This window comes from Serratia rhizosphaerae (genome assembly GCF_009817885.1).
GTDB classification, from domain to species: Bacteria; Pseudomonadota; Gammaproteobacteria; order Enterobacterales; family Enterobacteriaceae; genus Serratia_B; species Serratia_B rhizosphaerae.
Window position 1 is genome coordinate 3,773,509 of record NZ_CP041764.1, and the last position, 230,686, is coordinate 4,004,194.

Annotated in this window: 188 protein-coding genes, 4 tRNA genes and 2 pseudogenes (1 of these 194 cut by a window edge); 113 read left to right on the forward strand and 81 right to left on the reverse strand. The window is 58.6% G+C overall.

The genetic code is table 11. The features are described 5' to 3' along the window. The 15 genes from FO014_RS17555 to hisP form a co-directional block, all read left to right on the forward strand. Positions 1-477: the 3' portion of an AraC family transcriptional regulator gene (locus FO014_RS17555; protein ID WP_160030453.1), read on the forward strand. Its footprint begins 297 nt before the window's first position; the window shows 477 of its 774 coding nt (coding positions 298-774); its start codon lies beyond the left edge, outside the window; the stop codon is at positions 475-477. Between the two features lie 99 nt (positions 478-576). After that, positions 577-1,698: a 4-phosphoerythronate dehydrogenase PdxB gene (pdxB, locus tag FO014_RS17560; RefSeq protein ID WP_105231964.1), complete on the forward strand. Its 1,122-nt coding sequence runs from the start codon at positions 577-579 to the stop codon at positions 1,696-1,698. An 84-nt stretch (positions 1,699-1,782) separates the two neighbouring features. Further along, positions 1,783-2,793, forward strand: coding sequence for an aspartate-semialdehyde dehydrogenase (locus FO014_RS17565; RefSeq protein WP_160030454.1), 1,011 nt, complete (start codon positions 1,783-1,785; stop codon positions 2,791-2,793). After that, positions 2,793-3,605 (forward strand): tRNA pseudouridine(38-40) synthase TruA, encoded by an 813-nt coding sequence (truA, locus tag FO014_RS17570; RefSeq protein WP_105231962.1) that lies wholly within the window; start codon positions 2,793-2,795, stop codon positions 3,603-3,605. The genes FO014_RS17565 and truA overlap by 1 nt, the downstream gene beginning before the upstream one ends. A 98-nt stretch (positions 3,606-3,703) precedes the next feature. Beyond that, the gene (locus tag FO014_RS17575; protein WP_105231961.1) at positions 3,704-4,366 is read left to right on the forward strand and encodes a DedA family protein; all 663 of its coding nucleotides are present in this window, start codon (positions 3,704-3,706) and stop codon (positions 4,364-4,366) included. A 235-nt stretch (positions 4,367-4,601) separates the two neighbouring features. Then, the gene (gene accD, locus FO014_RS17580; RefSeq protein ID WP_160030455.1) at positions 4,602-5,513 is read left to right on the forward strand and encodes an acetyl-CoA carboxylase, carboxyltransferase subunit beta; all 912 of its coding nucleotides are present in this window, start codon (positions 4,602-4,604) and stop codon (positions 5,511-5,513) included. A gap of 153 nt (positions 5,514-5,666) precedes the next feature. Further along, entirely contained in the window at positions 5,667-6,932 is a 1,266-nt protein-coding gene (gene folC, locus FO014_RS17585; RefSeq protein WP_160030456.1) for a bifunctional tetrahydrofolate synthase/dihydrofolate synthase, read from the forward strand. Then, positions 6,933-7,619: a cell division protein DedD gene (dedD, locus tag FO014_RS17590; protein ID WP_160030457.1), complete on the forward strand. Its 687-nt coding sequence runs from the start codon at positions 6,933-6,935 to the stop codon at positions 7,617-7,619. It begins immediately after the preceding gene. A 246-nt stretch (positions 7,620-7,865) separates the two neighbouring features. Further along, the gene (gene cvpA, locus FO014_RS17595; RefSeq protein ID WP_015673187.1) at positions 7,866-8,366 is read left to right on the forward strand and encodes a colicin V production protein; all 501 of its coding nucleotides are present in this window, start codon (positions 7,866-7,868) and stop codon (positions 8,364-8,366) included. A 27-nt stretch (positions 8,367-8,393) separates the two neighbouring features. Then, entirely contained in the window at positions 8,394-9,911 is a 1,518-nt protein-coding gene (gene purF, locus FO014_RS17600) for an amidophosphoribosyltransferase (protein WP_160030458.1), read from the forward strand. 125 nt (positions 9,912-10,036) lie between these two features. Continuing rightward, positions 10,037-10,609: a UbiX family flavin prenyltransferase gene (locus tag FO014_RS17605; protein ID WP_111736714.1), complete on the forward strand. Its 573-nt coding sequence runs from the start codon at positions 10,037-10,039 to the stop codon at positions 10,607-10,609. A 312-nt stretch (positions 10,610-10,921) separates the two neighbouring features. After that, entirely contained in the window at positions 10,922-11,704 is a 783-nt protein-coding gene (locus tag FO014_RS17610; RefSeq protein ID WP_160030459.1) for a lysine/arginine/ornithine ABC transporter substrate-binding protein, read from the forward strand. 103 nt (positions 11,705-11,807) lie between these two features. After that, positions 11,808-12,494 carry a histidine ABC transporter permease HisQ gene (locus FO014_RS17615; RefSeq protein ID WP_160030460.1) on the forward strand — a complete coding sequence of 229 codons (687 nt, stop codon included), beginning with the start codon at positions 11,808-11,810 and terminating at the stop codon, positions 12,492-12,494. Beyond that, on the forward strand, positions 12,491-13,198 hold the full coding sequence (locus tag FO014_RS17620) for an ABC transporter permease (protein ID WP_160030461.1): 708 nt from the start codon (positions 12,491-12,493) through the stop codon (positions 13,196-13,198). Before FO014_RS17615 ends, FO014_RS17620 begins: the two co-directional genes overlap by 4 nt. Before the next feature lie 16 nt (positions 13,199-13,214). Beyond that, the gene (gene hisP / locus FO014_RS17625) at positions 13,215-13,988 is read left to right on the forward strand and encodes a histidine ABC transporter ATP-binding protein HisP (RefSeq protein ID WP_160030462.1); all 774 of its coding nucleotides are present in this window, start codon (positions 13,215-13,217) and stop codon (positions 13,986-13,988) included. Positions 13,989-14,007: 19 nt separating this feature from the next. Here hisP and FO014_RS17630 read toward each other — a convergent pair whose 3' ends face one another. The 3 genes from FO014_RS17630 to yfcG form a co-directional block, all read right to left on the reverse strand. After that, a complete protein-coding gene (locus FO014_RS17630) occupies positions 14,008-14,913 on the reverse strand; it encodes a TIGR01777 family oxidoreductase (RefSeq protein WP_160030463.1) in 906 nt (301 codons plus the stop codon). Positions 14,914-14,949: 36 nt separating this feature from the next. Beyond that, entirely contained in the window at positions 14,950-15,324 is a 375-nt protein-coding gene (folX, locus tag FO014_RS17635; RefSeq protein ID WP_105231950.1) for a dihydroneopterin triphosphate 2'-epimerase, read from the reverse strand. Positions 15,325-15,444: 120 nt separating this feature from the next. Continuing rightward, positions 15,445-16,074, reverse strand: a complete 630-nt coding sequence (gene yfcG, locus FO014_RS17640; protein ID WP_160030464.1) for a GSH-dependent disulfide bond oxidoreductase — start codon at positions 16,072-16,074, stop codon at positions 15,445-15,447. 264 nt (positions 16,075-16,338) lie between these two features. On the opposite strand from yfcG, the gene yfcE reads away from it, so the two are divergent. Then, positions 16,339-16,890, forward strand: a complete 552-nt coding sequence (gene yfcE / locus FO014_RS17645) for a phosphodiesterase (RefSeq protein WP_111736715.1) — start codon at positions 16,339-16,341, stop codon at positions 16,888-16,890. Positions 16,891-16,978: 88 nt separating this feature from the next. Continuing rightward, positions 16,979-17,554 (forward strand): NUDIX hydrolase YfcD, encoded by a 576-nt coding sequence (yfcD, locus tag FO014_RS17650; protein ID WP_105231947.1) that lies wholly within the window; start codon positions 16,979-16,981, stop codon positions 17,552-17,554. A 55-nt stretch (positions 17,555-17,609) separates the two neighbouring features. On the opposite strand, the gene FO014_RS17655 is transcribed toward yfcD, so the two are convergent. Beyond that, positions 17,610-18,629, reverse strand: a complete 1,020-nt coding sequence (locus FO014_RS17655; RefSeq protein WP_105231946.1) for a LacI family DNA-binding transcriptional regulator — start codon at positions 18,627-18,629, stop codon at positions 17,610-17,612. A 459-nt stretch (positions 18,630-19,088) separates the two neighbouring features. On the opposite strand from FO014_RS17655, the gene FO014_RS17660 reads away from it, so the two are divergent. The 5 genes from FO014_RS17660 to FO014_RS17680 all read left to right on the forward strand — a co-directional run bounded on the left by FO014_RS17660 (position 19,089) and on the right by FO014_RS17680 (position 23,108). Next, on the forward strand, positions 19,089-19,532 hold the full coding sequence (locus FO014_RS17660) for a PTS sugar transporter subunit IIA (RefSeq protein WP_105231945.1): 444 nt from the start codon (positions 19,089-19,091) through the stop codon (positions 19,530-19,532). A 92-nt stretch (positions 19,533-19,624) separates the two neighbouring features. Beyond that, positions 19,625-19,906 carry a PTS sugar transporter subunit IIB gene (locus FO014_RS17665; RefSeq protein WP_160030465.1) on the forward strand — a complete coding sequence of 94 codons (282 nt, stop codon included), beginning with the start codon at positions 19,625-19,627 and terminating at the stop codon, positions 19,904-19,906. A 23-nt stretch (positions 19,907-19,929) separates the two neighbouring features. After that, positions 19,930-21,309 (forward strand): PTS ascorbate transporter subunit IIC, encoded by a 1,380-nt coding sequence (locus tag FO014_RS17670; protein WP_111736717.1) that lies wholly within the window; start codon positions 19,930-19,932, stop codon positions 21,307-21,309. Positions 21,310-21,322: 13 nt separating this feature from the next. Then, a complete protein-coding gene (locus FO014_RS17675; protein ID WP_160030466.1) occupies positions 21,323-22,162 on the forward strand; it encodes a transketolase in 840 nt (279 codons plus the stop codon). After that, entirely contained in the window at positions 22,155-23,108 is a 954-nt protein-coding gene (locus FO014_RS17680; RefSeq protein ID WP_160030467.1) for a transketolase family protein, read from the forward strand. Before FO014_RS17675 ends, FO014_RS17680 begins: the two co-directional genes overlap by 8 nt. 453 nt (positions 23,109-23,561) lie before the next feature. Here the strand turns inward: FO014_RS17680 and pta are convergent, their stop codons facing one another. Both pta and ackA read right to left on the reverse strand, forming a co-directional pair. Next, positions 23,562-25,697 (reverse strand): phosphate acetyltransferase, encoded by a 2,136-nt coding sequence (gene pta, locus FO014_RS17685; RefSeq protein WP_172606333.1) that lies wholly within the window; start codon positions 25,695-25,697, stop codon positions 23,562-23,564. 162 nt (positions 25,698-25,859) lie between these two features. Then, positions 25,860-27,062, reverse strand: a complete 1,203-nt coding sequence (gene ackA, locus FO014_RS17690) for an acetate kinase (protein ID WP_105231938.1) — start codon at positions 27,060-27,062, stop codon at positions 25,860-25,862. Positions 27,063-27,427: 365 nt separating this feature from the next. On the opposite strand from ackA, the gene yfbV reads away from it, so the two are divergent. The 4 genes from yfbV (at position 27,428) to FO014_RS17710 (ending at position 31,119) form a co-directional block, all read left to right on the forward strand. Continuing rightward, on the forward strand, positions 27,428-27,883 hold the full coding sequence (gene yfbV / locus FO014_RS17695; RefSeq protein WP_105231937.1) for a terminus macrodomain insulation protein YfbV: 456 nt from the start codon (positions 27,428-27,430) through the stop codon (positions 27,881-27,883). Positions 27,884-28,017: 134 nt separating this feature from the next. Next, positions 28,018-28,512 (forward strand): YfbU family protein, encoded by a 495-nt coding sequence (locus FO014_RS17700; RefSeq protein WP_105231936.1) that lies wholly within the window; start codon positions 28,018-28,020, stop codon positions 28,510-28,512. 17 nt (positions 28,513-28,529) lie between these two features. Continuing rightward, positions 28,530-29,186: a sugar phosphatase gene (locus FO014_RS17705; RefSeq protein WP_105231935.1), complete on the forward strand. Its 657-nt coding sequence runs from the start codon at positions 28,530-28,532 to the stop codon at positions 29,184-29,186. A gap of 100 nt (positions 29,187-29,286) precedes the next feature. Beyond that, positions 29,287-31,119 carry an SLC13 family permease gene (locus FO014_RS17710; RefSeq protein ID WP_160030468.1) on the forward strand — a complete coding sequence of 611 codons (1,833 nt, stop codon included), beginning with the start codon at positions 29,287-29,289 and terminating at the stop codon, positions 31,117-31,119. A gap of 46 nt (positions 31,120-31,165) precedes the next feature. Here FO014_RS17710 and yfbR read toward each other — a convergent pair whose 3' ends face one another. Continuing rightward, entirely contained in the window at positions 31,166-31,765 is a 600-nt protein-coding gene (yfbR, locus tag FO014_RS17715) for a 5'-deoxynucleotidase (RefSeq protein WP_015673162.1), read from the reverse strand. 77 nt (positions 31,766-31,842) lie between these two features. Beyond that, positions 31,843-33,057 carry a pyridoxal phosphate-dependent aminotransferase gene (locus FO014_RS17720; protein WP_160030469.1) on the reverse strand — a complete coding sequence of 405 codons (1,215 nt, stop codon included), beginning with the start codon at positions 33,055-33,057 and terminating at the stop codon, positions 31,843-31,845. Between the two features lie 847 nt (positions 33,058-33,904). On the opposite strand from FO014_RS17720, the gene lrhA reads away from it, so the two are divergent. From lrhA to nuoN, 14 genes are all read left to right on the forward strand, one after another. Continuing rightward, on the forward strand, positions 33,905-34,828 hold the full coding sequence (lrhA, locus tag FO014_RS17725) for a transcriptional regulator LrhA (protein WP_160030470.1): 924 nt from the start codon (positions 33,905-33,907) through the stop codon (positions 34,826-34,828). A 711-nt stretch (positions 34,829-35,539) separates the two neighbouring features. After that, on the forward strand, positions 35,540-35,977 hold the full coding sequence (nuoA, locus tag FO014_RS17730; RefSeq protein WP_015673159.1) for an NADH-quinone oxidoreductase subunit NuoA: 438 nt from the start codon (positions 35,540-35,542) through the stop codon (positions 35,975-35,977). 29 nt (positions 35,978-36,006) lie between these two features. Next, a complete protein-coding gene (locus FO014_RS17735) occupies positions 36,007-36,681 on the forward strand; it encodes a NuoB/complex I 20 kDa subunit family protein (protein ID WP_015673158.1) in 675 nt (224 codons plus the stop codon). A gap of 96 nt (positions 36,682-36,777) precedes the next feature. Beyond that, positions 36,778-38,574: an NADH-quinone oxidoreductase subunit C/D gene (gene nuoC, locus FO014_RS17740; protein WP_105231931.1), complete on the forward strand. Its 1,797-nt coding sequence runs from the start codon at positions 36,778-36,780 to the stop codon at positions 38,572-38,574. Between the two features lie 2 nt (positions 38,575-38,576). Further along, entirely contained in the window at positions 38,577-39,128 is a 552-nt protein-coding gene (gene nuoE, locus FO014_RS17745; RefSeq protein ID WP_105231930.1) for an NADH-quinone oxidoreductase subunit NuoE, read from the forward strand. Next, positions 39,128-40,471, forward strand: a complete 1,344-nt coding sequence (gene nuoF / locus FO014_RS17750) for an NADH-quinone oxidoreductase subunit NuoF (RefSeq protein WP_160031432.1) — start codon at positions 39,128-39,130, stop codon at positions 40,469-40,471. Before nuoE ends, nuoF begins: the two co-directional genes overlap by 1 nt. Before the next feature lie 123 nt (positions 40,472-40,594). Then, positions 40,595-43,330, forward strand: a complete 2,736-nt coding sequence (gene nuoG / locus FO014_RS17755) for an NADH-quinone oxidoreductase subunit NuoG (protein ID WP_111738031.1) — start codon at positions 40,595-40,597, stop codon at positions 43,328-43,330. Continuing rightward, the gene (gene nuoH, locus FO014_RS17760; RefSeq protein ID WP_105231929.1) at positions 43,327-44,304 is read left to right on the forward strand and encodes an NADH-quinone oxidoreductase subunit NuoH; all 978 of its coding nucleotides are present in this window, start codon (positions 43,327-43,329) and stop codon (positions 44,302-44,304) included. The genes nuoG and nuoH overlap by 4 nt, the downstream gene beginning before the upstream one ends. Positions 44,305-44,318: 14 nt before the next feature. Beyond that, positions 44,319-44,861 carry an NADH-quinone oxidoreductase subunit NuoI gene (nuoI, locus tag FO014_RS17765; RefSeq protein ID WP_015673152.1) on the forward strand — a complete coding sequence of 181 codons (543 nt, stop codon included), beginning with the start codon at positions 44,319-44,321 and terminating at the stop codon, positions 44,859-44,861. A gap of 13 nt (positions 44,862-44,874) precedes the next feature. Beyond that, entirely contained in the window at positions 44,875-45,435 is a 561-nt protein-coding gene (gene nuoJ / locus FO014_RS17770; protein ID WP_105231928.1) for an NADH-quinone oxidoreductase subunit J, read from the forward strand. Next, the gene (gene nuoK, locus FO014_RS17775) at positions 45,432-45,734 is read left to right on the forward strand and encodes an NADH-quinone oxidoreductase subunit NuoK (protein ID WP_004960562.1); all 303 of its coding nucleotides are present in this window, start codon (positions 45,432-45,434) and stop codon (positions 45,732-45,734) included. The genes nuoJ and nuoK overlap by 4 nt, the downstream gene beginning before the upstream one ends. Continuing rightward, a complete protein-coding gene (gene nuoL / locus FO014_RS17780; protein ID WP_160030471.1) occupies positions 45,731-47,578 on the forward strand; it encodes an NADH-quinone oxidoreductase subunit L in 1,848 nt (615 codons plus the stop codon). Before nuoK ends, nuoL begins: the two co-directional genes overlap by 4 nt. 97 nt (positions 47,579-47,675) lie before the next feature. Beyond that, positions 47,676-49,205, forward strand: a complete 1,530-nt coding sequence (nuoM, locus tag FO014_RS17785) for an NADH-quinone oxidoreductase subunit M (RefSeq protein ID WP_105231926.1) — start codon at positions 47,676-47,678, stop codon at positions 49,203-49,205. Positions 49,206-49,211: 6 nt separating this feature from the next. Then, positions 49,212-50,669: an NADH-quinone oxidoreductase subunit NuoN gene (nuoN, locus tag FO014_RS17790; RefSeq protein ID WP_105231925.1), complete on the forward strand. Its 1,458-nt coding sequence runs from the start codon at positions 49,212-49,214 to the stop codon at positions 50,667-50,669. Between the two features lie 59 nt (positions 50,670-50,728). Here the strand turns inward: nuoN and FO014_RS17795 are convergent, their stop codons facing one another. Continuing rightward, positions 50,729-51,604 (reverse strand): LysR family transcriptional regulator, encoded by an 876-nt coding sequence (locus FO014_RS17795; RefSeq protein WP_160030472.1) that lies wholly within the window; start codon positions 51,602-51,604, stop codon positions 50,729-50,731. A 309-nt stretch (positions 51,605-51,913) separates the two neighbouring features. Here FO014_RS17795 and FO014_RS17800 point away from each other — a divergent pair, with 309 nt between their 5' ends. The 13 genes from FO014_RS17800 (at position 51,914) to menE (ending at position 65,391) form a co-directional block, all read left to right on the forward strand. Beyond that, positions 51,914-53,737, forward strand: a complete 1,824-nt coding sequence (locus tag FO014_RS17800; protein ID WP_201282879.1) for a thiamine pyrophosphate-binding protein — start codon at positions 51,914-51,916, stop codon at positions 53,735-53,737. Positions 53,738-53,781: 44 nt separating this feature from the next. Further along, on the forward strand, positions 53,782-54,210 hold the full coding sequence (locus tag FO014_RS17805) for a cupin domain-containing protein (RefSeq protein ID WP_201282880.1): 429 nt from the start codon (positions 53,782-53,784) through the stop codon (positions 54,208-54,210). Between the two features lie 55 nt (positions 54,211-54,265). Beyond that, a complete protein-coding gene (locus FO014_RS17810; protein WP_160030473.1) occupies positions 54,266-55,138 on the forward strand; it encodes a DMT family transporter in 873 nt (290 codons plus the stop codon). 430 nt (positions 55,139-55,568) lie between these two features. Further along, a complete protein-coding gene (locus FO014_RS17815; protein ID WP_160030474.1) occupies positions 55,569-56,807 on the forward strand; it encodes an MFS transporter in 1,239 nt (412 codons plus the stop codon). Between the two features lie 29 nt (positions 56,808-56,836). Continuing rightward, on the forward strand, positions 56,837-57,025 hold the full coding sequence (locus tag FO014_RS17820; protein WP_160030475.1) for a hypothetical protein: 189 nt from the start codon (positions 56,837-56,839) through the stop codon (positions 57,023-57,025). Further along, positions 57,022-57,513 carry a DUF1097 domain-containing protein gene (locus FO014_RS17825; RefSeq protein ID WP_160030476.1) on the forward strand — a complete coding sequence of 164 codons (492 nt, stop codon included), beginning with the start codon at positions 57,022-57,024 and terminating at the stop codon, positions 57,511-57,513. The genes FO014_RS17820 and FO014_RS17825 overlap by 4 nt, the downstream gene beginning before the upstream one ends. Before the next feature lie 140 nt (positions 57,514-57,653). Then, the gene (elaB, locus tag FO014_RS17830; RefSeq protein WP_160030477.1) at positions 57,654-57,965 is read left to right on the forward strand and encodes a stress response protein ElaB; all 312 of its coding nucleotides are present in this window, start codon (positions 57,654-57,656) and stop codon (positions 57,963-57,965) included. Positions 57,966-58,116: 151 nt separating this feature from the next. Continuing rightward, positions 58,117-59,433, forward strand: a complete 1,317-nt coding sequence (menF, locus tag FO014_RS17835) for an isochorismate synthase MenF (protein WP_160030478.1) — start codon at positions 58,117-58,119, stop codon at positions 59,431-59,433. A gap of 286 nt (positions 59,434-59,719) precedes the next feature. Next, the gene (menD, locus tag FO014_RS17840) at positions 59,720-61,393 is read left to right on the forward strand and encodes a 2-succinyl-5-enolpyruvyl-6-hydroxy-3-cyclohexene-1-carboxylic-acid synthase (protein WP_160030479.1); all 1,674 of its coding nucleotides are present in this window, start codon (positions 59,720-59,722) and stop codon (positions 61,391-61,393) included. Beyond that, positions 61,393-62,160, forward strand: coding sequence for a 2-succinyl-6-hydroxy-2,4-cyclohexadiene-1-carboxylate synthase (menH, locus tag FO014_RS17845; protein WP_160030480.1), 768 nt, complete (start codon positions 61,393-61,395; stop codon positions 62,158-62,160). The genes menD and menH overlap by 1 nt, the downstream gene beginning before the upstream one ends. 11 nt (positions 62,161-62,171) lie before the next feature. Beyond that, a complete protein-coding gene (menB, locus tag FO014_RS17850; RefSeq protein ID WP_160030481.1) occupies positions 62,172-63,029 on the forward strand; it encodes a 1,4-dihydroxy-2-naphthoyl-CoA synthase in 858 nt (285 codons plus the stop codon). Further along, positions 63,029-64,012, forward strand: coding sequence for an o-succinylbenzoate synthase (menC, locus tag FO014_RS17855; RefSeq protein ID WP_160030482.1), 984 nt, complete (start codon positions 63,029-63,031; stop codon positions 64,010-64,012). Before menB ends, menC begins: the two co-directional genes overlap by 1 nt. Continuing rightward, the gene (gene menE / locus FO014_RS17860) at positions 64,000-65,391 is read left to right on the forward strand and encodes an o-succinylbenzoate--CoA ligase (protein WP_160030483.1); all 1,392 of its coding nucleotides are present in this window, start codon (positions 64,000-64,002) and stop codon (positions 65,389-65,391) included. The genes menC and menE overlap by 13 nt, the downstream gene beginning before the upstream one ends. A gap of 38 nt (positions 65,392-65,429) precedes the next feature. Here menE and katA read toward each other — a convergent pair whose 3' ends face one another. After that, entirely contained in the window at positions 65,430-66,866 is a 1,437-nt protein-coding gene (katA, locus tag FO014_RS17865; RefSeq protein ID WP_160030484.1) for a catalase KatA, read from the reverse strand. A gap of 345 nt (positions 66,867-67,211) precedes the next feature. Here katA and FO014_RS17870 point away from each other — a divergent pair, with 345 nt between their 5' ends. Then, positions 67,212-67,754 (forward strand): YfaZ family outer membrane protein, encoded by a 543-nt coding sequence (locus tag FO014_RS17870; RefSeq protein WP_105231913.1) that lies wholly within the window; start codon positions 67,212-67,214, stop codon positions 67,752-67,754. Between the two features lie 47 nt (positions 67,755-67,801). Here FO014_RS17870 and tyrP read toward each other — a convergent pair whose 3' ends face one another. Then, a complete protein-coding gene (tyrP, locus tag FO014_RS17875) occupies positions 67,802-69,010 on the reverse strand; it encodes a tyrosine transporter TyrP (RefSeq protein ID WP_160030485.1) in 1,209 nt (402 codons plus the stop codon). 244 nt (positions 69,011-69,254) lie between these two features. Here tyrP and FO014_RS17880 point away from each other — a divergent pair, with 244 nt between their 5' ends. Then, positions 69,255-70,451: a nicotinamide mononucleotide deamidase-related protein YfaY gene (locus tag FO014_RS17880; RefSeq protein ID WP_160030486.1), complete on the forward strand. Its 1,197-nt coding sequence runs from the start codon at positions 69,255-69,257 to the stop codon at positions 70,449-70,451. Between the two features lie 295 nt (positions 70,452-70,746). After that, complete coding sequence (locus tag FO014_RS24010) at positions 70,747-70,833, forward strand: type I toxin-antitoxin system Hok/Gef family toxin (RefSeq protein ID WP_232095920.1); 87 nt, start codon at positions 70,747-70,749, stop codon at positions 70,831-70,833. A 132-nt stretch (positions 70,834-70,965) separates the two neighbouring features. Here the strand turns inward: FO014_RS24010 and yfaE are convergent, their stop codons facing one another. From yfaE to ubiG, 4 genes are all read right to left on the reverse strand, one after another. Further along, on the reverse strand, positions 70,966-71,226 hold the full coding sequence (gene yfaE, locus FO014_RS17890) for a class I ribonucleotide reductase maintenance protein YfaE (RefSeq protein ID WP_105231910.1): 261 nt from the start codon (positions 71,224-71,226) through the stop codon (positions 70,966-70,968). A 1-nt stretch (position 71,227) separates the two neighbouring features. Continuing rightward, complete coding sequence (nrdB, locus tag FO014_RS17895; protein ID WP_160030487.1) at positions 71,228-72,358, reverse strand: class Ia ribonucleoside-diphosphate reductase subunit beta; 1,131 nt, start codon at positions 72,356-72,358, stop codon at positions 71,228-71,230. A gap of 98 nt (positions 72,359-72,456) precedes the next feature. Further along, positions 72,457-74,745: a class 1a ribonucleoside-diphosphate reductase subunit alpha gene (gene nrdA, locus FO014_RS17900; RefSeq protein WP_160030488.1), complete on the reverse strand. Its 2,289-nt coding sequence runs from the start codon at positions 74,743-74,745 to the stop codon at positions 72,457-72,459. A 433-nt stretch (positions 74,746-75,178) separates the two neighbouring features. After that, positions 75,179-75,904 (reverse strand): bifunctional 2-polyprenyl-6-hydroxyphenol methylase/3-demethylubiquinol 3-O-methyltransferase UbiG, encoded by a 726-nt coding sequence (gene ubiG / locus FO014_RS17905; protein WP_105231907.1) that lies wholly within the window; start codon positions 75,902-75,904, stop codon positions 75,179-75,181. A 191-nt stretch (positions 75,905-76,095) separates the two neighbouring features. Between ubiG and gyrA the strand changes: the two genes are divergently transcribed. Then, positions 76,096-78,738, forward strand: a complete 2,643-nt coding sequence (gyrA, locus tag FO014_RS17910; protein ID WP_160030489.1) for a DNA topoisomerase (ATP-hydrolyzing) subunit A — start codon at positions 76,096-76,098, stop codon at positions 78,736-78,738. A gap of 205 nt (positions 78,739-78,943) precedes the next feature. Further along, on the forward strand, positions 78,944-81,775 hold the full coding sequence (gene rcsC, locus FO014_RS17915) for a two-component system sensor histidine kinase RcsC (protein WP_425500821.1): 2,832 nt from the start codon (positions 78,944-78,946) through the stop codon (positions 81,773-81,775). 54 nt (positions 81,776-81,829) lie between these two features. Here the strand turns inward: rcsC and rcsB are convergent, their stop codons facing one another. The 4 genes from rcsB to FO014_RS17935 are packed head-to-tail and all read right to left on the reverse strand — an operon-like array spanning position 81,830 to position 86,823. Then, positions 81,830-82,480, reverse strand: coding sequence for a response regulator transcription factor RcsB (gene rcsB, locus FO014_RS17920; protein ID WP_105231904.1), 651 nt, complete (start codon positions 82,478-82,480; stop codon positions 81,830-81,832). Next, entirely contained in the window at positions 82,473-85,187 is a 2,715-nt protein-coding gene (rcsD, locus tag FO014_RS17925; RefSeq protein WP_160030491.1) for a phosphotransferase RcsD, read from the reverse strand. Before rcsD ends, rcsB begins: the two co-directional genes overlap by 8 nt. Before the next feature lie 20 nt (positions 85,188-85,207). Further along, positions 85,208-86,362, reverse strand: a complete 1,155-nt coding sequence (locus FO014_RS17930) for an MFS transporter (RefSeq protein WP_160030492.1) — start codon at positions 86,360-86,362, stop codon at positions 85,208-85,210. A 56-nt stretch (positions 86,363-86,418) separates the two neighbouring features. After that, positions 86,419-86,823, reverse strand: coding sequence for a DUF4186 domain-containing protein (locus tag FO014_RS17935; protein ID WP_160030493.1), 405 nt, complete (start codon positions 86,821-86,823; stop codon positions 86,419-86,421). Positions 86,824-87,538: 715 nt separating this feature from the next. Here FO014_RS17935 and FO014_RS17940 point away from each other — a divergent pair. Beyond that, positions 87,539-88,648, forward strand: coding sequence for a porin OmpC (locus FO014_RS17940; protein ID WP_160030494.1), 1,110 nt, complete (start codon positions 87,539-87,541; stop codon positions 88,646-88,648). A gap of 129 nt (positions 88,649-88,777) precedes the next feature. Beyond that, a complete protein-coding gene (locus FO014_RS17945) occupies positions 88,778-89,194 on the forward strand; it encodes a VOC family protein (protein ID WP_160030495.1) in 417 nt (138 codons plus the stop codon). Positions 89,195-89,315: 121 nt separating this feature from the next. Here FO014_RS17945 and FO014_RS17950 read toward each other — a convergent pair whose 3' ends face one another. Then, positions 89,316-89,726, reverse strand: a complete 411-nt coding sequence (locus FO014_RS17950; protein ID WP_160030496.1) for a DUF2946 domain-containing protein — start codon at positions 89,724-89,726, stop codon at positions 89,316-89,318. Positions 89,727-89,884: 158 nt separating this feature from the next. Here FO014_RS17950 and FO014_RS17955 point away from each other — a divergent pair, with 158 nt between their 5' ends. The 3 genes from FO014_RS17955 (at position 89,885) to FO014_RS17965 (ending at position 92,055) form a co-directional block, all read left to right on the forward strand. Then, a complete protein-coding gene (locus FO014_RS17955; RefSeq protein WP_160030497.1) occupies positions 89,885-91,279 on the forward strand; it encodes a PepSY-associated TM helix domain-containing protein in 1,395 nt (464 codons plus the stop codon). 115 nt (positions 91,280-91,394) lie between these two features. After that, positions 91,395-91,724, forward strand: a complete 330-nt coding sequence (gene osmE / locus FO014_RS17960) for an osmotically-inducible lipoprotein OsmE (protein ID WP_160030498.1) — start codon at positions 91,395-91,397, stop codon at positions 91,722-91,724. Between the two features lie 243 nt (positions 91,725-91,967). After that, positions 91,968-92,055: transfer RNA gene (locus FO014_RS17965), tRNA-Ser, on the forward strand. A 300-nt stretch (positions 92,056-92,355) separates the two neighbouring features. On the opposite strand, the gene FO014_RS17970 is transcribed toward FO014_RS17965, so the two are convergent. Together FO014_RS17970 and FO014_RS17975 are read right to left on the reverse strand one after the other, a co-directional pair. Continuing rightward, the gene (locus FO014_RS17970) at positions 92,356-92,862 is read right to left on the reverse strand and encodes a GNAT family N-acetyltransferase (RefSeq protein WP_160031435.1); all 507 of its coding nucleotides are present in this window, start codon (positions 92,860-92,862) and stop codon (positions 92,356-92,358) included. Between the two features lie 194 nt (positions 92,863-93,056). Beyond that, complete coding sequence (locus tag FO014_RS17975; RefSeq protein WP_160030499.1) at positions 93,057-95,432, reverse strand: penicillin acylase family protein; 2,376 nt, start codon at positions 95,430-95,432, stop codon at positions 93,057-93,059. Between the two features lie 176 nt (positions 95,433-95,608). On the opposite strand from FO014_RS17975, the gene FO014_RS17980 reads away from it, so the two are divergent. From FO014_RS17980 to FO014_RS18015, 8 genes are all read left to right on the forward strand, one after another. Then, entirely contained in the window at positions 95,609-98,701 is a 3,093-nt protein-coding gene (locus tag FO014_RS17980; RefSeq protein WP_201282881.1) for a type I polyketide synthase, read from the forward strand. A 132-nt stretch (positions 98,702-98,833) separates the two neighbouring features. After that, positions 98,834-102,805 (forward strand): non-ribosomal peptide synthetase, encoded by a 3,972-nt coding sequence (locus FO014_RS17985; RefSeq protein WP_160030501.1) that lies wholly within the window; start codon positions 98,834-98,836, stop codon positions 102,803-102,805. A gap of 52 nt (positions 102,806-102,857) precedes the next feature. Then, a complete protein-coding gene (locus FO014_RS17990) occupies positions 102,858-103,418 on the forward strand; it encodes a sterol desaturase family protein (protein WP_061322700.1) in 561 nt (186 codons plus the stop codon). Beyond that, positions 103,415-104,608 carry a MupA/Atu3671 family FMN-dependent luciferase-like monooxygenase gene (locus FO014_RS17995; RefSeq protein WP_201282882.1) on the forward strand — a complete coding sequence of 398 codons (1,194 nt, stop codon included), beginning with the start codon at positions 103,415-103,417 and terminating at the stop codon, positions 104,606-104,608. The genes FO014_RS17990 and FO014_RS17995 overlap by 4 nt, the downstream gene beginning before the upstream one ends. 5 nt (positions 104,609-104,613) lie before the next feature. Beyond that, positions 104,614-105,498 carry a metallophosphoesterase family protein gene (locus tag FO014_RS18000; protein ID WP_160030502.1) on the forward strand — a complete coding sequence of 295 codons (885 nt, stop codon included), beginning with the start codon at positions 104,614-104,616 and terminating at the stop codon, positions 105,496-105,498. Next, complete coding sequence (locus FO014_RS18005; RefSeq protein WP_061322703.1) at positions 105,495-106,709, forward strand: MFS transporter; 1,215 nt, start codon at positions 105,495-105,497, stop codon at positions 106,707-106,709. Before FO014_RS18000 ends, FO014_RS18005 begins: the two co-directional genes overlap by 4 nt. Positions 106,710-106,747: 38 nt before the next feature. Next, entirely contained in the window at positions 106,748-116,260 is a 9,513-nt protein-coding gene (locus tag FO014_RS18010; protein ID WP_160030503.1) for a non-ribosomal peptide synthetase, read from the forward strand. 11 nt (positions 116,261-116,271) lie between these two features. Beyond that, entirely contained in the window at positions 116,272-117,003 is a 732-nt protein-coding gene (locus FO014_RS18015; protein WP_160030504.1) for a thioesterase II family protein, read from the forward strand. Positions 117,004-117,147: 144 nt separating this feature from the next. On the opposite strand, the gene purU is transcribed toward FO014_RS18015, so the two are convergent. The 10 genes from purU to FO014_RS18065 all read right to left on the reverse strand — a co-directional run bounded on the left by purU (position 117,148) and on the right by FO014_RS18065 (position 130,334). Then, positions 117,148-118,011: a formyltetrahydrofolate deformylase gene (gene purU, locus FO014_RS18020; RefSeq protein WP_160030505.1), complete on the reverse strand. Its 864-nt coding sequence runs from the start codon at positions 118,009-118,011 to the stop codon at positions 117,148-117,150. Positions 118,012-118,024: 13 nt separating this feature from the next. After that, positions 118,025-118,669 carry a sarcosine oxidase subunit gamma gene (locus FO014_RS18025; RefSeq protein ID WP_160030506.1) on the reverse strand — a complete coding sequence of 215 codons (645 nt, stop codon included), beginning with the start codon at positions 118,667-118,669 and terminating at the stop codon, positions 118,025-118,027. Then, positions 118,662-121,688 (reverse strand): sarcosine oxidase subunit alpha family protein, encoded by a 3,027-nt coding sequence (locus FO014_RS18030; RefSeq protein ID WP_160030507.1) that lies wholly within the window; start codon positions 121,686-121,688, stop codon positions 118,662-118,664. Before FO014_RS18030 ends, FO014_RS18025 begins: the two co-directional genes overlap by 8 nt. Then, positions 121,685-122,056 (reverse strand): sarcosine oxidase subunit delta, encoded by a 372-nt coding sequence (locus FO014_RS18035; protein WP_160030508.1) that lies wholly within the window; start codon positions 122,054-122,056, stop codon positions 121,685-121,687. The genes FO014_RS18030 and FO014_RS18035 overlap by 4 nt, the downstream gene beginning before the upstream one ends. A gap of 15 nt (positions 122,057-122,071) precedes the next feature. Next, positions 122,072-123,322 (reverse strand): sarcosine oxidase subunit beta family protein, encoded by a 1,251-nt coding sequence (locus FO014_RS18040; protein ID WP_015673110.1) that lies wholly within the window; start codon positions 123,320-123,322, stop codon positions 122,072-122,074. Positions 123,323-123,340: 18 nt separating this feature from the next. After that, positions 123,341-124,657, reverse strand: coding sequence for a serine hydroxymethyltransferase (glyA, locus tag FO014_RS18045; protein ID WP_160030509.1), 1,317 nt, complete (start codon positions 124,655-124,657; stop codon positions 123,341-123,343). A 147-nt stretch (positions 124,658-124,804) separates the two neighbouring features. Next, entirely contained in the window at positions 124,805-125,896 is a 1,092-nt protein-coding gene (locus FO014_RS18050; protein WP_160030510.1) for a GlxA family transcriptional regulator, read from the reverse strand. 97 nt (positions 125,897-125,993) lie between these two features. Next, positions 125,994-126,749: a 3'-5' exonuclease gene (locus FO014_RS18055; RefSeq protein ID WP_160030511.1), complete on the reverse strand. Its 756-nt coding sequence runs from the start codon at positions 126,747-126,749 to the stop codon at positions 125,994-125,996. Between the two features lie 7 nt (positions 126,750-126,756). Next, positions 126,757-128,643, reverse strand: a complete 1,887-nt coding sequence (locus FO014_RS18060) for a DUF294 nucleotidyltransferase-like domain-containing protein (RefSeq protein ID WP_160030512.1) — start codon at positions 128,641-128,643, stop codon at positions 126,757-126,759. 35 nt (positions 128,644-128,678) lie between these two features. Next, the gene (locus FO014_RS18065) at positions 128,679-130,334 is read right to left on the reverse strand and encodes a BCCT family transporter (RefSeq protein WP_160030513.1); all 1,656 of its coding nucleotides are present in this window, start codon (positions 130,332-130,334) and stop codon (positions 128,679-128,681) included. 283 nt (positions 130,335-130,617) lie between these two features. On the opposite strand from FO014_RS18065, the gene FO014_RS18070 reads away from it, so the two are divergent. Next, the gene (locus tag FO014_RS18070; protein ID WP_160030514.1) at positions 130,618-131,994 is read left to right on the forward strand and encodes an L-serine ammonia-lyase; all 1,377 of its coding nucleotides are present in this window, start codon (positions 130,618-130,620) and stop codon (positions 131,992-131,994) included. A gap of 290 nt (positions 131,995-132,284) precedes the next feature. Next, complete coding sequence (gbdR, locus tag FO014_RS18075; RefSeq protein ID WP_160030515.1) at positions 132,285-133,439, forward strand: choline metabolism transcriptional regulator GbdR; 1,155 nt, start codon at positions 132,285-132,287, stop codon at positions 133,437-133,439. Between the two features lie 91 nt (positions 133,440-133,530). On the opposite strand, the pseudogene FO014_RS18080 reads toward gbdR, so the two are convergent. Beyond that, positions 133,531-133,725, reverse strand: a pseudogene (locus FO014_RS18080) (AbrB/MazE/SpoVT family DNA-binding domain-containing protein); the annotation flags it as partial. Between the two features lie 102 nt (positions 133,726-133,827). On the opposite strand from FO014_RS18080, the gene FO014_RS18085 reads away from it, so the two are divergent. The 6 genes from FO014_RS18085 to etfB are packed head-to-tail and all read left to right on the forward strand — an operon-like array spanning position 133,828 to position 141,517. Beyond that, positions 133,828-134,805 carry a dipeptidase gene (locus FO014_RS18085; protein WP_160030516.1) on the forward strand — a complete coding sequence of 326 codons (978 nt, stop codon included), beginning with the start codon at positions 133,828-133,830 and terminating at the stop codon, positions 134,803-134,805. A 31-nt stretch (positions 134,806-134,836) separates the two neighbouring features. Then, the gene (locus tag FO014_RS18090) at positions 134,837-135,367 is read left to right on the forward strand and encodes a 4-vinyl reductase (protein WP_160030517.1); all 531 of its coding nucleotides are present in this window, start codon (positions 134,837-134,839) and stop codon (positions 135,365-135,367) included. Positions 135,368-135,423: 56 nt separating this feature from the next. Next, the gene (gene dgcA / locus FO014_RS18095; RefSeq protein ID WP_160030518.1) at positions 135,424-137,487 is read left to right on the forward strand and encodes a dimethylglycine demethylation protein DgcA; all 2,064 of its coding nucleotides are present in this window, start codon (positions 135,424-135,426) and stop codon (positions 137,485-137,487) included. 40 nt (positions 137,488-137,527) lie between these two features. Further along, positions 137,528-139,486, forward strand: a complete 1,959-nt coding sequence (locus FO014_RS18100) for a (Fe-S)-binding protein (protein ID WP_160031437.1) — start codon at positions 137,528-137,530, stop codon at positions 139,484-139,486. Further along, positions 139,486-140,724 carry an electron transfer flavoprotein subunit alpha gene (etfA, locus tag FO014_RS18105; RefSeq protein WP_160030519.1) on the forward strand — a complete coding sequence of 413 codons (1,239 nt, stop codon included), beginning with the start codon at positions 139,486-139,488 and terminating at the stop codon, positions 140,722-140,724. The genes FO014_RS18100 and etfA overlap by 1 nt, the downstream gene beginning before the upstream one ends. Further along, positions 140,714-141,517 (forward strand): electron transfer flavoprotein subunit beta, encoded by an 804-nt coding sequence (etfB, locus tag FO014_RS18110; RefSeq protein WP_160030520.1) that lies wholly within the window; start codon positions 140,714-140,716, stop codon positions 141,515-141,517. Before etfA ends, etfB begins: the two co-directional genes overlap by 11 nt. Positions 141,518-141,604: 87 nt before the next feature. Here the strand turns inward: etfB and FO014_RS18115 are convergent, their stop codons facing one another. Beyond that, positions 141,605-142,927 (reverse strand): aromatic ring-hydroxylating oxygenase subunit alpha, encoded by a 1,323-nt coding sequence (locus FO014_RS18115; RefSeq protein WP_105233441.1) that lies wholly within the window; start codon positions 142,925-142,927, stop codon positions 141,605-141,607. A gap of 345 nt (positions 142,928-143,272) precedes the next feature. Here FO014_RS18115 and FO014_RS18120 point away from each other — a divergent pair, with 345 nt between their 5' ends. Next, positions 143,273-144,400: an FAD-binding oxidoreductase gene (locus FO014_RS18120; RefSeq protein WP_160030521.1), complete on the forward strand. Its 1,128-nt coding sequence runs from the start codon at positions 143,273-143,275 to the stop codon at positions 144,398-144,400. A gap of 75 nt (positions 144,401-144,475) precedes the next feature. On the opposite strand, the gene FO014_RS18125 is transcribed toward FO014_RS18120, so the two are convergent. Together FO014_RS18125 and FO014_RS18130 are read right to left on the reverse strand one after the other, a co-directional pair. After that, complete coding sequence (locus FO014_RS18125; RefSeq protein ID WP_160030522.1) at positions 144,476-145,765, reverse strand: MFS transporter; 1,290 nt, start codon at positions 145,763-145,765, stop codon at positions 144,476-144,478. Next, positions 145,762-147,177 (reverse strand): M20 family metallopeptidase, encoded by a 1,416-nt coding sequence (locus FO014_RS18130; protein ID WP_160030523.1) that lies wholly within the window; start codon positions 147,175-147,177, stop codon positions 145,762-145,764. Before FO014_RS18130 ends, FO014_RS18125 begins: the two co-directional genes overlap by 4 nt. A 171-nt stretch (positions 147,178-147,348) precedes the next feature. Between FO014_RS18130 and FO014_RS18135 the strand changes: the two genes are divergently transcribed. The 4 genes and pseudogenes from FO014_RS18135 (at position 147,349) to FO014_RS18150 (ending at position 151,450) form a co-directional block, all read left to right on the forward strand. Next, a complete protein-coding gene (locus tag FO014_RS18135) occupies positions 147,349-148,272 on the forward strand; it encodes a LysR family transcriptional regulator (protein ID WP_160030524.1) in 924 nt (307 codons plus the stop codon). 170 nt (positions 148,273-148,442) lie between these two features. Further along, positions 148,443-148,518 (forward strand) — tRNA-Thr (locus FO014_RS18140). Positions 148,519-148,615: 97 nt separating this feature from the next. Continuing rightward, positions 148,616-149,861 (forward strand): annotated as a pseudogene (locus FO014_RS18145) (IS3 family transposase). A 344-nt stretch (positions 149,862-150,205) separates the two neighbouring features. Further along, positions 150,206-151,450, forward strand: a complete 1,245-nt coding sequence (locus FO014_RS18150) for an O-antigen ligase family protein (RefSeq protein WP_160030525.1) — start codon at positions 150,206-150,208, stop codon at positions 151,448-151,450. 85 nt (positions 151,451-151,535) lie between these two features. Here the strand turns inward: FO014_RS18150 and FO014_RS18155 are convergent, their stop codons facing one another. The 8 genes from FO014_RS18155 to FO014_RS18190 form a co-directional block, all read right to left on the reverse strand. After that, the gene (locus FO014_RS18155) at positions 151,536-152,687 is read right to left on the reverse strand and encodes an acyltransferase family protein (protein ID WP_160030526.1); all 1,152 of its coding nucleotides are present in this window, start codon (positions 152,685-152,687) and stop codon (positions 151,536-151,538) included. 149 nt (positions 152,688-152,836) lie between these two features. Continuing rightward, positions 152,837-153,004 carry a lipoprotein gene (locus FO014_RS24300; protein WP_425500750.1) on the reverse strand — a complete coding sequence of 56 codons (168 nt, stop codon included), beginning with the start codon at positions 153,002-153,004 and terminating at the stop codon, positions 152,837-152,839. Between the two features lie 137 nt (positions 153,005-153,141). Beyond that, on the reverse strand, positions 153,142-153,684 hold the full coding sequence (locus FO014_RS18165; protein ID WP_160030528.1) for an AAA family ATPase: 543 nt from the start codon (positions 153,682-153,684) through the stop codon (positions 153,142-153,144). 164 nt (positions 153,685-153,848) lie between these two features. Next, positions 153,849-154,058, reverse strand: a complete 210-nt coding sequence (locus tag FO014_RS18170; RefSeq protein ID WP_160030529.1) for a hypothetical protein — start codon at positions 154,056-154,058, stop codon at positions 153,849-153,851. After that, positions 154,039-154,404: a hypothetical protein gene (locus FO014_RS24015; protein WP_246167986.1), complete on the reverse strand. Its 366-nt coding sequence runs from the start codon at positions 154,402-154,404 to the stop codon at positions 154,039-154,041. The genes FO014_RS18170 and FO014_RS24015 overlap by 20 nt, the downstream gene beginning before the upstream one ends. A gap of 473 nt (positions 154,405-154,877) precedes the next feature. Continuing rightward, positions 154,878-154,954, reverse strand: a tRNA-Pro gene (locus FO014_RS18180). Positions 154,955-155,031: 77 nt separating this feature from the next. Further along, positions 155,032-156,810, reverse strand: a complete 1,779-nt coding sequence (gene yejM / locus FO014_RS18185) for an LPS biosynthesis-modulating metalloenzyme YejM (RefSeq protein ID WP_160030530.1) — start codon at positions 156,808-156,810, stop codon at positions 155,032-155,034. Positions 156,811-156,820: 10 nt separating this feature from the next. Further along, positions 156,821-157,048: a YejL family protein gene (locus FO014_RS18190; RefSeq protein ID WP_105231871.1), complete on the reverse strand. Its 228-nt coding sequence runs from the start codon at positions 157,046-157,048 to the stop codon at positions 156,821-156,823. Positions 157,049-157,238: 190 nt separating this feature from the next. Here FO014_RS18190 and yejK point away from each other — a divergent pair, with 190 nt between their 5' ends. Beyond that, on the forward strand, positions 157,239-158,246 hold the full coding sequence (yejK, locus tag FO014_RS18195) for a nucleoid-associated protein YejK (RefSeq protein ID WP_160030531.1): 1,008 nt from the start codon (positions 157,239-157,241) through the stop codon (positions 158,244-158,246). 89 nt (positions 158,247-158,335) lie between these two features. Here yejK and rplY read toward each other — a convergent pair whose 3' ends face one another. Both rplY and radD read right to left on the reverse strand, forming a co-directional pair. Next, positions 158,336-158,620 carry a 50S ribosomal protein L25 gene (rplY, locus tag FO014_RS18200; RefSeq protein ID WP_105231870.1) on the reverse strand — a complete coding sequence of 95 codons (285 nt, stop codon included), beginning with the start codon at positions 158,618-158,620 and terminating at the stop codon, positions 158,336-158,338. Between the two features lie 164 nt (positions 158,621-158,784). Beyond that, a complete protein-coding gene (gene radD, locus FO014_RS18205; RefSeq protein ID WP_160030532.1) occupies positions 158,785-160,542 on the reverse strand; it encodes a DNA repair helicase RadD in 1,758 nt (585 codons plus the stop codon). 257 nt (positions 160,543-160,799) lie between these two features. Between radD and rsuA the strand changes: the two genes are divergently transcribed. From rsuA to FO014_RS18220, 3 genes are all read left to right on the forward strand, one after another. Then, positions 160,800-161,516, forward strand: coding sequence for a 16S rRNA pseudouridine(516) synthase RsuA (gene rsuA / locus FO014_RS18210; protein ID WP_160030533.1), 717 nt, complete (start codon positions 160,800-160,802; stop codon positions 161,514-161,516). A 33-nt stretch (positions 161,517-161,549) separates the two neighbouring features. After that, complete coding sequence (locus tag FO014_RS18215) at positions 161,550-162,761, forward strand: Bcr/CflA family multidrug efflux MFS transporter (protein WP_160030534.1); 1,212 nt, start codon at positions 161,550-161,552, stop codon at positions 162,759-162,761. 596 nt (positions 162,762-163,357) lie between these two features. After that, positions 163,358-163,702 (forward strand): YejG family protein, encoded by a 345-nt coding sequence (locus FO014_RS18220; RefSeq protein WP_160030535.1) that lies wholly within the window; start codon positions 163,358-163,360, stop codon positions 163,700-163,702. A 113-nt stretch (positions 163,703-163,815) separates the two neighbouring features. On the opposite strand, the gene FO014_RS18225 is transcribed toward FO014_RS18220, so the two are convergent. From FO014_RS18225 to FO014_RS18250, 6 genes are all read right to left on the reverse strand, one after another. After that, a complete protein-coding gene (locus tag FO014_RS18225) occupies positions 163,816-165,621 on the reverse strand; it encodes an extracellular solute-binding protein (protein WP_160030536.1) in 1,806 nt (601 codons plus the stop codon). Between the two features lie 83 nt (positions 165,622-165,704). After that, positions 165,705-167,297, reverse strand: coding sequence for a cyclic di-GMP phosphodiesterase (locus FO014_RS18230; protein WP_160030537.1), 1,593 nt, complete (start codon positions 167,295-167,297; stop codon positions 165,705-165,707). Positions 167,298-167,397: 100 nt separating this feature from the next. Further along, on the reverse strand, positions 167,398-168,051 hold the full coding sequence (locus FO014_RS18235; protein WP_160030538.1) for a TetR/AcrR family transcriptional regulator: 654 nt from the start codon (positions 168,049-168,051) through the stop codon (positions 167,398-167,400). Between the two features lie 181 nt (positions 168,052-168,232). Continuing rightward, positions 168,233-168,811 (reverse strand): bifunctional murein DD-endopeptidase/murein LD-carboxypeptidase, encoded by a 579-nt coding sequence (gene mepS / locus FO014_RS18240; RefSeq protein ID WP_105231863.1) that lies wholly within the window; start codon positions 168,809-168,811, stop codon positions 168,233-168,235. Positions 168,812-169,222: 411 nt separating this feature from the next. After that, the gene (locus FO014_RS18245; RefSeq protein WP_160030539.1) at positions 169,223-169,933 is read right to left on the reverse strand and encodes a phosphatase PAP2 family protein; all 711 of its coding nucleotides are present in this window, start codon (positions 169,931-169,933) and stop codon (positions 169,223-169,225) included. A 48-nt stretch (positions 169,934-169,981) separates the two neighbouring features. After that, a complete protein-coding gene (locus FO014_RS18250) occupies positions 169,982-170,956 on the reverse strand; it encodes a CobW family GTP-binding protein (RefSeq protein ID WP_160030540.1) in 975 nt (324 codons plus the stop codon). A gap of 320 nt (positions 170,957-171,276) precedes the next feature. On the opposite strand from FO014_RS18250, the gene FO014_RS18255 reads away from it, so the two are divergent. After that, positions 171,277-171,585: a type 1 fimbrial protein gene (locus FO014_RS18255; protein WP_160030541.1), complete on the forward strand. Its 309-nt coding sequence runs from the start codon at positions 171,277-171,279 to the stop codon at positions 171,583-171,585. A 45-nt stretch (positions 171,586-171,630) separates the two neighbouring features. Here the strand turns inward: FO014_RS18255 and FO014_RS18260 are convergent, their stop codons facing one another. Further along, on the reverse strand, positions 171,631-173,109 hold the full coding sequence (locus FO014_RS18260) for a mannitol dehydrogenase family protein (protein ID WP_160030542.1): 1,479 nt from the start codon (positions 173,107-173,109) through the stop codon (positions 171,631-171,633). A gap of 331 nt (positions 173,110-173,440) precedes the next feature. Between FO014_RS18260 and uxuA the strand changes: the two genes are divergently transcribed. After that, positions 173,441-174,631 (forward strand): mannonate dehydratase, encoded by a 1,191-nt coding sequence (gene uxuA / locus FO014_RS18265; protein ID WP_160030543.1) that lies wholly within the window; start codon positions 173,441-173,443, stop codon positions 174,629-174,631. 145 nt (positions 174,632-174,776) lie between these two features. Here uxuA and yeiP read toward each other — a convergent pair whose 3' ends face one another. Then, entirely contained in the window at positions 174,777-175,349 is a 573-nt protein-coding gene (yeiP, locus tag FO014_RS18270) for an elongation factor P-like protein YeiP (protein WP_105231857.1), read from the reverse strand. Positions 175,350-175,479: 130 nt separating this feature from the next. Further along, positions 175,480-176,721: a tryptophan permease gene (mtr, locus tag FO014_RS18275; protein ID WP_160030544.1), complete on the reverse strand. Its 1,242-nt coding sequence runs from the start codon at positions 176,719-176,721 to the stop codon at positions 175,480-175,482. Positions 176,722-177,020: 299 nt separating this feature from the next. Here mtr and FO014_RS18280 point away from each other — a divergent pair, with 299 nt between their 5' ends. Then, on the forward strand, positions 177,021-177,275 hold the full coding sequence (locus FO014_RS18280) for a YkgJ family cysteine cluster protein (protein WP_160030545.1): 255 nt from the start codon (positions 177,021-177,023) through the stop codon (positions 177,273-177,275). Positions 177,276-177,352: 77 nt separating this feature from the next. On the opposite strand, the gene torA is transcribed toward FO014_RS18280, so the two are convergent. From torA to FO014_RS18295, 3 genes are all read right to left on the reverse strand, one after another. Further along, positions 177,353-179,833, reverse strand: coding sequence for a trimethylamine-N-oxide reductase TorA (torA, locus tag FO014_RS18285; protein ID WP_160030546.1), 2,481 nt, complete (start codon positions 179,831-179,833; stop codon positions 177,353-177,355). Positions 179,834-179,846: 13 nt separating this feature from the next. After that, a complete protein-coding gene (locus tag FO014_RS18290) occupies positions 179,847-181,001 on the reverse strand; it encodes a NapC/NirT family cytochrome c (protein ID WP_160030547.1) in 1,155 nt (384 codons plus the stop codon). A gap of 255 nt (positions 181,002-181,256) precedes the next feature. Continuing rightward, positions 181,257-181,679, reverse strand: a complete 423-nt coding sequence (locus FO014_RS18295; RefSeq protein ID WP_160030548.1) for a nucleotide triphosphate diphosphatase NUDT15 — start codon at positions 181,677-181,679, stop codon at positions 181,257-181,259. Between the two features lie 247 nt (positions 181,680-181,926). Between FO014_RS18295 and fruB the strand changes: the two genes are divergently transcribed. From fruB to fruA, 3 genes are read left to right on the forward strand one after another with little or no spacing between them, the layout of a single operon-like run. After that, the gene (fruB, locus tag FO014_RS18300; protein ID WP_160030549.1) at positions 181,927-183,060 is read left to right on the forward strand and encodes a fused PTS fructose transporter subunit IIA/HPr protein; all 1,134 of its coding nucleotides are present in this window, start codon (positions 181,927-181,929) and stop codon (positions 183,058-183,060) included. Then, a complete protein-coding gene (gene fruK, locus FO014_RS18305; RefSeq protein WP_111736755.1) occupies positions 183,057-183,998 on the forward strand; it encodes a 1-phosphofructokinase in 942 nt (313 codons plus the stop codon). The genes fruB and fruK overlap by 4 nt, the downstream gene beginning before the upstream one ends. 11 nt (positions 183,999-184,009) lie before the next feature. Next, a complete protein-coding gene (gene fruA / locus FO014_RS18310) occupies positions 184,010-185,701 on the forward strand; it encodes a PTS fructose transporter subunit IIBC (RefSeq protein ID WP_160030550.1) in 1,692 nt (563 codons plus the stop codon). Positions 185,702-185,766: 65 nt separating this feature from the next. Here fruA and nfo read toward each other — a convergent pair whose 3' ends face one another. From nfo to FO014_RS18325, 3 genes are all read right to left on the reverse strand, one after another. Further along, positions 185,767-186,606, reverse strand: coding sequence for a deoxyribonuclease IV (gene nfo / locus FO014_RS18315; RefSeq protein WP_105231848.1), 840 nt, complete (start codon positions 186,604-186,606; stop codon positions 185,767-185,769). Between the two features lie 158 nt (positions 186,607-186,764). Next, a complete protein-coding gene (locus FO014_RS18320; RefSeq protein WP_160030551.1) occupies positions 186,765-187,841 on the reverse strand; it encodes a YeiH family putative sulfate export transporter in 1,077 nt (358 codons plus the stop codon). A 146-nt stretch (positions 187,842-187,987) separates the two neighbouring features. Beyond that, positions 187,988-189,934, reverse strand: a complete 1,947-nt coding sequence (locus tag FO014_RS18325) for an acyltransferase family protein (RefSeq protein WP_246167988.1) — start codon at positions 189,932-189,934, stop codon at positions 187,988-187,990. Between the two features lie 171 nt (positions 189,935-190,105). Here FO014_RS18325 and yieE point away from each other — a divergent pair, with 171 nt between their 5' ends. The 5 genes from yieE to FO014_RS18350 all read left to right on the forward strand — a co-directional run bounded on the left by yieE (position 190,106) and on the right by FO014_RS18350 (position 195,180). Beyond that, positions 190,106-190,984, forward strand: a complete 879-nt coding sequence (yieE, locus tag FO014_RS18330; RefSeq protein WP_160030553.1) for a DNA-binding transcriptional regulator YeiE — start codon at positions 190,106-190,108, stop codon at positions 190,982-190,984. Between the two features lie 168 nt (positions 190,985-191,152). Beyond that, entirely contained in the window at positions 191,153-192,625 is a 1,473-nt protein-coding gene (locus FO014_RS18335; protein ID WP_160030554.1) for an amino acid permease, read from the forward strand. A 244-nt stretch (positions 192,626-192,869) separates the two neighbouring features. Next, a complete protein-coding gene (locus FO014_RS18340) occupies positions 192,870-193,952 on the forward strand; it encodes a FecCD family ABC transporter permease (RefSeq protein WP_105231843.1) in 1,083 nt (360 codons plus the stop codon). Further along, positions 193,952-194,740 (forward strand): ABC transporter ATP-binding protein, encoded by a 789-nt coding sequence (locus FO014_RS18345; RefSeq protein ID WP_160030555.1) that lies wholly within the window; start codon positions 193,952-193,954, stop codon positions 194,738-194,740. The genes FO014_RS18340 and FO014_RS18345 overlap by 1 nt, the downstream gene beginning before the upstream one ends. Positions 194,741-194,811: 71 nt before the next feature. Beyond that, positions 194,812-195,180, forward strand: coding sequence for a hypothetical protein (locus tag FO014_RS18350; protein WP_160030556.1), 369 nt, complete (start codon positions 194,812-194,814; stop codon positions 195,178-195,180). A 77-nt stretch (positions 195,181-195,257) separates the two neighbouring features. Here the strand turns inward: FO014_RS18350 and FO014_RS18355 are convergent, their stop codons facing one another. Both FO014_RS18355 and puuR read right to left on the reverse strand, forming a co-directional pair. Then, positions 195,258-197,249 (reverse strand): ligand-gated channel protein, encoded by a 1,992-nt coding sequence (locus FO014_RS18355; RefSeq protein WP_160030557.1) that lies wholly within the window; start codon positions 197,247-197,249, stop codon positions 195,258-195,260. 275 nt (positions 197,250-197,524) lie between these two features. Beyond that, complete coding sequence (gene puuR / locus FO014_RS18360; RefSeq protein WP_160030558.1) at positions 197,525-198,082, reverse strand: HTH-type transcriptional regulator PuuR; 558 nt, start codon at positions 198,080-198,082, stop codon at positions 197,525-197,527. Between the two features lie 897 nt (positions 198,083-198,979). Here puuR and FO014_RS18365 point away from each other — a divergent pair. Beyond that, a complete protein-coding gene (locus FO014_RS18365; RefSeq protein ID WP_160030559.1) occupies positions 198,980-200,347 on the forward strand; it encodes an APC family permease in 1,368 nt (455 codons plus the stop codon). Positions 200,348-200,427: 80 nt separating this feature from the next. Here FO014_RS18365 and FO014_RS18370 read toward each other — a convergent pair whose 3' ends face one another. Together FO014_RS18370 and FO014_RS18375 are read right to left on the reverse strand one after the other, a co-directional pair. Further along, entirely contained in the window at positions 200,428-201,456 is a 1,029-nt protein-coding gene (locus tag FO014_RS18370; protein ID WP_160030560.1) for an HlyD family secretion protein, read from the reverse strand. 2 nt (positions 201,457-201,458) lie between these two features. Then, on the reverse strand, positions 201,459-203,063 hold the full coding sequence (locus tag FO014_RS18375; RefSeq protein ID WP_160030561.1) for an MFS transporter: 1,605 nt from the start codon (positions 203,061-203,063) through the stop codon (positions 201,459-201,461). 164 nt (positions 203,064-203,227) lie between these two features. Between FO014_RS18375 and FO014_RS18380 the strand changes: the two genes are divergently transcribed. Further along, positions 203,228-204,016: an IclR family transcriptional regulator gene (locus FO014_RS18380; protein ID WP_160030562.1), complete on the forward strand. Its 789-nt coding sequence runs from the start codon at positions 203,228-203,230 to the stop codon at positions 204,014-204,016. A 9-nt stretch (positions 204,017-204,025) separates the two neighbouring features. Then, positions 204,026-204,478 (forward strand): universal stress protein, encoded by a 453-nt coding sequence (locus FO014_RS18385; RefSeq protein ID WP_160030563.1) that lies wholly within the window; start codon positions 204,026-204,028, stop codon positions 204,476-204,478. Positions 204,479-204,511: 33 nt separating this feature from the next. Here the strand turns inward: FO014_RS18385 and sbcB are convergent, their stop codons facing one another. The 5 genes from sbcB to FO014_RS18410 all read right to left on the reverse strand — a co-directional run bounded on the left by sbcB (position 204,512) and on the right by FO014_RS18410 (position 208,866). Continuing rightward, positions 204,512-205,942, reverse strand: coding sequence for an exodeoxyribonuclease I (gene sbcB, locus FO014_RS18390; protein WP_160030564.1), 1,431 nt, complete (start codon positions 205,940-205,942; stop codon positions 204,512-204,514). An 828-nt stretch (positions 205,943-206,770) separates the two neighbouring features. Then, positions 206,771-207,181 carry a hypothetical protein gene (locus FO014_RS18395; RefSeq protein WP_111736761.1) on the reverse strand — a complete coding sequence of 137 codons (411 nt, stop codon included), beginning with the start codon at positions 207,179-207,181 and terminating at the stop codon, positions 206,771-206,773. A gap of 12 nt (positions 207,182-207,193) precedes the next feature. Beyond that, the gene (locus tag FO014_RS18400; RefSeq protein ID WP_246167990.1) at positions 207,194-208,150 is read right to left on the reverse strand and encodes a hypothetical protein; all 957 of its coding nucleotides are present in this window, start codon (positions 208,148-208,150) and stop codon (positions 207,194-207,196) included. Between the two features lie 157 nt (positions 208,151-208,307). Continuing rightward, complete coding sequence (locus FO014_RS18405; RefSeq protein WP_105231830.1) at positions 208,308-208,550, reverse strand: DinI family protein; 243 nt, start codon at positions 208,548-208,550, stop codon at positions 208,308-208,310. Between the two features lie 157 nt (positions 208,551-208,707). Next, positions 208,708-208,866: a hypothetical protein gene (locus tag FO014_RS18410; RefSeq protein ID WP_160030565.1), complete on the reverse strand. Its 159-nt coding sequence runs from the start codon at positions 208,864-208,866 to the stop codon at positions 208,708-208,710. Between the two features lie 254 nt (positions 208,867-209,120). On the opposite strand from FO014_RS18410, the gene FO014_RS18415 reads away from it, so the two are divergent. After that, positions 209,121-210,230, forward strand: a complete 1,110-nt coding sequence (locus FO014_RS18415; RefSeq protein WP_160030566.1) for an SDR family oxidoreductase — start codon at positions 209,121-209,123, stop codon at positions 210,228-210,230. A 6-nt stretch (positions 210,231-210,236) separates the two neighbouring features. Here FO014_RS18415 and FO014_RS18420 read toward each other — a convergent pair whose 3' ends face one another. After that, positions 210,237-210,983 carry a S24 family peptidase gene (locus tag FO014_RS18420; protein ID WP_105231828.1) on the reverse strand — a complete coding sequence of 249 codons (747 nt, stop codon included), beginning with the start codon at positions 210,981-210,983 and terminating at the stop codon, positions 210,237-210,239. 178 nt (positions 210,984-211,161) lie between these two features. Here FO014_RS18420 and FO014_RS18425 point away from each other — a divergent pair, with 178 nt between their 5' ends. The 4 genes from FO014_RS18425 (at position 211,162) to mgrA (ending at position 214,793) form a co-directional block, all read left to right on the forward strand. Next, on the forward strand, positions 211,162-211,929 hold the full coding sequence (locus FO014_RS18425; RefSeq protein WP_160030567.1) for an N-acetylmuramoyl-L-alanine amidase: 768 nt from the start codon (positions 211,162-211,164) through the stop codon (positions 211,927-211,929). A 131-nt stretch (positions 211,930-212,060) separates the two neighbouring features. Then, on the forward strand, positions 212,061-213,125 hold the full coding sequence (locus FO014_RS18430; RefSeq protein ID WP_160030568.1) for an FUSC family protein: 1,065 nt from the start codon (positions 212,061-212,063) through the stop codon (positions 213,123-213,125). Between the two features lie 162 nt (positions 213,126-213,287). Beyond that, a complete protein-coding gene (gene tmaR / locus FO014_RS18435; RefSeq protein ID WP_105231825.1) occupies positions 213,288-213,605 on the forward strand; it encodes a PTS system regulator TmaR in 318 nt (105 codons plus the stop codon). A gap of 153 nt (positions 213,606-213,758) precedes the next feature. Further along, positions 213,759-214,793 carry an L-glyceraldehyde 3-phosphate reductase gene (gene mgrA / locus FO014_RS18440; protein WP_160030569.1) on the forward strand — a complete coding sequence of 345 codons (1,035 nt, stop codon included), beginning with the start codon at positions 213,759-213,761 and terminating at the stop codon, positions 214,791-214,793. A gap of 54 nt (positions 214,794-214,847) precedes the next feature. Here the strand turns inward: mgrA and FO014_RS18445 are convergent. Beyond that, positions 214,848-214,923 (reverse strand) — tRNA-Asn (locus FO014_RS18445). Between the two features lie 479 nt (positions 214,924-215,402). Here FO014_RS18445 and FO014_RS18450 point away from each other — a divergent pair. The 3 genes from FO014_RS18450 (at position 215,403) to FO014_RS18460 (ending at position 218,763) form a co-directional block, all read left to right on the forward strand. Beyond that, the gene (locus tag FO014_RS18450; RefSeq protein ID WP_160030570.1) at positions 215,403-215,807 is read left to right on the forward strand and encodes a hypothetical protein; all 405 of its coding nucleotides are present in this window, start codon (positions 215,403-215,405) and stop codon (positions 215,805-215,807) included. Positions 215,808-215,977: 170 nt separating this feature from the next. Next, positions 215,978-217,165, forward strand: coding sequence for a sugar transporter (locus tag FO014_RS18455; RefSeq protein ID WP_111736767.1), 1,188 nt, complete (start codon positions 215,978-215,980; stop codon positions 217,163-217,165). A gap of 197 nt (positions 217,166-217,362) precedes the next feature. Continuing rightward, a complete protein-coding gene (locus FO014_RS18460; RefSeq protein ID WP_160031439.1) occupies positions 217,363-218,763 on the forward strand; it encodes an MFS transporter in 1,401 nt (466 codons plus the stop codon). 45 nt (positions 218,764-218,808) lie between these two features. Here the strand turns inward: FO014_RS18460 and FO014_RS18465 are convergent, their stop codons facing one another. Further along, the gene (locus FO014_RS18465) at positions 218,809-220,269 is read right to left on the reverse strand and encodes an AMP nucleosidase (RefSeq protein WP_160030571.1); all 1,461 of its coding nucleotides are present in this window, start codon (positions 220,267-220,269) and stop codon (positions 218,809-218,811) included. Positions 220,270-220,476: 207 nt separating this feature from the next. Here FO014_RS18465 and FO014_RS18470 point away from each other — a divergent pair, with 207 nt between their 5' ends. Further along, positions 220,477-221,913, forward strand: a complete 1,437-nt coding sequence (locus FO014_RS18470) for an EmmdR/YeeO family multidrug/toxin efflux MATE transporter (RefSeq protein WP_281354977.1) — start codon at positions 220,477-220,479, stop codon at positions 221,911-221,913. On the opposite strand, the gene FO014_RS18475 is transcribed toward FO014_RS18470, so the two are convergent. Further along, on the reverse strand, positions 221,910-222,266 hold the full coding sequence (locus FO014_RS18475) for a DUF805 domain-containing protein (protein WP_160030573.1): 357 nt from the start codon (positions 222,264-222,266) through the stop codon (positions 221,910-221,912). The two genes, FO014_RS18470 and FO014_RS18475, sit on opposite strands and share 4 nt — an antisense overlap. 68 nt (positions 222,267-222,334) lie before the next feature. Beyond that, positions 222,335-223,237 carry a LysR substrate-binding domain-containing protein gene (locus FO014_RS18480; protein ID WP_160030574.1) on the reverse strand — a complete coding sequence of 301 codons (903 nt, stop codon included), beginning with the start codon at positions 223,235-223,237 and terminating at the stop codon, positions 222,335-222,337. Positions 223,238-223,368: 131 nt separating this feature from the next. Between FO014_RS18480 and FO014_RS18485 the strand changes: the two genes are divergently transcribed. Both FO014_RS18485 and FO014_RS18490 read left to right on the forward strand, forming a co-directional pair. Further along, entirely contained in the window at positions 223,369-223,944 is a 576-nt protein-coding gene (locus FO014_RS18485; RefSeq protein ID WP_160030575.1) for a hypothetical protein, read from the forward strand. A 118-nt stretch (positions 223,945-224,062) separates the two neighbouring features. Then, the gene (locus tag FO014_RS18490) at positions 224,063-224,230 is read left to right on the forward strand and encodes a hypothetical protein (protein WP_158684826.1); all 168 of its coding nucleotides are present in this window, start codon (positions 224,063-224,065) and stop codon (positions 224,228-224,230) included. A gap of 58 nt (positions 224,231-224,288) precedes the next feature. Here FO014_RS18490 and FO014_RS18495 read toward each other — a convergent pair whose 3' ends face one another. Genes FO014_RS18495 through FO014_RS18520 form a run of 6 tightly spaced genes read right to left on the reverse strand, consistent with a single transcriptional unit; the run spans position 224,289 to position 230,556 of the window. Continuing rightward, the gene (locus tag FO014_RS18495; RefSeq protein ID WP_160030576.1) at positions 224,289-225,515 is read right to left on the reverse strand and encodes an amino acid deaminase; all 1,227 of its coding nucleotides are present in this window, start codon (positions 225,513-225,515) and stop codon (positions 224,289-224,291) included. Then, complete coding sequence (locus FO014_RS18500; protein ID WP_160030577.1) at positions 225,512-226,996, reverse strand: sodium:solute symporter family protein; 1,485 nt, start codon at positions 226,994-226,996, stop codon at positions 225,512-225,514. The genes FO014_RS18495 and FO014_RS18500 overlap by 4 nt, the downstream gene beginning before the upstream one ends. Before the next feature lie 28 nt (positions 226,997-227,024). Next, a complete protein-coding gene (locus FO014_RS18505) occupies positions 227,025-227,423 on the reverse strand; it encodes a RidA family protein (RefSeq protein WP_105231814.1) in 399 nt (132 codons plus the stop codon). Positions 227,424-227,436: 13 nt separating this feature from the next. After that, a complete protein-coding gene (locus FO014_RS18510; RefSeq protein ID WP_160030578.1) occupies positions 227,437-228,873 on the reverse strand; it encodes an N-acyl-D-amino-acid deacylase family protein in 1,437 nt (478 codons plus the stop codon). Positions 228,874-228,883: 10 nt separating this feature from the next. Continuing rightward, positions 228,884-229,510, reverse strand: coding sequence for a 2-dehydro-3-deoxy-6-phosphogalactonate aldolase (locus tag FO014_RS18515; RefSeq protein ID WP_160030579.1), 627 nt, complete (start codon positions 229,508-229,510; stop codon positions 228,884-228,886). Further along, positions 229,507-230,556: a 2-dehydro-3-deoxygalactonokinase gene (locus tag FO014_RS18520; protein ID WP_160030580.1), complete on the reverse strand. Its 1,050-nt coding sequence runs from the start codon at positions 230,554-230,556 to the stop codon at positions 229,507-229,509. Before FO014_RS18520 ends, FO014_RS18515 begins: the two co-directional genes overlap by 4 nt. Positions 230,557-230,686: the final 130 nt, after the last annotated feature.

The following is a 230,686-nucleotide window of genomic DNA, read 5'->3' on the forward strand; positions in this document are numbered from 1 at the left end:
ACGCCCTGTCTGGTCAGCGTCACGCCGATTTTCCGCGCCATCGCGGATGATTTCTACGCGCGCGAACAGTATATCCCGCAGAGCCGGGCGGATCTGCGCCTGTGCCGCGTGCTGATCGACCAACTGCACCTGTCGCCGCGGCAGCAGACCTATTTACCCTCCTCGCAGGATAAATTTCTGGCGCCGATTCTGGAGGCGCTGGAGCACTGTCCGTCGGACAACACCTCGCTGGCGCAGTGGGCACGGCGGGTCTATACCACGGAGCGCACGCTGTCGCGCCGCTGCCAGCAGGATCTCGGCATGTCGTTCAGCGAATGGCGCCAGCGGCTGCGCTTTCTGCACGCGGTGTCGCTGCTGGAGCAGGGGAAGACCGTGCAGGAGGTGGCGCTGGACGTCGGGTACAGCTCCGCTTCGGCGTTTATCGTGATGTTTCAGCAGATTGCGGGCGCTACCCCCGAACGTTTTCGGCGCGCATAGATATGCGCGCCGGGTTGCCGTTGCGTGCAATGCCGTGACGCAGGCATAACTCGAGTATATGATCGGGCGGCAAATGGCCGTCCTGGGTTGGAGAAAGAAGTGAAGATACTGGTTGATGAAAATATGCCGTATGCGGTTGATCTGTTCAGCCGTCTGGGAGACACGCTGGCGGTGCCGGGCCGCCCGATCCCGCAGGATGCATTGGCGGACGCCGATGCCCTGATGGTGCGCTCGGTCACCAAAGTGAACGAGGCGCTGCTGAACGGCACCCGCGTCGGCTTTGTCGGCACCGCGACCGCGGGCACCGACCATGTGGACGACGCCTGGCTGCAACAGGCGGGCATTGGTTTTTCCGCCGCGCCCGGCTGCAACGCCATCGCAGTGGTGGAGTACGTTTTCTCCGCGCTGATGCTGCTGGCCGAGCGTGACGGCTTCCAACTGCGTGATAAAACCGTTGGCATCGTCGGGGTCGGCAACGTCGGCGCACGGTTGGATGCGCGCCTGCGGGCGCTGGGCGTACGTACGCTGCTGTGCGACCCGCCGCGCGCCGATCGCGGCGACGCCGGTGAGTTCTGGCCGCTGGAAAAACTGGTAGCGGAAGCCGACGTGCTGACCTTCCACACGCCGCTGAATAAATCCGGCCCTTATCACTCGCTGCACCTGGCCGACGCCGAATTGCTGGCGGCGCTGCCGGACAACCGCATCCTGATTAACGCCTGTCGCGGTGCTGTGGTGGATAACGCCGCGCTGCTGCAGGCGCTGGAAAAGGGCAAAAAGCTCAGCACGGTGCTGGACGTCTGGGAGCCGGAACCGGAGCTGTCGCTGCCGCTGCTGGCGCGGGTGGACATCGGCACCGCGCACATCGCCGGCTATACGCTGGAAGGCAAGGCGCGCGGCACCACGCAGGTATTTGAGGCCTTCTGCCGCCATCTGGGCCAGCCGCAGCAGATTGAGCTGGCCTCGCTGCTGCCGACGCCGGAATTCAGCGAAATCCGTCTGAATGGGCCGCTCGATCAAGGCAGGCTGAAACGTTTGATGCACTTAGTGTATGATGTGCGCCGCGATGATGCGCCGCTGCGCAAAGTGGCCGGCCAGGCGGGCGAATTCGACCGCCTGCGCAAGCAGTATCAGGAGCGACGCGAATGGTCGTCGCTGCGCGTGGCGTGCGATGACGACGCCAGCGCCGAGCTGCTGGCCCGGTTGGGCTTTAGCGTACGCTAAACGGCGCGCGGCTTTAAATATCAGGGCGGTTATGGCACCGCCCGTTTGTTTTGCATGTTAATGAAATACTCGGGAGATACCCCAATGTCTGACGGCTGGAATATCGCTCTGCTTGGCGCCACGGGCGCGGTAGGTGAAGCATTGCTGGAATTGTTACAGGAACGTCAGTTCCCGGTGGGCGAACTCTATCCGTTGGCCAGCGAACGCAGCGCCGGTGAAACGGTGCGCTTTAACGGCAAAACCCTGCAGGTGGAAAATGCCGACGAGTTCGACTGGTCGCAGGCGCAGCTGGCCTTTTTCGTCGCCGGTGCGGAAGCCTCGGCGCGCTATGCCGTCGACGCCGGCAATATGGGCTGTCTGGTGATCGACAGCAGCGGCCTGTTTGCGCTGGAGCCGGACGTGCCGCTGGTGGTGCCGGGCGTCAACCCGCAGGTGCTGGCCGACTACCGTAACCGGAATATCGTTGCCGTGGCCGACGGCATGGTCAGCCAGTTGCTGACCGCCATCAAGCCGCTGACCGAACAGGCCGGCCTGTCGCGCCTGCACGTCACCACCCTGATGTCGGTGTCCGCCCGTGGTAAAGCGGCGGTGGACGATCTGGCGGGGCAGAGCGCGCGCCTGCTGAACGGTATGCCGGTGGAAGAGGGGCTGTTCGCCAAACAGCTGGCGTTCAACCTGCTGCCGCTGCTGGCGGACGAGCAGGGCAGCGTGCGCGAAGAGCGTCTGATCGTCGATCAGGTGCGTAAGGTGCTGCAGGACGAAGGGCTGCCGATGTCGGTGACCTGCGTACAGTCGCCGGTGTTCTACGGCCATGCGCAGGCGGTGCAGGTGGAAGGGCTGCGTCCGATCGACGCCGATGAGGCGCGCGCCGAACTGCAGGATGCGGAAGATATCCAGCTGAGCGACGAAGACGACTACCCGACTCAGGTGACGGATGCTTCCGGCAACGACGCGCTGAGCATCGGCTGCCTGCGCAATGACTACGGCATCCCGCAGGTGCTGCAATTTTGGTCAGTGGCCGACAACGTACGCTTTGGCGGCGCGCTGATGGCGATTGAAACCGCAGAGCGTCTGCTGCAGGAGCAGCTGTACTGATGTCCGAACCGGCTGTAGCGACCCAGAAAATCGCGCTGGGCATTGAATATGACGGCAGCGGCTATTACGGCTGGCAGCGTCAGCAAGAGGTGCCGAGCGTGCAGGCCTGCCTGGAGCAGGCGCTGAGTAAAGTGGCGGACGCGCCGATCACGGTGCTCTGCGCCGGCCGCACCGACGCCGGGGTGCACGCCACCGGCCAGGTGGTGCATTTTGAAACCACGGCGCGCCGTAAGGACGCCGCCTGGACGATGGGGGTCAACACCCATCTGCCGCCGGATATCGCCGTGCGCTGGGTCAGCCCGGTGGCGGAGGATTTCCATGCGCGTTTCAGCGCCACAGCCCGCCGTTATCGCTATGTTATCTTCAACCACCGCTATCGTCCGGCGGTGCTGCAGCAGGGGGTGACGCATTTCTATCACCCGCTGGACGCCGAGCGTATGCAGCGCGCGGCGCAGGCGCTGCTGGGAGAGAACGACTTTACCTCGTTCCGCGCCGTGCAGTGTCAGTCGCGCACGCCGTGGCGGAATGTAAAACACGTTAAGGTCACGCGTCACGGGCAGTATATCGTGGTAGATATAAAGGCGAATGCCTTTGTGCATCATATGGTGCGCAACATCGTCGGCAGCCTGATGGAGATTGGCTGCGGTAACCAGGATGAAAACTGGATGGCGGAGCTGCTGGCGTTAAAAGACCGTAATCTGGCGGCGGCCACCGCCAGAGCGGAAGGTTTGTACCTGGTTTCCGTGGATTATCCTGAGCGTTTCGCGCTGCCGCAACCGCCGATGGGGCCGCTGTTTTTAGCCGATGACTAACAAGACGCGCCGTTGCGCCAGGCCTGCCAAGGGACTGCTGTGTGACGCGTTCTGATTAATCCGCCGGCGGGGGAGACCTCCGGCACAAGAGAGAAGCTATGGACATCATCAAGTTTGTTATTGATTTCATTTTGCATATCGACGTGCATTTGGCTGAGTTGGTGGCGCAGTACGGTATGTGGGTGTACGGGATTTTGTTCCTGATTCTGTTTTGCGAAACCGGCCTGGTGGTGACGCCGTTCCTGCCGGGAGATTCTCTGCTGTTCGTGGCCGGGGCGCTGGCCTCGCTGCCGACCAACGATCTGAACGTCCATACCATGGTGGCGCTGATGGTGGTCGCCGCGGTGGTGGGGGATGCGGTCAACTATACCATTGGCCGCTTGTTCGGCGAAAAGCTGTTCAGTAACCCGAACTCGAAAATTTTCCGCCGCAGCTACCTGGATAAAACCCATCAGTTTTATGAAAAGCACGGCGGTAAAACGATTATTCTGGCGCGTTTTGTGCCTATCGTGCGTACTTTTGCGCCGTTCGTCGCCGGCATGGGGCATATGTCCTATCGCCATTTCGCCGCCTACAACGTGATTGGTGCGCTGGTCTGGGTGCTGCTGTTCACCTATGCCGGTTACCTGTTTGGCAACGTGCCGGTGGTGCAGGAAAACCTGAAGTTGCTAATTGTTGCTATTATCGTTGTGTCAATTTTGCCGGGCGTCATTGAAATCTGGCGCCATAAGCGCGCGGCTGCCCGCCAGCAAAAACAGTAAAAAACATCGCTTAACCTATCGGTTCGACCAGTTTTTTATCTACAGCGTCGGGCCGATATGGTTTAATGAGCGACATTTATGGTCTGTTCCTGCGGACAACCCTGAATTCAGTGCCTTGGATGCGCGTCTGTCGCGCAGAACCCCGGGCGCTTTTTCATTGGCTGTTGCTGCGAAGGGATTGTTAAAGCATGAACTGCGAACTGGCGTCTGCCAGGTTCAAACAGAAAGGTCTTCGATGAGCTGGATTGAACGAATTCTTAACAAGAGCAATATTACCCAAACCCGTAAGGCGAGCATTCCTGAAGGCGTTTGGACCAAATGTGACAGCTGCGGTCAGGTTCTCTACCGCGCCGAGCTGGAACGTAACCTGGAAGTCTGCCCGAAGTGTGACCACCATATGCGCATGTCCGCGCGTACGCGTCTGCACACGCTGCTGGACGAAGGCAGCGAAGTGGAAATCGGCAGCGAGCTGGAACCGAAAGACGTTCTGAAATTCCGGGATTCCAAAAAATATAAAGACCGCCTGCAGGCCGCTCAGAAAGCGACCGGTGAAAAAGATGCGCTGGTGGTGATGAAGGGCACGCTGTACGGCATGCCGGTCGTTGCCGCCGCTTTCGAATTCGCCTTTATCGGCGGTTCGATGTCTTCTGTTGTCGGCGCGCGCTTTGTTCGCGCCGTTGAGCAGGCTCTGGAAGACAACTGCCCGCTGGTGTGCTTCTCCGCCAGCGGCGGCGCCCGTATGCAGGAAGCGCTGATGTCGCTGATGCAGATGGCGAAAACCAGCGCCGCGCTGGCCAAAATGCAAGAGCGTGGCCTGCCGTACATTTCCGTACTGACCGACCCGACCATGGGCGGCGTCTCCGCCAGTCTGGCGATGCTGGGCGATATCAACGTCGCCGAGCCGAAAGCGCTGATCGGCTTTGCCGGCCCGCGCGTTATCGAGCAGACGGTGCGCGAAAAGCTGCCGCCGGGCTTCCAGCGCAGCGAGTTCCTGATTGAGAAAGGGGCGATCGACATGATCGTGCGTCGTCCGGAAATGCGCCAGACGCTCGCCAGCATTCTGTCCAAGCTGACCAACCAACCGCAGCCGGCGTTTGACGAGCCTGAGCCGGTGGTAGTGACGCCGGAGAATCAGGCGGACGAATAAGGCATGCATACGCCGCGACGGCCTGTTTACGCCGTCGCGGCGCTCAACCGCCGCTGAGTGGCCATGCGGCGGTTGAAACGCAGAGCATCGCCTTTCCCGCGGTGAGGGTGGTGCCCTGATGGATTAATGAACCCAAGTTCAGTGATGGGACTCATGCAAAACCACCAAATTCCTCAAGCCACGTCGCCATTGAGCTCGTGGCTTTACTATCTGGAACGTCTGCACAGCCAGGCGATCGAACTCGGCCTGGAACGCGTGCAAAGCGTTGCAGCGCATCTTGATCTTCTAACTCCGGCCCCGACGGTGTTCACCGTTGCCGGCACCAACGGCAAAGGCACCACCTGCCGCACGCTGGAGGCCATTTTGCTGGCGGCCGGCCTGCGCGTCGGCGTTTACAGCTCGCCGCATCTGGTGCGCTATACCGAACGGGTGCGTATTCAGGGGGAAGAGCTGAGCGAAGCGGAGCACTGCCGCTCGTTTGCCGCCATTGAAGCCGGGCGCGGTGATACTTCCCTGACCTATTTTGAGTTCGGCACGCTGTCGGCTCTGCAGCTGTTCCGTCAGGCCAGGCTGGACGTGGTGATCCTGGAGGTCGGCCTTGGCGGGCGGCTGGATGCCACCAATATCGTCAACCCGGACGTTGCGGTGGTCACCAGCATTGCGCTCGACCACACCGACTGGCTGGGCGACGATCGCGACAGCATCGGTCGGGAAAAAGCCGGCATTTTCCGCGGCGGCAAGCCGGCGGTGGTCGGCGAGCCAGATATGCCGGATTCGATCCGTCAGGTGGCGGAAACGCTGGGGGCGCAGCTGTATCGCCGAGGCGATGCCTGGACGTTCAGCGAGCAGGGCGAGCGCTGGCAGTGGCGCAGTGAAGGCACCACGCTGAGCGACCTGCCGAGGCCCAACGTGCCGCTGGCCAACGCCGCCACGGCGCTGGCGGCGTTACACTATTCCGCGTTGGAAATTGACGAACGCGCCATCTTCGCCGGTCTGCAGCAGGCGACGCTGCCGGGGCGTTTCCAGACCGTGCAGCAGGCACCGCGGCTGATCCTCGACGTCGCGCATAACCCACACGCCGCCGGCTATCTGGCCGAGCGGCTGGCGCAGCTGCCGCACGATGGCGGCAAGGTGCGCGCGGTGGTCGGCATGCTGGCGGACAAAGATATTGCCGGTACGCTGGCTTGCCTGCTGCCGCAGGTGGATGAATGGTACTGCGCGCCGCTGGACGGGCCGCGCGGCGCCAGCGTAGAGCAGCTGGCGCAGCATCTGCCGCAGCCGCGCTCTTTCACCGATGTTGAAAGCGCCTGGCGACAGGCGATGCAGGATGCGGATAATCAGGATATTGTGATCGTCTGTGGATCGTTCCACACCGTCGCGCAGGTCATGGCGGCGTTAGACGAGATGCGGGGAGAGTGAGTGGCAAGTAAATTTCAGAACCGACTGGTCGGTACCGTAGTGTTAGTGGCCCTGGGGGTGATTATCCTGCCAGGTCTGCTGGACGGTAAGAAAAAACATTATGAGGACGAATTCGCCGCGATCCCACTGGTGCCGAAGCCGGGCGATGCGCGGGAAAACGACGCCATTCCGCCGGTGAGCCAGCCGCTGCCGTCGCAGCCGCCGGCGGGCACCGGGGCGTTGATGGAGCAGCAGGCGGCCAACGAGGCGGCGACGCAGCAGGCGGTGACTCAGCCGCAGCAGAACACCGCGCCGCCGCCGGCGGTGACGACGCCTTCGCCAGCGCCGCAGCCAAAACCGATTGAAACCAAACCTGCGCCGCCGCCGAAGCCGAAACCGGAAGTGAAGCCGCAGCCGAAGCCGGAGGTGAAACCGCAGCCGAAACCGACTGAGAAAGCGCCGTCCGGTCAGGCCTACGTGGTGCAGTTGGGGGCGCTGAAAAACGCCGCCAAGGTTAACGAGATCGTCGCGTCGCTGCGTCTGTCCGGCTATCGCGCCTTTACCGTGCCGTCTACGCCGGTGCAGGGGCAGATCACCCGTATTTACGTCGGTCCGGACGCCTCGAAGCAGAAGCTGCAGTCTTCGCTGTCGGCGCTCAATTCGCTCAGCGGGTTGAACGGGCAGGTGAAGCCGTACAGCGCGCGTTAACCCCGTTCTTCTGCCGCGTTTGCAAGGCGGGGCAGAAGAATCAGCTATGTAGGCGCGGCGATTGAGAATTTTTTTATCGCCGCTTTTTATTTGTAAATTGCGAGGGAAATCCCCTACGCAAACGTTTTCTTTTTCTGTTAGAATTCGCCGCGCATGGGAAATACCCCAGTGCATTCGGGCTGTGGCCGCTGTGCGACAGCCGGAAGGATGAGGGGACGTGCGGGGCATTTCATTATTGGAATGGTCATGGTCTGGATTGATTACGTCATTATTGCGGTAATTGGATTTTCGGCTCTGGTAAGCCTGATCCGAGGGTTTGTTCGCGAAGCATTGTCACTTGTGACATGGGGATGTGCGTTTTTTGTCGCCAGCCATTTTTATTCTTACCTCGCCGTTTACTTCACCCGTTTTGACGATGAACTGGTGCGAAACGGCATCGCGATTGCGATTTTATTTATCGCGACCCTGATCGTGGGGGCGATAGTGAACTACGTGATCAGTTCGCTGGTCGAAAAGACCGGGCTGTCGGGAACCGATCGGGTGCTGGGCATCTGCTTCGGCGCATTGCGCGGCGTATTGATTGTCGCCGCGATATTGTTCTTCCTCGACAGTTTTACCGGCTTCTCGCAAAGTGAAGACTGGAAGCAGTCGCAGCTGATTCCCCAGTTCAGCTACATCATCAGGTGGTTCTTTGACTACCTGCAGAGCACGTCGAGTTTCTTACCGTCCCACTTACCGGGGCGGTAGCGGCTTAGGCTTAGAGGAAAAGACAACATGTGCGGTATTGTCGGTATCGCCGGTTTTATGCCGGTAAACCAGTCGATTTATGATGCGTTGACGGTGCTGCAGCACCGTGGCCAGGATGCCGCCGGCATCGTCACCATCGATGCCCATAACGGCTTCCGTTTGCGTAAGGCGAACGGTCTGGTGAAGGATGTTTTTGAAGCACGGCATATGCAGCGCCTGCAGGGCAATATGGGGATCGGCCATGTGCGTTACCCTACGGCCGGCAGCTCCAGCGCCTCAGAGGCCCAGCCTTTTTACGTGAACTCACCGTTCGGCATTACGCTGGCTCACAACGGTAACCTGACCAACGCGCATGAACTGCGGCAGCAGCTGTTTGAAAGCGGCCGTCGTCATATCAACACCACCTCCGATTCCGAAATTCTGCTTAACGTGCTGGCGGCCGAGCTGGATCGTTTCCCGCACTATCCGTTGGAATCCGACAATATCTTTACCGCCGTGGCGGCGGTGCATCAGCAACTGCGCGGCGCTTACGCCTGCGTGGCGATGATCATCGGCCACGGTCTGGTGGCGTTCCGCGACCCTAACGGCATCCGTCCGCTGGTGATCGGCAAACGCGCGCTGGAGGATGGCCGCAACGAGTATATGGTGGCCTCCGAAAGCGTGGCGCTGGATACGCTGGGCTTTGAGTTCCTGCGCGACGTGGCGCCGGGTGAAGCGGTGTACGTGACGGAAAAGGGCCAGCTGTTTACCCGTCAGTGTGCGGAAAACCCGAAAAACAACCCGTGCCTGTTTGAATATGTCTACTTCGCCCGTCCTGACTCCTTTATGGACAAGATCTCGGTATACAGTGCGCGCGTGCGCATGGGCCAGAAGCTGGGCGAGAAGATCGCGCGCGAGTGGGAAGATCTGGACATTGACGTGGTGATCCCGATCCCGGAAACCTCCTGCGATATTGCGCTGGAAATTGCGCGTATTCTGGATAAACCGTACCGCCAGGGTTTTGTGAAAAACCGCTACGTCGGCCGCACCTTTATCATGCCGGGCCAACAGGCGCGCCGTCAGTCGGTACGCCGCAAGCTGAACGCCAACCGCGCGGAGTTCCGCGACAAGAACGTGCTGCTGGTGGATGACTCCATCGTGCGCGGCACCACCTCTGAGCAGATCGTCGAGATGGCGCGCGACGCCGGCGCCAAGCGCGTCTATCTGGCCTCCGCCGCGCCGGAAGTCCGTTTTCCGAACGTCTACGGCATCGATATGCCAAGCGCCAATGAGCTGATCGCCCATGGCCGAGAGGTGGATGAGATCCGACAGATCATCGGCGCTGACGGGCTGATTTTCCAGGGTCTGAACGATCTTATCGACGCGGTGCGCGAGGAAAACCCGGATATTGCTCAGTTCGAATGTTCGGTATTCGACGGCATTTACGTCACCAAAGACGTCGATCAGGGTTATCTGGAGTACCTGGAGTCGCTGCGTAACGATGACGCCAAAGCGCTGCGCGGCCAGGCCGAGGCAGAAAACCTGGAAATCCATAACGAAGGCTAAATCAGTCTCGCCATACCGATGCGCCGTGCACCGCCGCGGCGCATCGTTCCCGCCTGAACCTTGCTTATCCGCCGTGATTACGGCAAAGTTGCTCCGACCCTTAGAATTTTTGGCAGAGACCCTTCATGAAACGACTCATCATCGGCATTTCCGGCGCCAGCGGCGCTATCTACGGCGTGCGCCTGCTGCAGGTGCTGCGCGACGTGGCGGAGGTGGAAACCCATTTGGTGATGAGCAACGCCGCCCGGCAGACGCTGGCGCTGGAAACCGCGTTCAGCCTGCGTGAAGTGCAGGCGCTGGCCGATGTGGTGCACGACTCGCGCGATATCGCCGCCAGCATCTCTTCCGGCTCCTTCAAAACGCTGGGCATGGTGATTTTGCCCTGTTCGATCAAGACGCTGTCCGGTATCGTCAACAGCTACAGCGACGGCCTGCTGACGCGCGCCGCCGACGTGGTGCTGAAAGAGCAGCGGCGTCTGGTGCTGTGCGTGCGTGAAACGCCGCTGCACCTGGGGCATCTGCGTCTGATGACCCAGGCGGCGGAGATGGGCGCGCTGCTGATGCCGCCGGTGCCGGCCTTCTATCACCGGCCGACCAGCGTGGAAGACATTATCGATCAGACGGTTAACCGCGTGATTGACCAGTTTGACATTGAACTGCCCCAGGATTTATTCACCCGCTGGCAAGGCGCAAATTAACAAGCATACCCCCAAATTTGCACATTTGTGCAACAACGCACTGTATTGATGCGCGGCCCGCACCATAATGGGGCCGTTTCACCACGCTCGCTGTTTCATGGTATGGGCATCCTGTCGTTGCCCGTGGCGCGGTCCGAACGGCCGGTTTCATTTTGCGGTTCTCGTCCAGGAAACAGTTTTGCGCAGGGCGGAGCCGTTCCCTCCGCGGCCTGACGCATGCAATGTGGCACGATTACTGCAAATTGATATTGATTCGGTGGGGCACGCTTCCCGCAAGGCATCAAAAAAATAAAATCAATTTGAGGGTAATGTATGAAAAAGCTGGTTAAGGTTCTTCCGCTGGTTATGGCCTTGGCTGCGGCGAACGGCGCATTGGCCGCCATCCCGTCGACGCTGAAGATCGGCACCGATCCGACCTATGCACCATTTGAATCCAAAGATGCCAACGGCGAGCTGGTCGGTTTTGATATCGATCTGGCCAAAGAGTTATGCAAACGCATCAACACCCAATGTACCTTCGTTGAAAGCGATTTCGACGCGCTGATCCCATCGCTGAAAGCTAAAAAAATTGATGCCATCATTTCATCGCTGTCGATTACCGAGAAACGTCAGCAGGAAATCGCCTTTACCGACAAGCTGTTTGCCGCCAACGCCCGCCTGATCGCGCCGAAAGGTTCGAAGCTGCTGCCGACGGTGGAGTCCCTGCGCGGCAAGAGCGTCGGGGTGCTGCAGGGCACCACGCAGGAAGCCTATGCCAACGCCTACTGGCAGCCGAAAGGGGTGACCGTGGTGCCGTATCAGAACCAGGATCTGGTATACGCCGATCTGGCCTCCGGCCGTATTGACGCCGCCTTCCAGGATGAGGTGGCGGGCAGCGACGGCTTCCTGAAGCAGCCGCCGGGCAAAGATTACGCGTTTGCCGGCGAATCGGTGAAGGATGACAAATTCTTCGGCGTCGGCACCGGCATGGGGCTGCGCAAGGCGGATACCGAGCTGAAGGCGGCGCTGGATAAGGCCTTTGCTGAAATGCGCAAAGACGGCACCTACGATAAGTTTGCGAAAAAATACTTCGATTTTGACGTCTACGGCGGCTGACCGCCCGTTCGCCTGCCGGTAGCCGTGGCGGCGCAGCGTGCTGCGCCCGCCCGCGGCTGTCCGGCGGGGATTGCTTACGCCTACTGACGACAGGATGAAGTACATGCTGCAAGGTTATTCCCAACTGATATTTGAGGGCGCGCTGGTGACGCTGGAGCTGGCGCTCAGTTCCGTCCTGCTGGCGGTGGCGATTGGCCTGATCGGCGCCGGCGGCAAACTCTCCAAAAACCGTCTGCTGGCCTCGCTGTTCGGCGCCTATACCACGCTGATCCGCGGCGTGCCCGATCTGGTGCTGATGCTGCTGATCTTCTACGGCCTGCAGATCGTCTTAAACAGCCTGACCGAGGCGCTGGGTATGGCGCAGATCGATATCGATCCGCTGACGGCGGGCATTATTACGCTGGGCTTTATTTACGGCGCCTACTTTACCGAAACCTTCCGCGGCGCCTATCTGGCGGTGCCGCGCGGGCAGATTGAGGCGGCGACCGCCTATGGCTTCAACGGCGGGCAGACGTTTCGCCGCATTCTGTTTCCGGCGATGATGCGTTTTGCTCTGCCGGGGATTGGCAATAACTGGCAGGTGGTGCTGAAGGCGACGGCGCTGGTGTCGATCCTCGGTCTGAATGACGTGGTGAAGGCGACCCAACTGGCGGGCAAGGGTACCTATCAACCCTTCTTTTACGCGCTGGTGGCCGGCGCGGTGTATCTGCTGTTTACCACCGTCTCCAACGGCGTCCTGCTGTGGCTCGAACGGCGTTACTCATTAGGCGTCAAGAGGGCCGAGCTATGATGGAGATCCTGCAACAGTATTGGCAGTCGCTGCTGTGGAGCGACGGCTACCGTTTTACCGGCGTGGCGGTGACGCTGTGGCTGCTGATAAGTTCGGTGGTGATGGGCGGGCTGCTGTCGATTCCGATGGCGGTGGCGCGCGTCTCTTCCCGGCGCTGGCTGCGCTTCCCGGTGTGGCTGTATACCTATGTCTTTCGCGGCACGCCGCTGTATGTGCAGCTGCTGGTGTTTTACTCCGGCATGTACAGCCTGGAGATGGTGCGCGGCAGTGAATTGCTCAATGCCTTTTTCCGCAGCGGGCTGAACTGCACCATTCTGGCGCTGACGCTGAATACCTGCGCCTACACTACCGAGATTTTCGCCGGCTCGATCCGCGCGGTGCCGCACGGAGAAATTGAAGCGGCCAACGCCTACGGCTTTTCGCGCTTCAAACTGTACCGCTGCATTATTCTGCCTTCGGCGCTGCGCACCGCGCTGCCGGCCTACAGCAATGAAGTGATTCTGATGCTGCACTCCACCGCGCTGGCGTTTACCGCCACCGTGCCGGACCTGCTGAAAGTGGCCCGCGATATCAACGCGGCGACCTATCAGCCGTTTTACGCGTTCGGCATCGCCGCGGTGCTGTATCTGGCGATTTCCTACACGTTGATCAGCCTGTTCCGCAAGGCGGAAAAACGCTGGATGGCGCACGTGACTCACCGATAAAAAACGGAAGAACATCATGTCTGAGATTAAATTAGCCGTCAGCGATCTGCACAAGCGCTATGGCGACCATGAGGTGCTGAAGGGCGTATCGCTGGCGGCCAACGCCGGCGACGTGATCAGCATCATCGGCTCTTCCGGCTCCGGCAAGAGCACCTTTCTGCGCTGCATCAACTTTCTGGAGCAGCCCTGCGCCGGCAGTATCAGCCTGAACAATGAAGATATCCGCATGGTGCGCGATAAAGACGGCCAGCTGCAGGTGGCGGATAAAAAACAGCTGCAGCTGCTGCGCACCCGGCTGACGATGGTGTTTCAGCACTTTAACCTGTGGAGCCATATGACGGTGCTGGAAAACGTGATGGAGGCGCCGGTGCAGGTGCTGGGGCTGGGTAAACAGGAGGCGCAGCAGCGTGCGGAGCGCTATCTGGACAAGGTCGGCATCGATCAGCGGGCGCGCGCCAAGTATCCGGTGCATCTCTCCGGCGGCCAGCAGCAGCGCGTTTCCATCGCCCGTGCGCTGGCGATGGAGCCGGAGGTGCTGCTGTTTGACGAACCAACGTCGGCGCTGGATCCGGAGCTGGTGGGCGAGGTGCTGCGCATCATGCAGCAGCTGGCGGAAGAGGGGAAAACCATGGTGGTGGTGACGCATGAAATGGAGTTTGCCCGCCACGTCTCCAATCAGGTGATTTTCCTGCACCAGGGGCTGATTGAAGAACAGGGGCCGCCGGCGCAGCTGTTCGATAACCCGCAAAGCCCGCGCCTGCGGCAGTTTCTGTCAGGAGCGCTGAAGTAATCCCACAGCGGCGCGGCGGCTAGGCCGGCGGCTGAATCACCGATGCCAGCGCCTGCTCCAGGTCGACATACCGGAAGCGGAAGCCGGCATCTTCCAGCCGCTTGGGCACCGCGTGCTGGCCGCCCAGCACCAGCACCGCCGCTTCGCCCATCATCAGCCTGATCGCCCAGGCCGGCATGCGCAGCCAGGCCGGACGCCCCAGCGTTTTGGCCAGCAGGGCGGCAAACTGTTCATTATGCGCCGGATAGGGGGCGACCATATTGAACGGGCCGCTCAGAGTGGGGGTGTCGAGCAGAAACAGAATGCCGCTGACCATATCGTCAAGATGAATCCACGGCAGATACTGCCGGCCGTTGCCGATCGGGCCGCCAAGTCCCAGGCGGAAAGGCGGCAGCATCTTCGCCAGCGCACCGCCGTGCGGGGCCAGCACCACGCCGGTGCGCAGCAGGCACACCCGCGTGCCGTTACTTTGCGCCCGCAGCGCCAGCGCTTCCCAACGCTGACAGAGCCGGTGAGTGAATTCGTCGTGCGGCGCTTCCTCTTCGGTCACCACCGCCTGATCCTGATCGCCGTAGTAACCCACCGCAGAACCGGAAATCAGCACCGCCGGCGGCCGTTCGCTGACGTGGATCAGCGCCGCCAGCCGTTCGGTCAGGTCCCAGCGGCTGTGGCACAGCCGCGCCTTCTGCGCTTTGCTCCAACGTTTATCGGCGATTGGTTCACCGGCCAGATTAATGACCGCGTCAATGCCGTCGAGGGACGGCTTATCCTGCAGCGAGGGCCAGTAGTCGACGCGTTCGCCGAACAGGCCGCGTGCGCGCGTCACGTCGCGGGTCAGCACGCTCACCGAGTGGGAAAGGGCCAGCAGACGCTGCGTCAGGCGGCGGCCGATAAGCCCGGTCGCGCCGGTAATCAGGATGTGCATGGTGGATACTCCCCCTGGCGGCCCTGCCTGGCGCGTTTACCTTTCCCGGCGATAGCTCATGGTCATCGACACCGAATCGGCGTAGCGCAGGGCCAGTAGTTTATCGATCTCTACCTCAGCATAGGTCACCCACGGATGTTGTTTCACGATATCGAGCACATCCTGGGTTAATTTTTCCAGCAGCGCGAAGCGGTTATCTTCCACGTGACGGATGATGGCCTTGGTGATGGTGCGGTAGTTGAGCGCGTCGGCGATATCTTCGCTGTTGCGCGCCTGGTCGGCCGGGTAGTGGATCTCGACGTTGATCAGTACATCTTGCCGGTTGTTAATCTCTTCTTCCTTGATCCCGATAAACGTGCGCAGCCGCAGGTTTTTTATGCGAATGACGGCGTCGGGTTGGCTAAATGACATCAGCGGTTCTCCATATAATCTGATTATTTGCGTCCAGAATACACGGAAAGTAGGGAAATGATAACGCCGTGGGGGGAAACTCTGCCGGCTGCGGCAGGAAACCGCGCCGGCAGGGGAAGATTACGCCGGTTCGGCCAGCTTGTAGGCGCGTTCGGTGGCCGGACGGTTGCTGATGCGTTCGAACCAGTTGCGTACCGCCGGGAAGTCGGCCAGATCGATGCGCTGGCGCGGATGAGAGGCGACCCACGGATAGGTGGCGATATCGGCAATGCTGTAGTTGTCGCCGCCGAGATACGGGTGTTTCTGCAGTTCGGCTTCCAGCACGCCGTACAGGCGTTTGGTTTCCAGATGATAACGCTCGATGGCGTAAGGCACCGGCTGCGGCGCGTAATGGTTGAAGTGGTGATTTTGCCCGAGCATCGGCCCGAAACCGGCAACCTGCCAGAACAGCCACTGCAGAGTGGCGGCGCGTTCACGCAGGCCCTTGCTCAGCAGTTTGCCGGTCTTCTCCGCCAGGTACAGCAGAATTTCGCCGGATTCAAACAGGGAAATGGGGTCGCCGCCGTCTACCGGCTGCTGATCGACAATGGCGGGAATTTTATTGTTCGGGGAAATCGCCAAAAATTCGGGGTTGAACTGTTCGCCGGCGCTGATATTGATGGGATGCAGGCGGTAGGGTAAGCCCACTTCTTCCAGAAACAGCGTGATCTTGTGACCATTGGGAGTAGGGGCGTAATACAGGTCAATCATACTCTAATACTCCTTGTAAAACATCATGATAAGATGAAGCATGAACCAGTCGGCAGCGTGTGAGCCATGAGATCATTCTTATACTGTTGCGCCGGTTTGTCCATTAAACCCGGCGGCGCGTCAGCGTCGATCGCAGACGACCCGCAGTCCAGCTTAGACGATCATCGCCATTTTCGGAAATTGGCTGCCCCTGTTGGCGCGTGTTTTTTTAACCGTCTGTTCTACGCTAAAATAGCGCCTGTTTCGCAGAAAGGAGGAAAGGGGATGAAACTGATGTTTGCCTCGGACCTGCACGGTTCGCTGCCGGCGACGGCCAGGGTGCTGGAGCTGTTTGCACAACAGGGCGCCGACTGGCTGATTTTGCTGGGCGATTTGCTGAATCACGGCCCGCGCAACGCGCTGCCGGACGGTTACCAGCCGGCGCAGGTTGCCGAACAATTGAATCGCTATGCGCACAAGATCATCGCCGTTCGGGGCAATTGCGACAGCGAGGTCGATCAGATGCTGCTGTCTTTCCCGATGGATGCGCCTTGGCAACAGGTGCTATGGCAAAAAAGACGATTGTTTTTAACCCACGGTCACCTTTATCATCCCTCCGCACTGCCGCCGTTATCGGCCGGGGACGTGCTGGCTTACGGCCATACGCACCTGCCGCAGGCACAGCGCTGCGGGGAGATTTATTGCTTTAATCCGGGGTCGGTCAGTTTGCCCAAAGGCGGCTTCCCGGCCAGCTACGGCATGCTGGAGGACCAGACTTTGCGCGTGGTCACGCTGTACGGCGGCGAGGTTGTTGCAGAGGCGGCATTAACGCACTAATTTATACACACAATAAGAATCATTGAATACGGCTAATTGGTCAACCAGCGCGCGATGACCCTCGCGCCAAAATAGAAGGTTTTATAGGATGGCGGAACAGGATCAGGCTGCAGCGAGCGAGTGGGTTGATATCGTCAACGAGCAAAATGAGGTGATTGCTCAATCCAGTCGTCAACAGATGCGTGCGGAACGGCTACGTCATCGTGCGACCTATATTGTGGTGCATGATGGGATGGGGAAAATACTGGTTCAGCGCCGTACCGATTCCAAGGATATCTATCCGGGACGGCTGGATGCGACTGCCGGCGGCGTGGTGCAAAGCGGCGAGAACGTGCTGGACTCCGCACGCCGTGAAGCGGAGGAAGAGCTGGGGATTGCCGGCGTGCCGTTCGCCGAGCACGGCCAGTTCTATTTTGAAGAGGAGCAGTGCCGCGTCTGGGGCGCGCTGTTCAGCTGCGTATCACACGGGCCGTTTGCGCTGCAGGAAGAAGAGGTGGTGGAGGTGACCTGGCTGACGCCGGAAGAGATCACCGCGCGCTGCGACGACTTTACACCGGATTCGCTGAAAGCGCTGTCGCTGTGGCTGACACGCAACAACGAACAGGATTACGGCAAGCCGCTGGCGCGGGCGGAAAAGCCGGAGGACGGCGCGGAAAACGCCTGATTTTGCACGGATATATTAAAGTATAACGCCGGTCTTCTGACCGGCGTTGTCGTTTTCAGCAGCTGTCGCGGCGGCACAGCGTTGAGGGCAGCGAACCTTCAGCATGCCATTCCTGATCATTCAGCCGCGCCAGCAGCGCCTTGCCGGCCTGAATGCCGATCTCCCGGTGCGGCACCGTCATGGTGGTCAACGGCGGCTGGCAGACCCGGCTGACCTCGCTGTTGCCGAAGCCGACCACCGCCAGCTGTTCCGGCACCTTGACGTGCCGGCGCTGGCATTCATACAGCGCGCCGCAGGCCAGCTCGTCCGAGGCGCATACCAGGGCGTCCAGCTCCGGCCAGGCCAGCAAAAACTCCGGCAGCTGGTGAGCGCCGGTGGCGAAACTGGCGGGCTGTGCGGCGTTGATCACCCGGTGCGGCGACATATGGCTGCGCAGCAGCGCCTGATGCCAACCCTGCAGATGCTGCTGGAAAATCCACTGCTCCTGGTTGGCGCACAGCAGGCCGATATTCTGATAGCCGCCGGCGATCAGCGTGTGGGTTAACTGGTACATGGCGGCGACATAATCGATGCCGATGGTGATATCGATCGGGTCATCGCGCAGGGCGCCGATTTCCACCACCGGGATATTGGCGGCCTGCAGCGCCTGACGGGTGGTCGGCGAGTGTTCGACGCTGAGCAGCACCGCCGCCGCCAGATTGTAGGACAGCAGGGTGGTCAGCAGTTTCTCTTCACGTTCAGGATAGTGCTGCGACTCCGCCAGCATGATCTGATAACCCGCCGGCTGCAGCACCTGCTGCAGGCCGGCGAACATCTCGGCGCAGCCGGACTCCGAAAAACTCGGCACCACCATGGCGATGGTATAAGACGACGCCGACGCCAGCGAACTGGCGGCCAGATTGGGCAGGTAGCCCAGCTCATTGACCGCCGCTTCAATTTTCTCTCTCAGTTTGTCTGAAACCTGTTCCGGCGTGCGTAACGCGCGCGACACCGTCATGGTGCCGACGCCCGCTAGCTGGGCGACCTCGGCCAGCGTAACCCTGCCGGTACTGCGGCGTTTTTTACCGATCGACATGCGTAATCCCGACTGAAAATGCGCATCGTGCGCATAAGCGCCAACCCCAGTAGGCGTTAAATGTTACCGACAGTCTGGCCACGGACAGCGCGGAAGAACCGGAGCGTACACAGGGTACGTGGGGGTTCTGAGCCCTGCCCAGGGCTAAACGGTAAAATGGCCTAATGGGATAGGCGCCAAGTGAATGTGGCTGTAAGAAGCGCTGTCACTGACCCTTACTATCCCGGTATGGGATCCATTTTAACGCGTTCCTTCCATCAGCGATAAAAAACTGTGCGACAACGGCAGCGGCGCTGCATTTTTTTGATAGCGCTATCACAGAACCGGGCGATAACGTTTTGGTAGCGCTATCTTTGAGATCTTTATCACAGTGAGGCGTAAAAACGTTGATTAAAGTTTCTTCGTTGCCCGGGCAAACGGGCGTCGACGGCGACGCTGTATCGGGCTGAAGGAGGAGATGTGCTGAAAGACTGGCTGAAGGCAGAGCATATCCAGCTGTGCGAGCAGGTGGAAGACTGGCGGCAGGCGATAACGCTGAGCGCGCAGCCTTTGCTGCGGGGCGGGATCATCAGCGCCGACTATCTGACGGCGATCTTTCGTCAGTATCAGACGCTGGGACCCTATTTTGTGCTGGCGCCCGGCATCGCCATGCCCCACGCCAGACCGGAAGAGGGGGCAAAGGCGCTCGGCCTGTCGCTGCTGAAGCTGCATCAGGGCGTGCGTTTCCATTCACAGGACAACGACCCGGTGTTTGTGGTGGTGATGCTGTCGGCGCCGGATGGTGACAGCCATATCGAACTGATTGCGCAGTTGGCGGAATTATTTGCCGATGAACGGGCGATGAGTGCGTTATTCGGCGCCACCGATATAAAACAGATTGAGGAGATTATCGCCCGCTATTAATTCCCAGGTTTATTTATTCTTACCGGAAAAGACCCAGCGCAGAATAATTTCTGCGGCCTTACCCTACGCTTAAAATTTGACAGGTGAAAATAATGAAGATTATGGCAATTTGCGGTTCCGGCCTCGGCAGTAGCTTTATGGTGGAAATGAATATTAAAAAGGTGCTGAAAAAAATGGCGGTTGAGGCAGAGGTGGAGCACTCGGATCTTTCCTCCGCCACGCCGGGCGCCGCCGATATTTTTGTGATGGCAAAAGATATCGCCGACAGCGCCAGCGTGCCGGCAGATCAGCTCGTGGTCATCAGCAATATCATTGATATTAACGAGCTGGAAAACAAACTGCGCGCTTACTTTATGGCGCACTCCATTATCTAAGCAACGCAATTGGCGAGGTGGATATGTTTATCCAGGAAACGCTCAGATTTGTGGTTGATATATTAAAAGTCCCTGCGGTGCTGGTGGGGGTTATTGCGCTGATTGGTTTATTAGCGCAGAAAAAATCGTTTTCCGATGTGGTAAAGGGCACGGTAAAAACCATTCTCGGTTTTATTGTATTGGGCGGCGGCGCGAGCGTATTAGTCAGCTCGCTGAATCCGCTGGGGGGGATGTTTGAACACGCATTTAATATCCAGGGCATCATTCCGAATAATGAGGCGATCGTTTCTATTGCGCTGGAGAAGTACGGGGCCTCTACCGCATTGATTATGGCGTTTGGCATGGTGGCGAATATTATCGTCGCCCGCTTTACCCGGCTGAAATACATTTTTCTTACCGGCCATCACACCTTTTATATGGCCTGCATGATCAGCATCATTCTGTCGGTGGCCGGTTTCGAGGGGATCCCGCTGGTGTTTACCGGCGCCCTGACGCTGGGATTGGTGATGGCGTTTTTCCCCGCCATTGCCCAGCGCTATATGCGGCGGATTACCGGCAATGATGATATCGCCTTCGGTCATTTCGGCACCCTGGGATATGTGCTGTCCGGCTGGATTGGCGGCCGCGTCGGCAAAAACTCGCGTTCCACCGAAGAGATGAACCTGCCGAAAAATCTCAGCTTCCTGCGCGATAGCTCGATCTCCATTTCGCTGACCATGATCATTATCTACCTGATCATGGCGATCAGCGCCGGGCAGAACTATGTGGAAAGCGCGCTGAGCGCCGGGCAGAACTATCTGGTGTACTCCATTATTCAGGCCATCACCTTCGCCGCCGGGGTGTTTATTATCCTGCAGGGCGTGCGCCTGATTCTGGCGGAAATCGTGCCGGCGTTTACCGGCTTTTCCGAAAAGCTGGTGCCGAATGCGCGCCCGGCGCTGGACTGCCCGGTGGTGTATCCCTACGCGCCTAACGCGGTGCTGATCGGCTTCCTGTTCAGCTTTCTGGGCGGGCTGGTCGGCCTGTTCTTGCTGGGACAGTTCAAGCTGGTATTGATCCTGCCGGGCGTAGTGCCGCATTTCTTCACCGGCGCGACGGCGGGCGTCTTTGGTAACGCCACCGGCGGTCGCCGCGGCGCCATGCTGGGTGCGTTTGCCAACGGCGTACTGATTACCTTCCTGCCGATGCTGCTGCTGCCGGTGCTGGGCGCGCTGGGTTTTGCCAACACCACCTTCTCCGACGCCGATTTTGGCGTGCTGGGCATCGTGCTGGGCAATATGGCGCGCTTTATGAATACCGAAGCGATTATGGCGACGGTGGTGATTATTTTCGCGCTGCTGGTGGCGCATAACCTGCTGGGGAAACGCAAAGGCGCGCCTTCCGGCGACGGCGTTAAAAAATAGTGAGGGCCATATAATGACAACGACAGATATCAGGGAACTGCGGCTGCTGGCGAAGGCAATTCGTCTGGAGACGCTGAAGGCGCTGACTGGGCTGGGCTTCGGCCACTACGGCGGCTGCATGTCGGTGGTGGAGACGCTGGCGGTGCTGTACGGCGAGGTAATGCGCATCGATCCCGGCGATCCGGACTGGCCGCAGCGCGACAATTTTGTGTTGTCGAAGGGGCATGCCGGCCCGGCGCTGTACAGCACGCTGGCGCTGAAAGGCTATTTCCCGCTGGAAGAGCTGGGCACGCTGAACCAGAACGGCACCCGCCTGCCCAGCCATCCGGACCGACTGCGCACCCGAGGGGTGGATGCCACCACCGGCTCGTTGGGACAGGGCGTCTCCATCGCCGCCGGCATGGCGCTGTCGCACCGGCTGGCGCAGCGCGATAACCGGGTGTTTTGCCTGCTTGGGGACGGCGAATTGAACGAAGGCCAGTGCTGGGAGGCGTTCCAGTTTATTGCGCACCACAATCTGCACAACCTGACGCTGTTTATCGATTACAACAAACAGCAGCTGGACGGCCTGCTGGATGAGGTGATCAAACCCTTCGATCTGGCGGGCAAGTTCCGCGCCTTCGGCTTCGCGGCCGAGAGTGTCAAAGGGGACGATATTGCGGCGATCCGTGCGGCGGTAGCGCCGCGCCGCAGCGGCGAGCAGCGGCCGCTGGTGGTGATTCTCGACAGTGTTAAAGGTCAGGGGGTGCCCTATCTGGAGCAACTGAGCAACTCGCACCACCTGCGGCTGACGCCGGAGGTGCGTCAGCATATCGAACACGCCATAGCCGAACTGGAGGCCGCCCATGTTTAACGACAGAACGCAGATGGAACAAGACCGCGTTGAAATGCGACAGGTGTATGCCGGCATGGTGCGCGGCCAGATAGAGCAGGGGGCGCCGATTATCGCGCTGGAGGCGGATCTGATGAGCTCGATGGCGATGGATGGCGTACAGCGCGATCATCCGCACCACGTGATTAACTGCGGCATTATGGAGGCGAATGTGATCGGCGTGGCGGCCGGCCTGTCGCTGACCGGGCGGGTGCCGTTCGTGCACACCTTTACCGCCTTCGCCAGCCGCCGCTGTTTCGATCAGCTGTTTATGTCACTGGATTATCAGCGCAATAACGTCAAGGTGATCGCCTCCGATGCAGGGGTGACCGCCTGCCATAACGGCGGCACCCATATGTCGTTTGAGGATATGGGCATCGTGCGCGGGCTGGCGCACTCGGTGGTGCTGGAAGTGACCGACGCCACCATGTTTGCTGATATCCTGCGCCAGCTGATGACGCTGGAAGGCTTTTACTGGGTGCGCACCACGCGCAAGCAGGCGACGCGTATTTATCAGGATGGCGCGCAGTTCACCATCGGTAAGGGCAACCTGCTGCGCGACGGCGAGGACATCACGCTGATCGCCAACGGCATTATGGTGGCTGAAGCGCTGCAGGCGGCGCAGATGCTGGCGCGGCAAGGGGTCAGCGCGGCGGTGATCGATATGTTCACCCTCAAGCCGATCGACCGCGATATCATTACCCGCTATGCGACCAAAACCGGGCGCATCGTCACCTGTGAAAACCACAGTATCCATAACGGGCTGGGTTCGGCGGTGGCGGAGGTGCTGGCGGAACACTGCCCGACGCCGATGCGCCGGGTAGGCGTGAAGGAGCGCTATGGCCAGGTCGGTACGCAGGCATTTCTGCAGCAGGAGTATGGCCTGACGGCGGAGCATATTCTGGCGGCGGCGCAGCAGCTGTTGTAAAGCGGGATTATTACCTGGCTTATATCAAAAATGATAGTTAAGTGGCCCGGTAACTGCAGATTCGGGTGTTGACCTTTAGCGCGCATCACGGGCTGCCGAACAAGGAACCCGAGCCAGGGGCAACCGGACAGGGATGTCCGGTTGAGGCGCCACAGGCAGGGAGGCCTGTAGAGCCGACCCGCCCGGCGACGGTGACGCAGAGAGGGCACCTGCGAAGCAGGCAGAACGTGTCTAAGCGCGGGCGCGGGTGCAGGGGCCGCGCCTACGGCCCTTGCAATTGCCGTTCACTGTCGTTACAGAGAATAACCGTACGTTTACGGCAATTCTGGTTGCATCGTGCTAACAGAAATACAGCATATAAAAAAACACCCTGTTAGCAGATTATTGCTTACAGGGTGCTGAGTTAAGGGGCCAGCATTGCCGGCCCCTGTATTTTTTTGTCAGGCGTTTGAATTACGCCTGGGCATCAGCCTGGGAAGACTGAATGGCCGTCAGTGCTACGGTATAGACGATATCGTCTACCAGCGCGCCGCGCGACAGGTCGTTCACCGGTTTGCGCATGCCTTGCAGCATCGGCCCGATGGACACCAGATCGGCGGAACGCTGCACCGCTTTATAAGTGGTGTTGCCGGTGTTCAGATCCGGGAAGATGAACACGGTGGCTTTACCGGCAACCGGCGAGTTCGGCGCTTTGGATTTCGCCACGTCGGCCATGATGGCGGCGTCGTACTGCAGCGGGCCGTCGATGATCAGGTCCGGACGTTTTTCCTGCGCCAGGCGGGTTGCTTCGCGGACTTTTTCCACGTCGCTGCCGGCGCCGGAGTTACCGGTTGAGTAGGAGATCATCGCCACGCGCGGCTCGATGCCGAATGCGCTGGCGGAGTCCGCCGACTGGATGGCGATCTCGGACAGCTGCTCGGCGGTCGGATCCGGGTTGATCGCGCAGTCGCCGTAGACCAGCACCTGATCCGGCAGCAGCATAAAGAACACGGAAGAGACCAGCGAGCTGCCCGGCGCGGTTTTGATCAGCTGCAGCGGCGGACGGATGGTATTGGCGGTAGTATGCACGGCGCCGGAAACCAGGCCGTCGACTTCGCCTTTTTCCAGCATCAGCGTGCCGAGCACCACGTTGTCTTCCAACTGCTCGCGCGCCACCACTTCGGTCATGCCTTTGTTTTTGCGCAGTTCAACCAGACGCGGCACGTAGTTTTCACGTACCTGCTCCGGATCGACGATCTCGATGCCTTTGCCCAGTTCCACGCCCTGCGCTGCGGCAACGCGCTGGATCTCATCCGGGTTGCCGAGCAGTACGCATTCGGCAATGCCGCGTTCGGCGCAGATTGCCGCCGCTTTCACGGTGCGCGGCTCGTCGCCTTCCGGCAGAACGATGCGTTTACCGGCTTTACGCGCCAGTTCGGTCAGCTCGTAACGGAACGCCGGCGGCGACAGGCGACGCGAGCGCTCGGAGGCGGCGGTCAGCGATTCGATCCACTCGGCGCTGATATGGCTGGCCACGTAGTTCTGCACTTTTTCGATGCGCTGATGGTCGTCGGTCGGCACTTCGAGGTTGAAGCTCTGCAGGCTCAGTGAGGTCTGCCAGGTGTTGGTGTCCACCATAAACACCGGCAGGCCGGTGGCGAACGCGCGTTCGCACAGCTTTTTGATCGGCTCGTCGATTTCATAGCCGCCGGTCAGCAGCAGCGCGCCGATTTCCACGCCGTTCATCGCCGCCAGACAGGCGGAAACCAGCACGTCCGGGCGGTCGGCGGAGGTCACCAGCAGCGAGCCCGGGCGGAAGTGTTCCAGCATATGCGGGATGCTGCGCGCGCAGAAGGTCACGGACTTCACGCGGCGGGTCATGATATCGCCTTCGTTAATCACGCGCGCCTTCAGGTGGCGTGCCATATCAATGGCGCGGGTGGCAATCAGATCGAAGCTCCACGGCACGCAGCCGAGCACCGGCAGCGGGCTGTTGGCGAACAGCTGCTTCGGATCGACATTGGCGACGCTGGCCTTGGTGGAGTCGTCGAAGATTTCCGACAGGTCAGGGCGGGTGCGGCCCTGCTCGTCGACCGGCGCGTTCAGTTTGTTGATGATAACGCCGGTGATGTTTTTGTTCTTGCTGCCGCCGAAGCTGGTGCGCGCCAGTTCGATGCGTTCTTTCAGCTGCGCCGGCGAGTCGTTGCCCAGCGCCAGCACGAAGACGATCTCGGCGTTCAGGGTTTTGGCGATCTCATAGTTCAGCGCGCTGGCGAACTGGTGCTTGCGGGTCGGCACCAGGCCTTCGATCAGCACCACTTCCGCGTCTTTGGTATTTTCGTGGTAGCGCGCCACGATCTCTTCCATCAGCACGTCCTGCTGATTGGAGCTGAGCAGGCTTTCCACATAGCTCATGCGCAGCGGCTCGGCGGCCGGAATGGTGGAGTTGCTGCGGATGATGGTGGTGGTCTGGTCGAGGGTATCGTCGCCGGTGCGCGGCTGGGCGATAGGTTTGAATACGCTGAGGCGAACGCCTTGCTGCTCCATGGAGCGGATGACGCCCAGGCTGACGCTGGTCAAACCGACGCTGGTGCCAGTGGGGATCAACATAATTGTACGTGACACAGAATAGTCCTCTTCACGATGGATATGCGGTAGTCGCCTGATCGTGCGCTGCGGCCGGGCGGCAAAGCGGTGCGGCCAACGGGGCCGTCTGCGGCGGCGATAAGGCTGAAACAACACCGCCAGCCGGAGCTGACGGTGTTTGGTACGTTACGCAGTCAGGCGGGCTGCGTCCTGCGCGATAACCAACTCTTCGTTGGTCGGGATCACCAGCGCCAGACGGCTGCCGTCTTTGGTGATGGCCCCGGCTTTGCCGAAACGGGCGGCCAGGTTGCGTTCATGGTCGACTTCGAAGCCGAGCAGGCCCAGCTTGTTCAGGGTCATTTCACGCACCATGCCGGCGTTTTCGCCGATGCCGCCGGTGAAGATCACCGCGTCCAGACGGCCGTCCATCAGCGCGCTGTAGGCGCCGATGTATTTCGCCAGGCGGTGGCAGAAGACGTCCATCGCGCGCTTGGCGTCTTCTTTGGTGGCGTAGTTGTCTTCCACATAGCGGCAGTCGCTGGTGACTTCGGTCAGACCCAGCAGGCCGGACTCTTTGGTCAGCAGTTTGTTGATCTGATCGACGCTCATGCCCAGCGCGTCATGCAGGTGGAAGATGATCGCCGGGTCGATGTCGCCGCTGCGGGTGCCCATCACCAGACCTTCCAGTGGGGTCAGGCCCATGGAGGTGTCGACGCATTTGCCGTTGCGTACTGCGGTCACGGAGCCGCCGTTGCCCAGGTGGCAGGTGATGACGTTGACCTCATCCACCGGCTTGTTCAGCATTTTGGCCGCTTCCTGAGTCACGAAGAAGTGGCTGGTGCCGTGTGCGCCGTAGCGGCGTACGCCGTGGTCGCGGTACAGGCTGTACGGCAGGGCATACAGATAGGATTCTTCTGGCATGGTCTGATGGAACGCGGTGTCGAACACGGCGACGTTCTTGTCAGCCAGCGCAGGGAAAGACTTCAGCGCCTCATTGATACCGATCAGGTGCGCCGGGTTGTGCAAAGGTGCAAACGGCACGGAATCTTTGATACCCTGCAGCACTTCATCATTGATCAAGGCGGAGGCGGTAAACTTCTCGCCGCCGTGTACGATACGGTGACCAATGGCGGTCAGCTGGGCGGAAAGTTCAGGTTTTTGTGCCAGGATGGTGTTAACAATAAAATTCAGCGCTTCGCTGTGGGCCGCACCGGCACCGAGTGCCGCTTCTTGCTTGCCGCCGTCCATTTTCCACTTAATGCGCGCCTCGGGGAGGTGGAAGCATTCAGCCAAGCCGGAAAGATGTTCTTCACCGTTGATAGCATCAATGATCGCGAATTTCAGGGAAGAACTGCCGCAGTTAAGAACCAGTACTAGCTTACTCGACATGGAAGTACCTACTTTATAGTTCGTGTTGTTAAAAGAAAATCAAAAAACACGTAGTGAATTAATCGTCAATCAGACAACAAGCGTAGCGCATAATGCCGTTGACATTTATGATTAACATCATGTGAAGCACAGAAAACACATGATGGTGAAAAAACCGGGTGTTTCTCCGCAGTTTAAGTAATCTTGCTTGTTATAGGGCTAAAAATTGACAAAATTTGACAAACTTGTCGTCATCTTCTAGCTGGCCAAAAGGCCGGATTAGGATACCGATAGCCCACGGTAAACACAAAATAAATTTAAAGCTTCAAATTTTTTAGTAGTGTGGTTGGCGCCACCCCCATTTTTCTGCGACGTTGAGGTATGCGATGACGAGCAAACCGTCCGGTTCCGTAAGTTGGTTTCAGGTATTCCAGCGCGGACAGCACTATATGAAAACCTGGCCGTCGGACAAACGTCTGGCCCCGGTCTTTCCGGAGAATCGCGTTGCGCGCGCCACTCGTTTCGCCATTCGTTTTATGCCGCCGCTGGCGGTGTTCACCCTGACCTGGCAGATTGCGCTGGGCGGCCAGCTCGGCCCGGCGATCGCCACCGCGCTGTTCGCCTGCAGCCTGCCGATGCAGGGGCTGTGGTGGCTGGGCCGCCGTTCGCTGACGCCGCTGCCGCCGGCGTTGCTCGGCTGGTTCCATGAGGTGCGCGACAAGCTGGCGCAGGCCGGTCAGGCGCTGGCGCCGGTGGAAGGCACGCCGACCTATCAGTCGCTGGCGGATCTGCTCAAGCGCGCGTTCAAGCAGCTGGACAAGACCTTCCTGGACGATCTCTGAGGTCCGCCGCCGCCGGGCGTAACGCCCCGGCGGCGTCAAACTTGGCGCAAATCAAAGAAGCGGCGGGTTGTGATTCCATGCCTCAAATCAGTATGCGATGCTCACGCCAATTTGCAGAACTGAGGACCCTAAACATGGAAATGACCCACGCCCAACGCCTGATCCTGTCTAACCAGTATAAGATGATGACGATGCTCGACCCGGGCAACGCCGAGCGCTACCGCCGCCTGCAAACCGTGGTGGAGCGCGGTTTCGGCCTGCAGCTGCGTGAACTGGATCGTGATTTTGACGAGATGAGCGAAGAGGTTTGCCGCACCATCATCAATATTATGGAAATGCACCATGCGCTGCAGGTGTCCTGGGAGAATCTCAAGGATCGCCAGGGGCTGGAGGCGCGTCGTCTGGCGTTCCTCGGCTTTGATGCGGCGACCGAGGCGCGCTACCTGAGCTATGTGCGTTTCCTGGTCAACACAGAGGGACGCTATACTCACTTCGACGCCGGCAGCCACGGCTTTAACGCCCAGACCAAAATGTGGGATAAATATCAGCGCATGCTGGCGCTGTGGCTGTCCTGTCCGCGTCAGTATCATTTGAGCGCCGTCGAGATAGCGCAAATTATTAATGCTTGATTAAAAAGAGGTTTCCTGTGGAGTGTAAAGGTTTTCTGTTCGACCTGGATGGTACGTTGGTAGATTCATTGCCCGTCGTGGAGCGCGCCTGGACCCAGTGGGCCAACCGGCACGGCGTCGATCCGCAGGAGGTGCTGGATTTTATTCACGGTAAACAGGCCATTACCTCTTTGCGCCACTTTATGCCGGGCGCCAGCGAGGCCGATATTCAGCATGAGCACGACCTGCTGGAGCAGGTGGAAGCGCAGGATACCGACGGCGTACGCGCCCTGCCGGGTGCGGCGGCGCTGCTGGAACGGCTGAACACGCTGGGTATTCCCTGGGCGATCGTCACCTCCGGTTCGGTGCCGGTTGCCAGCGCGCGCCGCGAGGCGGCGGGGCTGCCGCTGCCGGCGGTATTTGTCACCGCCGAGCAGGTCGAGCGCGGTAAACCGCAGCCGGACGCTTATCTGCTGGGTGCGGAGCGCCTGGGGCTGGCGCCGCAGGCGTGCGTGGTGGTGGAAGACGCGGCGGCGGGCATCGCTTCGGGCCTGGCCGCCGGCTGTCAGGTGATTGCGGTCAATGCGCCTGCCGATGCGCCGCAGCTGGAACAGGTCGATCTGCGCCTTTCCTCCCTGGAGCAATTGCAGGTTGACGGCGGGGCGCACGGCGCGCGCATCACGCTGCGCGACTGATCGCCGCTATTCGCCGGCAAATTGATTAGACCCCGCATGCGCGGGGTTTTTTTGTGCTAATTTTTAAGACCTTGGAACCTGGCGGACGGACGAGGCCGATTTGAACAGCGAATTACTGTGGGTGTTGTGTTTGTTGCTGGTGGCGATTGTGCTGTTTACCACCAACAAACTGCGCATGGATGTGGTCGCCTTATTGGTGATCATCGCCTTTGTGTTAAGCGGAACGCTAACCTTGCAGGAGGCGACGGTCGGCTTTAGCGACCCGAACGTAATTCTGATCGCCGCGCTGTTCGTTATCGGCGAAGGGCTGGTGCGCACCGGCGTGGCCTATCAGGTCGGGGACTGGCTGGTGAAGGTGGCCGGCAGCAGCGAAACCAAAATGCTGGTGCTGCTGATGGTGACGGTGGCCGGGCTGGGCGCGTTTATGAGCTCCACCGGCGTGGTGGCGATTTTTATCCCGGTGGTGCTCAGCGTGGCGGCGCGGATGAAAACCGCGCCGGGGCGGCTGATGATGCCGCTGAGCTTTGCCGGCCTGATCAGCGGGATGATGACGCTGGTGGCGACGCCGCCGAATATGGTGGTGAACAGTGAGCTGGTGCGCGAGGGCATTCGCGGCTTCGGTTTCTTCGGCGTCACGCCGATCGGCATCGTGGTGCTGGTGCTCGGCGTGGGCTATATGCTGCTGGCGCGGCGCTGGCTGGGCGGCGAATCGCCGGACAGCCGTAAAGAGAGCTGGCAGCGGCGCACTTTCCGCGATCTTATCCGCGATTACAAACTGACCGGGCGGGCGCGACGCCTGGCGCTGCGCCGCGGCTCCCCGCTGGTGGGGCGTTCGCTGGATGAGCTGCATCTGCGGGCGCGTTACGGCGCCAACGTGGTGGGCATTGAGCGCTGGAAGCGTTTCCGGCGGGTGATGGTCAGCGCCTCCGGCAGTACCGAGCTGCGCGAACGTGATGTGCTGCTGATCGATATGTCGGCCAGCGACGTTGACCTGCGTGAATTTTGCAGCGAGCAGCAGCTGGAGCCGATGGTGCTGCGCGGCGACTATTTCTCTGAACAGTCGCGCAACGTCGGCATGGCGGAGGTATCGCTGATCCCCGATTCGGCGCTGCTGGGTAAAAGCCTGCGGGAAAACGGCTTTCGCAGCCGCTACGATCTCAACGTAGTCGGCATTCGCCGCGGTGGCGAGACGCTGGCGGGCAAGCTGGTGGATGAACCGCTGGCATTGGGGGATATGCTGCTGGTGATCGGCGACTGGAAGGCCATTCGCCAGCTGCAGAGCCAAACTCACGACTTTATCGTGCTCAACCTGCCGGCGGAGGTGGACGAAGTGGCGCCGGCGATGACGCAGGCGCCGCACGCGCTGTTCTGTCTGGCGCTGATGGTGGCGATGATGCTGACCGATGAGGTGCCGAACCCTATCGCGGCGCTGGTCGCCTGCCTGCTGATGGGGAAATTCCGCTGTATCGATATGGAAAGCGCCTATAAATCGATCCACTGGCCGAGCATTATTCTGATCGTCGGCATGATGCCGTTTGCGCAGGCGCTGCAGAAGACCGGCGGGGTGGATCTGATCGTGCAGGGGCTGATGGACGTGGCCGGCAATATGGGGCCGCGCGTGATGCTGCTCTGCCTGTTCGTGCTGTGCGCCACGATCGGCCTGTTTATCTCCAATACCGCCACGGCGGTTCTGATGGCGCCGATTGCCATCGCGGCGGCGCGGGAAATGGCGGTATCACCGTATCCGTTCGCCATGATTATCGCCATTGCCGCTTCCGCAGCCTTTATGACGCCGGTCTCTTCGCCGGTGAATACGCTGGTTCTGGGGCCGGGGAATTATAAGTTCGGCGATTTTGTGCGCCTTGGCGTGCCGTTCACCGTGTTGGTGATGCTGGTCAGCGTCGCGCTGGTGCCGTGGCTGTTTCCGTTCTGAGCGTGGTAAATTGCAGGGCGCGTACGTGGTTGCCGCGCCCTGACGGTTACAGTTCGGCGTCCAGACTGATCTCATCCAGCGACAGGCTGAAACTGGGGATAAACACCGTCATGAAATACTCCATTTCCGGGCTGTTGCGCAGTTGCAACGTCTTTTCCAACCGGGCTTTGGCCAGCGTAAACTCCTGATTGCCCGCCGACAGCTCTTCCAGGCACTTCAGGTAGGCGCACAGGGCGTCGGCCTGCTTGACCACCAGCTTTTCATCTTCGCTGTAGCAGTGCTCGTCCAGGATGCTGCGAAAGTCATTGCGCAGCTCTTCCGGGATCATCGCCAGCAGTTTTTGCTGCGCCACTTTTTCGATCTTCTTATATTCGTGGGCAATCTGCGGATTGTAATATTTGATCGGCGTCGGCATATCGCCGGTGATCACTTCGCTGGCGTCGTGATACATCGCCAGCAGCGCTACGCGTTCGGCGTTCAGGTTGCCGTTGAACTTGCGGTTTTTGATCACCGCCAGCGCGTGGGCGACAAACGCCACCTGCAGGCTGTGCTCGGAGACGTTCTCGGTGCGCACGTTGCGCATCAGCGGCCAGCGGTTGATAAGTTTCAGGCGGGACAGGTGGGCAAAAAAATGGCTCTGGCTCATGGGGTGTTCTCTACGGCGGCAAGGAGCTTTATTCTGATCACTACGGCGCGTTTATGCAAACGCGCCGTGAATGACATTTACTGGCGGTAGTTTTCCAGGAAACGCCCCAGTTTGCCGACCGCCATTTCCAGCTCGTCGACGCGCGGCAGGGTAACGATGCGCACGTGATCGGGGTAAGGCCAGTTAAACGCGCTGCCCTGCACCAGCAGCACTTTTTCCTGCAGCAGCAAATCCAGCACCAGCTTCTGATCGTCGTGAATATTAAAGCGTTTGGCGTCAATGCGCGGGAACATATACAGCGCGCCCTGAGGCTTCACGCAGGAGACGCCGGGAATCTCGTTGAGCAGTTCCCAGGTGCGGTTACGCTGTTCGTACAGGCGGCCGCCCGGCTGAATAAACTCGCTGATGCTTTGGTAGCCGCCCAGCGCGGTCTGAATGGCGTGCTGCATCGGCACGTTGGCGCACAGGCGCATCGATGCCAGCATTTCCAGCCCTTCGATATAGCCTTTGGCGTGCTTTTTCGGGCCGTTCAGCACCATCCAGCCCTGACGGAAGCCGGCGACGCGGTAGGTCTTGGACAGGCCGTTAAAGGTGACGGTCAGCAGGTCCGGCGCCAGCGAGGCGATAGAGATATGTTCGGCGGCGTCATACAGAATTTTGTCGTAGATTTCGTCGGCGAAGATGATCAGGTTATGTTCGCGCGCTATCTCGACGATCTGTTCCAGCAACGCTTTGCTGTACACTGCGCCGGTCGGGTTGTTCGGGTTAATGATCACGATGCCGCGGGTGCGCGGGGTGATTTTACTGCGAATATCGTCGAGGTCCGGGAACCAGCCGGCGTCTTCGTCACACAGATAGTGGACGGCTTTGCCGCTGGAGAGGGAAACCGCCGCGGTCCACAGCGGGTAATCGGGCGCCGGCACCAGCATTTCGTCGCCGCTGTTCAGCAGCGCCTGCATCGACTGGACGATCAGCTCGGACACGCCGTTGCCGATGTAAATATCCTCGACGGTGACGTCGCGCATGTCGCGCGCCTGATAGTGCTGCATAATCGCCTTACGCGCCGAGTAGAGCCCTTTGGAATCACAGTAGCCCTGAGCGGTCGGCAGGTTGCGGATCACATCGACCAGAATTTCATCCGGCGCTTCAAAGCCGAAAGGGGCGGGGTTGCCGATGTTGAGTTTGAGGACTTTGTTGCCTTCTTCTTCTAGGCGTTTGGCTTCTTTGAGCACCGGACCGCGAATGTCATAACAAACGTTGTCCAGTTTGCTGGATTTCTCAATGGGGGACATAAAAAAACTGTGCCTTCTGCTGGGATAGGGCATTCCTACCGTGGAACGCCGCAACCTGCCCAATGTACTCCTGGTACCTGCGCTTTTGAAGGGCTGCGCACACCTTTGGTGCAAACGATCGGCTAAAATGGCGATTTTAACGATGATAAGTCTGGTTAAAAAAATTTGTTGGCATTAAATTCTGTTTTTTGTTTAATTGTTGGTGTTTTATTATGCTTGGCGCGCTGGGGCGTAAACCTGACTGCACAGCGTGAGCAAGGGCGCTTTGGTTTTCGGCAGCAAACCGTTGCGTTTCCTTTGTGATGCCGAGGTCTGCGTGATATTCCCGGACTAGTCTTATGGCTTGACGGGGAATTCATCACCACACTGCTACATAAACAATATTTATATTAGAAAACTTTCACTTTGTGACTTAACTAACATTTAAGTTATTATTTTGGCTTTCAGATTGAATGGTTTTTTACTGATTGAATTTATTGATTTATTTTTATGCCTGGCGCATTTGTTCGGCGAAAAATGCCAAGTTTTCATGAGCTTTTACGCTAAGGTTGCGGGCGAACATGAGAGAAAGTAAGCACATTAAGTGTGGTAATTCAGCGGGGGGAATGAGTAAAATTCTTGTGCCCACTCAAATCAATCACTTTAGCAAAGCGCAGATCCGTGCCAGTTAAGCGGCAGCGATCGGTTGCATTCTAAAAGGCGATAGAGGTAACGAAATATAAGGAATTTTTTGCCCTCCACTTATGAGTGGGGTAGTGTCGTACCTGGCGCCGTTCTTTTAAACAGTGCCTTAGAAATACACCAGGGTAGTTTCAAATATAGAATTTAAAAAGTGAAGAAAAACACTATGACCAATGCAAATCGTCCGATACTTAATCTCGACCTCGATCTGCTAAGAACTTTTGTGGCTGTTGCCGATCTGAATACGTTTGCCGCAGCGGCCGTCGCCGTCTGCCGTACTCAGTCCGCGGTCAGCCAGCAAATGCAGCGATTAGAGCAATTGGTAGGCAAAGAGTTATTCGCCCGTCACGGCCGTAATAAACTGCTTACCGAGCATGGCATACAGCTGCTGGGTTATGCCAGAAAAATATTGCGCTTTAATGATGAAGCCTGCGCCTCGTTGATGTTTAACAATATCAAGGGCGTGCTCACTATTGGCGCTTCCGATGACACGGCCGACACTATTTTACCGTTCCTGCTAAACCGCGTGACCGCTGTTTATCCGAAACTGGCGGTAGACGTACGGGTCAAGCGTAGCCCATTTATGCTGGATATGCTCAAAAACGGCGAAGTGGATCTGGCCATTACCACCGTCGATACCGTCGGCCACCCGCATGTGGTGCTGCGCACCTCGCCAACGCTATGGTACTGCGCGGCGGATTACCATTTCCAACCGGATGAGCCGATCCCGCTGGTGGTGCTGGATGAGCCTTGTCCTTTCCGCGCGATGGCGATCGAGCACCTGGATGAGGCCGGGATCCCATGGCGTATCGCCTATGTGGCTTCTACGCTGTCGGCGGTTCGCACCGCCTGTAAGGCGGGACTGGGCGTAACCGTCCGTCCGGTGGAGATGATGAGCCCGGATCTGCGCGTGCTGGGCGCGGCGGAAGGTCTGCCGGCGCTGCCGGAGACGCAATACACGCTGTGTAAAGATATCCAGTGCGAAAATGAGCTGGCGATGGCGATTTTCGGCGCGGTACAGCACGGCAATACCAACTACAGCTTCCAGAATGCCGTATCCACTGAAGATGCGGTTGATGACGATGAATAGCGCTAAACAGCGCGTCGAGTAACCACAAAACCTCTGCTACGGCGGAGGTTTTTTTTTGCCATTTTTCATAAAAATTGTATTTATTGCCATTTCGTCATCAATTCATGTAGTGACGCCTGTTTGTTTGTCTCTTTTCTGCCATTCATCCGCATTTATCCGCATGAAAATATTTATCTTCGCTTTTTTGCCTGTTGTGCGAAAATCAAGAAGGCAGGTTTTTTTTATGGATATTTTATAGCCTGAAGGTGTGGTTAAAATTCACGCTTAAATTTATAAAAAATGTTAAAGAGCCACACTTTTTTTGAGGATTTCTGCTGAAAACGTGTCCTGGATCAAAAAAATACCCCTAGGTAGTGAGTGGAACAACAGGGAATACCTGAGAGAATGATATAGTAAAACTGAAATGTGCATATTGGTTGATATCTATCTGTTTCTACACAGCAAATGACTGACACGATTTAGCCTGAAAGCTGGCGCATGAAATGTTAATTAAATGATACGTATGTAAACTAATGTGTAGATACTTTTGTCAAAGTTGACAAAAGGTTATAGAAAGGAGTAAAAAGCCCACAGTAAAAACGCTGCTTAACGCATTGTAATAGCAGTTGGTTTTTTGTGGTTATTTATCCTTCCCTTAAATCGATGTGGTGCACTAACTGCCGTGATAAGAGCAGAATGATCGACGCCACTTTTGATGAGTAAGCAAAGAGTATGTCAACAACCACTGAAGTTATCGCTCATCACTGGGCATTCGCCGTATTTCTTGTCGTGGCCATCGGGCTGTGCGGCCTCATGCTGCTGGGCGCGTATTTCCTGGGCGGGAGAGCCCGTGCGCGTGCCAAAAACACCCCGTTTGAATCCGGTATCGACTCGGTCGGTTCGGCGCGTATGCGCCTGTCCGCCAAGTTCTATCTGGTTGCCATGTTCTTCGTTATTTTCGATGTAGAAGCCTTGTATCTCTATGCCTGGTCGGTCTCGATTCGCGAGAGCGGCTGGGTGGGCTTTATCGAAGCCGCCATTTTCATTTTGGTGCTACTGGCCGGTCTGGTTTATCTGGTGCGCATCGGCGCATTGGACTGGACGCCTGCACGCTCAAAGCGTCAGGTCAAACCAAGCACGATCACTAACACCAACCGTCATCCGCAGTAGTTATTTGTGGTTAAAAACGAGGCATTAAGATGGACTATACGCTCACCCGCATAGACCCGAACGGTGAGAACGACCGTTACCCCCTGCAAAAACAGGAGATCGTCGCCGATCCTCTGGAACAACAGGTTCACCGCACGGTTTACATGGGTAAACTCGAACATGCATTGCATGACATGGTGAACTGGGGGCGCAAAAACTCTCTTTGGCCGTATAACTTCGGCCTTTCGTGCTGTTATGTAGAGATGGTGACCTCGTTTACCGCCGTTCATGACGTTGCGCGTTTTGGTGCGGAAGTGCTGCGTGCTTCCCCGCGCCAGGCCGACTTTATGGTGGTGGCGGGTACCTGCTTCACCAAAATGGCCCCGGTTATCCAGCGGCTGTACGAGCAGATGCTTGAGCCGAAATGGGTGATCTCCATGGGCGCCTGCGCCAACTCCGGCGGTATGTACGATATCTATTCCGTGGTGCAGGGCGTGGACAAGTTCCTGCCGGTCGACGTGTATATCCCAGGCTGCCCGCCGCGTCCGGAAGCGTATATGCAGGCGCTGCTGCTGCTGCAGGAATCCATCGGTAAAGAGCGTCGTCCGCTGTCGTGGGTGGTTGGCGATCAGGGTGTGTATCGCGCCAACATGCAGTCGGAAAGAGAACGCAAGCACGGCGAGCGTATTGCAGTCACCAATCTGCGCACGCCTGACGAGGTTTAAGACGTTCATTTAACGTCCATCTTAATGCGCTATTGGTAAACACAGCGAAAGTTAAGCTTGCAGCGATTTGACCCTTCAGTGTGGTGAAAAAATATTATGACAGATTCAACGACGCACGACGCTCTGCCTGACTGGCACACCCGCGATCATCTTGACGATCCGGTGATCGGCGAACTGCGCAACCGTTTTGGGCCGGAAGCCTTTACTGTTCAAGCAACCCGTACCGGTATGCCCGTGGTATGGGTCAAGCGTGAGCAGCTCCTGGAAGTAATGACGTTTTTAAGAAAACAGCCGAAGCCGTATGTCATGCTGTTCGACCTGCATGGCGTTGACGAGCGTCTGCGCACTCACCGCCAGGGTCTGCCTGCTGCGGATTTCTCTGTTTTCTATCATCTGATTTCCATCGAACGCAACCGCGATATCATGCTGAAGGTGGCGCTGGCTGAAAAAGACCTGCACGTGCCTACCGCGACCAAGGTGTTCCCGAACGCCAACTGGTACGAGCGTGAGACCTGGGAAATGTTCGGCATCACCTTCGACGGCCACCCGCACCTGACGCGCATCATGATGCCGCAGACTTGGGAAGGCCACCCGCTGCGCAAGGATTACCCGGCGCGCGCCACCGAATTCGATCCGTTCGTGCTGACCAAGCAGAAAGAAGATCTGGAGATGGAGTCGCTGACCTTCAAGCCGGAAGAGTGGGGCATGAAGCGCGGCAACGAGAACGAGGACTACATGTTCCTCAACCTCGGGCCGAACCACCCGTCGGCGCACGGTGCGTTCCGTATTATCCTGCAGCTGGACGGCGAGGAGATCGTCGACTGCGTGCCGGATATCGGTTACCACCACCGCGGCGCAGAGAAGATGGGCGAACGTCAGTCCTGGCACAGCTACATCCCGTACACCGACCGTATCGAATACCTGGGCGGCTGCGTTAACGAAATGCCGTACGTGCTGGCGGTGGAAAAACTGGCCGGCATCAAGGTGCCCGAGCGCGTCGACACCATCCGCGTGATGCTGTCCGAGCTGTTCCGCATCAACAGCCACCTGCTGTATATCAGCACCTTTATTCAGGACGTCGGCGCCATGACGCCGGTATTCTTCGCCTTCACCGACCGTCAGAAGATCTACGATCTGGTGGAAGCCATCACCGGTTTCCGTATGCACCCGGCGTGGTTCCGCATCGGCGGCGTGGCGCATGACCTGCCGCGCGGCTGGGATCGCCTGCTGCGCGAATTCCTGGAATGGATGCCGAAGCGTCTGGACTCCTACGTCAAGGCGGCGCTGAAAAACACCATCCTGAAAGGCCGTTCCGTCGGCGTGGCGGCGTATAACGCCAAAGACGCGCTGGACTGGGGCGTCACCGGCGCCGGCCTGCGCGCCACCGGCATCGAGTTCGACGTGCGTAAATGGCGTCCGTACTCCGGCTATGAAAACTTCGACTTTGAAGTGCCGGTCGGCGACGGCGTCAGCGACTGCTACAGCCGCGTGATGCTGAAGGTGGAAGAGCTGCGCCAGAGCCTGCGCATCCTCGAACAGTGCCTGAACAATATGCCGGAAGGCCCGTTCAAGGCCGATCACCCGCTGACGACGCCGCCGCCGAAAGAGCGCACGTTGCAGCACATTGAAACGCTGATCACCCACTTCCTGCAGGTTTCCTGGGGCCCGGTGATGCCAGCGAATGAATCATTCCAGATGATTGAAGCCACCAAAGGGATTAACAGCTACTACCTGACCAGCGACGGCAGCACCATGAGCTACCGCACCCGGGTACGTACGCCAAGCTTTGCGCACCTGCAGCAAATCCCGGCGGTTATCCGTGGCAGCCTGGTTTCCGACCTGATCGTCTATCTGGGTAGTATCGATTTTGTAATGTCAGATGTGGACCGCTAACTATGCATGATCAAAAAGATAATCACGTGAGTCACCATGTGCCTGAGCCTATCGACGCGGCCGCTCCAGCGAGCGGCGTTGATGCGTTTGAGCTGAGTGCGGCAGAGCGTGATGCGATTGAGCATGAAAAGCACCATTACGAAGATCCGCGCGCCGCTTCGATTGAAGCGCTGAAAATTGTGCAGAAGCAGCGCGGCTGGGTACCGGATGGGGCGATTTATGCCATCGCAGAAGTGCTGGGCATTCCTGCCAGCGACGTAGAAGGCGTTGCCACGTTCTACAGCCAGATTTTCCGTCAGCCGGTAGGACGTCACGTGATTCGCTACTGTGACAGCGTGGTGTGTCACATCACCGGTTACCAGGGCATTCAGGCCGCGATCGAGAAGAAACTGAACATCAAGCCGGGGCAAACCACCGGCGATGGTCGTTTCACGCTGCTGCCGACCTGCTGTCTGGGCAACTGCGATAAAGGGCCGACCATGATGATTGATGAGGATACTCACAGTCAGCTGAAGCCTGAAGATATCGATAATCTACTGGAGCAGTACCAATGATCAAAGACATTGTACGCACTCCCGAGATGCATCCGTTGACCTGGCGTTTGCGCGACGACAAACAGCCGGTGTGGCTGGATGAATACCGCAGCAAAAACGGCTACGCGGGAGCGGAAAAGGCCATCAAAGGCATGGCGCCGGATGAAATCGTCAGCCTGGTCAAAGACTCCGGCCTGAAAGGGCGCGGCGGCGCGGGCTTCTCCACCGGTCTGAAGTGGAGCCTGATGCCGAAAGACGAAACCATGAACATCCGTTACCTGCTGTGTAACGCCGATGAGATGGAGCCGGGCACCTACAAAGACCGCCTGCTGATGGAACAGCTGCCGCACCTGCTGGTGGAAGGCATGCTGATCTCCGCCTTTGCGCTCAAGGCGTACCGCGGCTACATCTTCCTGCGCGGTGAATATGTCGAAGCGGCGGAACGTCTGCGTCGCGCCATCGCCGAAGCCACCGAAGCGGGCTATCTGGGCAAAAACATTATGGGCAGCGGCTTCGATTTCGAGCTGTTTGTCCACACCGGCGCCGGCCGCTATATCTGCGGCGAAGAGACGGCGCTGATCAACTCGCTGGAAGGCCGCCGCGCCAACCCGCGCTCCAAGCCGCCATTCCCGGCCTCCGCCGGCGTCTGGGGCAAGCCGACCTGCGTCAACAACGTAGAGACGCTGTGCAACGTGCCGGCGATCCTGGCCAACGGCGTGGAGTGGTATACCGGTATTTCCGGCAGCGAAGACAAAGGCACCAAGCTGATGGGCTTCTCCGGCCGGGTGAAGAACCCGGGCGTCTGGGAGCTGCCGTTCGGCACCACCGCGCGTGAAATTCTGGAAGATTACGCCGGCGGCATGCGCGACGGCCTGAAATTCAAAGCCTGGCAGCCGGGCGGGGCGGGGACCGACTTCCTGACCGCCGACCACCTCGATCTGCCGATGGAATACGGCACGATCGGCAAGGCCGGCAGCCGTCTGGGCACCGCGCTGGCGATGGCGGTCGATCACGAAATCGGCATGGTTTCCCTGGTGCGCAATCTGGAAGAGTTCTTTGCGCGCGAGTCCTGCGGCTGGTGTACCCCGTGCCGCGACGGTCTGCCGTGGAGCGTGAAAATCCTGCGTGCGCTGGAAAACGGCGAAGGGCAGCCGGGAGATATTGAAACCCTGGAGCAGCTGTGCCGTTTCCTTGGCCCGGGTAAAACCTTCTGCGCACACGCGCCGGGCGCCGTAGAGCCGCTGCAAAGCGCAATTAAATATTTCCGTGACGAGTTTGAAGCCGGTATCGCCGTACAGCATTTTAGCAATGCTCATGCCATCAGCGGTATTCAGGCCAACAACTTGCTGAAGCAACGCTGGTAAGCCCGCTTTTAGCCCGCCGTACGTCCGCGGGCGGCCAACGGTGCCGCCGGGGCAGTACGCAGGGATAACAGAATTTTTGATTAACGCCTGCCGCAAAGCAGGCCATTTGGAAGCATGCTGACTATGGCTACGATTCATGTAGACGGCAAAGAATACGACGTTGACGGAGCAGACAACCTGTTACAGGCCTGTCTCTCCCTCGGCCTCGATATTCCTTACTTTTGCTGGCACCCGGCGCTGGGAAGCGTCGGCGCTTGCCGCCAATGTGCGGTAAAGCAATACCAAAATGCGGAAGACACGCGCGGCCGCTTGGTGATGTCCTGTATGACGCCGGCGTCCGATGGCACCTTCATTTCCATCGATGACGACGAAGCCAAACAGTTCCGCGAAAGCGTGGTTGAGTGGCTGATGACCAACCACCCGCACGACTGTCCGGTGTGTGAAGAGGGCGGCAACTGTCATTTGCAGGATATGACGGTAATGACCGGCCACAGCTTCCGCCGCTACCGCTTCACCAAACGCACCCACCAGAACCAGGAGCTGGGGCCGTTTATCTCTCATGAGATGAACCGCTGCATCGCCTGCTACCGCTGCGTGCGTTACTACAAAGACTATGCCGACGGCACCGATTTCGGCGTCTACGGCGCGCACGACAACGTCTACTTCGGCCGCCCGGAAAGCGGCACGCTGGAAAGCGAGTTCTCCGGCAACCTGGTGGAAGTGTGCCCGACCGGCGTCTTTACCGACAAAACCCACTCCGAGCGCTACAACCGTAAATGGGACATGCAGTTTGCGCCAAGCATCTGCCAGCAGTGCAGCATCGGCTGTAACACCAGCCCGGGCGAGCGCTATGGCGAGCTGCGCCGCATTGAGAACCGTTACAACGGCAGCGTGAACCACTACTTCCTGTGTGACCGCGGCCGCTTCGGCTATGGCTACGTCAACCTGAAGGACCGTCCTCGTCAGCCGCAGCAGCTGCGCGGCAATGACTGGATTGCGCTGAACGCCGAGCAGGCGATGGAAGGGGCGGCGGATATTCTGCGTCAGGCCAAGAAAACCATCGGCATTGGCTCGCCGCGCGCCAGCCTGGAAAGCAACTTCGCGCTGCGTGAACTGGTCGGCGCCGAGAACTTCTATACCGGCATTGCGCAGGCGGAACAGCAGCGTCTGGAACTGATGCTCAACGTGCTGCAAAACAGCGGCGTGCATACGCCGGCGCTGCGTGAGATCGAAGAGTACGACGCGGTGCTGGTGCTGGGTGAAGACCTGACGCAAACCGGCGCGCGTATCGCACTGTCGGTACGTCAGGCGGTGAAAGGCAAAGCCCGGGCGATGGCGGCGGCGCAGCGCGTGGCCGACTGGCAGATCGCGGCGGTGCAGAACATCGGCCAGCATGCCAAATACCCGCTGTTCGTCACCAACGTCGACAGCACCCGTCTGGATGATATCGCCGCCTGGAACTACCGTGCGCCGGTCGATGAGCAGGCGCGTCTCGGCTTCGCCATTGCGCACGCGCTGGACGCGGCGGCGCCGGCGGTCGATGGCCTGACGGACGATCTGAACAAGAAAGTCGACATTATCGTGCAGGCGCTGACCGGCGCGCGTAAACCGCTGATCGTGACCGGCAGCAGCGCCGGCAGCGACGCGGTGATCGCAGCGGCGGCCAACATTGCCACCGCGCTGAAGGGACGCGGCTCCGAGGTGGGCATCACCCTGGTGGCCGGCGCTGCCAACAGCATGGGGCTGGCGATGATCGGCGGCGGTTCGCTCGATCAGGCGCTGGCGCAGCTGGCGGACGGCCAGGCCGACACCGCCATCGTGATGGAGAACGATCTGTACCGGCATGCGTCGGCGGACAAGATCGACGCCGCGCTCGCCAAGGTCAGCAACCTGATCGTCGCCGATCACCAGCGCACCGCGATTATGGACAAAGCCAGCCTGGTGCTGTCAGCCGCCAGCTTTGCCGAAAGCGACGGTACGCTGGTCAACCAGGAAGGTCGCGCGCAGCGCTTCTTCCAGGTTTACGATCCGGCTTACTACGATGACGCCAAAAACAACGTGCGGACGGAAATTCTGGAGAGCTGGCGCTGGATGCACTCGCTGCACTCCACCTATACCAGCCGTCACGTGGACTGGACCCAGCTTGACGATGTGATTGAAGCCTGCGTCGAGGCGTTGCCGCAGTTGCAGGGCATCAAGGATGCCGCGCCGGACGCCAGCTTCCGCATCCGCGGGCAGAAACTGGCGCGTTCACCGCACCGTTACAGCGGCCGCACCGCGATGCGCGCCAATATCAGCGTGCATGAACCGCGTCAGCCGCAGGATAAAGACACCATGTTCGCCTTCTCCATGGAAGGGAACAACAGCCCGCTGGCCGATCGTCAGCAGATCCCGTTCGCCTGGTCGCCAGGCTGGAACTCACCGCAGGCGTGGAACAAATTCCAGGCCGAGGTCGGGGGCAAGCTGCGCCACGGCGATCCGGGCGTGCGCCTGATCGAAGCGGGGGAGGGCAGCCTTGGCTACTTCACCAACGTGCCTGCCGCATTTAATGCGCAAGGCTGGCAGGTAGCGCCGTATTACCACCTGTTCGGCAGCGACGAGATGTCGCAGCGTTCCGAGGTGATCCAGCAGCGTATGCCGGCGGCGTATGCGATGGTCAACCCGGCCGACGCCGCGCGCCTGGGCGTTAACGAAGGGGCGCTGGTGGAGTTCAGCTGTGCGGGTCAGACGCTGCGTCTGCCGGTGCGCCTGAGTGAAACCCTGACCCAGGGCCAGGTTGGTTTGCCGCTCGGCTTGCCAGGGATCCCGCCGGTACTGGCGGGTGCGAAGGTTGAAAATCTGCGGGAGGCGGTACGATGAGCTGGTTTACCCCTGAGGTGATCGACATATTGATCGCCGTATTGAAAGCGGTCGTGATCCTGCTGGTCGTGGTCGCCTGCGGGGCGTTCATGAGTTTCGGCGAACGCCGCCTGCTCGGCCTGTTCCAGAACCGCTACGGGCCAAACCGCGTCGGTTGGGGCGGCTCGCTGCAGCTGGTCGCCGACATGATCAAAATGTTCTTTAAGGAAGACTGGGTTCCGACCTTCTCCGACCGGGTGATCTTCACCCTGGCGCCGATGATCGCCTTTACTTCCTTGCTGCTGGCATTTGCCATCGTTCCGGTCAGCCCGACCTGGGCGGTGGCCGATCTCAACATCGGTATTCTGTTCTTCCTGATGCTGGCCGGTCTGGCGGTCTACGCCGTGCTGTTCGCCGGCTGGTCGAGCAACAACAAATACTCGCTGTTGGGGGCGATGCGTGCCTCGGCACAAACCCTGAGCTACGAAGTGTTCATCGGCCTGTCGCTGATGGGGGTTGTGGCGCAGGCAGGTTCATTCAACATGCAGGACATCGTTGAATCACAGGCTCACGTCTGGAATGTCATCCCGCAATTCTTTGGTTTTGTAACCTTTGCGATTGCCGGCGTGGCGGTGTGTCACCGCCATCCGTTTGACCAGCCGGAAGCGGAGCAGGAACTGGCCGACGGTTACCACATTGAATATTCCGGTATGAAATTCGGTCTGTTCTTCGTGGGGGAATATATCGGCATCGTGACCGTTTCCGCCCTGATTGTGACGTTGTTCTTCGGCGGCTGGCAGGGGCCATTCCTGCCGCCGTTCATCTGGTTCGCGCTGAAAACGGCATTCTTCATGATGATGTTCATCCTGATCCGCGCCGCGCTGCCGCGTCCGCGTTATGACCAGGTGATGTCATTCGGCTGGAAAGTGTGCCTGCCGCTGACGCTGCTGAACCTGCTGGCGACCGCCGCAGTTATTTTGTACAACGCTCAATAAGGGGTGAATAAACCATGACATTGAAAGAGTTAGTGGTTGGTTTCGGCACCCAGGTACGCAGTATTTGGATGATTGGCATGCACGCCTTCGCCAAACGCGAAACCCGGATGTATCCGGAAGAAGAGGTTTACCTGCCGCCGCGCTACCGTGGCCGCATCGTGCTGACGCGCGATCCGGACGGCGAAGAGCGCTGCGTCGCCTGTAACCTGTGTGCGGTTGCCTGCCCGGTCGGCTGTATTTCGCTGCAAAAGGCAGAACAGAAAGATGGCCGTTGGTATCCGGAGTTCTTCCGCATCAACTTCTCGCGCTGCATTTTCTGCGGCCTGTGTGAAGAGGCCTGCCCGACCACCGCAATCCAGCTGACGCCGGATTTCGAACTGGGCGAATTCAAGCGCCAGGATCTGGTGTATGAGAAAGAAGATCTGTTGATCTCGGGCCCGGGTAAATATCCGGAATATAACTTCTACCGGATGGCCGGTATGGCGATCGACGGCAAAGCGAAAGGCGAAGCCGAAAACGAAGCCAAGCCGATCGACGTGAAAAGCCTGTTGCCGTAAGGAGCCAGCAAGCATGGAAATTGCATTTTATCTGGCAGGTTTGATTGCGATTCTCGCGACGCTTCGCGTGATTTCGCATACCAATCCTGTGCATGCGCTGCTGTATTTAATCGTCTCACTGTTGGCGATCTCGGCAGTCTTTTTCTCACTGGGCGCCTATTTTGCCGCCGCGCTGGAAATCATCGTCTACGCCGGCGCCATCATGGTGCTGTTCGTCTTCGTGGTGATGATGCTGAACCTCGGCAATGCGGTGCAGCAGCAGGAACGCGAATGGCTGAAGCCGTCGGTGTGGATTGGCCCCGGCCTGATGTCGCTGGTGTTGCTGGTGGTGCTGGTTATCGCCATTCGCAGCGTCTCCGACCAGGGCATCAGCGGCGAGATGGTCGACGCCAAGGCGGTCGGCATCAGCCTGTTCGGCCCTTACGTACTGGCGGTCGAGCTGGCCTCAATGCTGCTGTTGGCCGGCCTGGTGGTTGCCTTCCATATTGGCCGTGAGCACAAGCCGGGCGAAGTGCTGAGCAACGCCCCGGCAAGCAGCGAAATGGCGAAAAGAAAATCGGAGGAGCAAGCATGATCCCTCTTCAACATGGGCTGATTCTGGCGGCGATTCTGTTCGTACTCGGGCTGACCGGGTTGCTGATCCGCCGTAACCTGCTGTTTATGCTGATCAGTCTGGAAGTGATGATCAACGCCGCGGCGTTGGCGTTTATCGTGGCGGGAAGCTACTGGGGTCAGGCGGACGGACAGGTGATGTATATCCTGGCCATCAGTCTGGCGGCGGCGGAGGCCAGTATCGGCCTGGCGCTGTTGCTCCAGCTCTACCGTCGTCGTCATACCCTGAATATTGATACTGTCAGTGAGATGCGCGGATGAACCTATTATATTTAACTATTCTGCTGCCGCTGATCGGGTTCCTGCTGCTGGCGTTTTCACGCGGCCGCTGGTCTGAAAATACGGCGGCGACCGTCGGCGTCGGCTCAATCGGCCTGGCGGCGGTGGTCACCCTTTACGCGGCGATGGATTTCTTCAGCCAGAAAGCCGCCGGTGTAGAGCTGTTTGAGCAAAACCTGTGGAACTGGATGACGGTCGGCAACTTCAATATCGGCGTAACGCTGGTGTTGGACGGCCTGTCGCTGACCATGCTGTCGGTGGTGACCGGCGTTGGTTTCTTCATCCACATGTTCGCGTCCTGGTACATGCGTGGCGAAGAGGGCTACTCGCGCTTCTTCGCCTACACCAACCTGTTTATCGCCAGCATGGTGGTTCTGGTACTGGCGGATAACCTGCTGCTGATGTACCTGGGTTGGGAAGGCGTGGGCCTGTGCAGCTACCTGCTGATCGGTTTCTACTATAAAGATCCGGCCAACGGCGCGGCGGCGATGAAAGCCTTTATCGTCACCCGCGTGGGCGACGTGTTCCTGGCCTTTGCGCTGTTTATTCTGTACCACGAGCTGGGTACGCTGAACTTCCGCGAGCTGATGGTGCTGGCACCGCAGAAACTGGCGATGGGCGACACCGCGATTACCTGGGCGACCCTGATGCTGCTGGGCGGTGCGGTCGGTAAGTCGGCGCAGCTGCCGCTGCAGACCTGGCTGGCGGACGCGATGGCCGGCCCGACGCCGGTATCGGCGCTGATCCACGCCGCCACCATGGTGACCGCGGGCGTGTATCTGATCGCCCGTACTCACGGCCTGTTCCTGATGGCGCCGGAAGTGCTGAACCTGGTGGGCATCGTCGGGGCGGTGACCCTGCTGCTGGCCGGTTTCGCCGCGCTGGTGCAGACCGACATCAAACGCGTGCTGGCCTACTCCACCATGAGCCAGATCGGCTATATGTTCCTGGCGCTGGGCGTACAGGCCTGGGACGCGGCGATCTTCCACCTGATGACCCACGCGTTCTTCAAGGCGCTGCTGTTCCTGTCGTCCGGTTCGGTGATCCTGGCCTGCCACCATGAGCAGAACATCTTCAAGATGGGCGGCCTGCGTAAGAGCATTCCGCTGGTGTACGTCTGCTTCCTGGTGGGCGGCGCGGCGCTGTCGGCGCTGCCGCTGCTGACCGCCGGCTTCTTCAGTAAGGATGAGATTCTGGCGGGGGCGATGGCCAACGGCCATATCAACCTGATGATTGCCGGTCTGGTCGGCGCGTTTATGACCTCACTGTATACCTTCCGCATGATCTTCATCGTGTTCCACGGTAAAGAGCAGATTAAAGCGCATGCGGGCAAGGGCATTACTCACCATCTACCGCTGCTGGTTCTGCTGGTGCTGTCCACCTTCGTCGGCGCGATGATTGCTCCGCCGCTGCAGGGCGTACTGCCGGCAACCACCGAACTGGCGCACGGCAGCGTGCTGCAGCTTGAAATCACCTCCGGGGTGGTCGCGGTTATCGGCATTCTGCTGGCTGCGGCGCTGTGGCTGGGCAAACGTCGCCTGGTCAGCAGCGTGGCCGCCAGTGCGCCGGGCCGCTTCTTCTCGACCTGGTGGTTCCACGCCTGGGGCTTCGACTGGCTGTATGACAAAGTGTTCGTCAAACCTTATCTGGGCGTCGCGCGTCTGCTGCAAAGCGATCCGCTGAACAGCCTGATGAACATTCCGGCGGTGTTCTCCCGCTGGGGCAACCGCGGTCTGACGGTCAGTGAAAACGGACAGGTGCGCTGGTATATCGCGTCTATGGGTGTGGGTGCAGTGGTCGTATTGGCGCTGTTGATTTTGGTTTAACTGAATAATTTAAGCAGACGTAATTTTGGGTTCGGCCCTTGATAAACAAGGGCCAGATACATGTTTTAGATTATTCATATTAGGGACACAAAACGCCATGCTATTACCTTGGCTAATTCTTATCCCCTTTATCGGCGGCCTGCTGAGCTGGCAGTTCGAGCGTTTCGGCACCAAGGTGCCGCGCTGGATCGCGTTGATTACAATGGGGCTGACACTGGCGCTCTCGCTGCAACTGTGGCTGCAGGGCGGCTATACCTTGACCACGCCGCAGGGCATTCCGCAGTGGCAGGAAGTGTACCTGCGCTCGTGGATCCCGCGTTTCGGCATCAGTTTCCACCTGGCGCTGGACGGTCTGTCGCTGCTGATGGTGGTGCTGACCGGCCTGCTGGGCGTATTGGCGATTCTCTGTTCCTGGCGTGAGATTCAGAAGTATCAGGGGTTCTTCCACCTGAACCTGCTGTGGATCCTGGGCGGCGTTATCGGCGTGTTCCTCGCTATCGACATGTTCCTGTTCTTCTTCTTCTGGGAAATGATGTTGGTGCCGATGTACTTCCTGATCGCGCTGTGGGGTCACAAGGCGTCTGACGGTAAAACCCGTATCACCGCGGCCACCAAGTTCTTCATCTATACCCAGGCCAGCGGTCTGGTGATGCTGATTGCGATTCTGGGCCTGGTCTTCGTGCACTACAACGCTACCGGCGTCTGGACCTTCAACTATGAAGATCTGCTGAAAACGCCGATGTCGCACAACGTGGAATACCTGCTGATGTTGGGCTTCTTCATCGCTTTCGCGGTGAAAATGCCGGTGGTGCCGCTGCACGGCTGGTTGCCGGACGCGCACAGCCAGGCGCCGACCGCCGGTTCCGTTGACCTAGCGGGCATCCTGCTGAAAACCGCGGCCTACGGCCTGCTGCGTTTCAGCCTGCCTCTGTTCCCGGAAACGTCTGCCGAGTTTGCGCCAATCGCCATGTGGCTGGGCGTTATCGGCATCTTCTACGGCGCCTGGATGGCGTTCGCGCAGACCGATATCAAGCGCCTGATCGCGTACACCTCGGTGTCTCACATGGGCTTCGTACTGATTGCCATCTACACCGGCAGCCAGCTGGCTTACCAGGGCGCGGTGATTCAGATGATTGCGCACGGCCTGTCTGCGGCCGGTATGTTCATCATCTGCGGTCAGCTGTACGAGCGTCTGCATACCCGTGATATGCGCCAGATGGGCGGCCTGTGGGGACGTATCAAATATATTCCCGCGCTGTCGCTGTTCTTCGCGGTTGCTACGCTGGGGATGCCGGGCACCGGTAACTTCGTCGGTGAATTTATGATCCTGTTCGGCAGCTTCCAGGTCGTACCGGTGATCACCGTGATTTCTACCTTCGGTCTGGTGTTTGCTTCGGTTTACTCGCTGATCATGATGCAGCGCGCCTACTACGGCACGCCAAAGTCTGACCAGCCGCTGCCGGGCATGACCGCACGCGAACTGTTCATCATTCTGCTGCTGGTGGTTCTGCTGGTGCTGCTGGGGGTTTACCCGCAGCCGATTCTGGATACCTCTGCTGCCGCAATGAGCAACGTGCAACACTGGTTTGGTTCGTCAGTTTCTGCAATTTCAACAACAAGGCCGTAATTCGCCATGACAATAACTCCTCAACAACTGATCGCACTGTTGCCGCTGTTGATCGTCGGATTGACGGTGGTGGTTGTGATGCTAGGCATTGCGTGGCGACGCGACCACTTTATCAACGCGACCCTGACCGTGATCGGTCTTAACCTGGCGCTGCTTTCGCTGTACTTTGTCGGCCAGGCTGGCCCGATGGACGTTACCCCGCTGCTGCGGGTTGACGGTTACTCCATGTTCTACACCGGGCTGGTGCTGCTGGCGAGTCTGGCCACCTGCACCTTTGCCTATCCATGGCTGGTCGGCTACCCGGACAACCGCGAAGAGTTCTATCTGCTGGTGCTGATTGCCGCGCTGGGCGGCATTCTGTTGGCGAGCGCCAATCACCTGGCCTCGCTGTTCCTGGGGATTGAGCTGATCTCGCTGCCGCTGTTTGGTCTGGTGGGCTACGCCTATCGCCAGAAGCGTCCGCTGGAAGCCGCCATCAAGTACATGCTGCTGTCCGCCGCCGCCTCCAGCTTCCTGCTGTTCGGCATGGCGCTGCTGTACGCGGAATCCGGCACGCTGGCGCTGTCCGGTCTCGGTAAGAGCCTCGGTGAAAACATGATGCACCAGCCGCTGGTTCTGGCGGGGATGGGCATGATGATCGTCGGTCTGGGCTTCAAGCTGTCGCTGGTGCCGTTCCAACTGTGGACGCCGGATGTGTATCAGGGGGCGCCCGCGCCGGTTTCCACCTTCCTGGCCACCGCCAGCAAAATCGCCATCTTCGCGGTGGTGATGCGTCTGTTCCTGTACGCGCCGGCGGCCGACAGCGAAGCGCTGCGCACGGTGCTGGCGATTATCGCCTTCTGCTCTATCCTGTTCGGTAACCTGATGGCGATCAGCCAGACCAATATCAAGCGTCTGCTGGGCTACTCCTCCATTGCTCACCTGGGCTATCTGCTGGTGGCGCTGATTGCGGTGCAGACCCATCAGCTGTCGCTGGAGACCGTCGGCGTTTATATGGCCGGTTATCTGTTCAGCAGCCTGGGCGCCTTCGGCGTGGTCAGCCTGATGTCCAGTCCGTACAGCGGGCCGGATGCCGATTCACTGTTCTCCTACCGCGGCCTGTTCTGGCATAAACCGATTCTGTCGGCGGTAATGACGGTGATGATGTTGTCGCTGGCCGGTATCCCGATGACGCTGGGCTTTATCGGTAAGTTCTTCGTTATCGCGATGGGCGTCAGCGCGCACCTGTGGTGGCTGACCGGCGCGGTAGTGGTGGGCAGCGCTATTGGCCTGTACTACTATCTGCGTGTGACCGTCAGCCTGTACCTCAACGCGCCGGAAACGCTGTCGCGCGATACGCCGCGTAACTGGGCGCTGACCGCCGGCGGGGTGGTGGTGCTGATCTCCGCCGCGCTGGTGCTGGTGCTGGGTATCTATCCGCAGCCGCTGATTACGCTGGTGCAGATGGCGCAGCCGCTGTTCTGATAGCGCGTTGTAAACGTAAAAAGGTCGCCGCGGCGACCTTTTTTTATGCCCGCAGGCAATTACTGCGGATAGTTTTGAAAGGAGGTTTCCAGCGCCTGTACCACCGCGCGTACCCGCGCGGCGCGCTGCAGATCGGGATGCAGCACCAGCCAGATATCCACCCAGTCCTGATTTTCCGGCAGTATCCGCACCAGTTCAGGATCGTTATCCGCCAGGAATGAGGAGAGCAGGCCGATGCCGAGGCCGTTGCGGGTGGCTGAGCGCAACAGCAGCTGCGAGTTGCACTGCAGCACCACGTTGGGGTCGATCAGCGTTTCACCGCAGAAGCTGCTCCAGTGACGCGGCACCAGTTCACGCGGAAACATCAGCAGATTATGGCCGCGCAGATGTTCGCCCTTGACCGGCATGCCGTGAACGTCCAGATAGTGCTGCGTTGCGTACAGCCCCATCTCAATGGTCGCCAGCCGTTTGATAATCAGTTCATCGGAATCCGGGCGCGCGCCGCGGATCGCCAGATCGGCGCCGCGATAGGAAATATCAGAGATATTCACCGCGGTCAGCAGCGTCACGGTGATCTGCGGGTGCTGCTCGCGCAGCCTTTGCAGCGCCGGGATAACGAAGGCTTCGGCCAGGGTGTCGGTGGTGGCGATGCGCACATTGCCGCACAGGCTTTCATCGCCGCTGGTCGCCTTGCGGGCGATGGCCTGTACGGCGTTTTCCATATTCATCACGTCCGCCAGCATCTCCTCGCCCAGCGGACTGAGGGAAAATGCTTTGGGCGTGCGGATAAATAATTTGGATCCCAGGGATTCCTCAAAGGCGGAAATGCGTCGCCCGACGGTGGCCTGGTCGACGTGTAGCTCATTTGCGGCCTTACGTAAAGTGCCGCAGCGGGCTACGGCGAGGAAAAAGCGGGCATCATCCCAATTCATCAACGACTTCCTTCTATGAGAGCGGCGGGATACCACTAGGGTTGTATTGGCTTATCCGTGGTGCAATGGGGGTTGCGCTAAAAATGAGGCAGCCGTATCATAATTATCTATTATGTTTTATGGTATAAAAAAATGCATCATTGTGAAGCAATTTTGCATCTTTATTTTTACCTGCCGAACTTTATGCTAACGGATGAGCTGGCGTGATCCCCCGCACATTTCATCGTTGGCCGATTCATTGGAGCCAGTCTCGATAGGCGGCAGCGCCTGATGGAGATTCGCTCGACTCTCTATTGTGACTGGACATTGAATATGGCGTCTCACGCAGAAAATACGTGCGTTCCCGCAGCATTGGCTAACGCGGGTGCGAAAGCAGGCGGCTTCCCGACCGTCGCTAAACCCGCGCTACACGGTAATAATGCCGACGTCATTATCCAGGCGCTCGCCGAGCGCGGCATTCAGCATATCTTTTTGGTGCCGGGCAAACTGATCTATCCATTGATTAAGTCTATTGACGATTCTGCGATCGCCGGGATCGTTGCTGCCCATGAAACCGCCTGCGGCTTTATGGCCGACGGCTATGCGCGCGCCAGCGGCAACTTCGGCGTTTGTCTGGGTATCTCCGGACCGGGCACCATGAACTTCCTGCCGGCGATGGCGGCGGCGCAGGCGGATAAAATTCCGGTGATGTATCTGGCCGGCGGCATTGCCACGCACCATGAAGCGCAGGGCGCGTTCCAGGACGGCAGCAACAGCGGCATCGATGAGCTGACCATTGTCAAACCCCTGTTGACCAACGCCATCGAGGTAAAGCAGGCGCATACGCTGCGGCACGAGCTGCGCCGCAGCCTGTCATGCCTGAACGGCCAGCGGAAAGGGCGCACCTATCTGAGCGTGCCGGTCGATATACAAAAGCGTCCTGCGCCGGAGTCGCCGACGCCGGGCGCGTTGCGTCGCCGTGAAACGGCGATTGATCTGGCGGCGCTGGACGCGGTGCTGGATGATTATCTGTTGCGTGGCCTGAATATCGCCTGCCTGGCCGGCAGCCGGGTGAATAATCCGCAGGACGCCGATTTGCTGCGTCAGGTGGCGGAGAAATATCATTTACCGGTTGCCACCACGCTGGCGGGGAAAGGGGCGTTTCCTGAGGGGCACCCGCTGGCGCTGGGCCTGTACGGCTTTGCCGGCCATACCCGGGCGGTGGAAACCATCAATGGCGACGACGTCGATGTGCTGCTGGTGTTGGGGTGCGATCTCAATCAGCGTGACAGCCTGAACTGGCATCCGAAACTGCACGGCACCAAAACGTTGGTGGTGATTGATGAAGATTTCGATCAAGTCAGCTCGCACTATCAGCCGGACGTGCAGATTTTCTCCAGCCTGAGCGCTTCGCTGCGGCATCTGCTGACGGTGGTTAACGCTGATGATCCGCATCTTGCCTGCGTCAATAAGCTGCGTAATCAGTGGATTGAATACGTCAGCCAGTTGCCGCTTGAGCAGCGTCAGCCGGACCGGACGGCGCGCATGATGGCGGGGGAAAAACATCTGTATCCCGGCGAGGTGATTGAGCATTTGCGCTGCCGCACCGCGGCAGACGCCAATGTGGTCGTGGACTCCGGGGCGCATCGTATCTTTATGGCTCACCATTGGCAAAGCAACGGCGTTGGCGATTATCATACCTCCAGCGCGCTGGCACCGATGGGCTGGGCGATTTGCGCCGGGATTGGCATTAAGCTGGCGGCGCCGCAGCGCGACTGTCTGGTGGTGACCGGCGACGGCTGTATGCTGATGCACGGGATGGAGATACAGACCGCCGCCCGCTACCGTCTGAAAATGACGTTTTTGGTGATGAATAACTGCGCGCATGGCGCGATGCATATCGACACGTTACAGCAGAGCGGCGTAGGAGAGGCGTACACCGCGCTGCCGTCGCACGACTGGCGGGCGTTTGCCGGCAGTCTGGGCGTGGCTGCCGCCAGGGCCGCCACGCTGGCCGAGCTGGATGACGCACTGGCCGCCGCCGCGGCGCATGACGGACCGTATCTGATTGAAATGATGGTAGGAAACCATCGGGCGCCCAATCGTTACTATGCCGAGAGCGTTGCTGAATATGAGCAGCGTATCCGGGAACAATGATCGGGAGTATTCACGCTGTTTTTATAAGATGCGGAGTGATAACAATGATGTGTCGTTCGGGCGTTATGGCGGCCATGATGGTGGCCTGTATGAATGCGCTGGCGGAAGAGACCCATGGTGAAGGCATTAATAAAGAGACGTTGCTGAAGACTGAAAAATCATGGGAAGGGACGCGGTACGGTCATTATCCCGCCGGCGCGCCGCAGATCACCATGCTGAAGGTGACGGTGGAGCCAAATCGGGTGCTGGCCTGGCATACGCACCCCTGCATCAGCGCGGTGCACATGACTGCGGGCAGTGTCTCGCTGACGGTGGCGAAGACCGGCGAAAAGAGAACTTTCCGCCAGGGGGATTCGTTCACCGATACGGTTGACATCGTCCATCAGGGCCAGGCCGGTGCGCAGGGGGCGGAGATGCTGGTGTTTTTTGCCTGTTCGGATAACCGCCCGCTGACCATCGCCGAAGCCAAATAATCCATCCCGGCGTATAAGCCGGCGATCTGTCCGACCCGATATTAATGAGGAATTTATGGTTGCGTTATGGATGTTGGTGGCCAGCGTGTTTTTTGCGCTGATGGGCGCCAGCATAAAACTGGCGTCGGCGAAGGTTGGTTTTTTTGACATTATCTTTTACCGCTCGTTCATCAATGTGCTGATTGTCGCGGCGCTGATAAAGATCAAGAATCTCGGCTTCCGCACCCGGCATCTGGGGTTGCATATGAAGCGTGCGGCGATTGGCAATGTGGCGATGTATTGCGGTTTCTATTCCCTGATTCATTTACCGATCGCCACCGCGACGACGTTGGGTTACACCAACCCGATTTTTCAATCGGTGATTACTTTTGTCACCGCCAAAGGTCAATTGACCGGCAAACTGCTGTTTTCGGTCCTGCTGGGCTTTGTCGGCATTTTGGTGCTGTTGCGACCGGATATGCCGCACGGCGAGTATGCGGCGACGCTGATAGGCCTGTTGTCCGGCCTGCTGACCGCGCTGGCCTATTTTAACGTGGGCAAACTGGTGCGCACCGGTGAGCCGGAACTGCGGGTGGTGTTCTATTTTTCTCTGGTCGGCACGCTGGTGGGGTTAGCGATGGCCGGCGCCATCGGCTTTGTCGCGCTGGATGCCATTACCTTACTCAATGTCTGCGCAATTGGCGTTTTCGGCAGCCTGGGGCAGATTACCATGACGCGCGCTTACGGCAGCGGCAACCCGGTGATTGTCAGCATTCTTTCTTACAGCACGATTATCTTCTCTACGCTGCTCGGCTATCTGATCTTTGATGAGAAACAGTCGAATATTGCCGCCGTAGGCATGGCGCTGATTATTCTTTCCGGTGGTCTGGCGATTTTGCGGCGTGCACCGGTGAAGGTGCGCCGTTCGGCCGCGGCGGCGCAGGATTAAGCCCCCCAACGGGACGCGGTCAACGCTGTCCTCATGCCTTGGCGTGCGGTGCTGCGCGCGCCATTTCACTTTTTCATTTTTTTTACTTTTATTTCTTTCACTTATTTTTAGCATGTAATGCAATAAATAAAGGTAAATTTCATTTATCGCTTAGTCAATTCTCTTATATCCTTATGCGTAATTTATCCATCGGCAGGGCTAGGTTTATGCGTAACTAACAGTAATAATAGATACTTATAAAGTATTCGTCTGATAGCGTACGATAGTCTATGGCTGACAGCCGGTATGCATAATTGAATCACCCTGATGCATTCTTGGCTATTTTTGCGGTTATTCCTGAACGGTATGATAAACGCGTTTCCTGATACGTTTTGGTTTTCAGGAGGGTGTGTTTATTTCGGCCATGCGCCGCGAGTTTCAGGAGAAAGAAATGTCTGACGGAGTGGCCGTAGAAGAAGCCGCTAAAGTGAAATCGGGTGCGTCGCACTTTGCCATTTTGCTATTTTTGGCGCTGGCGTTAATGTCGGCACTCTTAAATAGCAGTGCGCCGACGCCGCTGTATCCGCTTTATCAACATGAGTTGGGTTTAACGTCAGTCAGTCTGACTATTATTTATGGCGCTTATGCCGGTGGCGTGCTGATTTCGCTGTTCGGCGTGGGCAATATGGCCGGCAAAGTACGTGACCTGCGCAGTATGATCGTACCGGCCCTGCTGGTGGTATTAGCCGGCGCGCTGTTGTTTGCCATGGCGGATTCATTTGTGATGATGTTCATGGCGCGCCTGTTGGCCGGCATCGGCACCGGTGCTTTAACCGGTGCGGCGAACATTGCGCTGGTGCGCTTCGGGCCTAAAGACGGCGGTAAAGTGGCGGCGCTGATTGCTACGCTGTCCTTCACCACCGGCCTGGCGCTGGGGCCGATTTTTAGCGGTCTGGCGTTGCAGACAGGGTTTTACACCACGTCACTGCCGTTTATCATTATTATGGCGGTTGCGGCGGTAGCGGCTCTGGGTGTGATGCTGAAGTGGCCGGCGGCGGTGGCGCCGGCGGGAAATGCGCAGACCAGCGCGGCGGCACCGGTAAAGAGCTCGTTGGCTGACGGCCTGCGCGCTACCGGCATCAAGTTTTATCTTTGCGCCGGTGCGTTGTTTACCTGCTGGGCGGTGGCCGCCAGCATTCTGGCGATTGGTCCGAACGTAGCGGAAAAATTGCTGGGTATGCACAGCCGTGGTATGTACGGCTATGTGATTGCGGTCTATCTGGTGATTGCCGGTATCAGCCAGATTCTGAGCCGCCGGATTAACGCGCGTCACTCGCTGATGTTTGGCTGTCTGGCGCAGGCGCTGTCGGTGGTGGTGTTTGCCGAAGCGATTCAGATCCACTCGCTGGGTCTGGCCGCTGCCGGAATGGTAATTGCCGGCTATGCTTATGGTGCGATTTTTGTCGGCAGCGCGACGCTGGTGAATCTGATTTCACCAAAATCCAGCCATGCGCGACTGATTTCGCTGTTTTATGTGATTGCTTATATCGCCAACTGGGTGCCAATCCTGTTGGGGGTTGTTATCGACCATGCCAGCCTGCAGCTGGCGGTGAATTTACTGTTTATGGTCAGTGCAGTGGTATGTCTCGTCTTGGGACTGCTGGTGACGCGAGCGGGGTTCCCGCGCTAAACGTGCGTTAACCGCGTACTGTACGACCGATGATTTCCCTGGTGTTGTTGTGTGTCATTTCCAGCGTGCTTGCACGCTGGTTTTTTTTTGCCTTTTTCCCGCTGCTGCGCGCCTTGCCATCCGCCGCTTATTACATGCGTTTGCTGATCGCGATCATATACAGCCGGGGGCTTTTCGGTAAACTGCACGCTTCTTTTTTACCAGGGTCGGTATTATGAATGTACTTGTTGCCATTGCCGTTACCACCGGCATTCTTTCTGGCATCTGGGGCTGGGTTGCGCTCAGCCTCGGCTTGATTAGCTGGGCGGGCTTTTTGGGCTGCACGGCGTATTTCGCCTGTCCGCAGGGCGGCGTAAAGGGATTGTTGGTCAGCACGCTGACCTGCTGCAGCGGCGTTTTCTGGGCGATGCTGATTATTCACGGCAGCGCGCTTGAGCCGGCCTGGAGCCTGCTTGGCTATGTGCTGACCGGCGTGGTGGCGTTCCTGATGTGCATTCAGGCCTGGCAACAGTGGCTTAATTTTGTGCCGGGCACCTTTATCGGCGCCTGTGCCACCTTTGCCGGCGGCGGCGAGTGGCGTCTGGTGACGCTGTCGCTGCTGGTGGGGTTGCTGTTCGGCTTTGCGATGAAAAACAGCGGCCTTTGGCTGGCGACGCGCGGACGGCGGGCGGCGTTGCCTGCGGCCTCGACGGCGGGGGATGCCTGAACGGGGGGCGCGTTTGCCGTTATTCGTCTGGCGAGCGCCGGCAATTGTTGTCTATAGTTTAGGGACGGCGAACCTGCTATGCCGTACGGATCTCGGCGCGGCGCTGAAATCCGGCGGCGACAACAATGGAGAACGGTGAAATGACAAGATATACGGACGAAAGTCGTACCACCCTTGATGACGATCTGCGCATGCTCAGCGATACCCTGCAGGAAGTGTTGGACTATTCGGGCGACCGCGCCGATCAGGCTTATGTGGATATTAAGAGCCATGCGGAGCAGGCGCTGAAAGAGGTCAAGGCGCGCCTGAGCGGCGCTTCCGAAGGGTATTATGCGCGCGCCAAAGAAGCGGTGCACCGTACCGACGACTATGTGCATGATAATCCTTGGCACAGCGTGGGTATTGGCGCGACGATCGGTTTGGTCTTCGGACTCTTGCTGGCCCGGAAATAAACCGTCGCGCTGATAGGCGGCCGTGCTGCGGTCGCCTGTTCTCTCTTTCTTGCCCGCCCTGTTTCTGCCTTGTCGCCGGACTTTATTTTTCCGACTCTCTCGCGGTTTTACCGTATAATCCCCCACGTTTTGTTTGGTTAATGAGGTGGCGGTGGAACATATCTCAGCCTTGTTGCGGCAGTTGCGTCAGCGGCTGGCGCAGCTTTCCCCGGACGGCAGCGGCTTCCGGCAGATTTCCCTCCCCGTGAGCGACGTGCTCAGCGACGATGTGCTGGCATGGCTGGCGGCGCAATCCACTTTCCCGCAATTTTACTGGCGCCATCGGGATGAGCAGGAAGAGGCGGCGGTGTGCGGCGCGCTGCGGCAGTTCAGTGATGCGGCCGCCGCGCAGGCGTTTATTGCGGCGAACCCTGCGGCGCGCGTCTGGGGGTTAACGGCGTTTGACGGCCCGTCCTACCTGTTTTTACCACGGCTGACGTGGCTGAGGCGTGATAATCGCACGAGTGTGACGCTTAACCTGTTTACGGAAGATGCCGCCGCGACGGATGACTGGCTGGCGGCCTTGGCGCCGGTGACGCCGCTCGCGCCGCTGCAGACTGTGGTTGCGGCGGTGGAGCACCGTCCCGATGCCGCCGGTTGGATGCAGATGCTGCAGCAGGCGCTGACGGCGATCGCCGCAGGGCGTTTGGATAAGGTGGTGCTGGCGCGCAGCAGCCGGCTTACGCTGACGCAGCCGCTGTCCGCCCCCGTGCTGATGGCGGCCAGCCGGCAGGTTAATCATTGCTGCTACCATTTTATGCTGCGCTTTAGCGCGCGTTCGGCCTTCCTCGGCTCCAGCCCGGAACGGCTCTATCTGCGTGACGGACGACATTTGCTGACCGAGGCGCTGGCCGGCACGGTTGCTAATGACGGCGATGATGTTCGGGCGCAGCGGCTGGCGCAGTGGTTGCTGGACGATCGGAAGAATCAGCATGAAAACCTGCTGGTGGTGGATGATATTTGCCAGCGCCTGCAGGGCAGCGTCAGCGCGCTGGACGTGCAGCCGCCGGAAGTGCTGCGTTTACGTAAGGTTCAGCATTTACGTCGTTGCATTACCGGGCAGCTGCAGACGGCGGATGATGCGGATTGCCTGCAGCGCCTGCAGCCGACGGCGGCGGTTGCCGGCCTGCCGCGCCAGGCGGCGCGGGTATTTATCGCCGCCCATGAGCCGGTGGAGCGCGGTTGGTACGCCGGCTGCGCCGGTTATCTGTCCGCCGGGCGCGCTGAGTTTTGCGTTGCGCTGCGTTCCTGCCAGATTGACGACGATAGCCTGCAGCTGTATGCCGGTGCCGGCATCGTCAGCGGTTCGGATCCGCAGCAGGAGTGGCAGGAGCTGGACAACAAGGCGGCGGCGCTGCGCAGTCTGCTGCCACCAGAGGCAGATGCCGCTGAATTAACTGCGCGTATATCCCCTAAAGCATCCGAGTGACGGGCAGGCGGCAAGGGAAGGCGTCCCGATGTGTTGACACAGGTAAGTGATGCGGGGGGCTGAGTGCAGCTAACACGCCTGTAACGGGAAGCATGACGGATATAAATCCCTAAAATTGATCGGCAGAGGGATTTGCCGCATTTCCTGCCATCGGGATATTGCGTGTTTTTGCGCTGGCGCAAGAGTTCCCGGGATAACTGCTCATATAATTCTTGTTAATGACTTTTAGTGAATTGGGCCGCGATGGTTATGTTCCCGGCCGATCGCTGTGACTTGTGAGCCAACTATGTCGACAAGTATTTTTAACCGCCGCTGGGCGGCGTTGTTATTGGAGGCGGTGTCCCGCCACGGCGTGCGGCATGTGTGTATTGCGCCAGGCTCACGTTCAACGCCGCTGACGCTGGCGGCGGCCGCCAATCCTGCTTTTATTTGCCATACCCATTTTGATGAACGCGGGCTGGGCCATCTGGCGCTCGGGCTGGCGAAGGCCGCTCGCGATCCGGTGGCGGTGATCGTCACTTCCGGCACCGCGGCCGCCAACCTGTATCCGGCGCTGATTGAAGCCGGGCTGACGGGGGAGCGGCTGGTGTTTCTCACCGCCGACCGGCCGCCGGAACTGATCGACTGTGGCGCCAATCAGGCGATTCGCCAGCGCGGCCTGTACGCTTCCCATCCGACCCTCAGCATCGATTTACCACGGCCAACGCCGGATATCCCCGCCAGTTGGCTGGTTTCTACCGTCGACGATGCGATGGCGCGGCTGTCGCACGGCGCGCTACATATTAACTGTCCGTTTGCCGAGCCGCTGTATGGCGGTGACGAGCGGCACTATGCCGAGTGGTCTGCGGCGCTGGGCGACTGGTGGGTGGGCAGTCAGCCGTGGCTGCGTGAGATGGGGGCGCTTCAGGCACCGCCGCAGCCGGACTGGTTCTTCTGGCGGCAAAAGCGCGGCGTGGTGGTGGCCGGGCGCATCAGCGCCGAAGAGGGCGCTCAGCTGGCGCAGTGGGCGGCGACGCTGGGCTGGCCGCTGATTGGCGACGTACTGTCGCAGACCGGTCAGCCGCTGCCCTGTGCCGACCTGTGGCTGGCGCAGCCGCGGGCGCGCCAAGTGCTGGACAATGCGCAGCTGGTGATTCAGTTCGGCGGCAGCCTGACGGGAAAACGCCTGCTGCAGTGGCAGGCGGACTGCCAACCGGAAGAATATTGGCTGATTGACGCCCTGCCGGGGCGGCTCGATCCGGCGCAGCATTGCGGCCGGCGTATCTGTACTGCGGTCAGTGACTGGCTGGCGCAGCATCCGGCGCTGCCGCGTGCGCCCTGGGCCGCTGAGTTGCCTGCGTTGGCGCACGACGCGCTCGAGACGGTGGCGGGCGAAGTTTATCACCATTTCGGCGAAGCGCAGCTGGCGCATCGCCTGCCGGAGTTGTTGCCGCAGAACGGGCAGCTATTTTTGGGCAACAGCCTGGTGGTTCGGCTGGTTGACGCGCTGGCGCAGTTGCCTGCCGGCTATCCGGTGTTCAGCAACCGCGGCGCCAGCGGCATCGACGGCCTGATTTCCACCGCCGCCGGCATACAGCGCGCCGGCGCCAAACCCACGCTGGCGCTGGTGGGCGATTTATCCGCGCTGTATGACCTGAACTCACTGGCGTTGCTGCGTCAATGCTCGGCGCCGACGCTGCTTGTGGTGGTGAATAACAACGGCGGACAAATTTTTTCGCTGCTGCCGACGCCGGAAGAGGAAAGAGAACGTTTTTACTGTATGCCGCAGGCGGTGGACTTTAGCCATGCCGCCGCCATGTTCCAGCTGGCGTATGCGCAGGTTAGCGACTGGGAAGCGCTGCAACAGGCGGTTGAGCGCGGCTGGCGTCATCGCGGCGCGACGCTGATTGAGCTGCAGGTCACGCCTGCCGCGGGGGCGGAAACCTTGCAGCGCCTGCTGGCGCAGATGGCGGCGCGCTGATGCTGGCCGCACGCATACTGCAGCAGGGCGAGCGCCAGCGTCCGTGGCTGGTTTGGCTGCATGGCCTGCTGGGCAACAATAATGAGTGGCGGGTGATCGCCGCCCGCTGCGCGCAATGGCCGTCGCTGGCCATCGATCTGCCGGGGCATGGCGAATCGGTCGGTCAGCGCTGCCATAGCTTTGCCGAGGTCAGCCGCCAGATTGGCGCGACGCTGCGGCAGCATAAGATTGAGCGTTACTGGCTGGTGGGATATTCGCTGGGCGGACGCATTGCCATGTATCACGCCTGCTACGGCGAAACGGCCGGTTTGCAGGGGCTGGTGATTGAAGGCGGCAATCCGGGGCTGACCAGCGATGAACTGCGCCGTCAGCGTTGTGATCACGACGCCCGCTGGGCGGCGCGTTTCCGTAGCGAACCGCTGCCGCAGGTGCTGGCGGACTGGTATCGGCAGCCGGTGTTTCACGAACTGAGCGCGCCTCATCGCGAGGCGCTGATTGAAGCGCGTTCGCGCAATGATGGTCCGGCGGTGGCGGCGATGCTGGAGGCCACCTCGCTGGGGCGTCAGCCCTGGCTGGCGCCGCAGTTACGGCGGCTGCAACTGCCGAAACTGGTGTTGTGCGGTGCCGATGACGACAAATTTCAAGCGCTGACGCGCACGGCCGGTCTGCCGCTGCGCACCGTCGCGCAGGCCGGGCACAATGCGCATCTGGCCAATCCGCGCGCGTTTGCCGCGCAGCTGAATGATTTTCTTGTTAATCCTGCTTAAAGGAATCGAACATGCTTTATCCGAATGAAGAATACCTGTACGCCGCCATCGACTGGCAAGACTGTAGCGGCGACTTCAGCGATATCCTGTATCACAAGTCACACGACGGCATCGCGAAAATCACCATCAACCGCCCGCAGGTGCGCAACGCTTTCCGTCCGCAGACGGTAAAAGAGATGATTGAGGCGCTCAGCAATGCGCGCTACGACGACGGCATCGGCGTGATTATCCTGACCGGCGCGGGGGACAAGGCGTTCTGCTCCGGCGGCGATCAGAAGGTGCGCGGCGACTACGGCGGCTATCAGGACGACAGCGGCGTGCACCACCTGAACGTGCTCGATTTTCAGCGCCAGATCCGCACCTGCCCGAAACCGGTGGTGGCGATGGTGGCGGGCTATTCGATCGGCGGCGGTCACGTATTGCATATGATGTGCGATCTGACCATTGCGGCGGACAACGCGATATTCGGCCAGACCGGCCCGAAAGTTGGCTCCTTTGACGGTGGCTGGGGCGCTTCCTATATGGCGCGCATTGTCGGCCAGAAAAAGGCGCGGGAAATCTGGTTCCTGTGCCGTCAGTATGACGCGCAGGCGGCGCTGGATATGGGGCTGGTCAATACCGTGGTGCCGCTGGCCGAGCTGGAAAGAGAGACGGTGCGCTGGTGCCGCGAGATGCTGCAGAACAGCCCGATGGCACTGCGCTGTCTGAAGGCGGCGCTGAATGCCGACTGCGACGGTCAGGCCGGCCTGCAGGAGCTGGCAGGCAATGCCACCATGCTGTTCTATATGACCGACGAAGGGCAGGAAGGGCGTAATGCGTTCAACGAAAAGCGCCAGCCTGACTTTAGCAAATTCAAGCGTAATCCGTAATGACGGCCCCTGAGCGTAGTGCCGGCGTTTACCGTTATTGCCTGCCGATGGAGGCGGGCGTGGTGCTGCGTCACCAGCGGCTTAAAACGCGCGACGGGCTGTTGGTGCATCTGCAGCAGGGCGAACGCAGCGGCTGGGGCGAGATCGCGCCGCTGCCGGAATTCAGCCGCGAGACGCTGGAGCAGGCGCAGCAGGCGCTGCTGGCCTGGTTGCCGGGCTGGCTGGACGGCGATTTACCGGCCGAGAGCGGGTTGCCGTCGGTGGCGTTCGGCGTCAGCTGCGCGCTGGCGGAGTGCGGGCAGCAGTTGCCGGCCGACGCCGATTACCGCAAGGCGCCGCTGTGCACCGGCGACCCCGATGCGCTGTTTGCCGAACTGGCGGCGCTGCCGGGCGACAAGATCGCCAAGGTGAAGGTCGGGCTGTATGAAGCGGTACGTGACGGCATGGTGGTCAATATGCTGCTGGAGGCGCTGCCGGATTTGCGTCTGCGACTGGACGCCAACCGCAGCTGGACGCCGTCGCGGGCCGCCGGCTTCGCCAAATACGTCAACCCGGCGTGGCGCAAGCGCATCGCGTTTATTGAAGAACCCTGCAAAACCCGCGCAGAGTCGCGTGCCTTTGCGCAGGAGAGCGGTATCGCCATCGCCTGGGATGAAAGCGTGCGCGAGGCGGATTTTGTGGTGCAGGCCGAGCCGGGCGTGGCGGCCATCGTGATAAAACCGACGCTGACCGGCAGCCTGAACCGCTGCCGCGCGTTGATTCAGCAGGCGCATCAGGCCGGGCTGACGGCGGTGATAAGCTCCAGCATTGAGTCCAGCCTGGGGTTGACCCAACTGGCGCGGATGGCGCATTGGATGACGCCGGATACCGTACCGGGGCTGGATACGCTGGGGCTGATGCAGGCGCAACTGCTGCGGCGCTGGCCGGATAGCCCGCTGCCGCTGCTGGAGACGGATGCGCTGGAGTGCGTATGGCGCAGTTGAACGACTGGCCGTGGCGTTACTGGGCGCGGCTGCGGCCGGCGGACACCGCGCTGACGGTAGGCCAGGAAGCGGTAAGCTGGCGGCAGTTGCGCCAGCGGATCGATGCGCTGGCGGCGAGCTTTCAGCGTCAGGGCGTGACGCCGGGCTACGGCGTGGTGCTGTGCGGTAAGAATGATTATCCGCTGCTGCTGGCCTATCTGGCGCTGCTGCAGTGCGGCGCCCGGCTGCTGCCGCTGAATCCGGCGCTGCCGTTGCGGACGCGGGAAGCGCTGTTGCCGGCGCTGGATATCCGGTTCGCCGTAGCGCCGGATGGGACGCCGGCGGAGATAGGCGGGCTGTCGGTGCTGGACGCCGATGCGGCCGGCGGCGGCGAACCGCTCGACATCGGCTGGCAACCCCAACGCCTGGCGACGCTGACGTTGACCTCCGGCTCCAGCGGTCTGCCCAAGGCCGCGGCGCACAGCTGCGCCGGGCATCTGGCCAGCGCGGAAGGTGTGCTGCAGCTGATGGCGTTTCAGCCCGGCGACAGCTGGCTGCTGTCGCTGCCGCTGTATCATGTTTCCGGGCAGGGCATCATCTGGCGCTGGCTGGCGGCGGGGGCGCAGCTGGTGGTGCGAGCCGGAATGCCGTTGGCGCAGGCGCTGGCCGGCTGCAGCCACGCGTCGCTGGTGCCGACTCAGCTGTGGCGTTTGCTCAGTCAGCCGCAGGCGTCACTGGCGCTGAAAGAGGTGCTGCTTGGCGGCGCAATGATCCCGGTCTCCCTGACGGAGCAGGCGGAGGCCAAAGGCATCCGCTGCTGGTGCGGCTACGGCCTGACCGAATTTGCCTCGACGGTGTGCGCCAAGCGTGCCGATGCGCAGCCGGGCGTCGGTTTGCCGTTGGCAGGGCGGGAAATCAGGCTGGTGGATGAAGAAATATGGATCCGCGCGGCGAGCATGGCGCTGGGATACTGGCGCGACGGCCGGCTGCAGCCGATTGGCGATGCGCAGGGCTGGTTCCACAGCCGCGATCGCGGCGTGATGGCGCAGGGCGAGCTGCGTATTATCGGGCGTCTGGATAATCTGTTTTTCAGCGGCGGCGAGGGCGTGCAGCCGGAGGATGTGGAGCGGGTGCTGGCGGCGCATCCGCAAATCTCGCAGGTGTTCGTGGTGCCGGTGGATGACGCCGAGTTCGGTCAGCGTCCGGCAGCGGTGATTGAAGGGGACGGCGCGCTGTCGCTGGAAGCGCTGCTGCTGTGGGCGCAGGATCGGCTGGCGAATTTCCAGCGGCCCGTGGCGCTGTGGCATTTGCCGGAGCAGTTAAAAAGCGGTGGCATCAAGATTGCGCGACGGCAGGTGCAGGAGTGGGCCAGCCGACAGTGGCGGGCGGCGAGTCAATAAGGGGCCGGATAGAAACGGCCCCTGAGGTTGCATTACCTTTATTTCAGATCCAGCGCCTTGGCGACGCCGGCGCCATAGTCCGGATGGACGCGGGTGAACAGGTCGACCTGACGACGCTGGATAGCCTCGGGCACCTGCGACAGCTCACCGGCGATGCGGGTAAACATTCGCTGATGCTCTTCGGCGCTTAACAACTCAAACAGCGCGCGCGGCTGGCTGTAGTAATCATCGTCTTCGCGGTGGTTCCAGTGGTCGGCGGCACCCTCAATGCTCAATGGCGGTTCGCTGAAATCCGGCTGATCCTGATACAGGCCGAAGCTGTTCGGCTCATAGGTGGCGCCGTTGCCGCTGTTGCCGTCCACGCGCATGGCGCCGTCGCGGTGGTAGTTATGGAACGGGCATTTGGCGGCATTGACTGGGATCTGGTGATGATTAACGCCCAGGCGGTAGCGGTGCGCATCGCCATAAGAGAACAGGCGGCCCTGCAGCATTTTATCCGGCGAGAAACCGATGCCGGGCACCACGTTGGCCGGGTTCATCGCTACCTGCTCAACCTCGGAGAAATAGTTGTCCGGGTTGCGGTTCAGCTCGAAGAAACCGACGTCGAGCAGCGGGTAGTCGGCGTGCGGCCACACCTTGGTCAGATCGAAGGGGTTATACGGCGTTTGCGACGCCTCATGTTCCGGCATGATCTGCACCTGCAGCTTCCAACGTGGGAAGTCGCTGCGCTCGATCGCCTCGAACAGATCGCGCTGTGAGCTTTCACGATCTTTGGCGATGATCGCTTCGGCCTGATCGTCCATCAAATTCTCAATGCCCTGTTCGCAGCGGAAGTGGAATTTCACCCAGAAACGCTGGTTGTCGGCATTGATCAGGCTGAACGTATGGCTGCCGAAACCGTGCATATGGCGATAGGACTTCGGCAACCCGCGGTCGCTGAAGTCGATGGTCAACTGGTGCAGCGACTCCGGCAGGTGGGAGAAGAAGTCCCACTTGTAAACCGGGTTGCGCAGGTTGGTGCGCGGATCGCGTTTGACCACGTGGTTGAGATCGGGGAATTTCAGCGGATCGCGCAGGTAAAACACCGGCGTGTCGTTGCCCACCAGATCCCAGTTGCCTTCTTCGGTATAGAATTTCATGGCAAAGCCGCGGATGTCGCGTTCCGCGTCGGCCGCGCCGCGTTCGCCGGCCACGGTGGAGAAGCGCACGAACATCTCGGTCTGTTTGCCGATCTCAGAGAAGATCTTGGCGCGCGTGTACTGGCTGATGTCATGGGTGACGGTAAAGGTGCCGTAAGCGCCGGAACCTTTGGCGTGCATACGGCGCTCCGGGATGACTTCCCGGTCAAAGTGGGCGAGTTTCTCCAGAAACCAGACGTCCTGCAGCAGCATTGGGCCGCGTTTGCCTGCGGTGATGACATTATTATTATCCACAACCGGCGCGCCGGCCGCGGTCGTCAATCCTTTCTTGCTCATCCTATGCTCCTTGATATAGCAGTTAAATGTGATAGCGCATACTCGGGTGACTCAGCGTTCACGGTGTTTACCTGCGGAGCGGATCGTCGTCCCGCGTCGGTAAAGCACTATTATTTGTAGACCTATTAATCCGCAGCGGCAAATAGGTCTGAGTTATTGTTGCCGGTAACAGTGAGAATTTTCCTGCCGATCGGCAAAAATTTACATTCATTTGATTGGAAAAGGTTTTTCTCACGCAGGCTGCGCTGATAGGCTGTTGCGCTTCGGTATAGGTATTTCGCGTTACGATGGCGCGTTCAGCCATCGCATATCAGGCGAACAGATCAACGCAAAAAGGGAAAGCACATGAAGAAAAGTTTAGTGGCATGCGCAGCAGGTCTGCTGCTGGTCAGCGGAACGGCAAGCGCCATCGGTGTTTCTGCACAAGCCGGGCGCCATTACACCAATCTGGGCGTCGGCCTGGGCAGCAACAGCGCCGGGTTTGGCCTGAACGGCAACTGGGCGCGCAGCGACCATGACGGCAACGTCGGCAGCCTGGGGCTGACCTTCAGCCTGCCTGCCGGCCCGCTGAGTGCGACCGTCGGCGGCAAGGCGCTGTATCTGAGCCCTAAAGAGGGCAAAGACGGCGGGGCGCTGGCGCTGGGTGGCGGCCTGGAGTGGACGATTAACCGTTACTTCAGCCTGTACGGCGAAGGCTACTTCGCGCCAGAGGCCTTTACCAGCGGCGTGAAGTCGTACAGCGAAGCCAACGGCGGCCTGCGCTGGAATGTCCTGCGTCCGCTGAGCGTGGATGTCGGCTATCGCTATATGAAGATGAAAGGTAAAGACGGGCACCGTGATAACACGCTGGCCGACGGGCCATATATCGGCGTCGGTTTGAGTTTCTGACCTGACTCAATCATAACGGGGGCCTCGGCCCCCGTTGTTATTTTCGCTTAGCCCACCGCCGGCAACAGGCCGCCGGCAATGCTTAACTGAATGGCGATCACCGCGATACCGCAGATGAATACCAGCGCCAGCGCGGGCGTTCCCCCCCACACGCGGTATGAAGTCTGATGTTGACGGCGGGTTTTCCAGACCAGCAGCGAAGGCAGCAGCAGCGCCAGCACCGCCAGCGCAATGGCGGCAAAGCCCAACGCCAGCACGAAGCCACGCGGGTAGAACAGCGCGAAGGCCAGCGGCGGCAGGAAAGTGATCAGACCGGTCTGCAAACGCCCCCCGACGTTATCTTTGCGTTTGCATAAATCGGCCAGGAAATCGAACAGACCGAGCGACACGCCGAGGAAGGAGGTTGCCAGCGCCAGGTCAGCGAACAGGTGCACCGTCAGTTCAACGTGCGGAGACGCCACCACGTCGCGCATCGCCTGAAGCAGCCCGTTTAAGCCCGCCTGCTGCGCCAGAATGCCGATAAAGGTGTCCGAGCTGATGGTGCCGAGCGTCGCCAGCTGCCAGAAGATGTAGGCCACCAACGGAATCGCGCTGCCGATGATAAAAATCCAGCGCAGCCTGCGGATATTGCCGCCCATATAGTTGACGATGCTCGGCACGCTGCCGTGGAAGCCAAAAGAGGTGAAAATCACCGGAATGGCCGACAGCGCCAGCCCTTGCTCCAGCGGCAGCGTCATCAGATTGGTTTGGTGAATATTCGGCAGCATCAGGCCGAGCATCACGATCAGGAACACCACCTTGGCGCTGAACAGCAGGCGATTGAACATATCGACCGAATGCGTGCCGATACACACCACGCCGCCGGCAATCAGGGTAAACAGCAGCACGCCCAGCGCATTGGGCATGTGGCTGTCAGTCCACTGGCTGATGCTGGCGGCCAGCAGTTCGCCGGCGCCGCTGATATAGGCGGCGGTCAGAGCGTACATCAAGAACATCATACTGAAACTGGTGAGCCACTGCCCGCCGCCGCCCAGATAGCGTTTTGCCAGGGTGCCGAGGCCGGTATCGGCCTGCTCATGCTGATAGACCTCTACCAGCAGCAGGGCGGTGTAACACATCAACAACCACAGCCCAATCAGTAAACTCAAGGTTACGCCGAACCCGACGCCGGCTGCCGCCAGCGGCATGGCCAGCATTCCGGCGCCGATAGAAGTGCCGGCTACGATAAAAACACTGCCAAGAGTGCGATTCTTCACGTTTTTCTCTGCGGTTGATGAGTTTGGAAAAATTATAGGTAACGATTTGCGTGAGCGGCAGGATAGTTGAAGGTGCAAATTATGTCAAACATGCGTTACATGGTGTGTAAATTAACATTTACACCCACGTGAGCGGTGCGGTTATTCAGAAAAATGTTGAGTGTGATAAGAAACGATTTATAGATAGTGAAAAGTTATTTACAGGCTTCTATAGTGGAATGACCAGAAAATGTGGGAGAGATCAATGTTAAGGGTTGAGATGCTCAGCACCGGCGACGAAGTGTTGCATGGGCAAATTATTGATACCAATGCGGCCTGGCTGGCTGATTATCTGTTCCAGCAGGGAATCCCGATGAGCGGGCGTGAAACGGTGGGGGACAGCCTCGCTTCCCTGATTGAAACGCTGCAGGAACGCAGTCAAATCGCTGACATCTTGATCGTCAACGGCGGTCTGGGGCCGACCAGCGACGATCTCAGCGCGCTGGCGGCGGCGACGGCCTCTGGCGTTGAGCTGGTGGAGCAGGCGGCATGGATCGCCCGCATGGAGGCGTATTTCGCCGAGCGCGGCCGGCCGATGGCCGATTCGAACCGCAAGCAGGCGCAGATTCCGGCTAACGCCGAACTTATCGATAACCGCGTCGGCACCGCCTGTGGGTTTATGCTACGGCTGAATAAGTGCCTGATGTTCTTTACGCCCGGCGTACCGTCTGAATTTAAAACCATGGTCACGGAACAGATTGTGCCGCGTCTGCGTCAGCACTTTACGCTGTCCGCGCCGCCGCTGTGCCTGCGGTTGACTACCTTCGGCTGCTCGGAAAGCGATCTGGCCGCCGAGCTGGACGGTATGCCGTTGCCGGAGGGCGTGGTGCTGGGTTACCGCTCTTCCAGCCCGATTATCGAGCTGAAGCTGACCGGCCCGGAAACACAACGCGCAGCGATGGAAGCTGCTTGGCAGCGAGTGCGTCAGGTCGCCGGCGACAATACAATTTTTGAGGGCACGGCGGGGCTGCCGGCAACGCTGGCGCAGCAACTGCGTCAGCAGGGGCTGAAGCTGGCGCTCAGCGAACAGTTCAGCGCCGGCCTTATCAACCTGCAGTTGCAAAGCGCAGATGCGCCGCTGGCCGGGGGCGAACTGTTGCCTTCGCACTGTCTGGAAACGCTGGAAACGGTCATCGCGCGCGCGCAATCGCTGGCGCAACTGGCGGGCGCGCAGCTGGTGCTGGCGGTCAGCGCGATGCAGGATGAGCAGGTCAGCATTGCGCTGCATACGCCGCGCGGCAGCGTCGGGCAGACGGTGCGCTATCGCGCCTCACGCCATGGTCTGCGTCTGCGGCAGGAGTCGGTGGCGATGCTGGCGCTGGATATGCTGCGTCGCTGGCTGGCCGGTGGGCAGGTATGCGGTAAAAACGGCTGGTTGGAGATGGTGGAGATTATCGAGTAAGGAACCGTTGATGTTAATGATATATCCCTTATTAATCATAATATTATAGGGGATGTTCGTCGCGGGACAATGCTGTTATTCTGCTTGCGGGTGCTTGAGTCTGTTCGTCTTGAGCATGGTGTGGCAGGGCGGATAAATGAAAGCCCCAGACTGACTCTAAATCAGAATGGGGCTGCACATACCGCCTAGACACCGGTATGGTAGCCCCTTCACCGCAAGGAGGCAAGCAGTGCATAAGAAATATGCGCTACACCTGTTAGTCGTTGTATGCATTACGGTTTTAATATTCTTTGGGATGATAAAAGGTTCGCTCTGCGAGCTGAAGATTGACCAGGGGAATATTACGATCCACATGACGCTGGCATGTGATGTGAAGCGGTAATCATAGCGCGGGGTAACCTCAGATGGCGAAAGGCGGACAAGGCTGTCGCAGCGTTTTGCCAAGGTTGATGTGGAGCTTCAACCGGGTTACCCCGTCTATTTCTGGTATCCAGGCGTTGGTTCAGGCACCCTTTTACAATTCCAGCTCGATATCCGCCTGCGGCATACAGCAGCAGGGCAGGATCTCGCCGTCATTGATAAACGCCAGCGGCTGCTGGCGATAGATCACCTGGCCTTTCACCAGCTTGAGCCGACAAGCGCCGCAATAGCCGGAACGGCACTGATATTCCACCTGCACGTCGTGCAACTCCAGCACGTCGAGCAGGCTGTTTTCATGTGCCGGACAGTTTAGCTGCGTGCCGGAAGCCCGCAGCGTGACGGTTGGCGTTGCCATCTTAGAGCTCGAAGTCGCTCAGGTCGTCGGCGTTGATTTCAGAGTCGATCTGGCCGACCAGGTAGGAGCTGACTTCCACTTCCTGCGGCGCCACCTGGACGTTGTCGGACACCAGCCAGGCGTTGATCCACGGGATAGGGTTGGAGCGCGTTTCGAACGGCGCGCCCAGCCCGACGGCCTGCATGCGAATGTTGGTGATGTATTCCACGTACTGGCACAGGATGTCTTTGTTCAGGCCGATCATCGAGCCGCCGCTGAACAGGTATTCGGCCCACTCTTTTTCCTGCTGCGCAGCCAGAACGAACAGGTCATAGCACTGCTGCTGACATTCGACGGCGATCTCGGCCATTTCCGGGTCGTCGGCGCCGGAGCGCATCAGGTTCAGCATATGCTGGGTGCCGGTCAGGTGCAGCGCTTCGTCACGGGCGATCAGCTTGATGATTTTGGCGTTGCCTTCCATCAGCTCGCGCTCGGCAAAGGCGAATGAACAGGCGAAGCTGACGTAGAAGCGGATCGCTTCCAGCGCGTTGACGCTCATCAGGCACAGATACAGCTGTTTTTTCAGCGCGCGCAGATTGACGGTAATGGTTTTACCGTTCACCTGATGCTCGCCTTCCCCCAGCAGATGGTAATAGCCGGTCATCGCAATCAGATCGTCGTAGTAGGACGAAATGTCTTTCGCACGTTTTTTGATCTCTTCGTTGGTGACGATGTCGTCAAACACCAGCGCCGGATCGTTGACGATATTGCGGATGATGTGGGTGTAGGAGCGGGAGTGAATGGTCTCGGAGAAGGACCAGGTTTCCACCCAGGTTTCCAGCTCAGGGATCGAGATCAGCGGCAGCAGGGCGACGTTCGGACTGCGGCCCTGAATGGAGTCCAGCAGCGTCTGATACTTCAGGTTGCTGATGAAGATATGCTTCTCGTGTTCCGGCAGGGCCTGATAGTCGATGCGATCGCGGGAAACGTCCACTTCTTCCGGACGCCAGAAGAAGGACAGCTGTTTTTCGATCAGCTTTTCAAAAATTTCATATTTTTGCTGGTCGAAACGCGCGACGTTGACCGATTGGCCAAAGAACATCGGTTCGAGCAGTTGATTGTTTTTATTCTGAGAAAAAGTGGTGTAAGCCATGAGCCTGAATCCTTTGATACCACACAGATAGGGGCCGGATTATACCGGCCCCTACGTGCGAACTTTGTAGGGGCCGAACGCCCGACCCTCAGCGTTAATTAAATCTTGCAGGCGCCGCTTTCGCAGTCGTCATCGCCGCCTTTGGCCGGCAGAATATCTTCCTGAACGTCTTCGGCGCCGTCACGGGTGTTTTGATAATACAGCGTCTTCACACCGAACTTGTAAGTGGTGAGCAAGTCTTTGAGCAACTGCTTCATCGGCACCTTGCCGCCGGTAAAGCGGGTCGGGTCATAGTTGGTGTTGGCCGAAATCGACTGGTCGATAAACTTCTGCATCAGGCCGACCAGCTGCAGATAGCCGTCGTTGCTCGGCATGTCCCACAGCAGCTCGTAGGCTTCTTTCAGACGTTCGTATTCCGGCACCACCTGGCGCAGAATGCCGTCTTTCGACGCTTTGATGCTGATGTGGCCGCGCGGCGGCTCAATGCCGTTGGTGGCGTTGGAAATCTGCGAGGAGGTTTCCGACGGCATCAGCGCAGACAGCGTGGAGTTGCGCAGGCCGGTTTCCTGAATCTCTTTACGCAGCGTTTCCCAGTCGTAGTGCAGCGGCTCCTGGCAGATGACATCCAGATCTTTCTTGTAGGTGTCGATCGGCAGAATGCCTTGCGCATAGGTGGTTTCGTTGAACCACGGGCAGGCGCCTTGCTCCTGCGCCAGACGGTTGGAGGCTTTCAGCAGGTAGTACTGAATGGCTTCAAAGGTCTTGTGCGTCAGGTTGTTGGCGCTGCCGTCGGAGTAACGCACGCCGTGCTTCGCCAGGTAGTAGGCGTAGTTGATAACGCCGATGCCCAGAGTGCGACGGCCCATGGCGCCGCGGTGGGCTGCGGTGATCGGGTAATCCTGGTAGTCCAGCAGCGCATCCAGCGCACGTACCGCTAGGGTCGCCAGCTCTTCCAATTCATCCAGGTGCTCAATGGCGCCCAGGTTGAAGGCCGACAGCGTACACAGCGCAATTTCGCCGTTTTCGTCGTTGACGTCTTCCAGCGGTTTGGTCGGCAGGGCGATTTCCAGGCACAGGTTGGACTGGCGCACCGGCGCGATCTGCGGATCAAACGGGCTGTGGGTGTTGCAGTGGTCAACGTTCTGGATGTAGATACGGCCGGTAGAGGCGCGCTCCTGCATCATCAGCGAGAACAGCTCAACCGCTTTCACACGTTTCTGACGGATGCTGCTGTCCTGCTCGTATTGGGTGTACAGGCGTTCAAATTCGTCCTGGTCGGCGAAGAACGCATCGTACAGGCCCGGCACGTCGGACGGGCTGAACAGGGTGATGTCGCCGCCCTTGATCAGACGCTGGTACATCAGGCGGTTTAGCTGCACGCCGTAGTCCATATGACGCACGCGGTTGCCCTCAACGCCGCGGTTGTTCTTCAGCACCAGCAGGCTTTCAACTTCCAGATGCCACATCGGGTAGAACAGCGTCGCCGCGCCGCCGCGTACGCCGCCCTGTGAGCAGGACTTCACCGCGGTCTGGAAGTGTTTGTAGAACGGGATACAGCCGGTATGGAACGCTTCACCGCCGCGGATCGGGCTGCCCAGCGCGCGGATACGGCCGGCGTTGATGCCGATGCCGGCGCGCTGGGAAACGTATTTCACAATGGCGCTGGAGGTGGCGTTGATGGAGTCCAGGCTGTCGCCGCACTCGATCAGCACGCAAGAGCTGAACTGGCGGGTCGGGGTGCGCACGCCGGACATAATCGGCGTAGGCAGAGAAATCTTGAAGGTGGAAATCGCGTCGTAGAAACGTTTGACGTAGTCCAGACGGGTTTCACGCGGATAGTTGGAGAACAGGCACGCGGCCACCAAAATATACAAGAACTGCGCGCTCTCGTAGATTTCGCCGCTGACGCGGTTCTGCACCAGGTATTTCCCTTCCAGCTGTTTAACCGCCGCGTAAGAGAAGTTCATGTCGCGCCAGTGATCGATAAAGTCGTTCATCTGCTCGAACTCTTCGACGCTGTAGTCTTCCAGCAGATGCTTATCGTATTTACCCATCTCAACCATGCGCACCACGTGCTCGTGCAGCTTCGGCGGTTCAAACTGGCCGTAAGCTTTTTTACGCAGGTGGAAGATCGCCAGACGCGCGGCCAGGTACTGGTAATCCGGCGCATCGCGCGAGATCAGATCGGCCGCCGCCTTGATGATGGTTTCATGGATATCGGCGGTTTTGATGCCGTCATAAAACTGGATATGTGAACGCAACTCTACTTGAGATACCGAGACGTTGTGTAAACCTTCCGCGGCCCAGTCGATGACCCGGTGGATTTTGTCGAGGTTGATGCGCTCTTTACGCCCATCGCGTTTAGTTACAAGTAGACTTTGGTTCATTTTTACCTGTCCGTGTGATTCCCCTAAGCAGAAGTGTAGTCGCTCTGCTCAGTATGTAAACACTATATATAGGGGGTGTGTATTGATGGGGTAACAAGATAGTGAGAAAGCCGGGGGTTTGCAAGTGAACAAAATGGCCCGATTTTGTGGATAACTTGGGGGTGAAATGTGGGGGTGCGTTGCCAGTGCGCGCCGTGTCTGGCCCCGAAGGTTGTCAATAAGCGCGATAAGATTTTCCTCTGGTTTACAAAAATTTGATCGATTGCCGATTTCTTAAACGTTAGATAAAAACGGCATATTGATCGAACTTAATATGATTAAAAACAGTTTATATAGCGTTTTCAGTATCAAAGCGGAAAAAGCGCGACATTCTGTGTGTAATGCTTGACACGCCGGACGTTATCAGAGCACGTCCGGCGCGGGGTGAGGGCACTTAGCCAACGTGTTGGGTATGAACCATATAGTTCACGTCAACGTTGCGTCCCAGCTTGAAATGGTCGGTGATCGGGTTGTAATGCAGGCCGATCATGTGCTTTTCCCGCAGCGCGGTGCCGTCGACCCAGCGGATAAGCTCGGAAGGACGGATAAACTTCTTATGGTCGTGCGTGCCCTGCGGCACCATCTTCAAAATATATTCGGCGCCGACCACCGCCATCAGCCAGGCTTTGGTGTTGCGGTTGATGGTGGAGAAGAACACATGGCCGCCCGGCTTGACCAGTTGCGCACAGGCGCGCACCACCGAGGCCGGATCCGGCACGTGCTCGAGCATCTCCATGCAGGTGACGACGTCATACCGTTGCGGATTGGCTTCGGCATGGCTCTCGACCGTTTCCTGTACGTAGCTGACGTCAACGCCGCTTTCCAGGGCGTGCAGCCGCGCCACCTGCAGCGGCTCCGCCCCCATATCCAGTCCGGTGACCTGCGCGCCTTCGCGCGCCATGCTTTCGGCCAGAATGCCGCCGCCGCAGCCGACGTCGAGCACTTGCTTGTCAAAGATGCCGTCGGCGTGCTGCATAATGTAGTTCAGGCGCAGCGGATTAATGCGGTGCAGCGGTTTGAATTCACCTTCCAGATCCCACCAGCGTGAGGCGACGGCTTCGAATTTGGCGATTTCCTGTTGGTCGACGTTGGCAGCGCGGCCGGATGATTCAGCATTCATGGGCGTGTTGGGCTCCTTGTTCTCTTTGCGGCGGATTATACATGTTCTGTCGTCCCCCTGTCGCCGTCGGCGCATTTTTGCCGACAAAGGCGGGTATATTTTTCCCGTAAAGCGCGCTTTGTGATATAGTTTTACACCTTTGGCACTATGCCAGGGCAGATGAATCATTCAGTATGAGGGATAGCAGCTCCATGAGCGACCTTGCCAGAGAAATCACACCGGTAAACATCGAAGAAGAGCTGAAAAGCTCGTATCTGGATTATGCAATGTCCGTTATTGTCGGACGTGCGCTGCCGGATGTTCGCGATGGATTGAAACCGGTGCACCGCCGCGTTCTGTACGCGATGAATGTACTGGGTAACGACTGGAATAAACCCTATAAAAAATCCGCCCGTGTCGTCGGTGACGTGATCGGTAAATACCACCCGCACGGTGACAGCGCGGTCTACGACACGATAGTGCGTATGGCTCAGCCGTTCTCACTGCGCTATATGCTGGTGGACGGTCAGGGCAACTTCGGTTCTGTCGACGGCGACTCCGCCGCGGCGATGCGTTATACCGAAGTGCGCATGTCGAAAATCGCTCACGAACTGCTGGCGGATCTGGAAAAAGAAACCGTCGATTTCGTGCCGAACTATGACGGCAGCGAGCAGATGCCGGCGGTGATGCCGACCAAGATCCCCAACCTGCTGATCAACGGCTCCTCCGGTATCGCCGTAGGTATGGCGACCAATATTCCGCCGCACAACCTGTCTGAAGTGATCAACGGCTGTCTGGCCTATATTGATGATGAAAACATCAGCATCGAAGGGCTGATGGAACATATCCCGGGGCCGGACTTCCCGACCGCGGCGATTATCAACGGCCGTCGCGGCATTGAAGAAGCCTACCGCACCGGCCGCGGCAAGATGTATATCCGCGCCCGCGCCGAAGTGGAAGCGGACGCCAAAACCGGCCGCGAAACCATCATCGTTCATGAGATCCCGTATCAGGTGAACAAGGCGCGGCTGATCGAAAAGATCGCCGAGCTGGTGAAAGACAAGCGCGTGGAAGGCATCAGCGCGCTGCGCGACGAGTCTGATAAAGAAGGCATGCGCATCGTGATCGAAGTGCGCCGCGACGCGGTAGGGGAAGTGGTGCTGAACCACCTCTACGCGCAGACGCAAATGCAGGTGACCTTCGGCATCAACATGGTGGCGCTGCATCAGGGGCAGCCGAAGCTGCTGAACCTGAAAGACATCCTGGAAGCCTTTGTGCGCCACCGCCGCGAAGTGGTGACCCGTCGTACCATCTTCGAACTGCGCAAAGCGCGTGACCGCGCCCATATCCTGGAAGCGCTGGCCGTTGCGCTGGCTAACATCGACCCGATTATCGAGCTGATTCGTCAGGCGCCGACGCCGGCGGAAGCGAAGGCCGGGCTGGTGGCCAAGCCGTGGGAACTGGGCAACGTGGCCTCGATGCTGGAGCGTGCCGGCGACGACGCCGCGCGTCCTGAGTGGCTGGAGCCGGAGTTCGGCATTCGCGACGGTAAGTACTACCTGACCGAACAGCAGGCACAGGCGATTTTGGATCTGCGTCTGCAGAAGCTGACCGGTCTGGAACACGAAAAACTGCTGGACGAATATAAAGAGCTGCTCAACACGATCGCCGAGCTGATCTTTATTCTGGAAAGCCCGGAACGCCTGATGGAAGTGATCCGCGAAGAGCTGGAGGCGATCCGCGATCAGTTCGGTGACGAGCGCCGCACGGAAATCACCGCCAACTCTTCCGATATCAACATCGAAGATCTGATCAATCAGGAAGACGTTGTGGTCACCCTGTCGCATCAGGGGTACGTCAAGTACCAGCCGTTGAGCGACTATGAAGCCCAGCGTCGTGGCGGCAAAGGCAAGTCCGCCGCGCGGATCAAAGAAGAAGACTTTATCGACCGTCTGCTGGTGGCCAACACCCATGACACCATTCTGTGCTTCTCTAGCCGTGGCCGTCTGTACTGGATGAAGGTTTACCAACTGCCGGAAGCAAGCCGCGGCGCGCGCGGGCGTCCAATCGTCAACCTGTTGCCGCTGGAAGCCAACGAGCGTATCACCGCGATTCTGCCGGTGCGCGAGTATGAAGAAGGGCGTCACGTGTTTATGGCGACCGCCAGCGGCACGGTGAAGAAAACGGCGTTGACCGAGTTCAGCCGTCCGCGCAGCGCCGGCATCATTGCGGTTAACCTCAATGAGGGCGATGAGCTGATCGGCGTCGACCTGACTGACGGCAGCAACGAAGTGATGTTGTTCTCCGCCAACGGTAAAGTGGTGCGTTTCCCGGAATCTCAGGTGCGCTCCATGGGCCGTACCGCCACCGGCGTACGCGGCATCAACCTGGGCGAAGGCGACAGCGTGGTTTCCCTGATTGTGCCGCGCGGCGAAGGCGATATCCTGACCGTTACGCAAAATGGTTACGGTAAACGCACCGCGGTCACCGAGTATCCGACCAAGTCGCGCGCGACCCTGGGGGTTATCTCCATCAAGGTCAGCGAACGTAACGGCCAGGTTGTCGGTGCGGTGCAGGTGGAAACCACCGACCAGATCATGATGATCACCGATGCCGGCACGCTGGTGCGTACCCGCGTTTCGGAGGTCAGCGTGGTGGGCCGTAATACCCAGGGCGTGACGCTGATTCGTACTGCGGAAGACGAAAATGTCGTCGGCCTGCAGCGCGTGGCCGAACCGGTTGAAGATGAAGAGCTGGACAGTCTTGAACCGGGTGAAGTACCGGAAGAAGACGCCGCGCCGCTGGACGATGACGGCGACGCTGCCGCTGACGATACGGACGGCGAAGAAGCCTGATCCGTAGGGGATTTCCCCGTCGGTGAGAGTGATGAAAACAGGGCTTAGCAGCGATGCTAGGCCCTTTTTCAGATATATGGTTTAATTGCGACAGTTTTCCAGGCGCTGACCCGCGCTTAACGCGTGCGTTATCCCTCCACTTTTGTATGGTATCCGATTGAAATACTTGGCCTCTTTCCGTACCACGCTAAAAATTTCCCGCTACATGTTCCGGGTGCTGGCCGTTTTGCTGTGGTCGCTGGGCGCGCTGCTGAGCACGTTTTATATTCTGAATATCCTGCACGATAAAGAGTCGGAATTGCGGCAGGAATATAACCTGAACTTCGATCAGGCGCAGGGCTACATCCGCCACTCGGCGGATATCATTCGTGATATCAAGTATATGGCGGAAAACAGGTTGAACGGTTCCGTCAGCAGCCTGGATATTCTGGGGGGGATTTTCCCGGGCAAAAGCGCACCGCCGGAATTCTTCCCGCTGTATCCGGAGTCAAACTGTTCGCTGAACACCAACTACCGCACTTCCCTCGACTCACTCAGCAGCCTGATTCAGTATTGGAAAGAAAACTTTGTCGCGGCTTACGATCTGAACCGGGTCTTCTTTATCGGTGGCGACAGCCTGTGCATGGCGGAATTCGGCAAGGGCAATGACGTTGCCGACCGTGAAAATACGCTGAAATCGCTGCATGAGCGCATCCTGACCTACCGCAACGCCAAAAACCAGGATAAAGACAGCAACCTTTACTGGATAAGCCCCAGCCAGCAGCGTCCGGATGTGGGGTATCTGTATGTGCTGGCGCCAATTTATATCGGCAATAAGCTGGAAGCCTTGCTGGGCATTGAACAGACCATCCGGCTGGAAGATTTCGTCACGCCGGGCACGCTGCCGGTCGGCGTGACGCTGCTGGATGAAAACGATCAGCCGATACTGCGGCTGACCGATGGCGAACGCTACGCGTCAGCGCTGAACAGCTATCCCGAAGAGCATGCCTATTTCGGTTATGTGGACAGCTATCATGATTTGATCATGAAAAAGGCGCTGCCGCCGTCGTCGCTCAGCATCGTCTATTCGCTGCCGGTCAAGAGCGTGCTTGAACGCTTTAAGATGCTGATTCTTAATGCGGTGCTGCTGAATCTGCTGTCGGCCATCGTACTGTTCACCCTGGCCTGGCTGTTTGAGCGCAAAATGTTTCTGCCGGCGGAGGAGAATGCTTTCCGGCTGGAGGAGCATGAGCAGTTTAACCGCAAAATTGTCGCGTCAGCGCCGGTGGGCATCTGTATTTTGCGTATCAGCGACGGCACCAATATCCTCAGTAACGAACTGGCGCACAACTATATCAATATGTTGACGCATGAGGATCGCGATCGCATTACGCGCATTATCTGCGAGCAGCAGGTGAATTTTGTCGATGTGATGACCAGCGACAACAACAATCTGCAGATCAGCTTCGTCCATTCCCGCTATCGCAACGAAGATGTGGCGATCTGCGTGCTGGTGGACGTCAGCGCGCGCGTGAAGATGGAGGAGTCGCTGCAGGAGATGGCGGCGGCTGCGGAACAGGCCAGCCAGTCGAAATCCATGTTTCTGGCGACGGTCAGTCATGAGCTGCGCACGCCGTTATACGGCATTATCGGCAACCTTGACCTGCTGCAGACCAAGGCGCTGCCGGAGGGGGTCGACCGGCTGGTCAATGCGATGAATAACTCATCCAGCCTGTTGCTGAAAATCATCAGCGACATTCTGGATTTCTCGAAAATCGAGTCCGAGCAGCTGAAGATTGAGCCACGCGAGTTTTCCTGCCTGGAGGTGATTACCCACATTGCCGGTAACTATCTGCCGCTGGTGGTGAAAAAGCGCCTGGGGCTGTACTGCTTTATTGAACAAAGCGTGCCGGAACGCATTTCGGGCGATCCGGTGCGTCTGCAGCAGGTGCTGTCGAACCTGTTGAATAACGCCATCAAGTTTACCGATACCGGCTGTATTATTTTGCAGGTCTGCGCGCAGGATAATTACCTGATCTTCAGCGTGCGCGATACCGGTGTGGGGATCCCGGAGAAAGAGGTGAGCCGGCTGTTTGATCCGTTCTTCCAGGTGGGCACCGGCGTGCAGCGCCACTTCCAGGGCACCGGTCTGGGGCTGGCTATCTGTGAGAAACTGATCAACATGATGGACGGCGATATCGCCGTGGAATCCGAGCCGGGGCTGGGCAGCATGTTCTCTGTCCGCCTGCCGCTGTTTAATGCACAATATCCGGCGCCGCAGCCGAGCGACGCCTGGCAGGGCAAAACGCTATGGCTGGACGTACGCAACCAGCGGTTGGAACAGTATTTGATGGCATTGCTGGACGCGCGCGGCGCAGCGGTAGTGCGCTACGAAGGCCAGGCCACCACGTCTGCCGACGTGTTGCTCAGCGATTACGATCTGCAGGTAACTACGCCGCTGCTGGCGCAAATCTATTTCTCGATTGAGCATATTGGTCCGTCGCAGGAGCTGCATCCGGGCTATTGGCGGCACAGTACCTCCACGCCGCGTGAGACTATCGGCCTGCTCAACCGGCTGTTTGGCCTTGAGGAGGGCAATGCCAAGACGCTGATGCCGCTGCCGTCGCCGAATAAAGCCAGCGATGTCGACAATGGCGATATCCGGCTGTTGGTGGTTGACGATCATCCGATTAACCGCCGGTTGCTTTCCGATCAGTTGACGTCGCTGGGCTATCGGGTGGTGACCGCCAATGATGGTGTCGACGCGCTGGGGGTACTAAACCATGAAAGCGTGGATATCGTGCTGACCGACGTGAATATGCCGAATATGGACGGCTACCGCCTGACCCAGCGACTGCGCGAGCTGAACTTCACCTCGCCGGTGATTGGCGTTACGGCGAATGCGCTGGCGGAAGAGAAGCAGCGCTGTATCGAGGCCGGTATGGATAACTGTCTGTCCAAACCGGTGACGCTGGAAACGCTGGCGGAGACGCTGGCTATCTATTCCGCCATCGTGCGCAAGCAGAATCAGGACACGGCGCACGAAGATGCGGAGTAGGGCAGGTCTGCGGGGATAAAAAAACGGGGCCTTCAGGCCCCGTTTCAGGATGGATTAGTCTTTATCCAACTGCGTCATACTGACGGAAGAGAGGTAGTTGAGCAGGGCGATGTCGTTGTCGACGCCCAGCTTCATCATTGCCGATTTCTTCTGGCTGCTGATGGTTTTGATGCTGCGGTTCAGTTTCTTGGCGATTTCGGTTACCAGGAAGCCTTCTGCGAACAGGCGCAGCACTTCGCTCTCTTTCGGCGACAGACGTTTGTCGCCGTAGCCGCTGGCGCTGATTTTCTCCAGCAGTTTCGACACGCTTTCCGGCGTAAACTTCTTGCCTTTCTGCAGTGCTGCCAACGCTTTTGGCAGGTCGGTCGGCGCGCCCTGTTTCAGTACGATACCCTCAATGTCCAAATCCAGCACTGCGCTGAGGATGGCCGGGTTGTTGTTCATGGTCAGGACGATGATCGACAGTTGCGGATAATGGCGTTTGATGTATTTAATCAGCGTAATGCCATCGCCGTATTTGTCGCCGGGCATGGACAGGTCGGTGATCAGTACATTGGCGTCCAGTTTGGACAGACTGTTGATCAGCGCTGTTGAGTCTTCAAATTCCCCAACGACATTCACCCATTCAATTTGCTCGAGTGACTTCCGGATGCCAAACAGTACGATAGGATGGTCATCAGCAATAATTACGTTCAGGTTATTCATGTAGTTGGTTACCTTGCTGCAGCAGTCTACTGACGAAAAAATCAATCTGACTGATGTTGTTCTCGATCTTAAGCGCATCACCGTCAGCGATGTGCTGTTCTAGCGATTCACACAGTTGCTTGCCGGGAAGCAAGTTTAACATGGCAAACACCCCCTTCAGGCGGTGAGCGGTTTGGGACAGCGCCTCGAAATCACTGCTGCCCGCCTCAGTATACAGTTTTTTGACGTCGTCGGGTACTGTGTCGATAAACAAGCCATAGTAATCGCTTGATTTCAACTGTTTTTCATACAGTTGGATATCATCTGCGCCGATTTCATACGGGCTTTCCGGCTGATCCAGCGCCGCCATTTGTTGTTCAATCAGCAGCAGGATGGCATCGATCATCGCGCTGCCGAGATTGTAGTTGACGCGAATATAGCGCTTGTTCAGCTGCTGCCAGCCGTTCTCGTCGCTGCTGAGCAGCAGGGTATAGTCATCGGCCCGCTGCGGGTTGTCGGTCAGCAGCACGTCGTAGTCGCGCTTGATTTTCCGGTCATCGGCGATGATGCAGTCGGCGCCGTAGGCGTGCAGCAGACGGGTGACGATGCCGCGGATCTCGTCGGAGGTGACCTCCAGCAGGGCGGTGACGCCGTCCAGCAGTTTCTCCTGCTCTTCTTCCTCCTGCCGCTCCAGCGCCATCGGCACGCGAATGGTGTAACGCGTGCCGATATCCACCTTGCTGCGGATATCCAACTGGCCGTTAAGTTTTTTACACAGCTGGTTGCACAGGAAAAACGTCAGGCCGGAACCGTGGTCGAAACGGTCAACCAGCGTCTGGCTGAGGAACGGATAATTCAGGTTGCTGATCTCTTCGTTGGAGATGCCCGCGCCGGTGTCGTTGATATGGAACACCAGCTGTTCCGGACGTTCCGGCTCGTGGTTAACGATGACGGAGATCTTGCCGTAGGAGGTGGTGATAATGGCGTAGCGGATCAGCAGTGACAGCACTTTGCGCAGGGCGTTGGCATCGCCGATATAGGTTTGATTGACGTCGAGCTGATAGTGGTTGAACAGCGCCAGGCCTTTACGGTTGAGCGCCGGCAGCACCTCTTTGAGCAGTTCGTCCACCAGCGAGGCCGGGCTGAACGGCTGACTGGCCGGCTGCCAGTCCTGCGTTTCCAGGCGGGTAAGCAGAGTGATATTGTCAATCAGCGCCAGTACCGACGCCGACTCGTCAAACAGCTGGTCCATCAGCTGCTGTTGCTGCTGCGGGTCCGCTTGGGTGCGCAGCCGGTCGGTCATATCGTGGATCTGCTGCATTGGCTGGTTCAGCTCAATGCCGAGATTATGCAGCATCAGCTTGCGCGCCTGCACGTTTTTATCGTATTCGCGGCGCGCCTGCTGCAGGCGTTTGTTGACCATCACCTCTTTATCCTGATCGTTCAGCAGGAACAGGTAGGTTTCCGGCGCCAGCTGGCTGCGGAAGATGCGTATTTCATACACTTCATTGTTCACCGTGGCCTGGATCACGCCATGATGCTGCTGTGCCATATGGGCTATTTTCTGCAGACTGAGGTGCGGCAGCAGGTGTTCGGCTATCTTGTTGCTGGCAATTACCGTATTGTCGGCAAAGTCATACACCAGCAGTCCCGAAGGCAGGCTGGCGATAATTTCCTGATTCAGCGCGCGTTCGGCGTCCAGCTCGTCGGCCAGCGTTTCGCTCGGTTGAACATACTGGTGACGGATAAAATAGATGGCGATCAGCGACAGCATGAACAGCACCAGGTTGGTCACCAGCAGCCACATGTTGTTGCGCAGCAGGTCGATGGCCAGGCTGAGCACCGATACGCGGTACACCATATTCAGCGGCGCGTTGGGCAGGCTGGCGCTGAATTCGACCCAACTGCCTGACAGCGTCACCTGCGGGCTGCTGGGCACGCTGGCCGCCGTGTCGTCTTCGCTGCCCGCCGGATCGACACCGTCGTCGACCGGCTGTAGCTCGAAGTTGGCGCGAGCCATATTGAACGGAATGATATCGTTGAGCGGCAGATCGAAGGCGATCACCGTGGCCAGATGGCCCGGCTGATTAAAGGTGGTGCGGATAGAGAACGAATAGGCGTTCTGGAAACGTTGTTTGCGCAGGGTGGAGAAACTCTCGCGCTCGTCCAGCATATTGGCCTGCTGCAGCATTTCGGTGCGGCGATCCTCGGCCGAGTTGGTCAGGTAGCTATCCCGGAAGCGTGACGTCAGATCTTTCAGCGATTGGGTGGTCACCAGGCTCAGGCTGTTATCCTGCCCGTTCAGGTAGTACATCGCGTAGTTTTCGGTGTTTGCGCCCCAGCGGTTATCCAGATAGTCGGAGATATTGGCCATCATCGCCAGCGTGTTGGCGTCGTGATTGCCGAAAATCACCGCGTCGGTTTTTTTATACGGCTTATCGACGTAGTAGACGTCCGGGCGCAGACGCGTTTCCATCACCGACGGCGCTGCTTGCAGCATCGGCGTATTGCCGAAGCGTTCATAAACCTGTTCGGTGACGTAGCGGTAGGTATCCACGCGCTTTTGCAGGCTGTTGACGATGGTGTTCAGCGCCGATTTTTTATCACTCAGGTAGGCGTTGGTATAGTTGTAGCCATACAGGCCAAGGCTGACGAACAGCAGCACAATAAACACCAGAAAACAGCGGATGATATTGCCGGAACTGATGGTCAGTTGTTGATTTTGCATAGTTGACGCAGCGTCCTGAGTTATCGGATAACGGCTTTGGCGCTGGCGGTTACCGCCAGCAGCAGCGCGGTGACGCAGCCGAAGGCTACGGTCAGGCTGGAAACCTGGGCGATAAAGCCAATCAGCGCCGGCCCGGCCAGAATACCGGCGTAGCCGAGGGTGGTGACCGATGCAATCGCCAGGTTGGCCGGCATATCATGCTGGTTGCCAGCCGCGCTGAATAAGATCGGCACCACGTTGGACGCACCCAGCCCCACCAGCATAAAGCCCAGCAGGGCGATAACGGCATGGTCGCAGACCACGGCCAACGCCAGCCCCATGGCGGCGCACAGGCTGCCGATCAGCAGTATTTTATAGCGTCCCAGCGCGTTGACTACCCGGTCGCCGTTCAGCCTGCCGATGGTCATGGCGATGGAAAACAGCGCATAGCCCAGGCCGGCCTGGCTGTGGTCGACGCCGCGCAGCGTCGTCAGAAACAGGGCGCTCCAGTCCAGCATGGAACCTTCCGCCAGAAACATAATAAAGCACAGTGCGCCGATAAACATCACCCAGCCGCGCGGCAGCACAAATAGCGGGCCGTCGTCTTGCGCGTCGCTGTCGCGCAGCAGGTTCTTCTGAGCCAGAGCGAGCAGCAGCACGATGGCCAGCACCGTGGTCAGCACGGCAGAGAGCGGGCTAAGCCCCAGCCACATTAACAGGCTGACGCCGCCGGCGCCGGCGATCCCGCCGACGCTGAAGAAGCCGTGAAAACCGGACATCATTGCCCGGCCGCTGGCGCGTTCGACAATCACCGCCTGGATATTCATCGCAACGTCAATCATGCCGATGGCGGCGCCAAACAGCAGCAGCGCCAGCCCCATGCCCAGCGTCGAGTCCATCAATACCAGCAGCGGCAGATCGACGCACAGCGCCAGTCCGGCCAGCAGGATGACGCGCCGGCAACCGAGTTTACCGGTCAGCAACCCGGTCAGCGGCATTGCCAACAGCGAGCCGGCGCCGATGCACAGCAGCAGCAGCCCCAGTGAACCGTCGTCCAGGTTCAGACGAAGTTTGGCAAAAGGCACCAACGGCGCCCAGGCCGCCATGCCAAGGCCGGAGACAAAAAAGGCGATACGGGTGGCTATCTGTTCGGGAACGCCGGGCTGTTGCTGTTCGGTGCACAAAGTGGATGTCATGTGGGCATCAAGGATCTGTTAGAAAACGGGTGGCTATAAGTCGTGCTGTGTTTTTATCACAAAGCGCGATCGGGGTCGAAAACATTTGCGCACTCATCGGCCTGCACGCCGGCTTTACGCACCAGCCACAGGGCGATCAGCTGTACGATGTAGCGCTGCTGCTGTTCGCTGAGTTGCTGACCGGCGGGAATCGCATGCCATTTGGCCAGGCAACTGCGGCAGCAGGTGGCGGTGGCATGCTGGGCGACAAACACCGGGTGGCCGCGCATCGGCGTCTGCTTGCCGTCGTTTTTCGGCCACGCGTCGGCCAGCCGCTGGTCGATGAAATCACGGGCGTGGCTGAGGATCACGGCGATACCTTTCTTCTCCAGGTAGAGCCGGTCTTTATCGTTCAGACGGAATTTGGCGCGGAATGGTGAGGTCTGCAGCCGCTGCCACCGGGTTTCGAGTTGAGAGCGCATATGGGGTTGCCGTAAGCAATTATCACCCGGCAAGAATAACAGATTTTATGTCGGGCGACGAACGCGGGGCGGCGAAGATATTTGCCGTTTGGTTGGTCAATAATTGCGCTGAAAGTGTTTATTTATTTTCCAGCTATCAATGTGTAGACCAAAATAAATAAAAAGTTTAGCGATAAGTGCGGAAGTTTAAATCAGGGATTATTTCTGTAAGTGATTATTTCTGGTCGGATAGTTCGCATGCAGGCGGGCGGTCGACGTCAAAAAGGCAATAAAAAACCGGCCCGGGGGCCGGCTGTAAAGTACAGGGGTTATCATTACGATAATGAAGGTAATAATGAAAATAATGATGATAGCAGGTGAATTATAGTGGCTGTTTGTGGGGGATATTTTGACAGTATGTGCTTATTGATCGCTATTTTTGTATGGAACTCTACATTAGTTTAAGGTTTTGTATAACATGGTGAATTTATTAAATTTAATTCATTTTTTGTCTTTAAGTGCGCTATTTTGTTTGTCGGTAAGGTTTTGTGAAAGTTCGCTGCTATTTACATTTTGCAACCTTTGTTTGCTTCGTAGAAACACTATTGGACACTTGGTATCATTTTCTTTCTGGATTAATATAAACCGTGTTACCAGAATGGTAATGCACAGTCGTGCTAATAATGCTCAAAAGGGCAGTGGCCGTAGCTCGACATAATTAACGAGGATAATAACGATGAAACTTCGAGTACTCTCCCTGATTGTCCCTGCGATGCTGGTTGCCGGCACCGCAGGCGCAGCGGAAATCTACAACAAAGACGGTAATAAACTGGATTTGTTCGGTAAAATCGATGGTCTTCACTATTTCTCTGACGACAATGGCACTGATGGCGATCAGTCTTACCTGCGTTTCGGCCTGCGTGGCGAAACTCAGATCAGCGACCAGCTGACCGGTTACGGTGAGTGGGAATATCAGGTTCAGCTGAACAAGACTGAAAACGAAAACGATTCCTACACCCGTGTCGGCTTCGCCGGTCTGCGTTTCGGCGACTACGGCTCACTGGACTACGGCCGTAACTACGGCGTGCTGTACGACATCGGCGCCTGGACCGACGTGCTGCCGGAATTCGGCGGCGACACCTACGGCGCGGACAACTTCCTGTTCCAACGTTCTAGCGGCGTGCTGACCTACCGTAACAATGACTTCTTCGGTCTGGTTGACGGCCTGAACTTCGCCCTGCAGTACCAGGGTAAAAACGACAGCGCTGAAGAGTCCAACAACGGTCGCGACGTGCTGGCGCAGAACGGCGACGGTTACGGCATGTCTGCCACCTACGATCTGGGCTACGGCATCAGCGCGGCGGCGGCTTACTTCTCTTCTGACCGTACCAATGAGCAGAATGGTTACAACAACCGAGGTATTCTGGGCAGCGGCGACAAGGCTGAAGCGTACAGCGGCGGCCTGAAGTATGACGCCAACAACGTCTACCTGGCGGCGATGTACACCCAGTCTTACAACGCAACGCGTTTTGGTACTAAAGGCAGCAGCACCGCTTACGGCTACGCCAACAAAGCGCAGAACGTTGAACTGGTTGCTCAGTACCAATTCGACTTCGGCCTGCGTCCTTCCGTGGCTTACCTGCAGTCTAAAGGCAAGGACATCGAAGGTTACGGCGATCAGGACCTGATGAAGTATGTTGACGTGGGCGCGACCTACTACTTCAACAAAAACATGTCCACCTATGTTGATTACAAAATCAACCTGATGGACGATAACGACTTCACCCGTGCGGCGAAAATCAACACCGACGACGTGGTGGCGCTGGGTCTGGTTTACCAGTTCTAAGCCTCGAGTTGTTTTGCATAACGCGGCCTCCGGGCCGCGTTTTTTTTGCCTGCCGATTGGGCACGGATTGCTAGCCGGTCTTATCCACGCTGGCTAGGCTTGCTGAGTAGTCATTGCTCAGGAGGTCCTATGCCGCTCACGATTGAACGCATTATCGAAACGGCGCTGTATGTCAGCGATATGCCGCGCGCCAGCCATTTTTATGAAACCGTATTACAGCTGCCGGCGATGGTGGCGAAAGCACGCTTTCGTGCTTACAACGTTGGCGGTCAGAACGTGCTGCTGCTGTTTGTCAAAGGCGACGCACAGGAAGGCTTCCGTGAAGAGGCGGGCTACATACCGCCTCACGACGGCAGCGGCCCCTATCATCTGGGGTTCGCGGTCAGTAAGGCGCAACTGCCGCAGTGGGAGCAACGGTTAAACCAGCACGGGGTGGAAATCGAAGGGCGCATGAGCTGGCCGCGCGGCGGGGAAAGTCTTTATTTCCGCGATCCGGACGGCCATCTGTTGGAATTAGTGACGCCCGGACTGTGGGAAAGTTATTAAATACGATGGTGAAAAAGATTAATAAAAATCACTGAATGGGGTAGGGGAAGTTCAATTAATAAATACACTATCCCCTACCTTAATAAATTAAAGTATAAATGTGGAAATGATATTATTGGCGTTAATTTTTTTTTGGCGGCGCGCGCGTTTGGTAAGGCAGGAATAATTCGCTGATAACCGGTTCTGGAATAATAATGGCAATAGCCTTACCGGCGGAAAACGGGGCGTGCAGGAAGGGCGGCAGCGTAAAGTGCAACGGCGGATTATGATGGAACAGGCTGCAGTAACCGCAAAGGTCGCCGCTGCCGTCATCCGTCATACCGGAGGCGTGCTGCCGTGCGGCGGGGGCGTCGCCCGTTTGATGATGCATCATCATCATATGCTCGCCCATCGGCATGTTCATGCCCATCTCACTGTTATATTGTGAGTTTTTTACCAGCTGCGCGGAGATTAACGGCCCGGCAAATACCATCAGCATGGCAAACAGGCCCAGCCAGGCCAGCGTGCGTATTGAGTGCTTTGACAGTTTCACCAGTAATCGGGCCCTTGAGGAATGGAAAAGGCGGCATGCTGTGCCGGCGCCAGTGTAACATCATTCACAAATTACCAACACCGTAAGAAAATCATTTGTTAATTAAATATAGATCGGATAAATTCCGCAGGTATTAAATTCACCTGTGGAAAATAATAATGACTGAACGCGTAAACGCGTTACCTTCGGCTGCCCGAAATATGCGGCAGCGGGTAACGACTCGCAGCTGGTTTATTCCGTTGATGATGCGTCTGCATTTCTATATTGGCGTATTTGTCGGTCCCTTTTTACTTATTGCCGCATTAAGCGGAATTTTTTATGCCCTGACGCCGCAGCTGGAATCTTATTGGTACGCCGAACAGTTGTATCATCACAGCAGCGGACAGCCGCAGACGCTACAGCGGCAGATTGCGGCCGCACAGGCGGTGGCGCCGACGGAGGCGCAGCTCTCCGCCGTACGTCCGTCGCCGGCAGCCGGGGAGAACACGCGGGTGCTGTTTAACGTCAGCGGCTTGACGTCTGGCGAACGTCTGGCGGTGTTTGTCGATCCCGTCACGCTGCAGACCCACGGCGCGCTGGCGGTGTACGGCACCAGCGGCGTGCTGCCGCTGCGCACCTGGCTGGACCAGTTGCACCGCAGCCTGTTGCTGGGAGAACTTGGCCGTAACTACAGCGAGCTGGCGGCATCCTGGCTGTGGGTGGCGGCGCTGGGCGGCCTGATCCTGTGGGGAGCGCGCAAACGCGCGGCGCGGCGTCAGCGCGGCGTGCGCGCTCTGCACCGCCAACTGGGCGTGCTGTTGTCGCTGGGGCTGCTGTTTTTCTCGATTACCGGCCTGACCTGGTCGAACTGGGCCGGCGATAATATCAGTGTATTACGTCATCAGTTTGGCTGGGCGACACCGTCGCTGTCTACCGCCTTGCACGGCGCATCCCATGAGGCGATGGATGAACATGCGGAGCACCGCGGTCACGCCATGGCGTCAGGCGAGATGGCGCCTGTGGCGGATGCCGCTATGTATGACCGGGTATTGCAGCGGGCGCGCATCGCGGGCATTGACGCCAATAAAGTAGAGATTCGTCAGCCGCAGGGGGCGGGCCAGGCCTGGTCGGTCAGCGAAATCGACCGCAGCTGGCCGACGCAGGTCGATGCGGTGGCGGTAGACCCGCATACCATGATGGTTGTCGACAGCGTGCATTTCGCCAGTTTCCCGCTGGCGGCCAAGTTGACGCGCTGGGGCATCGATCTGCACATGGGCATTCTGTTCGGTCTGGTGAATGAGCTGGTGCTGGTGGTCTTTGCCGCCGGGCTGGTGGCGATGGTGATCATGGGGTATCTGATGTGGTGGCGCAACCGGCCGACGCGGGCGGCGGAACGCGCGCCGCGTTCGCCGCTGATGCTGCTGCGTCGCACGCCAAAAGGGCCGCTGGCGTTGATTTTACTGGCGACGCTGCTGCTGGGTTACAGCCTGCCGGTTCTTGGAGCCAGCATCGTGCTGTTCTTGCTGGTTGATGTATTGCGTTACTGCTGGCTGCGTCGGCGGCAAGCCGATTAACGCTGCTGATGAGTCGGCTGAATAAAATAGCATCCAGAGTTAAAGCGGAGTTTGTGGAAAAACCTTTCGCCATCTAGACTTAGAAGACAATAAACGCACTCTAAGAGGACAAGCTATGACGAAGAAGTTGGTTTTAGCCGTTTGCACTACAGCAGCACTTTCCATTCTTGCCGGCTGTACCGCTTATGACCGGGCGGCGAGCTATGTGAAAGAGCCGGTGGTCAGTGATGTGAAAGTCGGGATGACCAAGGAGCAGGTGCGTGCGATTGCCGGGCAGCCGTCAACCTCTGCGACGCTGGTTCATGCGCAGGGCACCTGTGATACCTATGCCGTCGCGCCGCGTGATGGCAAGGCGCAAACCTATTTTGTCAGCTACAACGATACCGGTCATGTGATGAACAAAGGCTATCAAAGCTGTTCAGACTATGACTCGCAGCCGAAGTAATCGGCTCAGATGCCAAAGGCCGGACGACTGTCCGGCCTTTTTGTTGGCGGAGCACGCGGAAAAACCGCCGCCGTGCGGCAGAAAAAGCAGGCCTGACTGGTGAGATATTGCGCTGTTTTCGGCGTGGCTTGTACTTTTTAACCACTCTTGGTCTGAACTTTGAGCAAACGCGCCGAAATGCCTATTTTTTTGTATGGCAACGCTAGACATTTCATAACGGTACCGTTAATATCTGCGCCCATTGGAAGGATGGCTGAGTGGTTTAAGGCAGCGGTCTTGAAAACCGTCGAGTGTAACAGCTCCCAGAGTTCGAATCTCTGTCCTTCCGCCAATTTGTAGGGCCGTGTTATTGATTAACACGGCCCTTTTTCTTTTCTGCAATTTTCAGTATGTCATCATTATTTGGCCTGGGTCAGTCGCGGTTATGGATTTATTGTCCGGCAGATGCCGCATACCTTCCATATCAGCAAGCCGTGCGCGGCGTCCAGACCGCTCTCCAGATGGCTGCAGTGGCCGTATTGACAGATGATGACATGGATAAAAAAGGCCACCTTTCCCGCAGGAAAGGTGGCCTGTCTAGCCACGTTGAATTAATTGCACCACCGCTACCTTACCCTTCCTTCTGAGAGCCTTATAACAACTTGTAGAATAGGGTGGTGCCGTCCAGAGTACCTGCAGAACTGCGGGCGAACTGTGGGATCTGGCCAGCTTCCTTATAGCCTGCCTTACGATACAAAATGGATGCCGTGTCGTCAGTGCGTGTATCTAGAACCAGCAGGGTGCGCTGATTGTCTTGGGCCTGACGTTCAACTTCCGCCATCAGCTGCTGAGCAATGCCACGTTGACGGAAGGCCGTATGCACCATCAGTTTTTCCACCTCGGCACGGTGACTACCGTTTTTCTTAGGGCAATAGCTAATCTGCACTGTTCCTGCGATGCGTCCCGCTTCACGTGCAACCAACAGGGTGCGATCGCCCTGCGCCAGATCGGCGGCAACCCTCTGCCAATAATGTTCTGCTTCACCGTCTTCCAGCGGCGCAAGAAAACCGACGGATGCACCACTTTCCACACAATCATTCAATAAGGCTACCAACTCATTATGGCTTTCTGACAGGGAGTTCAATTGCTCAATCTTCATCATATCCTCACGGCGTTTTCATCGGGTAATCACTAAGGTGCTTAATAGCAACCCGTTATCTGTATAGCAGTTTCCAACGCACCCAGGTTCTCGTTGCGAAACGGCATCAGCGATTTGTACGCGTTGATGGTTGGCTGCCACGGGCATTGAACAGCTCCGGTACGCAATTGCCGCTGAAAAGTGGGGAGCCAGCATCACTTCTCTTCCTTCTCGGGAAGGAGTTGTAAGGTATGATGCGACTCTCCGGCGGCCAGTGCACGCGGCGTGCCGTAATACCAACTGTCGAAACCGTCGAGAAACCACGCGCTGAGCGGATGCCCGCTCTGGCCACCGGGCAGCGATAGGGTTGAATTCGCCTCATCACCCGGTGAGGCGATCAGACGCTCGGAGGCGCCGAAGGCCGGTTTACTGACGTGCGGCACATGATGGTCTCCGGATTGCGGTAGCGCAGGAGCCGCCAACCAGCGCCGTAGGAAGGGGAGAGCCCGTGCAATCGGATGTTCAATACGCACCGTATTCATCTCTCCCCACTGTGCCTGGTTAAGCGAGCGTCTGGCATCTATTGTCTGCAGGGCGTTATCAAGCTGCCGCAGGGCATAATCGGCCCAATCTTGATAGCCTTCCGGTACCCACGTTTTGGCGTCACTCTCTATCAAACGCATCACGCTCTCATCCCCGCGCGTATTGGCGCGCAGGTAACTGGCTTTATGCCACTGCTCCCCCAACTGCCGATCAAGGTTGGCGAATATTCCTTGGTAAAGGGCTTCGCGCCAGGCCGTGAGCACCGTATAGCCAACTGAATCGGCGCTGGCATCACCTGACCACTGTACGATAGCGGCAAGCGCCTGTTGGCGCGGCGTACCCGCCTTAGGATGGCTGGCCTGCAGCATCGGCAGCAACAGTTCACGCCAGGCGTTTATCAGAACGGCATGATCATCAAATTGAATGTTACGCATGTCGCTGTGGCTCAGGCGTGGGTAGCGCATCAGCTGGCGCTTAATCTCAAACGCACGGGGGCCCATATCGGCCCCGCCATCGTTGTAAGTCTCGTTGCCGGGTGCAAAACTTTGGCGATTATTGGCCGTCCAGATAATTCCGTCTGGTGGATCTATTTGTTGCGGATAGCGCGAGGCGGGTAGGGGCTGAGCGGCCCATGCCCGATCGCCTCCAGCCTTGAGTGGAAAGCTGTTCTGTTCCCCTGCGACGGTCCGATCGGGAAGCCAGCCTGCCAGCGTCCAGCCGATATGGCCTCGATTATCGGCAACTAGCAAGTTTTGTACCGGCAGGCCAAAGTGGGGGGCCGCTCGCACAGCTTCAGCCACCGATTGGCTCTCTGCCAGCGACAGGAAATCCAGATTGACCGCTCCTGGCATGTTACCTACCCAGCGCATGGCCATCTCACCTTGTGGGGTAGAAAAGGCCGGCCCCCAAGGGCTTAGATGTATATCTAGTTCTTCCGGTTTGCCGTGGCTGACGGTAAGCACTTCGCGGCGCAGCGGATACGACACGGCGCGCTGTGGTAATGTGATCCAGTCAAAAGTATCGATATAGGCATTAGTAAATCCCCAGGCAATATGCTCGTTGCTACCCGAAACCATCATCGGCAGACCGGGCAAGGTAATGCCCGATTGTCGGCTGCATTGCCCGTTGTCCATCGGATAACTCAAGGTGGCCTGATACCACAGCGTTGGCAGCATCAACCCCAGATGCATATCATTGGCCAGCATCGCGTTGCCGGTTACGCTGCGGCCGCCACCCACCAGCCAGCCGTTGCTGCCTTTCATCGCCTCACTGGGGATGGATGTCGGGGCAAGAGGACGCTTGCCCCACCAGTATGGCGGAGACACGGGGATTGCGGGGGGCGCAGGGGGAGGACCGAGTAACGGGGCATCCCAACGGCTGGAGCTTGGTAACAGCAGTGCCGTTTGCGCCACACTGCTATGGCTGGCTATCCAGCCACGGGCGTATTCCCGCTCGGCCTGGCTCTCTTGCAGGTCGAGATAAAGCGCGTAAACGGTAAGTAAGGCGTCCTCTTCTTGCCAGCGCTGAGGCTTCTCTCGCAACAGCCAATACTCAAAAGGGCGGCTCCCGAGGTGCATCAATCCGGCATTCACTCCCGCGGTGTACTGCTGCAGCAACGTTCGCTGTGCGGCAGGCAGATGCTGCACCGCTTCTCTGGCTTTTTCCCGCAGCAGCCAGGGACGATGACGACGATCCTCTGCCAGAGCATCAGCCCCCAAAAGGGCAGCTAATTCTCCTGCTGCGCTCCGTCGCAGCAGATCCATCTGAAAAAAGCGGTCCTGCGCATGGGCATAGCCGAGGGCAAAACTGACCGTCGACCGATTGTCTGCCGTAATCATCGGTACGCCGCGTTCGTCACGCGCTAGCGTTGCTGGGCTTTTCAGGGCGGGAAGCCTCAGAGTGCCTTCGATCTCTGGAAGACTGCGACAGAATAATACCAATGCAGTTCCCATTGTTATTAGCAGAATAATCAGTAATCCAGCTAAAAATCGACGCAATATCTTTTTATTCGACGACGAAATGAAGTAACGAACCAGGTCTTTATTCATAAAGTAAATTTGTGTTTAGTGATAAGGGGTTATTGGTAACTCACTGAAATAAAGCATTAAAAAACTTTTTTATCTTGTTGTTTGTAAACTGTTTGAGTTTTTTGCTAATGAATTGTAACTTATTTTCGGTGAATGAAGATTTATTTTTAATGAATATCTATGGGAGGTTACGTCCGGTGTCTCAACTGAACGGAAATGAAATCGCCATCATTGGTATGAGTGGTCGATTCCCCGGTGCGTCCGATCTCACCGAGTTTTGGCAAAACCTTTGCCGGGGGCAGGAGAGTATTGCGCATTTTGATGATGCGACATTGCGTGCCAACGGAGTGACGGAAAAACAGCTGGCCGACAAGGATTATGTGCGTTCCGGGTTTTGTCTAAAGGACATCTCGCAGTTTGATGCCGGTTTTTTTCAGCTGACGCCGCGAGAAGCGCAGATCCTCGACCCGCAGCAGCGACTTTTCCTGGAGTGTTGCTGGCATGCGCTGGAGCACGCAGGGCATGTGCCCGATCGCTACGACGGCCGTATTGGCGTCTATGCCGGCGTGTTTTCCAGCAGCTATCTGCTGAATATTTACAGCCAGCCGGATCTGGTGGCATCGTTGGGAGAAATGGCGGTACGGCACGGCAATGAGAAAGATTATCTCACCACCCGTCTCTCCTATAAGCTCAATCTGCGCGGTCCCAGTATCGCCATTCAGACTTCGTGTTCTACCTCGTTAGTGGCGGTACACACCGCGATGCAAAGCCTGCTGGCAGGCGAATGTGATATGGCGATTTCTGGCGGCGTATCGGTGCTGGCCGATCAGGAAACGGGGTATCCGTGGCAGGCGGGCGGTTTGCTGTCGCCGGATGGACATTGTCGCCCCTTTGATGCCGACGCGGCTGGCACGGTATTTGGTAATGGCCTCGGCGTGGTGGTATTAAAACGTCTGGAGGACGCTCAGCGTGATGGCAATACCGTTTACGCGGTGATCAAAGGCAGCGCGATTAATAATGACGGTTCCGACAAAGTGGGGTTCACCGCGCCCAGCGTGCAAGGGCAGTCTGAAGCGATTGCTGAAGCACTCAGCATAGCTGAGGTGCCGGCGGATACCATCCAACTGCTCGAAGCGCACGGTACCGGTACGCCGCTGGGCGATCCGATTGAGATTGAGGCGCTGACCCGTGTCTGGCGGTCGCAAACGTCACGCAAGGGCTACTGCGCGCTCGGCTCGGTGAAAGGCAATGTCGGGCACCTGGGCGCAGCATCGGGGATTGCCGGGTTAATCAAAGCCACGTTGGCTTTGCATCATAAGCAGCTCCCACCGACCGTCAACTTTTCCCGTCCTAATCCCAATATTCCTTTTGAGCAAACGCCGTTCTATCCCCACACTACGCTGGCTCCCTGGGCAGCAACCGACGCGCATCCGCGTCGTGCGGCGGTCAGTAGCTTTGGCATGGGCGGTACCAATGCGCATCTGATTCTGGAAGAGGCGCCGCAGCCCGCACCGCAGGCTGACGCCGCTGAGGGTAAGGATGAAGTACAACTACTGACGCTCTCGGCCCGCAGCGAAGCGGCCTTAAAGCAGACGGTTGCGGATTTGGCGCAACATCTGCGAACTCAGCCAACCCTTCGTTTGCAGGATGTCACGCACACGCTGCGCGAGGGGCGACAAACGTTCGATTGGCGAGCCGCCTTCTCCGTCAGCACGCTTGATCAGGCGTGCGAAAAACTCCAACGCGGCGTTAGCAAACCCTCACAGGCGTTGACCTCAGCGGAAGTGGCGCTGCTGTTTCCCGGTCAGGGATCGCAGTACTGGGGCATGGCGCAACAGCTGTGGCAAACCTTGCCCGCTTTTCGTGCCGAAATCAGCGATTGTTTCCAGATGCTGCGTGAGCAATCTGACCTTGATCTGCTTCCCCTGATGACGCACGACGAACCGGATGAGGCGCAGCTGGCGTGGCTTAATAGCACGGCGGTGACGCAACCCGCGTTATTTTGCATCGAGTACGCTATGGCCCGCACGCTGCTGGCGCAAGGTGTGAAGGTCAGCCATATGCTGGGCCACAGCGTCGGTGAGCTGGTGGCCGCCACACTGTGTGGCGTATTCCCCCTCAAGGAAGCGCTGATGCTGGTCGCCACGCGTGGCCAACTGATGCAACAGGCGGAACCTGGGAAAATGTTATCCGTCTCGCTGGCGGAAGCGCCGCTTGTCGCCCTGCTGCGTGACTGGTCCACGTTGTCGCTGGCTGCGGTCAATGGGCCGGAACTGTCGGTGGTCGCCGGGCCGGAAGCGGAAATCAGCGCCTTTCAGCAGGCGTTACAGGATTCTGGCGTCACCACTCGTTTGCTGGTGACCTCTCATGCGTTTCACTCGGCAATGATGGATCCGGTACTGGACGCCTTTGAAGCGGCGGTCGAAAACTGCCCGCGGCATCCTCCCGTCGGCCGCTGGATGGCAAACCTGACTGGAAGGGAAATTACACCGGAAGAGGCGGTCAGCCCGCGTTACTGGCGCGATCACCTGCGCAGCACTGTGCGCTTTAATCAGGGGCTGCAGCAACTCCTGGCGCGTCCTGAGATCGTGCTGGTGGAGTGTGGGCCCGGTACGGTGCTGACCAGTCTGGCGCAAGCGCAAATGGCGCTGCTCAATCCGCAGTGTGCGGTGGCGCTGTCCCGCCATCCGAAAGAAAAAAGCGGCGACCTGCACGCCTGGCTGACGGGTGTTGGCCAGCTCTGGCGTCACGGCGTTTCCCTGACGCTGCCTGAGGCTCACGGTCAGCGTATCGCCCTGCCAGGCTATCCCTTCCAGCGTCAGCACTACTGGATTGAACGTATTTATCCGCATCAAACGCTCGTGGCTCCCGGAGCGTCGCCGGCCGCCTCCGCCACGGTGGTCTCCGTATCGGCAGAGGGGACGGAAGCCGCCCCCGTCGAGGCACCGGCGCAGAGTACCGAAGCGCGGGTTGCTGCCATCTGGCGGGAACTGTTCGGCATGGAGGCTATCCAGCATGACGATGACTTTTTTGCCCTCGGCGGCACCTCGCTGGTGGCGATCCAACTGATTTCACAGGTGCGGGAGAAGTGGGGCGTTGAACTCAGTATTGAGGTGTTATTTGAAGATCCCACGATTCGAGGCATCACGGCGCAAATTGATACCGCACTGGCCGAGCAGTCACCGGCGCCGGCAGTCGCGGACGACGCAGAGGACCCTGATATGGCGGAGCTCTTGCGCCTGACAGAGGGTCTTTCACTGGAAGAGCTTGACGCAAAGTTGAGCGGGTAATCACGCGGCAGGGACGCGACGAATAATAACGATTTCATGACGTAACGGGCTGGCTATCAGGCGCATTATTCCCCCTGAGGGATATCCGCGCCTGACGCCACCTTAACCGATACTGCTGACAGAGAGAGTATTATGTTACAACCCTTGCCCCTCACGCGTATCAGTCGCCAGCAGCCGCTGCCGCTGTCCGCCGACCAGTACCGCATCTGGTTTATGCATCAGCTCCAGCCGGAACTGATCCATTTCAATATTAATATGGCCTTTCATCTGCGCGGCGAGCTGGATCTTGCGCGCCTGCAGGGGAGCCTGAATGCCGTGGTGGCGCGTCATGAGTCACTGCGCACCACCTTTGTGATGCCGCCAGAGCAAGTGCAGCCGCAGCAGCATATTGAGCCGTCGCTCACGCTGGAGATTCCGTTAACGGACCTTACTGCGCAGTCGGCGTTGGTTCAGGATCAGGAGCAGACGGCACGACAGCAGATGGAAGCGGTCGGCAACCAGCCGTTCTCCCTGGAGCACGGGCCGTTACTGCGCGCCCACGCCTGGCGTCTGGCTGAGAATCACCATCTGCTGTTGTTTACCATCCACCACATCATTGCCGATTTTGATTCGCTTAAACTGATCATGCGCGACCTGTTTGCTTTTTATAACCAGCAAGGGGAGACGCTGGCGCCATTGCCGCTACAGTATGCCGACTATGCGGCCTGGCAGCAGGCGCGTCTGCAAAGCGATGACTATGCCAGCCAACTGGAATACTGGAAAAACCAGCTGGGGGGAGAAACCCCGGTGCTGAAAATGCCGATGGACAGGCCGCGTCATAACGTGATGACCAACAACGGCGCGATTGTTCGTCATACCTTCAGCCCCGCGTTAACGCAAGGGTTGGTGGCGCTGAGCAAAGCACAGGGCGTTACGCTGTTTGTGACCCTCTATTCGGCCTGGCAGGTCTTGCTACAACGCTATACCGGACAGGACGATATTCCGGTGGGCACGCCGATTACCACCCGTAACCGGCCTGAACTCACGCAGCTGGTTGGTCTGTTTATCAACACGCTGGTGTTGAAATCCGATCTGCAGGGGAACCCCGATTTTATTACCTTGCTAAAACGCAATCGTAAAATCGCCTTTGGCGCGTTTGCCCGCCAGGAAGTCCCTTACGAAAAACTGGTCGAGGCGTTAAAACCCGAGCGTAACCTGAGCCACAACCTGTTTTTCCAGACGATGGTGATGCTGCTGGAGGCGGAAAGATACGACCAGTTGGCACCGGGTCTGGCGATCGAGCCTTTCGAATTTAAAAAACGCACCACCACGTTTGAACTGACGCTGACTTTCTCACTGGTTGATCAACAGCTGCGGTTGGCACTGGACTACAACACCGATTTGTATGACCGCGAAACGGTCACGCGTCTGTTGCAACATCTGGATGCCCTGATGCAGGGAATTATTACCGATCCACAGCGGCCGATTGCCGACTATCCGATTATCTCTGAACAGGAGCGCCAGCAACTACTCGATACGCAGTGCCGGGGGCCAGTTGTCAGCGAAGGTTTGGAATACTGCGTGCATAGCCTGTTTAGCGACGTGGCGGCCCGCACGCCGAACCAGATTGCGGTGCGTTATCGTCAGCAGCAGCTTAGCTATCAGCAGCTGGAAAAGCAGGCTTGCCAGTTTGCCCGCTGGCTCCAGTCGCAGGGCGTTGGACGTGGGGCGATTGTCGGCCTGGTGACTGACCGCTCATTGAATATGATGGTGGCCCTGCTGGGTATTCTGAAATCAGGCGCCGCCTGGTTGCCTATCGATCCGGCGAATCCCGCTGAGCGTATTCAGTACATGCTAAGCAACGCGCAGGTCGCGCTGGTATTGTGCGGGGATGACGTCAGCCTCGACTGTCCACAACCTTGTTTTTCTCTGGCGGAGGTTGAAACGCAACTGGCCGATTTTTCCAGTGCTCCGCTGCTGTGCCTCAATGCGCCTGACGATCTGATGTACGTTATCTACACCTCTGGCTCGACCGGACAGCCGAAAGGGGTGATGGTTAGTCACCGTAACGTGGTGAACCATTGCGCTAACATCATTAAACGTTTCGACCTGCAACCTGACGATCGGGTATTGCAGTTCACCTCGATTGGTTTCGATGTGTCGATCCAGGAGATCTTCCCGACCTTACTGCGCGGCGCGACGCTGGTACTCTGGAAAGAGAAACGCCTGGAAGAAAGCGGTGAATTCCTGAGCTGGACGGCGCATGAAAACATCAGCGTGATGAACCTGACCACTGCGCATTGGAACAATATCGTCGCCGACCTGCGTCACAGCCGTATTCCGGTGCCGGACCACCTGAAATTGGTGATTGTGGGCGGAGAACAGGCGGCGGGCGAGGTGTGGAATCACTGGCAGCAACTGACCCGCGGCGCGATCCGTTGGATCAATGATTACGGTCTGACCGAAACTACCGTCACTGCCACCATGTTTGAGCCGCCGGCGGATTACGTCGCCAGCGGCGCGATGCCGGTGGGCACCGCGTTGGATAACGTGGAGGTCTACATTCTTGATAGCCAGATGCAGCCGTTGCCCGTGGGGGTTTTTGGCGCGCTCTATATTGGCGGCGCGGGGGTTGCGATGGGCTATATCAACCAGCCGGAACTGACGGCAGAGCGTTTCCTGCCGAACCCGTTTGCTCCTGGCATGCTGTTTAAAACCGGCGATCGGGCGCGCTGGCGTCGTGACGGTTTACTGGAGTTTGCCGGGCGCGACGATCAGCAGGTGAAGATCCGTGGTCATCGCGTCGAGTTGGCCGAGGTGGAGTCGGCGCTGACGCAATATTCCGGCGTACAAAAAGCGCTGGTGCTGGCGCAGGAGGCCGCACATGGCGGGCAGCAACTGGTGAGCTGGTTGGTGGTGGATCGCAGCGTTTACCAGGAAGCCGCGCTGCATCAGTGGCTCACGGAAACTTTACCGGATTATATGGTGCCGGTCTCGCTGGTCACCCTCGATAGCATTCCGCTCACGGTGAACGGCAAAGTCGATAAAAAACGCTTACCTGCTCCGGTTTTTGCCGCAGCAACGGCAGAGGCTTTTCAGCCACCGCAGAGTGAGATGGAGCTGATGTTGGCAGCGTGCTGGCAGACGCTGTTGCAACGTCCGGCCGTGGGTCGGCAGGACAACTTTTTTGCTATAGGCGGCGATTCGCTACTGGCTACCCAGGTCGCGACGCGCATTAAAGCACACGTGCAGCATGCCATACCGCTGCGCCTGCTGTTCGAATACCCGCGACTGGGCGATTTAGCGCATGAGCTGGAGCGCATCGTGGCAGGTGAACAACACGTCAGCGATCGCTGCATGGTGAAAATTCAGCAGAAAGGCAGCCAAACGCCGCTGTTCTATGTGCATCCGGTTGGCGGCAATGTCAGCTGTTATTTCACGCTGGCGCAGCATCTGGGGGAAGACCAGCCTTTCTATGCGTTGCAATCCCACGCGCTCATCGACCCCGATTCACCTTATGACACCGTTGAAAGCATGGCGACTTTCTATCTCAATGAAATTCGTCAGGTTCAACCGCACGGCCCTTATCGGCTGGGCGGCTGGTCAATGGGCGGATTTATTGCCTATGAAATCGCGCGGCTGTTGCAGGAGGCCGGGGAGGAGGTGCAGGAGCTGTCGATGATTGACACCTATCTCACCAAAAGCCGTGTTTCCAGCGATGAAATCGTGCTGTTCAACTTTGTGCTGCAACTGGCCGCGGTGCCTGGGCGGCAGATTGATGAAGAGACACTGCTGGCGTGGCAGGGCAAAAGCTATCGCCACGAGGATATTTGCCAGCAACTGCGCGCGTACGGCCTGGTGCCGGCGGGTACCAGCGATGCGGAAATTCAGCGCCTGCTGGATGTGTATACCCACACGGTTCACGCCTTCAAACGCTATCAGCCGCAGCCTGACACCAAGCTGGCGCTGGACCGCATAGTGCTGTTCCGCGCACGGGATTCCCATGAAGCATTGGGCGTGTGGGAGCAGTTGGTGGAACAGGTCGATCTGCATCACGTCGATGCCGATCACTTTGGCATAGTGCATCACCCGCAGGTTGGGGACGTGCTGCGTCAGCGTTCGTAAACCCGCGCGGCGCTGCTGCCGCGCATCATTCACGGTTAGTCAGGAGAGGGTTATGATTTTTGTCCTCAAGCTGGTGGGCTATTTTCTGCTGTGGACCTTATGGTCCTACACCATGCACGTTATTGCGCACACCAATTTTAAGTACAACTTTATTCGCTATTTCCATCTCAAACACCATGCCTACAACTATGGCGACAGTAACTTGCCGCCGTGGCACGACTATTTCTTCTGGTTTGGTGAATGGCGCTCCTCAATGGATGTGTACATCACTTTTACCATTCCGCTGATTATCCTAACGATTTTTGATCCGGTTTACGGCGGTATTCTGCTGGCGTTTCACTACGTCTATGAGGTGTTTCTCTCACGCAATGTACTGGATCACAATCCGAACATTACCGGCAACATCACGCGCTTTATTCCTATCGGCAAGTTTCATCTCTGTCATCACCGCAATGTGAAATGCAATTTCTCATTCTATATCACGCTATGGGATTACCTGTTTCGCACCAACGACGCGCGCGTCTTGAAGAAGCGCTATGAACGCCAACAACAGCGTCAGAAAGCGCTGGCAACGTCCGTCTCGGACACCCCGCTAACCGATGAGAACGCATGATGAGCGATATTCAGGATAAATTAAGCAGACTGACCCCGGCACAGCGTGCACAGTTGCTGGAGAAGATCAAGGCACAGCGCGGCGCCGACGTCCCGGCGGAGACGGCTCCCGCCGCCAACAATCACGGCATGGATTTCTCGCTGATTTTCTTTTCGGGGGATGGCGGCACCGACAGTGAACATAAATATGATTTATTGCTGGAATGCACCCGTTTTGCAGACAGCCACGGATTCAGTGCGGTGATCACCCCAGAGCGTCATTTTCAGCCTGTGGGCGGGCTGTTTCCCAATCCTTCGGTGCTCAACGCCGCGCTGGCGATGATCACCAAAAATATTCAGCTGCGTGCGGGCAGCGTGGTGCTGCCGCTGCATAACCCACTGCGGGTCGCAGAAGAGTGGTCGCTGGTGGATAACCTGTCGCAGGGCCGCGCGGCTATCTCCTGTGCCACCGGTTGGCATCCGGCAGATTTCTTAATTAATCCAGAAGGATATGAAGATCGCCGAGCCACCATGCTGGACAACATCGCGTTGATTCGCCAACTGTGGCGCGGTGAGCCGGTACAGCGGCGGGACATTGCGGGCAATACGGTTGAGGTTAAAATTCTGCCGCGTCCGATCCAGAAAGAACTGCCGATGTTTCTTACCTCGTCCGGTAACCCGGATACCTGGCTAAAAGCGGGTGAGCTGGGTATGCACGTACTCTGCTCGCTGACCAATCATACGCTGGCCGAGTTGAAAACCAACATTACTGCGTATCGCGATGCGCGGGCGCAGCACGGTTACTCGCCGGAGAGCGGCATTGTGTCGGTGATGGTTCACACTTTCGTTGGCGAGCAGGATGACGCGGTGAAAAAACAGGTGCGTGAGCCGCTGCGCGGCTTCCTCAATGGCTATATCAATCAGAATGATACCCTTAATCCCTACAAGGATCGTCAGCAAACGGTGCGCCATGCCATCGACAACGATCGTGAAGCCTTGCTGACCTATGCCTTTGAAAAACACTTCAATCAGACTTCGTTAATGGGATCGCCTGAGAAGTGCGCGCGGATGGTGGAGAAGCTACAAGAAGCCGGCGCCAATGAAATCGCCTGTCTGGTGGATTTTGGCCTCAGTGCGGAAACGGTACTGGCGGGGTTGCAGCCGTTGGCGGCGCTGAAAGCGCAGTTTGCCCGTCAAGCGGTAAACGGATAAGCGCTATGCGGATCCTGGCGCTCTCCGATATTCATGTCGATCAGCCGGAAAATCTCGCCTGGCTGGCGCAGCTTTCGCGTAATGACTATCGCGAAGATGTGCTGCTGCTGGCGGGGGACGTTTCCCACGATGCGACGCGCTTTGCTGATGCGTTGAGCATGCTGCGACAGCGTTTTGCGCAGGTATTCTTTGTGCCTGGCAATCACGACCTGTGGCTGATGCGTCATGAGACGGGGGATTCGCTGGCAAAATTTCATCGGTTGCTGGCGCTGTGTCAGAAATTGGGCGTACGTACGCAACCGCAGACGTTGGATCTTCCGGAGCGCACTGTGACCATACTGCCGCTATTTTCCTGGTATACGCGGCCGGAAGAGGGTGAAGACAGCCTGTATGTACCCAGTGCGCAGGAGCAACATGCCAGCCACTGGTGCGACAATTACCTGATTCGCTGGCCTGACACCCTTGGCATCACTCCGGCGCGCTATTTCTTACGCCTTAATGAGCCGCATCTGGCTGCCTGCCCCGCTGGGGAGGTCATCACCTTTAGCCACTTTCTGCCCCGCCGTGAACTGATGCTCTCATCGCTGACCGACGAGACGCTGGCGCGCGTCACTGGCGGCAGCGGATTTAACTTCAGTCGGGTTGCGGGCACGGCGTTGCTCGATTGGCAGATTCGCCGCGCGGGGGCCACACGACATATTTACGGTCATCAGCATCGCAATCGCGTCCGGCCGCTGGCGGGCGTGACCTATTTATCCTGTTGCCTCGGCTATGTCGCTGAGCGTAACGCACAACGTATTGATCTGCGTCAGGGAGTACCGCTGGATGTGTTCAGCGGCGCGCACGATCATCAACCTATTGAAGAGTCTGGACAGGTGGGCACACGATGAGAGCAAGCAACAAAGCGATTTTTATTGGCATCATGACCGCCAGCATGCTGGATTCGGTGGCGGTGGGGATATTGCTGCCGGTAATCCCGCTGCTGGCGATCGGCATGGGGGCCAATGCCGTCACTATTTCGGCGCTGGTGTCGATTCAATTTATCTGCGGAGCGCTCGGCTCGCCGATCCTCGGGCGTATCTCGGATCATATGCCGCGCGGCGTGCTGCTGTTGATCTCGCTGGTCACCATTGCGCTGTGCTACTGGGGACTGGCATTTACCTCATCGTTGCTGATGCTGTTTGTGCTGCGCGCGGTGATCGGTTTTATGAGCACTAATCTGGTTATCCTCGAGTCGATCATCTCTCAACTGACCAACAACCAAGAGCGTAGCGCCGGGATCGCCCGGCTGCGGCTGGGATCGACCGCCGGATTGATCCTCGGCCCGGGCGTCGCCGGGCTGTTGGGGCATTTTCACATTATGCAGGGTCTGCATGAACTGCTGGTGTTCTCTGCCTGTATGTCGAGCCTGGTGCCGCTGGTGATTGCCTGGACGCTGCGCGGTCAGCTCACCACCAATCTGGCTGCGGCCCGTGCCAAAAATCCCTATCGTAATGTGCTGAAACTGTTTTTCGCCAATGCCAACATCCGCGATTTTGCGTTGATTAAAGCGCTAATTGCGGTCTGCTTCTCGCTGCTGATGACCATCGCGCCGCTGTGGGCCGTCCATGCGGTGGGCTGGAGCACCACCGAGCTGTCTGCGCTGGTCGCCGTCTTCGGCCTGTCGCTATTTTTCATTCAAGTGGCGATTGCCACTAACCGCGCCCACTGGCTCACCAGTAATCTCTCCCTGTTTCTTGCCTGCCTGGTGGTGGTGCCGGGCTTTGTGATGCTGATTGTCGCACCGAGCGGAATGGCGTTGTTCCTCTGCTGCGTCGGGTTGGGGCTGAGCTCGGCGGTGGTGAATATCGTGGTGCCTTCCACTATCAGCAAAATGGCGTTTTTTGATGTGGGGGCGGTGCTCGGCATGGTGTCGACCACCGTGCTGGTGGCCAGTACCGTCGGACCGATGGTATTCGGCGGCGTGTATCAGGCGTGGGGCGGAAGTCTCACCTGGGCGTGTGGCTTGCTGTGTGCGCTGATTGCCTGCTGGCTAGCGATGAAATATGTCGGCAAACCCAGCGAAATTGACGAATCGTTATCCGGGCGTGAGCTGCCGTAAGCGCAGCTGATTAACTCTTTTACTTGTGGCAGGTGAGCATGGAACAACTGGAACAACTCAGCCCGGTACAGACCGATATTTGGCTGGATATTAGCGTGGGCAGCGAGCAGCATTACGGTATCGGTGCCCACTGGAAAGTGGCGGATAATCGTAGTCTGATGACGCTCGAATCCCGCCTTTTTTCGCTGGAGGCGGCGTTGGCACCGCAGGTCAGCGCACTGAATACGGCCTTGGGCGTCACGCTGAAACGGGCCATATTTTTTCACCGGCAGCAATGTACTCTGGCACAGTTGCCGGACACCGCGCAGCGCTGGATTCGTGACCCATGGGATTTTAGCCAACAGCTGGTCCGCGTGCTGCTGTTAACGCTGGATAATGGCGAGCAGCATCTGGTGGTGGGCAGCCATCACCTGGTGTTCGATGGCGCGGCCATTGTGCTGTTCTCACAGGCGTTGTGCGCTGACGCGCAGGATATTGCGGCTGGGCAACGGTCCTTTGTTTCGCTTACCGAAAGCCTGCGCCAGCGTTTTGATCGTGAGGAAACGCGGGCGTTTTGGCAGCAACATGCGGCATTGCTGACGCAAACCGGTGAAGATAGCGGCAAGCGCCATCCACAGGAAGCCACCACGCTGATTGATGCGCCTGTTCCCCACGAGGGGCTGGAGGCATTTTGCCGCGCCTCGCGCATTACCCTGCCTTTTTATTTTAAATCGCTGTTCGCCTGGGTTGCAGGGCAGCTTTATGGCTATGACGACGGCATCGCACTGCAGGAGATTGTCAACCATCGCAGCACGGCCTCGGCCCGGTTATTCGGCAACTTTTCCAGCCTGGTGCCGTTTGTGTTGTCTTTCAACACGGCGCAGGATTTTGCCAGCCTGCTGCAGCAGGGGCGGGAATTTCAGCGTCAGCGCAAGGGGTTTGAATCCTTAACCCAGCTTACGGCGCGTCATCAGGGGCTGGCCAGCAACGGCCTGCGCTTTATTTATAACTTCCATGACTATTCGCGCACGCTTCACCAACACAGTCGGCTGGAACTGGTCAACAGCTGGACCAGTGAGGATGGCGGGGCCGTACAGTTTTATCTCTATTACCGCCACGACGGCAAACTGTATGCCAAATGCTCGCACCCTCAGGGCGTTGCCGCCGCGCAGCAGTTTATCGATTGTCTGATTCGCGTACACCAACAGTTGCTGGCGGGCATTACCGCACTGGAGTCGTTACGGCTGGTCGGTGACGCCGATCTCGCACAGTTGCGGCGCTGGAATGCAACCGAACAACCTTTTGACGATCGGCAAACGCTGCATGTGCTGTTTGAACAGCAGGCGGCCCGTACACCGCAGGCGATTGCCGTTGAGGATGAGGCGCAGCAACTGAGCTATCAGCAGCTTGACCAGCGGGCCAGCCAACTGGCGCACTACTTGCGCCAACAGGGCGTCGGGCCTGATAGGCGGGTGGGCATGTTTATTGAGCGTTCCTGCGACATGCTTGTCGGGATCCTCGGTACGCTGAAGGCAGGCGGTGCATGGCTGCCGCTCGACAGTGAATATCCCGATGCCCGATTGGCGTATATGCTGACAGACGCGCAGTCTGACGTGGTGTTAACCACCCGGTCACTGGCTCCGCGCTTATGTTCACTGTTGGCGGAACAACCCGCGCAGGTGATTATGCTCGATGACGCCGACACCCTGAACGCGCTGCGCCAACAGCCCACCACGGCGATGTCGATGGCGGCTTTGGGGCTAACCTCGCGTCATCTGGCCTATGTCATTTATACCTCTGGCTCAACGGGCAATCCCAAAGGGGTGATGCTGGAGCATCGAGGCGTCGTCAATCGCCTTGCCTGGATGCAGTCGGCGTTTGGGCTGACTGCCGAAGATACACTGCTACAGAAAACGCCGTTTGGCTTTGATGTCTCCGTGTGGGAACTGCTGTGGGCCGTGCTGGTGGGTGCGCGATTGGTATTTGCTCGACCTGGCGGACATAAAGATCCGGACTATCTGCATCAGGTCATCACACAGCGGCGGGTCACACTGGTGCATTTCGTTCCCTCCATGCTGCGGCTGTTTATCGATAGTACGCCACCACACTCCCTGCCTGGCTTGAAAACCATTGTCTGTAGCGGTGAGGCGCTGCCGGTTGAAACCTGGCAGGATACGCTGGCCTGTCTGCCACAGGTTGCGCTGTGGAACCTGTATGGCCCGACGGAAGCCTCGATTGACGTTACCTGGTGGCGCGGCGACGCTGGCGAGCGGTATCGCACCATCCCCATTGGTAAACCGATTGATAACACCGCCTGCTATGTGGTCAACCGCCGTATGCAGCTGCTGCCGGCTGGGCTGGCGGGAGAGCTCTGCCTGGGAGGAGTCGGGATTGCCCGTGGGTATCTGAATCGCCCCGAGCTCAGCGCCGAGCGTTTCCTGCCCGATCCGTTTTGCGCACAACCGGACGGGATGTTGTACCGCACGGGCGATCTGGTGCGCTATCAGCCGGATGGCAATATTGAATACCTTGGGCGTATTGATGATCAGGTGAAAATTCGCGGTCTGCGCATTGAACTGGGGGAAATAGAACAGCAGATGATCTCCCTGCCGTTTGTCAGTGCGGCAGTGGTGGTAGCGCGTACCGACGCGCACGGCGAGCAGCGCCTGCTGGGCTACTACAGCCTCAAACCCGATATCGCGTCGTCAGCGGATCGGGAGGTAGAAATGCGTGCGGCACTGCATCGGCAGCTGCCGGACTATATGGTGCCCGCACTGCTGATCGCGCTGGAAGTGATGCCGCTTTCCGCCAACGGAAAAATTAATCGCAAGGCGCTGCCGGAGCCGCGTTTCACCCGTGATGCCGAACATTTTATTGCTCCGCAGGAGGGCGATGAATCAGCTTTGGCCGCAATTTGGGCCGTGCTGCTGCCCATCGAGGCGACAGCAATCAGCGCGAACGACAGCTTTTTTGCTCTGGGGGGGCATTCGCTGTTAGCCGTGCGCCTGCTGGCTGAAATTCGCGATCGTATGCAGGTGGAACTCACCATCCGCGATCTGTTTGAGACGCCGACATTGGCCGAACAGGCGGTACGGATTGCCAGCAAGCGCGGGGGCGAACTGCTGCCGCCCGTGCTGCCGCAGCCGCGCGATGCCTCGGCGGCAGCGATCCGTCTGCCGCTCTCCTTTGCCCAGCAGCGTCTGTGGCTGCTCGACCGGCTAATGGCTGACGGTAGCCTGTATAATATATCCGCGCTATTACGCGTTGACGGCGAGTTTCAACCGACGCTGGCGGAGCGCGCCTTCCGACTGTTGATCGCCCGTCATGAACCGCTGCGAACGGTGTTTACCGAAGAGGAGGACGAGGTACTACAGGTGATTCGCCCGGCGTTTAACTTCCAGCTCGATCAGGTTGATCTTAGCCTGCTCACCGCGGGCGAACGGCAGCAGGCCATGCAGGCGGCGGCGGTACGCGATGCGCAGCAGACATTTGACTTATCAACAGATGTGTTATTGCGCGCCGCGTTTTTACGTACCGGTGTCAGTGAGGGCGCGCTGCTGGTGACGGTGCACCATATCGCGGCGGATGGCTGGTCGATGGGGGTGTTAATTGAGGAGTTCCGTACGCTGTATCAGGCGTTACTAAACGGAGACGCGCCGTCACTGCCTGCACTGCCGGTGAATTATGCCGATTACGCGCACTGGCAGCGAGAATGGGTGCAGCGTCCTGCTTATCAGACCCAGCTGCTCTGGTGGCAACAACAGTTAGCGGGATTGCCGTTAGTGCACAGTCTGCCGCTCAGCCATCCGCGTCCGTTACAGCAGAGCAGCAACGGTGAGCGTCATCGCTTCTCGCTGACGGCGCAGACTACGGAGGCATTGCGCCAGCTGGCGGCGGAGGAAAATGCCACGCTGTTTATGCTGCTGCACGCTGCCTTCTCCCTGTTGCTGGCCCGTCACGGCAGTAGCCAGGACGTCGTTATTGGCGTGCCGGTGGCGAACCGTTCCCATGCGTCACTGGCGCCGCTGGTCGGCTTTTTTGTTAACAGCCTGGTGCTGCGCGTGGCGTGCGAGCCTGAACTCGAATTCCGCCACTTTTTGCGCCGGGTGAAAGCGGTCAACATTGATGCGCAAATGCGTCAGGACGTGCCGTTTGAACAACTGGTTGACGCGTTAAATCCCGAGCGCAGCACCCGCCACGCGCCGTTATTCCAAATCATGTTCAGCATGGATGACGATCTGCTGCAACCTGCGCCGGTGGGGGCGTGTCAGTTTACCCGGCTGCCGCATCCGGTGACGCCGGCGCGTTTTGAGCTGTTACTGAATGTGGTGGAACAACAGGGGGAACTGCACTGCCAGTTTGACTACAACGCGGCACTGTTTGATGCTGATTATATTGCCCAACTGGCGCGGCGGTTCACCGAACTGGTTAACAGTCTGCTGCGTCAGCCCGATGCGGCGATAGGTGCGCTGCCGATGATGGATGCCGGAGAGCAGCAACTGCTGCTGCGCGCTAACCCTGCGCCTCACCGCTGGCCGGAGGCGCCGCTGCTGCCGCAGAAAATCCTGAGTCAGGCGGCATTAACGCCGCAGCGCGTTGCCGTGCAGTGGAACGATAAGCAGCTGAGTTATCAAGAGCTGTGCGAACAGGCGAGCCGGTTAGCTCACGCCCTGCAAGCCCAGGGTGTGGGGCCTAATAGCCTGGTGGGGCTGGCCATGCCGCGTTGCGGCGAGGTGATGATTGGCCTGTTGGCGATTGTGCTGGCCGGTGCGGCCTATGTGCCGATTGATCCGGCTTATCCGGCGGAGCGGATATGCTTTATGCTGGAAGACAGCGGCGTTGACTGGCTGCTGACCCACAGCGCGGTCGAGGAGGGGGTACGTGACAGCTTACCTTCAGAGGTACAAACACTGACGATCGACGATCCCCTGTTGCGTCAGAGATTAAGTGAGTATCCGCACACGCCTCCTGTGGTTGCTGCCATGCCGGCAAAAGAACATCTGCTCTATGTGATTTATACCTCCGGCTCGACCGGGCGCCCGAAAGCGGCGCAGGTCACGCATCATGGCGTAAATAACTTGCTGCACTGGTATATTGGCGAGCTACGGAGCGGGGAGGTTGACCGTCCCTTGATCATCAGTTCTCTCTCTTTTGACCTGACGCAGAAGAACCTCTGGTCACCGCTGTTACAAGGCGGGAGCGTGGTGTTCTCTACCGTCGCGCAGTACGACGCCGATAGGATCGCACGGGAAATTGCGCAGCATCAGGTGACGCGTATCAACTGTGCGCCAAGCGCCTTCTATCCGCTGGTGGCGGATCGTGCCCTGTGGCCGCAGCTTTCCAGCCTGCAACAGCTGTGGCTCGGTGGTGAAAGCATCGCGATGCATACTCTGCGACCCTGGTTACAGTACAGCGACTGCGTGCTGATTAACTCCTATGGTCCTACCGAATGTACCGATGTGGTGTCGTGGCATCGCGTGGCCTGCGATGAAGAGAATCCGCCGATTGGAAGCCCCATCAGCAACACCCAACTTTATGTCCTCAATAGCCTCCTTTCACTCTGCCCGGCGGGCACCCCGGGTGAGTTGTGGATTGGCGGCGAAGGCGTGGGGCTGGGCTATCTGGGGCGGCCTGAATTAACCGCTGAAAAATTTATTGTCGACCCGTTCAGTGATGATCCGCAGGCGCGCCTCTACCGCACGGGGGATTTGGCGCAATGGCAGGCTGATGGCCGGATCGCCTATCTTGGCAGGCTCGACGACCAGATTAAAATTCGTGGTTTCCGTATCGAACTGGGGGAAATCAGCCAGTATCTGCTGCAACACGAACAGGTTGCCGCCGCGACGGTACTGGCACGGGAAGGTGAAACGCCTTCGCTGGCGGCCTTCGTGGTGGCGAGCGACCCGGCGCTGACATCCGCACAGTTGCGTCAGTATCTGCTGGCATCGCTACCCGGCTGGATGGTGCCTGCGCATATCCTGTTACTGCCCGCGATGCTGTTAACGCCGAATGGGAAAATTGACAAAAAAGCGCTGCTGGCGCTGCCGGTCGCGACAGCAGCGTCCGAAACCACGATATCTCCCCGCACGCCGGTGGAAGCGGATATCGCGGCGATCTTTGCCGAGGTGTTGGGCATCGGTCAGGTCGGCGTCGATGACAATTTCTTTGCCCTGGGCGGGCATTCGCTGTCGGCAACGCAGGTATTAGCGCGCCTGCGTCGCCGCTTTTCCCCAGACCTGACGTTGCATACGCTGTTTGAATTCCCTACCGTGGCGGCGCTGGCCGCCGTGCTTGGAGAGCGTGCGTCGCTTCACGCGTCGGCATTGACTATCCCGCCTCAGCCGGAAAACGCCGCGCGGGTGCTCTCATTTGCGCAACAGAAAATCTGGTTTATGCAGCAGCTGATGCCGGACAGCAGCGCGTATAACTTGTTCAGCGCGTTGCGACTGGAAGGGGAACTCAACATCACGGCATTGCAGCAGGCGTTTGACCAGCTGCGTGCGCGTCATGCGGTACTACGTAGCCAATTCGCGGATAAGGATGGCGCGCTGACCGTCAATCCGTTCACGCCGCAGCCTGTCGACTATCATGACCTACGATCGCTGACTGCCGTCGATCGCCAGTCACGTATTCAGCTACTGGCAGAGGAGGCCGCACAGCGTCCTTTCCATCTGGCAGAAGATGAGTTACTGCGTGTCACCCTGTTGCGCTGCGAGGATCGTCATTTTTTACTGCTGCTAACCTTGCATCACATTGTTGCTGACGGCTGGTCAGTTGGGGTGATGATTGATGAACTGGTACAGCATTACGACAAGGTGCAGTTCGCCAGGCCGGTGACGTTACCCGCGTTGAGAATAGATTACAGTGATTATGCGGCCTGGCAGCGTGAACGGCTAAGCGGCGAACGCATGCGACAGTTGGAACAATACTGGTTACAGCAGCTGCATGGCGACTTGCCATTGCTGCAACTGCCTGCCGATTTCCCTGAGGACGAAAGCGTGGGGACGCAGGGCGATAGTCTGCTTATAACGCTGGATACCGCGACGCTGGATCGTTTGCATCATCTCTGCCAGCAGCATAATGTCAGCCTGTTTATGCTGCTGTTGAGCGCCTTTGGCTTACTGCTTAACCGCGTGACGACGCAAGAAGATCTGATTATCGGCGCACCGGTAGCCGGACGCACGCAGCCGGAAACTGAACCGCTATTGGGCTGCTTTATTAATCCGTTACCTCTGCGCCTGGATCTGGCGGGCAATCCTGCTTTCAGCACGCTGCTGGCGCAGGTGCGGCAGGTTTGCCTTGATGCCTGGGAGCATCAGGAAATGCCGTTTGAGCGTTTGACCGAGTTGCTGCGCCCGGAACGGCGCCTGAATCAGAACCCGATCTTTGACGTCATGCTCAATATGCTCAACGCCCCGCAGGGCGATAAGCAACTTGATGGCGTGGTGGTCCGTGAATGCAGGCTGACGCAACCGCAGGCGAAGTTTTCCCTGACCTTGTATGTACAGGAGCGTGAAGGTGAACTGGCGCTTGAGTGGGTCTGGCCGCAGGCACGCTATGGGTATGGGCAGATACAGGCGCTGGCGGAGCAGTTTATTGGGCTGCTGAAACAAATTGCCGATGACGTGTCACAACCGCTGCAACAATACTCGTTGCTGACCGCCGCCGCCAGACAGGTGTTGCCAGACCCGCTCGCTCCGCTTTCCTCCTCTGAGATCGCCAGCGTGCCGGCGCTGTTTGTCGACAGTGCGCAGCGCTTTGCGACACTGACCGCGGTTGAGCAAAACGGGCGTCAGTGGCATTACCAGGCGCTGGCGGAAACCGCTGCCTATTATACTGCGCAGCTGCGCGCCGCGGGCATACAGCCTGGTGAGGTCATTGCTATTCACGGGGCGCGCAGTTTTGGTCTGATTGCGGCGATGTTAGCGGTGATGCAGGCAGGTGGTGTGATGCTGCTACTGGATAAAAACCTGTCGCTGGCGCGCCGTCAGGCGATGCTTGACGAGGCTCAAGCGCGGCGGTTGCTATTTGTGGCGATGTCGGATGAGGTTGACGCTGAGCTTTGTGACGATCCGCGCTGGCGTCAGGTGACCTGCCTGGATGCCTGGGCAGTGCGACAGGCAGAGGTGATTGCATCGACGGTTGATCCGCAGGCTGCGTGCTACCTGTTTTTCACCTCCGGTACTACCGGCACGCCGAAAGGCATTATCGGTCAGCAGCAGGCGCTGGCCCATTTCTTACGGTGGCAGCGGGATACGTTTGCCATCGGGCCAGAGGATCGTTGCGCGCAATTGACCTCGCTGAGTTTCGACGTGGTGCTGCGTGATATCCTGACGCCGCTTATCAGTGGCGCTACGCTCTGCTTACCGCCGGTTGAGGAGGATCTGTCCGCAGGGGCATTGTTCCCGTGGTTCAGGCAACAGCGCATCACCAGTTTTCACACCGTACCAACCATTGTGAAATCCTGGCTTTTGTCTGCGGATCAGGTGGTACCTCTGCCGGATCTGCGGCGGCTGTTTTTTGCCGGGGAGCTGCTGCCGGCAAGCCTGGTGCGCCAATGGCGCGGTCTGGTTAATACGGAGGCGGAGATCGTTAACCTGTATGGCCCGACGGAAACCACGCTGGCGAAATGTTTCTATCGCGTACCGCCGGCGGCTGCGCGTTTGCCGCAGGCGTTGCCGGTCGGTCAGGCAATGAGCGACAGCCAGGCGTTGGTGCTGAATGCGCAGCATCAACAGTGCGGAATTGGTGAACCTGGTGAGATCGTTATCCGCACCCGCTTTCCATCGCTGGGCTATTTACACGGTGGACGGCAGGCGCCTGCGTTTATCTGCAACCCGTTTACGGGTCAACCGGAAGACCTGTTTTATTTTACCGGCGACGTTGGGCGGGTTCGCCACGATGGCGTGGTATGTCTGACGGGGCGTCGTGACGATCAGGTGAAAATTCGCGGTATGCGCGTAGAACCGGGGGAGATTGGCGCGGCATTGCTGAGTCATCCGATGATTCAGGACGTGGCAATTACCATATTCAGCGATGCGCAGGATGAGAAACGTATCGCCGCCTATTACGTTGCCTCCCATCCGGTGCCGGAAGCCGAGGTGCTGCGGCAACACTTACAGGCGCGTTTACCGAGCTATATGCAGCCAGCGGCGTGGATTGCCATCGACAGGTTGCCGATGACACCAAACGGTAAGCTGGACCGCCGTAGGTTGCCGGATCCGCATGCGGCGATGCTGGCCGTACGCAAACAGGGCTATATTGCACCTTCCAGTGAGTTGGAGCGACAGGTTGCGGCGGTGTGGGCCCGGGTACTGCGGTCCGAAGAGCCCGGTGTGAGCGATAATTTCTTTGATATTGGCGGCCACTCGCTACTGTTGTTGCAGGTCAAAAATCAGCTGCAAGCCGCGTTACAGCGCGATATTCCGGTGGTTGCCCTGTTTCAGTATCCCACGATTGCAGCCTTCGCGGCGTGGCTTGATGAACAGGCGCCACAGCAGGATCTGATGGCGGAGGCCGATGCGCGTATCAGTAAGCGCCGTGAGGCGTTGCAGCGTCGTCGCCGGCGTTAACGGGAGGAAGGATGTCACCCTGGTTTCAGATATTACGGCCGCATCCGGCGGCCGATTTTCGCGTCATCTGCCTGCCGTTTGCCGGGGGCAGTGCCAGCCATTATCAACCTTTCGCCAACGGGTTGCCGCCGTGGGTCGAACTCTGTGCCGCCCAGCTGCCGGGGCGCGGCTCGCGCTTGCGCGAAGCACCTTTTCAGCGCATGGACGTGCTGGTTGAGGCTCTGCGTCAGCATGTGCCGCAAGATAAGCCCTGGCTGCTGTTTGGGCATAGTCTCGGGTGCCGCCTGGGCGTGGAATTAATGCTGGCGCTCAAAGCGCACGGCCAGCGCCTGCCCTGGCATTTTGTTGCCTCAGGCTGCCGACCGCTGCAACTGGCGCGCGACGTCGCGCCAATGTCGTCGCTATCCGATGCGGTATTCATCCAGCGCCTGCAAGACTATGGCGGGACGCCGCCGGAAGTACTAGCGCATCAAGAGTTGATGGCGCTGGTTCTGCCTGCCTTACGAGCCGATTTTCGCTTGGTGGAAGATTATCACCTTGCTACGGTAACGCCGTTGCCGCTGCCCGTTACGGTGTTGGGCGGGAGGCAGGATCGCGATGTGCCGATAGCAGAACTGCCGCAGTGGCAGGCGTTGTCTACCGAACCGGTGGAGGTGCAGCTGTTTGACGGCGGGCACTTTTTCATTCAGCAGAATCGGGATGAGGTAGTCGAAAAGCTTACACAAATCTTGACACGTTATTAGGTCAGCAAAACAAAGGGTAAGACTGGTAACTTAGATTGTGCAGATGACTTTGCGGGGGCCCGGTAATTGAAGAACGTTGTCAGTTTCGTTGCGCCGCTGCGGCCTGAAAGCGAAGCGGCCCCACCGGGGCCGCCCTGTGTAGGTTCAGCGCGGGAACACCACCGTGCGGTTCTCATAGAGAAATACCCGCCGCTCCACGTGCCAGCTGACGGCGCGCGCCAGGGTCACGCGTTCGATATCGCGTCCTTTTTCAATCAGATCTTCCGGGTAGTCGGTATGGGTCACCGGCTCCACGCTCTGGGCGATGATCGGCCCTTCATCCAGCTCCTCGTTGATGTAGTGCGCCGTGGCGCCCACCAGCTTGACCCCTTTGGCCCAGGCCTGGTGGTAGGGCTTGGCGCCCTTAAAACCCGGCAGCAGTGAATGGTGAATATTGATCGCCTTGCCCGTCAGCCGGCGGCACATGTCGTCCGACAGCACCTGCATATAGCGCGCCAGAATCACCAGCTCGGCGCCGGTCTCTTCAATGATTTGCCACACTTGCGCTTCCTGCTGCGGCCGGGTGTCGGCGGTGACCGGCAGGTGATGGTAGGGCAGGCCGTGCCATGCCACCAGCGGCTCCAGATCGCGGTGGTTGGAGATCACGGCGCAGACCTCCACCGGCAGCTGGCCGGTGCGGTAGCGGTACAGCAGGTCGTTCAGGCAGTGATCGGTACGCGAGACCATAATCACCACCGGCACCCGATGCCCGGGGGCGGTCAGCCCGAAGGTCATCTCGAAATTCGCCGCGCGCTCCCCGAAGCGCGCCTCGAAGGCCTGGCTGTCAAAACCGGACGGCGGCCGAAACTCGGTGCGGATAAAGAAACGCCCGGACTCGCGGTCGTCGAACGAGTTTTGCTCGGTAATGTAGCAGCCGCTCTCCCGCAGAAAACCGGTCACGGCATCCACCGTGCCGAGCCTGCCCGGACACTGGGCGGTCATGATCCAACAGTCATTATTACGACTCATGTTCTGTTCTCCGTCAGGGGATGACGCCAATGCCGTACTCTTCCCCGGCATCCAGCAGCCAGCGCCAGAGGTAATCCGCAAAGCTGCGCCTGACCACCAGCTCCCAGCAGGCGTCGTCGGGACGGCGCAGTACCGCGGTGGTTTTGGCGAAGACGGTGGTCACCGCCTTGCCCGCAGGGAAATTGTCCGGGTGCACGTCGTAGACCACCGATTTCATCAGCAGCTCGCGAACTTTTTCCCCCCGCAGTTCCAGCAGTGTCTGGCCGCCGCTGACGTTGGTGATGGCGTAGTGGGCATCACCCAGCGCCGCCCGCAGTCGTTTTTCCACGTCGAACTCGCTGCCTTCCGGCACGATCAGCAACCATTCGTCCGGCGACAGCCACTGGGTGCTGATCTCGCCGCTGTTTTCACTGACCAGTCCCAGCGGCTGGCCCGGTAGCCCAATCCCCAGCACGTCGCGCAGCGCCTGATCGAGGACGATAGCGCCGCCGCGCAAAATCAGATGCCCGCAGAACGGACGTTCCCGCAGCGTCACGCCGCTGCGCTCGTCGGCCTCCGGGCGGCCCGTGTTGCGGTAAGACAGCGCCAGTGGCGACTCGCGCGTCACCTGCGCCTCGGGGTGGCTGTTAAAGGTGCTTATCTTTACGGCATCAGACATTTTGGCGCTCTCCTTTGGGATCGACGAAGATCGGGCTGACAATTTCGGCCTCATGGACCTGGCCGTCGACCATCGGCAGCCAGACGGTATGGCCCATTTTCTGGTGGCCGTCTTTTACCACCGCCAGCGCGAAGCCGCTGTCCAGGGTCGGACTGTAGTAACTGGAGGTGACGTGGCCTACCATCGGCATCGGGATCGGATGGTGGGGATCCAGTACAATTTGCGCACCTTCTTCCAGTACCACCTTCGGATTTTTGGGGCGCAGGCCGACCAGTTGCTTGCGGTCGGTGCGCCGAGTATCCGCGCGCGTCAACGCCCGTTTGCCCACCCAGGAGAAGCTTTTGTCATAGCCGACGCACCACTGCATACCGAGATCCTCCGGCGTCATGGAGCCGTCGGTGTCCTGGCCGGCGATAATAAAGCCTTTCTCGGCGCGCAGAACGTGCATCGTTTCGGTGCCGTAAGGCGTCAGGCCATACTTTTCTTCGTGCTCGAACAGCGCTTCCCAGACGTGGCGCGCGTAGTTGGCCTGCACGTTAACCTCATAGGCGAGCTCGCCGGTAAACGAGATGCGGAACACCCGCGCCGGGACGCCGGCCACCGTGCCGGCGCGCCAGTCCATAAACTTAAAGGCTTCACGCGACAGGTCGATATCACAGACCTCCTGCAGCAGGCGGCGTGATTCCGGCCCGGACAGGGAGAGAGTGGCCCAGTGGTCGGTCACCGAGGTGAAAAACACCTGCAGATCCGGCCATTCGGTCTGATGCCACAGCTCCAGCCACTCCAGCACCGCCGCCGCGCCGCCGGTGCTGGTGGTCATCAGGAAGTGGTTAGCCCCCAGGCAACTGGTGGTGCCGTCATCCATCACCATGCCGTCGTCCTTGCACATCAGGCCGTAGCGTACCCGACCGAAGCCCAGCTTCGCCCACTTGTTGGTGTAGATGCGCTCCAGGAAGGTGCGGGCATCCGGCCCCTGAATATCGATCTTGCCGAGCGTGGACGCATCGAGGATCCCCACGCTGTTGCGTACGGCGCGGCACTCCCTGGCCACGGCTTCTTCCAGCGTTTCGCTGCGTCCGTCGACACGCTGCGGGAAATACCACGGGCGTTTCCACTGGCCGACGTCTTCAAACTCCGCGCCCCGATCCAGATGCCATTGATGCAGCGCGGTATGACGTTCCGGTTCGAACAGCTCGGCGCAGTGGCGACCCGTTACGGCGCCAAAGGCGACGGGGGTGTAGTTGGGACGGAACACGGTGGTGCCGACCTCGGGGATGGCGCGCCCCAGGCAGCGGGCGGCGATGGCCATGCCGTTGATATTGCCTAGCTTGCCCTGATCGGTGCCGAAACCCATCACGGTATAACGCTTGATATGTTCGATGGACTCAAATCCTTCGCGTATCGCCAGCTCGATGGCGGCGGCGGTGACGTCATTTTGCAGATCGACAAACTGTTTCGGCGCCCGCGAAGTGGGTTGGTCGTGCGGTATCTGATAGAGCGCCAGCGCCGCGCCGTCGTTGCGGTTCGCCACTTCCGGCAGCGCAATCCCCACCGGATCGCCGCCGGTTTCTTCGGCGGCCTGCCGTCCTGCCGCCGCACCGTCGTGCAGGGCTTCAGCGGTGGTAAACGCGCCGGTTACCGCGCCGGCGGCGATCATGCCGTCCACCTGGGGGGCGACAAATCCCGGCACGTCGTCGCGCCAGAACGGTCGTGCGCCGGTATGAACGGCCAGGTGAATCACCGGGCTGAAGCCGCCCGAGCTGGCTACGGTGTCGCACGTCAGGGTGTCCACCCGGTCCACCACCCGGAAACCGGCAGGGTCGATGCGGGCGACCCGCACGCGGCTGACTCTGGAGCCGCCCTGGGACTCGATCACGGCGCTGCCGCTGAGAATGCGGATGCCCCTGGCGCGCGCTTGGGCCACCAGTTCGCCCTGCGGGTTATCCCTGGCGTCGACGATCGCCACGACTTCCCGGCCGCTGTCCAGCCAGTCCAGCGCGGCGCAGTAGGCCTGATCGTTACTGGTCGACAGCACCAGACGCTGGCCCGGCGTCACGCCGTAGCGGTGAATATAGGTGGAGAGGGCGCCGGCGACGAAGTTGCCCGGGATATCGTTGCCCGCGTAGACCAGCGGCCGCTCGTGGGCGCCGCTGGCCAGCACAATGCGTTTGGCCCGTACCCGGTGCAGGCGCAGACGCGCCTGATGGTCCGGCGCCGTCTCGCTCAGGTGGTCGGTGCGTCGCTCCAGCAGGGTGACGAAATTGTGGTCGTGACGGCCGGTGGCGGTGGTGCGCGGCAGCAGCTGTACATTATCCAGCGCCGCCAGCGCGTTCAGGGTTTCCGCCACCCAGTGTGCGGCGTCGCGGCCGTTTAACGGCTCACGGCTGTCGAGCAGCGAGCCGCCCATCTCTTCCTGCTCATCGGCCACCATCACCCGTGCGCCGCTGCGTCCGGCAGCCAGCGCCGCGGCCAGACCGGCCGGGCCGGCGCCGATAACCAGCACATCGCAGTGCTGGTTAAGATGATCGTAGCGATCCGGATCGCGCGCCATCGGGCTGCGCCCCAGTCCGGCGCCCTTGCGGATATATTTCTCCCAGGTCATCCACATCGAGGCCGGCTTCATAAAGGTCTTATAGTAAAAGCCGGGCGGCATAAAACGCCCGAGCATTTTACCCACGGCGCCCATCAGGTCGCGCTCGGTGCTGGGCCAGCCATTGGTGCTGCTCGCCGTCAGTCCGTCATACAGTGCCTGCTGGGTGGCGCGCACGTTCGGCACCTGGCTGGCTTCGCTACTGCCCAATTGCACCACGGCATTGGGTTCTTCGGCGCCGGCGGCGACAATGCCGCGCGGGCGCCCGTACTTAAAGCTGCGGTTGACGATATCCACGCCGTTGGCCAGCAGCGCCGAGGCCAGGGTATCGCCGGCAAACCCCTGCAGGGTCTGGCCGTTAAAACGAAAATTCAGCGGACGGCTGCGGTCGATACGACCGCCGTCGGCCAGACGATTCACCTGTTTCATACGCCACCTCCGGCCTGGATCCGTTCATCAGGGGTCACGGTTTCAGTTTTGCTGTCTTCACGGCGCGGCAGGGGCACCACATCAGCCCCGGTGCCGGTTTTCGGTTGTTCGCCGATCCGGTAGGTTTCCAGAATTTCGTAGCTCACCGTATTGCGCACCATGTTAAAGAATTTGCGGCAGCCCGCGGCATGCACCCAGAGTTCCCGGTGAACGCCGCGCGGGTTATCGCGGAAAAACAGGTATTCTCCCCACTCCTCGTCGCTACAGGCGTCGGGATCCGCCGGGCGCACGATATGCGCCTGACCTTTGGCGTGGAACTCTTCTTCTTCCCGGTGTTCGCCACACCAGGGGCACCAGATATGCAGCATCTTGCTTCCTCCTCGTCAGTGGGCAACGCCGGCGGCGCCGTGTTCGTCCACTAAAGCGCCGGTATTGAATCGATCGATTGAGAACGGGGCCGCCAGCGGATGCGGCTTGCCTGCCGCCAGGCTGGCGGCGAAGACGTGGGCCGAACCCGGCGTGGCTTTAAAGCCGCCGGTTCCCCAGCCGCAGTTAAACCACAGCCCTTTGACTTTAGTGGCCGACAGAATCGGGCTGGCGTCCGGCGTGGTATCGACGATGCCGCCCCATTGCCGGTTCATGCGCACCCGCGAGAACGCCGGGAACATCTCGACGATCGCCTGTAGCGTATGTTCTATGGTGGAGTAACTGCCGCGCTGGCCGTAGCCGTTGTAGCCGTCGATACCGGCGCCGATCACCAGATCGCCCTTATCCGACTGGCTGATGTAGCCATGCACATGGTTTGACATCACCACGGTATCCAGCACCGGTTTCAGCGGTTCGGACACCAGCGCCTGCAGCGGGTGGGACTCCAGCGGCAGCTTCAGCCCGGCCATGCCGGCCAGCACCCCGGAGTTGCCCGCCGCCACGCAGCCGACGGTGCGGGCCTCGATATCGCCGCGGGTGGTGTGCACGCCGTAGACCTGGCCATCGCGCATCATAAAGCCGGTGACCTCGGTCTGCTGCAGGATATCCACCCCCAGGGCGTCCGCCGCGCGGGCAAAGCCCCAGGCGACCGCATCATGGCGCGCCACGCCGCCGCGGGGCTGCCAGGAAGCGCCCAGCACCGGGTAGCGGGCGTTTTTCGAACAGTCGAGCATCGGCACCAAATCCTGCACCTGGCGGGCGTCCAGCACCTCGCCGTCGATGCCGTTCAGGCGGTTGGCGTTCACCCGGCGGCGGATGTCGCGCATATCCTGGAGGGTATGCCCCAGGTTGAGTACGCCGCGCTGGGAAAACATCACGTTGTAGTTGAGATCCTGCGACAGGCCTTCCCACAGCTTCATCGAGTGTTCAAACAGCGCCGCGGCCTCGTCCCACAGATAGTTGGAGCGCACGATGGTGGTGTTGCGAGCGGTATTGCCGCCGCCCAGCCAGCCTTTTTCCACCACCGCCACATTGGTGATGCCAAACTCTTTTGCCAGGTAGTACGCGGTACCCAGCCCGTGGCCGCCGCCGCCGATGATAATCACGTCATAGGCCTTTTTCGGCACGGGATTGCGCCACATCCGCGGCCAGTTCTCATGGTGGTTAAGGCCATGGCGCAGCAGACTTAAACCCGAATAATGTTGCATAGCGTCTCTTCCTGTCTGTTAGGCAAAAGCGGGGCGGGTCAGCGTCATGCCCTGGGTTTCGCCGTACACCGGATAGCGGGCGCACAGCTCCGCCACGTTGGAACGCACCCAGGCTTCGATATTGCTGTTCTCTTCATGGTCGCCCTCTTTGCCCCGGGCGAGGGTGTCCAGGATGTCGCAGATCCAATGCGCCAGCATTTCGCACTCGCGCAGATCAAAGCCGCGGGTGGTGATCGCCGGGGTGCCGATGCGCAATCCCGATGTGATGAAGGGGCTGTGGGGATCGTTGGGCACGGCGTTCTTATTGACGGTGATATGGGCGCGCCCCAGCGCGGCATCCGCCTCTTTGCCGGTAATGCCCTGGCGAATCAGTGAGACCAGGAACAGATGGTTGTCGGTACCGCCGGAGACCAGATCGTACCCGCGGCGGATGAACACGCCGGCCATCGCCCGGGCATTGTCGATAACCCGCGCCTGATAGCGGACAAATTCTTCGCTCATCGCTTCGCGCAGCGCCACCGCCTTGGCGGCGATTACGTGCATCAGCGGGCCGCCCTGCTGGCCCGGGAAGACTGCGGCATTCAGCTTTTTGTACAGTTTCTCATCGCCACAGGCGGAGAGGATCATGCCGCCGCGCGGGCCGCGCAGCGTCTTATGAGTGGTGGTGGTGACCACATGGGCGTGGGGCAGCGGGTTGGGGTAGCAGCGGGCCGCCACCAGTCCGGCGACGTGGGCCATGTCCACCAGCAGCCAGGCGCCGACGTCATCGGCGATTTCGCGAAAACGACGCCAGTTCACTACCCGGGCGTAGGCGGAAAAACCGGCGATAATCAGCTTTGGCCGGTGCTCGCGCGCCAGCGCCTGCACCTCATCGTAATCAATTTCGCCGGTTTCCGGGTTCAGGCCGTACTGCACCGCGTTATAGTGTTTGCCGGAAACGTTAGGCGCCGCGCCGTGGGTCAGGTGGCCGCCGTGGGCCAGGCTCATCCCCAGAATGGTGTCCCCTGGCTTCACCAGCGCCATAAACGCCGCGGCGTTCGCCTGCGCGCCGGAGTGCGGCTGCACGTTGGCGTAGTCGGCGCCGAACAGCAGACAGGCGCGCTCGATAGCCAGCCGCTCCACCACGTCGACGTGTTCACAGCCGCCGTAATAGCGCTTGCCCGGATAACCTTCGGCATATTTGTTGGTTAACTGGCTCCCCTGAACCGCCATCACCTGAGAGCTGGCGTAGTTTTCGGAAGCGATCAGTTCGATATGGTTTTCCTGACGCACCATTTCGCCAACGACGGCGGCGAAGAGCTGCGGATCGGTCTTGTTCAAATCATCGGCATTCATCTGATTATCCTCAGGGTTAGCGCTGCGGCGGCACCATCCGCCTACCGTCAGCCAAGATAGATCGGGGCGTGCCCCTGAAGATTGAACAGATGCGACAACTTTATGTCACAATCGCGACATATGATTTCAACTTGCTGTTATTTATGGTTATTTGCTGATGGCGCTGTTTTGTATTTTTGCGTTCAATCGCAAAACGGCCGGTGGCTCGTGGCGACGCTGAGCGCTTTCGGGCTGGCCGATATGCAGAAAGAAGGGATCGACCGCCTGTTCGTTGCCCGTTTTACGCGCCTGAGACGGGGAGTAGCCAAAGGTTTCGCGAAACTGGCGCGAAAAGTGGGCGGTGTCGGAAAAGCCGCACTGTTCACCGATATCGGTGACGGTGCGCGGAGTGTAGTGCAGCAGCCACAGGCCGTAGCGCAGCCGCAGGTTGCGCATAAAGCGCTGCGGGGTGACGCCTAGCTCGTCGCGAAATTTTCGCTCGATATTGCGCCGCGAGGTGCCTATTCTCTGTGCCAGATCGTCAATTGACAGCGATTCGCCCAGGTGCTGGGAAATAATATCGATTGCCCGGCGCAGCGCCCGATCCGCCACCCGTTCGAACACCACGGGCTGTGGCTGGGGATGCTCGCCGCGCCGCCCTTCGTCAATCAGCATAATATGCAGGCTTTTCATCGCCCAGGCGCGCCCCAGATGGCGTTCCACCAGATAAGCGGCCAGATCCGCCGCCGCGCTGCCGCCGGCGCAGGTGATCAGATCGCCGTCGTCGACGAACAGCCGGTCGGCCACCGGCGTCACCTGCGGAAAGCGCCGGGTCAGATCGCCATGGTGATACCAGCTGACGCAGCAGCGCCGCCCGGGCATCACGCCGGCCTGAATCAGCGCGAACACGCCGGTGCAGATGCCCACCAGCGGCACCTTGGCTGCGGCGGCGCGGCGAATGTAGTCCAGCGCTGCGCGGTCGGTGTGGTCATGTTCATCCTGCACGCCGCCGATCACCACCAGATAGTCAAAGCGCGTCGGATCCGCAAAGGGCTGGCAGGGCGCAACGGCGGCGCCGCAGCTGGAGAGCGCCGGCTGGCCGTCGCCGGTCATAAAGGTCCAGTGGCAGCGCAGCTGGCGGCTGCGGTCTCCTTCATCGGCGGCCAGCCGCAGACAATCAACGAAAGCGGCAAACGGCAGCAGCGTAAAGCGCTGCAGCAGAACGAAACCTACCGTTAGCAAGGGCGACGCATCGGTCATCAGAGATTCCTCGTGGGGCGTGCAGGCTGACCGCCACAGCTTAGCAAGGTAACGGCGGGGGCGGCGACCTGCATTGTGCCGTCGTCCCGCTGTCGGTTCAGCACCACAGCGCTTCGACCGGCGTCTCCGCAGAAAAGTGGTGGGCGACCTGGGCCTGAAGCAGCTCGGCGCAGGCCAGGGCGTCGGTAAGGGCATTGTGCGCCGGGTAGCGGGGCAGATTATAGCGGGTGCGGCTTTCGGGCAGGCGCAGTGAAACCCGCGGCCGGCGGCTGAACAGCCGCGCCGCCAGGCTGACGGGGCGATGACGGTGCTGGCGCGCTTCCAGCGCCAGCGTATCGATACAGGGAAAGGCGATCCCTTCCCCGATGCGCCGCTGCAGGGCGGCATCGAGAAATTGCCGCTCAATGCCGCGGTGGTGCACTACCAGCACCTTGCCGGCCATCAGCTCAAGCAGCGTAATAAACAGCGCGTTCAGATCCGGCGCTTTTTCCACTTCGGAATGGGTAATGCCGTGGATCACCACCGACTCGTCGCGCAGGGGGGCTCGCGGTTTCAGCAGCCAATGATGGCCGTGTTGCAGGCGGATGCGCTGCAGCGTCATCGGCACCAGACCGATGCTGACGATGTCATCGCGGCGGGCGTCGGTGCCGGTGGTCTCAAAATCCATCGCCAGCAGCGGCACCTGGCCGATTGCGGTGTCGGGCGTTACGACGCCCGCCCGGTAGAAGGCCCGCAGTGCGGGGTGCCGCGCCCGGCGAGCCAGTTCGGCCATCCGGGCCGGCCACGGCGGAGGAGAAGCGGCGGCGGGCTGCCGCGACGCCGGGTTGAACGGGTGCTTGCCGATATAGAACATGGTGACCTCAGCGTATTCGGCCGGCCTGATAGCGGTATTTCAGGAACTTCTGGGCATTGCTCAGGATCTGGAAAGCATCCTTGAGGTTTTTGCGTTCGAAATCCGACAGGTTTTCCGGCTCGATATTGTTATCCGGCTGGCGTTCGGCATCCAGATCCAGCGCCTGATGGCGGATGCGCACCATCGAGATAAACTCCAGCGCGTCACGCAGATCCTGGCCGCGCCCGTGCGGCAGAATATCCGCTTCGATAATCTCCTGCAGGCGCTCAAAGGAGTTACGGGCGCGGGAGCCGATCGCCAGCGCATGCACGCGGATCAGATCCGCCAGCGGGGCGGTGCCGCGCCGTTTCATATTGATGGAGCGGCTGTGCTGGCCGGAAGGCTCCATCACAAACCCCTTAAAAAAGCCGAGCGGCGGGGTGCGAAGCAGCGCGTTGCGCGCCATACAGGCGAGAAAACGGGCGTTATGGCGCGTCTGCTGCGCAATGCTCTGACTCAGATGTTCCGCCCACTCGGTGTTGCCCCAGACGCCGTCGAGGTCGAAAAAGATAGCGCTGTCGAGCAGGGTTTGCGGCGTGGGTTTGCCGATCCAATCGGCGAAGTAGCGTTCCCACACGGCGAGCGGCTGACGCCATCTGGCGGTGGTGGCCATAATTCCGCCGTTGCAGTAGCGGTAGCCGCAGGCCGCCAGGCCGTCGCTGACAAAGGTCGCCAGCGCAAGGAACCAGCCGTCATGACGTCGCGGATCGAAACTGTTGTCGAGCACCAGCGCATTGTCCTGGTCGGTGACGATCAACTGCTCCTGACGCGCCATCGATCCCAGCGCCAGAAAACAGTAGGGCACCGGCGGCGGCCCCAACTGCTGTTCCGCCAGCTCCAGCAGGCGCTGGGTAAAGCTGCGGCCGATGACCGCCATGGCGCTGCCGATCATTTTTGAGTTGGCGTCTTCACGCACGATGCGCCTGAAGCAGGTGCGTACTTCACCGCTCAGAGCGCACAGTTCGGCGACGCTGTTGGCGTGGAAAATGCGGCTGACCACAAACAGACTGTTCTGGGATTCATAGCGCAGGATATCCGACTGCGATATCACCCCGATGGGCTGACCCTGTCTGAGCACCGGCAGATGGTGCACATTGTGGCGCATCATGGTCAGCATGGCTTCAAACACCATCTGGTGGTGTTCGCCGTAAATCAGCTCCGGGGTCATGATCTCGCTGACCGGCGTATCCACGCTCAGTCCTTTGGCGATAACCCGGGTGCGCAGATCGCGGTCGGTGAGCATGCCGGCCATTCTGGCGGCGTTGCCCATTGCGCCCTCTGGCACGCCGGCATTCATCACCAGTAACGAAGAGACCCCTTCCGTGCTCATCGTGATGGCGGCCTCGCGCACGGTGCCGGAGGTTTCAATGGTGACCGGTTTACGACCAATCAGCGTATCGATGCGCGAGGTCAGCAGTTCGTTGGCGTCTTCGGAGCGCGCCACGGTGTGGCGCAGCCGGGTGCGGTCTTCCACCTCCACCACGTCGGCGAATGCCTCATACTGCGTAAACAGCTGGTGGAACACCGGGGCAGGGATCAGCCAGGCCAGCGTGTCTTCCAGTGCGGTCACCGGAAAGCGCACGCTGCTTTCGCGCAGCAGGCCGAACTGGCCGAAATAGCCCCCTGCGCTGAGGCGATTGTAGAGATCGCCGTTACGCCGGTAGACCTCGACGGCGCCGCTGCGGATCACGTACCAGGCGTCCACCTGCTGGCCGAAGGACAAGATGTGGCTGCCCGCCTTGAAGTAGCTGACCTCGATATTGGCGGCCGCCAGGGCCAGCGCATCAACGGGCAGCGCGTCGAAGGGCGGGTAGCGTCGCAGAAAGTCGATCATGTCCTGATGTTCGGCCTGCATGGTGACCTCCGTGGCAGCCGGAATACCGGAACGGTTCAGCTGCGTTCCGTGCTGGCGTTAGGGGCGATCCGGGGTTCCGTTGCCAGACCTTTCAGCACTGAGACCGCCGCTATCAGCAGCACGATGGCGAACGGCAGCCCGGTGGTCAGCACCATGGTCTGCAGCGCCACCAGTCCGCCGCCCAGCAGCAGCGCTATCGCGACGACGCCCTGGAAGCTGCACCAGAATACCCGCTGCGGCGTGGGCGCGTTGACTTTTCCGCCCGCCGAGATGATATCGATCACCAGCGAGCCGGAGTCCGATGAGGTGACGAAAAACACCACCACCAGCAGGATGCCGATCAGCGAAGTAATCTGCGCCAGCGGCAGCGTGTCGAGCATGGTAAACAGCTGCAGCGGCAGCTCCGCTTCGGCGACGGCCTTGTGTCCCAGGTCAAAAAACTGATGGATGGCGGTATTGCCGAGGATGGTCATCCACATCACGCAGGCCAGCGATGGGACGATCAGCACCGAGATAATAAATTCGCGTACGGTCCGGCCGCGGGATACGCGGGCGATAAACATGCCGACAAACGGCGACCAGGAGATCCACCAGGCCCAGTAGAAGGCGGTCCAGCTGGCGACGAAGTTGCCGTCTTCACGGCCGAAGGGGTTGGACAGCGCCGGCAGGTACTGCAGGTAGGCGGTCAGATTAGAGAAGAAGCCGGTCAGCAGCGCCAGGGTCGGGCCGACGATGACGACAAACAGCAGCAGCAGCGCCGCCAGCATCATATTGATTTCCGACAGGCGGCGTACGCCTTTCTCCAGCCCCGCCACCACCGACAGCAGGGTAATGGCGGTAATGCCGATCACCAACAGGATCTGCGTGGTTTCGCCCATCGGGATGCCGAACAGGTAGTTCAGCCCGGAAGCCGCCTGGGAAGCGCCCAGCCCCAGTGAGGTCGCCAGGCCAAACAGCGTGGCCAGCACCGCCAGAATATCGATGATATGCCCGGGCCAACCCCAGACCGCATCCCCCAGCAGCGGATAAAACACCGAGCGCATGGTCAGGGGCAGCCCCTTGTTAAAGGAGAACAGCGCCAGCCCCAGCGCCAACATCGCATAGATGGCCCAGGGGTGCAGCGCCCAGTGGAAGATGGTGGTGGCCATCGCCAGTTGGCGGGCGGTTTCCGGGTCGCCCGCGGCAGCGGCCAGCGGCGCGGTGTCGCTGCGTACGCCGTTTTCGATACTGACGCCGCCAAGCGCGCTGGAGAAGTGCGACAGCGGTTCCGAAACGCCGTAGAACATCAGGCCAATACCCATACCGGCCGCGAACAGCATGGAGAACCAGGCCAGATAGTTGTAGTCCGGTCTGGCCAGGGTGCCGCCCAGCCGCACCTTGCCGAGCGGGGAAAACACCACCGCCAGGCAGAGAATCACGAAGATGTTGCCGACGCTCAGAAAGAACCAACTCAGGTTGGTGGTCAGCCATTTAAGCACGCTGCTGAAGATGGGTTCCATCTGGCTGTGAAACGCCAGCGTCAAGACGACAAAGATAACGATCGCCACTCCGGAGATGACGAAGACGCGGTTATGGATATCCAGCCCGAAAGGGCCGACGCTGACCACGATATTGTCCTGGCCCACCTGATAGTCGGTATCGTACGGGTTAACCTCACCATCGGGTACCATCGGATCTTTTGAATCCGGCATAGTGATTCCTCCTAGGGAATGGTTGGTGATTGCCTGAACTCTGCGTGGGGCTGGACACAGCCTCTGGTTAGTCAGCCCGTCCAAGACGGATGATAGCGGCGGGAAGGCGGCGCAAAATGCCTGTCAACGTCTTGGCGGGGTCGATTTGCGACATGCGGCGCAGACGGGGAGCGACGGCGGTTTCCGGTCGGTGTGACGCCTGAAAGCGTCGTGAATCGGCATTTCTTGTTTTGCGTCCGTAGCGATAATGGACGCTGACATTTCAGGCTCTCGGGAGAAGGTAATGAGTATCAGCGTCTTTGATCTGTTCAAGATTGGGGTCGGCCCCTCCAGCTCACACACCGTTGGGCCGATGCGTGCCGCGCAGCGCTTTGTCCGGCAGTTAAGCGAGCAGGGCGTGCGGGATGCGGTGACGCGCGTCAGGGTGGCGCTGTTTGGCTCCCTGAGCGCCACCGGCGTGGGGCACGGTACCGATAAGGCGACGTTGATGGGGCTGATGGGCGAGTCGCCGGAAACGGTCGATCCCCGCACTATCGATCCCGCCATCCGAGCGGTGTGCGAAACCGGCTTTCTGACCCTGGCCGGCGGGGCTGGCGTGGAGTTTGACTGGAACCGCGATCTGCGTTTTGTTGATGAAGTGCTGGCATATCATCCCAACGCCATGCGTCTGACCGCCTTCAACTCGCAGGGCGTGGCGTATGAGAACACCTACTATTCGGTAGGGGGCGGGTTTGTGCTGGATGAGAGCGAGGCCACCGCGAGCGCGCATCTGGTGCCGCAGGTGGAACTGCCTTACGACTTTAACGCCTGCGCGGAACTGCTGGCGCACTGCCGTCGGCAGGGGTTAAGAATCAGTGAGCTGATGCTGGAAAATGAAAAGGTATGGCGCGATGAAGCCGAAATCCGCGCCGGTATCGCCGCCCTCTGGCAGGCGATGCAGGATTGTATTGCTCAGGGGCTGGAGAATGAGGGCGTCCTGCCGGGCGGGCTGAACGTCAAGCGCCGCGCTCCCGGGCTGTATCGTTCCCTGCAGCGGGCCACGGGCGCAAATGTGATTGGCACCACGCTGTCGGCGATGGACTGGGTCAATCTCTATGCGCTGGCGGTCAATGAGGAGAACGCCGCAGGGGGGCGTATGGTGACAGCGCCCACCAACGGTGCGGCCGGTATCGTGCCGGCGGTGTTGATGTATTACATGCGCTTCAGCGAGCAGACGCGGGAGCAGGACGTGGTGGACTTTCTGCTGGCGGCGGCGGCGGTAGGGGCGCTGTGTAAGAAAAATGCCTCGATTTCCGGCGCGGAGGTGGGCTGCCAGGGCGAGGTCGGCTCTGCCTGCGCCATGGCCGCCGCCGGGCTGACCGAGGTGCTGGGCGGTACGCCGGAGCAGGTGGAAAATGCGGCCGAGATCGCGCTGGAGCATAACCTGGGGCTGACCTGCGATCCGGTGGCCGGGCTGGTGCAGGTGCCCTGCATCGAGCGCAACGCCATCGCCGCGATGAAAGCGATCAACGCCGCGCAGATGGCGCTGCGGGGAGACGGACAGCACTTTGTCTCGCTCGATAAAGTGATCCGCACCATGCGCGATACCGGACGGGATATGCAGGACAAGTATAAGGAGACGTCGCGCGGCGGTCTGGCGGTGAACGCGATAGAGTGCTGAAGGTTGCCTGATGTCTGCCCGTTTATTGGGCAGATGCACCAAAAAAGCATGGGGTAGCAGGGGATTACCCCGGCCTTACCCGATCAGCATAAACCGTGCCACCTCTGTTTTTTTCATCACAACAGCGGCGCTAAATCACTATCGATGAATGATTATCGAGATATTGCGCATACATTTTAAATGTAAAAAGGAAGTGGCACATTTGTTGCCTTATTGTTTTCTGTGGAAGTGAAGAAGTATCAGACCCGTTTGTTCCCTCTCCTGACGAGAGACCACAGAGGCAAGAGCATATGTCTGAAACAAATGCATCATCCCGGGATTCTATCAATAACAATAAGACGCATACCGTTGGTTTTTTACTGGTGAACAATTTCACCATGATGGCGCTGGCGACGGCGGTTGAGCCGCTGCGCATGGCGAACCAGTTAAGCGGCCGCGAGCTGTATGACTGGCATACCATCAGCGAGGATGGCGGCGTGGTGATGGCCAGCGACGGCATTCACATTACGCCGGATTGCTCCATGGCCGATTCCAGCGCGCTGGATGTGCTGATCGTGGTGGGCGGCGTCAATATTACCCGCAGCTACAGCCGACGACAGGTGAGCTGGCTGCAGGCGATGGCGCGCAAGCAAATTCTGATTGGCGGCGTCTGTACCGGCCCCTATCTGCTGGCGGAAGCCGGGCTGCTGGACGGTTACCACTGCAGCGCGCACTGGGAGTGTATCGCCTCGATGCAGGAAGCCTATCCCAAGGTACGCTGCACCAATCAGCTGTTTGTCATCGAGCGCGACCGCATGACCTGCAGCGGCGGCACGGTGCCGATGGATATGATGCTCAGTATGATCAAGCGTGATTTTGGCTATCAGCTGACGGCGGCGATCTCGGAGATGTTTATCTGCGATCGGGTGCGCAACGAGTCGGACTACCAGCGTATCCCTTTGCGCCACGTGCTGGGGACCGCGCAGCCGAACCTGGTGGAGGCGGTGTCGCTGATGGAGGCCAATATCGAAGAGCCGATCGATCTGGATCAGCTGGCCACCTATGTGGGGCTGTCCCGCCGCCAGCTTGAACGTCTGTTTCAGAAGTACCTGCAATGCTCGCCCTCCCGCTACTATATGAAGCTCCGCCTGTTCCGGGCACGGCAACTGCTGAAGCAGACCTCGATGTCGATTATCGAAATCGCGCTGGCCTGCGGTTTTGTCTCGACGCCGCACTTTAGCAAATGCTACCGCGAGCATATCGGTATTCCGCCGCGCGAGGAGCGACGCGGTATACGCAGCCAGGTGCTGAGTGAAACCCTGCCGCAGTTGGTGACCACCGCGCTGCCCGGCCTGAACGGCAAGAAGGAGCGCGTGGCGTCGGCGGTGGCGGTGCGCGCCCTGAGCGAGGCGCGCTTTGAGCCGACCTACGGTTCGGTGACGCTGGGTTGGAGCTCGCCGCCCTGAAGTGCTGAACATCATGCTTATTCTGCTGCCGCCTGCCCGCAACGGGCGGGCGGCGGCTATGTAGCCCAGTCTTCCAGCAGGTGGGCGTGGCCTATGGCTCGACGCGTCCCCGGTCATTCACGATGTCTCCACGTTCCGTCATAACGTCCGCATCGGCTTTCTCTTCCTACAGGAACGAACCCCAGCTCGGCTTTACCGGCCGCAGGATGATGGCGTCGCCTTCGCGGGCGATCTCCGGTTCATTGACACCCTCAAAATCCAGATCGCTCGGCGCCGGCTGCGCTCTGGGTCAGTCAGGTGACGTTTTCAGAACACTTTCTTTGTGGGGTTAACCCTATGCTGTCGAACATCAGGGCCGCTCTGGCCGTTACAGACAGGGGGTGAAAAGATGGACGCAGAACAGTTGCACAACGACGCCATTATTATCGATGGTCTGGTGATTGCGAAGTGGGATCGCGAGCTGTTTGAGGATATGCGGCGCGGCGGCCTGACCGCGGCGAACTGTACGGTGTCGGTCTGGGAAGGGTTCCAGAGCACCGTGGACAATATCGTCGCGATGAACGCGCTGCTCGAGCAGAATTCGGATCTGGTGATAAAGGTGCGCACCACTGCAGATATTCACCGCGCCAAAGCGGCGGGCAAGACCGGCGTGCTGATGGGGTTCCAGAATGCCAATGCCTTTGAGGATCAGCTCGGCTACGTGCAGATATTCAAGGATCTTGGCGTTGGGGTGGTGCAGATGGCCTACAACACCCAGAACCTGGTGGGCACCGGCTGCTATGAGCGCGACGGCGGTCTGTCCGGCTACGGCCGGGAAGTGGTGGCGGAAATGAACCGTGCCGGCGTTATGTGCGATCTCTCCCATGTCGGAGCCAAAACCTCCGAGGAGGTGATTCTGGCGTCGGAAAAGCCGGTCTGCTATTCGCACTGCCTGCCTTCCGGCCTGAAGGATCATCCGCGCAATAAGTCCGATGCGGAGCTGAAGTTTATTGCCGACCACGGCGGCTTTGTCGGCGTCACCATGTTTACGCCGTTCCTGAAAAACGGCATTCACTCCACTATCGACGACTATGTCGAGGCCATCGAATACATCTTCAATCTGGTGGGAGAAGATCAGATCGGTATCGGCACCGACTTCACCCAGGGCCAGGATCAGGCCTTTTTCGAGTGGCTCACCCACGACAAAGGTTACGCCCGCCATCTGACCAGCTTCGGCAAGATCATCAACCCTGAAGGGATCCGCACCCTCGGTGAATTCCCCAATCTGACCGAGGCCCTGCTGCGTCACGGATTCAGCGAACATCAGGTGCGCAAGATTATGGGCGAGAACTGGGTCCGCGTTCTGGCTGAGGTATGGGGCGAATAACCGCCAAGATGAAGATTGTCCGGGAGAAACCATGAGCTCACATGCACCTGAACTGCCGATTGCGGTAGACGACGAAACCGGCGTCTGGACCAGCGATGCGCTGCCGATGCTGTACGTACCGCGTCACTTTTTCGTCAACAACCATATGGCGATCGAAGAAGAGATTGGCGCAGAACGCTATGCGGCGATCCTGTATAAGGCGGGTTACAAATCCGCCTACTACTGGTGTGAAAAGGAGGCGGAAGCCCACGGCATCGCCGGCGCTGCGGTGTTTGAGCACTATATGAAGCGGCTCTCTCAGCGCGGCTGGGGGCTGTTTATCATCGAGGCGCTCAATCTGGAGCAGGGCACGGCCCGTATCCGTCTGGAACACTCCGCGTTTGTTTATCAGTACGGCAAGGTCAACCGCAAAGTCGATTACATGTTTACCGGCTGGTTCGCCGGCGCCATGGATCAGGTAGCCCAGAGCCTGGGCTATGCGGTCAGAACCCGGGCGGTTCAGACCCGGAGCGCTGCCGAAGAGGGAAGTGACTACGGCGTGTTTGAGGTAGCGCCGCTGTAATACGCGATGGCCGCCTGCGGGCGGCCTGGGTTTAAGCATTGAATCAGGGTGTTGCCATGTCCCAGTTTGATCTCCTGTTCCAGCCGTTGAATATCAATAAGCTGACCATCCGTAACCGCATCGTCAGTACCGCCCACGCCGAGGTGTATGCCACCGACGGCGGCATGACCACCGATCGCTACGTCAAATATTACGAAGAGAAGGCGAAAGGAGGCTGTGGCCTCTGTATCTGCGGCGGCTCCAGCGTGGTGTCGATCGACAGCCCGCAGAGCTGGTGGAGCTCGGTGAACCTGTCGACCGACCGCATCATCCCTCATTTCCAGAACCTGGCCGATGCGGTGCACAAGCACGGCGGCAGGATCATGATCCAGATTTCCCATATGGGGCGCCGTTCGCGCTGGGACGGTGAAAACTGGCCCAACCTGATGTCGCCGTCGGGCATTCGCGAGCCGGTGCACCGCGCGACCTGCAAGACCATCGAGGTGGAAGAGATCCGGCGGGTGATCGGCGATTTCGCCCGGGCGGCGGTGCGCGCCAAAGAGGGCGGCCTCGACGGCGTGGAGCTTTCCGCCGTGCATCAGCACATGATCGATCAGTTCTGGTCGCCGCGGGTCAACAAGCGCACCGACGAGTGGGGCGGCAGCTTTGAAAACCGCATGCGTTTCGGTATGGAAGTGCTGAAGGCGGTGCGCGAAGCGGTAGGCCCGGATTTTGTGGTGGGCATGCGCATCACCGGTGACGAATTCCATCCTGACGGCCTGAGCCATGAGGATATGAAGCAGATCGCCGCCTACTACGACGGAACCGGCATGGTGGACTACTTTGGCGTGGTCGGCTCGGGCTGCGATACCCATAACACGCTGGCCAACGTTATTCCGAATATGAGCTACCCGCCGGAGCCGTTCCTGCACCTGGCGGCCGGGATCAAAGACGTGGTGTCGGTACCGGTGATCCACGCTCAGAACATCAAGGATCCGAATCAGGCGCAGCGCATTCTGGAGCAGGGCTATGTTGATTTTGTCGGCATGACCCGGGCCCATATCGCCGATCCGCACCTGATCGCCAAGATCAAACTGAATCAGGTCGACCAAATCCGCCAGTGCGTGGGCGCCAATTACTGCATCGACCGCCAGTATATGGGGCTGGACGTGCTGTGCATCCAGAACGCGGCGACCTCGCGCGAATATATGGGGCTGCCGCATAGTATTACCAAGAGCGAAGGCCCGCAGCGCAAGGTGGTGGTGATCGGCGGCGGTCCCGGCGGGATGGAGGCGGCGCGGGTGGCGGCCGAGCGCGGTCATCAGGTCACGCTGCTGGAACGCGGCGCGGAGCTGGGCGGGCAGGTATCGATCGCCGCCCGGGCGCCGCAGCGCGACCAGATGGCGGGCATTACCCGCTGGCTGGCGATGGAGCTGCAGCGGCTGGGGGTGGCGATTCAGCTGAATACCGAAGCGGATGCCGCCACGGTGCGCGATCTGCGGCCGGATGTCTGCATTCTGGCGACCGGCGGTCGTCCGTTCCTGGAGCAAAACCCGGAGTGGGGCGCGGACGACGGGCGGGTGGTGTCCAGCTGGGATATCCTGACCGGCGCCGTCGAGCCGGGTAAAAACGTGCTGATTTACGACACCATCTGTGAATTCACCGGCATGTCGACCGCCGACTACCTGACCGCCAAAGGGGCGCTGGTGGAACTGGTGACCGATGATATCAAGCCCGGCGTCGGCATCGGCGGCACCACCTTCCCGACCTATTACCGCAGCCTGTATGAAAAGGCGGTGATCATGACTTCGGATCTGGCGCTGGAGGCGGTATACCGCGAAGGCGACAAGCTGGTGGCGGTGTTGGAAAACGAGTACACCGGCCAGAAAGAGGAGCGGGTGGTGGACCAGGTGGTGGTCGAAAACGGCACCCGGCCGAACGAAGAGCTGTACTACCAGCTGAAGGCGGAATCGCGCAATCAGGGGCAGATCGATAACGAGGCGCTGTTTGCCGCTCAGGCGCAGCCGGTACTGGCTGAGACGGGCGAGAGCATGATCCTCTGGCGGCTGGGGGACTGTGTGTCGCAACGCAACGTCCATGCGGCGATCTACGACGCACTGCGCCTGTGCAAGGATCTATAACCCAACGCCCACCCGGCTTATTGCGAGAGAGGACACCATGATACTCGACAGATTACTCCCCGTGTTGCTGGTGATGGCACTGCTGCTGGCGGCGGTCGGTATGATCCGGCGGATCCGCCTCTGGCGCGCCGGCCGGCCGGAAAAGGTGGCCCTGCTGGCCGGACTGATGGCGATGCCGCGCCGCTATCTGGTGGATCTGCACCATGTGGTGGCGCGGGATAAGGTGATGTCGAACACCCACGTGGCGACCGCGGGCGGCTTTGTGCTGTCGATGCTTTTGATCCTGGCGGTTCACCTGTTTGGCATCCATAGCCGCTGGCTGGCTGGCGCGCTGTTAGGTGCGTTGGCGCTGATGCTGACCGGGGCGCTGTTTGTCTATCGCCGCCGTCGCCATCCGCCGGCGCGGCTGTCGAAGGGGGCGTGGATGCGGCTGCCGAAAAGCCTGTTGGTCTTCGCAGCCAGTTTTTTTATCGCTACGCTGCCGGCGGCGGGTATCCTGCCTGAAGGCAGCGGCGGCTGGCTCTTGGCGGCGCTGTTGGCCGGCGGGATCGTCTGGGGGCTGGGGGAACTGCTGTTCGGCATGGCCTGGGGCGGGCCGATGAAGCACGCCTTTGCCGGCGCGCTGCACCTGGCATTTCACCGGCGGCCGGAGCGCTTTGGCGGCGGACGTTCCACCGCGCTGAAAGCGGTGGATCTGGCTGCGCCGAAGCTGGGGGTGGAGAAGCCTGCCGATTTTACCTGGAACCAGCTGCTCGGTTTCGACGCCTGCGTGCAGTGCGGCCGCTGCGAGGCGGTGTGTCCGGCGTTTGCCGCCGGGCAGCCGCTGAACCCCAAGAAACTGATTCAGGACATGGTGGTTGGCCTGGCCGGCGGCTCGGACGCCCGCTTTGCCGGCAGCCCCTACCCGGGCATCGAGGTCGGCAAGGCGTGCGGCGCTCCGCATCAGCCTATCGTCTCCGGGCTGATCAGTCCGGAGACGCTGTGGTCCTGCACCACCTGCCGCGCCTGCGTTGAGGAGTGCCCGATGATGATCGAGCACGTGGACGCCATCGTTGATATGCGCCGTTTCCTGACGCTGGAGAAAGGCAGCACCCCGAATAAGGGGGCCGAAGTGCTGGATAACCTGATCGTGACCGACAACCCGAACGGTTTTAACCCGCGCAGCCGCACCCACTGGGCGGCGGATCAGAACCTGCGGGTGATGAAAGAGGTGAAGCAGGCGGACGTGCTGTTCTGGGTCTCCGACGGCGCATTCGATATGCGCAGCCAGCGCATTCTGCGCGCCTTTGTGAAGATCCTGAAGGCGGCGGGAGTGGACTTTGCCGTGCTGGGGGACGAAGAACTGGACTGCGGCGACGTGGCGCGCCGTCTGGGGGATGACGCCACCTTCCAACGGCTGGCGAAGCGCAATCTCTCCACCCTGGGCAAATACCGTTTCAATCGGATCGTCACCACCGATCCGCACGCTTTTCACTGTCTGCGCAATGAGTACCCGGAATTCAGCCCCGAAGGCGAGAAGCCGGATTACGAAGTGCTGCACCATACCACCTTTATCAATGAGCTGGTGAAGGCGCAGTTGCTGACCTTGAATGACTACAAGGGCGGCGGCGTGACCTGGCACGATCCCTGCTATCTGGGGCGCTATAACGGCGAATATGAAGCCCCCCGCGAGCTGCTGGCGGAACTGGGTATTCAGCTGACCGAGATGGAACGTTCCGGCTTTCGTTCCCGCTGCTGCGGCGGTGGCGGCGGCGCGCCGATTACCGATATCCCCGGCGAGAGGCGGATTGCCGATATGCGCATGGAGGACGTCCGCGCCACCGGCGCCGAACTGGTCGCCGTCGGCTGTCAGCAGTGCACCGCGATGCTTGAAGGCGTGGTGGAGCCGCGTCCGGTGGTGAAGGATATTGCCGAACTGGTGGCCGAGGCGCTGGTGGAGCCGAGCGCACCGCCGGCGGCCAGGCGCAAGAGTGAACAACCTGCGATGGAGGTAGCCTGATGAGCGAGATTCTGCGCAGAGACCCGCGCGCCGAATGGATTGCGCGCAACCGCCTGCACCCGCAGCATGCGGCCATGATGATGCCGGCGGGCGAATCACGTGGCCCGTCCGGGCTGATTCGCCGCAACCCGCACGCCGTAGGTTTTATCGGCCCGAACGGCCTCCGCCGCATTGACCGGATGAATGTCGGCGCGCCGGTCGGCCGCGCCGGGCCGCAGACGGTCAGCGCGCTGCAGACGACAGCGCTGCCGCTGCACCGGGTGGAGCAGGTGGAATACTACATTGCGGTAGTACCCGATATGGTGGGTGGCCGGCTGAGCGATCACGACCGGGATGTGTTGGGTCAGGCCCATGCGCTGATTCGCGAAATCGGCGGCGCCGGAGCGGTGCTGGCCGTGGTGTTCGGCGATCACCGCGAACAGGCGTTTGATACCGCCGGCGTCGACCGGCTGTTGGAACTGAACGGCGACGGCTATCAGGCGTATGCGCCGGAGCTGCGGGTCGCCGCCCTGAACGAGGTCGACAGCCAGTTTGCACCACGTCACTGGCTGCTGCCGGACAGCGTAGCCGGCGGCTTTGAGCTGGGATGCCGGCTGGCGGCGCGTCTTGGTGAACGACCTGCGACGCAGGCCTGGCGGGTTGATGCCGCACAGAGCGTCTGCCGCGGCGCCGGCGGCAGCACCGATATTACCCGCGCCACGCCGCGTATGCTGCTGCTGGCATCGGAGTGCGCCGAACCGGTTGACGAAACCCGCCACGAGGCATTGCCGGTGCAGTTGCACCAGACGGTAAGCGTGGCGGCGCGCATTCGTGATGACGGACAGGTGGCGGTGGATCCCAACGCGGTGGCGCTGGCAGAGGCGGAGTTTATCCTTTCGGCGGGCAACGGCGTGCAGGACTGGATGCTGTTTCACCAGTGCGCCGAAGCGCTCGGCGCGACGGAAGGCGCCAGCCGGGTGGCGGTGGACGATGGCCATATGCCGCGCCAGCGTCAGGTTGGCGCTACCGGCACCTGGGTCACCGCCCGGGTTTATGTGGCGGTGGGCATTTCCGGCGCCATTCAGCATTTGCAGGGCATCGGGCAGTGCGACAAGGTGATCGCCATTAACACCGATGCCGGCTGCGATATGGTGAAGCGCGCGGCGCTCAGCGTGATTGGCGACAGCAGCGAGATTATGGCCCAGCTGATCCGGCTGGTCAGGGAGCACCATCAGGGGGAGTTTGAACATGCGGCCTGAAAAACATCATGCGGACCTGCGCGTGACCGCGCTGGTGTCGATCGGTAAGCACCCCGGCTCTGCGCGCGAGCGCCGCGCCGGGCAGGACGCCCGGGCCGTCGAGCTGGGGATGACGCTGGCGTCTGACGGACTGGAAGTGCTTCATGCGGGCGATCCTCACGCCGAGGCGCTGCGCAGCTATGCAGGGATGGGGCTGGACGTCCTGCGGGTTCTGGATCAGGAGGAGAGTGCGGATGTGGTGCCTGCTCTGTGCCGTTATCTGAGCCAGGACAAGCCGGATATTATCCTGACCGGCGTACGGGCCGAGAGCGGCGAATCGTCCGGTATGCTGCCTTACCTGCTGGGGGAGGCGCTGGGGATGCCGGTGGTGACCGGTATTGCCGATATTGTCGCTGTCGATGGCGGCGAGGCGCAGCTGCTGCAGGCGTTGCCGCGCGGCCAGCGTCGGGCGCTCAGGGTGCCGCTGCCGTTTATCGCCAGCGTTGATCTGGCGGCGCCGGCGCCACGACAGAGCGCGTTTGGCCCCGCCAGCCGGGCGCGGCTGGAAAGCACGCCGGCAGGCATCGTCTGTCCCGATGAGGTCAGGGCGCAGTGGAGCGAAGCGCCGGCCCGCAAGCGGCCAAAGCGCCTGCAGGTGGTGAAGGCGAAAACCGCCGCCGACCGTTTCAAGGCGGCGACCGCGAAGTCGCAGGGCGACGGCGGCCGCATCCTGCGCGATAAGCCGGCGCCTGAGATGGCGCAGGCGATATTCGATCTGCTGCTGGAAGAAGGCGTGGTGCGCGGCGGCCGGTGAGGCGATTTGGTCAGATTGTTTATACCGAGAAAGAGAGCGTACCGTTGCCCGGCCCTCTCAGGCGAGAGGGCCGGGGCAAAAGGGGAATCAGCCATACTGCCGTTCAACATCGGGCACGCCGATCGGGTAGTGCTCGCTGTTATCCGTCTCGCCCAGATTCTTCAGCACGGTATCGCTGTACCACTCCAGGAAATTGATCACGCCGAACTCGTAGGTTTCGGAGTAGGGGCCGGGCTGATAGCCGATGGAGTTAATGCCGCGCTGGTTCTCTTCACCCAGAACGCGATCCTGATCGTTGGTGGCATCCCAGACCTGGCGCAGGCGCTCCGGATCGTAGTCGACGCCCGGCACCGCATCCTTATGCACAAACCATTTGGTGGTCACCAGCGACTCCTGGGCCGAGATCGGTAGCACCCGGAACACGATAAAGTGATCGCTCTGCATGTGGTTCCAGGAGTTGGGCAGGTGCAGGATGCGCATCGATCCCAGCTGGCGGCTCTGAATGCGGCCGAGCAGTTTGGTGCAGCCTTCGCTGCCGTCGATGGTCATCACGTTGGCCCCCGGTTTCAGCGGCATACGCACGATGCGGTTGCGCTGGCCAAAGCTTTGGTGGCGATGCGGGATCCCTTCCTGATCCCACCGTTCGGCCTGCTGGTTGTAGTAGTCGATAAACTCCGGCGTGGCGCGCGGATCGTTGGTGTCGTCCCACTCCAGCAGGGTGTTGAGCAGTTCCGGGTGGCTGCCTGCGCAGTGGTAGCATTCGCGGTTATTTTCCAGCACCAGCTTCCAGTTGGCCTTTTCATACATCTCGGATTCGGTCGCCAGCTTGGTGTTCTCCACGTCGTACGGCGCCATATATTCTTCGAGCGTCGCCAGGAAGTCATCGAAGTCGGATTCCGGCTGCTGCTCTGCGATACAGACAAAGATAAAGCCGCCGGCGGTGCGGCAAAAGGCCGGCTTCAGGCCGTGCTGACGCGGTTCGAAGCCGTCCCCCATATGGGTGCCGGCGAACAGCAGATTACCTTTCAGATCGTAGGTCCACTGGTGGTACGGGCAGACCAGGTTCGCCACCTTGCCGCGCGGCTGCTGACAGATGCGCGAGCCGCGGTGGCGGCAGGTATTGTGGAAAGCGTTGACTGCGCCGTCGGCGTCGCGCACCACCAGAACCGGGTTCTGGCCGATTTCAAGGGTGAAGTAGTCGCCCTTTTTCGGGATTTCGCTGGTCATGCCAACGAACAGCCACTCTTTTTGAAACACTTCCTCCATATCAATGCGGAATAGGGCCGGATCGTTATACAGCGGTTGCGGCAGCGAGTAGTTCGGCTGGCGCCTTTTGAGCAAGTCGGCCATCTGTTCGCGCGCATCGGTAATGCTGGCGCAGGTGATATTCAGCAGATCGTTATGACTCATGATGTTGCTCTTCTCATTCAGATCAAAAAGTGTGTCGCGCCCGCGCGCGGACGCATCCTGGTTGCAACAACGCCCCGTTCCCGGTCACCCCATTGGAGAAATGGGTCACTGTTGGATCAGATGCTGCACCCGCTCGAGAACAAGGAATGTTCTGGCTGCGACACCAATCCCCTCCGTTAGAGACGTTGAGGGAACATATTGTTGTCCGGTGGTTTTTTCAGATATCTCGATGTCGTGAATAAGTAAATGGCAAAGGGGGGTTGAACTGAAAATTCAGTCGTATTACGGCCGCGCCGAACCATCGCGAGCTATTCATCGACACCTGGCCCACAGGAAGCATTCCCTATGACCAACCAGACTATTTCGGTAGTAAATACCGGCGCTTTTGAGCCCGTAACCACCCAGACTTGGATCAACGGTCGTCATGCTGTGCGTTGCGTCAAAGTGATTCAGGAAACCTGGGATGTAAAAACCTACTGCTTTATGGCCGAGCAGCCGATCATGTTCTTCTTTAAGCCTGGCCAGTTTGTCACCCTGGAGCTGGAGATCGACAGCGAGCAGGTGTTCCGTTCCTACACCATTTCCAGTTCGCCGTCGGTACCCTACAGTTTCTCGATCACGGTCAAACGGGTGCCGGGGGGCAAGGTATCCAACTGGCTGCATGACAACATGAGCGAGGGGATGGAGCTGGCGGTGCATGGTCCGGTTGGCCAATTTAACTGTATCGATAACCCGAGCGACCGGGTGCTGTTTCTGTCGGGAGGCGTCGGCATCACGCCGGTGATGTCGATGGCGCGCTGGTATTTTGATACCAACGCCGACGTCGATATGGTGTTTGTTCACAGTGCGCGTACGCCGCGCGATATTATTTTCCAGCGCGATCTGGAGAATATGGCCGCGCGCATCGCCAACTTTAAGCTGAACCTGATTTGCGAACGCTATGAGTCAGGCCAGAACTGGGGCGGCTATCGCGGATTTTTTAATCACGCGATGCTGGAAATGATGGCCCCCGATTTTATGGAGCGCGAAGTCTACTGCTGCGGTCCGGCGCCTTATATGAAGGCGGTGCGCAACATGCTGCAGGAAGCCGGGTTTGATATGCGTCGCTATCACGAGGAGTCGTTCGGCGCGACGCCGGAGCCGGTAAAAGAGCAGGCGCAGCAGGATGCCGAACAGGCGGCCGAAGAGGCCGAAGCGATACCGCGTTCCGACCTGATTCAGGTGTTCTTCGCCAGTACCGGCAAGAGCGTGCAGATCGCGCCGGGGGAAACCGTACACGCCGCCGCCGCCAAACTGGGGCTGCATATTCCCAAAGCCTGCGGCATGGGCATCTGCGGCACCTGCAAGGTGAAGCGGCTGGAGGGCGCGGTCGAGATGGCGCATAACGGCGGCATTACCGATGAGGATGTCGAAGAGGGCTATATTCTCTCCTGCTGCAGCGTGCCGACGGGGGATGTGGTGGTGGAGTATTAAGGCAGATGCGACCACGGAGGGAACTGTCCCTCTTGGCAGCCGGGAAAACCCCGGGCGGGCAGCCCGGGGCGTAATTTATGATGCGCGCGCGACGCCGCGCAGTTGGTGTTGGCTGCTCAGCAACGCCCAGCCGCTCAGCAGCGCCACCATCATCAGGTAGTAGCTTGGCGCCAGGCTGGTGCCGGTCATGCTGATGAGCAAGGTGCAAATCAGCGGCGCGAAGCCGCCGAACACCGTCACCGCCACGTTATAGCCGATCGCCATACCGCTGGCGCGGGTCTCCATCGGGAACAGATCCGCCATCACCGACGGCACCGTGGAGAAATACACCGATTTCAGCAGCGCCATCCAGCCGACCAGCAGCATCAGGGTCAGCGGCGTGGTGTGGTTGACCACCAGACGGAACGCCGGGTAGATGCTGACCACCAGCAACAGCAGCGAACTCCACATCAGCGGCAGCCGGCCGACTTTTTCCGCCCATAGTCCCACCAGCGGCGTCACCACCGTCAGGATTACGCCGGCCAGCAGCGTTGCGCTGAAGGCCACCGACCCCGGTAGATGCAGGTTCTTGGTGGCGTAGGTCGGCACATAGTTGAGCATGTAGTTGATGGCGGTGGAGATCACCATCAGCCCGATAGCCAACAGCAGCAGTCGTTTTTGACTGCCCAGCAGCGTCTTGAGCGGCGCTCTGGCCTTCACATGCTGTTTGAAGCTGGCCGGCTCATGGACGTGACGGCGAATATACAGCCCCACCGGGCCAATCAACAGGCCGAAGGCGAAGGGAATGCGCCAACCCCATTCCTGAATCTGCGCTTCGCTCAACCAGTAGGTCATGCCCAGACCAAACGCCGAGGCCAGCAGGGTACTGGCCCCCTGGGTAGCAAACTGCCAGCTGGCGATAAACGCCTTGCGTTCGGGGAAGTGTTCTACCAGAAACGCGGTTGAGCTGCCGAACTCGCCGCCGGCGGAGAAACCCTGGATCAGACGGGCGAGCAGAATCATCAGCGGTGCCGCCAGCCCGATGGTGGCGTAAGACGGCATAAAGGTGATGATAACGCCGCCGAGCATCATCAGGCTGATTGACGCCAGCAGGGCTTTTTTACGTCCGACGCGGTCGGCGTAGGCGCCCAGCACCACGGCGCCCAGCGGGCGGATCAGAAAGGAGACGCCGAAGCTGCCGAAGGTCAGCAGCATTGAGACGGCGGGATCTTCGGTGGGAAAGAAGGCATGGGCGATATAATTGGCGAAAAAGCCGTAAACGGCGATATCGAACCATTCCAGGGCGTTGCCGATGCAGGTGGCGAACAGCGTTTTGTAGAGATGCGGCTTATTGCCGGCAGCCGGCGTGTGGGCGGGCGTACTCATCGTGTCGCCTCCCGCCGGCGCTGCGCCAGCACGTCACCACCGTTCTCGCCGAGCTCCCAGAACAGGCGCGTCATAATCTGCAGTCCTTCCCGGGCGATGGATTGCAGCATATGTTCATTTACCCCGTGCTGGCCGCAGGCCGGGTAGGAATGCGGCACCCACAGCGTGGGCAGCTCCAGAATATCGGCGAACACGTCGTTAGGCAGCGAACCGCCGAGGTTAGGCAGCAACGCCGGTTTTTTACCGCTGGTGTGCTGCATGATATCAAGCGCCCAGTGCACCAGCGGGTCCTGAGGGTTGAGGCGGGTGGCGGGGGAGCCGCGCAGCCACTCCACCTCGACATTGCCAAAGCCGCGCGCCTGCAGGTGGGCCTGCAGGTGTTCGACCAGCCGTTGCCAGTCGGTGCCGACCACAAAGCGCAGCTGGCAGACCGCCGTGGCGCTGGCGGGGATGGCATTCATCGGGCGTTGCGGATTGCCGGTCTGGTAGGCCAGTACTTCCAGCGTATTCCAGCCGTAGAGCCGCTCGCTGGGCGTTAATCCTGCTTCACCCCAGTTTTCATCAATCTGCGGGTCGTGGGGTTGGCCGCCGACATCCAGCTCGCGCAAAATAGCGCGCATGGCGTCATCCAGCGCCGGCGGCTGTAATGCGGCGACCTGCAGCTGGCCATGCTGATTGACCAGCGAGGCGAGGGCGTTGGCAAGCTGGGTGCCGGGATTGCTGAGCAGGCCGCCCCAGTTGCCGGAGTGGTAGGCGTTGTCCCGCGCGCGAATACTCAGGCGGAAATTGACGCAGCCGCGTGAGCCGAGGAACAGCGTCGGCTGCATGGCGTTCAGCCGCGGGCCGTCGGAGGCGATAAACAGATCGGCCTGCAGCAGATCTTGCTGACGACGGCAGATCTCCGCCAGTCCCGGGGAGCTGATCTCTTCCCCCATTTCGAAGATCAGTTTGCAGTTAAAACCCAGCCTGCTGCCGCGCGCCTGAAACACCTGTTCCAGAGCGGCGAGGTTGATGCTGTGCTGCCCTTTGTTATCGGCGCTGCCGCGCCCGTACCAGCGGTCGCCTTCCTCATGCAGCCGCCACGGGGAGAGATCGCTGCGCCAGTTGTCATCATCGCCGAAGACGACGTCGCCGTGGCCGTAGCTCAGCAGGGTTGGCAGCGCAGGATCCTCGATGTGTACGGCGATCAGAAACGGTCGGTTGGCCGCTTCCGGGTTATCGCACAGATGGAGTTCAAAGCCGAGCGCGCGCAGCGGCGGCATGATCTCCTGCTGTAGATATTGCATCAGCAGCGCATCGCAATCCTGCTTCTGGCTCTCCGTTTGCAGGGCAATACGGCGCGCCAGCACCTGCCGAAACGCCCCGCTGTCAAAATAGGCGTTTGCCCGTTGTACCACCTGTTCACCCGTCATGGTTGCTTCCCGTTGTGTTTGTTGTTGATGTTGTGTTGGTTTTCGTTGTTATGCGGGTATCTAAGCTAAAATTGAGGTTTGCCACAATTGTCTATTTAACAAACAAGCTTTGCTGTTATAACAAGGCTTGTTTGCCCTGTTGTGAAGCATGCGCCGCCAGGAGGCCCCGGAATGATCAGTAGTGAAGTGCGTTTTTTTCTGGCGGTGGCCGGCAGCGGTTCGCTGAGTGCCGCCAGCGAACAGTTGTTTGTAGCGGTATCGGCCATCAGCCGCAAGATTCAGCGCCTGGAGGCGCAGGTGGGAGCACCGCTGTTTGAGCGCCATGCGCGCGGAATGGTGCTGACTGAAGCCGGACAGATTTTTGAAAACCACCTGCGCAAGAGCCTGCTGAATATTGAACAGGCGATGGCGGAAATTAAGGGGCTGAAAGCGGTGCGGCGTACGGCGCTGCGGGTGGCATGCTCTAACGGTCTGGCCTTTTCGCTGCTGCCGCAGCTGATGGCCCGTTTCCGCGCGCTGAATCCGGCGGTGACCTTTGTGCTGACGGTGGCGGACAGCAAAAGCCTGGCGCGTCTGGTGCGTAACGGTGAATGCGATCTGGCGCTGCAGTTCAGCCTGCACCCCGAGCAGGGGGTAGATGTGGTCGCCTCGTGGGCGGCGCCGGTATTGCTGCTGATGCACAGTGAGCATCCGCTGGCGAATCAGCCGGTGGCGCTGACCGACCTGTGTCACTATCCGGTGTGTTTGCCGGAGCCTGGCACCACGGTACGTCAGCTGTTTGATATCTGCTGCCAGATAAACGGTACGTTTATCGAGCCGGTGTTGACCTGTGACAACTTTGCCGCGCTGTTCAATTTTTTGCAGGTTTCACCGCGTTCGGTGGCTATTTGCAGCCAGTTCACCGTATTGCCGCTGTTATCGCAGCAGCCAATCACCATCAAATCCTTTGGCGTAGACTCGCTCAGCCAGCGAACGCTGCAGTTACAGCTGCCGCCGGGGCGACAGCGCAGCGCCGCGCTGCAGCTGTTTGTCGAATTTGTCACCGAGACGCTGGAGCGGGAGGACTGCGCTGTACGCCGCCGCTATGCGCTATAGGCGGATATTCAGGCTGAGGACCGGGTGAAAATTCGGCCTTTGTCAGGCCATGAGGCCGGGCGCGCCTTTTTTGAACAACTGGAGCACTAGCCCGTTGATTATGCTTGCTTGTCGGCGTAGCGCTGTATTATATTGCGCAGCACGGAGACGGAACGTTTCCGCCAGAATTCGCCGGCTTAGCTCAGTAGGTAGAGCAACTGACTTGTAATCAGTAGGTCACCAGTTCGACTCCGGTAGCCGGCACCAATTAAAAAAGCCACCTCATTGAGGTGGCTTTTTTGCTTTTATCTGACCCGTCCTAAATAGCGTTGACACATTTTACTCACGAACAGAGGAAAGTGTGATGAACCAGTATGTTAAACGCACGCAACGCGATTACCCTCTATCCTTTAAATTGGCCGTCGTCCAACAGGTCGAAAAAGGCGAGATGACTTACCGTCAGGCACAAGACCGCTACGGTATCCAGGGCAGTCATACCGTCATGAACTGGCTGCGTAAATATGGCCAACTCGACTGGCGTTCGTCCTCTTCAACCAGACTGTGCGGAGATGATATGCCCAAGTTACCCCTGACTCCTGAACAGCGCATCAAAGAACTCGAACAGCAACTGGCTGAATCTGAAGTCAAAGCGCAGTTCTTTGAAGCCGTCGTAAAAGTGATGAATACCGAGTTCGGAGCTACCCTGACAAAAAAGCAGTTGGCTGCCTTATCGCGCAAACACAAGCGCCACGACTCACGGTAGCACGCGCCTGCCGGTGGATGGGTATCAGCCGGCAGGCATGGTATCAGTCCTTGCAACGTGAACGTGGAAGAGAAGAGCAAGCCCACCATATAGTGGAGCAGGTGACCGCTATCCGCTTACACCAGCCCCGACTGGGTACACGCAAGCTGCACCACTTACTGCGACAGCAGCCGGAAGCCCCCGTGCATGTGGGGCGAGACCGCCTGTTCCGGATACTGCGCTGCGCCCGTTTACTGGTGATGCCTAAACGGGCGTATCATAAGACAACGCACAGCCATCATCGTTTTTACCGTCATCCCAACTTGCTGAAAGCGGGAGAACATCAGGTTATAGCCAGCCGCCCGGAACAGGTGTGGGTAGCGGATATCACCTATCTGCCGCTGAAAACAGGAACGGCGTATATCAGTCTGATAACGGATGCGTGGTCGAGAAAAATCGTGGGGTATCATGTGCATGACAGCCTGCATACCCGGCATGTCGCCTGTGCGTTCAAAATGGCGCTGGCCAGCAGGCGCACCGCAGCTCCGTTGGTACATCACTCGGACCGGGGGATCCAGTACTGCTCGCAGGAATATCAGACGTTACACAAGCGACATGGCGTCACCTGTTCGATGACAGACGGGTATGACTGTTACCAGAATGCGCTGGCGGAGAGGATAAACGGGATACTGAAAACGGAATACCTGCTTGGCAAACCGAAAGACATCGTGCAGGCAAGAAAGATGGTCAGGCAGTCTGTGGAAATCTACAACGCACGGCGACCGCATCTGTCGCTACAATACAAAACGCCCGATGAGGTTCATCGGGCGTTATAAGGCTGAAAAGTGTCAACCTATATCAGGACTAGTCAATCCCGATCGGCTAAATAGATTAAATCCAAGAATAATCCTTAGCGAAACCGATGTCGTTGTGGCGATTTTTTATCGTGTTTATGCGTTTTCTTTGAACGTGCCATTGTGGGGCATGGCGGTTAAGTATATACAAATAATAATTTTTAAAAGTTATTTATCAGTTTGGTGAATGAGATTGTGTTGTTAATGGTCTTATGGCAACAATACCACTCTAATTTTCTATTTCATTTTCCTTGATTAGAGGGGGAGAGGATGTATTGTCTTGATGGTTGATTGCTAGCAAGGTATTCTTTGGCGATAATATAACAAGGGTGTTTTCTACACAAGGACCTGTGTGTAAATGCGTGCATTAATGGTTTTTTCGATTTACTTCCTGTTTTTGATACCTAAGATAAATTTAATATCTGTAGGAGGCTTTAATGCCGGGTTGCGTATTGATGATGCTATTATAGCAATGTGGATGCTGGTTTTCCTGTTAATTGTTGTGGAAAAGAAAATAACATTCACGAGAAAGATTGATTTTACATATTACATGTTCCTTATGAATATGTTAATCGGAACTACTTTGTCATCAGTTATCTATCAGCAGGGAACCATTATTTTTCCATTTAGATTTCTTGAGTATTTTACGTTTTTTATAATGGGTGTGTATATAGCAAGAAAAGAAATAAACATTAGTACGTTGATGCAGAGCGTATTTTATATGAATGTTATCGTCGCACTCCTCCAGTTCTCTGGTGTCCTCGGGGGGTTTAGCGTTACAGGGTATCGTCCGAATGTTTCTGCACGCGTTATTGGTTTGACCAGTGGCCCTTGGGAACTGGGTGTTATATTGAATTTTATCACATGTTATTTATTTGCCAGTTCAGCCAGAGCTTATTATAAATACTTTGTATTTGTTCTCGGCTTGCTAGTGATTCTTCTATCTGGTTCAAGAATGTCATTCGTTGCGCAGGTAGTACTGTTGATAGTCTATATGTTCAATCATGCCAATGCTGTTAGTATTATCCGTCGGATTCTTATTGTGACGCCATTCGTTTTTTTGACTTTGATTTATTTTTCGGACTCCGTCGTTGCCGAACGATCTGAGAAATTGTTCAATGTAGATAATCTCACATCTTTACCAGACTATTATAGAAATACAGAGCTTGTGAGTGGAAACCCTGATTGGACAACGTCAGGAATGCTTGAAGGAAATGATGTGGATGCCAGTTGGGCTATACGATCCATAAAATGGATGTATGCATTAAAGTTATTTCTGTCAAATCCTATGTTTATATTTTTCGGGGTGGGTGCCGGGACGTTTGGGATCGCGCTTGATGGCGGGTGGCTGCGTTTGTTTACCGAGTGCGGTGTGGTCGGTGCTTTATTATTCATTTCATTCTTTCGACGATGTAAACGTAGCTCAAGGATGATACAGTATTGTTTTATCGTTTTCTCCATTAATATGATTATGATAGATGTTTACATGTCATATAAAATAATGGCGATGCTATTATTTTTGGCCGGCTATATGACGACGATAAATCGGTTAGGTCTTCCTTTTCCTGAGCCTAAAAGATTAAAGATAAGGAAAGATCAATGATGGTATAACCACGGAAAGGATAAGCTAAGCGGGGGAATGTATCGTCAGAATGGAAACCACCAGCATCGCTGGTGGTTTCCAGTGGTTAAGGCAGCGCTACGGCTTTGGCTTTCTGGCCGCGTTCAATAATGGTTTTACCCAGCTTAATGCCTGGTTTTTCCACAAAGCGATACAGCAACAGGCTGATGCCGTAGGTCACGGGCAGGATAATCGCGGCGGCGGCAGCAAACCTCACCGGGCCAGCCAGATCGGCAAATGCGCTGCCTGTGAGCAGGTGAGCGATAACCGGCAGCACGATCAGCAAATGCAGCAGATAGACCGAGTATGAGACATCGCCCAGGAATACGCTGAACTTATTGGTGAGCACCCAGCGCGGGAAGCGCAGGAGTTTGGCCATGGCGCTGTGCTCGGCACGGCTCCACAGGATGGTCGCCATCATTACAATCATACCAAGCTGTGCGGCATAGCGGAGCTTATTCATGCTGTCGTGTTGATACAGGCTGGCGACCGTGGCCAGCAGGGCCAACAGGATATAGCCGACGTTTTTGTTACGTACGCCGTTGGCGATCAGCATGCCGGCGATGAACAGATTCAGCTTTATCAATATCATCGATGGCATGGGGAACGCGGCGAAGTAATCGGGCCACAGCGTTCTGGCGCCGACGCAGAGTAAAACCACCGCGATGCAGGCCGGTGCGAAGCCGAAACGCATCACACCCAGCATAATGAACGGGAACAGGAAGTAGAACTGCATTTCCAGCCCGATGCTCCAGTCCGGCAATACGGTATTAAATGAATAGTAGGGCAGGAAGCCAAACAGGAAGCTGATGTGGGTAAAGAGGTTCATCAGCGAGCCGTCGCTGTAACGGCTGGTATTGGTCTGTGTGCCCGGATAGAAGTTGGCGATAGCGTCGCGCGCTTCACCGAAATAGCTGCCAAAGCCAATGGCGAACACCAGCAGCACATAATAGAGCGGGGCGATACGGAAGAAGCGGCGCAGCCAGAATTTCTTGAAGGTGCTGGCGGCGGTCCAGGGTTCTTTCTCTTTACGCTCCATGTAGTTCTTTGCCATCAGATAGCCTGACAGCAGGATAAACAGGTCAACGCCCATGGCTGGGTCGGACAGGATCGGGAAGTGAAAATCGACCAGGATGCAAATATGTCCCAGAACTACCCACAGGGAAGCCAACCCCCGTAGCCCTTCCAGTTCTTGTGACCACTTCTTAGCAGGCTGCATTGGCGGTAACCCTCAATTGATGCACATTGTCACTACAAAACGAATAATCGAATGACTATAGCATCTTGCTCAAATGTTACTTATTGGTAGTAATCTGATTATTAATAAGTAACCGGCAACGCGGTGGTGAATATCGCGTTGCCATGCCATCAATAAGTTTGCGGGCCGACGGAAGGTGCGCATTGTGCGTCGCTACAGTGAGAGACGGGCGGTCCTCCGTTATCCTCCGGCGGTGGCCCTTCTCCGGAAGAACAGGCCGCCAGCATCAGCAGCGCTAATAATAGCGGAATTGAACGTCTCATCAGACCTCCTTGCATAGGGCATTAGGGTTCACTTTAAAAGGTATAGCAGAGAAACCCTGGGCAGGAAGGGGAAAGGGGATATCTGAGTGAGCGGCAGGATGTGTAGTGTATCGCGGAGAAATAACGCGGGAGGCGTCGGAGGGGCGAAGATATCAGTCTGAACGCAGGGCGGCGAGTATGAAATTCACCCTTTTATCTAACGGCGCGCGGGGCAGTTCCAGCAGCCGGTAACCGTGTTGTTGATAGGTTGCACGCATTACCCGGTATGTCATCTCCGCCTCGGCAAAAGACTGCCTGCGCTCTGCGTCCTGTGCATAAATTTCACGCCACGGCGGGGTAATAAACACGCGCTCGGCATAGCGAAAGTGCGCTATCGCCTGCTCCAGGTGAGCAGGTACAGGAAGCTGGCAAAGCGTTAGGTAGCCCGCCACGTCAGGGATGCCACGGTCGAAAAAATATGGGGCGTCGGCATTGCCGGCGCTGTGCCATGCACGTATCTCCCGGCTCAGCATCAGTTCGGCAAACGCCTGGCGATCTTCCCAGGGCAACGCATTACCGCCACTGGCGACTTGTTCCTGAATAATGGCTCTGCCCGCCTCTATGCTGCACGCATAGCCACGACGGGTCAGGGCGTCAATCAGTGTGCTTTTGCCCGATCCCGGGCCACCGGTCAGAATAATTCTTTGATTAGTCATCTGTATTTCCTTGAGGGATAGGAGAACAATCGATCTGGCGGATTAATTATCAAAAAACGATCGGTTTGAATGATCGTTTTTAAACTGAATAGATACAAAACCCGGCTGTTTGCCGGGTGTGATAGGGGGAGTATTCAGGGGGGCTAGCAGGGGGAAGAAAACCGTCAATCCCTGTCTTTTTTGTCTGCAATCAGGGATGAAAGCCAGTAAAGCAACAGACCAACAGCGAAGACGATCACCGGAGCTACAATGCGCATGATCCCTTCATTAGCAAAAATCGCGATAAATATAGCGATAACCAGCGCGCTGATCACCAAGGCTCCAGATATTTCAGATAGAACCTTTCGAATGAGCCTAAAGATTTTCGATTTCACGTAAGAGTTGCTCCGACTTAGCTGGGTTTTTCCGCAATGTTTCACTGAGTTCAGTGATCGGCTTCAGTGGCTCTTCGAAAAGGAAGTACAGCATATCGTAGTCGTTGATAGCCAGCAGTTGCCATAGCTTGGGATTGCTCATCTGCAGTCTACGGGAGGCGCTACAAGCCCGGGAGATAAGCCCCTGGAGAACAACGCCGCCAAACATCGCGCCAGTGCCTAGCCTGGTGAATAGTTTTGCCGCAGCTCCCATCATTGCACCACTAACCACTTTTGACCCCAGATAACTTGATATGGCCAGCTGAAGTGTAAAGCGTGAACCTAACGTGGTGGCACCGCCAACCATCGTATCGTGGATTTTCCTTAAAGCGGGTTCAGGTAGGTGGGATAGGGCATCGTTGATGATGATTTTAGCGATTTTAGACAGTGTACTCCTGTCGCGGTATAGGTTCCGCAATGCCCGCTACACACGCTGATCATCGTTGAAATTTCTGCGCTGAACTCGAACACCTCCGTCCGCGAGGTTGAGATCCTGAAGGGTTCTCTCGACACCCAAATAGAAATCAACAGGGACGGAGATCAGTCCAGAGGCTATGGCTTGAGCTAGTGCTTTAGCATCCATCACTTTTCCTTGTAAATTGTCCTGCGCATAACATAGACAATAAAGCATAGGCATTCAATGATCACAGGTTAGGTATGCTGCTCATAATTGGTGGCGCGCTAAGCATGTTGGGGATCTGTTTCTACACCAGTTTTACACCACTGAAAATTAACGCATAAAAAAACCAACCGCAAAAGGTTGGTTTTTAAAGGAATGTTTGGTCGGCATGAGAGGATTCGAACCTCCGACCCCCGACACCCCATGACGGTGCGCTACCAGGCTGCGCTACATGCCGACGCGATGCAATCAGTCTACCTTTTCCCGATGGCAATGCAAGATATCTAACGCCCGATTGCTATAGTTTTAAGCAACTTAGTTAGCGATAAAGCGTTTTACATCGGTCAGAACCTGCAGCAGCAGGGCCAGCTGCGGTTTCTCATTTTTTATCTCACGATCGTTCTTATCGTATGAACGATAGTTGCCGTTATTATCCAGCACGATGGTCTGTTCCGGTGTGGTAATCACCAGCTGCTTGTTGTCACCGGTCGTCACCCAGTTATGACGGCGCTGGGCGGTAAACAGATCTTCACCCTGGGAATAGTCGTTGGCGGCGGTTTTTACGTGCAGCAGGCGTTGCATCAGGGTGCGCATCACGTCGTTGTGGCTGGTCATCTTATTGATGGTCTGCGCCGGTGTACCCGGCCAGTGAATCACCAATGGCACCTGCAGTTGCAGCGGGCTGAAGCTGCTGCCCGCGCCCCATTGATCCTTGCCGCTGTCATTAAACTCTACGCCGTGCTCGGCGGTGATGACCACCACGGTTTTCTCCAGCATGCCGCGGGCCTTCAGCGTGTTCAGCACTTGGGCGATTTGCGCATCGACATCCTGCGCGCCGCTGCGGTAGCGCTGCATAAAGTCATCAGGCGCCGTCGATGTTGCGTCCTGTACGTCGCCGCCGCGGAAGTTGAGGTACGAGAACCATGGCATAGCGCCGCCCTGAGCGGTCAGCCAGTGTTGCCACTGCTGCGTGGTGGCAGCATCGCTTTGTGCCTGCGGGGCGGGCAGCGAGAAGTCGGTCAGCAGCGCCTGACGATACAGCGGCGCTTTGAAGCCGTCTGAGGAGAACAGGCCGAACTGATACCCCTGCGCGCCAAGCGCGTTAATCAACGCCGAAGGTTTGCGCGAGGCCAGAATGCCGTCCAGATAGGTCGGAGAAATGCCGTAGAACAGCCCCATCAGGCCGGTGTCGGCACGATTGCCCGAACTGTAGTGATCGGTGAAGCGTACATTTTCCTGCGCGAAGCGGGTGAGGGCAGGCATATCCTGCGCCATATCCTGATTGCGGATGCCGTTCACCACAATCATCAGCAGGTTGTAGCCGCTGCCGTTATCACGGTAGCTCAAATCGTTAAGCGGATACTCGACCGTCGCCGCTTCCGGATCGCCCTGTTGCACCAGTCTTCGCTCAAATTCTTGCGGGTCAAGCAGACCATGCTTCTCCAGGAACTTGCGTGCGGTCATCGGGTATGACAACGGCAGGTTGGCGCGCTGCATGGTGATAGGGCGATAGAAATTGGCGTCCGCCCAGATATAAATCAGGTGCGAGGCAAAAAAGGAGACGATAAACAGCGCCGCCAGCGGCTTGCCGAAGCTGCGTCGGCTCAGGCTGCGCAGTTTCTGCCAGCACCAGGTGCCGAACAGCATCTCGATCAGGAAAATGACCGGCACGCAGATAAACATCAGCTGCCAGTCGCGCGCCAGCTCGCTCTGGTCAGGGTTGACCACCAGCTCCCACACCACCGGGTTGAGGTGCAGGTGGAAGCGGGTGAAGACCTCGCTGTCGACCAGCAGCAGCGTCAGTCCGGCGGTCGCCAGCGCGGCAGAGATAAAGCGTAACAGGCGTTGCGACATCACCACGAAGGTGAGCGGGAAGATGATCAGCAAATAGCTGGCGAACACGATAAAGCTGAAGTGCCCCAACACGCTGACCATGGCATAGACACGGCCGAGCAGCGAGGCCGGCCAGTCGGTGACAAACAGGTAGCGGCTGCCCAACCCAATGCTGAGCAGAATATTAAACAAGGCGAACCAGTGCCCCCAGCTGATCATCTGGGAGACTTTTTCACGATAACGCTGACGGTTTGTCACCATAAATTAAATATTAATGCGCTTTATCTTCATGAATTGAAGCCTGCAGGGCTTCAGCAAACGATTTTGCCAGCGTTTGCCGCTGTGCGGGAGAGACGCTGGTGTTAATCAAGTTGGTTACCATGTTACCCAATACCATCAAAGACAGATCGGTGGGAGTATGGTGTTTTTCCAGAACATTGACCAGCTCAGCGAGCAGTTGTTCAACGTGTTCGTCACTATAACGCGATGATTGTGGCATAAAAATTGAGCTCAAAACCTGACAAAGTCCCATATCTTACCGTATAGAGCCGTGATTTTCCGCTCTTTTATCAATTCAGTTTATCTTTCTGCCTGATGCAGCGGCGATGCGTTGCCGAACGTCATCTTTCGTATTGCAGCACCGGGCCTTCAGTGTTTGAATACGCGCTCAAAGAACGGGAGGATTTATCATGAGTCTGGATATTGACCAGATCGCTCTGCACCAGTTGGTAAAGCGCGACGAACAAACGCTGGATGTGGTGCTGCGCGATTCCCTGCTGCCGGCCAACGCGGCGGTGGAAGAGATGATGGCGGAGCTGCACCGCGTATACAGCGCCAAGAGCAAAGCTTATGGCCTGTTCAATGAAGAGAGCGAACTGGCGCAGGCGCTGCGTACTTGCCGCAGGGGCGACGAAGATTTCCTCGCCTTCAGCCGTGCGGCGACCGGTCGGCTGCGCGATGAGCTGGCCAAATATCCGTTTGCGGAAAGCAGCGTGGTGCTGTTTGGTCAGTACCGCTATCTGGCGGTGGAATATCTGCTGATTGCGGTGTTGAACAGCTGCAACAGCATGCGCGTTAATGAAGAGCTGGATATCAGCACCACGCATTATCTGGACATTAACCATGCCGATATCGTGGCGCGCGTCGATCTGACCGAATGGGAAACCAACCCGGAATCCACACGTTACCTGACCTTCCTGAAGGGGCGGGTGGGCCGAAAGGTCTCCGATTTCTTTATGGATTTTCTGGCGGCGTCGGAAGGGCTGGATACCAAAGCGCAAAACCGCGGTCTGCTGCAGGCGGTGGACGATTACTGCGCCGAGGGACAACTGGATAAAAATGAGCGTCAGAACGTGCGTCAGCAGGTGTACAGCTACTGTAACGAACAGCTGCAGGCGGGCGAGGAGATTGAGCTGCAGGCGCTGTCGGCGGAAATCGCGCCGGTGGGAGAAAAAGATTTCCTGCAGTTTTCCAGCGAGCAGGGTTATGAGCTGGAAGAGAGCTTCCCGGCCGATCGCGGTACGCTGCGCCAACTGACTAAATTTGCCGGCAGCGGCGGCGGCATCAGTATCAACTTTGACGCCATGCTGGTGGGCGAGCGTATATTCTGGGATGCAGCGACCGATACGCTGACCATTCGCGGCACGCCGCCGAACCTGCGCGACCAGCTGCAGCGTCGTCTGAACGGTGGGAAATAAGGCCGGATAACAGACAATAAAAAACGCCGCAATTGCGGCGTTTTTTACTTCGGCGTCCCGAAATACTAAAGCTCGATAACGTTGTGCGATTATGCGCGAACGAAGTCGATGTGAGCCAGTTTAGGCTTGAACGGGTGACGTTGCACTGCCTGAACTTTCACTTTAGTTTCTTTGCCGTCGATAACCAGCACGATAGCTTCATCGTAGAATTCTGGTTTAGCTTCCATGTTCTTTACAGAATCATGGTCCAGTTCGATAGCGATTGCAGCCTCTTCGCCACCGTAAATGATCGCTGGGAATTTGCTGGCTGCGCGCAGGCGGCGGCTCGCACCCTTACCCTGCTCTTTACGTACTTCTGCATTGATAGTGAACATTGTTTTTTCTCTTAAAAGAAAATGTACCCTGCTACAGGCGACCCAGTAACAGGTTCGATAATTCGACCCCACCCGGGCGGACCCAGGTAAAGCGGGCGGCATTTTAACGGAAAGGCGCCACCAGGGCAACGAAAACCTGCCCGCAGAGGCGGGCAGGGCGCGCGTCAGTACAGGGCGTCGGCACGGCGGAAGCGGCCCTGATAATCAAATACTTTTTCCCGGATTTGCCAGAACTGGCCGCGCTTGCGCGCCACCACAAAGTCGGGGTGGCGCAGCAGCGCCTGCTGATTAAGTACGTCGGCCGCCTGCTGCCAGTTGAACGGCACGCCGGGCGCCCGCTGGTGCGGCCGCAGAAACAGCATCTCAAAGGCTTTGCGCTGCGCCGGCGTCTGCAGCCTGAAACGCTCGCTGGCGCTGGCGCCGTCCTCATCATAGTAGGTGGCTTTCAGCCATTCGCCTTTATCGTCGCGGCCGCTGTTCAGTTCCATGCCGCCGCAGCGCAGCACTAGCGCGTCTTTCAGCTTAAGCGCGGCCTTGAGCATATCGTCGGGATCCACCAGCACCTCCTGGCACTGATGGCAGCGGCGGGCGGCGATATCATTTTCCGCGCCGCAGTGCGGGCAGCTTTTAAAGCGGAAGCGGTAGTCGCACTGTTCGCGGTTGCCGTCGTCATCCTCCAGCCAGCCCTGACAGCGGCGGCCGTAGTGTTCGATAATCTCGCCGCTTTCGGTGCATTTGCCCCAGAACAGGTTGGCAAAGCCGCAGCCGGGGCAAAAGACCTGCACCGGCTGGCTGTCGCCGTGCGGCTTGCGTACACCCACCTCCGGGGTGAACAGATCGTGCGGGTTGCCGGCGTAATCGAGGATCAGACAATCTTCCTTGTCCGGTGCCAGCCGCAGGCCGCGGCCGACGATCTGCTGGTACAGGCTGACGGATTCGGTCGGGCGCAAAATAGCGATCAAATCCACATGCGGCGCGTCAAAGCCGGTGGTCAGCACTGCGACGTTGACCAGATAGCGCAACTGCTGTTGTTTGAACGCCTCGATCAGCGCGTCGCGCTCTGCCGGCGGCGTTTCTGCACTGACCAGCGCCGCTTCGCCCGCCGGCAGCAGGCCGTGGATTTCACGCGCGTGTTCAACGGTGGAGGCAAAAATCATCACCCCTTTGCGCGTTTCGGCGTATTCCACGATCTGGCTGATGATATGCGGCGTAATGCGATCCTGGCGTTTCAGCTCGCGGTTCAGATCCGTCTCGCTGAATAAACCGTTGCTGTTGGCCTGCAGACGGCTGAAGTCATACTGCACAATCGGCATATCGAGCCGCTCCGGCGGCACCAGATAGCCGTTTTTAATCATATAGCGCAGCGGCAGCTCGTAAATGCAGTCGCGGAACAGGCTGCTGCCGTCGCCGCGGGTAAAGCCGTGGTAGTGGTATTGATAAATCCAGCCTTTGCCCAGCCGGTAGGGTGTTGCGGTCAGCCCCAATAGGCGCAGCTGCGGATTACGCTGCTGCAAATGCGTGATGATCTGTTGATACTGGCTGTCGTCGTTGTCGCTGATGCGGTGACATTCGTCGATAATCAGCAGGGAAAACGCGCCGTCAAACAGCGGCAGGTTGCGCGCGACGGACTGTACGCTGCCGAACACCACCTTGCCGCCGCTCTGCTTTTGCTGCAGTCCGGCGGCGAAAATATCCGCCTCCAGCCCGTAGGCGCAGTATTTGGCGTGGTTTTGCGCCACCAGCTCTTTGACGTGCGCCAGCACCAGTACCCGGCCGCGCGCCCGTTTCGCCAGTTCGGCGATCACCAGGCTTTTGCCGGCGCCGGTCGGCAAGACAATCAGCGCCGGTTCCGGGCGTTGGCGGAAATGGCTGATGGTGGCGTCGACCGCTTCCAGCTGATAGGGGCGTAGGGTAAATGCCATGTTGTAACGTCTCTGGCCGCAAAAAAATTGCGCTTATAGTACCGTTTGCCGGCATGGGTTGCGACCTGCAACAAAATTGCCCTGTTACGGCAACCTTTCCGTGGCTATAATCAGCGGACAGCAATCGCTGTTTCCCCACGCGATGTTACTGATTCACCCTCTTCGAACCGGCTATTGCACCTGGTGCAAGGGCGGGACGTCATATTTTTTAGCAATACGATCGAAGCGATCTGACAACGACAGGCAAAGCAGACTCAATGCGACTGGACAAGTTTTTATCTCAGCAGTTAGGTATCAGCCGTGCGCTGGTGGCGCGTGAACTCCGTGCGAAACGCGTCACGGTTGACGGCGAAATAGTCAAAGGCGGGGCGCTGAAGCTGACCCCGGAGATGACGGTGACGTTTGACGGCAACGTGCTGGAGCAAATGAACGGCCCGCGCTATTTCATGCTTAACAAACCGCAGGGCTACGTGTGCTCCACCGACGACCCGGACCATCCGACGGTGCTGTATTTCCTCGACGAGCCGGTCGCCTACAAACTGCATGCCGCAGGGCGACTGGATATTGATACCACCGGGCTGGTGTTGATGACCGATGACGGCCAGTGGTCGCACCGCATCACCTCGCCGCGCCACCATTGTGAGAAAACCTACCTGGTGACGCTGGAGCAGCCGCTGGCGGCGGACACCGCGCAGCGTTTTACCGAAGGGGTGCAGCTGCATAATGAAAAAGATCTGACCCGTCCGGCACAGTTGGAACAGCTGGAGGAATGTCTGGTGCGGCTGACCATCAGCGAAGGGCGCTATCACCAGGTTAAACGCATGTTTGCCGCTGTGGGCAACCGGGTGGTGGAACTGCATCGCGAGCGGATCGGCGCGATTACGCTGGATGAGGGTCTGGCGCCGGGCGAATACCGCCCGCTGACGGAAGAAGAGATTGCCAGCGTGGGCGCGCCACACTTGCAGCAAAACTAATGATAAGCACGGCTGATTAAGGAGTCGTTGAAGGTGCAACATAACCGGACATCTCATCTCGGTTTGATTTTTATTCTGGGTCTGCTTTCCATGTTGATGCCGCTGGCTATCGATATGTATTTGCCCAGCATGCCGGTGATCGCCCAGGAGTTCGGCGTTGCATCCGGCAGCGTGCAGATGACGCTCAGCGCCTATATGCTCGGCTTTGCCGTCGGCCAGCTGTTCTACGGGCCGATGTCGGACAGCATCGGGCGTAAGCCGGTGATTCTGTGGGGAACGCTGATTTTTGCCCTGGCCGGCTGCGCCTGCGCGATGGCGCAGTCGGTGGAGCAGCTGATTAACCTGCGCTTTTTGCACGGGCTGTCGGCGGCGGCGGCCAGCGTGGTGATCAACGCCCTGATGCGCGATATGTTCACCAAGGATGAATTCTCGCGCATGATGTCCTTCGTGATCCTGGTGATGACCATCGCGCCGCTGCTGGCGCCGATGATCGGCGGGGCGCTGCTGCTGTGGTTCAACTGGCACGCTATTTTCTGGACCATGGGCGCCGCGGCGCTGATCGGCTCGCTGCTGGTGGCGCTGTTTATCAAGGAAACCTTGCCCAGAGAGCGGCGGCAAAAGTTTCACCTGCGTACCACGCTGGGGAATTTCGGCTCGCTGTTTCGCCACCGGCGGGTGCTGAGCTATATGCTGGCCAGCGCCTTCTCCTTTGCCGGCATGTTTTCGTTCCTCAGCGCCGGCCCGTTTGTGTATATCGAGCTGAACCATGTGTCGCCGCAGCATTTTGGCTACTATTTCGCGCTGAATATCGTGTTCCTGTTCCTGACCACCTTGGTGAACAGCCGTAATGTGCGGCGCGTCGGCGCGGTGAAGATGTTCCGGCTGGGGCTGAGCGTGCAACTGACCATGGGGCTTTGGCTGCTGGTGGTCAGCGCCGCCGGGCTGGGGTTCTGGGCGCTGGTGATCGGCGTGGCGGTCTATCTGGGCTGTATCGCCATGATCTCTTCCAATGCGATGGCGGTGATTCTTGATGATTTTCCGCATATGGCGGGCACGGCTTCTTCGCTGGCCGGTACGCTGCGCTTTAGCATCGGTGCGCTGGTCGGCGCGCTGTTATCACTGCTGCCGGGTAAAAGCGCCTGGCCGATGGTGTCGTCAATGGCGTTGTGCAGCATCATCGCCATGTTGCTGTATCTCTACGCCAGCCGGCCGCGCGCCGGCGCGTCATCCTCCTCCCGCAGATAACTGCAGCGGGAACCGGTATTTCGGTTCCCGCTGTTGCCAGCCCTTTCGCTATCACCATGATCTTCCTCATCAGGCAATGTTTAATTTGTTGCTAAATATAAGCATGCTAACTGATAACCCGTTCGGTCCATCGTGGAACTTTGTTAAAAAGCGCTTTCCCGCCGGTCAGGATGCTGGTGTGATAAATCGGCCGGAGCAGGCTGACGGTAGGCAGACGGCTTGTCCTTCTGCGGCTTTATTAATCATGATGTTAGCAATAGTGGGCCCTGGCGCGGCGGCGGCGGGATGTTTAATTGATGTAAAATTATGGCGAAGTAAAGGTAATCGCAATGCAATAAAAAAGAGTTGAGATTGTGAGCGGAAAGGGTTACATATAACGCAAAAATGCGAGCTGAGTCGCAAAATAAGCCAAGAGGCACGCCCGTCAAGGGTAAAAACAGCGACAAATCAGCATATGCCGATTTCTGTTAATGGTTTGTGACAAAATATACCGATGAAAGCGGGCAATTCGCAGCAGAGTCAGTATTGAACGGCTATAACTTAGTTACTCGGCGATGTAAAAAAAATGTTTCAACTTTTCTAACTAGGGATTACATGTGGATAGTATCCAACTTTCGGTAGTGCATCGCTTGCCGCAAAGTTACCGTTGGCTATCGGGGTTCACCGGCGTTAAGGTTGAACCGCTGCCGTTGAACGGTATCGACGAAGATAACAACCTGATTGGCCTGAAACTGCTCAGCCACGATGGCAATGAAGCCTGGCGCGTGATGCAACAGCTTAAACTTTCCCTGCAGGAGATTCAGGTCGACTGCGCCGTGGTGGAGTGGGAAGGGGAGCCTTGCCTGTTTGTGCACAGCCGGGATGAGAGCGCCACCATATGCCGTCTGAAAAACGTCGGTGCGGCGATCGCCGAAGCGATGAGCGCGCAGTACCCTTTCTGACCCCCCGCTGATTCTTCCGTCGCCGTTGCCCGTAGCGGTGGCGGCAGGCTGATACCACACCGCCTGACGCGCCCTGTTCACACCTCTCCTTCGTATTTTCCACACGCCGCCAATCAGTGCTGAGCCGGCAGGCGCGCGGCTTTATTCACGTCAAACCACCAGTCATCCAGGCCGATGTCGTTGCTCGGGCGGATTGCCGGGTAGGAGAACTTATCCCAGAAGGCGTAGCGAACGTGGCTGGAGTACCACATCGGCAGCATATAGCGGTTCCAGGTCAGCACCCGATCCAGCGCGCGGCCGAGCGTCAGCAGCGCTTGTGGATTATTCTGGTTTTTGACGATCTGCGCGATCAATGCATCGACCGCCGGATCGCTGACGCCAGAGGCGTTATAGCCGGCGTCGAGCTTGCCACTGCCCCAATAGAACGATAAATCGGCGCTGGGGTATGCCATCGCCGGATAAACGATCGCGACCATGGCGTAATCGCGCTTGCGCAGGCGTTGGGCGTACTGAGCAGTATTGACCTCACGCAGTTGCATAGTAATACCCAGCCGCTGCAGGCTGCGTTGGAACGGCTGTACGTATTGGAAGGCGCTGTTGTCGGGCAGCAGCAGCTCGAAGGTCAGCGGCTGGCCGGTTTTGACGTTAACCAGACGCTGGTTTCTGACTGCCCAGCCGGCCTCTTTCAGCCGCCGGGCGGCGTTGAGCAGGTTTTGCCGGTCGTTGCCGCTGCCGTCCGAGCGTGGCGGCTGATAAATGCTGGTGAATACCTCCGGCGGCACCTGGCCCTTTAGCGGCGCCAGCAGCGCCAGTTCCTCCGCGTTCGGGTAGCCCTTGGCGGCGTATGGCGTGTTCTGGAAATAGCTGTCGGTGCGCTGGTAAGCATTGTCGTAGAGCGTTTTGTTCATCCAGTCGAAGTCGAAGGCCAGCGTAATGGCCTCCCGCACCCGGCGGTCGTTGAAGGGCGGCCGCGTGATATTGAACGCCAGCCAGCGTGCGTTTTTCGCCGCCAGACTGACGTCGTTGTGTTTGACGATATAGCCGCGGGTGACATTGTCGCCCTGATACTGGCTCACCCAGTTTTTGGGTGAGCTTTCGGGGCGGAAATCATAGGCGCCGGCCTTGAAGGCTTCCAGCGCCGCCTGCTCGTTCGGATAGTACTCGTAGCGGATAGTATCGAAATTGAAGCGTCCGCGGTTGACCGGCAGGCCGGCGGCCCAGTAATTGCGCACGCGCTGATAGGTAATAGAGTGGCCGATACGATAGTCGCTGATTTTATACGGCCCGCTGCCGAGCGGCGGCGTGCTGAGCGGTTCGCTGAGCTTATGGTTTTGCCAGAAGCTCTGCGGCAGTACTTTCAGGCCGAGCAGGCTGAGCATCTGCACGCGATTCGGTCTGGACTGTTCAATGCGCACCGTCAGGCGGGAGATCGCTTTGACGGTAATGCCCCGGTAATAAGCCCGGAACTGCGGTACGCCTTCGCGCATAAACTTATTGAAGCTGAACGCCACGTCGGCGGCGGTAATCGGGCTGCCGTCCTGGAAGCGGGCGAGGGCGTTGATGTTCAACTCCATCCAGCGCATATCCTGCGGATAACGCGCCGATTCGGCAATCAGCGGGTAGTAGCTTGCCGGTTCGTCATCCGAGGTGGCGAACAGCGGGTCGTACAGTTCGCCGGTGCGCTGGCCCGGTACGCCGCGGCTGGCATAGCGGTTGAAGTTGTCATAGCTGCCGATGGCCGCCAGCCGGATATCGCCGCCCTTGGGGGCTGCCGGATTGACGTAGTCATAATGGCTGAAATCGTTGGAGTATTTTGGATCGCCGAGCAGCGCGAATGCGTAGCTCTCATTAAGCTGTTCGGCGTGCGACCCTAAACTTAGTGCGGACAGCACCAGAACGGCAAAAACGCGCATGGACATTTTTACGGTAGGCTCCTGCAGTATCCATCGGGTGCCCGGCGTACCTGCCTGGTAACGGCGGCAGAGGCGCCGGGCGTAAAAACCTAAGGACCGGTGGTTTCGCCGGTCAGGCAATTATAGACTGAGTTTGCCTGGCAAAAATCAACAAAGTCATCAATTTTCAACGGCTTGCTGAAATAGTACCCCTGCATGAAACTGACCCCCCGCTGCTGCAGGAAGTTGACCTGTTCGGTGGTTTCCACCCCTTCGGCCACCGTACGCATCTTCAGTTTATCCGCCAGCGTCAACACCGCATCCAGCACCGGCGCGGTGACGGTGTCCCGACCGATGGTATTGACGAATCCGCGGTCAATTTTCAGGTAGTCCATACTAAAGCGTTGCAGATAGATCAGCGCGCTGTGGCCGGTGCCGAAATCGTCAATCGCGATTTCGATCCCCTGGCGGTGTAGCCAGTCAAACTCTTGCTGTGCGCAGTCTTCCTCCACCATATCACGCTCGGTGATTTCGAATACCAGCGTAAGATCGTGCTGCGGCAACTGGGTTAATAGCTCCAGCACATCCTGATGGAAGCTCGGAGCGCGCAGATGCGAAGGCGCGATATTCATCCCCAGTTTGGCGCCCGGCGGCAGCGCCTGGGCCAGCTTGGCGGCATCGTCGGCAATCAGTTTGAACAGGTGGCGCGTCAGCGGCACGATCAGGTTTTCGCTTTCGGCATAGGGAATAAACAGATCCGGCGGGATGCGGCCCTCTGTCGGGTGTTGCCAGCGCAGTAGCGCCTCCAGACCGGAAACGGCATTGCTGGCGGTATGGAATACCGGCTGATATTCCATGAAGAATTCATTGCGCTTCATGCCGCGTATCAGCGCACGTTCGGGACTCTGCCGCAGCAGCATGGCGTAGTAGCACAGCACGCCGATCAATAAAGACAGCACCAGTCCGGCCAGCAGCGTCAGGCGAATATCGTTGCCGGTGAGTTTCTGATTATAGAACAGCAGCGCCAGCGGGTAGCCGGGGATCGACAACCGGTTGGCCTGATAGGGCGGCAGACGGTCCAGCGGGATCAGGTCGGCTGAAAAGGTGGTTAAGGCCTGGGTGCCCATAATCACGGCCACGCCGGAGTTTTTCGTGCCGGGCGTGCTGAGCAGATAGGGCAGCATATGAATATCCAGCGTGGCCAGAACGCCGTCGGCGTTGCTGCCGGGGGTACGCAGCCAGACCATCACTGCCGACCGGTACGGGATCATCGGCGTGCCCGCCTGTAGTTTCATATCCAGCGGCTGATGCCAGTTAATTTCCGGCGAAATGGATTTCAGTGTGCTCTGCATATCGCCGGTGGCGGATGAACAATAAACGATGCCGTTTTTGACCAGCAGAAAAGTGCGCACGTCCGGCGTGAACGCGGCGCGGTAACCAATATCCGGCAGGGCCGCCTGGCAGTTTTCCTGCGCTAGCGGCAGTATATTGCGCATCACGCCGGTCAGGGTATTTAAATAATTAACGGCGAACCGTTGCGTGCGCTGTGCCAGGTCGTGATGAAATTGCGCACGCTGGTGATAGATCAGGGACAGCGTTACCGAGCTGAAAAGGATAAAAAAGACCAGAGCCACCATACAACTTTTAACCAGACTACGCCGACGATGTGATATATGGCGGGTAAATGCCTTTTTTAACCCCATGAGCCAGCCCCCTGAGCACGGCGTAATAGTTTGTTCTGCTTTTACTATATCTTATTCGCGCCGCTTTGAGCACCAAGGAGTGGGGCGCCGCGTGGTTTATTTATTCGCATTGTAAATAACGCATCACCACCTCCACCGTCATTTGTCGGTAGTGGGCTAATTTTTCTTCCGCCGTGCGGTTGCCTTCAAATAAGGTATCGAACGTATATTGGTTGGCGGCATGGTGAAAACACAGCGCGCTGATAATACGGTGCACATCACGTGCATTCATTTTAGGGGAAAATAATCCCTGTTGTTTGCCCCGCTGTAAAATATCCTCCAGCGTTTGCAGTGCGCTGATATTGAGTAATTTCAGTTTTTCCGACTGGCGGGCGTACTGACCGCGCTGCATGTTTTCCAGGCTGACCAGGCGGATAAACGCCGGATGGGCGATGTGATAGTCGAAGTTGGCCTCAATCAGGCGCTGCATGGCGGCCTGCGGCGGCAGCGTTGCCAGATTGAGCGCCATCTCATCCTGGCGGATATGCGCATAGGCGTATTCCAGCACGGCGATATACAGCGACTCTTTATTTTTGAAGTGATATACCACCATGCGCTTGGTGGTGTCCGCCTGTTCGGCAATGCGCTCCAGGCGCGCACCCTTCAGGCCAGCCTCGGAGAACTCCGTCAGCGCACTGGCGAAAATACGTTGCTTCAGCCCTTCGGGGTCATTTTTGCGGGTGTTTTTTGCGGATGTTTCGCGAGGTGTACTCAAAATAGGCTCCGTAAAGTATGCCGTCGCGGCGGGCTATTGCTGGCGTCGTGGGCGGGAGGTCAGCCGCCACTGTAAAATCCGGCGGACGAAAGTGCAAATTTCACCGCGGCGGCCGGAATAAAAACGCCGCCCGGAGGGCGGCGTTACAGCGTTCAGTTTGGTATTCAGGACTTCTTTCAGGTCAGCTGTTGTTGGTCAACACCCGCCGCGCTTCGTGATAGCGCTTGTTCCAGTAAACGTTGGACAGTTTGGAAATCATCACGCCATTGCTGGTCGACGCATGAACGAACTGATCGTTGCCCAGATAGATGCCGACATGGCGGCCGGTGGAACCGGAGCGGAACAGTACCAGGTCGCCCGGACGCAGCTTGCTGCGCTGCACTCTCTTGCCCATATCTTCCTGCTGATAGGTTGAGCGCGGCAGATCCATGCCGAACTGCTCGCGGAAGGTGCGTTGCACAAAGGCGGAGCAGTCGATGCCGCGTTTGCTTTCGCCGCCCAGGCGGTAGCGAACGCCTTTCCAGTCGGCATACTGGTCCAGAATTTTTGACTTGATGTCAACATTACGCACCATGGCCTCGAATTCATCCTGAGAGGCTTGCAGTAAAAGACCGTCTTTGTCATTAACTGCACGCATCTCAGTTTGCGCGCTATCCGGATTGGCCGTGTGAGTCGAACTACATGCGGAGAGCAGGACCGCTGCCGCCATTGCGGGTACCAACCGCAACATGTATCTCAGAAAAGGTTGAGATTTGACCATTGTTCTTGAATTCCCTTGAAGTCCTTAACGACGAATGTCGCCACCTGAAAAATGCCAAACTGAACGAGGCCGAATTGCACTTCGGTTTATCTGCCATCGGCAAACGGCAAAAAAATGTGCTGTAACGCACACTTTTCACGGTTTTAATACCGAAAAGTGATAAAACAGGCGCAAACGTTAAAGAGATTACCGGAAGATATAGGGGATTGCGAGCCTTTTTCTCTCACTTTTTTATGTGAGTTTGCGATGTAACATAATGTAAAACTTCAGGTAAAAAAAACAAACCCTGTTTAGGCGATTTTGGCGAGCAACGGCGGGGTGAAATAAGGCCGGAAGCGGGGACAACGATGCGGACGATTTGAGGGGTATTTCCCCCGCAGCGGATGCCTGGCGGGGGAAGATAACGTTGACTTATGACCGGCCCGGGCGGTGTTTGCCGGGCAACAGGCGATTTAACCCATCAATCAGGGCGTCGCAGGCCGGCGTCATCAGCCACCAGCTGGCGCCGACCAACACCACGGACAGCGAGCCGACCGCAATATCGGTAAACCAGTGCGCGCCGATCATCACCCGCGGCAGCGAAAACACCACGGCGATCGCCAGGGCGACCATAAAGGCCCATGCGCTAAAGTAACGCAGCATAAAGCAGGCGAAAATAATCAGCATCATGCCGTGATCGCCGGGGAAGCTGTCGCTGGAGGCATCTTTGGTCGGAATGCCGGTCAGTTCGCTGACGCGATTGATATTATCAAAGGTCAGGGTCGGGCTGGGGTGTTTCACCGGCAGCAGGTGCCCTAACTGGTTCAGCACCACCGCAGTCAACAGCATCACCACGCCGGTCACCAGCAAACGGCGGCGGCCGCTGGCGTCCTGTTTCAGATAAAAATGGAGGTACAGCAGCCCCATGGCGATCAGTGAAATGCCGTCAAAGGCGCGGTTATTGGTAATGGCGACCAGATGCAAAAACGTTGGGTCGCTGGCCAGATGCTGGTTAAAGAAGAAGAAAATGGCCGAATCCAGGTTAAACCACAGCCCGTGGTTGGCAGGCAAATACCAGGACAAAAATAAGACGATGCCCAGGATATTAAGGAGCAGAATACGGGGAAGATTGCGGCGCGTCATGAAATAACCTGTGTCGATAGTCAGAAAACGATGATAACGGTAAAGCCGTCAGCCTAAACGAATCTTAAACAAAGCCGATTGCAGCGCATTCCAGTCAGCATCTTCACTGTGAATCAACTCAATGCGGCTATCCAACGGCGGCGTGGGGCGGGTTTCAATACTCAGATCCTGCCCCTGACGGTTGATGACCAGCGTGCCTTCAGCGATGCGCACTACGCCTTTGGCGCGGTCAACCGGCGCCAGTCGGATCCACTCCATCATGCCGATGGTGTCAAACTCGGTATCGCCGTCAAAAATCCAGCCGCAGGCGGTGTAGCCTTGCCCCTGGTTCAGCGCCCGGCGCCAGCGCGCGTTGGACGGCAGACGCAATGCGGCCAGCCCCTGCTTCGCGGCGTGCGCATGGTGATGTTGTCCATCGGGTAATTCCGCGTGGTTGGTGCGCGGCAGGTCGAGCAGCGCGACGTCCATCTGCCCGCGCTCAATCTGGTATACCGGCCGGCCGGCGGCGGCGTTTTCCTGCCAGCTTTGCAGCGCGTCGCGGTCGGCATCCTGCCAGACGTCGCGTTTGTTCGCCATAATCAGGTCGGCGGCTGCCAGCTGATCGCGGAAGTTTTCATTATCACGGTAGCGCGTTTCCCGTAGCTGGCGGGCGTCCAGCAGACAAACCGTGGCGCGCAGATCGATCCAGCCGCCGTAGGTTTCCTGCGTCAGCAGCGACAGGATCTGCTTCGGGTGGCCGAGCCCGGTGGGTTCAATCAGCAGCCGATCGGGTTTGGCCTGCTGCAGCAACATGTTCAGCCCGACCTGCATCGGCAGTCCGTTGACACAGCACATACAGCCACCGGGGATCTCTTTCAGCACGGCGCCGGAATCGGCCAGCAGCGCACCATCAATCCCGATTTCGCCAAACTCATTGACCAACACCGCCCAGCGTTCATTTTCCGGCTTGTTCGCCAACAGGTGACGGATAGTGGTGGTTTTGCCGCTGCCGAGGAAGCCGGTGATCAGGTTGGTTTTCGTCATAAATAGATTCCTGATGTTAATTTATTTAACGGTACAATTATTGAGCATTATTGATGGGATTATGGGTAACTATCCCGGACACGTGTGCTGAGTCACAAATCTTGCAGATAAAAATGCGCCTTTCTGGTTTCAAAATCCATCTTGCGATACAAGAAATTTCCTAGGAAAAATCACTACCATTAATATGGGATTTGTTGTTATTAGCTTGTTTTTACGCTGTTAATTGAGTAAATACCCAACAAACATTGCGCCTTTTCTTGAGATTATTCTTATGAATATCTCCTATGTTTAAATTGGCTTAATAAAAATATGAGGTGGCCATGAATACCCATAGGTTTATCACTGTCGCAGGTGCATTGTGTTTATGGATGATGGCCGGCCATGCCGGCGCGCTCGGCGGCACCGTCCATTTTATTGGCGCAGTGGTGGAAGGCCCTTGCGAGCTGAATATTACGGCAACGGGGGTGCGAATGGAATGTTATCGCAACGGACATAACTATCAAAGCCAGCATACTTTGCCGAACGTCGAGACGACGCATAAAGAATTGCCGCAGCATTTAGGCACGACGGAGATTCGCTGGCTGGACCAGCAACACCAGCTCGCCGTGATGACGGTGGACTATCGTTAAAGCCCGGCCATGCCGGGAGCAATTGCCCGGCATGGCCGAGGGTGCTTATTCCCCTTTACTGACCCATTCCTGTACCGTCTGGCGCGCGCCGCAATCGCGCAGCGACAGATAGGCCTGCGTCACCGCTGCGACAAACGCCGGGTCCTTCGGCAACGCCTCGCCAAAAATGGCATTTAACGCCAGCAGTTGCTGCACCCGTTGCTCGTCGTCCGGCGTGCTGCTGACTACCTGTTGCAGGGCGTTCAGCATCGGGTCGCGAATATCTATCGGCTGCCCGGCGTCGTCAACGCCGCTGACGTAGCGCATCCATCCCGCGACGCCCAGCGCCAGACCGGCATAATCGCCGCCGTGCGCCAGGTGCCAGCGCACGGAATCCAGCATACGCTGCGGCAGCTTTTGCGAGCCGTCCATGGCGATTTGCCAGGTACGGTGCTGCAGCGCCGGGTTACTGTAACGTTCGATCAACTGGTCGGCATAGGCGGCGAGATCGATGCCGCTGACGCTGAGCGTCGGCGCCTGTTCTGCCAGCATCAGCCGGCGAGCGGCCTGGCGGTAGCCGGCGTCCGTCATGCAGTCATTGATGTGCTGGTAACCGGCAAGATAGCCGAGGTAGGCAAGGAAGGAGTGGCTGCCGTTCAGCATACGCAGTTTCATCTGCTCGAACGGCAGGACGTCATCCACCAGCTGCGCGCCGGCGACCTCCCACTCGGGGCGGCCGGCGACGAAATTGTCTTCCACCACCCACTGAATAAACGGCTCGCAGGCGATGGCGCACTCATCCTGGACGCCGCCCAGCGCGGTTGCAATTTCATCCAGCGTTTCCGGCGTGGCCGCCGGCACGATGCGATCGACCATGGTGCTGGGGAAGGTGACCTGCTCCGCGATCCATTCCGCCAGGTCGGCATCGCGCGCCTGCGCCAGATCGATCACCGCATGGCGCACGACGCGGCCGTTTTCCGGAATATTATCGCAGGACAATACGGTAAACGGCGACAGGCCGCGCTGACGGCGCAGGCGCAGGGCTTCAACCAGCAGTCCCGGCACGCTGTTCGGCTGGCCGGGGTTGGCCAGATCGTCGCGGATCGCCTGATGCTGTAGATCCAGTCGTCCGCTGCCGGGTTCGATGCAGTAGCCTTTTTCGGTGATGGTCATGGACACGATCGCCACCTGCGGTTCGGCGAGTTTTTCCAGCACCGCCTCCACGCCTTCCAGTTTACGGTGGACGCTTTCATGCACCGCGCCGATGACGATCGCCTGATTACCGGCAGCGCCTTTTTCCAGCACCGTATAACGGTGATCCTGCCGGCGCAGCGTTTCAAACAGCTTGTCGCCGCTGAACTGGCTGATTTCACACAGCCCCCAGTCGCCGCCCTGACGGTTAAGCACTCGGTCGGTCAGTAATGCCTGATGAGCGCGGTGAAATGCGCCAAAGCCGATATGCACGATGCGGCTGCGCAGGGCGCTGCGGTCGTAACTCGGCTGTTGGACATCGGCGGGAAGCGGCTGGTTGGCGATCGTGTTCATGCAAAGCTCCGTAGCAAAGTAAAAGGCTGGCCGGCAGCGCTAAAGCTATCAGACCAGTTGGCCGTGCGTTATTGTTGAAGCAGCGTGCGGACGGCACTGCATCCAGAGTGCCATAGCCGCCGCTGCAACGTTAGTCATTACGCCGCTGTCATGGCAAATAAACTGGGAAGCGTGAGATGGATCAATCAAACGAAGTTTGCATTTTGACAGCCGGCTACGAAAGAGTAAGTTAAAGATGAATGACATCTATCGCAAGTTGGTATAACAACATTCTCTAAAATATGCGATCTGCCTCACCACCGGCGATCGGCAAGCGCAATAAGGATACGGTATGGAACAAACGTGGCGTTGGTACGGGCCGAATGACCCGGTTTCTCTGGATGATGTGCGTCAGGCGGGCGCCAGCGGCGTGGTGACGGCGTTGCACCATATTGCCAACGGGGAGGTGTGGCCGGTCGACGAGATCAAGGCGCGCCAAGCGCTGTTAGCGGAGAAGGGGCTGGTCTGGTCGGTGGTGGAAAGTATCCCGGTGCATGAGGATATTAAAACCCAGCGCGGCGATGCTGCACGCTACATTGCCAACTACCAGCAGTCGCTGCGTAATCTGGCGGCCTGCGGTATCGATACCGTGTGCTACAACTTTATGCCGATCCTTGACTGGACGCGCACCGATCTGGCGTATCAATTGCCGGACGGCTCCAAGGCGCTGCGTTTCGATCAGATCGCTTTTGCCGCCTTCGATCTGCATATTCTGCAGCGCGCCGGCGCGGAGCAGGATTACAGCGCCGAGGAACAGACGCAGGCGCAGGCGTATTTCGCCGCGATGAGCGAGGCGGACATCGCCAAACTGACCGGTAATATTATCGCCGGTTTACCGGGGGCGGAGGAGGGCTACACGCTTGAGCAGTTCCGCGCGCGTCTGGCCGAGTATGACGGTATTGATAAGGCGCAGCTGCGGCAGAATATGGCCGTCTTTCTGCAGGCGATCGTGCCGGTGGCGGAAGAGGTGGGCATTCGTCTGGCGGTGCACCCGGACGATCCGCCGCGTCCGATCCTCGGCCTGCCGCGCATCGTCTCCACCATTGAGGATATGCAGTGGCTGAAAGCGTGCGTCGACAGCCTCCATAACGGCTTCACCATGTGCACCGGCTCTTACGGCGTGCGCGCCGATAACGATCTGGTCAAGATGATTGAAATCTTCGGCGATCGCATTCACTTCACCCACCTGCGCGCTACCTGCCGCGAAGAGAACCCGAAAACCTTCCACGAGGGCGCGCACCTGCAGGGGGATGTCGATATGGTGGCGGTGATTGAGGCGATCCTGAGCGAAGAGCAGCGCCGGCTGCGCGCCGGCGACCGCCGGCCGATTCCGATGCGTCCGGACCACGGCCATCAGATGCTGGATGATTTGCGTAAGAAAACCAATCCCGGCTATTCGGCCATTGGTCGTCTGAAAGGGCTGGCGGAAATTCGCGGCGTGGAGCTGGCGCTCAAACGGCGTTTTTTTCCTGAACTACTGTAGAGAACTCATGAGCTGAAGTGTTAAATAAGCGTTATCGGCGCAGCCACTTTCCGCATGGACAGCGCGCAAGACCCGGAGCGTACTTGAAGTACGTGAGGAGTCTGAGCACTGCCCTAGCGGAAAGTGGCAAGTAAGATAGCTTATTTTAGTCGGCACGGCTCATGTAGCGCCGCTCGGCGATATGAATTCTGATCTTATCGCCGTTGCTCAGGTACTCCGGCACATGGATCACCAGGCCGGTGGCCATGGTCGCCGGTTTGTTGCGTGCGCTGGCGGAAGCGCCCTTGATGCCCGGTGCGGTGTCGACGATTTCCATATCCACGGTCTGCGGCAGTTCCAGCGCCAGCACCTGGCCGTCCAGCGTCAGTACCTGCATCCCCGGCAGGCCGCCTTCCGGAATAAACAACAGTTCGTCTTCGATCTGCTCTTTCTTGAAGATATACGGCGTGTAATCTTCTTCGTCCATAAACACGTACTCTTCACCGTCGATGTAGGAGAAGGTTACTTTACGGCGCGACAGCGAGATGGTGTCGAGGATATCGTCGCCTTTGAAGCGTTCTTCCACCTTCAGTCCGGTACGCACGTCGGAGAAGCGCATTTTGTACAGCGTGCTGGCGCCGCGGGCGCTCGGGCTCTGTACGTCGATATCTTTCACCAGCAGCAATTTACCGTTGTGGTTGATCGCCATGCCGCGTTTAATTTCGTTAGCTCTTGCCATAAAAATAAACCTGTTTGTGAGGAGTCTTGGGAAGTTGCGACAAGTTACTCGCGCCGCGGCCTGCAGGCAAGTATCGCGCGCTAAAATAAACGGTGAAAAGGCGGGGCGGCTTGCCGTCCCGCCGGCAGGGTTATTTAAATTCAGGCAGCATGCCCAGCAGCGCCAGACAGTGTGCGACGGCGTTAATCAGGCCGAAAAGAATAATAAAGGCAATCATGCCGCGGCCGCCGGGCGCACGATAGTCTGACTGCGCGAAACGGCGGCGGCTGGCGCGCGCCATCAGCGCCGGCACGATCACCGCCCACACCGTCGCCGCCAGGCCGGCAAAGCCGATGGCGTACAGGAAACCGTTCGGGAACAGCAGGGCCGCCAGCGTTGGCGGCGCGAAGGTCACCAGCGCGCTTTTGGCCCGTCCGCAGCCGTCATCGCTGAATTTGAAAAAGTCGGCAATATAGTCAAACAGGCCGAGCGATACGCCGAGGAATGAACTGGCCAGCGCCATATAGGAGAACACGTTCAGCAGTTGGCTGACGATCTGGCTGCTACTGTTGCCCATCTGCTTCAGCAGGCTGCCGATATTGCCGCCTTCGGCGATCACCTGTTTAAAGGCGTCGCGCGCGATATTGCCCTGAATCACGTACTGCCACAGGATGTAAATCGCCAGTGCCAGCAGCGTGCCGTACACCAGGCTGCGCACCACCGCGCGACTGTCTTTATGGTAATACTTCACCAGCCCCGGCACGTTGCCGTGATAGCCGAACGACGTCAGCAGATAGGGCAGCGCGGCCAGCGCATACGGCATGTAGCTGGCGTCGCTGTTATGCAGATCGAACAGCACCGCCGGCTGCACCTGAGTGAACATATTGCCGACCGACAGCGCGAAGGTAATCACCATGCCGCCGATAAGAATGGTGCTGAGCCGGTCGACGGCGCGCGTCGACAGCCAGACGATAAACGCCACCAGCACGGCAAACACCAGGCCGGCGCCGGTCTGGCCCACGCCGACGCTGTTCTCCAGCGTATGGGCGATAATCGAGCCGCCGGCGGAAATATAGGCGTAGGTCAGAATATACAGCACGAAGGCGATCGACAGGCCGTTGATGCCGCTCCAGACGTTGCCGAGCAGATCTTTGACCACGGTATGGAAGCTGGCGCCGGCCGGGTAGTGCAGCGTGGCTTCCAGGATCATCAGGCCGGAAATCAGCATACAGGCCCAGGTATAAATCAGTAGCGCGACCGAACCGCTGAACCATACGCCGGAAGTTACAATAGGAATGGAGAACATACCGGCGCCGACGGCGGTGCCGGCAATGATCATGGCGCCGCCAAGTACTGAGGGGCGGGAAATTTTCTGGATACTGTCCGCAGACATACTGGCTCCTGGTGTGGCCGTTTAGCGCATTGGTTCTTTTGTACTAGCGTGATGGTACGCGGTGGCGAGGTGCATGTAAAGGGCTTATTACGCATAAAGAGTGCATGATTGGCTGACAACATGGCACTATCTTGCATACCGAACCGAGTCAGCGGCGCTGACATCGCATTGTACCCGCAGTGGTTACCGGATGCTGACGTAGCGCGCCGCCGCAATCCGCGCAATAAAACTCAGGGGGCTGTATCGTTGCCGGGGCGCTTCTGGTATCGTCGCGCCTTTACCGTTACCGGGAGTTGCGTATGGAATGCCGTATTGATTGTGGGGCCTGCTGTACCGCGCCTTCCATATCCAGCCCGATACCGGGCATGCCGGATGGCAAACCGGCTAATACTCCTTGTATCCATCTGGATGAGCGCCTGCGCTGCGGGTTGTTCCACTCGCCATTGCGCCCGAAAGTCTGCGCCGGTCTGCAGCCCAGCCGCGAGATGTGCGCCGGCAGTCGGGATGAGGCGCTGATCTATCTTATCCGCCTGGAGGCGGACACCGCCCCTTAACATGTTCAGTGTGCGGCAGATAAAAAAACGGGGCGCCGTCACCAGCACCCCGCGATTCTCTGCTCTCTAATGCCGCATCAGGCGCCGGCCGGCACCGCATGCGCGGTGTTTTTCGGCGGTTCTCCCTGATATTTCTCGATCTCCAGCTGCGCCATCTGGCCGCAGTTGCCCTGCGCCAGGCTGGAAGTGCCGATATCGAACGTCAGACAGTTGACGTTGCCGTTCTTGCAGAGGGAGCCAGGCTGCGACGGATCGGCCGGATCGAACCAGGCCCCTTCGCTGATGCGCACCGCACCCGGGCGTACGTCCTCGCTGACCCGCGCGCCGACCAGAATCTGGCCGCGATCGTTAAAGGCGCGCACCAGATCGCCCTCGCTGATGCCGCGCGCCTTGGCGTCCTGCGGGTTGATCATGATCGCTTCGCGGTCGGCCACGGCAAGTTTCAGGCGCAGCGGCGTATTATCGAGCTGCGAATGCAGGCGGTTGGCCGGGTGCGCGGTATTCAGCGACAGCGGGTATTTTTCCGCTTCCGGCCCGCGATACCATTCGTGCGGCGGCATCCAGCTCGGCATGCCGCGGCAGTCCTGATAGTGCATTTTGGCGATGGCGTCGGAGTAGATCTCTATCTTGCCGGACGGCGTGCCGAGCGGGTTCAGCAGCGGGTTTTCCCGGTAGTCGGCAAAGCGCACCCACTGGGTATTGGCCTCCGGCACCGGGAAGCGCACATAGTTGTTGGACTGCCAGAACATATCGAACGGCGGCAGGGCGACCCGGGCGTTGCGCGCCTGCTGTTTCATATCGTCATACATGCCTTTCAGCCACTGGATTTCGTCTTTGCCTTCGGTAAAGGCTTCCTGCACGCCCAGTTTGGCCGCCATGGCGGCAAAGATATCAAAATCACTGCGCGCCTCGTGCTGCGGCGGTACGCACTGGTGCATCGGGAACACATACAGCTGCGAATAGTCGCCGCCCATTTCCAGGTCGTTGCGCTCATAGCTGGTGGTGGCCGGCAGTACGATATCGGCATATTTGGCGGTGGCGGTCCAGTACGGTTCGTTGACCACGATGGTGTCCGGCCGCTGCCAGGCCTTGACCAGATTGTTGGTGTCCTGATGCTGGTGGAAGGTGTTGCCGCCCGCCACATACACCATCTTCACTTCCGGATAGGTGACGTCTGCGCCGTTGAACTGAATGGTTTTGCCCGGATTGGCCAGGCAGTCGGCGATGCGCGCCACCGGAATCGGCGTTGGTGAGTTGCGCGGCGCGTTGCCGGCGGAAATCCCGGCGACGATGCCGCCTTTGGCCGTCGGGCTGCCGCCGGAGGAATAGTGATAGCTGAAGCCGAAGCCGCCGCCCGGCAGGCCGATCTGGCCGAGCATTGCCGCCACGGTCACCAGCAGCCAGTGCTGCTGTTCGCCGTGGTGCTGGCGCTGAATGCCCCAGCCGCCCATGATCATGGTGCGGTGGCCGGCCATATCGCGCGCCAGCTGGCGCAGCGCCTCGGCTTCCACGCCGCAGATATCGGCGGCCCAGTCGGCGGTTTTAGCGACGCCGTCGTCGTCGCCCAGCAGGTAGGCGCTGAATTTGTCAAAGCCAACGGTATAGGTGTTCAGGAAGTCGGCGTTATGCCGCTTTTCCGTCAGCAGGGTGTGGGCGATGCCGAGCAGCATCGCGCCGTCGGTATAGGGACGCGGGGCGATCCACTGCGCATTGACGAATTTGGCGCTGTCGCTGTGCACCGGGTCGATGCTGATGACGCGGGTGCCTTTCTGCTTCAGCGCGGCAAAACCGGTCTGGCCGTAATGGTCCGGCACGTTCCAGCTGTTTTTCAGCGTCACCATCGGGTTGCAGCCCCACAGAATCACCAGCTGGCTGTGCTCCACCACGTTTGGCCAGGCGGTCTGCTGCTCGTAAACTTCCATCGAGCCGACCACGTGCGACATGATCACCTGCGCCGCGCCGGTCGAATAGTCGCCGGCATAGCCGAGGAAGCCGCCGGTCAGGTTCATCAGCCGCTGCAGCAGCGTACGGCTGTTGTGCAGCATGCCGACGCTCTTCCAGCCGTAGGAGCCGGCGTAGATCGACTGCGGGCCGTGATCTTTCTGCAGGCGGGTGATTTCGCCGCACACCAGCTCAATCGCCTTATCCCAGCTGACGCGCACCCACTCGTCATGGCCGCGCAGATCGGTGCGGCTGCCGGGGCCGCCTTCCAGCCAGCTTTTGCGCACCATCGGGTATTTCACGCGGTTTTCCGCATGCACCTGATAGGGCGCCATGGCGATCAGCTCGTTCGGGTAAGGGTCGTCTTTTACCGGCTGGACGCCGACCATTTTGCCGTCCTGCACGATAGCCTCGAAGGCGCCCCAGTGGGCGCCGGTCAGAATGCCTTTTTGCGCCTGACGCAGCGCCGTAAACTGCGGCAGCGCCTGACTGATGGCCTGCGCCAGCGCGGATTTTGGCCACAGGCCCGCCAGCAGCGGGGCGGCGGCCAGCGCGGTGACACCGGTCAGAAAGCGGCGGCGGCTGAGGGTTAACGGCTGTTGTAAATATTTGCTCATCTTCGCATCTCCCTTAAGACTTGGCCGCCGGCGACATATCGCTGGCGTGTTTCTGCACGTATTGGGTCAGCACGCGTAATTGTTCCTGCGTCAACGACGTCCGCGGGGCCATGCCTTTGATCACGCCGATCCACTGGTTGGCGTTGAAGCGGTCAAGGGCGGTCAGGCCGTGGCAGCCGGTGCAGTTGGCCGACATCATCTCCGCGCTGTAGCGCCAGATTTTTTGTTGATCGTCAATCAGTTGCTTACGCGGCAGCCAGACCTGCAGGGAAACCTGATGCCAAACCAGGCCGGTTTCCGCATCGGTCCGGGTATCGGCGGTTTTCAGCTGTTTACGCGCCTCTTCACCCAGCAATACGCTGAGGATGCGTTTGCCTTGAGCGGCATAAAATACCTCGCTGACGCCGTCCTGTTGCCAGCCGTCGACCTGAGCCAGCACTTTGTCGCCGTCCTGTTTGATCACGTGCACCTCGGTGGACGGCATCAGGTTGCCGGCGTTGTGGCTATCCTGCGGCTGCAGGAAGAACGGCTCGGTGGCGATGGTGTACAGCGTGGTGGCGCTTGGCGAACTTGCCGCCGCGGCCTGCGCCAGTTCGGCGGCGCCAGCCTGGGTGGAACCGCTCATATCGGGCAGAATGTGGGCGACACCTTTATGGCAGTCGATACAGGTTTCGCCCTGTTTGATGGCGACCGGATGCTGCAGACGCGCTTCCGGGCGTTGCGCCGTGATGTCCATAGCGTCAAAGCTGTGGCAGGAGCGGCAGGTGGCGGAATCATTGTCCTTCAACGTCTTCCAGACCGACTGCGCCATCGCCAGTTTATGCGCCTCGTATTTCTCCGGCGTATCGATCACCCCGGTCATTTCGCCATAAATATCTTTGACCGCGCGGATCTTGGTCCATAAATAGTCGATGGGCTGATGTGGCACGTGGCAGTCGGCGCATTCGGCGCGGATGCCTTTAGGGTTCTGGAAGTGTACGCTGCCCTGATACTCCGCCAGGGGCTGCTGCATGCTGTGGCAGGAGACGCAAAACTCGCTGTCGCTGGTTTTATGGAACACGGTGGCGGTGGCGGCCAGCAGCGCCGCACCGAGCACAATGCCAAGCAGCAGCAGCCATAACCATCCCCACCGGCGTCGCTTTTCATTGTTCGTCAGTTTTTTGCTCATAGTAAACCCGCTTATAATGATGAAATGCCCGATAAAAACGCGTTGAAAACCGGCTCTTTCGGCCGTTATAACCGCGAGATTATAAAGGTTATCATTAAAGTCACCTAACACATTAGGGTTATTAGCGGTAAAAGTGACACTTTCAGGAAAAAGCAGCGTGATATATCGCTGATATATCACGCTGTTGTGAACAACGGTGACGAAACAGATGGCGCGGGTATCACGGATTTGTTGCCAAAGCGTGATGTCCGGCGATCAGCGTGGGGCGTGGTAGGCCAGTTGGTGCTGCCAGAGGTAGATCGCCATGCGGCTGGCTTCAAAGTGGGGCTCGGGCAGCGCCTCCGGCCGGCACCAGCGCCATTCGGCACACTTTTCCGGCTCTTTCAGCACCGCTTCGCCGCCGGGGTGTGCGGTGACCAGGCAGATGGATACGGTGTGTTTGCCTTCTTCGCGCCAGGTTTGCAGGTTATTACATACGCCGACAAACTGTGGTGTAGCGATATGCAGCCCGGTTTCTTCCGCCACTTCGCGTTGGGCGCAGCGTTCGAAGCTTTCGCCGGCCTCCAGATGGCCGCCGGGAATCGACCAGTAGGGCGCGTGTCTGCCGCAGCGTTTGCCCACCAGGATTTCCCCCTGCGGGTTGACGATAATCACCCCGATGCCCGTTAACACCGCCATGAATTTCTCCTTCAGCTAAACTTCAGCAATCTGCCTTTCCCGCCCGTTCGCGCGTGCGGAGCGAGGGGAAAATGTGCGTAAGCTCAAAAATCTATCATATCAAACGCGGCAAAGCTTGCTTTCAGCTAGTGCGCCTCACATATTGATTGAAACGTTTCAGCGTTATCAGGCCGATTGCTTTTCGATAGATAACGCTCCTTTTTCTCAATAAAGCTGAAACGATTCAATTCAGCAGGAGAGGAGAACCATGTTCCAGTTGTCACAGCAAGACATCCATCTGGGCGCCGCCGCCGGCGGCAAACAGGATGCCATCCGGCAGGTGGCGGCCGCACTGACCGAGGCCGGCTGCGTCAGCGCCGCCTACGTCGACGGCATGCTGCAGCGCGAGCTGCAAACCTCCACCTACCTGGGTAACGGCATTGCCATTCCGCACGGCACCACCGACACGCGCGATCTGGTGCTGAACACCGGCGTGCAGGTCTTTCAGTATCCGCAGGGCATTGAGTGGGGTGAAGGCCAGACCGCCTATGTGGTGATCGGCATCGCCGCCCGTTCCGATGAGCACCTGGCGCTGCTGCGTCAGCTGACCCATGTGCTGAGCGATGACAACGTTGCACAGCAGCTGGCGCAGACCACCAGCGCGGAAGAGCTGCGCAGCCTGCTGATGGGCGAGAAACAGGCGGCGGAATTTCAGTTCGACGTCTCGCTGATTGCGCTGGACGTCAGCGCCGACAGCCTGATGACGCTGCAGGCGCTGAACGCCGGCCGTCTGCAAAAGATTGGCGCGGTGGACGCAAACTTCGTCAGCGATGTGATTACCCGCAAGCCGCTGAACCTGGGGCAGGGCATCTGGCTGAGCGACAGCAATGAAGGCAACCTGGGCAGCGCGGCGACGGTCAGCCGTCCGGCGCAGGCGTTTACCGAAGACGGCGAGCCGGTAGCGCTGCTGCTGACCGTGGCGGTCGCCGACGCGCAGCCGCTGACGGTGCTGAACTACCTCAGCGATCTGCTGCTAGCGCAAAAAGCTGAACGTCTGCTGAAGGCGGATGCCGCCGGCGTGCTGGCGTTGTTGACCAGTGAGGTGGCGGAACAGAGCGAAGTGCTGACCGCCGAATATGTGATTCGTAACGAACACGGTCTGCATGCCCGTCCGGGCACCGCCCTGGTGAACGTGATCAAACAGTTTAACTGCGATATTACCGTCACCAATCTGGACGGCAGTGGTAAACCGGCCAATGGACGCAGCCTGATGAAAGTGGTGGCGCTGGGGGTGAAGAAAGGTCACCACCTGCGCTTTACCGCCAGCGGCGAAGATGCCGAAGCGGCGCTGACGGCGATTGGTGAAGCCATCGGCAGCGGACTGGGCGAGGGTGTGGCATGAGCAGAAGAGTCGCAACCATTACGTTAAACCCGGCTTACGATCTGGTGGGCTTTTGCCCCGAGATTGAGCGCGGCGAAGTCAACCGGGTGAAAACCGCCGGTCTGCACGCCGCCGGCAAAGGCATTAACGTAGCCAAGGTGCTGAAGGATCTGGGCATCGACGTGACCGTCGGCGGGTTCCTCGGCAAAGATAATCAGGACGGCTTCCAACTACTGTTCAGCGATTTGGGCATCGCCAACCGTTTTCAGGTGGTGCCGGGCCGCACCCGCATTAACGTCAAACTGACGGAAAAAGACGGCGAAGTGACCGATTTTAACTTTTCCGGCTTTGAGGTGACGCCGCAGGACTGGGAACGTTTCGTGACGGATTCCCTGAGCTGGCTTGGTCAGTTTGACATGGTGGCGGTCAGCGGCAGCCTGCCGGCCGGCGTGGCGCCGGAAGCCTTTACCGACTGGATGACCCGCCTGCGCGCCCAGTGTCCGTGCATTATTTTCGACAGCAGCCGCGAGGCGCTGGTCGCCGGGTTGAAAGCGTCGCCGTGGCTGGTGAAGCCTAACCGCCGCGAGCTGGAAATCTGGGCCGGCCGCCCGTTGCCGACGCTGAAGGATGTGGTGGAGGCGGCGCATGCGCTGCGCGATCAGGGCATCGCCCACGTGGTGATTTCTCTCGGCGCCGAAGGCGCGCTGTGGGTGAACGCTTCCGGCGAATGGATCGCCAAGCCGCCGTCCTGCGAAGTGGTCAGCACCGTCGGCGCCGGCGATTCGATGGTCGGCGGGCTGATCTACGGCCTGCTGATGCGCGAGTCCAGCGAGCACACCCTGCGCCTGGCGACCGCGGTCGCCGCCCTGGCCGTGAGCCAGAGCAACGTAGGCATCACCGATCGTCCGCAGTTGGCCGCGATGATGGCGCGCGTCGACCTGAAACCTTTTAATCAATAGCAGGAGGCAGAATGAAAACGCTGCTGATAATTGACAGTTCACAGGGGCAGGCGCGCGGGCACCTGGCGCAACGCATGCTCAGCGCTGCGGCGGCCAAAGCCGGCCTGCAGTTGGTTGATGTGCCGGCGGAGGCCGAACTGGTGGTGGTCGCCGGGGCGGCCGTGCCGGCGGACGAGGCGCTGAGCGGCAAGGCCGTGTATCTGGGCGATGTTGAACACGCGGTGCGTGATGCCGACGCCTTCCTGGCGCAGGCCAAACGCGACGCGGCGCCGTATCAGGCGCCGGCCGCCGCGCCGGTTGCGGCGCTGGCCAGCGGACAAAAACGTATCGTGGCGGTGACCGCCTGTCCGACCGGCGTGGCGCACACCTTTATGGCCGCCGAGGCGATTGAAAGCGAAGCGAAGAAACGCGGCTGGTGGGTGAAGGTGGAAACCCGCGGCTCCGTCGGCGCCGGCAATACCATTACGCCGGAAGAGGTGGCCGAGGCGGATCTGGTGCTGGTAGCCGCTGATATCGATGTGGATTTGGACAAGTTCGCCGGCAAACCGATGTACCGCACCTCTACCGGGCTGGCGCTGAAGAAAACCGCACAGGAGCTGGACAAGGCGCTGGCGGAAGCGGAGGTATTCCAGCCGCAGAAAGGCGGCACCGCCCAGTCTGCCGGCGCGCAGAAGAAAGAGGGCAACGGGCCGTATCGCCACCTGTTGACCGGGGTCTCCTATATGCTGCCGATGGTGGTGGCGGGCGGCCTGTGTATTGCGCTGTCCTTTATGTTCGGCATCAAGGCGTTTGAAGAGCCAGGCACGTTGGCGGCGGCGCTGATGCAGATTGGCGGCGGTTCGGCGCTGGCGCTGATGGTGCCGGTACTGGCCGGCTATATTGCCTTCTCCATTGCCGATCGTCCGGGCCTGACGCCGGGCCTGATCGGCGGCATGCTGGCGGTCAGCACCAACGCCGGCTTCCTCGGCGGGATTATCGCCGGCTTCCTGGCGGGCTATGTCGCCAAAGCCATCAGCGGCAAGCTGCGTCTGCCGCCGAGTATGGAGGCGCTGAAACCGATCCTGATCATTCCGCTGTTCGCCAGCCTGATCACCGGTCTGGTGATGATCTATGTGGTCGGCACGCCGGTCGCCAGAATCATGGAAGGCCTGACCCACTGGCTGCAGTCGCTGGGTACGGCGAACGCGGTGCTGCTGGGGGCGATTCTGGGCGCCATGATGTGCACCGATATGGGCGGCCCGGTCAACAAGGCGGCCTACGCGTTTGGCGTGGCGCTGCTGAGCTCTTCCGTCTATGCGCCGATGGCGGCCATTATGGCGGCGGGCATGGTGCCGCCGCTGGCAATGGGGCTGGCGACCTTGCTGGCGCGGCGTAAATTCGACAAGTCGCAGCAGGAAGGCGGCAAGGCGGCGCTGGTGCTGGGGCTGTGCTTTATCAGTGAAGGGGCGATTCCGTTTGCGGCGCGTGACCCGATGCGCGTCCTGCCGTGCTGCATCGCCGGCGGTGCGCTGACCGGCGCGCTGTCCATGATGTTCGGCGCCAAGCTGATGGCGCCGCACGGCGGCCTGTTTGTCCTGCTGATCCCGGGCGCGATTTCACCGGTGCTGATGTATCTGCTGGCGATCGTTGCCGGCACGCTGCTGGCGGGTATTTCCTACGCGCTGGTCAAACGCGCTGACGTGGCGGTGAAAGCGGAAGCCTGAGTCAGATCTGCGGCCATAAAAAACCGGAAGCCTTTGGCTTCCGGTTTTTTTATCGCTGCGGCCGGTTACTGCTGGGCTTTCAGCCAGGCAATCTCTTCCGCCCAGATATCGGGATTGACGGTTTCAAGGATCAGCGGAATATTATCGAAGCGCGCATCGCGCATAATATAGCTGAACACCGTTTTGCCGATATTGCCTTCTCCCAGACTGTGGTGGCGGTCAACGCGGCTGTTGAACTCGCTTTTCGCATCGTTCAGGTGCATACCGCGCAGATAGTTGAAGCCGACCACCTCTCCCAACTGCTTAAAGGTGTGTTCACACGCTTCTTCGCTGCGCAGGTCATAGCCGGCGGCAAAGGCGTGGCAGGTGTCAATACAGACGCCGACGCGGCTTTTGTCTTCCACGCCGTCGATGATCGCCGCCAGATGCTCGAATTTAAACCCCAGGTTGCTGCCCTGGCCGGCGGTGTTTTCAATCACCGCGGTCACGCCTTCAGTCTGATCCAGCACGATATTGATGGATTCGGCGATGCGCGCCAGACACTTGTCTTCATCAATCTGCATCAGATGGCTGCCGGGGTGGAAGTTCAGCAGCGTCAGCCCCAGCTGTTCGCAGCGCTGCATTTCGTCGAGAAAGGCCGCGCGGGACTTCTCCAGCGCTTCGGTCAGCGGGTGCCCCAGATTAATCAGATAGCTGTCGTGCGGCAGAATTTGCCCCGGGCCATAGCCATAACGCGCGCAGGCGCTCTTAAATTTATCAATAACTTCGGCAGACAATGGTGCTGCTTTCCATTGACGCTGATTTTTGGTGAACAGGGCGAACGCGGTCGCCTCTAATTCGTGTGCGCGGATAACCGCCTGATCCACGCCGCCTGACGCGCTGACATGTGCACCGACAAACTTCATTTGCAATCTCCTGTGTTAACCCCGCGCCAGTTCCTGCCGTCTCCTGAACGAAGCGGTCGAACCGGCGAGGGTGTCGCTCTGTCATTATGGCATTGATGGAGGGCGGTTTGAATGGCAGGAAGGGGGCAGGCCCGAATGACGGACCTGCCGGGAGGCGATTAGAACAGATGCTGCACGGCCTGGTTAATCACGCCGCCGCCGACAATCAGCCAGATAAACAGCAGGGTTGCCAGCAGAATCGGTTTGACCCCCGCCTGACGTACGGCGCTGATATGGGTGGTGAGGCCCAGCGCCGCCATCGCCATTGCCAGCATCCAGGTGTCGGCGGTAATCAACTGCTGCACCAGCGCGGCCGGCAGCAGGTTGAAGGAGTTGAACCCGGCAACGGCGATAAACAGCACGGCGAACCACGGGATGGTGATGGCGGATTTTTCCGCTTTGCCGGCGCCGCTGCCACGGCTGATATAGCCTGACAGCAGCAGCAGGAACGGGGCCAGCATCATCACGCGGATCATCTTGGCGATCACCGCGGCGTTTTCGGCGTCCGGGCCGATGGCGTGGCCGGCGGCTACCACCTGTGCTACTTCATGAATAGTCGAGCCGGTATAGATACCGAAGGTTTCCTGATCAAACGGCAGCCACTGGTACTGCAGATTTAAATGATACAGCCACGGGTAGGCGAAGATCGCCAGCGTGCCGAACACCACCACGGTGGATACCGCAACGGCTACCTTGCTGGACTCGGCTTTCAGCACCGGTTCGGTGGCCATGACCGCCGCCGCGCCGCAGATGCTGCTGCCGGCGCCGATCAGCATGGCGGTCTGGCTGTCGATGCCGAACACCTTTTTACCCAGCCAGCAGGCCAGCAGAAAGGTGCTGCTCAGCGTCAGCGCGTCGATCAGAATGCCGGTGGCGCCGACGTCGGCGATTTGCTGAAAGGTTAAACGGAAGCCGTACAGGATAATGCCCAGACGCAGCAGGCGCTGTTTCGCCAGCTGTACGCCGGCGTGGCAGCTGGGCTGCAGCCAGGGATACAGCGTATTGCCTATCACGATGCCGAACAAAATGGCCAGCGTCAGCGCGCCGAGGCCCAGCCCGGCTATCCAGGGTACGTCGCCCGCCCAGACGGCGAGCGCGGTTAACGCGGCGGTCAGTGCCAGTCCGGGCACCAGGCGCGGCAGCCCCAATAACGGGAAGCGCCGTTCAGGATAGGTTGTTGTTGTTTCAGTCGCCATTGCTCAGGTCCTTTCTCTGATTCTCTGCGGACAAGAGTAGGGCGTGGCGCTATAAAAGAGAAATTGATTATATGGTTATAATCAATCTGAATAAGTGGTAAATAAAAAGGGCCGCACGATGTGCGGCCCCGGTTTTAACGTCGATTTTATTGGAAAAAGAAGTGGTTACTGTTGAGCTGCGCGACGATGCCCTTCGCAACGTAGTTCGCTCCGCTCAGGGTAAAGTGGCCATAATCGAAGGCGGCGGGTTGCCCGCTGGTTGTCATTTCCATGCAGCGATCTCCCGGACAGATCAAATCGTAAACCGAGATGTAGTTGGTTTTCATCGAGGTAGACAGGGCTTTGAGTTCACTGTCCATCAGTTTACGGCTTTTCACGACGGAACGACTGGCCAGCGCCGGATCGCCATTTTCCTGATAGGCCAACAGTTCCGGCAACGGCCCTTTATACTCTACGGTCGGCCCCAGGATGTAGAAGTTCTTGGTGTGTTGCTTCAGGTAGTTGATGGTGTTGATCAGCGCCGGCTTATCGTGTTCATTCCAACGCGCAGAGACGATGACGCCGTCGATCTTATTATTGATAATCAAATCTTTATAGACATAGTCCATAATAGCGGTGCAGCGGTTGCTGAACTTTTGTTCGGTAACCGGTTTACAGCCGGAAGCGGTGGCCTGCATCAGGTTGACGTTTTCACCCGCCGCCAGGCTGATGGCGCGCCACAGGTGAGCGCCGTGGCTGTCACCGATCAGCACGACGTTCTTTTTGGTGTCGGACAGTTTCAGGCAGTGCGCTTTGTTGTAATTGCCCGTCGCGCCCACTTCACCATTGATAAAGCATTCGCCGAAGCGGTACTGATAGTTGTATTCGTCGGTGGTGCGGTAATTAATGTAATCGGCAATTTTTAACGAATTATCGGAGAAACTGCCGTTGTCATACTGCCAGTAGCCAATGACCGACGTCAGCGAGGCGGCGAGCACCACGCTGGCGGCTGAAGCGGTAACGATACGTTTTGACGGCACGTTCTTCAGTTTATAGCGGAACGGAATTTCGATCAGATAACGGGAAGCAATCGCCAGAATAAAGGTGCTGGAAAGCACCAGCAGGCTTTTTTGCCACAGCGCGCCGTCAAACAGGATATTGGTATACACGATAATCGGCCAGTGCCAGAGGTACAGGCAGTAAGAGATCATACCGATATACACAATCGGCTTGATTGCCAGGATCTTGTTGATGATGGCATCGCGGCCGGAAATAATAATCAGAAATGCGCCTACGCACGGGTAGAGGGCATTATATGACGGGAACTTTTTGGTGGTATCCAACCACAGGAAACCAAATACGATCAGCGCCAACCCCAGCAGGCTTAAAGCGTGGCGGGTTGCGGATTTTTTCAGAAAAGCGGCCTGTTCCAGCCCGCCGACAGCCAGCAGGGCACCGAGCGCCAATTCCCAGGCGCGGGTCGGCAGCATATAAAAAGTCATGCTTGGCTGGAACTTCAACCCCAGCAGGCTGAGCATAAAGGAACCGATGATAATAAACACAATCATCATCGTGGTGCGGTTGCGGAAGAACTTTAATGCGGTAAATAAAATAATCGGGAATAGAATATAGAACTGTTCTTCAACCGCCAGCGACCAGGTGTGCAGCAGGGGTTTTAATTCTGCGGGACCGTCGAAGTAACCGGTTTGACTAAAGAAGAAAAAGTTTGAGGAAAATAACGTTGTGGCCAGCGCGCTTTTTCCCAGTTCGGCGACCTGCACGGGAAGCAGAATATGGTAACCGATAACCAGCGTGACGAGTAAAACGACAAATAAAGGGGGGAGAATCCTTAAGCTGCGGCGTTTATAAAAGTCTACGTAAGAAAAATCACCCTTAATATATTCTTGGAAGATAATGCCGGAAATTAAATAGCCGGATATTACAAAAAATATATCAACACCGGTAAATCCGCCGGGAATGCCGGGAAATCCCATATGGTATGCGATGACCGGCAGAACGGCGAGCGCCCGTAACCCGTCGATATCTGCTCTATATTTCACAATCCCACCTAAAGTAAGCAAAATGATGCGAAAGTATAAGCAAATCGTTAACATTATTTGAAGAGCGTTACAGTCGATTGGGAGTGATAATGCATAAAATAGGATTAAGCTCAGCCTGCCCGGCGCCGGAGCGTCAAGACAGGGCTTGCGAATCCGCGACGCTGCGGTAAGGTTATTCGTCTATTTTGGCCGTTTGCTCCCTCCATTTATTGTACTGAGACCGTTATGCATATCACTTTACGTCAGTTGGCCGTCTTCACCGAGGTGCTGAAAAGCGGCTCCACGACCCAGGCATCGCAGGTGTTGGCGCTGTCCCAGTCGGCGGTGAGCGCCGCGCTGGCCGATCTGGAAGGGCAACTCGGCGTGCAGCTGTTCGACCGGGTAGGCAAGCGGCTGGTATTGAATGAGCACGGCCGTCTACTGTATCCCAAGGCGCTGGCGCTGCTGGAACAGGCGGGTGAGATTGAGCAACTGTTTCGCCACGACGGCGGGGCGCTGCGCATTGCCGCCAGCAGTACCATCGGCAACTATATGCTGCCGGCGATGATGGCGCGCTACCGGCAGGATTTTCCGGCAACGCCGCTGGAGCTGAACGTCGGCAACAGTCAGGACGTGATTAGCGCGGTGGCGGATTTTCGCGTTGACCTGGGGCTGATCGAAGGGCCGTGCCATATGCCGGAACTGGTGACGCAGCCCTGGCTGGAGGATGAGCTGGTGGTGTTTGCCGCGCCCGACAACCCGCTGACCCGGCAGCCGCTGACCCTGACGGCACTGGCCGAAGCGCCGTGGATCCTGCGTGAGCGCGGTTCGGGAACGCGTGAAGTGCTGGACCATCTGCTGCTGGCGCATCTGCCGCATTTCCAACTGGTGATGGAGCTGGGCAACTCTGAGGCCATCAAACATGCGGTGCGTCATGGCATCGGCATCAGCTGTCTGTCACGCCGGGTAATTGCCGAACAGCTGACCAGCGGCGCGTTGGTGGCGCTGTCGGTGCCGCTGCCGCCGATGATCCGCACCCTGTATCTGATCCATCACCGTCAGAAACATATCTCCAACGCGCTGCAGCGTTTTCTCAGCTACTGTTTACCGCCTGCCGAAGCATAAAAATCTGTGTTGCGTCACATAACTGACAGGAAGTCAGGGTATTAGGGCTATTGCTAATAATTGCCTCTGAATTATGAAGCTATCTTATATCACTGGAATGTTACTAGTGCGCCGGCGGGTATTTGCTACAATCCGCCCTCAATTTTTGGACGAGCAGATAGGGTAAGAATGGCTCAGCAGGATATAAAAACATCGGGGCAGCAAGAACCCGGACTCCGCCGCGAGTTAAAAGCGCGGCACTTAACCATGATTGCCATCGGCGGCTCTATCGGTACCGGTCTGTTTGTCGCCTCCGGCGCTACCGTTTCACAGGCCGGCCCCGGCGGGGCGTTGCTGTCCTATGCGCTGATCGGCCTGATGGTCTACTTCCTGATGACCAGCCTGGGTGAACTGGCGGCGTTTATGCCGGTGGCCGGTTCGTTTTCCACCTACGGCGCCAAATATGTGGAAGAGGGCTTTGGCTTCGCGCTGGGCTGGAACTACTGGTACAACTGGGCGGTGACCATCGCGGTCGACCTGGTGGCCGCACAGCTGGTGATGAGCTACTGGTTCCCCGATACGCCGGGCTGGATCTGGAGCGCGCTGTTCCTCGGCGTCATGTTCCTGCTGAACTACATTTCAGTGAAGGGGTTCGGCGAAGCGGAATACTGGTTCTCACTGATCAAGGTCACCACCGTAATTATCTTTATTATCATCGGCATCCTGATGATTGTCGGCATTCTGAAAGGCGGCGAGCATGCCGGCTGGCAGAACTGGAGCATCGGCGACGCGCCGTTTGCCGGCGGTTTCTCGGCGATGATCGGCGTGGCGATGATCGTCGGTTTCTCATTCCAGGGGACTGAGCTTATCGGCATTGCCGCCGGTGAATCGGAAGATCCGGGGAAAAACATCCCGCGGGCGGTGCGTCAGGTGTTCTGGCGTATTCTGCTGTTCTATATCTTTGCGATTCTGATCATCAGCCTGATTATTCCTTATACCGATCCGAGCCTGCTGCGTAACGATGTCAAAGACATCAGCGTCAGCCCGTTCACGCTGGTGTTCCAGCATGCCGGCCTGCTGTCGGCGGCGGCGGTGATGAATGCGGTAATCCTGACGGCGGTGCTGTCGGCGGGCAACTCCGGCATGTACGCCTCGACGCGTATGCTGTTTACCCTGGCGCGTGAGGGCAAGGCGCCGCGCATTTTCGGTAAACTGTCGAAAGGCGGCGTGCCGCGCAACGCGCTGTATGCCACCACGGTGGTCGCCGCGCTGTGCTTCCTGAGCTCAATGTTCGGCAACCAGTCGGTATACCTGTGGCTGCTTAATACCTCCGGTATGACCGGCTTTATCGCCTGGCTGGGGATCGCCATCAGTCACTACCGTTTCCGCCGGGGCTATATGCTGCAGGGGCATGACCTGAATGCGCTGCCGTACCGTTCCGGCTTCTTCCCGCTGGGTCCGGTCTTCGCCTTTATCCTGTGCCTGATCATCACGCTGGGGCAGAACTATCAGGCCTTCCTGGAAGACAAGATCGACTGGTACGGCGTTACCGCCACCTATATCGGCATCCCGCTGTTCCTGATCATCTGGTTCGGCTATAAGCTGACGCGCGGCAGCCGTTTCGTGAAGTACCGCGATATGGAATTCCCGACGTTCAAATAAGCGTTGTTGCGGAACGCGGCGTGATACGCCGCGTTCTTTTACTCCCTGTCTCCCCTGACTTTTTTTCTTTTCTGATGTATACCTCGTTACAAATTCCTCCTCACGCGGCATAGTCATCGACGTGATTGATAAGTATTATCGTTTGCTCTATTGTTGACGTCCGCAGCATCCCCGAAATGATGCTTTCCAGATTCTTTTATCGCCGCCGCGGGCGGTGATGTCGTCGTAACAGGTACCCGAAATCATGAGCGTAACCACCGATCCTTTACCCGACGCGAGCGGCAAATCCGGCGTCCAGGTTATGGGGCGTTATCAGCATATCCTCCGCCACCGTTTATTGATTATGGGCGTGCTGGGAATCGCGATAGTGGCTTCGCTGGTACTGGATTTCACCATGGGGCCGTCCGGCCTGTCCTTATCCAGCCTGTGGCAGACGCTGATTCATCCGGCCAGCGCCGACGCCGGCACGCGGGTGATCGTCTGGGACATCCGCATGCCTTATGCGCTGATGGCGGTGGTGGTCGGCCTGGCGCTGGGGCTGGCGGGGGCGGAGATGCAGACCATTTTGAACAACCCGCTGGCGAGTCCCTTTACCCTTGGCGTGTCATCGGCGGCGGCCTTCGGCGCGGCGCTGGCGATCGTGCTCGGCATCGGCCTGCCGGGGATCCCGGACCAGTGGTTTATTTCGGCCAACGCTTTTATCTTTGCGCTGCTGGCGGCGCTGATGCTGGACGGCATCACCCGCTGGACGCGGGTGGCGACCTCCGGCGTGGTGCTGTTCGGCATTGCGCTGGTGTTTACCTTTAACGCGCTGGTGTCGATGATGCAGTTTATCGCCAGCGAGGATACGCTGCAGGGGTTGGTGTTCTGGACCATGGGCAGCCTGGCGCGCGCCTCATGGGAAAAGCTGGGCATCCTGCTGGCGGTGTTCGCCGTACTGCTGCCGCTGTCGATGATGAGCTCTTGGAAACTGACCGCGCTGCGTCTGGGTGAAGACCGCGCCGTCAGCTTCGGCATTGACGTACGCCGCCTGCGGCTGACCACGTTGCTGCGCATCAGCATTCTCTCAGCGCTGGCGGTGGCGTTTGTCGGGCCGATCGGCTTTATCGGCCTGGTGGCGCCGCATATCGCGCGCCTGATTTTTGGTGAAGATCACCGCTTCTATTTACCGGCCAGCGCGCTGATCGGCGCGCTGGTGCTGTCGATGGCCTCGGTGGCGTCGAAAAACCTGGTGCCGGGCATCATTATTCCGGTCGGCATCGTGACCTCGCTGGTGGGTGTGCCGTTCTTCCTCAGCATTATTTTGCGTCACCGGGGTAACGTCTGATGAGCCAGGGGCTGCGCATTGAGCATTTTTCCGCCGGCTATCCCAAACGCCCGGTGATTAGCGACCTGTCGGTGCCGCGTCTGGCGCGCGGCGATATTACCGTGCTGCTGGGGCCGAACGGCAGCGGTAAATCGACCCTGCTGCGTTCGCTGGCCGGCCTGAACCCGGCGCAGGGCAAGCTGTGGCTGGATGATAACGATCTGATGGCGATGCCGTTCGCCCGTCGCGCCGAACAGGTGGTGTATCTGCCGCAGTCGCTGCCGGCCGGGGTGCATCTGCACGTGCTGGAGTCGATTATCGTCGCCCAGCGCGCGTCCGGCGGCCGCAGCAATGCCGGCAGCGAAGCCGAGGTGATGGCGCTGCTGGAACAGTTGGGGATCGCCCATCTGGCCCTGAGTTATCTGGATCAACTCTCCGGCGGGCAGAAACAGCTGGTGGGGCTGGCGCAGTCGCTGATCCGTCAGCCTTCGCTGCTGCTGCTGGATGAACCGCTGAGCGCGCTCGATCTGAACTACCAGTTCCACGTGATGGATCTGGTGCGGCGTGAAACCCGCAAGCGTAATATCGTCACGGTGGTGGTGGTACATGATATCAATATCGCGCTGCGTCACGGCGACCATGTGCTGATGCTGAAGGACGGCGACCTGATTGCCGATGGCGTGCCGGAGGCGGTGATCACCCCGCAAAGCCTGGCGCAGGTGTACGGCGTGCGCGGGCGTATCGAGCGCTGCTCGCAGGGAACGCCGCAGGTATTGATTGATGGGTTGGTGAATGCGCCGGTGATTTGATGGTTAACTTGCCTGCAATGGTTACGGAGGACGGCGGTGCTTAATGTTCAGCTTCTAGGTACTATTTTTGCGTGGTTGGCTATCGCGCTGTTTATCTGTTCATTTTTTATTTTGGTATCAAAAAGAAAAAATATACGGAGCTGATTGAGCTATACAAGGCTAATGGTTTTTCTTTCCCTGGCCTTTACGCTTTCTTTTCACTGGCTGGTTTTTTTGGTTGTTTTCCTATGGCTTTATATTTTAAACGTTTATTGGCGGCAAATAGTGTTCGTATGGATGATGGTGGAAACATACCTTTGGCCGCTTATCGCTTTATCAAGTCTCAACCTACGGCTCTCACTGGTTGGGTGCATAAGTTGTATTACCTCTGGTTGTCAAGCATGCTGTTTTTCGTACTGGCAGCGATTTGCGCCGCCTTGGTTAGTTTTTCCCCCGGCTGATATTTTTGTTCCTCTCTGATGGGACAAGGGAGATCAATACGCGATAAAAAGGCCCGTTGCCGGGCCTGATATTACCATCAGAAGTTATAGCTCATCCCTACGGTATAGCGACGGCCGTCCAGCGTGGTGTTGTAGTGCTCGTAATCCACGGTTTTATCGAGGATGTTATACACCCCGCCGGTCAGCTGCAGGTTTTTCGCCGCCTGATAGCTGACGCCGACGTCGACAAAGGTATAGGACGGCGTGCTTTTGGCCATCGAGGTGCGGCTCAGGTACTCCGAGGTTTTACTGCGGAAGTTGACGCGGGTCCACACATCGAGATCGTGCGCCGCCTGCCAGTCCAGCACGGTGTTGAACATATGTTTCGGCATCTGGTTCAGCGGCTGGCCCTGGAACTGGCCGCTTTTCTGTTCCGATTCGGTATAGGTATAGTTGGCGGTCAGCTGCCAGTCTTTGGCGATCTTCCAGCTGGCGGTGGCTTCTACACCGCGCATATTGGCCTTGTCGACGTTGACGCGGTCGCTGATAAAATCGTAATCGATGCCGCCGAGAGAGCAGCCCGGCTCATCCTCGCAGCGTCTGACTTCGGTGATCTTGTCTTTGAAGTCGGTGTTGAACAGGGTGATCCCGGCGTTCAGATTTTGCTGGTTATCCCACAGCAGGGCGATCTCTTCGCTCAGGCTCTTTTCCGGCTTCAGGTCCGGGTTGCCGACAATCATGCCTTTGCTCGATCCGCCGCCGGTGGCCTGGCCCCAGCTGGCTGACGACTGGCGCAGATCTGGCGAGCGGTAGCCGGCGGAAACGCCGCCCTTCAGCGTCCACTGCTCGGCCAGATGCCAGACGCCGTACAGGCGCGGCGTCCAGTGGCTGCCGTAGTTTTGGTCGCGGTCCATACGGATGCCGCTGGTCAGGCTGAAATCATTGGTCATTGCCCATTCGTCTTCGGCGAACAGCGCCCAGCTCCAACGGGTCAGCTGGTTGACGCCCTGCGCAGATTCCAGCTGGTTGCCGCTGTCGCTCAGTTTTTCATAGCGGTACTGGCCGCCGATATTCAGCATATGGTCGCCCAGCGCGAACTGATTCTGGGTATTGAAGATGGTGTTGTACATCTTCATGTTGCGGCCCGGATTGTTGGTCTCTTCACGCTGGATATAGCTGGTGGTATTGCCGATATCGTAGTAGCCGTTGTGCGTCAGCGAGTAGTTGGTGCGGGTATACAGGCTGTCGCTTGGCTGGTTGGGTTTACAGCTGCCTTTGCGGCAGCTCTCCGTCGCCACGGATTTACCCGGCGTGCTGTTGCGGTCCTGCAGCGAGCGGCCGACTTCAAACTCAAACTCATTCTGCTCATCCGGCGTCAGGCTGAAGACAGCGGTACCGCTGCGCATGCGCTGTTCATTATAGCCGTTGACGATTTTGTCTTCGGCGCGGTGGGACAGCAGGCCGTTGACGCGCAGGCCGAGCAGGCCTTCAATCAGCGGGCCGGAGGCGTAGGCGTTGGTCTGATACAGGTCGCCGGAGTCGCGGTTTTCCTGGAAGGTGGCGTCGGCGTGCACCGAGCCGCGCCAGCCCTGCGTGGTGGAGGTTTTACGGGTGATGATGTTAATCACGCCGCCCATCGCGTCGGAGCCGTACAGCGAGGACATCGGCCCGCGCACCACTTCAATGCGTTCGATGGCTTCCAGCGGCGGCAGCCAGCCCTGCTCAATCCCGGCGTTGTCGCTGTTAGGGCGGGTGCCGCGGGTATCCACGCGTTTGCCGTCGATCAGAATCAGGGTGTATTTGGACGACATGCCGCGGATGCTGATATCGCTGCTGCTGCCGCCGCCGGTGACCACCACGCCCGGCACGTCTTTCAGTGCGTCGGTCACGTCGCGATAGGCTTTATTTTCGATCTGCTGACGTGGGATCACCGAGATGGAGGCGGCGGAATCCTGGATCTTCTGTTGGAAACCAGAAGCGGTGACCACCATGGTGTCTTGCGCGGTTTCCGGATCGGCGGCGAGGGCGGCCTGGCTGGTGAGCGCGGCGATAATGAATGCGGTGAGTTTGTTATAGCTTGGCTTTTCCATGAAATAGCAATTCCTGGCCCAGAGCGGCAGAGCAACGTTGTCTGCCAAAAGAGTAAGTACAAATGAAAACCCATTAAATTCCGGGGAATTCAATGGCCCGCGTGAAAACGTGAGGCTATTGTAAGGAAATAATAGAGAATGTAAATGCAAATGATAATCCGTATCATTTGTATATTTGATCAGGGTTTTTGATACGGCACAGTACGTGGCGCAGGGAAGCAGGCGGCAATATGGCGGCCCTCTTCAGCAGAAGAGGGCGCAGGCAGGGCAGAGATTTAGAAGGTGGTAGGGGTATGGGCGCTGATGATACGGCACTCGCGGGCCGAAGTATTACTGAAGCTGTGCGGGATGCCGGTGTTGATGGCGTAACTCTGGCCGGCGCTGAGCGGGTAGCTCTGGCCGTTGATGGTCAGAATGATTTCGCCCTCCAGTACGGTGCCAATCTCCTCACCCTGATGCTTGATTTTTTCTCCGGTGGTGGAGCCGGGCTGATAGGTTTCCAGCATCATCGCCAGGTTACGCGTCGGGCTGCCGTTATGCACCAGTTTCATCGAAACGCCCTGGCTGCCGATTTCGATCAGGTCTTCCGCCTCGATCACCACTTTGGGCTCATCCGGCCGCTCCGGCTCGGCAAAGAACTCGGACAGCGACAGGTCATAGACCTTCAGCAGTTTCTGCAGCGTGCTGATCGCCGGGCTGACCTTGTCCTGCTCAATAGTACTGATCGCGCTGTGGGTCAGGCCGGACAGCTCGGCGACCCGCCGCTGCGACAGGCCTAACTGCTGACGGATTTGCGACAGGCGCTTTCCTGGCGCCAGGGGGATTTCGCTCATAGCGGTACTTCCTTCTGGTGGCTGCGACAGGCAGAGATAAAACCGTTATACGGCGGAAATGCGCCGCACGATTGTGATATCCCGGATATCAGATGTATCCATCATACGGAGGAAAGGGTGGAAAATATATTGCCCATGCTTGTCTCCGATAGGACGGCAAGAATATAGATGAAAACGACGTTAACGGTTTTATTGGCGCAGCTGATGAAAAATCATGCGGCATTGTAACATTCGCGCCATTGCAATGTTAATAGTATGTTTCTCTGAGCGGCCGTTATTTTGAGCGCGGAGCGTAGGACGGGCAATTTGCCGTGCAGTTACACGCCGTCGCCGGCGATTGGGTGTTGAAAAATGACTGAAAGGGTGTAAGGTAAAACCTAAGAAATAACTCAAGGTGATGTCAGACGCTGAAATATCCATCTAAACGAAGGATTTTAGTGCGATCGCCAAAAAGAATTTGCAGTTGGAGGGCTTCTGGATCTTGTCATCCAGAGGTTTTCTGATGCAAAATACCCGTAATGCAGAGATAGCCGACGTTTTAAAGCGTCGGTTATTTTTTTGCATCTAGTTTTGTAAACCGAGCGTTTCATACACAAGCGAGGCCGGACTCCGAGCCGGATAGATAAACAGTTTTGTGCACGATCAACCAAAAACTTCATTGGTCGTGACTCATGAGGAAAAGAAAGATGGGGCAATTTTTCAATACAGCACCGGTGCCCGCCGGTTTCCGCTGCACCCGCGGCGATTACGGACCAGCAACCAAGGTTTCCTTGATGCATATCCCGGCTCCCCTTACCCCTCTTTTAGAATTAAGTCGCCTGTTGCGAAGTTTCCCCGCAACCTTGAGTCTTAGCGTGTCTACTCTCCGCAAGTCTGAAGGTAAGGGGGGGCTGAACAATGTCCGATAACATCATCAGCGCCGCTCCGGCACAACGCACTCAGCTGCGTAAAACCCTGACTCTGGTACCTGTGGTCATGATGGGCCTGGCTTATCTGCAGCCGATGACCATCTTTGACACCTTTGGCATTGTTTCCGGCCTGACCGACGGTCACGTCGCCACCGCCTATGCCTTCGCGCTGCTGGCGATTTTATTTACTGCGCTCAGCTACGGCAAACTGGTGAAGAAGTTCCCATCGGCCGGTTCTGCTTATACCTATGCGCAGAAGGCGATCGGGCCGCACGTCGGTTTTATGGTGGGCTGGTCATCACTGCTTGATTACCTGTTCATGCCGATGATCAACATCCTGCTGGCCAAAATTTACCTGGAAGCGATCTTCCCGGGCGTGCCGTCGTGGATCTTTGTCGTGGCGCTGGTGGCGCTGATGACGCTGTTCAATCTGCGCGGCATCAAGCTGGTGGCGAACCTGAACTCCATTATCGTGGTGGTGCAGGTGGCGATCATGGTGGTATTCCTTGGCCTGGTGATCAACGGCGTGTATCACGGCGAAGGCGCCGGTACGCTGGTGAGCAGCCGTCCGTTCTGGTCCGACAATGCGCACGTGGTGCCGATGATTACCGGCGCGACCATTCTGTGCTTCTCGTTCCTCGGCTTTGACGGCATCAGCTCGCTGTCCGAAGAAACCAAAGATGCCGAGAAGGTGATCCCGAAGGCCATCTTCCTGACCGCGCTGATTGGCGGCGTGATCTTTATCGTGGTGTCTTACTTTGTACAGCTGTATTTCCCGGATATCTCCCGCTTCAAGGATCCGGACGCGTCCCAGCCTGAAATCATGCTGTACGTGGCCGGCAAGTTCTTCCAGTCGGTGATTCTGGTGTTCTCCTGTGTGACCGTACTGGCATCCGGTATGGCGGCGCACGCCGGCGTATCCCGCCTGATGTATGTGATGGGCCGTGATGGCGTGTTTCCGGAGCGTTTCTTCGGCTATGTGCATCCGAAGTGGCGTACCCCGGCGATGAATGTACTGCTGGTGGGGGCGATCGCCCTGTCTGCGGTGTCGTTTGATCTGGTGACCGCGACGGCGCTGATCAACTTCGGCGCGCTGGTGGCTTTCACCTTCGTGAACCTATCGGTGATCTCGCAGTTCTACATCCGCGACAAGATGAACCGCGGTGTTAAAAATACCGTGAACTATCTGATTCTGCCGGTGCTGGGCGCGCTGACCGTCGGCGCGCTGTGGCTGAATCTGGAAAGCAGCTCGATGACGCTGGGCCTGGTTTGGGGCTCCATCGGCCTGATCTATCTGGCGTTCGTCACCCGCAGCTTCCGTCTGCCGGTGCCGCAGGCGAGTGAAGACGTGGCGTAAGCGATAAGCGTTAGCGCTGAATGAAAAAGGGCTGAACAGTGTTCAGCCCTTTTTTTGTGCCCGCAGATTGGCGGAGGGAATCAGCGCATTTCCAGCCGCGGGATCACCGACATGCCGACGCGCAGGCGCGCGACGTCGCTCTGGTTCGGCTCCAGCTGAATTTTCACCGGCAGGCGCTGCACCACTTTGGTGTAGTTGCCGGTGGCGTTGTCGGCGCTGATGGCGGCAAAGGTGGCTCCGGTGGCCGGCGCGATGCTGTCGACGTGGCCGCGCAGGGTGACGCCGGGCAGTGCGTCGACGCTGATGGTGACCGGCTGGCCGCGGCTGACGTTGGACAGCTGGGTTTCCAGGAAATTGGCCAGCACATAGCTCTGCTCAAGCGGCACGACCGCCAGCAGCCGCGTACCGGCGCTGACCCAGGCCCCCTGACGCACCGCCCGCTGGCCGACAACGCCGTCGATAGGCGCCACGATGCGGGTATAGGAGAGATTCAGACGTGCCTGATCGACGCTGGCCTGCGCGGCGGCGATATCGGCGTTCGCCTGCTGCCGGCTGGCCTGCAGCACGCCGACTTGCCTGCGTGCGGATACGACGGCGGCCTGATTCTGCTTAACCTGCGCGGCGGCGCTCTGCATCGAGGAAGCGGACTTCAGCTGTTCATCGGCTGAAATGGCGTGGCTTTTCAGCAGGCGGCGGTAGCGCTCGGCATTTTGACCGGCGTAGTTCAGCGTTGCCTGGCTGGCGCTGACGGCCGCTTCGGCCTGGGCGATATTGGCCTGCTGCTGTTCCAGCTGGGCCTGAATGCTGGCCAGCTTGGCCTGACTGACCTGCAGGCTGGCTTCGGCGGTTTCCAGCGCGACGCGGTAATCGCGGTCATCGATCGTCGCCAGTACATCGCCGGCTTTAACCTGTTGGTTGTCCTCGACGTTGACGTTGCGGATATAGCCGGACACCTTGGGGGCCACCAGCGTATAGTCGGCGGTGACCACTGCATCGGTGGTGCTGTAGTCGTGACGGTTGCTGAATGACCAGATGGCAAAAGCACAGGCCAGCAACAGCAACAGCAGCAGCGCCAGGATGAATGTCCGTTTGGCAGGTGTAAAACTCATAGTTAGGATCTCGATGTTTTAGGAGCTAAAGGTAACAGCGTTTGCGGCGGGTAGACGCGTTTTGGCAGCCAGAGGGTCAGCAGTACCAGCAACAGCGCGCAGCCGATGATCAGTAAATAGGCATCGCTGATGCCGAGGATCAGCGCCTGATGTTTCACCAGCGTTGAAAAATGGCCGAGGTTTTCCGCCGAGCTGACGGTGCCGTCGGGCAGCAGCGGCGTACTGTAGCCGGCGCTGTCGCCGGTGGCGGCGGTCATCAGCCATGGGCGGTTGCCCAGTTGGTCGACCAGAATGTGCGAATGGAACTGCTCGCGCCGGTCGAGGAAGTGGGTGACGAATACGCCGGCCGCCACGCTGGAAAAACCGCGCACGGTATTGAACATGGCGGAGGCGAACGGCCCTTCCGGCGGCGCCACCACGCTGGTTGAGCCCATCAGGATCGGCAAGATCATCATCGGCTGGCCGAACGCCTGCAGCGCCTGGATTAGCCAGAAGTTCTGCCGCGCCCATTCGGCGGTCAGCTGCATGCCCATCAGGCAGGAGAGCATCATCGCGCCGGCGCCCAGGGCCAGCATCCAGCGGCTGTCGACCCAGCGCCAGTTCAGCAGCATGGCGATAAACGGCGCGATAATCAGCTGCGGCAGGCCGACGGCCAGCGCCAGCGGTGCAAACTGGGTGGTGCGGAACCCTTCCACCTGTGCGAAATAGGCGGACGGCAGTGACGAGCCGGACAGCGACAGCGTCAGCACTGCGGCGAGCGCCAGCAGGCCGAAAGCCAGGTTTCTGCGTTCCAGCATCTGCAGCTTGAACAGCGGCAGCGGGTGAAACCACTCATTAATCAGGAAAACGACCAGCAGCGCGGCGGAGGCCAGCAGCATGGCGCCGATCAACGGCGAATTCAGCCAGTCCAGCCGTTCCCCCTGGGTGAGCGCCAACAGCAGCAGCGCAATACCGCTGCAGCCGGTCAGCATGCCGAACAGATCGGCCTGCTTCAGCCGCTCCAGCCGCAGCGGATCCTGCGGCAGCCCCCAGCCGATCAGCAGGGCGGCGATCAAACACAGCGGCACCACCTGCCAAAAAGCGAACTGCCAGCCGACGCTGTCGGTCCACAGCGCCGTCAGCGATGCGGCGACGTTAGGCCCGAAGGTGGCGGTCAGCGCATAGGCGGCCAGGCCGTACAGTTTTATTTGAGGCGGCAGAAAGCGCAGCGCCACCGTCATCAGCAGCGGTGGCAGTGCGCCGCCGAACAGTCCCTGAATCACCCGCAGGGTAATAAACGGCGCGGCGCCGGTGGCGAAGGGCTGCAGTATGCCCACCGCAGCGAAGCCGGTGATGACGATCAGGGCGAAGCGCCGCAGGGAAAAGGTGACGGCCAGCCAGGGCGCTACCATCATCGCCGCCACTTCGGCGGCCTGATAGGCGGAGGTGATCCAGCTGCCCGTGTCATAATCAATGCCGATCGCCGCGCGGATATCCGCCAGCGCCAGACTGGAGATACGATCGTTCAATCCGGACGTCAACGCGGCAATCAGCACGCCGACTAACCCCAGCGCTAAACGCAGGGTAAAAGGGTGCGGCGGCGGCGCGGCCGCAGGCTGGGTTGTCATATGAGTACTCCAGAGAGGGGAATTAATCGATGCGGTGTACTGTATTGTGATACAAGTCGCGATTTATATTATATTGTGATGCATTGTATTGCAATGTGGTACAGTGCGCGCGTCAAAGCATGAGTGTTACAATGGACGTGAACCGCACGAAAAGGAAAAGTGTTATGTCTGAATCGCCAATAGCCCGCGACGACGAAAGGACGAGGGGTATTCAGGTCATCGCTCGCGCAGCGAAGATCCTCAACGCGTTGGGCGAAAAGCCAAACGGTATGAGTTTGGGCGAGATCGCCCAGCGGGTCGATCTGCCGCGTTCTACGGTGCAGCGTATTGTCGGCGCGCTGGACGATGCTCAGCTGGTACGCAGCCACGGCAGCGTCGGCGGGGTACGTCTGGGGCCGGCGCTGCTGCGTCTGATTACCAACGTGCATACCGACGTGGTGGCGATCGCCCAGCCCTGGCTGCAGGCGCTGAGCGATGCGACCGGGGAAACCGTGTCGCTGGCGCGGGCCAACGGCCTGCAGCTGGCGGTGGTGCACTATATTGTTGCCGAGCGCGAGCTGCGCGTGGTGCCGCGGTTGGGCATGAACCTGCCGCTGTACAGCACCTCCGGCGGCCGGGCGCTGCTGGCGCTGGATAACGACGATGCGGCCCGCACGCTGCTGGGTGAGGCCTACCCGGCGATTACTGATTTAACGGTGCGTGATTTTCCCGCGCTGATGACGCGTCTGGCGGAGATTCGCCGAACCGGGCTGGCTTACGATCGCGGTGAGACGCTGGAAGGCATCTCCACCATGGCGGTGGCGATCGACACCATCCTGGGGCGTTTCTCCATCAGCCTGTTGATCCCCGGCCCGCGCCTGCAGAAAAATGAGGCGCATTACCGGACTGAAATTCTGAAGTGCAAAGAGGCGCTGATCGATGAAATCGGCAAAGTGGCGCTGCGTGATGAATAGGAGCCTGAGATGAAAACGTTGTTGGTGGCGGTGGATAATTCGGACGCGACGCAATATGTATTGGCCCTGGCCGCCGAACAGGCGCGGGCGCAGCAGGCGCAGGTGCTGGCGGTATGCTGTATTGATGCGGGTTATGCATTGTTGGTGAACGGCGATGAAGAGGGCGGCGAAGACCCGGCCGATTTTGCCTATGCCAATGACGAGCAGCAGGCGGCTGAAACGGTGGTGCGGCAGGCGCTGGCGGTGCTGAGCGAGGCCGGCGTCAGTGCCAGCGGCAAGGTGCTGGTCGGCGAGCCGGCGGAAGCGATTGTCGCGGAAGCGAAGGCGCAGAAGGCGGCGATGATCGTGATGGGGCGTCGCCAGATGTCATCCTTTAACCGCCTGTTGAAAGGTTCGTGCAGCGTGGCGGTGGTCGAACATGCGCCTTGCCCGGTGCTGATCGACGTGCGCATTGACGAATAACCTGCGGTGGGCCAGGCCCACCGCACTCCTGCCTTACCCGACCAGCTGCTTACCATAATCAAACAGCGCTTTTAGCTGCGCCATTTTGGCGTTGTCGCCTTCATGCAGGTTATACAGCGCTTCCAACTGCAGAATATAGGCCTGCACCCGCTCGGCGTTGAGCACTTCCCGACGGTGCTGCAGCCAGCGTTGTTGTTCGGCATCGTCCAGCGTGTTCGGATAGTTGCGTGCGCGGTAGCGGAACAGCAACTCCTTCATGCGGCCGTCGCCAAAGGCCAGATCCAGCGCCGGCAGGTTTTGCGGCTTGGTTTGCAAAATGATTTTCATCGCCGCTTTATCGGCATCGCTGAAGAAACCATCGTACAGTTTGGCGTCGACGTCGTCGGCCGGGGTGAAGGGCTCCGCTTCGGCATACAGCGCTACCACTTTCTCGCGGACTTCCGGGTGCTGACGCAGAATCTGCAGGTTATCCAGGCAGGCCTGGCGATCGATGCCCAGCCGTTCGGCATTTTCCGGCAGCAGGGTTTTGGCCGGCGCCAGCACCGGGCATTTATTGATATGCACCAGTTTGATCGGCGCCGGCGGCTGATCGGCCGCCAGCTGGTCGCGGCGGGTATATAAGCGTTCGCGCAACTGATCGGCATTCAGATCCAGCAGCGGGGAGATGTCGCCGGCCAGATCGCAGACGATCACCGCATTTTTATTCTCCGGGTGCCAGGCCAGCGGCGCGATCCAGCTGGTGTTGCTGCGTGCCGCGCCGAACATGCCGGAAACGTGCACCAGCGGCGTCATCTCGGCAATGTCGATCAACGCATTCAGCTTGTGCTTGTTGCGGTGCTGCAGCAGGTAGTCGAACAGGCGCGGCTGCGCCTGCTTCAGCAGCTTGGCCATGGCAATGGTGGCATACACGTCCGACATCGCGTCGTGCGCCTGTTCATGCTCGACGCCGTTGGCGCGGGTCAGGTGCTCCAGACGGAAGCTGGGGAAGCCCTCGTCATTTTCCGGCCAGACAATTCCCTCTGGCCGCAGAGCGTAACAGGCGCGCATCACATCCAGCAGATCCCAGCGTGAATTACCGTTTTGCCAGCTGTAGGCATAAGGATCGTGGAAGTTGCGGTAAAAAATATTGCGGCTGACCTCATCGTCGAAACGAATATTGTTGTAGCCGAGGATACAGGTGCCGGGAACGCTGAAGGCTTCGTTGATCTGACGGGCAAACTCGGCTTCGCAAACGCCTTTGGCCAGCGCCTCCTGCGGCGTAATACCGGTAATCATCACCGCTTCCGGATCCGGCAGGTAGTCATCCGCCGGGGTGCAGTAGATCACCAGCGGCTCTTCGATGATATTGAAGTCCATATCGGTGCGCACGCCGGCAAACTGGGCTGGACGATCCAGCGACGGACTTTTGCCAAAGGTCTCATAGTCGTGGATGTAAAACGTATTCTGTCTGCTGTTGTTTTTCACTGTCTGAGCTTGTCCGCGTTTGTCATCTGATTGACAGATTTAAAGGTGTTTCACCCTTGATCCGCTGCGTTTGCTACATGGTAAACCATCTTCGGGCAGTCCAGAAGGGGAATGCGGCCGGTTTTGCTGCGCAGGTTCAGTCTAAAAGGAATTATCGATAGGTTGTATGGGGCAGCGCCCGAACATTGGTAGGAGGGCCTTTGACGTGCCTGAGAGGTTCATCGTGCTATGGAATATGAAACCATTCGGGTATGTGCATGAGTAGACCTCCTCCAAGTATTGAAAACGACTCATGGGATTTTTGAAGGCTATGAGGCAAGACTATCAATAAACATAAGGGTAAAACCAACGGAAATTAAAGTGGCCGCTACCATATGCATACTATAATACCTATTTATCCATGCCTTCAAAGGTTCGGGTAATGATTGCACATATTCATAGGAGATTTTTGGCATTTTGGTACCCCTCCCCAACTTAATAGTTTTATTTTTGAGAAGCTTCCTGAAAAATCCAACGACAAATAGGCTTGTAAAAAAACCGCCCTTGGAATAAACAACGTAAACATCCGGCATGATAAGATCACTGGATAAATACCGGGATAAAACCTCCTCATATCTTTTCTTTGTGAAACCAAAGTACACCATAATAAATATGAAAAAAGTAGTACCAGAGAAACCAAGCACTGTCCCGAAAAACATTAAATAGAAACTCATTGGCGATATCTCATCATTATTTTTAAACAATATCGGCAGCGTAATCACTATACTTTCTGCCCATATAGCCGTTAACAGCCCTCCTACCAGATAGCAATAATGGTTTTAGTCTCCGTCACGAGATAGGTAGCCAGTCGGGTAGATACATCAGCACCCCTCCCAAGAGCATTGAAAATGACCAGATTAAAAAGAGGTGAAAGTAGCGTTTAATCCAACGTGTTTCACTCTCTGGTAAAGCATTGACAAAATCGTAAGATTCATTCCCAAGGTACTCATTTTTGGACAGTTGAATGCGCTTTCGGGTCAGAAGCTGCCAAAAAAATATGGTAACGATCATGCTGCCAAAATATCCCGCGGAAGCGGCAAGCATATCAAATCGCCTCATAAACAAACCATGTGATAAATATTTTGAAATCGTGTTGTTATAATCTTTTTTTATGTAAGAAAAATAGGCAATGCTAAAAATAAAGAGCAACATCCCTAGGAAGGCTATTATTGTACCAAAATTTCTAACTGCATCACTCATAATTTACCTATGTTACTTAAACAAGATATCGGCCATGCCGCGTCCTACACCTCTACCAATAGCTTCACCTGCGGTGGTCCCAGCGTATGCTCCAATACCACTGCCTATGATGGCACATGCTACGCCGGCACTACCGGCCATAGGGGCACTGATAATTCCTAAGGCAACACAAACTCCACCCCCAGCCAGAGCTCCCCAGGTACCTCCAGCTGAACCTAATCCTACTCCGCCAACAAAGGCGCCGTATTCTTTGAAGGCAACATGACCGCATTCATTCTCGCGGCCGGTTGTACAGGCATGATACACGTCATTGGTCGTGCTGGTCGCTGATATTGCCAAACCCACCCATCCAGCATTCTTCATAAATTTAATGGCTCTGCTGGTTCCATCCAGATAAGTCGAATAACCTCTAATCGCGCCCACGCCAACCGTAGACCACTCATGGACAATTGAGCGGCTTGACAAATTCAGGGCGCTTTTGATGCTGTCATACGGACGCAGATTCAGGATTTTACGCGTTAGTCGGCTGAATACAGGTTTATCCAGCATCACTTTGAGCTCCCCAAACAGGCGATTCCGTTCGACAAAAAACTGCTGACCAATTAGCGTACCTTGGGTGCGGAACTGGTTCTGATAGGTAGCTTCTACTTTTCGCAATATTTCATCAATTCGTTCAAAGTAGCGTTTCCCTGAATCACTGGCGATGCCTAATCCGGTGCTGCTGCCATTAAGTATGGTGGCGAGAGTGTCGTAATTGCGCTGCAGAAATGTCGCTTGTTCGGCATCCACCTGCGCCATCGCTTTATTCACCTGGTTTTTGGCCCGGCGTAAATGGTGTAGGGCTGGGCCTTGGTGGGGGTTGTGCGGATCGGCAACGATCAGAATATGTCCCGGCTTCACCCATGGAGTATCGGCATTGAGCTGCAGGTAATAGCGGGCGGCTTCGCTGTTTGGGTTTCTGAACAGCATGTTTGCCTGCGAAGTGAGCGAACCAGGGGTTTCAACAACGCAGTAACCAGGTTCAATCCGTTGACGGGGAGGTAGGCCATGGGGTGACTCCTTGTCATAGTCGATAGGGACTTTTAGCCTATGTACCTTAAACTAACCTTACCTAATATTTCAACGGCTACAGGTCGCTAACCAGCCACTGATCGGCTTCTTCAAACATCTCTTCCAGCAGGCGGTTCAGTTTTTCTTTGTCGCTCTTGCTGACATCCGTATTCAGGCCGTTGGCCTGCATGGGTTTTACCCTCACTTCGGCATCGGGAAAAATCTTGTGCACCCGCCTTGTCAGTTCGTCCTTGATAATCCCGGCCGCGCCCGGCAATCCCTGCACATTACGTTGGTCAAAAATCAGCTCTACAAACATATCATCATCTTTAGGTTACTGTGATTGTGTACAGTATTCTTATCCGTAAGGTGTCTTTCCGTCAAGCAGAGCAGAGTGCACATGCCTCTATGCGTAGATAAAAGAGAGCCAGGAAAAGAGCGGATGATGAAATAGGTTTAATTTCAATGCATTATTCTTAACATGTCGGATGCTTGGCAACGCTGGTTTTTTGCTCGGCGTAGCTTCCTGGCTGGTGATGATGGTCATTCAACGTGCAGAACGTGCCGATGATTGCTGCCCAGAACAGGGCGCACATCAAGAGTACCGCTGACCAGACTTTTTGGTTGTAGCTCATAGTGGTTCCGAAATAAAAGGGAAAAATCACGCGTATTAAGACAGAGATAATATAAATAATCCTTCAACGAACCGATTAAATATCTTGAGTGTGAATATAAGAGTGTAACTAAAGATATTGTATGGATTTCAGTTCAAACCCTAATGAAGCCTTAACGGCGATATTTGTTTTCTCTCCGCATAGTTGATTGATGATGCGTTTAATTATCGCCTTTTAAAATCCGTTTTATTCTATCCTTCTACGAGTAAAACGATATGAAAACTTTGTTGCTGACGGGCGCTACCGGCTTTCTGGGTGGTGCGGTGCTGGAGAAGTTACTAACTGAAAGGCATCCGGTAAAATATCTGTTATTAGTGCGCGCTGAAAATAAAGAACAGGGGCTGGTACGGATTAAAAATAATATGGTCAAGTTTAACCTGACGCCTGAAGTATTAGATAGAATTACACCGGAAAGTATTTTGTTGGGAGATTTGGCCGACGCGGAAAGTTTCCTGATGGATGCGCGCTTAAATAATGTGACGCACGTGATTAACTGTGCGGCGGTGGCGTCATTTGGCAATAACCCGCTGATCTGGAAAGTTAACGTTGAGGGTACGCTGGCACTGGCCAGCAGAATGGCGCAGGTGGAAGGGCTGCAGCGTTTTTTACACGTCGGCACCGCCATGTCCTGTACGCCGGAACCGGGCGCGCTAGTGGCAGAAAGCGGCGAGTTTGCCGAAGACGCCGAGCATCTGGTGGAATACACCCGTTCCAAATCTGCCATTGAACAGCTGATGCGTCAGCAACTGCCGCAGCTGCCGTTGGTGATTGCCCGGCCGTCGATCGTCGTCGGCCACACGCGCCTTGGTTGCCAGCCATCCAGCAGCATTTTTTGGGTATTCAGCATGGCGCTGATGCTGCGCAAATTTATGTGTTCGCTACAGGACAAAATTGACGTGATCCCGGCGGATTACTGCGCCGATGCGCTGGTGATGTTGCTGAACGGCGAACGGCTGGAGAGCGATGTGTACCATATCTCCGCCGGGGCGGAGCGCAGCGTCAGCTTTGCCGATATCGACCGCGCCATGGCCAGCGCTTTGGAGCAGGCACCGGTCGGTGAACACTATGCGCAGGTCAGCTATGAGGCGCTGGTGAAGATGCGCCGTCAACTTAAGGATATCTTCGGCCCGTGCAACGAACGACTGATGCTGAAAGCGATGCGCCTGTACGGCTCGTTCGCCATGCTCAACGTGCGTTTTAGCAATGATAAACTGCTGAAGCTGGGGATGCCGCAGCCGCCGCGTTTTACCGATTATCTCGCACACTGTGTGGCTAGCACCCGCGGCCAGTCGATTCCGCAGCAGATGGCGATAGACTTTAAATAAGCGCGCTTACCAGGATGAGGATGACCAGAACACCCGGCCGAGCACCACCAGCTGATCTTTACGCTGCTGATAGCTGAGGTACTCATCCTGGTACTCCTCACGGTTCAGCGAGCGGATAATCACGCCGCCGTCCGGCTGCTCCAGCAGTACTTTGACACGCAGGAGATTGCCGTGGCGGATGGCGTAGGTTTTGCCTTCACGGATGCGTAAATCGTCGGTATTGATGCCGACCACGTCACCGTCCTGCAGGCGCGGCTCCATGCTGGAGCCGGAGATGCGGATAATCCGCGCGGCATTCACCGGTACGCCCATCTTGTGCAGATAGTAGCGGCGGAAAATCAGCGAAAATTCTTCGCGGTCGACGATCTCATAACAGCCGTCGCCCGCAGAGAAATCGATATCCAGCAGGGGGATCTCCACAAACTCTTCCTTGTCCTGGTTGGTGTCTTCCCACACCACCGGCTTCAGGCGGGCAGGCTGAAAGTCTGACGCCGTATCGACGTTATCAAAGGGTTTGGCCAGCTGCTTTTCATGGAAAACATCGAACCAGCCCTTGGGTAAATTCAGCCTGGCCTCAATCCGCCTGGCGAGGTTGTCGCCAAGATTGCGTGAAGATTTGTCCCCGATGATTTGGCTCAGCGTGGGCGCGGAAGACTCCACCAGGGCGGCGAACTCGTTCTGGTTGGTGCCGTTGCGTGCGTAGCGGGCCATCAGGTCGCGCAAATTATTGCGTCTTATTTCTTTGGTTTCCATGGGCGGATAATCGCACTCTTTAGCAAAAAGGTAAATATTTTATCCGCTAAAAACGCTTGCTAAAAATTTAGCGTTTAGCTAAAACTAAAGTCGTGGTGATGTTCATGCCACCCAGCCTTCGCGTATCATGATGCTATGCGAATATCTTTGAACAACTAACGCAAAGAGGGAATCTGCGATGTTCACTATCGATTACAACAGCTACCGTTCGGTGGCCAGCTTTAACCGCCGTGTGCGCTTTTTGGTGCTGCATTATACCGCGCAAAATTTTGCCGACTCGGTCACCTCGCTGACCGGCAACGCCGTCAGCGCGCACTATCTGGTGCCGGATCCGCAGGATCCCAGCTACCAGGCGGCCGGGTTCGACGGGCTGCGCATCTTTAACCTGGTGGATGAGCAGGAGCGCGCCTGGCACGCCGGCGCCAGCCAGTGGGGCGTGCGCAACAGCCTGAATGACACCTCGATCGGCATTGAGATCGTTAATCTGGCCAGCGGTGACGGCGAAGATATCACGTTCCCGCCGTTTGAGCCGCAGCAGATTGAGGCGGTGATCCAGCTGACGCGCAATATTCTGCAGCGCTACCCGGATATTTCTCCGGTCAACGTGGTGGCGCATTCGGATATTGCGCCCGGCCGCAAGAGCGATCCCGGTCCGCAGTTCCCGTGGCATCAGCTGTATCAGGCCGGCGTCGGCGCTTGGTATGAAGAAGAGACGCGTCAGCGCTATCAGCACCGCTGTTGCTGCCAGGGGTTACCTGACCGGCAGCAACTGTTGGCGCTGTTTGCCAAATATGGCTATGACGTCAGCGCCGCCGGCGATGACGAAGGCTACCGCCAGCTGGTGCGGGCATTTCAGCTGCATTTCCGTCCGCAGAAATATGACGGCGTAATGGATGCGGAAACCGCAGCGATTCTGCAGGCGCTGGTGGAGAAATACGTTGTATGACAGCTCGTCGGGCGCGGTAGTCGCGCCCGGTTTTCCTGCCGCGGGACATATTCTTCTACATTCCCGGTTATCCTTTTTTGTGCTGGCTCCGCTACACTGAGGGTTTTCCGTTATCAGCAAGTGGGCTCACTGTGCGTCTGGATCGTGGCATTTCCTCGTTTGAACATCTGATTTACCGTCATTACCGCATTGTGCACGGCGTACGCATCGGGCTGGCGTTTATTCTCACCTTTTTACTGATCCGCCTGCTGGAAGTTCCGGAAGGCACCTGGCCGCTGATTACGCTGGTGGTGGTGATGGGGCCGATATCGTTTTGGGGCAACGTGTCGCAGCGGGCGCTGCAGCGCATTGCCGGCACGGTGTTCGGCGCCGCCTCCGGGCTGGTGGCGTTGTATCTGGCAATCTATTCATTGCCGCTGATGCTGCTGTGGTGCGGGTTGGTGATGTTTGTCTGCGGCTACTTTACTCTCGGCAAGCGGCCCTATATGGCGTTGCTGATCGGCATTACGCTGGCGGTGGTGTGCGGCGAAGGCAGCGGCGATATGCAAACCGCGCTGTGGCGCAGCGGCGATGTCATCTTCGGTTCGATACTGGCGCTGCTGTTCACCAGCATTTATCCGCAGCGCGCCTATATTCTGTGGCGGATGCAGATGGCGGAGTGTTTTCGCACCGCCGGGCAGGTTTACGGCGCCTATTTGTCGCCGAATGTGGTGGAACGTCCGCGGCTGGAGCTGCGCCTGAAGCGCCTGCTGAATCAGGTGGTGAAACTGCGCAGCCTGATTGCCCCCAGCAGTAAGGAAAGCCATATCTCCGTCGAAGTCTTTGAAGCGGTGCAGACCCTGAGCCGCAATCTGGTGTGCACGCTGGAACTGCTGGCCGATGCCTATTGGGCATCGCGTGAAACGCACTTTATTATGCTGAACGCCAAAAAGCTGCGCAGCGCTCAGCTGCTGACGCTGCATTCGCTAGAGGCGCTGGCGGCGATGATGGAGCACGGCGGCCCCGGTCTGCCACAGCAAACCATTGGCGAGCTGGGGGAGATCTCCGCCGAGCTGAAAACCCTGATGCAGGAAGCCGGCGGGCAGCACGTTGAAGCGCCGATTTACGGCTATGTGTGGCTCAGTATGCAGCTGGCGCAGCAGTTGGAAGAACTGGGCGATCTGCTTAAAGTCTGTACCGCCGACAGCGCGGAATAGTGGGTGAGATCATTAAGCGTGCGCTTCGGGTTTTGGCCGCGACGCTAAAGTGGGTAAGATAGCGGTATTGGGAGTTGTGCCGCACCGCCACAAACCTGTATCTTGAGAACATTGTGGCCGTAAGCAAATGAATCTGTGTATTACTAAAGCAAGGGTATAAAGATGGATAATGCAACTAAGCCGAGTTTCCAGGATGTTTTGGAGTTTGTGCGTATGTTCCGCCGTAAAAACAAGCTGCAGCGTGAAATCGTCGATAACGAAAAGAAAATCCGTGATAACCAGAAGCGCGTACTGCTGCTGGACAACTTGAGCGAGTACATCAAGCCGGGCATGAGCATCGAAGACATTCAGGCCATCATCGCCAATATGCGCAGCGACTATGAAGATCGCGTTGATGACTACATCATCAAAAATGCCGATCTGTCGAAAGAGCGCCGCGAGCTGTCTAAAAAGCTGAAAGCCATGGGCGAAGTGAAGTAACCCAACGTTCCCCACAGGCCAGATCTACAGTCTGGCCTGCTTTATTTTACCTGCCTCAAAGTTATGCGCTTTACTCGTTGCCAGCCGGTGAACCACGCTTTAGTCTGATATTGAAACAACGTTTTAATATTAAACAATGCGTAGGGATCACTCATGACTTATTGTGCAAATGCTTCCCGATATGGCCAGATGCAATACCGTTACTGCGGCAACAGCGGGCTACAGCTGCCTGCGCTGTCGTTGGGACTGTGGCACAACTTTAGCGATGGTCACAGTCTCTCTTCCCAGCGGGCGCTGCTGCGTAAAGCGTTTGATCTGGGAATTACCCATTTTGATCTGGCGAACAACTACGGTCCGCCGCCGGGTTCGGCGGAAAGCCATTTCGGCCGGCTGTTGCAGCAGGATTTTCTGCCGTATCGCGATCAGCTGATTATTTCCACCAAGGCGGGTTACGATATGTGGCCCGGCCCTTACGGCAGCGGCAGCTCACGCAAATACCTGCTGGCCAGCCTCGACCAGAGCCTGAAGCGCATGGGGCTGGATTACGTCGATATCTTTTATTCGCACCGGGTGGATGAACATACGCCGATGGAAGAAACCGCCGCGGCGCTGGCGCAGGCGGTGCAGAGCGGCAAGGCGCTGTACGTGGGGATTTCTTCCTATTCCACCGACCGTACCGTCAAAATGGCGGCGCTGCTGCGGGAATGGAAAATACCGCTGCTGATCCATCAGCCCTCGTACAGCATTCTGAACCGATGGGTCGAAAGCAGCGGCCTGCTGGATGCGCTGGAACAGCAGGGGACGGGCTGCATCGCCTTTACGCCGCTGGCGCAGGGGCTGCTGACCAATAAGTATCTGCATGGCATTCCGGAGGATTCGCGCATGAAGCGCGAGCAGGGCGGTTCGCTGAAAGAGAGCATGCTGTCCGCGCGGAACCTGCAAAGCATTCAGCTGCTGAACCAGCTGGCGCAGCAGCGCGGGCAAACGCTGGCGCAGATGGCGCTGAGCTGGCTGTTAAAGGACAATCGAGTCACCTCGGTGCTGATTGGCGCCAGCCGGCCGGAGCAACTGGAGGAAAACAGCCAGGCGCTGAACAATCTCACGTTCAGCGCGGCGGAGCTGCAGCAGATTGATGAGCACGTGGCCGACGGCCAGCTTAATCTCTGGCAGGCGTCATCCGATCGCTGAACGCCAGACGGCAAAAAGCCCGCTTAAGTTGCCTTAAGCGGGCTTTTCTAAATATGGCTCCTCTGACTGGACTCGAACCAGTGACATACGGATTAACAGTCCGCCGTTCTACCGACTGAACTACAGAGGAATCGTGTGAGCGGGGCGCATAGTAACGAGCCGGACGGGCTTTGTCAAAGCGTCAGAAGGGTTAAACGGTGCGTTCGCTGGCTTAATAATCGATTTGCGCCATTTTTCAGCGTGTTAATACTGGCTCGGGCGGGTTTTTGCACAAAGAAACCGTGCGGTTATCATTGTTTGGCGCATTGCCGCTAACGGTTCTGGCTGCCAGGCCGGGGGAGGGACCCAGACGGCGGACTTTCCGCAGATAAGCCGACTTTTAACTATTTTCCAGAGAGTTAACAAGAAAATAATAACCCTGCTTATACTAATACTTTTTCTTTTGCCTTACTGTTTGTTGGGATTTTTCTGTGTTAGCATGACAGCTTGTTTGGGAATATCCCTGATAAACAGGCCGCTGCGCGTTCGCCTGGCGATCTGCTACCTATAACAGCACGTCTGACGGCGCATATAGCTCGCCGTTGTCGGATTTCTGGGATTTTGAAAGTTATGAAAAAAACCATCGCAGTAGTAACGTTTTGCGCGTTACTGGCGGGTTGTCAGCAGACTGGCAACCGTCCCGCCGCCAAGGCGGAGCCGGCGCAAGCCACGGAAGCATCCTCCATGTTGTCAACCCGGCCGTCAGTGAATGTGGGCAACGACGCCGCCCTGTACACCTGCATGAAAGAATTAAATGCGCTGCAGCAGGTTGCGCCGGCGGCTTATCAGAGCAAAAACGCCGAGTTGAACCAGATTCTGACGCAGGCCAAACTCTATACGCAGGTGCGCGCCAATCTGAGCAGCGAGATCAACGGCATTCTGGACTCCGGCTATCAATACCGCATCGGCAAAGCCTGTAATGACATTCGTACGGCGTTAACTCAGGCGCTGGTTGAGCGGGTGGAAAACATCTGACGGACGGTGCGGTTGGATGACCTCCGCTGTCGGGCGTCATCCTTCTCTCCTGCGCGAATAGACGGCGTAAGTAAAAAAATCGGCATAAAAGTGTGATGGGTGTCGCGTTTTTTCCAACAATTGGATAAAATCTCTCCATTGCTACCCACCTGTTCTGGATCTGTTTACTCATGAACGAAGTCGCCGCTTCCCGCCGCACAGCCTGGCTGCGCGTTGTCGTGCTTGCCGTTTCCGCCTTTATCTTTAATACCACCGAGTTTATTCCGGTTGGTTTACTGAGCGATATAGCACAAAGCTTTGCCATGCAGACCGAGCAGGTGGGGCTGATCATTACGATTTACGCCTGGATTGTTGCCGCCGCCTCGCTGGTGTGCATGCTGCTGACCAGCAAAATCGAACGGCGTAAATTGCTGATTGGCGTATTTATCCTGTTTATCGCCAGCCATGTGCTGACGGCGGTTGCCTGGAACTTCACCACCCTGGTGATTTCCCGCGCCGGCGTGGCGCTGGCGCATTCGGTGTTCTGGTCGATCACCGCCTCGCTGGCGATCCGCGTGGCGCCGGCGGGCAAAAAAGCGCAGGCGCTGAGCATGCTGGCAGGCGGCACCGCGCTGGCGATGGTGCTCGGTTTGCCGCTGGGGCGCGTGGTGGGGCAACTGCTGGGTTGGCGGATGACCTTTATCGGCATCGCGGTGGCGGCGACGCTGGCGTTGCTGATGCTGTGGCGGCTGTTGCCGGTGCTGAAGAGCGAGCATTCCGGTTCGTTGGCCAGCGTACCGGTACTGTTCAAGCGCCCGGCGCTGGTCAGCCTGTATATGCTGACCATCATTGTGGTGACGGCGCACTTTACCGCTTACAGCTATATCGAGCCGTTTATCCAGCGGGTGGCCGGCCTGAGCGATAACTTCACCACGCTGATGCTGCTGTTGTTCGGCGCGACCGGCATTATCGGCAGCCTGCTGTTCAGCCGCTACAGCGAACGCTTCCCGTCCGGGCTGTTTATCAGCGCGATCGGTCTGCTGGCGGTGTGCCTGCTGCTGCTGCTGCCGGCCGCCGACAGTGAGCTGCACCTGACGCTGCTGTGCGCGTTCTGGGGGATGGCGATTATGGCTATCGGCCTGTCGATGCAGGCGAAAGTGCTGAGCCTGGCACCGGACGCCACCGACGTTGCGATGTCGATTTACTCCGGGTTGTATAACCTGGGCATCGGCGGCGGGGCGCTGCTGGGCAACCAGGTCAGCCTGCACCTTGGCATGCCGAGCATCGGCCTGGTGGGCGCGCCGCTGGCGCTGATTGCGCTGGGGTGGTGCGTACTGAACTTCTACCGCAGCGAGCGCCTGCAGCATCACCGCGCCTGAGCCGCACAGACCGGCTGGCGAACCCCCTTCGTCAGCCGGTTAAATTTTCCCCCAGCCAAACCGCATCCCCGCAGTTTTTTATGCTTAATTAATTTCTTTAGCCTGCTAATTAAAAATTTAACTCCGTCCGCGAATCATTAGCATAGACAGCCTATGTCAATGTTATCGAGAGGTTGCGGGTGAGTGATACTTTTGTGATGGATAACCGGCGGGTCGATGCGCAATCGCCGATTCATGAGCAGGACCTGTCGGCCAGAATCGATGCGCGACCCGCCTCGGCCGGGCTATGGCGCTTTATTACCCTATTGTCGTTAGGCGGTTTTTTTGAGCTGTACGATCTGTTTCAGACCGGCTATATCAGTGGCGCAATGATCGCCGAAGGCATTTTCCATCTCGGCGCCGACGGCGTGTTCGGCGTTTCCGATCAGGCGGCGTTTGCCTCGGTGACCTTTCTTGGCCTGTTTGTCGGCGCTAGCCTGCTGAGCCCGTATGCCGACCGCTTCGGGCGGCGGGCGACCTTTATGTTTGCGCTGGCCTGGTACGGCGCATTTTCGCTGCTGCTGGCGCTGCAAAATCAGGCGGAATGGATATTGCTGATGCGCTTTCTGGTCGGCGTCGGCCTGGGCATTGAGCTGGTAACCATCGACACCTATCTCACCGAATGGATCCCGGCGCATTTACGCACCCGCGCGTTCGCCTTTGCTTTCTTTATCCAGTTTTTATCGGTGCCGGCGGTGGCGCTGATGTCATGGTGGCTGGTGCCACAGACCATTTTCGGGCTGACCGGCTGGCGCTACGTGGTGATTATCGGCGCGCTGGCCTCGCTGGTGATTTGGCTGGTGCGTAAAGGCCTGCCGGAGTCGGCGCGCTGGTTGGTGCAGCAGCGGCGCTACGGCGAGGCGCGGCAGGTGATGGCGGCGATGGAGCGGCGCTGCGGCGTGACGGACGCGCCGCCGTTTCCGCAGCGCGACGCGCCGGCGGCGGAAGAGGGGCGACAGGGGCGGTTTCGCGATATCTGGTCGCCGCGCTACCGCGGCCGTACGCTGATGCTGGTAGTGATGAACTTCTTCCAGGCGATTGGCTTTTTCGGCTTCGGCAACTGGCTGCCGGCGCTGCTGTCCGGCAAAGGCGCTTCGGTGACCCACAGCCTGTTGTATGCGTTTTTTATCACGCTGGCCTATCCGTTGGGCTCATTAATCTGCAGCCGCTTTGCCGACCGGATGGAAAACAAGTGGCAAATTGTTCTTTCCTGCCTGGTGACGGTCATTTTCGGCTCGCTGTTCGCCTGGCAGAGCAACCCGCTGTGGCTGGTGCTGTGCGGTATTTTCATCACCTGGTCGAACGCCTGGCTGACCTACAGTTACCACTCTTATCAGTCGGAAGTGTTTCCCACCTTTATCCGCGCCCGCGCGGTGGGTTTCTGCTACTCTTTCAGCCGCTTATCGACGGCGTTCAGCAGCATTATTATCGGCGTGATCCTGCAGTACGGCGGGTCGGCCGGCGTCATCGGCTTTATCGTCTTCAGCATGCTGATGGTGATGGGGGTGATTGGCATTTTCGGGCCGAAGACCCGCGGCCGCGACCTGGAAGCGATTTAAACGCAGATAAAAACAAACGGCCCGGATGTTCCGGGCCGTTTACCGTCAGCGGAACGGTGGCTCGTTAAAGGTGCGCAGCTTGCGGGAGTGCAGCCGTTCGCCTTCGGCGCGCAGCAGATCGATGGCGCGGATGCCGATCTGCAGGTGCTCGGAGATCGCCCCCTCATAAAAACGGTTGGCCTGCCCCGGCAGCTTGATCTCGCCGTGCAGCGGCTTGTCGGAAACGCACAGCAGCGTGCCGTAAGGCACGCGGAAGCGGTAGCCCTGAGCGGCGATGGTGGCGCTTTCCATATCGACCGCCACCGCGCGGCTGAGGTTAAAGCGCAGCGCCGAGGCGGCGTAGCGCAGCTCCCAGTTGCGGTCATCGGTGGTGACCACCGTGCCGGTGCGCAGCCGCTGTTTGACCTCTTCGCCCGGCATGCCGCTGACCTGTTTGGTGGCGTCGTACAGCGCCCTTTGTACCTCAGCGATGCTGGGGATCGGGATATCCGGCGGTAGTACCGCATCCAGCACGTGGTCGTCGCGCAGGTAGGCGTGCGCCAGTACGTAATCGCCAATCGACTGGCTTTCACGCAGGCCGCCGCAGTGGCCGATCATCAGCCAGGCGTTCGGCCGCAGCACCGCCAGATGGTCGCAGATGGTTTTGGCGTTGGAAGGGCCGACGCCGATATTAATCAGCGTAATACCCTGACCGTTGGCGCCAATCAGGTGGTAGGCCGGCATCTGGTTGTTTTTCCATGCCAGATCGGACACGGCCTGCTCCGGCGACAGGGTATCGGCGGTGATGTAGATACCGCCGGCGCAGGAGAGCGCCTGATACGGGCTGTCCGGATCGGCGATCTCGCTGCAGGCCCAGCGGACAAATTCGTCCACATAGCGGGTGTAGTTGGTGAACAGCACAAACTGCTGGAAGTGTTCCACCGGCGTGCCGGTGTAGTGGCGCAGGCGCGCCAGAGAGAAGTCGGCGCGTAGCGCGTCGAAGTGCGACAGCGGGAAGGTGTCGCTGGCCTGAGACAGACCGTCGGCGGTGTCATCGCCGATCTGCGCCAGCTCCGGCACCGGAAAGTGTTGCGCCAGCCCGGCGCTCATCGAACGATCCAGCTCCAGCGTAGAGCCGTCTATCACATACGGATAGGGGATTTCACGCTGCGAGGGCGCCACCTCGATGGCGGCGCCGTATTCTTCCACCAGCAGCGTCAGTTGGTCTTCCAGGTAGTGGCGGAATAGCGCCGGCCGCGTCACGCTGGTGGTGTAGCAGCCGGGATGGGTGAAGCGGCCATAGGCGCGGGTTTTCTTTTCGCTGGGGGCGGTGCCGTGCCAGCTGACGCGCAGCTCCGGGTAGACAAACAGCCCGGCGGCCCGCGCCTGTGCGTCCGGCAGCGTGCTGTTATCAATAAAATCACCGATCGCCGTACGCAGCGCTTCGACCGCGCCCTGGTAGAGGGCTTCCAACTGATCCAGCGCGTCTGCGACCGCGTGGTGACTGCCTGTTTTGCTATGAGCCATAGTACCTCTGAACGTGTTGATGTCCGACTGCGGGTATTGTTAGAAAGTAGCATATTCTCAATATGTTACAAATCCATATCAGCGCCGTGGCGCAGGGCGTCGGCCCGCCTGCGCCCGGCATGCGCAATCAGCACAAAAAACTTTGCAGGATCGGCAGGGATCAAACATGATTTAAAACAGAGTTTCGTTTTATGCCATGGAGCAATGTTGAACTTATTTGCGCAGCTTCGTCAACGGGTGATCGCCACGCCGTGGTACCCCAAACGGAAGAGTTACCGCGTGCTGTTTCGGCGCGAGATCGTGCCGTTGGCGGTGCCGATCTTGCTGGAGAACACCTGCGTCCTGCTGATGGGCGTATTGAGTACGTTTCTGGTGAGCTGGCTGGGCAAGGAGGCAATGGCCGGGGTCGGGCTGGCGGACAGCTTCAACATGGTGATCATCGCCTTTTTCGCCGCGGTGGATCTTGGCACCACGGTGGTGGTGGCGTTCAGCCTGGGCAAACTGGATCACCAGCGGGCGCGCGCGGCGGCGCGTCAGTCGCTGGTGCTGATGACGGTGGTGGCGCTGCTGCTGGCGGCGGCGATCCACCTGGCCGGCGAGCAGATTATTGATGTGATTGCCGGCGCCGCCACGCCGGAGGTAAAGGCGCTGGCGCTCTCCTATCTGCAGACCACCGTGTGGAGCTACCCGGCGGCGGCGATTGCGCTGATCGGCAGCGGTGCTCTGCGCGGCGCGGGCAACACCAAAATTCCGCTGCTGATCAATGGCGGCATGAACATCCTCAATATCATTATCAGCAGCGCGCTGATTTACGGCATTCCGGGCTGGGACGGTCTGGGCTTCATCGGGGCCGGACTGGGGCTGACCCTGTCACGCTATATTGGCGCCGTGGCGATTATTTATGTGCTGGCGATCGGCTTTAATCCGTCGCTGCACATTACCCTGAAGAGCTATTTCAGCCGGTTGCAGCTATCGATCCTGAAAGAGGTGCTGGGCATCGGCATTCCCGCCAGCATTGAGTCGGTGCTGTTTAACGGCGGCAAATTGCTGACGCAGATGTTTGTGGCCGGCATGGGCACCAGCGTGATCGCCGGTAACTTTATCGCTTTCTCGATCGCCTCGCTGATTAACCTGCCGGGCAATGCGCTGGGCTCGGCGTCGACCATTATCGTGGGACGGCGGCTGGGCAAGGGGCAAATTGGCCAGGCGGAGCGGCAGCTGCGGCATATTTTCTGGCTGTCGACCCTTGGCCTGACGCTGCTGGCCTGGGGCAGCGCGCCGTTCGCCGGGCTGTTTGCCGCGTTCTATACCCAGCAGGATGATGTGAAAGAGGTGGTGAAGGTGCTGATCTGGCTGAACGCCGCCTTTATGCCGATTTGGGCCGCCTCCTGGGTGCTGCCCGCCGGGCTGAAGGGCGCGCGCGACGCGCGTTTTGCCATGTGGGTGTCGATGTTGGGCATGTGGGGCTGCCGGGTGGTAGCCGGCTATACGCTGGGGATCGTGCTGGGCATGGGGGTGACCGGCGTCTGGCTGGGGATGTTTATGGACTGGGCGGTACGCGGCGCGCTGTTCTACTGGCGTATGGTCAGCGGCCGTTGGCTGTGGAAGTATCCGCGCAATAAGGACAACGCGCCCCGGGACTAATTTTGCGGATAGCGGGTGTAGGGGTTTTTATTATTGAGCGACGGCAGAAACATGGCGCCAATCAGCGCCAGGTGCGGCATCACAAACCAGCAGAAACACCAGGTGCCGCTGTAGCCGCCGTCATGCAGGCGGCGGATATTGCTGGCCAGCAGCGGCAGCACAAAGATAATGACCACGATCCATGAAAGCGGGTAATTCATTACCACCTTTAGCGCCAGGTAAAACACAAACCACAGGTGCTGAAATACCATCAGCGTGATATAGAATGCGCGGCTGTCCCGGCCTTCGATGCTGAACGACTGTCGATATCCCTGATAGATCACATTTAACAGGTAAATGATAACATCCTCCATGATAGATATATTTTATATATCAATAATTTAATAACTTATAGATCATGAAGGGGAAGGGCAAGCGTTTATCATTTATCTGCAGGTTGCCCCGCCATTTGCTGCAATAACCAATGTTGCAGCGCGATAATATCCGCCCGCTGCGCCGTTTCCTCCGTTGTCACCAGGTAATAGCGCGCGCCGGGCAGCGATTCGTCAAACGGTGCGGTCAGCACGCCGCGCTGCAGCAGGTCGTTCGCCAGCAGCCGGCTGGCGATGACCACGCCTTGTCCCGCCACCGCCGCCTGCAGCGCGTGCGTTTCATCGCTGAAAATCAGGCCGCCGCTGCAGTCCAGCCCGTCAGGCCCGTAGCGCCGTCGCCAGTTTTGCCAGGTGGGCGAGTCGGCGGGTACGTGCCGCTGCTCCACGTGGAACAGCGTGGCGGCGCGTAAATCCTCCTTTTCTTTGATGCCGAGCGACGGGCTGGCCACCAGAATAAAGCGGTCTTCATACAGCAGGGTGCTGTGCAGGTGAGTTTCCGGCGTTTCGCGGTAGCGGATGGCGGCATCGACGGTGCGCTGGGTTAAATCCACCCGCTCAACGCTGGTGTGCAGACGTAAATCAATGGCCGGCAGCTGCGCTTTAAAATCGGCCAGGCGGGGTACCAGCCAGTGGGTGAGAAAATTGGAGGTGGTGGTGACCGTCAGCGCCGGCGGCTGAGCGGCCTGCATAATCTGCGCGGTGGCGGTCTCCAGCGCGCTGAAGGCGCTTTGCGTTGCGCCGTATAACAATTCCCCGGCCTGGGTCAGGCTGACGCCCTGGGCGCTGCGTTCACAGACCCGGCATTCCAGCATCGACTCCAGCAGTTTGATCTGATGGCTGACGGCGGTGGCGCTGACGCCCAACTGTTCGGCGGCCTGCTTAAAGCTCAGGCAGCCCGCAACGGCATGGAAGGCGCGTACGGCGCCCAGCGGCGGTAAACGTGGTTTTCTCATGGCTGAGTTATTCTCATCTATGAATGAAATCTATGACTTTGATTGCCTGATTATACGCGAGATAAGCTTATTGCACTTGCTCACTGAGGGTGAGTTTATCTCATGATTATTGCGTATGATGCAGGAGGACGATGATGATACCGTTAGCCAAACAGCCGGACGCAGGCGCGATCGCGCCGCCGGGTGCGGTGCTCCGGGCGATCGTGCTGAGCGTACTGTTATCTGCGGCGCTGCTGCTGTTCCGGCAGTATGGCTGGGCGCAGCCGCTGCCCGGTGTTGCGCTGCCGTTCAGCCTGGCGCTGGCCTTTACCTGCGGCGCGGCGCTGGGGCGTTACCGTCCGCTGGCGCAGCCGTCGCCGCTGGTGGTGGCGCGCTATGGCTTATTGATCGCTGCCGCAGGGCTGCTATGGATCCTGCTGGCGCTGCACGGACAGCTGGAATGGACGATGCTGCTGCCGGGCGCCTGGCTGACCGGCGCCGGTCTGGGCGCGGTCTACCAGCGTCATCGCGCTAGCGCGCCGCCGGGGCGACATCCTGTTTGGGGGCGCGCCGCGCTGGCGCTGATCTGCGGCGCGGCGCTGGCGGCGACGCAGTGGCTGCAGTGGCAGGCGGCGGGCGGGTTTAACTTCGCTTTGGCGCTGCTGGTGGATATGGTTCTGTTTGGCGCACTGCTGGTGCGCATTGTCGAACGCGACCGTGAAAGCTGACACCGGCGCAGCGGTTAACCCGGTTTTCAGCTAAGCAACGCAAAAATGCATATTTCCTTTCCGGGCCGGTAAGCGTTTTACTTCTCTCAGGCGTCAATCATTGACTGAGGAGGGGAGCATGAAGCGTTTACTGGCTTTTTTGCGGTTCAGCCGTGGGGTACAGGCCGAACCGCAGCAGACGAAGCAGCCCGGCGACAGCGCCGCGCTGTTGGAAACCATGCTGGCCACCAGCCAGCTGTACGGTTTTGAGTTCCATCCTTCGCTGCTGCGTCATTATGGAAAATAATCGCTACCGCCGCGCGATGCGCTACAGCTACTGGAATGAGCTGTGCGTGACTGCCTGATTAAAAGGCGGTATCTAGCTCCGCCTGCACGTTGTAGTCGTCATCGACCAGCAACAGCGTTTTCCATTTATCAAAGGTCAGGCAGGGATGGGAGGTGCCGAAGATCAGGATATCGCCGACCTGCACATCGCTGTCAGGCACCAGCCTCAGCATACAGTGCTGGTCCATGACCTCGCTGCTGGTATAGGCGCCGGGCCTGAACGGCAGCGCCTTACCCGCCCGGTAATGGGCGACCGGCTGCGGCAGCCCGGCGTCAAAGGCGCAGTCACGCTTGCCAAAATTAACAATCGCCAGCCGGGCTTCCGGCACCGATTGCACCATGGCCACCAGCTGCAGAGCGGCGCTGAGATCGCCGCCGAGATCGCAGGCGATGCGGTCGCGCGCCAGCAGCGCATCCTGCGCCTGCTGATAGATGCCGTTGTCATGGGTGATATAACAGCCGGGGCGAATTACAATGCGGCAGTGCGGCGGCTTTTTTGCCGTCAGCCAGACGTTGCATACCACGTCATACCACACGGTGCCTGCACCGGTCAGAATAAACTCCCCGTCGACATGCTCCGCCATATTGCAGGCCAGCGCCGCCGCCGCGCTGAGCAAGGCTTCTATCTGCGGCTGCGGATCGTCGCCGTGCAGCACGCCTTCATACAGCTCCAGCCCGCGCAGCCGCAGGCCCGGCAGCGCCGCGATCTTGGCCGCCAGCGCCAGCGCCTCCGCCGTACTGCGGCAGCCGCAGCGGCCGCCCGGCACGCCCAGCTCCACCAGCACGTCCAGCGTTTGTCCCTGAGCGTGGAAAAAGGCGGCAAGCGAGGCGGCATTGTCCACACTGTCGACGCAGCACAGAAAATCACAGTGCGGATAGCGCTGTTTCAACTGCGACACTAATTGCATATTGGCTTTGCCCACCAGTTGGTTCGCCATCAGCACCCGCTCGATGTCCGCAGACATGGCGGCATGTGCCTGCCAGGCGCTGCCGACGCCAATTGCCCAGGCGCCGGCCTCCTGCTGCCGGCGAAAAATCCACGGCGTCATGGTGGTTTTGCCGTGCGGCGCGAGTGAAACCCCGCGCTTATCGGCATAACGCTGCATCCAGCGGATATTATTTTCCAGCGCGCCGGCCTGAATCACCGCGGCCGGCAGGCAGACATCTTCATGCAGCAGATTGCTGATGCCGGCGGCGGAAACGTGCATCGGCGCCGATTTATGCTTTGCGCTATTGACGGTCGTCATTTGCTCTCTCCCGCCAGCGGTCCGATTGGTTTGGTATCGGTGTGGGTGGTTTCCCGTTCGTCGGTGATCATTTGCAGCACCTCCTCGCGTGACAGTTTATTTTTCGGGGTGAGCAGGGTGACGGCAACGGCGGCCACCAGGCTGACGAGCAGCGCCGGGATCACCGGGTTGCCGAGCGCCTGTGACCAGGCCGGGATCAGAATCACGGTCAGCGAGGTCAGGCTGCCGCCCAGCAGCGCGGCAATGCAGCCCTGCCAGTTGAAGCGCAGCCAGAATTTACCCAGCAGCACGGTGACGCACATGCCCGACATAATCATTGAAATCATTTTGGTGATATAGCCAATGATGTCATTCGACGTCAGGGCGAAAATCAGCGCCAGCAGAATCACCAGCAGCAGGAAAATGCGCGACAGATTGATGGCTTTCTCCGGCGGCGGCATTTTCCCTGTCACCATGGTGTAAATATCACGCAGAATGATGGAAACCCCGGCAATTGCATCCGAACTGCCGGATGACAGGTTGGCAGACATGCCGGCGATCAGCACCACCATGGCCAGCGCGGCCGGCAGGGCGTTGGTGGCGAACAGGAAGGCAAAGCTGGGGTTCTCCAGCTCGGGGTTCATCACGTGCGTCGCCATGCCGATAATTGCCGGCAGGAATGAAAAGCCCATGTACAGCACGCCGGTAATCACGAAAGATTGGCGGATGGAGCGCGTCGAGGCGGCGGAGTAGATGCGCTGACGGTAAGACGGCGTTGCCAGTACGCCAATGCCGATGACGATCGCCAGAGAGAGCGCCGGCCACAGGCCGAGCTTGCCGATGCCGAACAGCGTAAAGGCCTGCGGATCGGTGTTGGCGACCAGGGTGTCCCAGCCGCCGACGTAACTGACGGACAGCGCGGCCAGCACGATAAAGCCGAGGAACAGCACGATGGATTGCAGCGTGTCGATCCAGGAGACGGCTTTATACCCGCCGATGCCGACATAGAAGATAAAGCCGACGGCGATAATGATCTTGGCTACGGTGATATCGATATCCGCCGCCCAGGCCAGATACAGCCCGCCGCCGAGGATATGCGCGCCCAGCCAGCCGATTGAGGCGAGGAAAATCAGCAGGGCCACCAGGTTCTTCACGATGCGGCTGCCGCCGGTGTAGTAGCAGATCTCCTCGCTCATGGTCATAAAGCGCAGTTTCCTGACCGGCCCGAACAGCCAGGCGGTAAGGAGGATGCCGGTTGCGCCGCCGATGCCGTACAGCATGCCGGCCCAGCCGTTGGTATAGCCAAAGCTCACCGCGCCGATGCTGGAGCCGGTGCCGACCATGGTGCCGACGGTGGAGCCCAGGGTCAGCAGCATCGGCAGCTTTCTGCCGCCGAGGATAAAGTCTTCCCCCGTTTTCTGGTGGCGGGTAACGTACCAGCCGATCGCCATCATGACGAAGGCATAGAGTAAAAACCAGATCAGGAAATTGTTGTGTTCCATAATATTCCCTTACGTAGTGATAATGCCGTTAGTTCTGCTTGTATTTGGCGTTAAAACAGGTGATGTCGACCTCGACCATGCAGTCGACGACCAGATCGGCCACGCAGCACACGCGTGCGGGCGGATGCTCGGCAAAGAAATGGCGGAAGACCTTATTGAAGGACTGGAAGTAGCGCGCGTCGGTCAGAAAGACTTTCATATGTACGATATCTTCTTTGCCGAAACCCGCCTCGTTCATGATGTCGAGACAGTTTTGAATCGCCTGGGTGGACTGGGCGACGATGCCGCCGTCGATAATCTCCCCGTCGACCATCGGCGTCTGGCCGGAGACGTACAGCCAGCCGTCTGCGCTGACCGCTTTGGCGAAAGGTAGGTTTTGTCCGCCGGTGCCCGTGGAGCCGGTAATCCCGTAACGTTTAATCATAATGTCCTCTTACTGGTTAATGAGTTTTACTCAGGAACTTCCCGGCGCGCCGGCCGGTCATCTGTTGCTGGCTGTAGGTCAGTACGCCGTTGACGAACACGTGCTCAATACCGTCGGCCCGCTGTTTCGGCTGCTGGAAGGTGGCGGCATCGTTGATGCGTTCCGGGTCGAACAGCACCAAATCGGCAAAGTAGCCCTCTTTGATCAGCCCGCGCTGCCGCATACCGAAGCGTTGTGCGGACATGCCGGTCATCTTGTGTACGGCGGTGGCCAGCGGGAACAGCTTTTCGTCGCGGCTGTAGTGGCCCAATACCCGCGGGAAGGTGCCCCACAGGCGCGGATGGGGGTTGGGATCGCAGGGCAGACCGTCGGAGCCGATCATGGCGCTGGGGTGAGCCAGTACGCGGCGCACATCAGCTTCATCCATCTGGAAATAGATGGCGCCGGCGGGAATCAGCCGGCGGGCGGCGCTGTGAATATCGGTATTCCAGGCGGCGGCGATTTCCTGCAGATTTTTGCCCGCCATGTCCGGGTGCGGCGTGGACCAGGTGATCAAAATGTCATAGTCCGCCGTGACCTGCTGCGGATCGAGGTTGGAGGAACCGGCGCGGTACGGGTAGAGATCGCAGCTGATATCCTGGCTGTGCTGATACTTCTCTATCAGCGCCAGCGTTTCCACCGTGCGTCCCCAGTTTTTGGCGCCTGCGCATTTATGGTGGGAGATCTGTACCGGCACCCGGGCGTGACGGCCAACGTGAAATGCTTCATGCATGGCGTCAATAATCCCGTCATATTCGGTGCGCATATGGGTGGTATAGATGCCCTGATGTTCGGCCAGCAGTTCCGCCAGCGCGCAGATCTCTTCCGTTGAGGCGTTAACGGCGTTGCCGTAGGACAGGCCGGTGCTCAGCCCCAGCGCCCCCTGTTGCAGCGCCTGCCGCAGGGCGGCGCGCATATCGTCGATACTGGCGCTTTGCGCCGGCTCGTTCAGTGACGCGACAAAGTTGTTGCGCAGCGTGGTGTGGCCGATAAGCGTGGCGACGTTCACCGACGGCGTGACCTCGTCCACTTTGCGGCGATAGCTGGCCAGATCCGGGTAACGAAACTCCGCCAGTTCTCCCAGCAGGTTGAGCGGGTCGGGCACGTCGTCTTTCATCACCGCGCAGGCGGCGCTGATGCCGCAGTTGCCGACGATGATACTGGTGACGCCCTGCGAGGTTTTCTCAACATATTCCGGGTGCTTGATCACGATCAGATCGTCATGGGTGTGGACGTCGATGAATCCGGGCGACAGTACCCGGCCGCGACACTCCAGCGTGACGTCCGCATCGTCATTAATAACCGGCGCGATACGGGTGATGCGGTCGTCGCTGACGGCTACGTCGGCGATGTAACCGGCGCCGCCGGAGCCGTCAATCACGGTGGCGTTTTTAAACAGGTAGTGATGTTTCATAGCGATACCTTTAAGCGTTCTGATGGGGATGGGAGCGGTATGCCGCCACAAAGGCCCGCGCCTGCGCCGCTGTGCGTTCCGGCGTTTGTCCGGCCCGGTATAAGTCGTTGCCGAGTCCGGCGCCGCTGCAGCCTGCCTGCAGGTAGGCGCCGAGCGTGTCCGGCGTGACGCCGCCGACGGCGTAGAGGGCAATATCGGCGGGCAGCACGGATTTCAGCGCACGCACATAGCCGGGGCCGAACTGGCCGGCGGGGAACAGTTTGATTTGCCGGGCGCCGGCCTCGATGGCGCTGAAGGCCTCCGTCGGCGTCGCGCACCCCGGCAGCGCCGGCATCGCGTGGTGCAGCGCCCGGCGGATTACCGCAGGCTGCGTCGCCGGCGTCACAATAAACTGGCAACCTGCCGCCGCCAGCTGGTCAACGTCGGCGACATTCACCACCGTGCCGGCGCCGATCAGCGTTTGTCCGCCATAGCGTTTGGCCGCGTGCGTAATGCTGGTTTGCCACGCCGGCGAGTTCAGCGGGATTTCAATCGCCTGAAAACCGGCCTCAATCAGTACGGGAAGATGATCGTCAATTTCATCGGGCGTAATGCCGCGCAGAATGGCGACCAGCGGCAGCGTAAGGTTCATTTTCATAACGGGTCTCCGGATGCGACGACGTCAGACGGCGCCGCACTGTGCGGTGTCGCCTGACGCATGATGATTTCCATAACGGCGATGGCGCCGATGCTGGACAGCGGCCGGGCGGGATCCTCATCCACCAGCAGCGCGTCGGCGGTGAAAAAGGGATCGGCGGCGATCAGCGCGGCCAGCGCCTGCTGCAGGATTGGTTTGCCGCTGATGACCACGCGGGTATCCGGCGTCAGCGCCAGCGCCCGGCTCTGTTTCATCGCCTGAATATCGGCGCAGAGCGTGACGCCCAGTAAATAGCTGGCCTTCTGGTCGTGGGTGGCATCGGTAAACAGATCCAGCAGCCGTACCGAGAAGCAGGCGCGCGACAGGCCGGTATGCCGGCAGGCTTCGGCGCCCTGCAGCAGATAGTCGCGATCCAGCCGGGCGGCGAACTGCCGGTTCAGTGAGCCGGCCAGCAGGGTGTGGTGGGTCAGCACATCCAGTAACTCGCCGGCCATGGTGGTGGCGCAGGCGGCAATACGCTGCTGACGGTCGATTTTGACGAACTTTGAGTGTGAGCCGGGCAGCACGATCACCGCAGGGCCGTGCACGGCGTGTAATGCCAGCAGGCCGAAGGTTTCCGCCTCTTCACCGCGCATCACATCCATCATATCGAGGTTGGCGAGGTTAACCTGCGGCAGGGCGTTTTTTACGCCGGGAATAAACCAGATCGGCTGCGGCGCAATGGCCGGAATATGCCGCGCCACCGCGCCGTTCGCCAGCTGTTCAACGTCGACCGGTGCGCTCAGGTGGGGGATCGGGCAGAGCCCGACATCGGCGGTGATCATGCCGGACGCCACGATCGCGCAGCGATCGAGCGTACAGTTTTCAGCCTGCGCCAGCGCACGATCCAAGGCGTCTTTAATCCCGGCGGTGAGCGTTGCCAGATTGCCGCTTTTGGCGCTGTCGCGCACCCCGACCGCCGCACAGGCGTCGGCGATGATCCTTTTATCCTGCCAGATACGCACCCGGGTATTGGTGGTACCGGAATCAATGGTGACGATGAACATGTCGCTTCCTTAGTGGCTGGAATTTCGGAACGTCATTCCTTTTAATTAGACTATTTTTTATAAATAGGAATGTCATTCCGTTTTTTGTCGATTGGTGAAGGGGGTCACAAACAGCAGGCAGCGAAAGTCA

Excerpts from the sequence above, each read along its gene's own strand:
- rplY (WP_105231870.1), bottom strand. The coding sequence starts at position 158,620 with ATGTTCACTATCAATGCAGAAGTACGTAAAGAGCAGGGTAAGGGTGCG.
- FO014_RS18165 (WP_160030528.1), bottom strand. The coding sequence starts at position 153,684 with ATGACTAATCAAAGAATTATTCTGACCGGTGGCCCGGGATCGGGCAAA.
- nuoN (WP_105231925.1), top strand. The coding sequence starts at position 49,212 with ATGACAATAACTCCTCAACAACTGATCGCACTGTTGCCGCTGTTGATC.
- katA (WP_160030484.1), bottom strand. The coding sequence starts at position 66,866 with ATGAGCAAGAAAGGATTGACGACCGCGGCCGGCGCGCCGGTTGTGGAT.
- purF (WP_160030458.1), top strand. The coding sequence starts at position 8,394 with ATGTGCGGTATTGTCGGTATCGCCGGTTTTATGCCGGTAAACCAGTCG.
- FO014_RS17975 (WP_160030499.1), bottom strand. The coding sequence starts at position 95,432 with ATGAATAAAGACCTGGTTCGTTACTTCATTTCGTCGTCGAATAAAAAG.
- FO014_RS17970 (WP_160031435.1), bottom strand. The coding sequence starts at position 92,862 with ATGAAGATTGAGCAATTGAACTCCCTGTCAGAAAGCCATAATGAGTTG.
- FO014_RS18295 (WP_160030548.1), bottom strand. The coding sequence starts at position 181,679 with ATGGCGGTGTTAACGGGCATCGGGGTGATTATCGTCAACCCGCAGGGG.
- FO014_RS18130 (WP_160030523.1), bottom strand. The coding sequence starts at position 147,177 with ATGACGGGTGAACAGGTGGTACAACGGGCAAACGCCTATTTTGACAGC.
- FO014_RS17945 (WP_160030495.1), top strand. The coding sequence starts at position 88,778 with ATGCCGCTCACGATTGAACGCATTATCGAAACGGCGCTGTATGTCAGC.
- FO014_RS18290 (WP_160030547.1), bottom strand. The coding sequence starts at position 181,001 with ATGAGCAAAAAACTGACGAACAATGAAAAGCGACGCCGGTGGGGATGG.
- FO014_RS17940 (WP_160030494.1), top strand. The coding sequence starts at position 87,539 with ATGAAACTTCGAGTACTCTCCCTGATTGTCCCTGCGATGCTGGTTGCC.
- FO014_RS18230 (WP_160030537.1), bottom strand. The coding sequence starts at position 167,297 with ATGGGGTTAAAAAAGGCATTTACCCGCCATATATCACATCGTCGGCGT.
- uxuA (WP_160030543.1), top strand. The coding sequence starts at position 173,441 with ATGGAACAAACGTGGCGTTGGTACGGGCCGAATGACCCGGTTTCTCTG.
- puuR (WP_160030558.1), bottom strand. The coding sequence starts at position 198,082 with ATGAGCGAAATCCCCCTGGCGCCAGGAAAGCGCCTGTCGCAAATCCGT.
- FO014_RS18325 (WP_246167988.1), bottom strand. The coding sequence starts at position 189,934 with ATGTTAACGATTTGCTTATACTTTCGCATCATTTTGCTTACTTTAGGT.
- yfcG (WP_160030464.1), bottom strand. The coding sequence starts at position 16,074 with ATGATTGACCTGTATTACGCCCCTACTCCCAATGGTCACAAGATCACG.
- menE (WP_160030483.1), top strand. The coding sequence starts at position 64,000 with ATGGCGCAGTTGAACGACTGGCCGTGGCGTTACTGGGCGCGGCTGCGG.
- FO014_RS18515 (WP_160030579.1), bottom strand. The coding sequence starts at position 229,510 with ATGAAAATGAACCTTACGCTGCCGCTGGTCGCCATTCTGCGCGGCATT.
- FO014_RS18320 (WP_160030551.1), bottom strand. The coding sequence starts at position 187,841 with ATGGCGACTGAAACAACAACAACCTATCCTGAACGGCGCTTCCCGTTA.
- menC (WP_160030482.1), top strand. The coding sequence starts at position 63,029 with ATGACGGCCCCTGAGCGTAGTGCCGGCGTTTACCGTTATTGCCTGCCG.
- rcsD (WP_160030491.1), bottom strand. The coding sequence starts at position 85,187 with ATGCAAAATCAACAACTGACCATCAGTTCCGGCAATATCATCCGCTGT.
- FO014_RS18335 (WP_160030554.1), top strand. The coding sequence starts at position 191,153 with ATGGCTCAGCAGGATATAAAAACATCGGGGCAGCAAGAACCCGGACTC.
- FO014_RS18375 (WP_160030561.1), bottom strand. The coding sequence starts at position 203,063 with ATGACAACCCAGCCTGCGGCCGCGCCGCCGCCGCACCCTTTTACCCTG.
- purU (WP_160030505.1), bottom strand. The coding sequence starts at position 118,011 with ATGAGTCGTAATAATGACTGTTGGATCATGACCGCCCAGTGTCCGGGC.
- rcsC (WP_425500821.1), top strand. The coding sequence starts at position 78,944 with ATGTTCCGGGTGCTGGCCGTTTTGCTGTGGTCGCTGGGCGCGCTGCTG.
- FO014_RS17605 (WP_111736714.1), top strand. The coding sequence starts at position 10,037 with ATGAAACGACTCATCATCGGCATTTCCGGCGCCAGCGGCGCTATCTAC.
- FO014_RS18420 (WP_105231828.1), bottom strand. The coding sequence starts at position 210,983 with ATGGAAACCAAAGAAATAAGACGCAATAATTTGCGCGACCTGATGGCC.
- FO014_RS17735 (WP_015673158.1), top strand. The coding sequence starts at position 36,007 with ATGGACTATACGCTCACCCGCATAGACCCGAACGGTGAGAACGACCGT.
- FO014_RS18410 (WP_160030565.1), bottom strand. The coding sequence starts at position 208,866 with ATGAGCTACAACCAAAAAGTCTGGTCAGCGGTACTCTTGATGTGCGCC.
- nuoL (WP_160030471.1), top strand. The coding sequence starts at position 45,731 with ATGAACCTATTATATTTAACTATTCTGCTGCCGCTGATCGGGTTCCTG.
- yejM (WP_160030530.1), bottom strand. The coding sequence starts at position 156,810 with ATGGTGACAAACCGTCAGCGTTATCGTGAAAAAGTCTCCCAGATGATC.
- FO014_RS18365 (WP_160030559.1), top strand. The coding sequence starts at position 198,980 with ATGTCCGATAACATCATCAGCGCCGCTCCGGCACAACGCACTCAGCTG.
- FO014_RS18450 (WP_160030570.1), top strand. The coding sequence starts at position 215,403 with ATGAAAAAAACCATCGCAGTAGTAACGTTTTGCGCGTTACTGGCGGGT.
- rcsB (WP_105231904.1), bottom strand. The coding sequence starts at position 82,480 with ATGAATAACCTGAACGTAATTATTGCTGATGACCATCCTATCGTACTG.
- nuoE (WP_105231930.1), top strand. The coding sequence starts at position 38,577 with ATGCATGATCAAAAAGATAATCACGTGAGTCACCATGTGCCTGAGCCT.
- FO014_RS17805 (WP_201282880.1), top strand. The coding sequence starts at position 53,782 with ATGATGTGTCGTTCGGGCGTTATGGCGGCCATGATGGTGGCCTGTATG.
- yfbV (WP_105231937.1), top strand. The coding sequence starts at position 27,428 with ATGACGAGCAAACCGTCCGGTTCCGTAAGTTGGTTTCAGGTATTCCAG.
- folC (WP_160030456.1), top strand. The coding sequence starts at position 5,667 with ATGCAAAACCACCAAATTCCTCAAGCCACGTCGCCATTGAGCTCGTGG.
- etfA (WP_160030519.1), top strand. The coding sequence starts at position 139,486 with ATGAGCGAGATTCTGCGCAGAGACCCGCGCGCCGAATGGATTGCGCGC.
- FO014_RS18370 (WP_160030560.1), bottom strand. The coding sequence starts at position 201,456 with ATGAGTTTTACACCTGCCAAACGGACATTCATCCTGGCGCTGCTGCTG.
- FO014_RS18260 (WP_160030542.1), bottom strand. The coding sequence starts at position 173,109 with ATGAACACGATCGCCAACCAGCCGCTTCCCGCCGATGTCCAACAGCCG.
- yejK (WP_160030531.1), top strand. The coding sequence starts at position 157,239 with ATGAGTCTGGATATTGACCAGATCGCTCTGCACCAGTTGGTAAAGCGC.
- torA (WP_160030546.1), bottom strand. The coding sequence starts at position 179,833 with ATGAGCAAATATTTACAACAGCCGTTAACCCTCAGCCGCCGCCGCTTT.
- FO014_RS18425 (WP_160030567.1), top strand. The coding sequence starts at position 211,162 with ATGTTCACTATCGATTACAACAGCTACCGTTCGGTGGCCAGCTTTAAC.
- FO014_RS18495 (WP_160030576.1), bottom strand. The coding sequence starts at position 225,515 with ATGACGACCGTCAATAGCGCAAAGCATAAATCGGCGCCGATGCACGTT.
- FO014_RS18015 (WP_160030504.1), top strand. The coding sequence starts at position 116,272 with ATGTCACCCTGGTTTCAGATATTACGGCCGCATCCGGCGGCCGATTTT.
- FO014_RS18255 (WP_160030541.1), top strand. The coding sequence starts at position 171,277 with ATGAATACCCATAGGTTTATCACTGTCGCAGGTGCATTGTGTTTATGG.
- FO014_RS18055 (WP_160030511.1), bottom strand. The coding sequence starts at position 126,749 with ATGTTCTATATCGGCAAGCACCCGTTCAACCCGGCGTCGCGGCAGCCC.
- FO014_RS18520 (WP_160030580.1), bottom strand. The coding sequence starts at position 230,556 with ATGTTCATCGTCACCATTGATTCCGGTACCACCAATACCCGGGTGCGT.
- FO014_RS18025 (WP_160030506.1), bottom strand. The coding sequence starts at position 118,669 with ATGTCTGATGCCGTAAAGATAAGCACCTTTAACAGCCACCCCGAGGCG.
- FO014_RS18135 (WP_160030524.1), top strand. The coding sequence starts at position 147,349 with ATGATCAGTAGTGAAGTGCGTTTTTTTCTGGCGGTGGCCGGCAGCGGT.
- pta (WP_172606333.1), bottom strand. The coding sequence starts at position 25,697 with ATGTTGATCCCCACTGGCACCAGCGTCGGTTTGACCAGCGTCAGCCTG.
- FO014_RS18480 (WP_160030574.1), bottom strand. The coding sequence starts at position 223,237 with ATGAGAAAACCACGTTTACCGCCGCTGGGCGCCGTACGCGCCTTCCAT.
- gyrA (WP_160030489.1), top strand. The coding sequence starts at position 76,096 with ATGAGCGACCTTGCCAGAGAAATCACACCGGTAAACATCGAAGAAGAG.
- truA (WP_105231962.1), top strand. The coding sequence starts at position 2,793 with ATGTCCGAACCGGCTGTAGCGACCCAGAAAATCGCGCTGGGCATTGAA.
- nrdA (WP_160030488.1), bottom strand. The coding sequence starts at position 74,745 with ATGAACCAAAGTCTACTTGTAACTAAACGCGATGGGCGTAAAGAGCGC.
- menD (WP_160030479.1), top strand. The coding sequence starts at position 59,720 with ATGTCGACAAGTATTTTTAACCGCCGCTGGGCGGCGTTGTTATTGGAG.
- FO014_RS18035 (WP_160030508.1), bottom strand. The coding sequence starts at position 122,056 with ATGCTGCATATCTGGTGCCCCTGGTGTGGCGAACACCGGGAAGAAGAA.
- FO014_RS18340 (WP_105231843.1), top strand. The coding sequence starts at position 192,870 with ATGAGCGTAACCACCGATCCTTTACCCGACGCGAGCGGCAAATCCGGC.
- FO014_RS17880 (WP_160030486.1), top strand. The coding sequence starts at position 69,255 with ATGTTAAGGGTTGAGATGCTCAGCACCGGCGACGAAGTGTTGCATGGG.
- FO014_RS17675 (WP_160030466.1), top strand. The coding sequence starts at position 21,323 with ATGACAACGACAGATATCAGGGAACTGCGGCTGCTGGCGAAGGCAATT.
- nuoC (WP_105231931.1), top strand. The coding sequence starts at position 36,778 with ATGACAGATTCAACGACGCACGACGCTCTGCCTGACTGGCACACCCGC.
- FO014_RS17930 (WP_160030492.1), bottom strand. The coding sequence starts at position 86,362 with ATGACATCCACTTTGTGCACCGAACAGCAACAGCCCGGCGTTCCCGAA.
- FO014_RS18065 (WP_160030513.1), bottom strand. The coding sequence starts at position 130,334 with ATGCCGGATTCAAAAGATCCGATGGTACCCGATGGTGAGGTTAACCCG.
- yeiP (WP_105231857.1), bottom strand. The coding sequence starts at position 175,349 with ATGGCAAGAGCTAACGAAATTAAACGCGGCATGGCGATCAACCACAAC.
- FO014_RS18280 (WP_160030545.1), top strand. The coding sequence starts at position 177,021 with ATGGAATGCCGTATTGATTGTGGGGCCTGCTGTACCGCGCCTTCCATA.
- yfbR (WP_015673162.1), bottom strand. The coding sequence starts at position 31,765 with ATGAGCCAGAGCCATTTTTTTGCCCACCTGTCCCGCCTGAAACTTATC.
- FO014_RS18060 (WP_160030512.1), bottom strand. The coding sequence starts at position 128,643 with ATGCAGGCCGAACATCAGGACATGATCGACTTTCTGCGACGCTACCCG.
- FO014_RS18030 (WP_160030507.1), bottom strand. The coding sequence starts at position 121,688 with ATGAAACAGGTGAATCGTCTGGCCGACGGCGGTCGTATCGACCGCAGC.
- yfaE (WP_105231910.1), bottom strand. The coding sequence starts at position 71,226 with ATGGCAACGCCAACCGTCACGCTGCGGGCTTCCGGCACGCAGCTAAAC.
- FO014_RS17565 (WP_160030454.1), top strand. The coding sequence starts at position 1,783 with ATGTCTGACGGCTGGAATATCGCTCTGCTTGGCGCCACGGGCGCGGTA.
- FO014_RS17935 (WP_160030493.1), bottom strand. The coding sequence starts at position 86,823 with ATGCGCTCTCAACTCGAAACCCGGTGGCAGCGGCTGCAGACCTCACCA.
- FO014_RS17990 (WP_061322700.1), top strand. The coding sequence starts at position 102,858 with ATGATTTTTGTCCTCAAGCTGGTGGGCTATTTTCTGCTGTGGACCTTA.
- etfB (WP_160030520.1), top strand. The coding sequence starts at position 140,714 with ATGCGGCCTGAAAAACATCATGCGGACCTGCGCGTGACCGCGCTGGTG.
- elaB (WP_160030477.1), top strand. The coding sequence starts at position 57,654 with ATGACAAGATATACGGACGAAAGTCGTACCACCCTTGATGACGATCTG.
- mtr (WP_160030544.1), bottom strand. The coding sequence starts at position 176,721 with ATGTCTGCGGACAGTATCCAGAAAATTTCCCGCCCCTCAGTACTTGGC.
- FO014_RS18125 (WP_160030522.1), bottom strand. The coding sequence starts at position 145,765 with ATGAGTACGCCCGCCCACACGCCGGCTGCCGGCAATAAGCCGCATCTC.
- FO014_RS18190 (WP_105231871.1), bottom strand. The coding sequence starts at position 157,048 with ATGCCACAATCATCGCGTTATAGTGACGAACACGTTGAACAACTGCTC.
- yfcE (WP_111736715.1), top strand. The coding sequence starts at position 16,339 with ATGAAACTGATGTTTGCCTCGGACCTGCACGGTTCGCTGCCGGCGACG.
- FO014_RS17815 (WP_160030474.1), top strand. The coding sequence starts at position 55,569 with ATGTCTGACGGAGTGGCCGTAGAAGAAGCCGCTAAAGTGAAATCGGGT.
- nuoA (WP_015673159.1), top strand. The coding sequence starts at position 35,540 with ATGTCAACAACCACTGAAGTTATCGCTCATCACTGGGCATTCGCCGTA.
- FO014_RS17700 (WP_105231936.1), top strand. The coding sequence starts at position 28,018 with ATGGAAATGACCCACGCCCAACGCCTGATCCTGTCTAACCAGTATAAG.
- FO014_RS18120 (WP_160030521.1), top strand. The coding sequence starts at position 143,273 with ATGACCAACCAGACTATTTCGGTAGTAAATACCGGCGCTTTTGAGCCC.
- yieE (WP_160030553.1), top strand. The coding sequence starts at position 190,106 with ATGCATATCACTTTACGTCAGTTGGCCGTCTTCACCGAGGTGCTGAAA.
- FO014_RS18405 (WP_105231830.1), bottom strand. The coding sequence starts at position 208,550 with ATGTTTGTAGAGCTGATTTTTGACCAACGTAATGTGCAGGGATTGCCG.
- FO014_RS17670 (WP_111736717.1), top strand. The coding sequence starts at position 19,930 with ATGTTTATCCAGGAAACGCTCAGATTTGTGGTTGATATATTAAAAGTC.
- FO014_RS18155 (WP_160030526.1), bottom strand. The coding sequence starts at position 152,687 with ATGCAGCCTGCTAAGAAGTGGTCACAAGAACTGGAAGGGCTACGGGGG.
- dgcA (WP_160030518.1), top strand. The coding sequence starts at position 135,424 with ATGTCCCAGTTTGATCTCCTGTTCCAGCCGTTGAATATCAATAAGCTG.
- FO014_RS18490 (WP_158684826.1), top strand. The coding sequence starts at position 224,063 with ATGAAGCGTTTACTGGCTTTTTTGCGGTTCAGCCGTGGGGTACAGGCC.
- mgrA (WP_160030569.1), top strand. The coding sequence starts at position 213,759 with ATGACTTATTGTGCAAATGCTTCCCGATATGGCCAGATGCAATACCGT.
- FO014_RS18090 (WP_160030517.1), top strand. The coding sequence starts at position 134,837 with ATGAGCTCACATGCACCTGAACTGCCGATTGCGGTAGACGACGAAACC.
- FO014_RS18245 (WP_160030539.1), bottom strand. The coding sequence starts at position 169,933 with ATGACGCGCCGCAATCTTCCCCGTATTCTGCTCCTTAATATCCTGGGC.
- FO014_RS17655 (WP_105231946.1), bottom strand. The coding sequence starts at position 18,629 with ATGTCGATCGGTAAAAAACGCCGCAGTACCGGCAGGGTTACGCTGGCC.
- menB (WP_160030481.1), top strand. The coding sequence starts at position 62,172 with ATGCTTTATCCGAATGAAGAATACCTGTACGCCGCCATCGACTGGCAA.
- FO014_RS17680 (WP_160030467.1), top strand. The coding sequence starts at position 22,155 with ATGTTTAACGACAGAACGCAGATGGAACAAGACCGCGTTGAAATGCGA.
- ackA (WP_105231938.1), bottom strand. The coding sequence starts at position 27,062 with ATGTCGAGTAAGCTAGTACTGGTTCTTAACTGCGGCAGTTCTTCCCTG.
- FO014_RS18010 (WP_160030503.1), top strand. The coding sequence starts at position 106,748 with ATGGAACAACTGGAACAACTCAGCCCGGTACAGACCGATATTTGGCTG.
- FO014_RS18085 (WP_160030516.1), top strand. The coding sequence starts at position 133,828 with ATGGACGCAGAACAGTTGCACAACGACGCCATTATTATCGATGGTCTG.
- FO014_RS17870 (WP_105231913.1), top strand. The coding sequence starts at position 67,212 with ATGAAGAAAAGTTTAGTGGCATGCGCAGCAGGTCTGCTGCTGGTCAGC.
- gbdR (WP_160030515.1), top strand. The coding sequence starts at position 132,285 with ATGTCTGAAACAAATGCATCATCCCGGGATTCTATCAATAACAATAAG.
- FO014_RS18395 (WP_111736761.1), bottom strand. The coding sequence starts at position 207,181 with ATGAGTGATGCAGTTAGAAATTTTGGTACAATAATAGCCTTCCTAGGG.
- FO014_RS18485 (WP_160030575.1), top strand. The coding sequence starts at position 223,369 with ATGATGATACCGTTAGCCAAACAGCCGGACGCAGGCGCGATCGCGCCG.
- hisP (WP_160030462.1), top strand. The coding sequence starts at position 13,215 with ATGTCTGAGATTAAATTAGCCGTCAGCGATCTGCACAAGCGCTATGGC.
- FO014_RS18385 (WP_160030563.1), top strand. The coding sequence starts at position 204,026 with ATGAAAACGTTGTTGGTGGCGGTGGATAATTCGGACGCGACGCAATAT.
- nfo (WP_105231848.1), bottom strand. The coding sequence starts at position 186,606 with ATGAAGTTTGTCGGTGCACATGTCAGCGCGTCAGGCGGCGTGGATCAG.
- FO014_RS18475 (WP_160030573.1), bottom strand. The coding sequence starts at position 222,266 with ATGGAGGATGTTATCATTTACCTGTTAAATGTGATCTATCAGGGATAT.
- FO014_RS18415 (WP_160030566.1), top strand. The coding sequence starts at position 209,121 with ATGAAAACTTTGTTGCTGACGGGCGCTACCGGCTTTCTGGGTGGTGCG.
- FO014_RS18460 (WP_160031439.1), top strand. The coding sequence starts at position 217,363 with ATGGATAACCGGCGGGTCGATGCGCAATCGCCGATTCATGAGCAGGAC.
- osmE (WP_160030498.1), top strand. The coding sequence starts at position 91,395 with ATGACGAAGAAGTTGGTTTTAGCCGTTTGCACTACAGCAGCACTTTCC.
- radD (WP_160030532.1), bottom strand. The coding sequence starts at position 160,542 with ATGGCATTTACCCTACGCCCCTATCAGCTGGAAGCGGTCGACGCCACC.
- FO014_RS17810 (WP_160030473.1), top strand. The coding sequence starts at position 54,266 with ATGGTTGCGTTATGGATGTTGGTGGCCAGCGTGTTTTTTGCGCTGATG.
- nuoI (WP_015673152.1), top strand. The coding sequence starts at position 44,319 with ATGACATTGAAAGAGTTAGTGGTTGGTTTCGGCACCCAGGTACGCAGT.
- FO014_RS18400 (WP_246167990.1), bottom strand. The coding sequence starts at position 208,150 with ATGCTGTTCAGAAACCCAAACAGCGAAGCCGCCCGCTATTACCTGCAG.
- FO014_RS17575 (WP_105231961.1), top strand. The coding sequence starts at position 3,704 with ATGGACATCATCAAGTTTGTTATTGATTTCATTTTGCATATCGACGTG.
- yfcD (WP_105231947.1), top strand. The coding sequence starts at position 16,979 with ATGGCGGAACAGGATCAGGCTGCAGCGAGCGAGTGGGTTGATATCGTC.
- nrdB (WP_160030487.1), bottom strand. The coding sequence starts at position 72,358 with ATGGCTTACACCACTTTTTCTCAGAATAAAAACAATCAACTGCTCGAA.
- FO014_RS17800 (WP_201282879.1), top strand. The coding sequence starts at position 51,914 with ATGGCGTCTCACGCAGAAAATACGTGCGTTCCCGCAGCATTGGCTAAC.
- FO014_RS17610 (WP_160030459.1), top strand. The coding sequence starts at position 10,922 with ATGAAAAAGCTGGTTAAGGTTCTTCCGCTGGTTATGGCCTTGGCTGCG.
- FO014_RS18115 (WP_105233441.1), bottom strand. The coding sequence starts at position 142,927 with ATGAGTCATAACGATCTGCTGAATATCACCTGCGCCAGCATTACCGAT.
- FO014_RS18500 (WP_160030577.1), bottom strand. The coding sequence starts at position 226,996 with ATGGAACACAACAATTTCCTGATCTGGTTTTTACTCTATGCCTTCGTC.
- FO014_RS18510 (WP_160030578.1), bottom strand. The coding sequence starts at position 228,873 with ATGAAACATCACTACCTGTTTAAAAACGCCACCGTGATTGACGGCTCC.
- nuoM (WP_105231926.1), top strand. The coding sequence starts at position 47,676 with ATGCTATTACCTTGGCTAATTCTTATCCCCTTTATCGGCGGCCTGCTG.
- nuoH (WP_105231929.1), top strand. The coding sequence starts at position 43,327 with ATGAGCTGGTTTACCCCTGAGGTGATCGACATATTGATCGCCGTATTG.
- fruB (WP_160030549.1), top strand. The coding sequence starts at position 181,927 with ATGTTCCAGTTGTCACAGCAAGACATCCATCTGGGCGCCGCCGCCGGC.
- tmaR (WP_105231825.1), top strand. The coding sequence starts at position 213,288 with ATGGATAATGCAACTAAGCCGAGTTTCCAGGATGTTTTGGAGTTTGTG.
- nuoK (WP_004960562.1), top strand. The coding sequence starts at position 45,432 with ATGATCCCTCTTCAACATGGGCTGATTCTGGCGGCGATTCTGTTCGTA.
- FO014_RS18005 (WP_061322703.1), top strand. The coding sequence starts at position 105,495 with ATGAGAGCAAGCAACAAAGCGATTTTTATTGGCATCATGACCGCCAGC.
- FO014_RS17955 (WP_160030497.1), top strand. The coding sequence starts at position 89,885 with ATGACTGAACGCGTAAACGCGTTACCTTCGGCTGCCCGAAATATGCGG.
- rsuA (WP_160030533.1), top strand. The coding sequence starts at position 160,800 with ATGCGACTGGACAAGTTTTTATCTCAGCAGTTAGGTATCAGCCGTGCG.
- FO014_RS17615 (WP_160030460.1), top strand. The coding sequence starts at position 11,808 with ATGCTGCAAGGTTATTCCCAACTGATATTTGAGGGCGCGCTGGTGACG.
- FO014_RS18345 (WP_160030555.1), top strand. The coding sequence starts at position 193,952 with ATGAGCCAGGGGCTGCGCATTGAGCATTTTTCCGCCGGCTATCCCAAA.
- fruK (WP_111736755.1), top strand. The coding sequence starts at position 183,057 with ATGAGCAGAAGAGTCGCAACCATTACGTTAAACCCGGCTTACGATCTG.
- cvpA (WP_015673187.1), top strand. The coding sequence starts at position 7,866 with ATGGTCTGGATTGATTACGTCATTATTGCGGTAATTGGATTTTCGGCT.
- FO014_RS18040 (WP_015673110.1), bottom strand. The coding sequence starts at position 123,322 with ATGCAACATTATTCGGGTTTAAGTCTGCTGCGCCATGGCCTTAACCAC.
- FO014_RS24010 (WP_232095920.1), top strand. The coding sequence starts at position 70,747 with ATGATAAAAGGTTCGCTCTGCGAGCTGAAGATTGACCAGGGGAATATT.
- FO014_RS24015 (WP_246167986.1), bottom strand. The coding sequence starts at position 154,404 with ATGGTTGGCGGTGCCACCACGTTAGGTTCACGCTTTACACTTCAGCTG.
- FO014_RS17820 (WP_160030475.1), top strand. The coding sequence starts at position 56,837 with ATGATTTCCCTGGTGTTGTTGTGTGTCATTTCCAGCGTGCTTGCACGC.
- accD (WP_160030455.1), top strand. The coding sequence starts at position 4,602 with ATGAGCTGGATTGAACGAATTCTTAACAAGAGCAATATTACCCAAACC.
- ubiG (WP_105231907.1), bottom strand. The coding sequence starts at position 75,904 with ATGAATGCTGAATCATCCGGCCGCGCTGCCAACGTCGACCAACAGGAA.
- FO014_RS18150 (WP_160030525.1), top strand. The coding sequence starts at position 150,206 with ATGCGTGCATTAATGGTTTTTTCGATTTACTTCCTGTTTTTGATACCT.
- nuoG (WP_111738031.1), top strand. The coding sequence starts at position 40,595 with ATGGCTACGATTCATGTAGACGGCAAAGAATACGACGTTGACGGAGCA.
- FO014_RS17720 (WP_160030469.1), bottom strand. The coding sequence starts at position 33,057 with ATGTCCCCCATTGAGAAATCCAGCAAACTGGACAACGTTTGTTATGAC.
- FO014_RS18070 (WP_160030514.1), top strand. The coding sequence starts at position 130,618 with ATGAGTATCAGCGTCTTTGATCTGTTCAAGATTGGGGTCGGCCCCTCC.
- FO014_RS18050 (WP_160030510.1), bottom strand. The coding sequence starts at position 125,896 with ATGACCGATGCGTCGCCCTTGCTAACGGTAGGTTTCGTTCTGCTGCAG.
- nuoJ (WP_105231928.1), top strand. The coding sequence starts at position 44,875 with ATGGAAATTGCATTTTATCTGGCAGGTTTGATTGCGATTCTCGCGACG.
- FO014_RS18380 (WP_160030562.1), top strand. The coding sequence starts at position 203,228 with ATGTCTGAATCGCCAATAGCCCGCGACGACGAAAGGACGAGGGGTATT.
- FO014_RS24300 (WP_425500750.1), bottom strand. The coding sequence starts at position 153,004 with ATGCAAGGAGGTCTGATGAGACGTTCAATTCCGCTATTATTAGCGCTG.
- menH (WP_160030480.1), top strand. The coding sequence starts at position 61,393 with ATGCTGGCCGCACGCATACTGCAGCAGGGCGAGCGCCAGCGTCCGTGG.
- folX (WP_105231950.1), bottom strand. The coding sequence starts at position 15,324 with ATGTCATTTAGCCAACCCGACGCCGTCATTCGCATAAAAAACCTGCGG.
- FO014_RS18465 (WP_160030571.1), bottom strand. The coding sequence starts at position 220,269 with ATGGCTCATAGCAAAACAGGCAGTCACCACGCGGTCGCAGACGCGCTG.
- FO014_RS17985 (WP_160030501.1), top strand. The coding sequence starts at position 98,834 with ATGTTACAACCCTTGCCCCTCACGCGTATCAGTCGCCAGCAGCCGCTG.
- lrhA (WP_160030470.1), top strand. The coding sequence starts at position 33,905 with ATGACCAATGCAAATCGTCCGATACTTAATCTCGACCTCGATCTGCTA.
- FO014_RS18000 (WP_160030502.1), top strand. The coding sequence starts at position 104,614 with ATGCGGATCCTGGCGCTCTCCGATATTCATGTCGATCAGCCGGAAAAT.
- FO014_RS17630 (WP_160030463.1), bottom strand. The coding sequence starts at position 14,913 with ATGCACATCCTGATTACCGGCGCGACCGGGCTTATCGGCCGCCGCCTG.
- FO014_RS18455 (WP_111736767.1), top strand. The coding sequence starts at position 215,978 with ATGAACGAAGTCGCCGCTTCCCGCCGCACAGCCTGGCTGCGCGTTGTC.
- fruA (WP_160030550.1), top strand. The coding sequence starts at position 184,010 with ATGAAAACGCTGCTGATAATTGACAGTTCACAGGGGCAGGCGCGCGGG.
- FO014_RS17620 (WP_160030461.1), top strand. The coding sequence starts at position 12,491 with ATGATGGAGATCCTGCAACAGTATTGGCAGTCGCTGCTGTGGAGCGAC.
- glyA (WP_160030509.1), bottom strand. The coding sequence starts at position 124,657 with ATGAATGCCGATGATTTGAACAAGACCGATCCGCAGCTCTTCGCCGCC.
- FO014_RS18225 (WP_160030536.1), bottom strand. The coding sequence starts at position 165,621 with ATGTCCATGCGCGTTTTTGCCGTTCTGGTGCTGTCCGCACTAAGTTTA.
- FO014_RS17995 (WP_201282882.1), top strand. The coding sequence starts at position 103,415 with ATGATGAGCGATATTCAGGATAAATTAAGCAGACTGACCCCGGCACAG.
- FO014_RS18250 (WP_160030540.1), bottom strand. The coding sequence starts at position 170,956 with ATGACGAAAACCAACCTGATCACCGGCTTCCTCGGCAGCGGCAAAACC.
- FO014_RS18355 (WP_160030557.1), bottom strand. The coding sequence starts at position 197,249 with ATGGAAAAGCCAAGCTATAACAAACTCACCGCATTCATTATCGCCGCG.
- FO014_RS17665 (WP_160030465.1), top strand. The coding sequence starts at position 19,625 with ATGAAGATTATGGCAATTTGCGGTTCCGGCCTCGGCAGTAGCTTTATG.
- FO014_RS17825 (WP_160030476.1), top strand. The coding sequence starts at position 57,022 with ATGAATGTACTTGTTGCCATTGCCGTTACCACCGGCATTCTTTCTGGC.
- mepS (WP_105231863.1), bottom strand. The coding sequence starts at position 168,811 with ATGGTCAAATCTCAACCTTTTCTGAGATACATGTTGCGGTTGGTACCC.